Below are 178,861 nucleotides of genomic sequence, written 5' to 3'. Positions count from 1 at the left end.
GAAGACCTCTTAGATTCAGTTGGCAGTTGTGGTAAACCACCAACCTAAGAGGTCTTCACCCTTTCACCGTGTAACCAACGTCCTGTCGCAGTACAGCTAGCCAGTCAGCGGCCGGCGATGGCTAGCAGAAGCTGACGGAACGCTGTGAGGTTCCGGGACGCTGTTGCTGGTTCACGGGAAGCATCGATTCCGGCTTCACGGATGGCGCCGATGAGAAGTCCTGCAACCGCCTCAATATCGATGTCAGCACGCAGGTCCCCGCGCTCCTGGGCTTGCCGGAGCTCTCCGACGAACATGTCGAGGGTATGTTGCGAGGCGCTGCCTCTTCGCTTGCCGATCCCGAAGTGCTGGGGCCCCGAGACGTTGTAGAAGAAGCCCAGCTCGCGCCGAGCGGCAAGAGCGAGCATGGCACGCGGGTAGGCGCAGAGCTTTTCGATCCAATCGTCTTGCCCTGCAGCGTCCCGCTCGGCTGCGTCTATCAAATCTTGGCCAACGGTCTTATAGGCCTCGGCCAGCACGTCGGCACGGCCCCCCGGAAAATGTGCGTAGAGGGTTGCCCGTGACGTTCCAGCCCGTGCGGTAATCCGATCGATCGTGGCCGCCTTCTCTCCCAAGGCGTCGATGATGTCGATGGCTGAGCGCACCAAGTCGTGACGGGTTTGCAGCTGCTGCCGCTTGCGGAGCGGAACGGGCGGCTCAGCAAGCTGGGTCACCGGTTCTCCATCCCCTCCTGGTGCTGTGGACGGACGCGAACGGTCTTCGGCGTTCATGCGCGGATTGCTTCGGCACGGGTTTCCGCACCAAGGGCCACGTCGAGGGCGTCTATGACGCGTTCCAGTTCATCCCGGCCAATCACGAGTGGCGGCCGGATCTTGAGGATATTGTCGTTCGGGCCGATACGGCTGATCAGGATCTTTTCCTGCACAAGGGCTTCGACGATCCGTTTGGCCAAGCCGGAATCCGGGCGGCCGGCATCGTCAACAAGTTCCAAACCGAAAAACAGGCCTCGCCCCTTCGCGGAGGCTGCCCGGGGATGGCTGGCTACCAAGTCTTCGAGCCGGCGGGCGACGTGACGCCCCAGGTCGCCGCAGCGGGCAATCAGCCCGTGTCCGGTGATCTCGTTCAGCACGGCCTGGCCGGCGGCCGCCGCGGTGGCGGTGCCGGCAAAAGTATTGAAGTACATGTTGGCGCTGCTGAAGGACTCAAGAATTGCGGCGGTGGTGACGACGCCGCCGAGCGGGTAGCCATTTCCCAACGGTTTGCCGAGCGTGACCAGGTCCGGCTCGATGCCGGTCGCCTGGTGCCCCCACCAAACATCGCCCAAACGGCCCAGCCCGGTCTGGACCTCATCTGCAATCACCAGGCCGCCGGCCGCTTGAATCCGTTCGACGACCCCCTCGAGGTACCCCTCAGGCACACGGGGCAGACCCTCGGTGGAGAACGCCGGCTCGATGAGCAGCGCAGCCACACCGTGGCCGGATTCGACGAGGGACGCGATCGCCTCGTCGATCGCCGCCAAAGCGCGCTCCAGCATGGCTCCTGAATCCGCGTGCTCCCCCTCGCCATCAAGATCCGGTACGTGGATCGGCCGGACGTGGTCGCCAAATGGCTCCGAGACGGTTAATCCGGTCGTCAGCGCGGCGAGCGCAATCGTGTTGCCGTGGTAGCTGTGGTCGGTGACGATCACGCCGCTGCGGCCGGTCATATGCCTCGCAATCCGGATGGCTAGTTCGTTTGACTCGGATCCGCTGTTCGTGAAGTAGACCCGGTCAAGTGGTGCGTCGAAGGTGCCAAGGAGCTGCTCGGCGTAGGCCACGATCGGTTCACTGAGGTATCGCGTGTGCACATTGAGCGTATTGAGCTGCCGGCATACGGCATCTGCAACCCGTGGATTCGCATGGCCGACCTGCGGAACATTGTTGTACGCGTCGAGGTAGCGGTTTCCCTCCGAGTCGACCAACCACACGCCGTCACCGGACACGAAGTGGAGCGGTCGGTCGTAGAAAAGAGGCGAGTAGGATCCGATGGTCGCGGCCCGTCGGGCGAGCAGGCTGGCCTCCCCTGGGGTGTGCTGCCCTTCCGGCAACTGCCTTTCGGCACCGATGTACTCACGGCACAAATCCACGATGACGGGCAGAACCTCGGACTGTAGAAAGACGCTGGTCTCATCCCCCGGTCGGTCGGCCGCCCAGCCCAGGTAAGTGAGGCCGCGGGCGAGGATGAATGTGTCCAAGTCCTCGAGGGCACGCTCCGGGATATCCGCATGCTTCCGGTAGCCGGCCAGCAGCGCCTGGCGATACTCCACGGTTCGAGGGTGACGGTGGTACCAAAACAGAATCGTGGCCAGGTCGAACAGCCACCACCCTTCTCCAAAATCGTCGAAGTCAATGAGGACATGCTGGCGCCCCGCAGTCAGGACGTTCTCGGGCGTGAAGTCAGCATGGATGACGCCGTAAAATTCGGGCGCAGTTCCCAACTGATCCAGGCGTTGGCCGATGCGTCGCACGGCCGCGTCGATCACCCCGCGTTCGTCATCGGTCGTCGCGAGTCGCCGGGGATCACCCCAGAGGGCTGTGGCTCCGGCAAGCCCCTCGGCGTCCCAAGCCGGCCTTGAATAACCGGAAACCTTCCCAATTCGACGCGATGCCAGATGGAACGTGGCGCAGAGTTCGCCAAGTCGCGCGAAAACCTCTGCCTCCAGAGTGTCTTCGCCCAGCCATGCCGCACCGGCATCACCCAAGGGCTCGCCGCCGGCAACCCACCGCTGGACATCGACGTGGTGAGTCCGCCCTCTACTGTCTGGAACAGATGCGAACAGGGCTCCCGCAACGGTCCGGACTACTTCGGATACAGGAAAGCCTTCTGCGCCCAGGGCGGTCATGAAAGCGCCTTCGGTGGCTACTTCGTCGTCAGTCCGATGACCCAGCCGATGAATCCGGAGCGCGTAGTCGATTGGTCCTTCGGATACGCGGAAGACGACGTTTTCGCGATGCTTGACGAAGTCGATCACGGCGTCTCCCGCTATCCCGAACATGGGGAGAGCGTTGCGTGCAATGGTAAGGGCTTCCTCGCGGGACAGCTGTGACATGGGGCTCCTCGCTCCGGAGTCTTGGTGGCGTGTTAGCGAGACTATACCCATAGTCCAGTCAAAAGGAAAAGGGTCTGGTCAAGTCTAATATTCAGACTTTAGGTCTAGTGACTGCATTGCTATTCCGTTGCGTGCTGGCTGTGAGTAACTTGACTCACAGCCGGACCGCGAAAGCCGGCAGCAAGGCAATCGACCGGGCCTAGGGAGTTGGAGCACGCATGTCACTTTCACCCGCTGCAGGGAGCCACCTGCCGCAACGCATCGTCGTCACGGGCGGTTCGTCCGGCATCGGGCTTGCCGTGGCGCGGCTATTCGTACGGGAAGGTTCGCAGGTCGGCATCGTCGGCCGGAACCAGGACCGATTGGACGCGGCGATCGCTGAACTCGAACTCGTCGGGCGGTCGCGAGTCGTGGCAGCACGCGCAGATGTCGCCGAGGACTCTCAACTGGAAGACGCGGTGGGACGAATCGCCGGCAAGTTGGGCGGCATCGACGCACTCGTCTGCTGCGCCGGCATCGAAGGTGAAATGGGAGCGGCCTGCGAGGACGTTAGTGCGAAGAGTTTTCGAGAGGTCCTCGACGTCAACGTCGTCGGCACATTCCTTGCGATCAAGTTTGCGCTTCCCTTCCTCAGGCGCGCAGAGGGCGGCAGCGTGACCATCGTCGGCTCTGACTCCGGCTTCGTCGCGGTGCCGGGCATGCTCGCGTACAACGCGTCCAAGGGCGCACTCGTCCAAATGACACGGGCGCTGGCCGTAGAACTGTTTGACGAGTATGGGATCCGGGTCAACAGTGTTTGCCCGTCGATCGTTGATACACCGATGGCGCGCCGCGGGCTGGGCGACGCCTTGGACAACCCAGGGTTCCCAATGCAGTCTGCCGATGACATCGCGTGGAGCGTCGGCTACCTAGCATCCAGGCGATCCCGCGCCGTCAATGGAGTCAACCTACTGTCCGACTTTGGCTACACCGGCCGTTCCTCCTTTCCTGCATAACCGGCGCCAGCGCCCTGCAGCCGGGGAATCAGTGGCTTCCGGGCGCGCATTGTCTAGCTTCATGCACGGAATGACAAGCCAGAACCGCGGTGTCCGGCGCAAACTGGCTTTATTAGTCCGGGAGCTGGATGTGCTGCACGGTCAGCGGGTCGAGTAACAAGACCTCGACGCATAGATTCGCCGCTGGCCGTGCGATTCACTTCCGATATCCACCGCAACTCATTGATTGGAGTTCAGTTGTCTGAGAAACATACCGACGTGTTGGCACGCAACCAGCTTGGAGTAAGTGCGATTGTCTTTCTCGTTCTCGCTGCTGTGGCTCCAGTCACGGTTCTCATTGTCGTGCTCCCGCTCGCGATCGCGCATGGCAACGGCGGCGGTGTACCCGTCGCGATCCTTTTGGTGGCAGCGGCCCTGCTGCTCTTTGCGATCGGCTACGCGCAGATCACTAAGGAGCTGACCAACGCTGGCGGCTTCTACGCGATCGCGGTGAAAGGCCTGGGCAAGACTGCAGGCCTCATCACTGGAATCATTGCCACGATCGGTTACAACGCCTTCGTGGCCGGCGCCCTTGGAACCATCGGCTTCTTCGCCGGCATGGTCGTCATGCCCGAACTCTTCGGTGAGGCGTTCACGCTCGATTGGTTCTGGACCGGCTCGGTGCTCTTCATACTCGTTTACCTGCTCGCTATCTCGGGTATTCATGTCAGCGCCGTCGTTCTGGGTGTCGCGCTCGTGCTCGAAATCATCATGGTCTTCGTGTTCGGCTTCTCCGTGCTCTTCCAGCAGGGCTTTGATTTTTCGGTGTTCACGCCTGAAATCGTTATGGGCGGATCATTGTGGATTGGCCTGCTGCTCGCGGCCACCGCGTTTATCGGCTTCGAGGCAACGGCGCTCTTCGGTGAGGAAGCGAAAGATCCCCACCGGACCATTCCCAAAGCGACCTACGCGGCCATCATCATCATCGGTCTCATGCATGCGTTTGCCGCGTGGGCGATCGTCAGTTCGATCGGTCCCGACATCGCGCAGGCGACGGCAGTCGAGCATCTCGAGGCGGGCGACCTCACCTTGATGCTCATCGACAAGCATCTTGGGCCAGTTTTCGTCGTCATCTCCCTTGTGCTCGTGGTGGTCAGCCTCTTCGCCGCGCAGCTGGCATTCCACAACTCGGCCGGACGCTACCTCTACTCGCTCGGTCGCGCACGTGTGCTGCCGCAGTGGCTGGCTAAGACCAACTCGAAGGGAGCGCCTCAGCGCGCGCTGCTGACCAACCTGATTTTTGCCTTGGTCATCGCGGCGATCTTCCGTTTCGCTTTCCCGGAGCTGCCGTCGATCCTCACACTCGTTCCGGTGGGTCTCGGCTTCGCGACACTCTCGATCATCATCGTGCAGGCCATCGCCGCCCTTTCAGTCGTCGTCTACTTCCGCAAGAAGCGCGACCCGCGGCTTTGGACGACCCTGATCGCACCGGGCATCGGCTTTGTCGCGCTAGCTGTCTTCAGCATCATGGCAATTGTGCAGTTCCCGCTCGTCGCAGGTTCCGAGGAACCCTATGTGGTCGTGCTGCCATGGCTATTAGTGCTCGCTGTCGTCGGCGGCATCATCTACGGCGCTTACCTCAAGGCGAAGAAGCCTGAAGTGTACGCAGGTCTCAGCGACGATCTTGAGAAGTTCGACGAATTGCTCGTCGAAGATGCGGACACTCTCAAGAAATAGCGGCGCCGCTCGACGTTGAACGGGTGGGGGCCCCTGACGCCAGGTAATGCGCGTCAGGGGCACCCACCGGTTCAAGGAATGGTCTTCCTCGACGTCAGGTAACCGGCGGCTGGAGACAACCGACTGCGGGTCTTGGGGCACCGGTGTTTAAACGAAAGGGCCGGAGCAGCAGGCGTTGGGGGGAATCCTGCGGCTCCGGCTCTTCCACGCCCGGACCCAAGCCCGGCCGACGCGGTGCGGGCCCCCGTTCCGAGCCCGACCGTTGACACGAGCTTATCCGGGTACTGTCACGGCCGCGATGGGGAGAACTACCCATCGCGCCTAAAACGTTTCCCCTGGGGGAGCACTATGATGCAGCTAGCGCCGCCGGCCCCGCCCTGCGCCCCGGGGCCGCCCCGGCGTCCCGCGACCCGGCACAGCCGGGCCGTTCCGACGGTTCCCCACCCGGTCGGCGCAGTCCCTGACCCGGCTCGCCCTGCCCCTCGCTCGCCCGGTCCAGCCCCTTCGCGTCGAGCTTATTAGCCCTCCCTCGCCCGTTGGCGCGCGGGAGAGGATACTGGAGGCCGTGGGACTGTTGAGCGGGACGCCTTCCCCATTTGTCGATCGGTCCGATGCGGGGCATCAACTGGCGGCCGAATTGGCTGACTACCGCGGGCACGACGAGGTGACCGTGCTCGGACTGGCTCGTGGCGGCGTTCCGGTGGCTGCCGTCCTGGCGAAAGAACTCGACGTCGACCTTGATGCACTCATTGTCCGCAAGTTGGGGATTCCCGACCAGCCGGAGGTGGCCTTCGGTGCCTTGGCTGCCCACGGCGGGCACACCGCCGTCGTCATGGTGGACCATATTGTGGCCGAACTGCGCCGCCGCAACTACAGCGAGCAGCGACTCCAGTCCGTCCAAGCCGCCGAACGTGCCGAACTGCAGCGGCGCCAGGAGGCCTATCTCCACGGCAGGACAACAGAGCTCAGCGGCCGCACCGCCATTCTTTGCGACGACGGGCTGGCGACAGGCGCCACCATGAAGGCCGCGATCAAGGCTGTTCGGCAGAGCAAGCCGCGCGAGATCGTCGTGGCGGTCCCGGTGGGGCCTCCGCAGACCTGCGCTGAGCTGGAAAAGCTGGCCGATGCGGTCTTCTGCCTTCGCCAGCCGCGCGGATTTCGGGCTGTCGGCGAGGCCTATAGGCATTTCAACCAGGTCAGCGACGACGAGGTGCTGGCCTTGCTCCCCCGGTAACGGCTGGCTGCGGCCCTGACAGCAGCGGACCGCCGCCGGTAACTGTTACCGGCGGCGGTCCACATGAGCAGTCTGAGCAGTCCCTAGTGAGAGTCGCGTGCCTCAGGGTGTTGCTGCAGGTACTCCTGATGGGCTTCGTCGACCCGCAGGTTCTTGCCCTTGGTCTCCTTGACCATCGAGACGGTTACGAGCGAGATGACGCAGAGCACCATGATGTAGATGCCAATCGAGATGGTGGTACCGGTCGCGCCAAGCAGCACTTCGGCGATCAAGGGAGCGAATGCGCCGCCCAGAATCGCGCCGATGGCGTAGCCGATGGAGACGCCCGAGTAGCGGACATGGGCCGGGAACATCTCGGCGTAGAGAGCCGACTGCGGTCCATAGGACAGGCCCAGGCCGATGGTGAGGACGAACATCGCGATGCCCATCAGGACGATGCTCGCGGTGTCGATCAGCATGAACATCGGGATCTGCCACAGCAAGACCCAGACGTAACCAATCTGGAACGTCCGGATGCGGCCGATCTTGTCGGAGAGAATGCCTCCGTACATGGTGAAGATCAACCAGCCGAAGGCGGCCAGCGTGGTAGCCAGCAGCACGGACGGACGGTCCATGCCCAGGCCGCCGGCCTCCACCGGCTTGGTGGCGTAGGAAGCGAAGAACGCGATCAGCAGGTAACCGGCTGCGTTGTTGGCAATGAAGATGAGCGCGGTCTGGATGACTTCTTTCCAGTTGTGCTTGAACAGCTGGCCCAGCGGAGCGGCGGACTCCTTCTTGCGATCCTGCATCTCCTTGAACACCGGGGACTCATCCACCGAACGGCGGATGAAGAAGCCCACGACAATCAATACGATCGAGAACAGGAACGGTACACGCCAGCCCCAGCTCATAAAGTCTTCTTCTGACAGCAGGGTGCTGAGCAGCCACATCACGCCGGTGGCCAAGATCATGCCGCACGGAACACCGATCTGCGGGTATGCACCAAAGAAGCCGCGTTTATTCACCGGGGCATGCTCGACGGACATCAGGGCAGCGCCGCCCCATTCACCGCCGGCCGAGAAGCCCTGCAGGATGCGCAGGAACACCAGCAGGATGGGAGCCCAGATGCCGATTTGCGCGTAGGTCGGCAGCACACCGATCAGCGCGGTGGCGGCACCCATGAGCACCAGCGTGAAGACCAGCATCATCTTCCGGCCGAGACGGTCACCGAGGTGGCCGGCGACGATGGCGCCGAGGGGGCGGAACAGGAAGCTAATGCCCAGCGAGGCCCACGAGACGATCTGGGCCAGGCCGGAGCTCTCCTGCGACAACGGGGCAAAGTACAGGGAGGCCAGCACCAATCCGGCAGCCTGGGCGTAGATGAAGAAGTCGTACCACTCAATGGTGGTACCAACCAAGGTGCCGGCGAGCACCTTGCGCTCTTCGTGGCGGGTGGCTGGGCTGATGTTGCCTGCCAGCTCTTCTGACGTGGACATATTTTTCTCCGTTGTGTTCACAGAACGGTAATTACCGAACGGTCGGTAATGTGACTGGAGCCATACTACCGGAGAGTGATAGGGCACACATAGTGCCGCCATATCAATTGAGTAACAGCACCTTTCCCGTCACGCCATCCAGCTCGACCCGCTGCTTCCCTCCGGAGGGCCCTGCCGCCCACGCGGACGTTCTATAGTTGGACGCTTCGTCCTGATATAGAACAATGGGAGATGTGAGGCGTGGCACAGCCCTGTCGCCCAGTCTCCTACAAGACGTGCTCCCCCAGTTACTTTTCCTAGGATGGTCCGATGAGCCAGACTCCCACCAAGCCAGCCCCGGCGCACTCGCAGACTCTCTCGCGCGGCATCAGAGCGCTGGAAATCCTGGCCGAAGCCCAGTCGCCGATGACCATCGCCGAGCTGTCCGAAGCATTGGAAGTGCACCGCTCGATCGCCTACCGGATCCTGCGCACTCTTGAAGACCACTCACTGTTGATGCGCGATTCGGCCGGACGTGTGCAGGCGGGCCCGGGGTTGGCTGCGCTGGCGCGCGGTGTGTCCCGCGACCTGCAGTCTGCGGCTCTGCCCGAGCTGACCACGCTGGCGAACGACCTGATGATGACCGCTTTTATCGCAGTCTGGGATCAGCACGATTGCGTCACGTTGTTCACGGTGGAGCCGCGGCACACAACGGCGCTGGTCCAGCACCCCGGCACGCGTCATTCCTTCGCCGCCGGGGCACCGGGAATCGCCATCCAGTCTGCGCTGACCCGGGAACAGTGGGAGCAGCACGCTCCGGGACAACAGATCCGGCCGGAAGCCCAACTGGCCAAGGAAACCGGCTACGCCGTCAGCCATGACGAGGTCATCCCGGGTGTCTCCGCGGTCGCGGTGCCGGTCTCAGTTCCCGGCCAACTGCCGGCGGCTATCGCTGTGGTTTACATCCGCACCGATACTCCCGACCGGGAGATCGCGGTGGCCTTGAAGCGTTCTGCCGCCACCATCGAGGCAGAACTGCACTGAGCGGGCTCAGCGCCGCCGGCGCCTGACGACGGCGGCGGCAACCAGGCCGAGCACGAACAGCATGCCCGCGGCACCGATCGAGACCAGGAAGGCACCGGAGTGCCCCGAGGCCTCGGCCAGTGCACCGGCCAACGCCGAACCCAGCGCCGAGCCCAGGACAACCCCGCTGGCCAGCAGCGTCATGACCGTGCCCAGACGCTCGTCCGGAGCGACCACGCTGCCAATGCCGTAAATGGTGACCATGGTCGGCCCCACGGGCACGCCGACCAGCAGCAGCACGAAAATCATCGGCAGCACGTCGGTCGGCAGCAGCAAAAGCAAGCAGAATGCCGTCATCAAAGCAGCACAGACGACCCAGCGCCAGGCATGCGTCCACCGTGCCGGCCAATAGGCCACGGAGAGCGCCCCGAAGGCCGACGTCAGGCCCAGCAGCGCGTACAACAGGCCCGCCGCGTCGGCCGCTCCGAAGGTGCCCCCGAAGGCACTCAGTGCGTTCTGGGTCGCCCCGAAGAACGTCCCCATGGCCACCATGCCCAGCACCGGGATGGAAACCAACGGCCAGTTGATCCGCACCGGAGTGGCGGCCGCAGCCGCGCCCGGATCCGCCTTGACCAGTTCAGGGGTCAGCGGGACTACCGTGCGGTACGTGGGGTGGACGGCAAAAGCGGTGACCATGGTGACGGTCAGGGCGGCGGCCAGCACGAACGGCAGCCACGGCGCAATCAGCGCGGCCAACAGCCCGACCAGCGCCGGCCCCATCACGAACGTCAGTTCATCCGCCGTGCTTTCGTAGGACAGTGCGGTGTCCAGCGCAGGCTTGTCGCTGCGCGTCATCGCCATCCAACGCACCCTCGCCAGCGAGCCCACCTGCGGGCAAGTTGCCCCGACGAGGAACGACGCCGCCAGCACGGCTGCGGTTCCGGCCCCGCTGGTGCCGATGTAAACGCAGGTCAGCAGCAAGCCAATGGCGCAGGTGTGAGCCGCGGCGGCAATCAAGAGAACCGGCCGCTGGCCCGCTCGATCCGCCAAATAGCCAAACAGCGGCGCCCCCACCGCCGAACCGATGCCCACCGCACCGGCGGCGAAGCCACCCGAGGCATAGGAGCCGGTGGTCACGGTGATAAGGGTCAGGGCACCGACCGTCAGCATCGCCAGCGGCAGCCGGGCCAGGAATCCGATGGTCAGGAAGGACGTACCGGCCAGCCGGGCCAGCCGGGCGTAGCGGCCGAAAGGGTTGCGGCGCTTACGCCCGCCGGCAGGAGCGCCGGTCGCGGTGTGCTCCCGTGCGGGCGCGCCTGAATCAGGAGATCTCATCAGTTTTTCCGTTGGTTCGAACTGCGCATCGTCCCGCCTCCCGATGCGCACAACCCGGATAACGCAACTATCATACCGGTGTCACGCGACGCCGGTGAGAACCGTGCGGACCGATGAGCCGTGGCGTCCCTTCGTGACTTGTAGTTGGGCGCCGATCCGCTGCTTCATTTCTGCCACATGGCTGACGAGGCCAATCACCCGGCCGCCGTCGCGCAGTCCCTCCAAAGCATCCATGACCTGTTCGAGTGCCTGCTCATCCAGGCTGCCAAAGCCCTCGTCGACGAAGAGCGTTTCAATGTCCACGCCGCCGGCTTCGGCCTGAACGACGTCGGCCAGGCCCAGGGCCAGCGCGAGCGAGGCCATGAAGGACTCGCCGCCGGAAAGCGTCGCCGTGTCGCGCCGCTGCCCGGTCCATTCGTCACTGACGTGCAGGCCAAGTCCGGACTTCTTGTTGCCGGACTTTGAGTCGTCGTGGACCAGCGTGTACCGGCCGTCAGTCATCGTGATAAGGCGTTCGGACGCCGCGGCCGCGATCTGTTCCAGCCGGGCGGCGAGGACATAAGTGGTGAGCGTCATTTTTCGCTCGTTCTCGCCCAATCCCCGGACCGTGTCCGCCACCGACTGCAGCAGCTCGTGCCGTGCGGCGATCGGCGCCAGGCGGATTTGTTCCTCCTCGAAACGCCGGCGGTACGCCGCCAGTTGTTCCTGCGACGCCGCCAGCACGCCGTGCCGCACTTGGTGCTCTCGAACCCTGCGGTCCAGGACAGTGACCTGATCGCGTGCCTCGTCCATTTCCCCGATTCCCGGCAACGCTTCTCCGTTCTTGAGGGCGGTGCGGGCTCGGATCACTGGTTCGGAGGTCTCCAGCACCATCAGCCGCTGCCCGGCTTCGATGTGGGCGGTGTGGCGCCGCTCCAGTTCCTGCAGCTGTGCCGACGCCACCAAGGAGACGCGGGCTTCTTCTTCGGTGGCGAAGTTGGATTGCTCGATCGCCGAGGCGAGCTCGGCCTCCGCCTGGTCCAAAGCGTTGCCACAATGGCGGTGCTGCGCGAGGATCCTCATGGCATCGGCCAGCAGCTGGTCCAGCCGGGACAAGGACGCCGCATGATCGTGCAGGCTGCCCCCGTCAGGCAGCGCCTCGTGCAGCTTCCGTCCCAGTTCGTCCGTGCGTTCTCTGCCGGCTTTGAGTTCGGAATCCGCACTGGCCTTGGCCACAGCCAGCGCTGAGAGCCGCTGTCCGAGCTCTTCAAGCTGCTGCGTTGTGGCAGCCGATTGCTCCTGCAGCTCGCGGCGCCGGTCCCGCACAGCTACAGCGTGGTTCAGGCTGGCTTGGGCAGCGGCCACGGCCGCGGCGGCATCGGTGGCATCGGTCGCCCCGCCGCGGGATGCCAGGGCGGAAAGCTCCTGTTCCAGGTGGGCGCAGGCGCCGCGTGCCTCGGTGTACAGGGCCTCCGCGGCCGCGTGATCATCCCGGGCCGCGGCTTCCTGCTCGCGGGTGACCAGCCGGCCGGAGGCTGCCACCGCAGGTTGCGGGTGCTCGGTCCCGCCGCACACCGGGCAGGGTTCTCCCTCGGCAAGGGTGGCAGCGAGCTCGGCTGCGGCCTGGTCCAACCGCTGTTCAAGCAGGGACAACCAGGCTTCCTTGCGCTCGAGTTGCCGGGTGTGTGCTGTGTCGCGGCGGGCGCGCGCCGCTTCCGTCTTGGCTCGACAGGCCGCATGGTCGGCCACCGCTTCCCGGATGTACTGGGCTTGTTCGAGGCGCTCGGTGAGCAGGCCGACGTCCGGGGTCTCGGCCAGCGCGGCCAGTTGCTCCTGCAGGCTGCGGCCGGTTGCGGCGAGCTGTTCGCGCTCATCGGCGGCAGAAGCCAGGTGCTGCGCCAGTTGCTCCGCGCGTAGCTCGAACCCCTGCACTTCGGTACGGGCCGATTGCAACCGCTGTTCTTCGGGCAGCAGGGCCCGGATGCGCCCCAGCTCGGCGGCGAGCCGGCCCGCCGCTTCGTCCAGCAGCGCCTGTCCGGCGTGATCGGGTTCCGGACGGCTGGAAACGAACGCCGGATAGAGCGGATGCGTCTCCGCCGCGTCGATCCGGTCCAGAAACTCCTTGGCCGCGCGTTCCATGGCGAGCGCGGCCTGGTCGCGATGGCGGATTGGCGACGCCAACAGTTCCGCCGAGCGGTGCGCCGCCAGCGTTTCGGTCAAAGCGGCATGGCTGCCTGCGGCTTGGCGGTGCTCAGCGGAGATTTTCTCCAGTTCCGCCAGGGCCGCGTGGTCGGCCAGCGCCCGCTCGCGCCTGCCGAGGGTGTCCCGCAGCCGATCCAATTCTTCTTGGCCGCTGGCGGCCGCGTCCTGGACCGAGGCGGCAGCGGAGGCGACCGACGACTCGAAGACGGCAAACAGGTCCGCGGCAGCCAGCGGTTGGTCCGGCATGTCCCCGGCAGCCAGGTGTCGAGCGGCTTCTTCCGTTGCCCGTTCCATGAGTTGATCCGCTCCCGCGACGGCGGCCTGATAAGCCGAACGCGCCTTGGCTGCCTCGTCCGCGAGCGTTTGCTCCACAGCCTCGTAGCGGTCGGTTGCGAACAGCCGCTGCAGCAGCGGCCGGCGGTCTTTGGCGTCGGCCCGGAGGAACGCGGCAAAGTCGCCCTGCGGCAAGAGCACTACCTTGGTGAACTGTTCCAGGCTCATGCCCAGGACGGACAGCAGTTCGGCGGCGGCCTCGTCGTTTCGGGCGCTTTTCTGGACCCACGCACCGTTCACCTTTTCGCGCAGCAGAGTGTGCGCCTGTTCCGTCACCGAACCGGACCTGGCCCGGGACGACGGACGTTCCCACTGCGGGTTGCGGGTCACTTCGAAGCGTCGGCCGCGAGCCGAAAACTCGCAGACGACTTCGGGCTCCGTCTCCGGTTCCGCATGATCACTGCGCAGCCGCTTGCCCTGCTGGCGCGCGCCGGGAACGGATCCGTACAGCGCAAAGCAGATGGCGTCCAGGATGCTGGTCTTGCCGGCACCGGTCGGGCCGTTGAGCAGGAACAGTCCCTGCGAGCTGAGCTCATCAAAGTCGATGGTTTCCCGGGCCGCGAAAGGGCCAAAGGCTTGAATTTCCAGCCGGTGGATCCTCATGCCGATACCTCCGCCGCCTGCACTGCCTGCAGCGCGTCTGCCAGCAGGGCCCGTTCGGCCTCGTCGGCCGGCCGGGAGCGAACGTGGTCCAGGAATCCGCAGCAAACCTGCAGGTCGTCCTGGGCCTTGGCGATGCGCTGGCTGTAGCTCATGGTGTCCCGCCGCGGTCCGGAGGCTGGCTCAAAGCTCAACACCAACGTGTCAGGGAAACGTTCGCGCAGACGTTCCATGGCCTTCAGCGGCCGTTCGTCGTCCGTGATGGTGATCTGACAATAGGCCTCTTGTGCCCAAGCATGGTCCGCGGACTCCAGCAGGTCCTGCATGCTCCCCTTGAGCACGGCGAGCTTGCGTGGTGCTGGCCAGGAAACGTTTTCGACGGAGCTGAGCCCGTCCGCCGTGAACTCGAGAATGATGCCGCCCTTCTCGTGACCGGCCTCAGAGAAGGAATACGGCAGGGGCGAGCCCGAATAGCGCACGGTTTCGCTCAGCATCTGGCGTCCGTGCAAGTGACCCAGCGCCACATAGTCAAGACCGTCAAACAGGTCCAGCGGGACCGCTCCCACTCCCCCGATGCTCAAGTCCCGCTCGCTGTCCGAACTGATCCCGCCGCTGGCAAACGTGTGCGCCATGACTAGCGAATGGATGGGCCCGCCGGCCTTCCGCTCTGCCAGGTCGGCACGGATGCGGCCTAGAGCCGACCGCGTCACTGCGGTGTGGCTCGGAGCCGCGGCCCCAAGCTCCTCCGCGCACATCCGCGGTTCCAGATACGGAATTCCGTACACGGCCAAGGTGGCGCCGCCCAGGTCCAGTTCCACCGGATCTGCGAGTTGGTCCAGCCGGGTGCGGACATGGACGCCGCCGTGGGCCAGGATGCCGGATCCAAAACCCAACCGGGTGGCCGAATCGTGATTGCCGCTGGTCATGATGACGGTGGCTCCGGCGGCGCGGATGCGCGACAGAGCTTCGGAAAAGAGGTTGACAACATCCACGCCGGGCAGAGCGCGGTCGTACACATCGCCGGCGATCAGCACTACATCGATGAGCTCGTCCCGCACGGTTTCCAGAAGCTGGTCGACGAATGCCCGCTGCGCCTCCAGCATCCCGACGCCATGGAAGGAGCGTCCCAGATGCCAGTCCGACGTGTGCAATAACCTCATGCTTCAAAACTAACCGTCGGTCAGGACAGTTTCGGACAAGCGCAACGGCACGCCCCGGAATCGGGACGTGCCGTTGAACTTGCAGATTCCGGTTATTCGGTGTCCGGGCGGGGCCGGTTCGGCTTGCGGTCAAAGAAATCGCGGGCTTCGGCCGCACCCTGGTCGTCCGCGGGCGCCGGCCGGTCCGACTGGTCCTCCACAGCGACGTCGGGAACATCACCTTTACCGGCAGCCGTCCCGGCGGTCGCGCCCTCGACAGGTGCGGCGGCAGACTCAACCGGAGCAACGCCGTCGTCCGTTTTCCTCCGCGGCCCCGGTGCCGTCTCGGCGCTGCGGTACAGCAGCCCGGCGATCAGGGCACCGAGCAGCGGAGCCACCCAGAACAGCCATAGTTCGCTCACCGCGCTGGGACCGGCGAAGTACACCGCGGCGGTGGAACGGGCGGGGTTCATGCCGGCATTGGAGATGGGCAGCATTACCGCGGTGAGCACGGCGAAGGCCAGGCCAACGGCATAGGGGGCGCTGCGCAGCCGGTCGCGGGACGAGGTCGCACCCAAGTAGACGGCCACCAGCAGGCCGGTCGCGATGGTTTCGGCCAGGAACACGCCGGCCATCGAGAAGCCCAGCTCATCACCGCTGGCATAGCCGTTGGCGATGGAAGCGAAGACGCTTTCCGACTGCGCGCCGGCCGGGTGGCTGCCAATGATGACCCACAGCACGACGGCGGCCAAGGACGTACCAACCAGCTGCGCCAGGACATAGGGTAGAACCGACTTCCATGCGGTGCGGCCCGCTAGCGCGCTGCCGAGCGTGATCGCCGGGTTGAACTGGCCGCCGGAGATGTAGCCGAAGGCGAGCATGCCGGCAATGACGGCCAAGCCGAAACCGAAGGGAACGCCGAAAGAGCCCTGCGGATTGAACATGCCGATGCCGAGCGCACCGAAAAACAGCAAGAACGAACCTGCCACCTCGGCGCCGATGCGGGCCGAGTAGCTGCGTCCTTCGCCGAGCCGGGGTGGGACGGCGGGGACGGCTGGTGCCGATGCCGCCGGGTGGGCTGCTGCCATGGATACTGTCCTCCTACCGGGCCGACGGGACGCCGGCGATTGACTCAAAACTACTCCACTCTGTCACCGGGTTCTGGGAAAACCCTGAACGTTTCCGGGGAGGCTCAGTTGGGCGAAATATCCGCGCGCACGCCTAAGCTGGTAGTCGTGACTACCGACGCCCCGCTTCCCGCTTCCCGGTCCGATGCCGCTCCCACTGCCCACACTGTCCCGGACTACGCCTCGCGGGTGCGCGGCTGCCTGCTCGGCGGCGCGCTGGGAGACCAGTTGGGGGCGGCCGTCGAGTCCGACTCCTTCGACGTGATCGCCGGACGCTTCGGGGCCGACGGGCTGCACGACTTCTCGCAACTGCCGGAGCCCGGGCACTTTAGCGACGAGACCCAACTGACGCTGTATACCCTCGACGGATTGACCGAGGCCCTGGAGTGGGCGAACGCGGGCACCGCCGCGGACGAAGCCGCCTGCCTCTGGCTCGCCTACCTCCGCTGGTACGCCACACAGGAAGGCCGCTTTCCGGAGGGCGCGCCGGCGCCGCAGCCGCGCTGGATCGACGGCCAGCCCATACTGCATGCGCGGCGCGCTCCCGCCGAGGCCTGTCTGTCCGGACTGGCCACCGGCGAGATGGGAACCCGGGCCCGTCCGGTCAACGCGGACGCTGTGGACGGCAGCACGGTGACGCGTTCGGCCCCTTTCGGGCTGCTGCCGTTCGTCGACGACCAGACCGTCCAGCGGCTGGCCACCGACGGCTCCGCACTTACCCATGGCCATCCGGCGGCACACCGCAGCGCGGCCACCTTGGCCACGTTGATCCGGCTGCTGGTGCATGAACAAGCCACGTTGCCCGGTGCCGCCGTGGCCATGCTGGCGCGCACCGAGCAGGAAGCCGGAGCCGCCGAATTGGCCGGGCACCTGCGGACCGCCGTCGAGCTCTCCGCCCACGGTCCGGTGGCACCTGCCGACCTGACCGCGGCACTCGGCACTGGCCGGGCGGCCGAGGAAGCTCTATCCATCGCCCTGTACGCGGTGCTGGCTACCGCTGACAGCACGACGCCGGAACAACACTTCCGCAGGGGCGTCGCCGCTGCAACCAATCACGGCGGCGACAGCGACGCAGCCGGCAGTATCGCCGGCAACCTTTTAGGCGCCCATTACGGCGAAGCCGCGCTGCCCGCCGAATGGCTGGCCTCCCTCGAGGGGCCAGAAGTCATCCTCGGCATGGCCGACCGCTTCCTGGCCCAGACGCAGGGCTAAGGCATGCGCCACGACAGCCACCCGCCCGTCCTGCCTCGTCAGGACGGCAAGACCATCATCGTGACCGGCGCCAGTGCCGGACTTGGCTATTTCGCCAGCGAGCAGTTGGCCGCGGCCGGAGCCACGGTGGTGATGGCCGCACGCGACGAGGCCCGCGGCCACGCGGCCATGGAAGCCGTCCGGAGTACGGTGCCCGGAGCGGACGTGCGCTTCCAGCAACTCGACTTGGCAAGCCTTGACTCGGTCCGGCAAGCCGCGGAGGAACTGGCCGGCCTCGGCCGGATCGATGCCCTGCTGGCCAACGCCGGAGTCATCGGGTCCGAGGATCTGCAATTCACCGTGGACGGCTTCGAGCTGCAGTTCGGCATCAACCACCTGGGCCACTTTGCGCTGATCGCAAGGCTGATGCCTGCACTGACCCACAGCCGCAGCCGCGTGGTTCATGTGGGCAGCATCAGCCACCGCTGGGTGCGCCCGGACTTCCGCCGGGCAGCGCTGCCGGCGAAGTACTCCAGCTACCGGTCCTACGCCTTGTCCAAGCTTGCGGTGATGAGTTTCGGGTTTGAGTTGGCCCACCGGCTGGAAGCGGCTGGTTCGAAGGTTTCCTCCGTGGTGGCGCATCCGGGTTACGCGCGGAAGTACTTCACGCCTGACCGGCCCGGCCTGCAGCTCTCACAACCAGCCAGCCGTTGGCAGCGGCGTCTGTACGGTCTGATCGCGCAGGGCAAGGATGCTGGAGCGTGGCCGCTGGTACAGGCGACTGCTGGCGACGGCGTGCGTAACGGCGACTACTGGGGGCCGGATGGACGCTTCCAACTGACCGGGAGCCCCGCCGTCGTTGCGCCGAAGCGGAATGCCTACGAGCGCAACGCTGCCTCCCGGCTGATCGACCTGTCCGAAGAGCTCACCGGGGTTTGCCTGCGGCTCTGACGCCGAAACGCGGCCAGTCGGGAGCATTCGGTCAAGCGCTGTGCACTGGCCAGCGTCCGCCGATCATCTGCAGGAACTCGCCTTCGGACAGCACCTCGATCTGCTGGCCCTTGCCGTGCAGCTGCAGCACCTTGTGCGCCTTGGCTGTCACCCGGCCGCTCTTGAGGTCGGAGGCGACGAAACCGTCTCCCACCACCAGCACCGTGGTTTTGCGGGTCACGTTGCTGGCCGGTCGCGCCCCCAGTTCGGCCGCACGGTTCTTCGCCTCTTGCCGGGACAGGCCCAGATTACCAGTGAAGACCACTGTCTGGCCGTAGAGCGGGTGGGAGTCGTCGGCGTCATGGTTCGGCTCCGGATTGCTGCCCTCGTCCGGCCAGTACGTCCAAGCGGAAGACGGTGCCGCTCCCCCGGCAGCGCCAAGCTCCTGGCGTTCCAGCGCCGTCCGGGTGGGTTTCGAGATGGCTGCCGTTCCGTGGAGGTAGGCCTCGAGGCGGGTGGTGCGCATCTGCATGGCCGTCAGCAGGTCCGGAATGCTTCCGGCCGAGTTCCGGCCGGCAATGTCGATCATGATGCCGGCGCACGCCCGAGCGTCCGCCACGGCGTCGTGGTGGTTCAGCAACGGCACGCCGGCAGCTTCGGCCACGAACGGGAGCGAATAGGACACCAACGAATAGCTGCGCCGCGACAGGATGACCGTACAGGCGTAGTCGTAAGCCGGGCCGGAAAGTTCAGAGACTTCCAGTGCCGACCGGATGACGCCCATGTCGAAGGCGGCGTTGTGGGCGACCAGCACGTCGGTGCCGATGAAAGCTGCCATGTCGGCGAACAGTTCCCCGAAGCGGGGCTTTGCCGCAACCATGTCTGCGGTAATGCCGTGGATCTGGACGTTGCGCGGATCGAAATGATCGAAGCCTTCCGGCGGGCGCATGAGCCATGAGGCTTCCTCGACGATTCGGCCATCACGGACTTTGCTCAAGCCGACGGAGCATGGCGATCCCCTGAACCCGTTTGCCGTCTCGAAATCTATCGCCGTGAAGTCAATTGCCACGGGTCAACCCTAATTGATGAGCAGGACAGTCTTGGTCCGCCAACACACGGCACGGCGGCCCCCGCCTGGTGTGCGGGAGCCGCCGTGCTGTTGATGGTGTGAGCGCTGCTCGTTGGCTACATCATGGAGCGGCGCGGCGCAGAGTCAGGTAGGACCCGCCGGCAAGAACCGCGCAGAACAGCGCCGCCCAGCCGGAAACGCTCAGCGGTGTCTGGGCCACCAGCCACTGCCCCACCGTCGGCCACCAGCCCTGCCAGCTGGTCAGGCCCAGCAGCCCGATCAAGACCACGGCAATCGCGATCCATGTGATCAACATCCCGGTGGCCTGCCAGCGCTTGTAAATGGTGGCGAACCAGAAACCGATCATGAACAGCGCCACCATGGCGATGAAGTAGAACAGGATCTGCACCACCGCGTGCTCAGCGGCTACCCAGTCCAGGGCATACAACTGTCCGTTGAACCCCCAGCCGTTGGTGGCAACTTCCACCAGGCCCAGCAGGTAGTAAAGCACGCTGATGGCCAGCGCCACGGTGGCGAACAGTCCCACCGTGCCGATGTAGAAGGTCCTCCGGCTGACGCTCATCGCTTGTGAGAAAGGGAACGTAAGCGTCAGTGACTGGATGCCCAGCGCCAGGAAATACCACACCACTGCCTGCGAAGCGCCGGAGTAGAACGTCTCGCCGCTGGCCGGGATCATCGCCCAGATGGCGAGGGTTATCAGGAAGGCCGAAACCATGATGATGGCCGGGATCCCGAGGAAGGTCCACTTGTTGATCAGCTGCATGCGCGCAACGTTGACGACGCGGTTCATTTCAGGACCTCCAGCTCGGAGTCGGTATCGACGACAGCATCGGTCGCTGCCATGGTCTTGCGCACCACCAGCTGCTGGAGCGAAACCGGTGCCAGTTCCAGGCCAAGTTCGGCTGCCTCGGCACGCTCTGCGTTCGTCAGCCGGCCTTCGACGGTCCACGAAGCCAGCGAGCCCAACGACTCGCGATGCAGCACCTCGCGGCCGGCCGCGAACGACTGGACGGCGGAGGCGTTGCCTGCAACGGTGACCGCCGTGCCGCGGATGGCCTCGGCGTCGTCATCCATGATGATCCGGCCGCGGTCGATCAGGACCACATGCTCCAGCAGGTTCGCCACTTCATCGATCAAGTGCGAGGAGAGGATGATGGTCCGCGGGTGCGCGGCAAAGTCCTCCACCAGCCGGTCATAGAAGATCTGCCGGGCCACGGCGTCCAGCCCCAGATACGGTTCGTCAAAGAACGTGATTTCCGCGCGGGACGCCAGCCCAATGATCACCCCGACGGCGGAGAGCTGGCCGCGTGAGAGCTTCTTGATCCGCCGTTTGAGCGGCAGCTGGAATTCCTCGACCAGCTGGTCCGCGAACGCCTGGTCCCAGTGCCTGAAGAACAAGGAGGCGGACTTGAAGGCCTGCCGCGCGGTGAAGTCGTCCGGATACTTCTGCGATTCACGGATGAAGCAGATCCGCGACAGCACGCCGTCGTTCTCATAGGGGCGCTGGCCGAAGACCAGCGCTTCCCCGCTGCTCTGGAAGCCCTGGCCGGTGAGCACCGACATCAGGGTGGTCTTGCCGGCGCCGTTTCGGCCCAGCAGGCCGTAGATCCGGTTGCCCTCCAGGCGGAGGCTGACGTTGTCGAGCGCCTTGGCATCACGGTAGGTCTTGGTCACCTGCCGCAGTTCTATGGCGGCGGGTGTGGTCGGGTTGTTCATCGGGACACGCTTCCCTCTGTCATGTCGCTGGTGGACTCGGTGCGGTGGAGCATTTCGGTCAGCTGTTCGGTGCTGATGCCCAGCTTTCGTGCCTCCCGGGTCATCGGCTGGACGTACTCCCTGAAGAAGTCGTCCCGTCTTTGGGCTAACAACCGGGAACGGGCGCCGGTGGCCACAAACATGCCGATCCCCCTCTTCTTGTACAAAATCCCGTCGTCCACCAAGCGGTTCACGCCTTTCGCTGCGGTGGCGGGATTGATCCGGTAGAAAGCGGCGAACTCGTTCGTGGACGGCGCCTGGCTTTCCTCCGCCAGCGCCCCGTCCACGATGTCGTTCTCGATGAGCTCCGCAATCTGCAGAAAGATCGGCCTCGAATCGTCGATCACAGCCGCTCCTTCCATGGAACCCATCACCGGTTATTCGGTGAAGGGGTTAGTTACTGATGTACCTAACCATACAAGCTATGCGGCGCTTGTCAAGGAAAGTGGTCGTTACCAGAGGTGCCAGCTGCGGGCGCTGTCGCTTGCGCGCCTGCTTGGGAGCGGCAGCAATGGGAAGGCGCCCTGACCGGATGGACCGCGGCGAAGGTGCCTTGCCGGCCAACGGGAACGCCGGCGGCATCGAGCAAGAGCCCGGACTACAGCGGGCGGCAGCCGGCGGTCAGGCTGGAATGCGGCGTGCGGAGACTAGGCGTAGCAGCGACGCCCGGCGAAGGCCACTCAGTGCACCTCGGACAGAGCAGCGGGCTCGGCCGCTGCAGAACAACTCCGGTCCGAACGTGGAGCTCCAGCGGTGACCGGTTCAGCGGCCTGGAAACTAGCTCCGGCGGTTCCGAATCTTACGGATCCGGGTGGCAACCCAGTAGAGCACCGCAAGAACGACGACGACGATGACGATCTTTTGGAAGATGCCCGCGTACTGTTCCACGATGTGCCAGTTCTCCCCCAGGTAGAAGCCAGCAAAAACGAAGATGGAGTTCCAAATCAGGCTGCCCGCAGTGGTCAGCAGCAGGAATTTCGCCACCGGCATGCGTTCGATGCCCGCGGGGATGGAGATCAGGCTTCGGAAAATGGGGATCATCCGCCCGAAGAACACGGCCTTGTAGCCATGGCGGTTGAACCACGCCTCGACCTTGTCCACGTCCTCCAGATCGACCAGCGGAAGCTTTTCGGCGATGGCACGCATTCGCCTCCGGCCCAGCCAAGCACCCAGGCCGTACAGCGCCCAAGCGCCGAAGACGGAACCTAGCGTGGTCCAGATCAGTGCCTCGATGAGGCTGAAACTGCCGCGGCTCGCAGTGAAGCCGGCCAGCGGAAGCACCACTTCACTGGGCAGCGGCGGGAAAAGGTTTTCCAGCGCGATGGCCAGGCCCGCGCCCGGGGCACCAATGGTCTCCATCAGGCCGACAGCCCAGTCGGCTACACCGGTGAGTGCACTGGTATCGCCAGCGGTTTGTGCAGGGATGTTGGCTGACAGGGAGGAAAGGCTCATCATGGTCATCGCTTACAAGTTTGCCTTACTATCCCCCATAGACCGAACCGGACGCTGCTTCACCACTGAGGCAAAGGCGGTCGGGGGCCGGCCACTGGTGGCCTGGGAACCGGACGGGCCGATTGCCAGAAAACCGGCGTGGGATGCCTGGCTGGCCGGCTACTGCGCTTCCTCACTAAGCGCCGTTACCAGGTGCGGCAGCAGCGCCCGGAACGCCTGGCCGCGGTGGCTGATGGCGTTCTTCTCCTCCGGCAGCAGTTCCGCGCAGCTGCGGTCCATGCCGGCCGGCTGCAGGATCGGGTCGTAGCCGAATCCTCCGGAGCCGCGGGGTTCGGCCAGGAGGATGCCGGCCAGGCGGCCCTCCTCGACGGCTTCCAGCCGCGGCGACACCACACTGGCGGCGCAGACGAAGGCGGCACCGCGGTGCTCGGGAGCAATATCGGCCAGCTGGGCCAACAGGAGCCGGAGGTTGGCTTCATCGTCGCCGTGTTTACCGGCCCAGCGGGCTGAGAAGATCCCGGGCGCGCCGCCGAGCACATCCACGGCCAAGCCCGAGTCGTCCGCGACCGCCACAAGGCCGGTGGCTTCGGCCACCGCGCGGGCCTTCAACAGGGAATTATCCGCAAAGGTCAGGCCGGTTTCGGGGACGTCCGGCGCGCCGGCGGCAGCAGCGTCGATCACCTGGGTGTCCACGTCGAGTCCAGGGATCTGGCCCCGCAGCAGTTCTCGCAACTCGCGCAGCTTGCCCTGATTATGGGTGGCCAGGACCAGCCGCGGTTCGCCCTCAGCCACGGATGACTTCTCCCAGCGTCTCCAAAAGCGTGTCGCGCTGGATCTGGGAGAGCTGGGCGGTGCCGGCCAGTGCCAAGTCCAGTAGGGCGTCGAGCTCAGCGCGGTCGAACGGTGCACCCTCGGCGGTGCCCTGGACTTCCACGAACTGGCCGGACCCGGTCACCACCACGTTCATGTCGGTTTCCGCGCGCACGTCTTCGACATACGGCAGGTCCAGCATGGGCACGCCGTCGATAATTCCCACGCTCACGGCGGCCACAGTGTCGGTCAGGGGCCGGGCGGAGCGGGCGATCAGCTTCTGCTCTTTGGCCCAGTGCAGCGAGTCGGCGAGGGCCACAAAGGCGCCGGTGATGGCCGCGGTGCGGGTGCCGCCGTCGGCCTGCAGCACGTCGCAGTCCAGCACGATGGTGTTCTCCCCCAGTGCTTTGGTGTCGATCACCGAGCGAAGCGAGCGGCCGATCAGCCGGGAGATTTCATGTGTGCGGCCGCCGATCTTGCCCTTGACGGATTCGCGGTCGGAGCGGGTGTTGGTGGCTCGCGGCAGCATGGCGTATTCGGCGGTGACCCAACCGCGTCCCTCGCCCTTGAGCCAGCGCGGCACCCCCGCCGTCAGCGATGCGGTGCACAGCACGCGGGTATTGCCGAATTCAATCAGCGCGGAGCCTTCGGCCTGGTTGGACCAGCCGCGGGTGATGCTGATCGGCCGGAGCTGCTCCGGCGTCCGGCCGTCGGCTCGGGCGGTGACGGCGGGCAGGGCGGAGCTGGAATCAACATCAGTCATGCCACCAGCCTATCGGCTCGCGCCGGCCGCCGCGGTTCAGACTGTGAGGCGCAGGCAGTCCGGCTGACGCTGCGGACCTAATGCACGACGGCGCAGGCTTCCGCGCGCGGGCGGCGTTCACGAATGTGCCGCTGAGGCACGACGGCGCAGCCTGCTTCCGCACGCCGGCGAGGCACGAGCGCAGCGTCTCCGGCGGCGAGTCAGACGATGTAGCTGACGCCGGCCACCGCCACGGCCAAATCGCCCTGGTAGGTTTCGCGGGCCTCGTTGACGGTCCGCACGGAATCGTTCCAGACCGGCAGGTGGGTCAGCAGCAGCCGCCGGACGTGGGCTTCGGTGGCGGCCGCGCCGGCGCGCTTCCCGGTGAGATGCACGCCGTCGACCGCGTCGTCGCGCCCTTCATGGAAGGCGGCTTCGCACAGGAACATGTCCGCGCCGGTGGCTGCTTCAACCAGCTCGGGGCAGCTGTCGGTGTCACCGGAGTAGGTCAGCACGCGCGTCACCGGCCCGTTGGGGGTGGGTTCGGTCGCCTCGACGCGGATGGCGTAGGCCTCTTCCACGGGATGGCGTACCGGGTAGGGCGTGATGGTGAACGGGCCAAGCTTGACCGGCTCCCGTTCCGACCAGTGGTGGAAGTCGAACTCCTCGGTCATGCCGGGATCCAACTCGAGCCCGTAGGCCGTGGCCATCCGTTCCGCGGTGGCCGCCGGCCCCCACACGGGAATGCGGCCCTTGGCCCAGCCGCCGGGTTTCCAGCGCACGGCCACATGGAGTCCGCACAGGTCCATGCAGTGGTCTGGGTGCAGATGGCTCAAGAAGATCGCGTCGATGTCCTCCAGTTCCATGTAACGCTGTGCGGTCCCCAGGGCGCCGTTGCCCAGGTCCAGCAGGATCCGCCAGACGCGTTCGCCGTCGTCGGCAGTTACCAAATAGCACGACGCCGGCGACAGCGGCCCGGGAAACGAGCCGCTGCAGCCGATGATGGTCAGGTTCATGCCCGCTCCCCCTGGTTGGGCAGCCGAGCCGTGCCGGCAAACGGCGAGACCTTGGGTTCCGCTGCCGCGCCGGCGCGTGCGGCGGCGACCATTTCCGGGGTAATCCGGGCCATGCTGCCGGTGGGATAGTGGGCGGCCACGTGGTCCACATGCTCCACCGCAATCACCTCCGGTCCCAGGAACCGGCGAGCCAGCACTTCGAAGGACGCGGCGTCGCCGGTGGCGACGAAGTGGTGTTGGCCCGGTGTTCCCTCCGGCCGGAGCAGATCGTGCGAGACCAGTGAACGGTAGACGTCCTTGGCGGTCTCTTCCGCGCTGGACACCAGCGTGACGCCGTCGCCCATGACATAGGAGATGACGCCGGTTAGCAGCGGATAGTGGGTGCAGCCCAGCACCAAGGTGTCGACGTCCGCACGCTTGAGCGGCTCCAGGTACTCTTCGGCGGTGGACAGCAGATCCTGCCCGGCGGTGACGCCGGCTTCCACGTATTCCACGAAACGAGGACAGGCCACCGAGGTCACGTCCAGGTGGGGCGCGGCGGCGAAGGTGTCCTCGTAGGCACGGGAGCCGACGGTGGCCGAGGTTCCGATCACGCCGATCCGGCCGCTGCGGGTGGAGGCGACGGCGCGGCGGACCGCTGGCTGGATCACCTCGATCACCGGGATGCCGTAGCGGGCGGTGTAACGCTCCCGGGCGTCGCGCAGCACGGCAGCGGAGGCCGAGTTGCAGGCAATGACCAAGAGCTTGACGCCGGCGTCGACCAGTTCATCCATCACGCCCAGGGCGTTCGCGCGCACCTCGGCGATCGGCAGCGGGCCGTACGGGCCGTTAGCGGTGTCGCCCACGTACAGAATGGATTCGTTCGGCAGCTGGTCGATCACCGCGCGTGCAACAGTCAGCCCGCCCACCCCGGAATCAAAGATGCCGATCGGAGCTGCGGGTTGGATCAACATCTTCCGTGTCACTGCCTTTCCGGGCTCATATTCACTAGAGGATAAGACGTGCACGGCCGGTTGGGCGAACTTCTGCGCGGCTTCTGTAAGCCATCTCACACCCCTGACGACGGCGGAGGCTTCCCTCTGCGGCGCCGCGGAGCTTTAGCGCTCGTCGCCGCGGTGGCGTTCCAGCCCGTCCAGCAGCGCCTGCATCAGCGTTTCCTGAAGCCAGGTCATGAAGTTGTAGACCAGCGCCAGGTAGGTCTCCAGATCCTCGGCCTGGGACCAGTCGTCGATCTCATGCAGAGCCTGCGCGTCTTCATCCGTGTGGATGTCCAGCCGCTCGGCCAGCACCAGCCGGACGTCGTTGGTGGCACGCGCGAACAGCCGGGCCTGCTCGTCGGTCAGTTGCAGCGGTGTGTGTTCCAGCAGCAGCGCGCTGGCCCGCAGCGCACCGAGCTTGTCCTCGCGCAGGGAGCGCTCGGTGAGCCTGCGGAACTCCAGCGCCTCGCCGTCGTCGTGCTGTACCGCGTCGGGGAGCAGCCGCAGCAGGGCCGCGTCCTGGGGCTTGGCGGCGTCGAGGTCCAGGCCCACCATCGCCGCGAGCGGATCCTCGTCCTTCCGGTCGATCTCCAGCATGGAAATCACGTCCCCGAACAGCTTCCCGATCAGTTCCCGCTCGGCCGGCTCCAGAAACCCGGTAATCCCCTTGCGCGTGCGCTTGAATGCCTTGGCCATCTACGCCTGGTCCGCCTTCTGGTAGGTGGCCCACAGGCCGAACGAATGCATCGCCACGGTGTCCCGCTCGGCCTGCTCGCGGCTGCCGGTCGCCACCACGGATTTGCCCAGCTGGTGCACTTCAAGCATCAGCCTGTGCGCCTTGGCCTCCGAATAACCGAAGTAGCTTTGGAAGACGTAGCTGACGTAGCTCATCAGGTTGACCGGGTCGTTCCACACGATGACGACCCACGGGACGTCTTTGGCCGTAAGTTCAGACGATTCCGTGCGTCGGGATGTCTCGATATCCGCGTCCAGCACGGTTGTGCAGGAGGGAAGCATGCTCACGGTCATGACTTCCATTGTAGGCAGGCGCCGCTTCAGGGCTTGCCAGCGGCCCTGAAGTACTCAGACGGCGAACACAGGATTAGAGTCGAGGATGTGAACACTGCAGCCGGCTGGAGACACCCCAGCACCTCCCTGTACACCGACCACTATGAGCTGACCATGCTCCAGGCCGCCTTGCATTCCGGCGCGGCCCAACGACGCTCCGTCTTCGAGGCCTTCGCCCGGCGGCTGCCCGAGGGACGCCGGTACGGAGTGGTGGCCGGCACCGGCCGGATCCTGGAGGGCATCGAGCACTTCACCTTCTCGGAAGACCAGCTGGATTTCCTGGCCCGCACGGACGTGGTGGACGCGAAAACCATCGACTGGCTGGCCGATTTCCGTTTTTCCGGCGACATCTACGGCTATGCCGAGGGCGAGGCGTATTTCCCCTACTCGCCGATCATGATTGTGGAATCAAGCTTCGCCGAAGCGTGCGTGCTGGAGACGTTCATCCTGTCCGTGCTGAACCACGACAGCGCCATTGCTTCGGCAGCTTCCCGGATGACCGGCGCGGCCGGCGGCCGCCCCTGTATCGAGATGGGATCCCGGCGCACGCACGAGGAGTCGGCCGTTGCGGCGGCCCGCGCCGCGGTCATTGGTGGTTTCTCCAGCACCTCCAATCTGGAAGCCGGCTACCGCTACGGCGTCCGGACGGTGGGCACGGCCGCCCATTCCTTCACCTTGTTGCATGACAGCGAGCAGAAGGCGTTCGAAGCGCAGCTGGCTTCGCTGGGCGTGGGGACCACCCTGCTGGCAGACACGTACGACGTCGAGACCGCAGTCCGTACGGCCGTGGAGTTGGCAGGTCCCGAGTTGGGCGGGGTGCGGCTGGATTCCGGCGACCTGATTGCCCAGGCGCAATGGGTGCGCAAGTTGCTGGACGATCTGGGCAACCACCACACCCGCATCACCGTCACGTCCGATCTGGACGAATATGCCATCGCCTCGCTGGCCTCGGCTCCGGTGGATTCCTATGGCGTCGGCACCGCACTGGTCACCGGGTCGGGCGCCCCCACCGCCAGCATGGTCTACAAGCTGGTCAGCCGCGAGGGCCCCGACGGCGAGCAGGTCTCGGTGGCGAAGGCCTCGAAGAACAAGATTTCCATGGGCGGCCGCAAGTACGCGCTGCGCCGGCTCAACCAGCGGGGCGCCGCCACTGCCGAGGTGATCGGTATTGGCCATCGGCCGTTGGACGACGGCAATGACCGGCCGTTGTTGCAGCAATTTGTCACCAACGGCAAACTGGCGGATGGCTGGACCGGCGACGAAGGCGTTCGCCGCGCCGCTGAACGCCACGCCGCCTCCATGACCGAGCTGCCCGGCGCCGTACACCGGTTGCAGCGCGGCGAGGCCGCCATTCCCACCGAGTTCGAGGAGCAGCCATGACCCGAGCACTGATCATCGTCGACGTTCAGAATGACTTCTGCGAAGGAGGCACCTTGGCGGTCGACGGCGGCGCGAAAACTGCCGCCGAGATCAGCGAGCACCTGGACACCCGGCCGGACGACTACGACGTCGTGGTGGCGACGCAGGACTGGCACATAGAACCGGGCAGCCATTTCTCCGAGGAACCGGACTTCGTCGACAGCTGGCCGCGGCACTGTGTGGCAGGCACGCGCGGGGCCGACCTGCACCCCGATCTGGACACCGACCGGATTGACGCCTACTTCCGCAAGGGCCAGTTCGACGCCGGCTACTCCGGTTTCGACGGCCTGCTGGCACCGGCCGACGAAGTAGCCACCGGCGAGCGCGAGGGCAACGAGGAAGAAGAAGAGACGGAGATGCCCAGTCTGGACGACTGGCTGCAGGAACACGAGGTGGATGAAGTAGTGGTGGCCGGGCTGGCGACCGACTATTGCGTCCGGCAGACGGCCCTCGACGCCGTCCAGGCGGGCTACACCACATCAGTGAACCTGACGCTGTCGGCGGGAATCAACGCCGAGCGCGTGGAGAAGACACTGGCCGAATTCAGCGACAACGGCATCGACATCATCGAGTAGTTCTCCGGCCCCCGGTGATCGATCAAAGGCGCTGAGTGCCCCTCGGTGATCGACCAAAGGCGCTCGCGCCTGCGTGGAGATCCCGCCCCAGCCCCCTCGGTGATCGACCAAAGGCGCTTGCGCCTGCGTGGAGATCCCGCCCCAGCCCCCTCGGTGATCGACCAAAGGCGCCCGCGCCTGCGCGGAGATCCCGCTTGGGTGGGACATACGCCTAGTTCATATTGCTCTTGAGATCATCTAGGCGGCCCTCGATAAGTGCAATGCGTTTGGCACGGCCCCAGTTCTGAACCTGCTTCTCCCGTGCAAACGCGTCTTCTACGCGGTTGAATTCCTCGCAGTAGACAAGTCGAACCGGCCGGCGGCGCGCCGTGTAGGCAGCTCCTTCACCGGATCCGTGCTCACTAATCCGCCGTTCAAGGTCCCATGTACTCCCGACGTAAAAACTGTTGTCCGCGCACTGCAGGATGTACATGTATGGCATGCCGCCTCCTGTTTGGAGCACCAGTGTGCCAAAACTTGCGGGATCGGCAGGCGTTTTCCACAGGACGATGGCGAGCCCGATTTCCACGCCGACGGATCTCCACGCGGCCGCAAGCGGCCTTGGTCGATCACCGGGGGCGGATCTCCACGCAGGCGGATCTCCACGCAGGCGCAAGCGCCTTTGGTCGATCACCGGGGGTGGTTATTTGCGGCCGATGAACCAGTCCTGGAGCTTCTTCAGCCGCTTGTTAAGCTGCTCTTCGTTGGCCTGGGCCACGGCCGGACCGCCGCAGACCCGGCGCAACTCCGAATGGACGACGCCGTGCGGCATGCCCGAGCGGGCCGACCAGGCGGAGACGTTCTTGGCCAGTTGGTTGCGCAATTCGGTCAGCTGCCGGTGGTCCACCAAGACCGGCGCCGGCTCGGGTGCGGCAGCTCCGCCGGCCCGCTGGCGTTTGCGGGTCTGCTGCTCCTGCTGGCGCTGGCGCAGCAGCACGCCTACTTGCTCGGCGTCGAGCAGGCCGGGGATGCCCAGGAAGTCCAATTCGTCTTCGCTGCCGATCTCTCCGCCGGTGCCGAACTCGGCGCCGTCGAACAGTACCCGGTCGAAGGAGGCCTGGGAGTCAAGGGCTTCGAACTTCTGCTTGGTCAGCTCGTCGGAGGCCTTGTCTTCCCGGTTGGCCTGCTCCATCAGGGCCTCTTCGGGGATGAAGCCTTCGTCGTTGTCCTTGTCCGGCCGGTCCAGCGCGTGGTCGCGTTCCAGCTCCATCTGGTTGGCCAGTTCCATCAGGTTCGGCACCGACGGCAGGAAGACGGACGCGGTTTCGCCGCGCTTCCGGGCACGCACAAAGCGGCCCACGGCCTGGGCGAAGAACAGCGGCGTGGCGGTGGACGTGGCGTAGACGCCGACTGACAGCCGCGGGACGTCCACGCCTTCGGAGACCATGCGCACGGCAACCATCCAGCGGCTGTCGCCGGCGGAGAACGACTCGATCTTCTCCGAGGCTCCGGCGTCGTCGGAGAGGATTATCGTGGCGGATTCGCCGGTGATCTTCTTCAGCTGGCCGGCGTAGGCACGTGCGTCGTCGTGGTCGGTGGCAATCACCAGCCCGCCGGCGTCGGGCACGGCCCGGCGGACCTCGGTAAGCCGCTTGTCGGCGGCGGCCAGCACGGACGGAATCCACTGCCCCTGCGGATTCAACGCCGTCCGCCACGCCTGCGCGGTGATGTCCTTGGTCACCGCGGCTTCACCGAGCGAAGCCGCGTATTCCTCCCCCGAGCTGGTCCGCCAGCGCATTTCGCCGGAGTAGGCCATGAACATCACCGGGCGGACCACATGGTCGCGCAGCGCGCTGCCGTAGCCGTAGGTGTAGTCGGCCCGCGAGCGGCGAATCCCGTCCTTGTCTTCGGCGTACTCCACGAAGGGAATGGCCGCGGTATCGGAGCGGAACGGGGTACCGGTCAGCGCCAGCCGGCGGACGGCCGGTTCGAAGGCCTCGCGGATGCCGTCGCCCCAACTGAGCGCGTCGCCACCGTGGTGGATTTCGTCCAGGATCACCAGCGTCTTCGCCGCTTCGGTCTTGGCCCGGTGCAGCATCGGTTTCATCGCCACCTGCGCATAGGTGACGGCGACGCCGATGAAGTCGCGGCCGTGCGAACCGTCGGAGTTCTTGAAGTTCGGGTCAATGGCCAGGCCCACCCGCGCGGCGGCGTCCGCCCACTGGCGTTTGAGGTGGTCAGTCGGCGCCACAATGGTGATCCGGTTGATGAGCCCGCGGTCCACCAGCTCGGTGGCCGCGCGCAGCGCAAACGTCGTCTTGCCGGCGCCGGGCGTCGCCACGGCGAGGAAGTCCTGAGGTGCCATCTCGAAGTACTTCTGCAGGGCCTCGGCCTGCCATTGGCGCAGCTTGGGCGCCGTGCCCCACGCGGCCCGCTCCGGGTATGCCGGCGGCAGCACCGGTCCCGCGCCAAATAGTGTGTCGTTGTTCATTCGGTGGCCTCCTCCCGTTGTTCCTGTCTAACTTCCGTCCGTTCCGCGCTGCGCCACCCGGTGGCGATGCCGCCGGCGGCCACCACGGCCAGCACCAGCCAGATCACCACGTAGACGCCGATCGCGCCGGGGTTGTCCGGATCGCGCAGCAGCGAAAACAGTGCTCCCGCTCCCGCGGTGCCCACCACGCCGCCCAGCTGGTCGGCCAGCTGCAGTGACGCGGAGTTCCGTCCCCGCTCTTCCGGAGCGGACATCTGCAGCACCAGCACCGAGGTGGTGGACAACGCCACCCCCATGGAGAACCCGGCCAGTGCCCAGACCACAATAAGCGCCCAGAGCGGCACCGACGGCGCCGAGACCAGCGCCATCAGCCCCATGCAGGCGGTCAGGATGCCGGAGCCGACCACCAGCATCCGGTGCCGCGCGGTCTGCACGCGGGCCTGCACCCACGAGCCGATGCTCCAGCCGACCGCGCCGGCCGTCAGCGCCAGGCCTGCGGTGGCGGGTGAGATCCCGTGCGCGGCCACCAGCATCAGCGGGATGAATGCTTCGGCACCAAAAAACGCCAGGTTGATCAGTCCGCGGGTGGCAATCACACTGGGCAGCCCCCGGCGCAAGCGCATGGTGCCGGCCGGCATGAGCTTGGGCAGCGCCACCAGTGCCAGCACCACTCCCCCGGCCGCCAGCGCATACAACGGCACCAGCTGCCAGGCGGGCCCGCCGGCGACAGCTTCGAACAGCGCCCACTGGGCCAGGAACACGCCGCCGGCCAGCATCAGGCCGCGCACCGCCTGCAGTCGTCCGGCGCGCCGGTCCGTGGTCGGGTTCTCCGGTGCGCCCACGCTCCGGGTCCGCGGCCAGATCACCAGCACGGCCAGCAGGAAGATGGGCGCCACCCCGTAGAACACCAGGCGCCAGGAAATGTACTCCGCGACCACGCCGGCGGCCAGCGGCCCTACCAGCGAGGGCACCACCCAGGCCGCGGCCAGCCAGCCGAACACCACCGGCTGCATCCGCTGCGGATAGACCTGCCCGATGATCACATATACGGCGACAATGGCGAAGCCGCCGCCCAGCCCGGCCACGGCCCTTCCGGCGGTGAAAATCCAGAATTCTCCGGCCACTCCGGACAGCACCAGGCCGGCCACCATCAGCACCAGTCCCGCGCCAAGCGCCGGTCGCGGGCCCATGGCGTCGCACCAGACGCCGGCCACCACGCTGGCCAGCAGCGAGGCGGTCAGGAACATGGAGAAGGCCAGCCCGTAGGCCGACTTTCCCTCGAGATCCGCCGCCACCACCGGCATCGCCGTAGCCACCGCCACTGCCTCGAAGGCCGCCAGCGTGATCACTGCCAGCAAGCCCAGCGTCAGCGGCCGGTAGGCAGCCGACATAGCGCCGGGCGCGCGGACGGCAGTGGATTCGGTCATCAAGGAACCAGGGCTAACTTTCTTTGCAGGCAGGCGAAAGCGAAGCGGGCGCCGAATGGGCCCGCTTCGGTTAAGTGGGAGCGGCTACTTCTTCTTGCCGGAATCGTCGCCGCCGGGGCGCAGGCCTTCGTAAATGGCCTTGCAGTCGGGGCAGACGGGGAACTTGTTCGGGTCGCGGCCGGGCACCCAGACCTTACCGCACAGGGCGATCACCGGTTCGCCGGACAGCGCCGACTCCATGATCTTTTCCTTGCGGACATAATGCGCAAAGCGTTCGCGGTCGCCTGGCTCAAGCTCTTCGCGGAGTTCTTCACGCTCGATCGTCGCGGTGGACCCGCCCGGGGTCTGCGGTGCGCGGGGGTCGTTTTCGAAAGGATCCGGGGGAAGACTCATGCCAACCATCTTAACCCCTGGAAAAGGAAGGACGACGGCGGAGGCTGCCTCCGCCGTCGTCCTCGCCTGCCGTGGCAGGTGAGTTTGCCTGCTATTTGTTTTTCGCCACAGCTTGGAGGAGTTCCGGCGTGCGGCGGTCATACCAGCGGCCGCCCAGCACAATGCCAACCACCAGCAGCACGGCGCCCAGCAGGACGCCGACCAGCAGGGCCAGCCAGCCCCACAGCGGATCGCCGGTAAAGACGCCGATCAGCGCCAGCACCAGTTCCGGCAGCGAGAGCAGCACCAGCACGCCGAGGCCGCCAAGCTGGACCAGCATCATCCGGGCGGTCGAACCCGGAGGCGTCTTGAACGGGCTCTCCCCGGGCAGCGGCACATTGTAGGTGTACCGGGCCGAGACCACGCTGGACAGCCCCAGCCCGGTCAGCAGCACTCCGAGCGCCACCCCGGAAACGGGGGCCAGCAGGTGCCATTCGCCGATGAAGACGAATGGCAGCACGGTCAGCAGCACGGTGGCCGGCACGGCGATCACCGCGCAGGCAACGGCGCGCCCGATCCGGTCGTCCCGGCCGCTCACGCCGGTGCTGACATGCAGCGCAAACGCCGTGTTGTCGTAGGCGATGTCCGCGGAAATGCCGAAGGACAGCAGGAAGGCGAGCATCGGGCCGAGCCAGAGCATGAAGGTGAAGTCGCCGGTCTGCGAGAGGCCGAAGAAGACCGCCACCGGGATGAGCGGAATGGACACCAGCGACGCGCCATAGCGCGGATCCTTGAACCAGTAAATCAGCGCCCGCGCCGCCACCGCTCCGGCCGGAGTGGCGGGCATTCGGGAGAACCAGCCCAGCTTGCCGCCGGCTTTGCGCGACACCGCGTTGTACGGCGGGGTCACCAGCGCGCGGGCCAGGCTCAGCTTCCACAGCCAGGCCATCACGGCCAGGAAGGCCACCGCGATCAGCAGCCGGGCCGCCGCGGCGCCCCAGTTGCCCAGCGCCAGGTCACCCGGGACCGCCCAGACCGCGCCCAGCGGCGACCAGGCCAGGCCCTCGGCGAGCGACGGCAGAAAGTCCTGCGAGCTGCGGAAGCCCTCGGTGATGCCGAGCATGATGGGCCCCAGCAGCACCAGCGGGATGATGCCGATGACCCCGCTCATGTCCTTGAACCGGCGCGAGCTGGCCAGCGTGGTGGACGCCGACGTGGTCACGCGGGAGAGCACCACGCAGGTCAGCGTGGCGATCACCGCGCACAGCACGGCGGCCACGAGCGCAACCGGGTGCTGCCACCACGCGGCCGCATGCCCCAGCGCTGCCACCAGGGTCACCACGCCCGGGATGCCCACGAGGCCGCCGATGGCGAGCCCCAAAAGCAATTGCCGCATGGGTACGGCGTAGGTGACGAAGCGGGCAGGGTCCAGTGTCATGTCCACACCGGTGGCCATCATCGGGATCAGCGCCCAGCCCAGGAAGGCGGCGGATCCGCCCAGCACCACCACCATGCGCGCCATCTCCGGCTCGGTGTAGCTGAGGAAGAACAATCCGGAGATCAGCAGTGCCAGCACGCCGATGGCGTACAGCCCGCCCAGGATCACGCCGACCAGCTGCCATGGGCTGCGTTTAAAGCCGTTGCGCAGCAGCGTCAGCTTCAGCCTTACGAGGTGCGCAACCACTCGAGCCCCTCCGACTGGGTCCGGCCGCCGACCAGCTGGACAAACCGCTCTTCCAGGCTGGCACCGTCACGGACCTCGTCCACGGTGCCGGCGGCCAGCACGTTGCCGCCGGCGATCACCGCCACGTGGTCGCACATACGCTGGACCAGGTCCATCACGTGGCTGGAGACGATCACCGTTCCGCCGGAGGCCACGTAATCGTGGAGGATGTCGCGGATGTTCGCGGCGGAGACCGGATCCACGGCCTCAAACGGCTCGTCCAGCACCAGCAGCTTGGGCGCATGGATCAGCGCCGTGGCCAGCGCAATCTTCTTGGTCATACCGGCGGAATAGTCCACCACCAGGGTGCCTGCGTCGTTGGTCAGGTCCATCGCCCGGAGCAGGTCGGGCACGCGTGCGGCCACCGTCTCCCGGTCCATGCCGCGCAGCAAACCGGCGTAGGTGACCAGCTGCTCGCCGGTCAGCCGGTCGAACAGCCGCACGCCGTCGGGCAGCACGCCCATCAGTCGCTTGGCTTTCAGCGGCTCGGCCCAGACGTCCACGCCGTGCACCCAGACCTGACCATAGTCGGGGCGGAGCAGCCCGGTGGCCATGGAGAGCGAGGTGGTCTTGCCGGCGCCGTTGGGGCCGACCAGCCCGTAGAAGGACCCGGCCGGCACGTCCAGGTTGACGCCGTTGACGGCGATCTTCTCGCCGAACCGCTTGGCCAGACCGCGCACGGCCAGGGCGGGAACGGGTGCCTGGGCACCGTAGGCGGATGTGGGGGCCTCAGCCCCGTAGGCCGGAGCTGAAGCCTCGGCGCCGCCGGTCGGCGCCGGCGGCAGGCCGGGGTCCTGGTCGTCCGGCTGCTGGACCGGGGGCTGTGATGGATGCGAAGTCATACTGCCACGCTAACAACGCGGCGCCCACGCGGACATCATCCGCAAGGACTAATAATTCTCCGCCACGGCGGCACGTTCGTACTGAGGCGCCCACGCCAGGTCGTGGCCCAGTTCGACGGCGGCGCGCTGCCACCAGTGCGGATGGCGCAGCGCCGCCCGCGCCAGCAGCACGGCGTCGGCCGATCCCTCCCTGATAACCGAGTCGGCCTGCGCCGGCGTGGTGATGAGCCCGACGGCACCGGTCGGGACGCCGGTCCGGCGGCGGATGGCTGCGGCGAAAGGCACCTGGTAGCCGGGGCCCAGCGGAATGTTCACGCCGTGCACCGCGCCGCCGCTGGACACGTCCACCAGGTCCACGCCGCGGGCGGCCGCCTGGGATACGACGTCGGCCACCGCTTCCGGTTCCAGGCCTCCGTCCGACCAGTCGCTGGCGGAGACACGCAGCAGCAGCGGCATGGCATCCGGGATCACGCCGCGGACCGCGTCCACCACCGCCAGCAGCAGGCGCGCCCGGTTGGCCGCCGAACCGCCCCACTCATCGGTGCGGGTGTTGACCAGCGGGGACAGGAACTGGTGCAGCAGATAGCCGTGGGCGCCGTGGATCTCGACAGTGTCGAAACCCGCCCAGACCGCACGCACCGCTGCGTCGCGGAAGTCGGCCACAATCTGCAAGATGCCTGCTTCGTCCAGTGTCGCGGGCGCAGCGTAGCGGCCGAAAGGCCCGGTGGTCGGACCGACGGTCTGCCAACCGCCCTCGGCGTGCGGTACGGAACCGGATTCGCGGGCAAACGGCGCGTACGTCGACGCCTTGCGCCCGGCGTGGGCCAACTGGACGCCGATTTTGGTGTCCGCCGAACCGTAGCGGTGCACAAACTCGGTGATCCGGCTCCACTCCTGCGCCTGCGCGTCGGTCCAGATGCCGGTGTCCTGCGGGCTGATCCGGCCGGCGGCGTTCACCGCCGTCGCCTCGGTCAGAATCAGCGCCGCCCCGCCGGCGGCGAACTGGCCCAGATGCATCAGGTGCCAGTCGTTCGGCGTTCCGGGCGCATCGTCCCGGCGGACCGAGTACTGGCACATCGGGGCCACCCAGCCGCGGTGGGCCAACTGCAGTCCGCGCAGCCGCATCGGCTCGAACAGGCCGCCGGCTGAAGCCTGCACCATTTAGAAGAGCGCCCGCGCCAGGGCCTGGCGTGCCTTCGAGACCCGCGGGTCGGAGCTGCCCACCACATCGAACAGTTCCACCAGCCGCGCGCGGGCCGCTTCCCGTTCGTCTCCGCCATGCCGGCTGATGAAGCCGACCAGGCGCGCAAAGGCGTCCTCGACATGCCCGCCGGACACGTCCAGGTCGGCTACGGCCAGCTGGGCAGCCAAATCGTCGGTCTGGTCGGCGGCGGCGCGGCGCAGCTCGTTGGCATCGGCACCCTGCAGCCGCTCCAGCAACTGCACCTGGTACAGCCCCGTGCGGGCCTCGTTGTCGGCCGGCTGTTCGGCCAGCGCCTTCTGGTAGGCCGCCGCTGCCCGCGTGTAGTCGCCGGCCTCGATGGCATCGAAGGCTTCCTGATGCAGTGGCGGCAGCGGTTTCTCCTCCTCGGCGGGAGCGTCTGCCGTGCCCGGAGCGGTGCCGGTCACGCCGTTGGCTTGTGCCACCTTGAGCAGCTCGTTAACAAACTGGCGCAATTCGTCCGCGGACGCCGCACCTTGGAACAGCGGGATCGGCTGCCCCTTCAAGAGCGCGACGGCGGCGGGCACGCTCTGCAGCTGGAAGGCCTGGGCGATGCCGGGGCTGGCGTCGACGTCCACCCGGGCCAGGACAAACCGGCCGGCAAATTCGTTGGTCACCTCGGCCAAGGCGGAGGCCAGCTGCTGCGCCAGGTCGCTCCAGGCTGCGGTCAACTCCACGATCACGGGGACCTGGGCGGAGAGTTGGACGAGCGGCTGGAAGCTCTGCTCGTTGACCTCGACGATGAAGCTTGCGGTGTCGCCGTCGCCCGCTGCCGGCGCCCCGGCGGCCGGCGCAGCGCCAGAAGGCTGCTGCGGCCTTTTCAGCGCCGACAGGTCAACGGCGCCGCGCAGGCTGACGGAAGACGGCGCGGGGCCCTGCTCTGGAGTTGGAGTGGTCATAACATCACACTAATACGTCTCGGTGTGCGTCCGGAATTGCGGGGCGGAAAGCGACGCTGCCCGACCGGGTTGCCCCGGCCGGGCTTGGCCCTACTTCAGCTTCGCGTCCACCAGGCCCTGGGCCACGCCGACCACGGTGAGCTTTTCATCGGAGCCGGCGGGAGGCACGCGCAGGAAGACGGCTTCACTGTAGGTCACGTCCACGCCTTCGGTGGTGGAATCTTCCCCTGCCAGCGCCGCGAACTCGGGCGAGAGTTCCACGGTTGCGCCGGCTTCGGCCGGCACGCTCCTGGTCACCGACCTAATGTGGCCGAACACCACGGCACCGCCGTCGGCCGTGCGCAGCGCGCTCAGCGATTTATTGTCGACGCTGCGGCGGAACGAGATGTCCGCGCTCTTGTTGGATTTGACCTGGTCCTTTTGGATCTTCTGGATCTGGTCGGAGAAGGTGTTCTTGCCGATCTTGTTCTGGTGTTTGCCGCTGTCCAGATTCTCGGCGACCATCTTCACGGCCGCCTGCGGCGAATACAGCAGACCGTCCTCAGCATCCAGCGGCACGGCCGGCGTACCGCTGCTCTCGGTGGAAACCTGCGGGAAGGTGGTTCCCGGCAGCATCTGCATGGCACCCATCATCCGGTAGTTCGATCGCGGATCCTGCTGTGTCAGCACGATCACCTGCGGTACCGGATTGTCCTCGCCTTCGGTCACCGCGACCACGGTCCGCGGCCACTCGGCACTGGTGCTGACCATCGAGGCCAGAATCGGTCCGGCGGCCACCGGAACCGGAGCAGGCGCCTTGCCGTTTTCGGCCCGCACCGTGTAGTTGGCCTCGCGGACAGTCAGCGCCGCTCCGCCGACCCGCGGCTCCAGCTTGCCGGCGTCCCGCGCCTTGTCGGCATTCGAAACAGAAGCCGCCACCGAATCCATAATCCGAGTCAGCTGGCTCTCCATAACCACCGGGGAACCTGCTGCTTCCTCGGCCTCCGGGGAGGCAGCTGCCTGCGCCGGCAGCACTGTGCCGGCGGCAAGCACGACGGCGGTGCCCGCCGCCGCCGCGGCGCGCAGGCCAAGCGCGGGGCGCACCATCAGGGAACGGCGGCCGGAGGTACGGGAGCTCTCCTCCGGGCTCTCGGTTCCGGGCTTGGCCGGCGCCGCTTCATCAGCGCGGCCGGTCGGTACGTCGGCGTCCGTCTTGGCCAGCGTCGCGGTCGCCGGACCGGCGACGGCCCGCTTGCCGGTTCCGCCGCGGGGGCCCGAGTCGTTGCCCGGCGAGTCGTCGCCCGCGGACGGGCGGTTCGGCCGGCGGGACACCACGGCCATCGCCACGCCCAGCACCACCAGCAGGGCGCCCACGATGATCAGGGCAAGCGACCACGGAACGGACGTGTCGTTCGGCCAGGTCACGGTCACGTTGGTCGGAGCCGGCTCGCTGCCGTCGGCGGCCAGCAGGATGGACCACTCGCCGTCGCCCGGGGCCAGCCAACGGTGCTCGATGCTGCCCTCGGCCTGCTCCTCGCTCACCCAGAGGTCCGATCCGGCCGGGTTCGGCACTTTGGCGTCGCCCTCGGTCACGGTGCCCTGCAGCTGGCCGTCCTCGATCCCGGTCAGGGAGGTGTGCGCTGCCTCCCCCACCCAGGCGTCGACGTCGCCGGCGCGGCCGATGGCCATCAGGAAGTCGCCGTCGGCCTCCACAGAGACGTCCACTTCTTCCTCATGGACACCAAAGACTTCCGGGTCAATGACGGTCACCGGCGCGGTGGAGTCGGCCGTGTAGCTGGCGGATGCCCGCTCGGGCGGGGCCCACACTGTGCGCTGGGCGATGCCCAGCGCGATGGCCAACAACCCGATCACCATCAGGGCCACGGAAATCTTGAAACGCACAAAAATACCAATCGTCGATCGTGCAGGAAGGAAGGGCTGCAGGTCCGCCCAAGCCTCGAGGACCGGAGCGGTTGCCCGGCGTCGGTTAAACTTTATAACCCTATGGTAACGAACCGCCTCGCGGTCCACGCAAAGCCGGGTTCCCAGCGGTGCCGACGCAGCCCCCGCCCGCTGGCCACATCCGCTGCAGAGCACCGCCATGCTGGTAGTCTTTCGCTCAGAATTGACCGCATCCTGCGCCGTTGCTGCCTACCGCGTGACAAAGCGCCCGCCCGTAGCTTCAGCGGCTGCAGGCGGAAGTGAGGATGCTGCGTGAACGAACACCGGGACGGTCCGATGCCCGGCGCGGGCAACGAAGAGGACGCCGACGGCGCTCGAGCCGCGGCCACTTCATCGGGCGAACCAGCGGCCGGAACACCGGAATCCGCGCCGATCTCGGCGGCACGGCAGCGTGCGGTCCTGGGTGCTCTCGGGCGCATCGGGGCGTCCATGCCCCGCGCCAGGCCGCGCATCCGGTTCGAGATGCCGCCCGAGGGAGATGGCCCGTCGGCTGCACGCCCTGAACAGGCCAGCACAGACTTGTCCGCCGCGCGGCATCCGATCCATTTCGGTTTCATGGCTACGGTAGGCGTCGGTTTCGCCCTGCTGCTCTACTTTGTGCTCACCAACGTCGGTGGACTGCTGGCCTGGATTGCGGCGGCGCTGTTCATTGCCCTCGGGCTCGATCCGATCGTCCACTGGCTGGAACGCAAGGGGCTGCCGCGTCCGGCCGGCGTCATCATTGTGGTGCTGATCCTGGCCGGACTGGTCGCCGCCTTTATCTCAACGCTGATCCCGACCATCGTCAACCAGACCACCCAGATCGTGGCCAACGCCCCCCGCTATGTCGACAACTTCCTGAACTCGGCGTTCTTCCAGAGCATCGATGAACAGTTTCAGGTCCGTGAGCGCATAGATGTGGAACTGGCCAAGTTCTTTGCCAATTCCGAGAACGTCACCGGTATTTTCGGCGGTGTCCTGGGCGTCGGCAGCGCAGTCCTCCAAGGTGCCTTCGGCGCGCTGATCGTGCTGGTGCTGACGTTGTACTTTCTGGCGTCGCTTCCGGCCCTGAAGGTTTGGGCCTACCGGCTGGCACCGCGGTCCAAGCGCCAGCACGTTCAGCGCCTGTCCGAAGAGATCAGCAGCAGCGTGGGCAGCTACGTGATCGGCCAGGCCTGTGTGGCATTGATCAACGCCACGGTGGCCTTCATCGCCATGTCCATTGCCCAGGTGCCGTTCACCGCGTTGCTGACGTTCGTCGTCGCCTTGCTGGCCTTCATCCCGCTAATCGGTGCGGTGATTGCCGGTGCGCTCGTCTCGCTGGTGGCCCTGACCGTGAGCTGGCAGACGGCGGCGCTGTTCGCCGTGATTTATTTTGCCTACCTGCAGATCGAGGCCTATTTCGTGTCGCCGCGTGTGATGCAGCGGGCCGTTGCGGTTCCCGGGGCCGTGGCCGTGATCGCGGTGATTGCCGGCGGTTCGCTGCTCGGGGTCCTGGGCGCGCTGATGGCGATTCCGGTTGCAGCGTCGGTGATGTTACTGCTGAAGGACGTCTTTATTGTGCGGCAGGACCGCAACTGACTCACCGCTCAGCGGTAACGGAAGCTGCGGGTCTGCCAGCAGCGCGGATGCCAGTGCCGCCGCTCGGCCAGCGCCGTTTCGCCGCCGAACAAGGAATCGGCTCGCCAGGCCACCAGATGTTCGATTCCGGGACCGATCGTCCGGTGGCAGCCGGGGCAGGTGTAGTCCTTGGCGGCATTCGAGCCGGTGATCCGCCGGACGTTCCATTCGCCGTCGGGGGCGTTCTGGCGCTCGGGGATGCCGGCGCGGGCGCGGTCCAGATCGAGTTCGCTTTCCCGCGTCCACTTGCTGCTGCCCGTCCCCGAACGGCGGCGCGGACGGTTGGATCGGGGCATGCCATCCATTCTGCCCCACCGCCGCGGCCCGGGCCGAACCACCCACCGGGCAGAAGGTAAAGTGGCCTACTGTGCGTCTTGTCATTGCCCGTTGCTCCGTTGATTACATTGGCCGCCTCCGCGCCCACCTTCCGCTGGCCACCCGGCTGCTCATGGTGAAAGCGGACGGCTCCGTCCTGATCCATTCCGACGGCGGTTCCTATAAGCCGCTCAACTGGATGAGCCCGCCGGCCACGCTGCGGGTTGCCGAACCGGAGACCGACGATGCCGAGTCCGGGGTCCAGGAAGTCTGGCACGTCCAGCATGCCAAGAGCGATGACCGCCTGGTGATCAGCATCCACGAGCACCTGCACGAGTACAGCCACGACCTGGGCGTGGACCCGGGGCTGGTCAAGGACGGCGTGGAGGCCGACCTGCAGCGCCTGCTGGCCGAGCAGATCCACCGCCTGGGACCGGGCCACACGCTGGTGCGGCGCGAATACATGACGGCGATCGGCCCGGTGGACATCCTTGCCCGCAACGCCGACGGCGGCACCGTGGCCGTCGAGCTCAAGCGGCGCGGCGACATCGATGGGGTGGAACAACTGACCCGCTACCTGGAACTGCTCAACCGCGATCCGCTGCTGGCTCCGGTCAAGGGGATTTTCGCCGCGCAGCAGATCAAGCCGCAGGCACGGGTGCTCGCCACCGACCGCGGCATCGCCTGCCTGACCCTGGACTACGACGAAATGCGCGGCGTGGACGACGCCGAGTCCCGGCTGTTCTGAGCCGGCGGCCTCTCCTTCAGCTGCCGGGCCGGCGCCCGGCCTAGAATCGGACCATGAACTCCCCCGGGCAGGCCGGCCCGCAACAGCAGTACGTCCGGGGCCGGATCGTCTCGTCAGGAACCACGCTCGACGACGGTGTGGTCGCCTTTGCGGGCGACCTGATCCACTATGCCGGCCCCGCCTCCCGCTTCGATCCCGCGGGCTGGCACCAGGTGGAGCTCCCGGCGGAGAGCCTGTTGCTGCCCGGACTGGTCGACACCCACTGCCACGGAGCCTACGGCGGCGACTTCTCCTCCGCGGACGAGGCGGGCGCCCGGCGCGCGGCCGACTTCCTGCATCGCAGCGGCACCACCACCGTGGTGGCCAGCGCCATGGCCGGTTCCCCAGCCAACATGCTGGCGGCCGTGCGGCTGCTGGGGGAACTGTCCCGCGAGGGCGTGCTCGCCGGCGTCCACACGGAAGGCCCCTTTCTCTCCCCAGCCCGCTGCGGCGCGCAGAACGCCGACTATCTGCTCGCACCGGACACCGTATTCGCCGCCGGGCTGGTGCAGGCCGCCGGCGGGCAGCTGGTCTCGATGACCTATGCCCCGGAGCTGGACGGTGCCGACAAACTGGTTGATCTGCTCGCGGCGCTCGGCGTGACCCCGTCCCTCGGGCATACCGACGCCGATGCGGCGACGGCTGCCGGCTCGCTGGTGCGCGCGGCGGAGGGCATGGTGCAGGCCGGCTTGGAGGACCGGCGGCCGCTCGTCACGCACTTGTTCAACGCGATGCCGCCCCTGCACCACCGCTCCCCCGGCGCCGCGGCAGCCTGCTTGCGCGCAGCCTCGGCGGGGCGCGCCGCCGTCGAACTCATTGCGGACGGCATCCATCTGGATCCGGAGACCGTGCTGACCGTTTTCGATCTGGTGGGCGGCGCCAACGTCTTGCTCGTATCCGACGGGATGGCGGCGACCGGACTGGGCGACGGCGGGTACCTGCTGGGCGCCAATGATGTGAGCGTCAGCGGCGGCGTTGCCAGGGTGGCCGCCAGCGGCGCTTTGGCGGGCGGTACGGCCACTCTCCTGGACTGCGTGCGGGGTGCGGTCGCCGCAGGAGTCCCGCTGGAAACCGCCGTCTCCTCCGCCTCCGCCGTTCCGGCCGGGGTGCTGGGACTGGCGGAGGAGGCCGGTGCGCTGTCGCGCGGATTCAGGGCCGACCTGCTGGTGACCACCGCAGAGTTGGCCTTGACCGCGGTATTACGCGGGGGCCGCTGGCTGGATGCGCTGCCGGGCTAAACCCCCACGGTGGGATGTACCACGAATCGAACTCTTCCTTAATATTAGATTGAATCGCCCTTTGTACCGTTGACCGCCCATGTTGCTTATGTGATGCTTAACTCAGTCTTTGTGTAGGTGAGTTTTTCATGCTCGCAAGACATGTTGCGAGTGTGAAGCTCCTCAGCGTCCGGCCCGTTGGCCATGTTGTTTGGACCTTCCACGGAGTAACCGGGTTGGTACGAGGTGTACCGGCTTGATTCTGTTCCACGATGAGGAGATTTAAATGGCACAGGGGACCGTCAAGTGGTTTAACGCGGAAAAGGGCTTCGGCTTCATCACTCCGGATGAGGCAGATGGAGATGTCTTCGTTCACTACTCTGAGATCCAGTCGGGCGGCTTCAAGACGCTTGATGAAAACCAGCGTGTGAGCTTCGAGATCGGCCAGGGAGCCAAGGGCCCGCAGGCCACCGGCGTCACTGTCATCTAGTTTCGCTTCAGCACCGCGCAGCCCACGGCAGCGCAATGCCAGCAGAACCCCTCCGGAGGAATCCGGAGGGGTTCTGCTGTTTCCGGTGTCAGGCCGGCAACTTCGGCGGTCCCAGCCGAACCACGTCTCCGCCCAGGGCCCGCAGCCGCTCGTCGAACCGCTCGTAGCCGCGGTCGATGTGCTCCACGCCGTGGACCTCGGTGGTCCCTTCCGCCACCAGCCCCGCGATCACCAGTGCAGCCCCCGCTCGGATGTCGTTGGCCTCGACCGGCGCGCCGGAGAGCTGCGAGACGCCCTTAATCAGTGCATGGTGCCCGTCCAGCCTCACTACGGCGCCCAGCCGGGACAGTTCGGAGGTAAAGCCCCAGCGCGCTTCGAAGACGTTTTCCGTCACCATGCCGTGCCCATTGGCTACGGCGTTCAAGGCGACGACGAACGGTTGCAGGTCCGTGGGGAACCCGGGATACGGCAGCGTGGAAACGTTGATCGGGTCCGGACGCTCGGGTCCTTCCACCGTGAAGCCGTCATCCCGGCGGGTGATCCGGCAGCCGGCCTGCGCCAACTTGTCCAGCACCACCGCCAGATGGCCCGGATTGGACTCGGCCACGTCCACGGTTCCGCCCGTGATGGCAGCGGCAAAAGCCCAGGTGCCGGCAACGATGCGGTCCGGGACGGTGCTGTGGCGCACCGGGTGCAGGCTCTCGACGCCGGTGACCACCAGAGTCGGCGAACCGATCCCTTCGATCCGCGCGCCCATGGAAACCAGCAGGTCGGCTATGTCCGTAATCTCCGGTTCCCGGGCGGCATTGTCGATCACCGTCACTCCCCGGGCCAGCGTTGCCGCCATCATCAGGTTTTCGGTAGCCCCCACCGACGGATACGGCAGCCGGTGGTGAGCACCGTGCAGTCCGTCCGGCGCCCTGGCCACCAGATAACCGTGGTCGATGCTGATCCGCGCGCCCATTTGCTCCAGCCCCGCCCGGTGCATGTCCAGTCCGCGGCTGCCGATGGCGTCTCCCCCGGGCAGCGCCACCTCGGCCTGGCGGCAGCGGGCCACCAGCGGGCCCAGCACGGAAATGGACGCCCGCATGGCGCGGACCAGGTCGTAGTCGGCTTGGTGCGCCGGCGCGGCCGGCACGTCGATGTGGACGCTGGCGGCGTCGACGTCGTAGTCCACCGCGCAACCGAGCCGGCGGAGCAGTTCGGACATGATCCAGACGTCCTGGATATCGGGCACGTTGGTGATGGTGGAACGGCCCTCGGCCAGCAGCACCGCCGCCATCAGCTTCAAGACGCTGTTTTTCGCGCCCGAGACCTCCACCCGCCCATTGAGCGTGCTGGGCCCGCGCACCACTATCACCTCATCCATGCATTCCATCCTACGGTTGTGGCACGGCTGTGCTGGTTAAACGGCTGACGGCGCGGCTCCCTGGGGAACCGCGCCGCCACATCCAGGACTAGCGCCAGGTGCCGATGCCGATCACCGGCCCGGCTTCGAGCCAGGATGAGAGACCTGCGTAGACGTCGAACGTCATCGCCATCGACAGATCCTGTTTTTCATGAGTCAGCATCACGATGATCGCACCGGGCTGGATCTTTGCCCGTTCCGCTTCGGTCGGCTGCCGCCATCCCTGCAGTTCCAACGAGCTGCGCCGGAACCTGTAGCGCGGCTTGGGACTCAACGACAGCAGGCGCAACCATTCCAAATGGGTGTCCGTGTAACGACAAACCCCCATCTGCCAGCTGCCGGGCAGCATGGCGATGGAGGCGTCGAAGGTGCCCAGAGTGCGCCGCAGTTGATAGCGGCGCACTCCGAAGGCAATCAGTGCCAACACCAGCAGCAGGAAGACTGCGGCCAGAATGGCGAACGTGATGTCGAGACCGTTCACCGGCGGCTAGCGGGTCGCCGTGGCCTCGTCGCCAACCGTCGCATTGTCTGCGACGATGACAACCCGGTTGCTGTCCACGGAGAAGAACCCGCCGTCGACATTCACGGTGATGCGGTCACCAGAGACAGGCTCGATGGCCAGCTCGCCGGCGGCCAGGACTGCCAGCACCGGGGTGTGCCCGGGCAGGATCCCGATTTCGCCGTCGCTGGTCCGCGCCTTGACCATTGTTGCCTGGCCGGACCACACGAAGTGGTCCGCGGCGACAATCTCAACTTCCAGTTCAGCAGAAATATTAGCCACAGGCCTTACTTCCCGGTCTGTTCCTGGATCTTGGCCCACTGGCGCTCAACATCGTCCAGGCCGCCCACGTTGAAGAAGGCCTGCTCGGCAATGTGGTCGAGCTCGCCGTCGCAGATGGCCTTGAAGCCTTCCACGGTGTCCTTGATCGAAACCGTGGAACCCTCGACGCCGGTGAACTGCTTGGCGGTGTAGGTGTTCTGCGACAGGAACTGCTGGATGCGGCGGGCGCGGGCGACGACGATCTTGTCTTCTTCGCCCAGTTCATCGATGCCGAGGATGGCAATGATGTCCTGCAGTTCCTTGTTCTTCTGCAGGATCTGCTTCACGCGCACAGCAGTGTTGTAGTGATCCTGTCCGATGTACTGCGGATCCAGGATGCGCGACGTCGAGGTCAGCGGATCCACGGCCGGGTACAGGCCACGCGAAGCGATTTCACGGGAAAGTTCCGTGGTCGCATCCAGGTGGGCGAAGGTGGTCGCCGGAGCCGGGTCGGTGTAGTCATCCGCGGGAACGTAGATCGCCTGCATCGAGGTGATCGAGTGTCCCTTGGTGGAGGTGATGCGTTCCTGCAGCACGCCCATCTCGTCGGCCAGGTTCGGCTGGTAGCCCACGGCGGAGGGCATACGGCCCAGCAGCGTGGAAACCTCGGAACCGGCCTGGGTGAACCGGAAGATGTTGTCAATGAACAGCAGCACGTCCTGCTTCTGCACATCGCGGAAGTACTCCGCCATGGTCAGAGCAGACAGGGCCACGCGCAGTCGCGTTCCCGGCGGCTCATCCATCTGGCCGAACACCAAGGCGGTGTCCTTGAGCACGCCGGCTTCTTCCATTTCCACCCAGAGGTCGTTGCCCTCACGGGTACGCTCGCCAACACCGGCGAATACCGAAGTACCACCGAAGTTGCGGGCCACACGGGTGATCATTTCCTGGATCAGCACGGTCTTGCCCACGCCGGCGCCGCCGAACAGGCCGATCTTGCCGCCCTTGATGTACGGGGTCAGCAGGTCGATCACCTTGATGCCGGTCTCCAGCATCTCGGTGGAGCCTTCCAGCTCGGCGAAGTTCGGCGCCTTGCGGTGGATCGGCCAGCGCTCGGAGATCTCCAGCTGGGAGGCTTCGACGTCCAGCGGCTCGCCCAGGACGTTGAAGATGTGGCCCTTGACGCCGTCGCCCACGGGCACGGTGATCGGGGAGCCGAGGTCCTGCACCGTGGTGCCGCGGACCAGGCCGTCGGTGGCCTGCAACGAGATGGCGCGGACCAGGTTGTCGCCCAGGTGCTGCGAGGTCTCGAAGGTGATAGTGCGGGTCTCGCCGTTGAGGGTGACCTCAGCGGTGAGCGCGTTGTACATTGCGGGGATTGCGTCCGCCGGGAATTCGACGTCGACAACCGGGCCGATGACACGGGCGATACGACCGGTAGCGCCCGTAGCGACGGAACCGGTTCCGTGCTCGATGGTTTGGGCAGTCATCTTTCTCACTTCTCAGTTTCGATGGCGTGGTTTATGTGTGCTGTTGCTGCAGGGACTGATTAGGACGCTGCCAGGGCGTCCGCGCCACCGACAATCTCGGTGAGTTCCTGCGTAATCTCTGCCTGACGCGCGTTATTGCGCAGACGCGTGTACTTCTCGATCAGGTCCGTGGCGTTGTCGCTTGCGGACTTCATCGCTCGCTGGCGGGCGGCAAGCTCGCTGGCCGCAGCCTGCAGCAATGCCGCGAAGATACGCGATTCGATGTAGCGCGGCAGCAGTGCGTTCAGAACCTGTTCGGGCTCCGGCTCGTACTCGTACAGCGGCAGCAGGTCGGTCTCCTCGGTGGCCTCTTCTTCCACAACCTCCAGGGGCAGCAGTCGGATGACCGCGGGCTCCTGGACAACCATGGACTTGAAGCGGGTGTAGACGATGTGAATCTCGTCCACGCCACCGTCTTCGAACGGCGTGTTGAAGTCGGAGAGCAGTTCCTCGCCGATCTCGCGGGCGGTGCTGAACTCCGGAGAGTCGGTGCCGCCCGTCCAGACCTGCTGGTACTGGATGTTCCGGAAGTCGAAGTAGGCCTGCGCCTTGCGGCCGACCAGATAGTGGCGGACTTCCTTGCCTTCTCCGTGAAGCAGCTCGGTCAGGGACTGGGCCTGCTTCAGCACGGACGCGGAGTACGACCCCGCCAGACCGCGGTCGGAGGTCAGCACGAGCACGGCGGCCCGGCGGATCTGCTCCGGCTCGGTGGTCAGCGGATGGTCGATCTCGGACTGCGAAGCCACAGCAGAAACGGCACGGGTGATCGCATTGGCGTACGGCATCGAAGCCGCGACACGGCTGCGGGCCTTGCCAATGCGTGAGGCGGCGATCAGCTCCATCGCCTTGAAGATTTTCCGCAGCGACGAAGTCGATGCGATCTTCTGGCGGTAGACCCTAATCTGGGCTCCCATACTCTTCCTTTCCTCGTCCTCGGCGGCCGGGCGGGACCGCGGTGTGGCCCCGCCCGATCAACGAAGATGAATTAGCGCTTCTGCTTGACGATCTGTTCCTGGGCGACTTCGTCTTCGGCCAGGGCGTCGTACTCTTCGCGGCCGGCGCCAACCAGACGGCTGTCACCCTCCCCGAAGAAGCCCTGCTTGAAGTCGGCTATCTGCGACTTCAACTCGTCCACCGTGGAGTCCTCGAGCAGGTTCGTCTGCGCGATGGTCGTCAGCACCGAGCTGCGGTGCTTCAGGTGCGAGAGGAAGTCGGCCTCGAAGCGGGTGACGTCCTCGACCGGAACATCGTCCAGGTAGCCGTTGGTACCGGCCCAGATGGAGACAACCTGGTCTTCGACCGGGTACGGCGTGTACTGGCCCTGCTTGAGCAGTTCCATCAAACGCGCACCGCGGGTCAGCTGCTGGCGCGACGCCGCGTCGAGGTCCGAAGCGAACATGGCGAATGCCTGCATGTCGCGGTACTGGGCCAGGTCCAGCTTCAGGGTTCCGGAGACCTTCTTCATCGCCTTGACCTGTGCCGCACCACCCACGCGGGAGACGGACACGCCGACGTCCACGGCGGGACGCTGGTTGGCGTTGAACAGGTCGGACTGCAGGAAGATCTGACCGTCCGTGATCGAGATGACGTTGGTCGGAATGTAAGCCGAGACGTCGTTTGCCTTGGTCTCAATGATCGGCAGGCCGGTCATCGAGCCTGCGCCCAGCTCGTCGGAGAGCTTGGCGCAACGCTCCAGCAGGCGGGAGTGCAGGTAGAAGACGTCGCCCGGGTAGGCCTCGCGTCCCGGCGGGCGGCGCAGCAGCAGCGACACGGCGCGGTAGGCTTCGGCCTGCTTGGAGAGATCATCAAAGATGATCAGAACGTGCTTGCCGCCGTACATCCAGTGCTGGCCGATGGCCGAGCCGGCGTAAGGAGCCAAGTACTTGAAGCCGGCCGGGTCGGACGCGGGCGACGCCACGATGGTGGTGTACTCCAGCGCGCCCTTATCTTCCAGGGTCTGGCGGACCGCGGCGATGGTCGATGCCTTCTGGCCGATCGCCACGTAGATGCAGCGGACCTGCTTGCTGACGTCGCCGGATTCCCAGTTGGCCTTCTGGTTCAGGATGGCGTCGACTGCGATGGCGGTCTTGCCGGTCTGGCGGTCACCGATGATCAGCTGGCGCTGGCCGCGGCCGATCGGAATCATCGCGTCGATGGCCTTCATGCCGGTCTGCAGCGGCTCGTGCACGGACTTACGCTGGGTAACGCCCGGAGCCTGCAGCTCCAGTGCACGGCGCTCGGTCGACTCGATCGGGCCCTTGTCGTCGATCGGGTGGCCCAGCGGGTCCACGACACGGCCCAGGTAGGCGTCGCCAACCGGCACGGAAAGGATCTCACCGGTGCGGTGAACTTCCATGCCTTCTTCGATGCCGGTGAAATCGCCGAGGATCACGACGCCGATTTCGCGGGTGTCGAGGTTCTGGGCCAGGCCCAGGACGCCGTTCTCGAAACGCAGCAGTTCGTTCGCCATGACCGAGGGAAGACCCTCGACACGGGCGATGCCATCGCTGGCAGTGGTCACGTGGCCGACTTCGACCCGCTCGGCGCTTCCGGGTTCATAGGACGCCGCGAACTCGTTCAGCGCATTGCGGACGTCGTCGGCGTTGATGGTCAATTCGGCCATCTGCAGTCCCTGCTCTCCTGTGTTTGTGATCATCGCGTGGTGCGCGATGACCGGTGTGTAATTCAGTCTGTGTGAGGCTTCCGGTCCGTGTCTCCGTGCGGAAACTAAACCGAGAGATTCCTGCGGAGTTCAGCCAGGCGGGAGATCACGGACGCATCCACAACCTCATCCCCGACCATGACCCGCACGCCGCCAACCAGTCTCGGATCAACGTTGACGTTCATCTTCAGTCCGCGGCCGTACAACCGGTCAAGGCCGGCCTGCAGGCGGGCCGCCTGTTCGCTGGTCAGCGGACGGGTAACGCTGACCTCCGCGATCCAGCGCTGTTGGCGCTTGGCCACCAGCTGGACGAACCGTTCTACCAGGGCCGTGGGCTTGATGCCGCGCGGGGCGGACACCGCCTGCCGGATCAGCAGCTGGGCTGCGGGACCCGCGCCCGGCACCAGCTGCAATGCCAGCGCCGTCTTGGCGTTGTCCGATGCCTGGGGCTCAACCAAAGCACGCTGCAGGTCATGGTCCGACCCGACAATGCGGTTGAACGCGAACAGGTCGCGCTCCAGACCTTCGAGTCCGTCAACACCCTGGCCATTGTTCTCTGCAACGGCGACGGCAGTGGTGGCCGCCAGGGTCTCCAAGGCGTCCCCGATGTCGCGCGCAGAGGCCCAACGCGAGGCAGCCAGCGAGGTGACGATGTCCCGGGCTTCCGCCGAGACCTTCCCCTCCAGGAGACGGCCGAACATGCCGGCCTTCTCTTTGCTGTCCCGCGACGGATCGGTCAGGGCACGGCGCAGTCCGGCATTGCTGTCCAACAAGCCCAGGACCCCGAAGAGTTCCTCGGCCAGGGACAGCGAAGCGGTCGGAAGCTTAGCTTCCAGCTCCTGCAGTGCCGCTTTCAGCGACTCGCTCGATACACCGGCCATTATTTAGCAGCACCTGCACTCTGGGACTCAAGGTCGGCGAGGAAGCGGTCCACGACGCGCGCAGAACGCTCGTCATCGTTCAGCGCTTCGCCGACGATCTTGCCAGCCAGTTCGGTCGCCAAGGATCCGACCTCGCTGCGCAGCGATGTCACTGCAGCCTGACGCTCAGCGTCAATCTGCACCTGGGCCTGCTCGCTGATGCGTGCGGCTTCGGACTGAGCCTTTTCCTTCAGCTCCGCCAGGATCTGGGCGCCTTCGGCGCGTGCTTCCTCACGAATGCGGTTGGCTTCCGTACGGGCTTCAGTCAGCTGCTGCTTGTACTCGTCCAGAGCAGCACTGGCTTCAGCCTGGGCCGCCTCCGCCTTGGCGATCCCGCCCTCGATGGCCTCGGTCCGCTCTGCAAACGTCTTCTCAAACGCCGGAACGACGAACTTGGCGACGATGTACATGAGGATCGCGAAGCCGATCAGCGTGACGAGGATTTCCCAGACGTTAGGGATCAGAGGGTTAGCACCCTCCGCGGCGGCGAGGATCATTGCCTGATTCATATCTCACCCGTCCTATCTATTCGGTGTGGATGGTTCGCGTTGCCTGGATTAGAGGACGAACGCGAACACCAGACCGAGGATGGCCAAAGCTTCAGTCAGAGCCAGGCCCAGGAACGCGATCGGCTGCAGCACGCGCTGTGCCTCCGGCTGGCGGGCAACGCCGTTGATGTAAGCAGCGAACACGAGGCCCACGCCGATGGCACCGCCGATAGCGGAGAGACCGTAACCGACGAGGTTGATATTGCCTTCCATTTTTTTCCTTTCAAGATGCCCAGTGGGCAGGTTGTTGGTTCAGGTTCTTCCCCAGAGGGGAAATTTAGTGTTCCTCGGCCAGGGAGCCTTGGATGTAGATCGCGGTCAGCAGGACGAAGACGTAAGCCTGCAGAACCTGGATCAGGATTTCGAAGAAGTACATGCCGACGCCGCCGGCGAGGGTGAGGATGCCCAGCGGCTTCAGCCAAAAATCAGCATCCACCAGCAGGAACTGTGTGCCGGCAGCGGCCAGCATGATGATCAGGTGGCCGGCCAGCATGGTGGCGAAGAGACGCAGGCTGTGCGTGACCGGGCGGACCAGGAAGGTGGAGATGATCTCGATCAGGACGACCAGTGGCAGGATCGCCTTCGGTACACCGGAAGGCACCACGGCCAGCTTGAAGTAGCCGATGCCGTGCTTCTTGATGCCCAGCACAATCCACGTGACGTAAACGATGCCGGCCAGGGCGTAGGCCGTCCCAACATGGGACGTGGTCGGCATCTGGATCAGCGGAATGGAGCCGAAGAGGTTGTTCACCAGGATGAAGAAGAACAAGGAGAACAGGAGCGGCACGAACGGCTTGAAGTCGCGCTCACCGATGATGTCCTTACCCACCGAGTTGCGGACGAAGTTGTAGCTCATTTCGCCCAGGTACTGCAGCTTGCCGGGGACAAGCTGGCGGCGGCGGGCCGCGACGATAAAGAACCAAGAAATCAAAACGACGGACAGCAGGACCAGCAGCATCTGCTTGCCGAAGCCCTCGCCGTAGGGGGCCATCCACGGAAGAATCTCCGGTAGATGCATATCTTCGAGGCTCGGTGGGACGAAGCCACCTTCATTAGCGGCCGCCGGAAGCGCAAGCGCGATCAACGCGTTTCCTCTCTGCAGTGTCCATCTTTGGGCGTTTCAGGGTGGGTCGCCGTCAAGGCAGGCCACCATATGAAGTTTTCTGACATTTAGGTGTGGTCCCCCGGGCCGCCCTCATGGCGACGCCGAGCGCCGCGCGTGAGCTTGTGTTTGCGGGCCAAGTAATATCCGCCTCCAGCGCCTAGAACGGCGCCGACGAAAATCAGCCAGCGGGTATCCAGCAGATAGTCCAATCCCCAGCCTATCAAACCCCAGGCGATGATCCCGCCAACTATATAGGTCAGCAGGGTGTTGCCGCCCTGGTAGGTGGAGCCGTCGCCGGAACCTTTGTCGGTGGGGCCGGATGAGCCGTTAGCCGCCATGGGAGGACTCCCCCTTCGGCTGCTGCTGACGGTGTTCCGGTGCCGGCTCGGGATCGGCGTACAGCTGATGCCGGGTACGCGAGAAGGCGAACACTTCGGCCGCCTGCCACACGACGACGGCGGCAACCGCCGCGACGAAGAACCAGGTCCGCTCCAGCCAGTCCGGTGTTCCGATGAGGAACAGTGCGGCGCCGAATCCCACCACCTTGATGACGTAGGTGGCGATGAAGGCACCGATGGCACCGGATGGATTCGACCGTCCCACAAAATGACCCACCAGCAAACTGATGGCGAAGAACAGCATCACCAGCATGGCGCCGAGCAGGGCGCTCAACGCACCGGCCGCGCCGGCCACGATGGCCGACGTTGCGATGATCAGCACGGCTGCTGCGCCGCTTGCCATCAGGGAAGTGCGGAGGATCTTCAACCACGGCGACCGGGTGGGACCGGATGCGGCGATGGCTCCGCCGGCGGCAGCAGTGCCGTCGTGGCGGGATGCGCGCATGGAATCATCCGTTTCGGTCGCAGGCGAAGTGAACTGGCCGGAACCGGCCGGAATAATTCTACATGAGATAGAACTGGCCGACGATTCGGCGCCTGCTGTTACGCGGCGGGGCCGGCCGCGTTCGATGAACGTCGGCTGAAGATCACCGGCGACCGCAGGTAGAAAACGACCACGGCGACGCCTGCGACGATGGCGGCGGCCTTGCCCATCAGGTCCGATTCGGCTGCCAGGTAGCCGCAAAAACCGGTCAGCAGTGAACAGCCGGTGACCAGCAGCGCCGACTGCAGATGGCTGAAGCCCACGTCCGTCAACCGCTGGTAAGCGTGCGTGCGGTGCGGCGTGTACCACTGCTCCCCCGCACTGATCCGGCGCAGCAGTGTGGCGAGTGTGTCCGCCAGGTAGATGGCCACCGGCCCCAACAGATACTCGGCGGGTACACCGTCCAAAAAGGCCGTCAGGCCGAGCATGGCCAGCGAGGCTCCCAACAGGTAGCTGCCGACGTCACCAAGGAAGACGTTGCCCCGTCCAAGATTCCATGGCAGGAACGCCACGAACGCGGCAGCCACTACGGCACCGCCTACCACCAGCCAGCCGTGGCCGGTGACTGCCCCGGTTCCGGCGAACATGAGCCCTACTGCGGTGCCATGCAGCCCGGAGATCCCGTTGACGCCGTCCATGAAGTTGGCAATGTTGATGTAGGCGGCCAGGGCCAGGGCGCCCAGTGGCAGCCACCACCAGGTCTGGCCGGTCAGTTCGATGGCCAGCGCTGTTCCGCCGGCGCCGATGCCCAACTGTAGAGCGGCCCGGCCGCGGATGGACAGCCCGCGGAAGTCCTCGACCCAGCCCAGCAGTGCGGCCGCCGCCGCCACGACGGCAAGCGCGAGCAGCAACTGGGATGCTTCCGCAGCACCGCCGAAGCCGGCAATCAGGAGACCGGCCAGCAGCCCGACCGCCACGGTGATGCCGACGCCGCGCACCACCGGCCGCGTGTGCGAGGAACGTTCGTTGGGCACATCCAGCACCCCGTGCCGTTTGAGCAGCGGAATCAGCGCGAACGGCAGCAGCAGGCTGAGCACAAGGGCCGCGGCAACGGCCACCACGGCCGTGCTCACGAGGCCCGCTCCCGCCCGTCGGACTCAAGGTCGTCCTCGGGTGCCACCGCCAGCGGGACGGTGTCCAGCGCACCGGTCGAGGCGGAAACCAGATGCTGCCGGCTCTTCCAGTCGGTCAGGCTCATCCGGTCCGGGTCAAGTCCCTCGATGCTCGCGTGCGAGATCTTGGGGTGCAGCGGCCGCGAATCGCTTTCGCCCTCCCCGATCAGGTCCTCGTGCAGCTTCTCCCCCGGGCGCAGGCCGGTGAAGACGATTTCGACGTCCCGGCCCGACATGGCGATCATCCGCTCGGCTACGTCCAGGATCTTGACCGGTTCGCCCATGTCCAAAATCAACACTTCGCCGCCGGTGCCGATGGCGCCGGCCTGGATCACCAGCTGGCAAGCTTCCGGGATGGTCATGAAGAACCGGGTGGCCTCGGCGTCGGTGACGGTGACCGGTCCGCCCTTTCGGATTTGCTCGCTGAACAGCGGCAGGACCGATCCGCGGCTGCCCAGCACGTTGCCGAACCGGACGGAGACGTACTTCAGCCCGGTTTGCTGCGCGACCCAGGCGGTCAGCTTCTCAGCTACCCGCTTGGAGTGGCCCAGCACGGTGGTGGGGTTGGCGGCCTTATCGGTGGAAACGTTGACGAAGGTCTCGACTCTGGCAGCGCGTGCAGCTCGCAGCACATTCAGCGAGCCGAGCACATTGGTCTTCCAGGCTTCCTCCGGGTACTGCTCCAGCAGCGAGACGTGCTTTAGTGCCGCGGCGTGGAACACCACTTCCGGCTTGCGGTCCAGGAAGATCGCTTCGAGCGCACCGGCGTCGCGGATGTCGGCCAGCACGGTGTCCTTGCCCGTGAGCAGTCCTTGGCCGGTGATGGAAATCTGCGTGCCCTGCAAGCCGGTTTCGTCGCGGTCCAGCATGATCAGTTCGGCCGGCTGGAAGGCGTGGATCTGCCGGCAGAGCTCGGATCCAATGGACCCGCCGGCGCCGGTGACCAGCACCCGCCGGCCGGTCACGTAATGGGCGATTTCTTCCACGTGGATATCCACCGGCTGGCGCCCGATCAGATCTTCAATCGCGACTTCGCGGAAGGAAAAGTCCTGCCGGCCGGTCAGCATGTCCTTCAGCGGCGGCACCACCAGGACGCGCACGTTCAGGCCGGCGACGGTGTCGGAGATCTTGCGCATCCGCACGGCGTCGATGTCCGCGATCGCCACCAGCAGGACGGTTGCCTGGGTGCGCTGTACGATCTCCGGCAGGTCTTCCATCCTGCCCAGGACCGGAACGGAAGCGATCCGCAGGTGCTTCTTGGCCGGATCGTCGTCGATCAGTCCCACCGGCAGCCACGGCGAGGCTGGATCGTTGCTCATCCGGGTCACGATGTTGTTGCCCACAAAGCCGGCGCCGTAAATCAGGGTCCGTTCGGCCTGGTCGCCCGGTTTGGCTTTGCTTTCCACGTACATCCGCTTCAGGTAGCGAACCGCGGCCATGAAGAGGCAGGCGAAGGGGAACGCGATCAGGCCAGTGCCGCGCGCGATGCCGAGCGAGATGCCGAAGGTCAGCAATCCGAGGGTCAGGATCACGGACACCGAGATGGTCACCATGACCAGCAGCTTGGCCTCGTGAAAACTGCCGAAGCTGTAACGGCCCTTGTATAGGGCGAAGGCTGACCCGACCGCCACTTGGGCCGCTATGGCCAGCGCACACAGCAGGATGATGCCGGGGATCTTGGCCGGGCTGAGCGCCATTTCGTAGCGCAGGAAAACTGCCAGCATAATCGCCACGACCCAAGCCAGGGAGTCCAGCAGGATCTGCGACCACAGCCAGAGAGCGCGGTCGCTGCTGGCAGTTTTGCCGGCCGGAAGAGCGGAATCGCGGCTCATGCTTCTACCGTCTCCCCGAGGCCCAGGACATCCGGGACGACGGTGCGCAGAGTTTCCAGGCTGATGGTCCCTTCGCGCACCACCCGCAGCGGGCTGGAGGTGCAGTCCACGATGGTGGAGGGCACCGCCGTCGCACCTTCGGCGGGGCGAAAGCCGTCTTCCAAATAAACGTCCACCGATTCAGCCAACTGCTCCATGGCCTGCGCGGCCGTTTGCGCCGAGGGCTGGCCGGTGCGGTTCGCCGAGGACACGGCCAACGGTCCGGTGGCTGCCAGCAGTTCCAGGGCCAGCTCGTCGTCGGGCATTCGAAGGGCTACAGTGCCCTTTGTTTCGCCCAGGTCCCAGGTCAGCGACGGCTGGGCGTGGAAAATCAGCGTCAGGCCGCCCGGCCAGAAGGCGTCGGCGAGGGCGCGGGCTTCGTCGCTCACGTCGGTAGCGAGGCCGTCCATGGTCTGCGGCCGCGGCACCAGCACCGGCGGCGGCATTTTCCGTCCGCGGCCCTTGGCGGCCAGCAGGGTGGCCACCGCCTGGGGCGAGAACGCGTCGGCGGCGATCCCGTAGACAGTATCGGTGGGCATGACAACACACTGCCGGTCCGCGAGGGCGGCTTGTGCTGCCGCCAGGCCCTCGCTGCGGTCTGCGGCGTCGGTGCAGTTGAACGTGGTGCTCACAGTTTCATTGTTCCATTCTCATAACCGTCGAGCGGACGTGGCCCGCTCGCGCCCGGTTAGATCGTACTCGGTAGCCACCTGCTGCCAGCATCCGGCAGCCTGCAGGAGGGTCAGCACCGCTGCGGCTTGGACCTCGGCATGTTCCATAATGAAGTAGCCGCCGGGCTTCAACAGCCGTGCGGCGGTGGCCGCGGTGGCGGCCGGAAGCTCCATCCCGTCCGCTCCCCCGCCGTAGAGCGCCATCTGCGGATCGTGATCGGCGACCTCGGGCTCGCGCGGGACCGCTTCGGCAGGAATGTAGGGCGGATTGGACACGACGACGTCGAAGGTCCCGTCATGCGCGGACAGCGCCGTGCGCAGGTCCTCCCTGAGCAGAGTGACGCCAAGCGGCGCCAGATTCCGCTCGGCCCAGGCGTGCGCGAGGTCACTGAGTTCCACCGCGTATACGGTGGCGGACGGTACTTCGCTGGCGACGGCGGCGGCGATGGCTCCGGAGCCGGTGCCTAGATCCACCACCTTGGCCGCGGGCAGGGCGAGCGCCCGGTCGATGGCATGTTGGGCGACGGTTTCGGTCTCCGGCCGCGGCACGAACACCCCCGGCCCCACCTGCAGTTCGAGGTGCCGGAAGAAGGCCCGGCCGGTAATGTGCTGCAGCGGAACACGGGTGGCGCGTTCGGCCACCAGGTCCTCAAGGCCGTCCGGAGACTCGGCGTCCATCAGCGCCAGCGCACGCACGCGTCCCAGCGACACGCCCAGTAGGTGGGCGGCGAGCAACTCGGCGTCCACCCGCGGCGAAGGGACGCCGGCCTCTGCCAGCCGCGCGGTGGCGGCGGAGAGTGCTTCGGCAAGATTCGTGCCGGGCACCGCTGGCTAGTTTTCCTCGCCCAGTGCGGCCAGCCGGTGTTCTTCGTCCGCCTGGATGGCCGACTGGATCACGGGTTCCAGTTCGCCGTTCATCACCGCGTCCAGGTTGTAGGCCTTGTAGCCGGTGCGGTGGTCCGCGATCCGGTTTTCCGGGAAGTTGTAGGTTCGAATCCGCTCGGACCGGTCCATGGTGCGGATCTGCGACTTGCGGGTCTCGGAGTTCGCCGCGTCGATCTGCTCCTGCTGGTGGGCCAGCAGCCGCGCACGCAGCACCCGCATGCCGGCCTCTCGGTTCTGCAGCTGCGACTTCTCGTTCTGCATCGCCACCACAATGCCGGTGGGCAGGTGGGTGATGCGCACCGCCGAGTCGGTGGTGTTCACGGACTGGCCGCCGGGGCCGGAGGAACGGTAGACATCGATCTTCAGGTCGTTCTGGCTGACGTCGATTTCTTCCGGTTCGTCCACTTCGGGCAGCACCAGCACACCCGCGGCGGAGGTATGGATGCGGCCCTGCGATTCGGTCACCGGAACGCGCTGCACGCGGTGCACGCCGCCCTCGAACTTGAGCCGGGCCCACACGCCTTCGGCCGGGTCGTTGGAGTTGCCCTTGATGGCCATCTGGACGTCCTTGTAGCCGCCCAGATCGGACTCCGTCGCGGAGATAATTTCGGTCTTCCAGCCGCGCGATTCCGCGTAGCGCATGTACATCCGCAACAGGTCGCCGGCGAACAGCGCAGCCTCGTCGCCGCCTTCGCCGCCCTTGACCTCGATGATCACGTTGCGGGCGTCGTCCGGATCGCGCGGGATCAACAGCCGGCGGAGCCGCTCCTGGGCGGTCTCGAGTTCAGCCTCCAGCCCCGGGACCTCGGCCGCCAGTTCCGGATCCTCGTCGGCAAGCTCGCGGGCCGCCTCAAGGTCGTCCGAGAGGTGCGACCAGCGCTTGTGCGCCTCCACAATGCCGTTCAGCTCCGCCGAACGGCGGCCCAACTTCCGTGCCCGCGCCTGATCGGCGTAGACAGCAGGGTCGCTCAATTCCTTCTGCAGCTGGGCATGCTCATCCAGCAGCCCCTGAACGGACTCAAACATCTTCAAACCTCTTTCGACTCACAACAAGTCTAAATAGCAACGACAAGGACTGACACGCCAAGGCGACTTAACAGCAACAGCCGCTGATTTTTTTGCCGGCCCGGGAGTGCGGTCGAGGCCTTCCCAACCCTCGCAAGCTCGGGTCGGGTCCCTCGGCATCTCCCTTTCGGGCCTACCGGAGCCGGGCGGCTCAGGATCGCAGATCCTGGGCCGCCCGGCGTAGGGGCGGGGCCGGCAAAAAATCAGCGGCTATTAAGCAGCTACTTGTCGTTCTCGGCCTTCGAGCCGAGCGTCGTCTTCTGGACCTGCATCAGGAACTCCACGTTGGACTGCGTTTCCCGGATCTTGCCGGTGAGCAGTTCCAGCGCCTGCTGGGTGTCCAGTCCGGAGAGGACGCGGCGCAGGCGCCACATGATCTTGACCTCTTCGGGCGAGAGCAGGTTCTCCTCGCGGCGGGTGCCGGAGGCATTGACATCGACGGCCGGGAAGATGCGCTTGTCGGCCAGCGAGCGGGACAGGCGCAGTTCCATGTTGCCGGTGCCCTTGAATTCCTCGAAGATGACCTCGTCCATCTTGGATCCGGTCTCCACCAAGGCGGTGGCGAGGATGGTCAAGGAGCCGCCGTTTTCGATGTTGCGCGCGGCGCCGAAGAAGCGCTTCGGCGGGTACAGCGCGGACGAGTCCACACCGCCGGAGAGGATGCGGCCGGATGCCGGGGCGGCCAGGTTGTAGGCACGTCCCAGGCGGGTCATCGAGTCCAGCAGGACCACCACGTCCATGCCCATTTCCACCAGGCGCTTGGCGCGCTCGATGGCCAGTTCGGCCACCGTGGTGTGGTCATCGGCGGGACGGTCGAAGGTGGAGGCAATGACCTCGCCCTTGACCGTGCGCTGCATGTCGGTGACCTCTTCGGGCCGCTCGTCGACCAGCACCATCATGAGGTGGACCTCAGGGTTGTTGGTGGTGATCGCGTTCGCGATGGACTGCAGGATCAGGGTCTTGCCGGCCTTCGGCGGGGAGACGATCAGGCCGCGCTGGCCCTTGCCGATCGGGGCCACCAGGTCGATGACGCGGGGGCCGATCTTCTTCGGCTCGGTCTCCAGGCGCAGGCGCTCCGACGGGTAAAGCGGAACCAGCTTGGTGAAGTCCACGCGGTCCTTGTTGTCTTCCACCGGCTTGCCGTTGACGGAAGTAAGCTTGACCAGCGCGTTGAACTTCTGCCGGCTGCTCTGGCCGCCGGAATCGCCGTCGCGCGGGGCGCGGATGGCGCCGACGACGGCGTCGCCCTTGCGCAGGTTGTACTTCTTGACCTGGGCCAGCGAGACGTAGACGTCGTTCGGTCCGGGCAGGTAGCCGGAGGTACGCACGAAGGCGTAGTTCTCCAGCACATCCAGGATGCCGGCGACGGGCAGCAGCACATCGTCGTCCGAAACCTCGGTGTCGTCGACGTCCGGACCACGGTCGCGGCCGCGGCGGCGCTCGTTGCGGTCGCGGTACCGGGTGTTGCTGTCATTGTCGCGGCGGTTGCGGCGGTTGCGGTTGCGTCCGCGGCCGCCGTCCTCGCCGTCGTCCTGACGGTTGTCCCGGTTGTCCCGGTTATCGCGGTTGTCCCGGTTGTCGCGGTTGTCGCGGTCGGACTCGCTGCGGTTGCGGCTGCGGTCACGGTTGCGGCGGTCGGACTGGCCGTCGCCGCGGCCGGACTGCTGCTGGGCGGAACCGTCCTGGCCGTCCTTCTTCTCGTCCTGCTTGCCGGCCTCAGCGCTTTCCTGCTGGGCATCGGTCTTGGTCTCGGCTGCGTCCTGCTGACCGGACTCCGAACGCCGGTTGCGTCCGCGGCTGCGGCGCTCCTGGCGGACTTCGCCGTCGGCCTGGACAGTCTCCGCGGCGGGAGCCTGGGCAGGGGCTTCGGCCGGTGCCGCGGTGGCGGTTTTTGCGGCCGTGGCCTCGGCGTCGGCAGGTGCCACCGTGCCGTCGCTGCTGGCGCGGCGGTTGCGGTTGCGGGTACGGCTGACCCGCTCGGCGGCCTTAGTGAGGTCGCCGCCGGATGAGTTGCCGGCGCCCTCGCCTGCCGTGCCGGAGCTCTCTTCCTTGGCCGGAGCAGAAGCTTCGGTGCGCGCCGGCTGGTCCACCTTCTTGGCGGCCCGGTCTGCAACCGAGGAGCCGCGCTGGTGGTCGGAAATCGCAGTGACAAGGTCGCCCTTGCGCATCCGGGAGCCGCCGGTGATGCCGAGCTGTCCGGCCAGCACCTGCAGCTGGGCCAGCTTCAGGCCGGCAAGGCCCGCACTCTTCGGTGCAGGAGAGTCAATGGTTTCCACACCTGCAGTCAGGTCAGTGGTTTCGGTCACGAAGGATCCTTCCCCCTCGTCGGGCGGTGTGCATTTGAAGCGCACCGCGTTGTTTGCCACCCGACCGTGCATGAGAAGCCCGGCCGGGGTCCGTTATTGCCTCCGGCGTCATGCCGAGGAAAGTCCGGGTGAACAGATATGAAAGCCTTTGAAACAAGCCATCCGGCTGGAACGAGGGAGGTCCTGTCCGGCCGATGGCCGACAGCAACGCCGTTGAGTGCCGCGGAAGGCTCCTGAAAGGCTGCACCTGGAACGGGGATCCTGCCTCAACGGCTGCTCGGCTTGCGTGATCCGGAGCATCCGGGCAGGATTCCTCGCCGGTTAATCCCGGGGGTGCACTTCCACTTTAGCACCATCTGTCTCCACTGCCAGTTTCAGAACACGCCAGCTCCCCGGCATGTCGTGCTGCTCCAGATGGGTGGCGATGACCTTCTGAACCTGCACCGCTTCGGCCTCGTCCGCGGCGAGCGTCATGACAGTGGGCCCGGCGCCGGAGACGACGGCGGCGTGGCCGCGGCTGCGCAGCGCCTCGATGAGCGCGGCACTGGGTTTCATGGCCGGCGCCCGGTGCCGTTGATGCAGCCACTCTTCGGTTCCTGCCCGCAGCAGCGACGGGTCGCGGGTGAGTGCGTGGACCAACAGTGCGGCGCGGCCGGAGTTGGCGGCAGCAACGTGATGCGGCACCGAGGCGGGCAGCAGATTACGTGCCGTTTCGGTGGAAAGTTCATAGGAGGGTATAGCCACCACTGGCACAATGTCCGGGCAGATCGGCACTCGGGTGCTGTAGTAGACCCCGGCTTCCTCCCAGGAGATGGCCAACTGCCCGCTCAAAGCAGGTGCCACGTTGTCGGGGTGGCCTTCCAAGCCGGAACAGATCTGCAGGATTTTCCCGGCGCCAAGGCGGTCCTGCTCCGGAAGCAGGGCATCGGCCAACAGCACCGCGGATACCACTGCGGCGGCGGAAGACCCCATCCCCCGCCCATGCGGGATCAGGTTCTCGGCTTCCAGCCGCAACCCACCGGCGTCGTACCCTGCTTGGCGCAGCGTACTGCGCAAGGTCCGGATGATGAGGTGCGATTCGTCGGTCGGCAGGTTGGCCGCGCCTTCGCCCCTGACGGACGCCTGGAAGACGCCGTCGTCGGTCGACTCCACCGTGACCGTGTCGTAGAACGCCACGGCCAGGCCCAGGCTGTCGAAGCCCGGACCCAGGTTGGCGCTGGTGGCCGGCACCCGCACCGTGATGCGCTGGCCGGGCGCTATGCGGCCGGCCACCGCGGCGTCCTCCCCTGCCAAGGTGCTGCTACTCAAGACCCAGGGCGGAGGCCACGCTGACCACGTCGAAGTCCACCTTGATCGGCGACGCTTCACTGCCATCCTCGGTTCGCAGTGCCCACTGCGGGTCCTTCAGTCCGTGACCGGTGACCGTAATGACGATGGTCTTGCCCGAGGGCACCTCGCCGGCGGCGTGCTTCTTGATCACGCCGGCCACGCCCGCCGCGGAGCCCGGCTCCACGAAGACGCCCTCCTTCGAGGACAGCCAACGGTGCGCGGCCAGAATCTCGTCGTCGGTCACGGAATCGATCAGGCCGCCGGACTCGTCGCGGGCGGCGATGGCGGTGTCCCAGGAGGCCGGGTTGCCGATCCGGATCGCGGTGGCGATGGTCTCCGGTTCGGTCACCGGGTGTCCCAGCACCAGCGGGGCGGCACCGGCGGCCTGGAAGCCCCACAGCGTCGGAGTCTTGGTGGCAACCGGGCCCAGCATGCCGGCAGTGGCCGACTCGTACGGCGCAGCGTACTCCTGGTAGCCCTTCCAGTAGGCGGTGATGTTGCCCGCGTTGCCCACCGGCATCACGTGGATGTCCGGGGCGTCGCCCAGATAGTCAACCGTCTCGAAGGCCGCCGTCTTCTGGCCCTGGATGCGTGCCGGGTTCACCGAGTTCACCAGGAACACCGGGTAGGCCTCGGAGAGTTTGCGGGCCACTTCCAGGCAGTTGTCGAAGTTGCCGTTGATCTGGATGATTTCGGCGCCGTGCGCGATTGCCTGGCTCATCTTGCCCATGGCGATCTTGCCGGCGGGAACCAGCACCGCGCACTTCAGCCCGGCCTGGGTGGCGTAGGCGGCCGCCGAGGCGGACGTGTTGCCGGTGGACGCGCAGACTACCGCTTTGGCGCCGGCCTCCACCGCCGCCGTCATGGCCATGGTCATGCCGCGGTCCTTGAAGGAGCCGGTGGGGTTCATCCCCTCCACCTTCAGGTACACCTCGGAGCCGGTCAGCTCGGAGAGGGCCTTGGCCCGCACCAGCGGGGTGCCGCCTTCGCCGAGGGTGATGATCTCGGTCTGCTCCGTTACCGGCAGCCGGTCCGCGTATTCACGGATGACGCCGCGCCATTGGTGGGCCACTTAGATTCCTTCTACTCGCAGGACAGAGATAACAGCGTTGACAATGTCGAGTCCGCGCACGGCGTCGACCGTCGCGGCCAGCGAAGCCTCGGACGCCCGGTGCGTGACGAAGCGCAGCTCCGCGGTCACCTTGCCGCCGTCGCTGGCGGTGTCATGGGGGGCTTCGGCGTGGATGGTTTGGCGCATCGTCTCGATGGAGACGCCGTGCTCGGCGAAGACGCCGGCAATCTGCGACAGTACGCCCGGCTGGTCCGCCACGTCCAGGCCGATGTAGTAGCTGGTCTTGACCGAGTCAAGTCCGACGGCGGGCAACTGGACGGTGGGTGTTTCGGTCCGGCCCGGGCCGCCGCCAACCATGCGTCGGCCGGCGCTGACCACATCGCCCAGCACGGCGGAGGCGGTCGGCGCGCCGCCGGCGCCCTGGCCGTAGAACATCATCTCGCCGGCGTTTTCGGCCTCCACGAAAACCGCGTTGAAGGCTCCGTGCACGGCTGCCAGCGGGTGCTGGCGCGGCAGCAGGGTCGGGTGGACGCGCACGGCCACGCCCTCCTGGCCGTCGTTCCCGCGCAGCCGCTCGGCGATAGAGAGCAGCTTGATCACGTAGCCGGCGTCCTTGGCCGCGGCAATGTCGTCCGCCGTGATGGAGCTGATGCCCTGGCACTGGACGTTGGCCAGATCGAACGGGGTGTGGAAGGCCAGCTCGGCGAGGATGGCGCCCTTGGCCGCGGCGTCATGGCCTTCCACGTCGGCGGTGGGGTCTGCTTCGGCGTAGCCGAGTTCCTGCGCGGCGGCCAGCGCGTCGGCAAACTGGGCGCCGGTGGTGTCCATCTGGTCCAGGATGTAGTTGGTGGTGCCGTTGACGATGCCCATCACCTTGGTGATGCGGTCCCCCGCCAGCGACTCGCGGATGGGCCGCAGCAGCGGGATGGCGCCGGCAACCGCGGCTTCGAAGGACAGCTCGACGCCGGCCTCGTCGGCGCGGGCGTACAGGTCCTGCCCGTCGGCCGCCAGCAGGGCCTTGTTACCGGTGACGACGGCGGCGCCGTTGTCGATGGCACTGCGGATGAGCGTCCGCGCCGGTTCCAGCCCGCCGAGGAGCTCGATCACGATGTCGGCGTCCTTGATCAGCGGCTCGGCCTCGGTGGTGAACAGTTCGGCCGGCAGCTCCACCGTCCGCTTGGCGGCGACGTCGCGCACGGCGATCCCGGTCAGTTGCAGCCGTGCGCCGGTACGTGCGGCGAGCACTTCGTCGTCGTCAATCAGGATCCGGGCCACCTGGGCTCCGACGTTCCCGCATCCCAACAGTGCTACTTTCAGCGTTTTCATGCTGCCCAAACTCTCAGTCTTTTATCTCGCTCGCCACCCCTGCCGCCCGTCGGGGGTCAGCCCAGGTCGCGGGCCAGCAGGTCGTCTTCGGTTTCGCCGCGGATGATCAACCGCGCCTCGCCGCCGCGCACGGCAACCACAGGCGGCCGGGCCACATAGTTGTAGTTGCTGGAGAGCGCCCAACAATAGGCCCCGGTCGCCGGCACGGCCAGCAAGTCCCCCGCCTCGATGTCCTCGGGCAGGTAAACGTTCCTGACTACAATGTCACCGCTCTCGCAGTGTTTACCAACCACGCGGGAAATAATCGGCGCTGCTTCCGTCACACGGGAGGCCAAAACGGCCGAATAATCGGCGTCGTAGAGCACCGGGCGCGCGTTGTCGCTCATCCCGCCGTCCACGGACACGTAGCGCCGCGGACGGCTGCCGCCGCCGTCCACGTCAACCTGCACGGTCTTCCGGGTGCCGGCAGAGTAGAGGGTGAAGGTGCTCGGCCCGGCGATCGCACGGCCCGGCTCAATCGAGATCCGCGGCACCGGGATCCCCAGCCGCTCGGTGGCGGCGCGCACGACGGCGGCCATCGCCTGGGCGAGTTCGGCCGGCGGCCGAGGAGTGTCGGCTTCGGTGTAGGCGATGCCGTAGCCGCCGCCCAGATCGAGTTCATGCAGGTCAACGCCGTGCTCGTCGCGGACCTGCGCCACGAAGCTCAGCAGCCGCTCGGCCGCCAGCGCGAAACCTTCGGGCTCGAAGATCTGCGAGCCGATGTGGCAGTGCAGGCCCAGCAGGTTGATCGACTCGTGCGCCAGCGCCGCAGCGACGGCCTGTGCTGCGGGCGAGCCGTCGGACTGAGCCGGCGCACCGGCGTCGTGCTCCGTGCCATCCTGCTGCTGGTCGGCGCCGGCCATCGAGAGGCCGAACTTCTGGTCTTCATGCGCGGTGGCAATGAACTCGTGCGTGTGCGCGTGCACGCCGGGGGTCAGCCGCAGCATCACGTTGGCCATGTCGCCCCGGCCGGCGGCGATGGCGCCGACCCGTGCCAGTTCATCCAGGCTGTCCACCACGATGCGGCCCAGCCCCATGTCCAGGGCGCGGTGGATCTCGGCGTCCGACTTGTTGTTGCCGTGCAGGCCCAGGTTCTCCCCCGGGATGCCGGCGCGGGCAGCGACGGCAAGCTCCCCGCCGCTGCAGGTATCGAGCCGCAGCCCTTCCTGGGCGACCCAACGGGCGATTTCCACGCTCAGGAACGCCTTGCCGGCGTAGTAGACGTCCACGCCGCCGCAGAGCGAGCTGAAGGCGTCGTCGAAGGCCTGTTTGAAGGCACGGGCACGGGCGCGGAAATCGTCCTCGGACACCACGAACAGCGGCGTGCCGAACTGCTCCTTGAGCTCGCCGACGCCGATGCCGGAGACTTCCAGCTCACCGGCTGCACCGCGGGCCACATCCTGGGCCCACAGCTTGGTGTCCAGCGCATTGACATCCTGCGGGCAGGTCAGCCAGTCCGGGGCCAGCACTGACGCGGCGCCGGATACGTGTGCTGCGGGCATTACATCCTCTCCGGGGCGCTGACGCCCAGCAGGTCCAGGCCGTTGGCCAGCACCTGGGTCACGGCGGTGTTCAACCACAGCCGGGTTCGGTGCGTGTCGGTAACTTCGCCGTCGCCAATCGGGGTGACACGGCAGGCGTCGTACCAGCGGTGGTAGGCGCCGGCGATGACTTCCAGATGGCGGGCCACGCGGTGCGGTTCGCGGAACTTCGCGGCCATGGCCACCACCGACGGGTAGGCGCCCAGCACGGCCAGCAGTTCGTTCTCGGTGGCGTGGTCCAGCAGCGACGCGTCGAAGGCGCTGCGTTCCACCCCGGAGGCGGCAGCATTGCGGGCGACGGCGCAGGTGCGCGCGTGGGCGTACTGCACGTAGTAGACCGGGTTGTCGTTGCTGTGCTTGACCAGCAGGTCCAGGTCAATGTCGATGTTCGAATCGGCGTGCGAGCGGGTCAGCGCGTACCTGGCCGCATCCACGCCCACGGCGTCGACGAGGTCCTCCATGGTCACCACGGTGCCGGCGCGCTTGGACATCCGCATCGGTTTGCCGTCCTTGACCAGGTTGACCATCTGGCCGATCAGCACTTCCACCCGGTCGGCACTGTCGCCCATCGCGGCCGCGGCGGCCTTCAACCGGGCGACGTAGCCGTGGTGGTCGGCGCCGAGCATGTAGATGCACAGGTCGAACCCGCGGTCCCGCTTGTTCTTGAAGTAGGCGATGTCGCCGGCAATGTAGGCCGCGTTGCCGTCCGACTTGATGACCACGCGGTCTTTGTCATCGCCGAAGTCGGTGGACTTCAGCCACCACGCGCCGTCGTTGAAGTAGAGGCTGCCGGAGCCTTTCAGCTCTTCCAGCAACTTCTCCACGGCGCCGTCCTCAAACAGCGAATTCTCGTGGAAGTACACATCGAAATCCACGCCGAATTCATGCAGCGATTTCTTGATCGCCGTGAACATCAGCTCCACGCCGAGGCTGCGGAATTCTTCCTGCGGGTCAGCGGACGAGAGTGCGTCCGGGTTCTGCGCCAGCACCGCGTTGGCGATGTCGGCGATATAGTCTCCGCCGTAGCCGTCCTCCGGTGCCGGCTCGCCCTTCGCTTTCGCCAGCAGGGAGCGGGCAAAGCGGTCGATCTGCGAGCCATGGTCGTTGAAGTAGTATTCGCGGGCCACGTCCGCGCCCTGGGCCACGAGGATGCGCGCCAGCGAGTCGCCGAGCGCGGCCCAGCGGGTGCCGCCCAGGTGGATCGGCCCGGTGGGGTTTGCGGAGACGAACTCCAGGTTGATGCGCTGCCCGGACAGGTCATCGCTGGTGCCGTAGCCGGTTCCCGCTTCGACGATGCTCTTGGCAAGCACGCCGGCCGCGGCGGCGTCCACGGTGATGTTGACGAAGCCGGGGCCGGCAATCTCAACCCGGGCGACGCCGTCGATCTTCTCCAGCCGGGCGCTGAGAATCTCAGCAAACTGGCGTGGATTCATGCCGGCCTTCTTGCCCAGCTGCATGGCAATGTTGGTGGCCCAGTCCCCGTGCTCCCGGTTCTTCGGTCGCTCCACCCGGACCTCGTCCGGCATTTCGACGGCGAAATCGCCGGCGTCGACGGCGGCCTGCAGGCAGGCGGCAATGGCAGCGGAAAGTTCTTCAGGAGTCACCCCACAAGCATAGGGCAATCACTTCTGCCACCCGCCTTTCCACGGCCCGGCTGTGACCGGGCTCGCACCTGGCCGTCGGGGAGGGGCCGGCCGCGCCTCCACAACGGTTCCTGCAGGCGCGCGGCGTTGCGCATTTCTTCTGGCGGGCCGGATGCTGATAAGCTCAATAGGTCCCGCAGGGCATCGGGCGAACAGCCGGTGCCGCGCCCTCGTAGCTCAGGGGATAGAGCGTCTGCCTCCGGAGCAGAAGGCCGTAGGTTCGAATCCTATCGAGGGCACTGATGAAGCAGGACCGCAGGAATCCCCGGCCACACGGCCGGGGATTCCTGCGTTAAGCCCGACCTACCGGGCTGCGCTTGCTGCGGGCTGGCGGTCACGCGTTGCCGCAGTGCCGGCGGCGCCGCTGCCGCGGAAGGTTCGGCGGTAGGCCGCCGGGCTGACGCCGACGGACTTGGCGAAATGGTGGCGCAGCAGCACCGCTTGGCCGAATCCCGTGATCCGCGCAATTTCGTCGATGTTCAGGTCCGATTCCTCCAGCAGTTCCTGCGCACGGAGCACCCGCTGCGCGTTGATCCATGCGGCCGGGGTGGCACCGGTTTCGGCCCGGAACCGGCGGGCGAAGGTCCGCTCGGACATATGCACCCTGTCGGCCAATTGGGCGACCGTCACATCCTGGGCCAGGTTCTCATCCAGCCACACCAGCAGGTCTTTCAGGGTGTGGCAGCCGGCCAGCGACATTGGACGGTCAATATACTGCGCCTGCCCTCCGGCCCGGTGCGGCGGCACCACCATGTCCCGGGCGATGGCCGTGGCCACCGAGGCCCCGAGCTCGGTCCGGACCAAGTGCAGGCAGGCGTCGATCCCCGCCGCTGTCCCGGCACTGGTGATGATGCGGTCATCCTCGACGTACAGCACGTTTTCGTCCACGTCGATCTGCGGATAGTTGGCCGCCAGCTGATGGGAGTACTGCCAGTGCGTTGTGGCGCGGCGCCCGTCCAGCAGCCCCGCCTCGGCCAGCACAAAGGCCGCCGAGCATACGGACAGCACCCAGGCGCCGCGGGCATGCGCGGCGTGCAGGGCGTCCCGCAGTTCGTCCGGGACCTGGTCCATCTGCTGGTAGGGCGCTACCACCACCAGGTCCGCGTCGGCGGCAGCCTCCAGTCCAAGCGGGACGTTCAGGGAGAATCCCAGCTTGCTGCTGACCACGCCTGGCACGGTCGTGCAGATCCGGAAGTCGAACGCCGGAACGCCGGTGCCGCGGTCGGACCGGTCGATGCCGAAGACTTCGCAGACCACTCCAAACTCGAACGGTGCGGCCCCCGGAAGCACCACCACAGCCACTGTTTTCAACATGCAACTAGTATGGCAGTTTTTTGTGCTTTATGGTCGTTTCTGCCACTCTTTTTTCCGCTGCCGCGGGATCACCATAGAGGCATGGAACTACTTCTGATTACCGCACTGGCACTGTTCGTCATCGGCGCCACCATCCGATTGATCATCCGTGACGGCCGCGGCGCCACCCCGCCGGAACGTTCACACGCCGACTGGACCGCCGGCACCGTCCCGAGCCGCCCGTACGCCGACCTTCCCCGGTTGGTCTGAGCCGATCGTTGCCTGATCTGGATCCGCTCCAAGCCCGACCGCAACCCGGCCGGGCTTCCTCTTGCTACTGGCGGTGGGCGAACAAGTCCCGCAGGAGTGCAATCTCGGCCAGATGATGGATCATTTCCCGGTTGATGTGCAGCACCAGGGTTCCCAACGACCGGTCGGCAAAGGCGCCTTCCGCAGGACCGCACGGCCGGCCCAGCCCATCCTCGCCGAGCGCTCGGACACCGTCGAGCCACCGCGCGTAGTAGTCGTCGAGCAGGGCCAATGCCCCGGCCGCGGTCCCGGGATACTCGAAGGACCCGTAGCCCACCCGTGGGCCGCCGAAGTGCGAAGCGTTCCGGCTCCCCAGCACCCCCACCAGAATGTGGTTCAGTCGCCAGGCGACCGTGGTTACCGGCGGCGGTTTTGGCTCCGGGACCGCGAATTCGATGACAAAGTCCCCGGCCCCCACGGCCATCTGGGCGGTGCTGGTGCCACGGTGCCGGACATTCCAACAGCCCTCGGCTGGTTCCCAGAAATACTCCTCGTCGGTGAGCCCATGCAACCGGGGACGGGCCTGGGCGTCCCAGTGCCAGGTCAGCTGCTCCACCAATTCCACTGCCGCATTGAAAGTCATCGCCGCTCCCATCACCCCTGAGTCCCGCCACCACACGGGCTCTCGAGTCCATCTTGGAGCGGCCTGGCCGTCCTTGCCCAGTCTCTGCTGCTCCCCATCCGCCTGCAGGGCGGTCATCACGGACAGCTCCTGTCCGCATTCACGAGTAGATTGGCCTTGTCCCGGAAATTCCGGCTCCGGGCCGCGCGGAAAGCATCCGCCGGGCCGGCCGCTTCAGACAGGTGCCCATGCTCGAAACGTCAGCCCGGCTGCTGCAACTGCTTTCCCTGCTCCAGATGCGCCGGGAGTGGACCGGCTCCGCCTTGGCCGAGCGGATGAGCGTCACCGAACGCACGGTGCGCCGGGACATCGGCAAGCTGCGCAACCTGGGCTATCCCATCAACGCCTCCCCCGGTGTGGCCGGCGGCTACCAGCTGGGTGCGGGCGCCCAGCTTCCGCCGCTGCTGCTTGACGACGACGAGGCGCTGGCCGTGGCGCTGGGCCTCAGCGCGGTGACGGCCAGCCCGGTGGCAGGCGTCGGCGAAGCCTCGCTGCGGGCCCTGACCAAGCTGGAGCAGGTGCTGCCTTCGAGGCTGCGGCCCAAGTTCTCCACGCTGAAGAATGCCGTGGTCACCCTGGCCGGCCCCACCGCGGCGGTGGATCCCGAGGTGCTGACCGGAATTTCCAGCGCCATCGCCGAGCGGCGCGTGATCGGCTTCCGCTACGCCAAGGCGGACGGAGAATCCTCCCGCCGGCTGACCGAACCGTACCGGCTGGTGGACACGGGGCGCCGCTGGTACCTGGTGGCCTACGACACCGGCCGGCAGGACTGGCGCACCTACCGGGTGGACCGGTTCGAGTCGGTTCCGACGCCCAGGGAACGCTTCGCCCCGCGCCAGCTGCCGCAGCCGGACCTTGCCGCGTACGTCCAACAGTCAATCACGCGGTCTCCGTACCAGTTCGACGTCGTGGTGCGGATCCACGCTCCGCTGCAGGCGGTCGCCGAGCGGATCCCGCCGAACATCGCCACCCTGTCCGCCGACGGCGGTGCCACCGTGCTGCGCGCCGGTTACGACTCGCTCGACTATCCCCTGGTCCAGCTGGCCGCCGTCGGTTTCGCCTTCGAGATCCTGGAACCGGCGGAATTCCGGCAACGCGCCGCAGAGCTCGCCGGCCGCTTGTCCGCCGCCGCGGGCACGGAAACGGCGGCCGCCCCACCCGCATAGGTGGGACAGCCGCCGTCGTACGCTGCCGAGTGCTGTTGCGCCGGGAGCGCCGGTTGCTACTGGAGCATGGTGCGGTCGTCCACCACGCCCTTGATCTTTTCGAACTCGTGCAGCAGATCCGGCACGGTGGCCTTCAGCTTCTGCTCCTGATCCAGATCCAGGATGATCCGGCCGTCATGCATCATGATCAGCCGGGTGCCCAGCCGCAGTGCCTGCTCCATGTTGTGCGTGACCATCAGGGTGGTCAGCTGGTGGCGGTCCACCACCTCGGCCGTCAGCCGGCTGACCAGTTCCGCACGCTGCGGATCCAGTGCGGCGGTGTGCTCGTCCAGCAGCAGGATCTTGGGGCTGCTGAAGGTGGCCATCAACAGCGACAGGGCCTGCCGCTGGCCACCCGAGAGCAGTCCCACCTTGGCCTTGAGCCGGTTTTCCAGCCCCAGTTCCAGGGAGCGCAGTTCCTCTGTGAAGAACTCGCGCTTCTTCCGGGTCACGCCGGGACGCAAACCGCGCCGCTTGCCGCGCTCGAAGGCGATGGCCAGGTTCTCTTCGATGGTCATTTCCGGCGAGGTGCCGGCCATCGGATCCTGGAAGACGCGTCCGATGAAGCGTGCGCGCTGATGGTCTGCGAGCCGGGTGACGTCATTGCCGTCAATGCTCACCGTGCCGCTGTCCGGGCGCAGCTTGCCGGAGGTGATGTTCAGGATGGTCGATTTACCGGCGCCGTTGCTGCCGATGACCGTGACGAATTCGCCGGCAGCCAGCGTCAAATTGATGTCCTGCAGGGCAACGCGTTCGTTGACGGTGCCCGCGAAGAAGGTCTTGTGAACGTTCTTGATATCCAGCATGTCAGCCCTTCGCTCCCGTCAGGGATTTCTTCATCTTCCCCAGGCCACCGACCCGGGCGAAGACCTTCCATTGCGGAAGGAGCAGCGCCATGACCACGAGCACGGCGGAGACCAGCTTCATGTCGGTCTGTTTCAGTCCGGCTTCCAGCGCCAGCTGGATGACCACGCGGTACAGCACCGAGCCGAACACGACGGCCAGGGTGGCAATCCAGATCAAGCGGGTGCCGAAGATTGCCTGGCCGATGATCACGGAGGCCAGACCGGCCAGGATCAGGCCGATGCCCATGCCGATGTCGGCAAAACCTTGGTACTGGGCAATGAAGGCCCCGCAAAGGGCTACCAGTCCGTTGGACAGCGCCAGGCCGAGGATCTTTTGGTTGTCGGTGCTGACACCGAAGCTGCGGATCATCTGTTCGTTATCGCCGGTGGCCTGCATGGCCAGTCCGACGTCGGTGTGCAGGAACCAGTCCATGACCACCTTCACCGCCAGCGCGACCAGCAGGAAGATGGCGATGGCGCCGATGCCACCGAGCAGTCCTGCCTCGCGCAGCGGCGTGATCAAGGTTTCTTCACGCAATAGCGGCAGATTGGCCTTGCCCATGATGCGCAGGTTGATGGAGTAGAGGGCGATCATGGTGAGGATGCCTGCCAGCAGGCCGTTGATTTTGCCCTTGGTATGCAACAGGCCCGTGACGGCGCCGGCGGCCATGCCCGCGCCAAAGGCCAATACTGTCGCCAGGATGGGTGGCATGCCGTTGATGATGCTGATGGCGGCAACTCCGGCACCGGTGGTGAAGCTGCCGTCGACCGTCAAGTCGGGAAAATTGAGGATGCGGAAGGTCAGATAGACCCCCAGGGCCATGATCGCGTAGATCAGCCCAAGCTCAACCGCGGTAATCATAGGTAAAGGACCTTGGTTCTCTCGTGGGGTCCGCCCGGCGGCCGGGGTGGCCTGCCGCCGGGCGGACTGTGGACTTCGTCAGCTCGCGCTGGAAGTGCCTTCGGGTTTACTTGAAGACGTGCTCGGCCTTGGCCTTGTCGGTGAAGCCGTCGGGCAGCGTGACGCCGGTGCGCTTGGCAGCGGCCTCGTTGACGTAGAGTTCCAGCTCGGTCTGGGTCTCCACCGGCATGGATGCCGGCTCGGCCTCGCCCTTGAGGATCTTCACAGCCATCTCGCCGGTCTGGTAGCCCAGCTTTTCGTAGTTGATGCCGTAGGTGGCCACCGTGCCGCGCTTCACCGAGTCACCTTCGGCGGCGATGGTGAGGATCTTCTTGGACTCGGCCACCTGGATCAGCGACTCAAGGGCCGAAACGACGGCGTTATCGGTCGGGACATAGAACGCGTCGACGTCCAACGACTCCGCGGCCTGCTGGACTTCGGTCGAGTTGGAGATGGCCGCTTCCTTGATGTCCAGGCCCAGTTTCTTCCCGGCTTCCTTGGCCCATTCAACCTGGACGCCGGAGTTGACCTCGCCCGAGGAGTAGACGATGCCCACGGACTTCGCGTCCGGGTTCAGCTCCTTGACCAGGGCCAGCTGCTCTTCGACGGGGTTACGGTCGGACGTACCGGTGACGTTGGAACCCGGGGCGTCCGCGCTTTCCACCAGGTCGGCGGATACCGGATCGGTGACGGCGGTGAACAGGATCGGGGTGTCCATGATGGCCTGGACGGCTGCCTGCGCGGTCGGCGTGGCGATCGCCAGGATGAGGTCCTTCTTGTCGGTGGCGAACTTGCCGGCGATGGAGGTGGCCGTGGCCTGGTCGCCCTGCGCGTTCTGCTCGTCGTAGGTCACGGTCTCACCCTCGACATAGCCGTTGTCGGCCAACGCCTTCTTGAACCCTACGGCGGTCGCGTCCAGGGACGGATGCGAAACAATCTGGCTGATGCCGATTTCCACGGATTCGGTGGCGCCATCGGCCGCCTCGCCCTCGGACGATGCCGAGCTGCCGCACGCGGAAACCAGCAGGGTGGTGGCCAGCAGGCCTGCACCCAGGCCGAACATGGTCGAGCGTTTCTTCACGGTGTTCCTTTCGAATGTCCATCATGTGCCGGTAGTCCGGCACAGTTCCGCTTGCTGCCCCTCCCCGGCGCAGCTGTTGCGGTCCGCCACACGCGGCAGCGTCTTCGGCGCCGGAAGATGTGGCAGGCGATCCCTGCGGAAAGCGTCCTGAAGATCTTACCTGTGAACCGAGTCACATTGTCTAATCAGACCCGCGGGGTCAGGACAACCATATGAGATACGTCTCGCCTGCCGGACAAATTGCGTCCTTATGTCGCCGGATAGTTATTTTCGTCCACAAGCGGCTTGCAGCCGTGGCCGCCTGTCCGGACGGGCGGGGGCAACCGGCCCAACCGCTAGACTGTGATCAATCATGGCTGTGAATATCACGTATCCCTCGGCCCTGCCGGTTTCCGAGCGGCGCGAGGACATCATGGCGGCCATTGCCGCAAACCAAGTGACCGTCATCGCCGGCGAAACCGGTTCCGGCAAAACCACCCAGATCCCGAAAATGTGCCTGGAACTGGGCCTGGGCGAGAAGGGTCTGATCGGCCATACCCAGCCCAGGCGGCTGGCGGCCAGGACCGTGGCCGAGCGCATTGCCGAAGAGCTGGATGTGAGGATCGGCGAGGAAGTGGGCTTCCAGGTCCGTTTCACCGGCGAAGTCAGCCGCGATACCCGGATCAAGCTGATGACCGACGGCATCCTGCTCGCCGAGATCCAGCACGACAAGCTGCTGAAGAAGTACAGCACCATCATCATCGACGAGGCACACGAACGCAGCCTCAACATCGACTTCATCTTGGGCTACCTCAAGCGTGTCCTGCCGAAGCGGCCGGACCTGAAGGTGATCATCACCTCGGCCACCATCGATCCCGAGCGGTTCGCCCGTCACTTCGGCAGCGACGAAGACCCGGCGCCCGTCATCGAAGTCTCCGGCCGGACCTACCCGGTGGAAATCCGCTACCGCCCGCTGAACCAACCGGCGGGCACGGACGCCGACAACCCGGACGTGGACGAACTGGAAGAAGACCGGGACCCGCTCGACGCCGTCTGCGACGCGGTGGACGAACTGTCCCTGGAAACACCCGGCGACATCCTTGTCTTCTTCTCCGGCGAGCGCGAAATCCGCGATGCCGCCGATGCCCTCGCGGCCAGGATCAAGACCAACCGCCGGCTGGCGGGCACCCAGATCCTGCCCCTCTACGCCCGGCTCTCACTGGCGGAGCAGCACCGCGTCTTCTCCCCCGGCAGCCAGCGCCGGATTGTGCTGGCCACCAACGTGGCCGAGACTTCGCTGACCGTTCCGGGCATCAAGTACGTGATCGACACCGGAACGGCACGCATCTCCCGCTACTCGCACCGCACCAAGGTCCAGCGGCTGCCGATTGAACGGATCTCGCAGGCTTCGGCCAACCAGCGATCGGGCCGCTGCGGCCGCGTCAGCGACGGCATAGCCATCCGGCTCTACTCCGCAGAAGACTACGACTCCCGGCCGGAATTCACCGACCCGGAAATCCTGCGCACCAACCTGGCCGCCGTCATCCTGCAGATGACCGCCATGGGCGTGGCCCGGGACTCCAAGGACATTGAGGCGTTCCCGTTCGTGGAGCCTCCCGAGACCCGTGCCATCAACGACGGCGTCACCCTCCTGCGCGAACTCGGCGCCCTGCCCGAGCCCGGCACTTCGGTGGTCGGATCTCCACGCGCTGCGCTTAGTCGATCACCGGGCGCGTCAGCGCCGCGTGGAGACCGGGCGAAACCGGGGCTCACCGCCGTCGGGCGCAAGCTGGCGCTGCTTCCGGTGGACCCCCGGTTGGGCCGGATGATTGTGGAAGCCGGCCAGCGCGGATGCGTGCGCGAGGTGATGGTGCTGGCGGCGGCGCTGACCATCCAGGACCCGAGGGAACGCCCCACCGACCACCAGCAGCAGGCCACCGAGAAGCACAAGCGGTTTGTGGATGAGAAGTCCGACTTCACCGGGGTGCTGAACCTGTGGCGTTATCTGCAGGAGAAGCAGCAGGAGCTCTCCTCGACCCAGTTCCGCAAGCTGTGCCGCACCGAGTTCATCAACTACCTGCGGGTCCGCGAGTGGCAGGACCTGTTCGCGCAGCTGCGCCAGCTGGCCAAGCCGCTGGGCATCACGCTGGAGTCCGGGCGGGATGTGGACCCCGCGGGCAAGCACGATGACATCCACAAGTCGCTGCTGGCCGGCCTGCTCAGCCACATTGGCGCCTATGAGGAGCGCAAACGCGAATACGCCGGCGCCCGCGGCACCCGGTTCGCCATCTTCCCGGGCTCGGCGCTGTTCAAAAAGTCACCGGACTGGGTGATGGCGGCCGAGCTGGTGGAAACATCGCGGCTCTGGGCCCGGGTGGCGGCCACCTTCGACCCCGCGTGGGCCGAGGAGATTGCCCCGCAGCTGTGCAAGCGCACGTATTCGGAGCCGCACTGGTCCAAGAAGATGGGCTCGGTGATGGCCTATGAGAAGGTCACGCTCTACGGAGTGCCGATTGTCCCGCAGCGTCGGATCCAGTACGGCCGGATCGACCGGGAGCTCAGCCGCGAGCTGTTCATCCGCCACGCCCTGGTGGAAGGCGACTGGCGCACGCACCACAAGTTTTTCCACCGCAATCGCAGGCTGCTGGCCGAGGTGGAGGAATTGGAAACCCGGATGCGCCGCCGCGACCTGCGCGTCGACGACGAGACGCTGTTCGAGTTCTACGACGAGCGGATCGGGCCCGACGTGGTCTCCGAACGGCACTTCGACAAGTGGTGGAAGGACGCCCGCGCCGAGGATCCCACGCTGTTGGATTTCGATCCGGACGCCGTGCTGGCCGCCGACGCCGAGGAACTGGACGCGTCGGCGTTCCCGAAGACCTGGCTGCAGGGGTCGTTCGAGCTCCCGCTGAGTTATGAATTCTCGCCGGTGGCACCGGGCGCGACCCCGGATCCGTCCGACGGTGTGACCGTGCACGTGCCGGTCCTGTTCCTGAACCAGCTGGATGAGGCCCCCTTCCGCTGGCAGATCCCCGGACTTCGGGTGGAACTGGTGACGGCGCTGATCAAGTCGCTGCCCAAGCAGATCCGCAAGAACTTTGTCCCGGCGCCGGACGTGGCCCGGAGCGCGGCGGCGGCGCTGGCAGCGGACTTCAACCCGGCCGAGGATGCGCTGGAGCCTTCGCTGGAACTGGTGCTGCGCCGGTTGAAGGGGCACATCATCCCGCCCGGTTCCTGGAACTGGGACACCGTGCCGCCGCACCTGCGGATGACCTTCCAGGTGCTGGATGGCAAGGGCAAGGTGCTGGACGAGGCCAAGGACCTGGCGAAGCTGCAGCTGGAACTGGCGCCGGCCAACCGGCGGGCCATCGCCGAGTCGCTGGGCGCAACGCCGGGTCCCCAAGCGGCCGCGAGCGGCCTTGGTCGACCGCCGGGCCGGCCGTCGGCGGACACGGGCCGCGGCGCCCCCGGCAAGAAGCATGGCAAGCACGGCGGCCGGCAGGGCACCGTCCCCGCTGCCGACGCACCGTCGTCGACCTCCCCGGGGCTGACGCCCGGCGGCGTGCAGGAACGCAGCGGCCTGACGGCCTGGCCTGATGGTGACCTGCCCCGCGAGGTTAAGCGCGAGGTGGCAGGCCACACCGTGACCGGTTATCCGGCGCTGGTGGACGAGGGCACCACCGCGGGGGTGCGGGTCTTCCAGACCCCGGCGAGCCAGCAGTCGGCCATGCGCTCCGGCGTCATCCGGCTGCTGGTGCTGCGCGTTCCCTCGCCGCAGCGGTACGTGCTGGACCACCTGAACAACACGGAGAAGCTGACCTTCACGCAGAATCCGCACGGCTCAGTGGCCTCGCTGATCGATGACTGCACGCAGGCCGCGGTGGACAAGCTGGTCCCCGCCGAACTGCCGTTCACCAAGGCCGGCTTTGATGCCTTGTACGAACAGGTCCGCGCCGAGCTGATCGACACCGTCTTCACCGTGACCGCGATTGTGGAAAAAATCCTCTCCAGTGCCCGGCGGATCCAGAAGGAACTGAAGTCCAACGCCAGCCTGGCCCTGATCAGCCCGCTCTCCGACATCAAGAGCCAGCTGGAGCAGCTGGTCTACCCCGGATTCGTGGCCGCCACCGGCTACGCCCAGCTCAGCCAGTTGCCGCGCTACCTGGCGGGCATCGAGCGCAGGCTGCAGAAACTGCCCACCGCCGTGGGCCGGGACGCACAGCAGATGTCCGTGGTTCAGCGGCTCGAAGACGAGTACGACGACGCCCGGGCGGCCCTGAAACCGGGCAACCTGGACGGTTCCGGGCTGGACAAGGTGCGCTGGATGCTGGAGGAGCTGCGGATCAGCTTCTTCGCGCAGGAACTCGGCACCGCCTTCTCGGTCTCCGAGAAGCGCGTCCGGGCGGCCCTGCACGAGGCCCTCGCCGGCTGACACTGGCCGAAGGGTCTAGGGCTGGCGCGAGGTCAGGCGCTGGCGCTGGCCGCGGGGCCGCCCGCGAGGTCAGGGGCTGGCCGCGGTTAGGCCTTGAGGTCACGGGCTGGCCGAGGTTAGGGGTTACGGGCCCTGATCTCGCCGTGACCACAGGGTTTGGCGCCCCACATCAGGGGTTATTGCCCCGCATCTGGACGACGCCGGGTGAACTGGACGCCAAGCCCTAACCTCGGGCCCGTCGACCCACGGCCTGATCTCCCCGCCGCGCCGCCCGGAACGTCGTCCACCGCCGCCACCCTCCGGAAAGCTCCAGATCAGTCTTCGGGGACGTTATCCCCGTGGCCGGCGTCGCGCAGCGCCGCCCGCAGCTGCTTGGCTGACTCCTCCATCACGTCCGGATCGGGGTTCTGCTGGGCGCGCTTGAAGTCGAACTCGGCCTCCGAGTTCGACGGCCAGACATGCAGGTGCAGGTGGTCCACCTCGAAGCCGGCGATGATCAGGCCGGCACGGGCGGCGCCGAAGGCCTCCACCTGGGCCTTGCCGATGGTCTGCGCAACCGCTGTGAGCTTCTGCAGCAGGTCGGCCGGGGCATCGGTCCAGCGGTCCACTTCCTGGCGCGGCACCACCAGCGCATGCCCGTCCGCGAGCGGATTGATGCTCAGGAAAGCCACCACGTCATCGTCCTTCCAGACGAAGCGGCCGGGAATCTCGCCGTCGATGATTTTGGTGAACAGTGTGCTCATGGACACAATCCTTATCGTAGGTCAGTCAATCAGAAAGTCGGTTGGGCAGCGGTCAGCGGTCGGCGGATCGCTGGACCGGCGATGGTTCAGTCGTTGAGCGAGGCGATGTCCAGCACAAACCGGTAGGCAACGTCCCCGGCCACCATCCGGTCATAGGCCTGGTTCAGCTCCGGGGCACGCACCAGCTCCACGTCGGCGGTGATCCCGTGCTCGGCGCAAAAGTCGAGCATCTCCTGGGTTTCTGCGATGCCGCCGATGTTCGATGCGCCGTAGGCAATCCGGTGGCCCATCAGCAGGTTGACCGGCACCGGCGGCATCGGCTCCGGCGGGACACCCAGCTGGATCAGCGCGCCGTCGCGCCGGATCGTCCGCAAGTAGGGCGCCAGGTCGTGGGCCGCGGACACCGTATCGATCACCAGGTCCACGCTGCGCCGGGCGGCGGCGAGCGCCTCGTCATCGCCGGTCACCACCACGTGGTCGGCACCAAGCGCACGGGCGGAATCGGCCTTACCCGCCGAGCTGGTGAAGACCGTCACGGACGCGCCCATGGCCTTGGCCAGCTTGACGGCCATATGCCCCAGCCCGCCGAGACCCACCACGCCGACGGAATCGCCGGCTTCCACGCCGAAGTAACGCATCGGCGAGTACGTGGTGATGCCTGCGCACAGCAGCGGTGCCGCCGCGGCCGGATCCAGCTCCGGCGGCATCCGCAGCACAAAATTCTCATCGACGACGACGGAGCTTGCGTATCCGCCCTGCGTCACCTCACCGCCGTGGCGCCGGTCGCGGGCCCCGTAGGTGCCCACCGCGCCCTTGTCGCAGTACTGTTCCAGCCCCTCGTCGCAGGCGGCGCAGTCGCGGCACGAGTCCACCATGCAGCCCACGCCCACCAGATCGCCGATGGCGTGCAGGGTCACGTCCTGGCCGATGGCGGTGACCCGGCCGACGATCTCGTGGCCGGGCACCAGCGGGTAGTCGATCTCGCGCCACTCCCCGCGGACGGTATGCACGTCGGAATGGCAGAGGCCGCAGAACGCGATGGCGATCTCCACGTCGTGCGCCTCCGGGTCGCGGCGCTCCACCTGCAGCGGGACCAAACCGGAACCCGGGGCCTCCACGCCGTAGGCCAAGGCCGTGTTCATGCTGCTCCTCGATGTCTGCCGGTCCGCGGCCGCGTGGGCCACCTGTTCCTGCTTCGGTGAAAGGGGTTTCCCCAGTGGCGGGGGTGCCGGACGGCCAAGTGTCATGAGCTCGACGCTACCGTTTGCCGGACCGCCATGCCACCGGGACGCACCGTGTGTGACGCTCCGGGTTCCGGGTCTGCGAGGCCGGACGGCTGCCGTTCACGGCTCGGCCCCGGTGGCTATCGGCAGGTCCGGATGCCCGCACCACTGGGACCACGAACCAGGAAACAAGGCCGCATCGATGCCGGCCTCGGCCAAGGCCGCAATCTGGTGCGCGGCGTTGATACCCGAACCGCAATAGACCGCCACATCCCGACCGTCGGCGCCCAAATCCTTGAACCGCGCGGCCAGTTCCGCGGCGGGCAGGAACTGGCCGCCGCGGGCCAGATTCTTCGTGGTCGGTGCGCTTACCGCGCCCGGAATGTGGCCTGCACGCGGGTCCACCGGCTCCAACTCACCCCGGTAGCGCTCGGCGGCGCGGGCATCGAGCAACAGCGAGGTGCCGGCGAAGTCCAGCACCTCGTCCAGCTCCAGGCGCGGCATTCGCCCGCTGCCCAGTTCGACATTTCCCAGCGAGGCCAACTCGTCGCCGCTGTCTAGCTCGTACCCTTCGGCAAGCCACGCGGCCAGTCCGCCGTCGAGCAGGTACACGGAGTCGAAGCCGCCGTCGCGCAGCAGCCACCACACCCGGGCAGCGGAAAGGCCGCCGTTCTCGTCGTAGGCAACCACCACGTCGTCGTTGTTGATCCCCCAGTCCCGCGCGGCCTCGCGGAAGGCCTCCGGCTCCGGCAGCGGATGGCGTCCGCCGGCCGCGGACGGCGCGGACGCGAGTTCGGACGGCAGGTCAACGTAGACCGCACCGGGGATATGGGCCTGGCGGTAGCGGCGCTGGCCGTCTCCCTGGCCGTCGCCGAGTTTCCAGCGGACATCAAGCAGTACGGTGCGCCGTCCGGAGATCATCCGTTCCCGCAGCGTCTGCACGTCCATCAGAGTCCTCATGAGATCTCCTCCTGACTGCTGGCGGGCGTCGTTGCCCGCCGGTGTCCGGCCAGTCCATCACAGCAGCGGGTACCGGGCCAAGCATCCACGCCCGGACACCGCCTGCCCCGACGTTCAGGCCAGTTCTACGCTGTCCCCCGGCGACAGGTGCCGGTAGCTGGTGCCGTAGTGGCCGCCGAAAAGCGTCACGTGCTTTTCCACCAGCGGCAGGCCGCGGTCGCTGAGCCCGGCGTCGTGGATCGGGTAGGCATGCTCGGCGCGCATGGCGGTGACGAAGTCGATCACCTCGGCCGTCTTGGACCAGGGAGCGTGGATGGGTACCAGCACGTTCTTCACCATCAGCCCGTGCGGCACGATGAACGAATCCCCCGGGTGGTACAGGTTGTCGTTGATGACGTAGCCGATGTTGGCCACCACCGGGATGTGCGGATGGATCAACGCATGCTGGCCGCCGAAGGTGCGGATGCGGAATCCCGGCACCGCGAACTCCGTCTCCGGCTCGGCGGCGTGGATCCGTTCCGATGACGCCGGGGCGAGCGCCCGTAGCTCGGCCGCAACCGAGGCCGGAGCGTACAGTTCCATTCCGTCTGCCGCCGCGAGCAAGGCGAGCACCCGGTCACGGTCCAGATGGTCCGCGTGCTCGTGGGTCACCAGGACGGTGGAGGCCCCGTCGAGAGCCTGCTCCACCTCGGAAAAATTGCCCGGGTCGATCGCCAGGACGTGCCCGCTCTCTTCAAGCCGGACGCAGGAATGGGTGAATTTAGTCAGCTGCATGGCACCAACCCTAACCGCGCCGGGCGGAAGGCGGTATGGCGGCCCCGCAGGCCCGGCAAATCAGGCCGGCTGGTAGGCTGGAAGGAGCCCACGGGCGTCCAGAACCAGCAGCAAGGAGCCGAAGCGGACATGTCCGTCCCGTCAGCCAAACCGCAGGCGCAGCGCCGCGGTCCGGAGCAGCGAGTGACCCGCCAGCGGGTAGCGGTGGCCACCGCCTTGGACAGCCTGGAGGACTTCGTCAGCACGCAGGAACTGCACCGTTTATTGCAGGAACGCGGCGAGCCGGTTTCCCTGGCCACCACCTACCGGATCCTGCAGTCGATGGCCGACGACGGGCAACTGGACGTGATGCGCAACGGCGAGGGCGAAGCCGTCTACCGGCGCTGCGCCGTCGAACATCATCACCACCACCTGCTCTGCCGGACCTGCGGCAAGACCGTGGAGATCGAGGCTCCGGCGGTGGAACAGTGGGCGGCGCGGATGGCGAGGGAGCACGGCTTCACGCAGGTGGCGCACACCGTGGAAATGTACGGGCTGTGCCCGGAATGCAGCGCCGCCGAGTAGCCTCGGCCAGCAGCCCCGGACAGTAACTCCGCAGCGCGGTCCCCCGTTGCGCCGGTACCCGATTCCGCCGCAACCCGGTAGCGCCGGCACGCCGTCATGCCGGCGTTTATCCGGCGCTGACCTTCACCGCGGGCTCGGTGCGCCGCCCCACTCGGCCGCGGCGCTGCCGCCGGGCGCCGGCCAGCCGGCACACCACGTAGATCAGGAACGAAATCGTGGTCACGTACGGGCTGATCGGCAGGCTGCCGCCGAGGGCCAGCAGGATCCCGCCCAAGGTTGCGGTCACGGCGAACAGCACGCTCAGCAGCACCACGACCCGCGGCGAACTGCTCACCCGGAGCGCGGCGGCCGCCGGCGTGATCACCAGCGACAGCACCAACAGTGCGCCGACCACCTGGATGGACAGCGCCACGGCCAGTCCCAGCAGGAACATGAACACGATGGCCAGCGCGCCCACCGGCACCCCGCGGGCCTCGGCCAGGTCCGGGTCGGCGCTGGCAAAGGTCAACGGACGCCAGATGGCCAGCAGCCCCAGCACCACCACCGCCGATCCCGCGGCCAGCAGGTTCAGTTGCACGGTGTCCACGGACACGATCTGCCCGGTCAGCAGGCCGAATTTGTTCGCGGAGCGGCCCTCATAGAGCGACAGGAACAGGATGCCCAGGCCCAGCCCGAAAGACATGATCACACCGGTGATCGAATTCCGGTCCCGGGCGCGCATGCCCAGTATGCCCAGTACCACGGCCGCGATCACCGAGCCCACCAGCGACCCGAACACCACGTTGGCGCCGATCAGCAGGGCGAAGGCCGCCCCGGCGAAGGACAATTCGGCGATACCGTGCACGGCAAACGCCAGGTCCCGCATCATCACGAACACGCCGATCAGGCCGCCGACCAGGCCCAGGACGGCGCCGGCAATCAGCGAGTTGCGCACCAGCGGAAGCAACTCGCCGTAATCGCTGAAATTGAAGACCGCGTTCAGCAGTTCCGAGAGGTCCATGCCTATTCCCCCTCGCCATGCTGGTGCGTGGTGGCATCCGGCAGGCCAACCACCACGATGCGGCCCTGGTTGTGGATGACTTCCACGTGGCTGTTGTACATCCGCGACAGCACCTCGGTGGTCATCACTTCTTCCGGCGTGCCCACGCGGAACTGGCCGCCGGCCAGGTACAACACCCGGTCCACGTAGTCGATGATGGGATTGATTTCATGGGTCACGAAGACCACGGCGCTGTTCTTTTCATGGCATTGCCGGTTGATCATCGCACTGACCGCCTGCTGGTGGTGCAGGTCGAGCGAGAGCAGCGGCTCATCGCAGAGCAGCACTTGGGGGTCGGATGCCAGTGCCTGGGCCGCCCGAAGCCGCTGTTGCTCGCCGCCGGAAAGCTGCCCTACCGGGGCCTCCGCGTACCCCTCGGCGCCGACCATTTCCAGCAGTTCGTCCACCCGCCGGCGATGTTTGCGCGGGTTAAGCCGGATGCCCCACCGGTGGCCGTCCAGGCCCAGGCCCACCAGATCACGGGCGCGCAGTGGTGTCTCCGGCGCGAAGGTCTTCTGCTGCGGGATGTAGCCGATGTCCCGGCTGCCGCGTTCCAGCGGCCGCCCGTTGATCTCGGCCGTGCCGTGGCTCAGCGGCTGCAGGCCCAGCAACACGCGCAGGAAGCTGGTCTTCCCGGAACCGTTCGGACCCAGTACCGCGAAGAACTCCCCCGGCTTGATGGTCAAGTCCAGGTCATGCCACAGCACGCGCCGGCCAAAGGACAGCGAAGCACCTTGCAGGCGGACGGCGGCGGTCGGGGCCCCGCTCATCCGCGCAGCGCCTTCTCCACGGCCTGGAGGTTTGCCGTCATCCAGTCCAGGTAGTCCTGGCCTTCCGGCAATGTTTCAGTGAAATCGACGACGGCGATGTCCGCCTTCTCCGCCAACAGGCGGAGGCGCTGTGTCTGCGGTCCCTCGGTCTGTTCGTTGTAGGCGACGAACCGGACCGAGCCGCCAGTGACCAGGTCTTCGGCTGCTTTCAGGGCCTGCGGGGAGGCATCGCTGCCTTCCTCCGCGGCCTCCATGAAGTCGTCAGGGGTCTTGTTCTCCAGGCCCAGGGCATCGAACAGGTGCAGCGGCACCGGATCGGTTGCCGCTACGGCTTTCCCGTTGGCGGCAGCAGCCAGTCCGTCCACCTCGGCCTGCAGCTTGTCCAGTCCGGCCTGGAACTGCCCGGCGTTGGCCTTGAAGGCGTCGGCCTGCTCCGGATCCAGCGCGGACAGCTTCGCGGCAACGGCGTCGGCAACCTTCGCCATGGTGGGCAGGTCGTACCAGACGTGCTCGTTGAAGCCGCCGTGGCCGTGGTCCGTGTGGTCGTCGCCGGCGTCTGTCGCCGCCGGAGCGTGCGGCGCCTCGTCGTCGGCCCCGGGCAGCGGCGAGAGCTCAACCGCAGTGATGATGTTGTGGTGGTCCACACCGGTATCGTCGGCGAGGGTGTGCATGAACGTGTCGTAGCCGCCGCCGTTTTCCAGCACCAGGTCGGCCTTGGACACCGCCAGCTTGTCGCGGGCCGTTGCTTCGTAGGAGTGCGGGTCCTGGGCCATCCGGTCGATGATCGAGGTGACTTCCACCTGGTCGCCGCCGATGCTGCGGGCCAGGTCCCCGTAAACGTTCGTGGAGGCGACCACCTTCAACGTGCCGTCCGGTTCGTCCGCTCCCCCGGCGGCCGCGCAACCGGACAGCAACAGAGCCGTCGCGGCCAGGCCTGCCAACACAGGGGTGGTACGGGAGTGCCTCACGGGCGACCTCGGTTCTACTCACAGATGAGAATCAATAACAATAAGGATTCCCAGCTTAGCGCATTGCGAACCGTTCGCATTACCGTGCGCCGAGGGCGCGGAACCGCCGCAGCAGTCCCGCGCCCTCGGGTGGACTATTCGCCGGTCCGGCGCAGGCCCTGGGCCTGGGTCTCGTCGCGGATCTCGCCCACCAGCACTTCGATCACGTCCTCGAGGAACAGCACGCCGTGGGTGCTGCCGTCGGTGCCCAGTACGCGGGCCAGATGCGACCCGGTCCGCTGCATGACACCCAGCGCGTCCTCGATTTCCTCATCCAGCGCCAAGTTGGCCAGGGTGCGGACCTTCGTGAGCGGAATCGTCTTATTGAACCGGTCCTCCGGGATGGTCATGACGTCCTTCAGGTGCAGGTACCCGGTCAGGTTGTCGTCGGCGTCGGCCACCGCAAACCGGGAGAACCCGGTCCGGCCCACCACCCGCTCGAACTGCTCGGGAGTGGTGTCGACGCCGATGGTCACCAACTGGTCCAGGGGCACCATCACGGTGGCCGCCGTGACGGCCGAGAACTCCAGCGAACTGGAGATCAGTCCGGCGTCGTCGTCCACCAGTCCGTGCTTGGTGGACTCCTGCACGATCGACTGGACCTCCTCCAGCGTGAAGGTGGAGGTCACCTCGTCCTTCGGCTGAATCCGGACCGCCCGGAGGATGTGGTTGGCCGACCAGTTCAGCGTGGCGATCACCGGCCGCACCACCTTGGACACGGCCACCAACGGCGGAGCGAGCAGCAGCGCGGCCTTGTCCGCCACGGAAACGGAAATGTTCTTCGGCACCATTTCGCCAAAGGTCACGTGCAGGAAGGTCACCACCACCAGCGCCACGGCGAAGGAAATCCCATAGGAGACCTCATGCGGAACGCCCAGCCATCCTTCCAGCGGCAGTAGCAGCAATTCCTTGATCGCCGGTTCGGCCACGTTCAGAATCAGCAGCGAACACACCGTGATGCCCAGCTGGGCGCAGGCCAGCATCAGCGAAACATGCTCCATGGCCCACAGCGTGGTCTTGGCACGCTTGGAGCCGGCCTCCGCCAGGGGCTCGATCTGGCTGCGGCGCGCGGACATGACGGCGAACTCGGCGCCGACGAAGAAGGCGTTGCCAATCAGCAGCACGACCAACCAGAAAATACCCATCGCCGCCATCAGAGCTCACCCGCCTTGCCGGCATCGGGCTGTACCGCACCGGTTGCCGGATCGGGGATGAAGCGCACGCGGTCCACCCGCCGTCCGTCCAGCCGCTCGACCTCCAGGGTTCCGCCGTCCACCGGAACGGTATCGCCGACCACGGCAATCCGGCCCAGCTCGGCCATGATGAAGCCGCCCACCGTCTCGTAGCTGGCCTCGTCCGGCACGGACAGCTGCGGAATTTGGTCGGTGACCTCATCCGGGCGCATCAGGCCGGGGAAATACCAGTTGCCGGCCGCGCTCTGCAGCACTCCGGGCTTCACCCGGTCGTGTTCGTCGGCGACCTCGCCGACAATTTCCTCCACCAAGTCCTCCAGCGTGACCACTCCGGCGGTTCCGCCGTATTCGTCGAGCACGACGGCGAACTGCAGGTTCGCGGCCCGCAGTTCGGACAGCAGCGAATCCAGGTGCACCGTCTCCGGTACCCTCAGCACGTCGGTCATGATGGTGGCCGCGGGCAGTGACGCACGCTTCTTGCGCGGGACGCCGATGGCCTTCTTGATATGCGCGACGCCGCGGACGTCGTCCGGGGAATCGCCGAGCACCGGGAACCGGGAGTAGCCGGTGCGGCGGGCCGCGGCGATCAGGTCGGCCACGGTCTGGTCCGCATCGATGAACTCAACGCGGATCCGCGGCGTCATCACGTCGGCCGCGCTCCGGCCGGAGAAAGTCAGCGTCTTGGCCAGGAAGTTGGCGGTTCCGGCGTCCAACGTGCCCATCTCGGCGGAACGGCGCACCAGCGACGCCAGCTCGGAGGGGGTCCGGGCTCCGGAGAGCTCTTCCTTGGCCTCCAGCCCGAACAGGTGGAGCACCTTGTTGGCGAAGCCGTTGAGCATCAGCACGAACGGCTTGAAAACGGCGGTGAAGACCAGTTGGGGCCGTGCCACCAGCTTGCCGACTGCCATCGGCAGGGCAATGGAAGCGTTCTTCGGCACCAGTTCGCCCAGCAACATGGAGAGCAGGGTGGCGATCACCATGGCGATCACCGCGCCGATGGGCTGAATGACCGCCTCGGCCAGGCCCAGCGCCGCCAGCGGCGGGCGCAGCAGGCTGCTGATGGCCGGTTCCATCAAGAAACCGGTCAGCAGTGTGGTCAGGGTGATGCCGAGCTGGCAGCTGGAGAGCTGGGTGGAGAGGGACTTCAGGCACTTCATCAGCGGCACCGCGCCGCGGTCGCCCTTGTCGATGGCGCGCTGCACGGTGGGCTGGTCCAGGGCCACCAGGGCGAATTCAACGGCGACGAAGAACCCGGTGCCGAGGATCAGCAGCATGCCGGCGGCAATTTGGATCCATTCCATTTAGCGCGCCACCGTCCTGCGTCTCAGGCGGGCAGATGGAGGGTGGTCGTCCGAGCCCGGACTAGAAGGCTCCTGACCGGCCGCGTTGGCGGCCAGTGTGTGATGGGCACGTGCACGGGATTTGCCGGTGCTGGGTGACGCCTCGCACCGGGCGGCCGCTTGGGCTGCCTGTGCTCCCGCGGTGCGGCATGTTGCCTGCCCTGCGGGGCGCGTCACGGACCGGCTCCTAGAATAGCTGTCCATTATGCGCACTAGCCTAGCAGGCGGACCCCGCCGCCGGCTGCCGTACCGCTACCAGCTCTGCGGAACCGGGCGGCCCTCTTCGTAGCCGGCGGCCGACTGCACACCGACGATGGCCTGCTCGCGGAACTGCACCAAGTTCTGCGCCCCGGCGTAGGTCAGCGAGCTGCGAAGACCGGCGGTGATCTCGTCCAGCAGGTCCTCGACCCCCGGGCGCAGCGGGTCGAGGTACATCTTCGAGGACGAAATGCCCTCTTCGAAGAGGGCCTTGCGGGCCCGCTCGAACGCGTCCTCGCGCCGGGTGCGGTTCTGCACCGCACGGGCCGAGGCCATGCCGAAGCTTTCCTTGTATTTCCGGCCGCTGCTGTCCGTGAGCAAATCCCCCGGGCTTTCGTGCGTCCCGGCGAACCAGGAGCCGATCATCACCTGGCTGGCACCGGCCGCCAGCGCCAGGGCCACGTCCCGCGGATAGCGGACCCCGCCGTCGGCCCATACGTGCGCGCCAAGCTCCCGCGCGGCCTCCGAACATTCCTGCACGGCCGAGAACTGCGGACGGCCCACGGCGGTCATCATGCGGGTGGTGCACATGGCGCCCGGTCCCACACCGACCTTGACGATGTCCGCGCCGGCTTCCACCAAGTCGCGCACGCCTTCGGCACTGACCACGTTCCCGGCCACCACGGGAACCTGCGGATCCAGGCTGCGCACGGCGTCCAGCGCGTCGAACATCTTGCGCTGGTGCCCGTGCGCGGTATCCACCACCAGCACGTCCACGCCCGCCTCCAGCAGGGCCTCGGTCTTGCCCTTCACGTCGCCATTGATGCCGACGGCGGCCGCCACCCGCAGCCTGCCCTGCGGATCCAGCGTGGGCGTGTAGATGGTGGACCGGAGCGCGCCCGAACGGGTGAGCGCGCCCAGCAGCACGCCGTCGTCGTCCACCACCGGTGCGAAGTTCGCCGATGCCGAGTCGAACAAATCGAAGGCCTGGCGCAACGAGGTATCCGCCCCGGCGTCGAACATGGAAGCCTCCAGCAGCAGCGGGTGGGCCGCCATCACCGAGTCGAGCGAGGCGTAGCGGTCCACGCCTTCGCAGTCCTCGGCGCGCACCACGCCCACGCACTTGCCGGCGTCGTCCACCACAGCAACCGCTCCGTGCGACCGCTTGTCCATCAGGTGCAGGGCGTCGATGACGGTGCTGGCGGCGGTCAGCTTTAACGGTGTTTCGAAGATGGTGTGGCGGTCCTTGATCCAGCCGGTGACTTCCGCGAGCACCTCCAGCGGCACATCCTGCGGCAGCACGGCGAGCCCGCCCCGGCGGGCCATCGTCTCCGCCATGCGGCGTCCGCTCACGGCCGTCATGTTCGCCACCACCAGCGGAATGGTGCTGCCCGTACCGTCGCCGGCGGACAAGTCCACGTCCAGCCGGGAGGTGACGTCCGAGCGCGAAGGCACTAGGAAGACGTCCGAATACGTCAGGTCGGTCATCGGCTGGTTGATCAGGCGCATGGATGCTCACTTTCCTCGTCGCCGTGCGGGCCGGCGGGACGGCGGGGCCGGTGGGTGTGGGAACCGTATGGTGCCCGGGAACCTGCGGCAGCAGTCTGGCGGTTGACCGGCCAGACTCCCCCGCAAAGTCTAGAGGCACCGGCGCCGGGAACGAATCGGGGTGCCGTTCGGCGGCACGGGTGGTAAAGATTAGCCTGCGTTGCAAAAGTGTCATTAGACTGGCTACTGGTCCAGATCTAGTGCGCGCCAGACGCGCACTCGCAATTCCGCTGCTGACGGCAGGTCCGGAAGGCAGCCAGGGAAGCGTGTGATCTGCAAGGGCAAGCGGCAACTCACGGAAGAGGCGTATTACAAGTGCCAGAGCATCCCAACCTTCGTCTACCCGAGGAATTTGGCGGTAACGAATGGCTCGTTGACGAAATCTACGAGCAGTACCTCCAGGACAAGAATTCCGTGGACAAGAAATGGTGGAGCATCTTCGAGGCGGCCAATGGCGCCGGCAGCGTGAACGACAACACCGCCACTTCGTCCGCCCCCACCTCGGCTCAGTCTCCGTCCCGCCCCGCGCCGGTGAAGGACACGCCCAAGGCTTCGGGTGAGAGCACCGCCACCGATCGGGCAGGAACCAAGCCGATTCCCGCCGACAACGAGCCGGCACCGAATACCTCCACCGACACGGCCGCTGCCCCGGCCAAGCCCGCCGCGAAGGCGGAGCCGAAGCCGGCACCGATCCCGGCCCAGCTGCCCAAGTCCGCGCCCAGCGCAGTCGCCGAAGAAGACACCGTCTCCGTGCTCCGCGGCCCGGCCAAGGCCATCGCCACCAACATGGACGCCAGCCTCAGCGTGCCCACCGCGACCACGGTGCGCGCAGTTCCGGCCAAGCTGCTGATCGACAACCGCGTGGTGATCAACTCCAATCTGGCCCGCGCCCGTGGCGGCAAGGTCTCCTTCACCCACCTGATCGGCTACGCCGTGGTCAAGGCGCTGGGCCAGTTCCCCAGCCAGAACGTCCACTATGACGAGATCAACGGCAAGCCGGCGGCGGTCCAGCCGGCCCACGTGAACTTCGGCATCGCCATCGACATGCCCAAGCCTGACGGCAGCCGCCTGCTGGTGGTGCCGAACATCAAGCGCGCTGAGACCATGAACTTCTCCGAGTTCTGGCATACCTACGAGGACCTGATCAAACGGGCCCGCGCCGGCAAGCTGACCGCCGACGACTATGCCGGCACCACCGTCTCGCTGACCAACCCGGGCGGCATCGGAACCGTGCACTCCGTGCCCAGGCTGTCCAAGGGCCAGGCCACCATCGTTGGCGTCGGTGCCCTCGAGTACCCGGCCGAATTCCGCGGTGCCAGCGAAAAAACCATCGCCGCCCAGGGCGTCGGCAAAATCATTACGCTGACCTCCACCTACGACCACCGCGTCATCCAGGGCGCCGGGTCGGGCGAGTTCCTGCGCCTGATCGAATCGCTGCTACTGGGCGAGCAGGGCTTCTACGACGAGATCTTCGAAGCGCTGCGCATCCCCTACGAGCCGGTCCGCTGGCGCTCGGACAACCAGGTTGATGTGGAGCTGCAGGTCAACAAGATTGCCCGCATCCAGCAGCTGATCCATGCGTACCGCGTGCGCGGCCACCTGATGGCGGACACCAACCCGCTGGAATACGTCCAGCGCAAGCACCCGGACCTGGACATCAACACCTACGGCCTGACCCTGTGGGACCTGGACCGGGAATGGGTCACCGGCGGATTCGGCGGCGCCGACCGCCTGAAGCTGCGCGACATCCTCGGTGTGCTCCGCGATGCCTACTGCCGCACCACCGGCATCGAGTACATGCACATCCAGGATCCGGCCGAACGCGAGTGGTTCCAGAACGAGCTGGAGCGCCCCTACGCCAAGCCCAGCCGCGAAGAGCAGCTGCGCGTCCTGGGCAAGCTGAACGCCGCCGAAGCGTTCGAGACCTTCCTGCAGACCAAGTTCGTGGGCCAGAAGCGCTTCTCGCTGGAGGGCGGAGAATCCCTGATTCCGCTGCTGGATGCAGTGATTTCCGATGCCGCCGACGACGGCCTGGATGAAGTCGCCATCGGCATGGCCCACCGCGGCCGGCTGAACGTGCTGACCAACATTGCCGGCAAGACCTACGCACAGGTGTTCCGCGAGTTCGAGGGCACCCAGGACCCGCGCAGCGTCCAGGGCTCCGGCGACGTGAAGTACCACCTGGGCACCGAAGGGAAGTTCACCTCCGACAACGGCAACGAGACCAAGGTCTACCTTGCCGCCAACCCCTCCCATCTGGAGGCCGTTGACCCGGTGCTGGAAGGCATTGTCCGCGCCAAGCAGGACCGCCTGGACCGGGGCGACGAGTTCCCGGTGCTGCCGGTGATGATCCATGGCGACGCTGCCTTCGCCGGACAGGGCGTCGTTGCGGAAACCCTGAACCTCTCCCAGCTGCGCGGCTACCGTACCGGCGGCACCGTGCACATTGTGGTCAACAATCAGGTCGGTTTCACCACCTCGCCGCATTCCTCGCGGTCCTCGGTGTACTCCACCGACGTGGCCAAAATGATCCAGGCTCCCGTCTTCCACGTGAACGGCGATGACCCGGAGGCCGTGGTCCGTGTCGGCCAGATGGCCTACGAGTACCGCCAGCGCTTCCACAAGGACGTCGTCATCGACATGGTCTGCTACCGCCGGCGCGGACACAACGAGGGCGACGATCCCTCGATGACGCAGCCGATGATGTACAACCTGATCGAAGCCAAGCGTTCCACCCGCAAGCTGTACACCGAGGCGCTGGTAGGCCGCGGCGACATCACGCAGGACGAGGCGGACCAGGCGCTGCGCGACTACCAGGAACGGCTGGAGCGCGTCTTCGCCGAAACCCATGCCGCGCAGACCTCGCCGCTCCCGATCATCACCAAGGACTCCGCCGCAGTGTCCGATCTGGAGCGCCCGCTCTCGCAGCAGGCCGAGGACACGGACAACGTGCCGTCCGGCACCGCCATCTCCGCGGAGACGCTGGCGAAGATCGGCAAGGCCCATCTGGAAATTCCGGAAGACTTCACCGTCCACCCGAAGCTGAAGGCCCTGCTGGAGCGCCGCGAGCAGATGTCCCGCGAGGGCAACATCGACTGGGGATTCGGCGAACTGGCTGCGTTCGGCTCCTTGCTGATGGAAGGCGTCCCCGTCCGACTGGCCGGCCAGGACTCCCGCCGCGGTACCTTTGTGCAGCGCCACGCAGTCTTCCACGACCGCGTGAGCGGCGAAGAGTGGGCCCCGTTGAGCAACCTCTCGGACGATCAGGCCAAGCTGTGGATCTATGACTCGTTGCTGTCCGAATACGCGGCCATGGGCTTCGAATACGGCTACTCGGTGGAGCGCCCGGATGCGCTGGTGCTCTGGGAGGCGCAGTTCGGCGACTTCGTCAACGGAGCCCAGACCATCATCGACGAGTTCCTCTCCTCGGCCGAGCAGAAGTGGGGCCAGCGTTCCTCGCTGGTGCTGATGCTGCCGCACGGCTACGAGGGCCAGGGCCCCGACCACTCGTCGGCCCGGATCGAGCGCTTCCTGCAGATGTGCGCCGAGGACAACATGATCGTGGCCAACCCGACCACCCCGGCCTCGCACTTCCACCTGCTGCGCCGCCAGGCTTACAGCCGCCCGCGGAAGCCGCTGATTATCTTCACACCGAAGCAGTTGCTGCGGCTGAAGGCTGCTGCCGCCAAGGTCGAGGACTTCACCACCGGAACATTCCAGCCGGTCATCGGCGATGTCCAGGACCTCAACGGCAATGACGTGGACCGCGTGGTGCTGGTTTCCGGCCGGCTCTACTACGATCTGCTGGCCGCACGCCAGAAGAACTCGGACACCAAGACCGCGCTCATCCGGGTGGAGCAGCTGTACCCGCTGCCGGTCGAGGAGATCAAGGCCGAACTGGCGAAGTACCCGAACGCCGAGGTGGTCTGGGCCCAAGACGAGCCCGGCAACCAGGGTCCGTGGCCGTTCATGGGTCTGTACCTTCCGGAGGCTCTCGACATGCCGGTGCGCCTGGTTTCCCGCTCGGCCTCCGCTGCGACCTCCACCGGCTCGGCCAAGCGCCACGCTGTGGAACAGGACGTTCTGGTCAAGAAGGCCTTTGAACGCCGGTAAGTAGGATGTTGGGCGGGGGGCCGCAGGGCGCCCCGCCCACTTTCTTTTAAGCACCGTCTCCAGCCCGTCGAACCAGAAAGCTACTCGTGGAGCAACGCAGAATCAGGATCGCCGCAGTGGGTGAACAACTGCTGGCCGGCGTGGGAGACCCGCGCGCCCTCGGTTGGTTGGGCCGTACGCTGGCCCGCACCAACCCTGAACCAGCCACCTTGGAATCCTTCGTCCTCGCATCGCCGAACGAAGGAACGGAGGAGCTGGCCGGCCGATGGCTTCAAGAAGCCGGACGGCGTTTCGATGACGGCTTCGAAAACCGGCTGATCATCGGTCTGTCCGCCCGCGACCTCGACCTCGGCTTGTCCACGGCCCGCAGCCGCCTGAACCTGGCCAACATTCTCGACGGCGCGGCCCAGCTCAGCGTCAAGGTCTTCGTAGTGGGTCCGCCGCCCGGACTGGATGCCCAGCGCAATGCTCAACTTGCCGAGCTGTCGACGGCCTTCGGCGATGTCACCACGCGCCGTAAACACGTCTACGTCGACACCTTCACACCTTTGCTCAACCACGAGCAGTGGCGCACCGATCTGGCCAGCAACGGCGGGGCTCCGGGCCAGGCGGGCTACGGCCTGCTCGCCTGGTTGGTCCTGCATCGGGGCTGGTATCCGTGGTTGGATCTGCCCGAGCCCTTCTAACGACCCGCGCCCGCTGGAGAGCGGGTCAGCACCTGCACTGCCCAGGCGGCGGGACCGGCTATGCTCCGGTCCCGCCTTTCCTGTATTTCCGGGCGTACCCTTGTCAGCCTCTCTATCGCGATATATCGTGTCTTTCATTACGAGATATATCGCGTTGGGAGCGGTGTATCGCCATCAGTCAGGACAAGCCATGAACGATACGTGGAGCATCGACGGTCCACAAACCATCGACGTTGACGGAGTCCGCATGCTCAAGGCCTCCATCGTCAAAGGGCGGCTGGACATCATCGTGCACGACGAGCCGGCTGTCAGGGTGGAGGTCTCCGAAGTCACCGGCGCGCCGCTGGAGATGACCCTGCGAGGCGGCACGCTGGAGATCAGCCATAACAAGGGCGCCGAGGGCCCCTTGGGATTCTTGGCACGGCAGGTCAACCTGGCGGTCTCCGGCTACCGGGAGGAGGCCGTGATCAGCATCGCGCTGCCACGGAACGTTTCCGTGAAGGCCTCCACCGTCAGCGGCGACGGCCTCGTATCCGGCATTGCCGCCAGCACGGATTTGAACACCGTGTCAGGGTCCATGATGGCCGACGAAACTGCCGGCATGCTCACCGTCAATACTGTCAGCGGCGAGATCATCGTCCGCCGCCACCGGGGCACGCTGGCGGCCAAGAGCGTCTCCGGCGAGGTCACCGCCTCCGGCGACCTGGACCATGTCCGGGCCAGCACGGTCAGCGGCGACTTGAGCTTCGACCTGCAGGGCACACCTCAGGACCTGGCCGTCAACTCCGTGTCCGGCAACGTCACCGTACGGGTGCCCGAACAATACGGCGTGGATGTGGCCGCTTCGTCGGCGACCGGCAGCATCACCGTGAACGACCAAAAGTTCTTCGGCTTCTCGGAGAAAGTGAAGACCCGGATAGGTCCCGAAGGCCGCGGACTCACCGTCCGCTCCACGACAGTCTCGGGGACCTTGGCTGTTTTCCACCGGGACACTGCCGGAAGCCAGGTGAACTGATGGCTCCCGTATTCGCCCACGGCGCCTTGCGGCTCTATCTGCTCGCCTTGCTGGCAGACGGGGACAAGCACGGTTATGACATCATCCGCGCCCTCAGCGACCGGTTCGGCGGCACCTACTCCCCTAGCGCGGGCACCGTCTACCCCCGGCTGGCCAAACTGGAGGAGGAGGGACTGGTCGACACCACCTCGGACGGACGGCGCATGGTCTACAGCATCACCGCAGCCGGACGGCAGGAACTGGCCGCCCGCCAGGACGAGCTGGCCGACGTCGAAGCTGATATCTCCGAGTCCGTGCGGCGCCTCGCCGATGGATTGCGGGACGAGCTGCGCAGTTCCATGAAGGGGCTGCGGGCGGATCTTGCCGCCTCGGCCGAGGCCGCCCGCAGCAAAGCCAGGACCTCTCCGCGCGCGGCCGACGCCGCCGGGCTTCGGACGGTGAAGGAACTGGAGCACCTGCTCAACGACTTCCGCGACGACGTGCGGGTGCGCTTGCGCCGGCGCAGCGCCACCGGAACGGTAGACGAACTCGCCGTGCAGACCATCCGCACGGTGCTGGACCAGGCCAAGGCATCCATTGCCGCGGCCCTGCGCTGACTTCCGGCGTGCAGCTCCTTCAGTGACGTGCAGCTCCTTCAGTTAGGAGCAGGAGCGGGCGTATGAAAGACTGGTGCGCAGTTCTTTTTCAACCAGCAAAGGAGGCAGCCATGAGCAAGCGTGCACGCAAGCGTCGTGACCGTAAGCGCGGCGGCGCAAACCACAGCAAGCGCCCCAACACCTAAGCGGTTGGGCACCAGCCCGCGCGGCTGATGCTGCTGAGCGAAGAACCCCCGTGCCCGATTGGGCGGCGGGGGTTCTTCCGTCGTGTGTTGGACGGCGGCACTGCATCCGGAGAGCGGGCCCGCCGAAAAGACTAGACGGTGTCCGATTCCCTGATGTGGCCGATCCTGTCCAGGATGCGTTCCTTCAGGGTCTGCGGTGCCGCCTCCTGGCAAGAGCGCCTCACCACCGAGCGGATCAGGCATTCAAGATTATGTTCTTCGGCGCACTCTTGGCAGCTGTCCAGATGCGCCTTAATTTCCGCGAGGTCGTCGCGGGAGAGTGCGCCGTCAACGTACTCGTAAATCCGTTGCATCCGGTCGTCTTCGCAGTCGCCCAGTCCGTGGCAGTCGCTCATTTGACGTTCTCCTGTTGTGTCCCCACCGCCGCTGCGGCGCTTTTCCTGTCCTTGGTACCGCTCATGCCGCGTTCGTGCGCATAATCCGCAAGCAGTTCGCGCAACAGCTTGCGTCCCCGGTGCAGGCGGGACATCACGGTACCGATGGGGGTGTTCATAATTTCCGATATTTCCTTGTACGCGAAGCCCTCTACATCCGAGAAGTAAACGGCCAGCCGGAATTCCTCCGGGATGGCTTGGAGGGCGTCCTTCACATCAGAGTCCGGCAAATGGTCCAATGCCTCCGCTTCCGCGGACCGCAGTCCTGAGGAAGTGTGGGAGGCAGCCTGGAACATCTGCCAGTCTTCTACCTGGTCCGTGTTGGACTGTTGCGGTTCGCGCTGCCGCTTCCGGTAGAGGTTGATGTAAGTGTTCGTCAGGATCCGGTACAGCCAGGCCTTGAGGTTGGTCCCCGGCTTGTACTGATGAAACGCCGAAAACGCCTTGGTGTAGGCCTCCTGCACCAGGTCCTCGGCATCGCTGGGATTGCGTGCCATCCGCATCGCGGCCGAGTACAGCTGGTCCACATACTGCATCGCGTCGCGTTCAAAGCGGGCACGGCGCTGCTCGGCAGTTTCCGTCTGGACGTCAACCTCATCCGGCTGCCCCGTTGTTCCGGGGGTGCTGCGGTTCTTGGCGGCGTCCGAATTCTCAGTCGTCATTGGCTCCCAGTCTACGCTGAGCTTCACGAACCCCTGGGCCGATGCTGCGCCGTCTACCGGCCCGGCGTGGGCTGGTTCGGCAAGCGCTGTAGTCACAGGTTTTCCCTTCGTTCTGACACGTCCTAAAACGGAGACAATGCCCCGGCATTTCCTCTCAGGCGTAACGTCCGCTGCCGCCCGGCTATTCCCTGCGGATGATGCCAAACCTCTCCGTAAGGTGTGCGGTGCCAACAAAAGTGCCAGACTAGTGTCCAGTGCCGCCTTCCCGCGGTCCGGCCGAGGGGTAGGGCACAGATTCCTTCGACGCACGCCGACGCCCAGGAGGCTTCCATGTCAATCGTCCGCCTTGCCGCCCGTCCCCTGCTGGCCACCAGTTTTGTAGCCACCGGTCTTGACCGTTTGCGCCACGCTGACGAAACGGCTGCGTCACTGCGGCCGCTGGTGCAGCAGACAGAATCCGTCCTTCCCGCGGCAGGAGCGTTGGCAGGGCAAGAGAAGACCATTGCACGGGTCATTGGCGCCGTCCAGGTGGGTGCCGGCGTCCTGCTGGGCATGGGCAAGTTCTCCCGGCCTGCTGCGGCCCTGTTGGCCGGCACCACCGCCGTCAACACGCTGGTGGAATACCGGACTGCTGATTCCGCCACGCCGGAAGCCAGGCGAATGCGCCGCAACCGGCTGTTGAAGAATCTGTCACTGATCGGAGCCGTCATGCTGGCAGCCGTCGACACCGCCGGGCGGCCCGGGCTGGTCTGGCGGGCCGAGCACTTTGCGGCAGATGCCCGGCGCAACGTCCGTTCCATCAGCAAGGGCGCCCGGCGCAATGCGGAATCGATGGGCAAGGACGCCCGCAGACAGCTGAAAAAGGCGGAACGCGTAGTGCGCGAAGCCACCGCGGATGTGGTGGGATCCTGAACGAAATGCCCATGGTTGCCAACAGCTGGCCGGCTCCTTATGCCGAGAAGCCGATCGACGCAACGGTCCAGATCCCCGCTTCCAAGTCCCTGACCAACCGCTATTTGGTGCTCGCCGCGTTGGCCGACGGTCCGTCCCGGCTGCGCGCACCGCTGCACTCACGCGACACCGTGCTGATGGTGGAAGCGCTGCGGTCCCTGGGCGCCCGGATTACCGAAGCGGAGGGAGACGGCCGGTTCGGCCCCGACCTGCTGGTGGAACCGGTTGATCCGGCGCGTCCGCTGGGCCGCGCCGGTGTTGACTGCGGCCTCGCGGGCACTGTCATGCGGTTCGTGCCGCCGCTGGCGGCGCTGTGCACCGGTGACGTGGAGTTCGACGGCGACCCCGCGGCACGACGCCGGCCGATGTCCCCCACCATCCACGCGCTGCGCCAACTGGGCGTGGCAGTGGACGACGGCGGGCGCGGCAGCCTCCCGTTCCACATCACCGGGACCGGCAGCGTGGCAGGCGGGCATCTGGCGATCGATGCCAGTGCGTCCTCGCAGTTCGTCTCCGCCCTGCTGCTGGTGGGCCCGCGTTTCCGGGACGGCCTGCATCTGGAGCACGTCGGCGAGCGTGTGCCGAGCCTGGACCACGTCGCCATGACGGTGCGGTTGCTGCGCGACCTCGGCGTGAGCGTGGACGATTCCCGTCCGAACCACTGGGTGGTCTCCCCCGGCCCGATCCGCGCCTTCGACACCCGGATCGAGCAAGATCTCTCCAACGCCGGTCCGTTCCTGGCCGCCGCCTTGGCCACGCGCGGACGGATCAGGGTGCCGAACTGGCCGGCTTCCACCACCCAGGTGGGCGACGCCTGGCGGGACATCCTGCCGCGGCTCGGCGCCACGGTCACGCTGGAGGATGGGACGCTGACCGTGATCGGCGGCGAAAAGATCACCGGCGCAGACCTGGCCGATACCAGCGAACTGGCTCCCACCGCTGCCGCCCTGTGCGCGCTGGCCGACGGCGAGTCCCGCCTGAGCGGTATCGCCCACCTGCGCGGCCACGAAACCGACCGACTGGCTGCCCTGGTGACGGAGATCAACCGCCTGGGCGGCGACGCGGAGGAGACGGCCGACGGACTGCTGATCCGCCCCCGGCCGCTGCACGGCGGTTTGTTCCATTCCTACGAAGACCATCGGATGGCTACCGCAGGTGCCATCATCGGCCTGGCCGTGCCCGGCGTGGAGGTCGAGGACATCGGAACGACGGCCAAGACCATGCCCGAGTTCCCGCAGCTCTGGCAGGAAATGTACGCTGCCGCACCCGCGCCCTCGGCCACCGAGGGCTGACGGTGGGTCGCAGCACTGGAAGCTGGGATGAATCGGATGTGCGCATCCGTCCCAACAAGCGCGGAACGCGTCCGCGCACCAAGGACCGTCCCGCGCACGAGGATGCCGAGCTCGGCCGGATCGTAACGGTCGACCGTGGCCGCTACACCGCCGTCGTCGATGAAGACACCGACGGCGAGCGCGTCGTCGTGGCCGCCCGTGCCCGGGAACTGCGCCGCACCCCGGTGGTGGCGGGAGACTTCGTGGCACTGGTCGGCGATGTTTCCGGCGAACCGGACAGCCTCGCGCGTCTGGTCCGGGTGGAGGAACGCCGCACCCTGTTGCGCCGCAGCGCGGACGACACCGACCCGGTGGAACGCGTGGTGGTAGCGAATGCGGATCAGCTCGTCATTGTGGTGGCCGCAGCAAATCCCGAACCTCGAACAGGATTCATCGACCGCGCACTGGTGGCCGCGTACGACGCCGGGATCAGCCCGCTGCTGTGCGTCACCAAAGCGGACCTCAAGGACCCCGCCGAACTGCTCTCCAACTACGAGCATCTGGACCTGCCGGTGATCGTCAGCCGCACCGCGGCCGTGGACGCTTCCGGCGTGGATACGCTCTCCGACGAGGGCCTCTCCGCCCGGCTGGATACCGAGGCCGTGGCGGAACTGCGCGGTTACCTCGACGGCAAGGTCACCGTCACGCTGGGCCACTCGGGCGTGGGCAAGTCCACCATGGTCAACGCGCTGACCGGGGCGCAGCGGGCCACCGGTGGGGTCAACGCCGTCACCGGGCGCGGCCGGCACACCTCGTCGTCGGCCTTGGCCTTGAAAGTTCTGGACGCGCCGGCCGGCACCTGGATCATCGACACCCCGGGCATCCGGTCCTTCGGATTGGCCCACGTGGATCCGGACCGCATCCTGTCCGCCTTCCCGGATCTGGAGCCCGGCACGGCCGACTGCGCGCGCGGCTGCAAGCACGACGCGGCGGCCATCGACTGCGGCCTGGACGCCTACGTCGCGGACGGCGGGGCCGGAGATGCCGGGGTGGCCCGGCTGGCGTCGCTGCGCCGTTTGCTCGGCGCCGAGGAACGGCCGGAGGCCAAAGAGCTCGGCACGGTCTAGCTCCGGCACCCGGTTGCGGGCGCTGCCTCCCGCGTCCGCACCGCACTTACCGATAAGTTGAAACCTATGACCCACGCTCCGCAAACCTACAACGACGATCTGCGCCTGGCCCATGTGATGGCCGATTCCGTGGACTCGCAGACCATGGCCCGGTTCAAGGCCCTTGACCTGAAGGTGGAGACCAAGCCGGACCTGACGCCGGTTACCGACGCCGACCGCGCCGCCGAAGAGGCCATCCGCGGGCAGCTCTCCCGGTCCCGGCCGCGCGATGCGGTGCTGGGCGAGGAGTTCGGCAGCAGCGGCCACGGTGCCCGCCGCTGGATCATCGATCCGATTGACGGCACCAAGAACTTTGTCCGCGGCGTTCCGGTTTGGGCCACTCTGATCGCCCTGGTGGACGAGGGGCAGCCGGTCGTGGGCCTGGTCAGTGCTCCCGCGCTGGGCAAGCGGTGGTGGGCAGCCAAGGGAACCGGCGCCTACACCGGGCGTTCGCTGGCCGCAGCCACCCGGCTTCAAGTTTCCGCCGTGGACCGGCTGGAGGACGCGTCCATGTCCTACTCCAGCTTGGGCGGCTGGAAGGAGCGCGGCAACCTGGACGATTTCCTCGATCTGACTGAAACGGTCTGGCGCACCCGCGCGTTCGGCGACTTCTGGTCCTATTGCCTGGTTGCCGAAGGCGCCGTGGACATCGCCTGCGAACCGGAATTGAACCTCTACGACATGGCCGCCCTGGTCCCGATCGTGACCGAAGCCGGCGGCACGTTCAGCTCGTTGGAGGGCGAAGACGGCCCGTTCGGCGGCAACGCGCTGGCCACCAACGGCCTGCTGCACCAGGCGGCCCTGCACCGCTTGAACCCCGAACTGCGCGGACAGCGCCCGGCTGGTTCGGCCACGGCGGCGTACGACGACGCGGCAGCCGGCAGCATCGAAGCCGACGGCGAGAGCCGGTAGCCGGCCGCTGCACAAGGAGCACCACGTGGCACACGGCGGCCCCCGGATGGACGACGACCGGCGCCGGGCATACGGCGACACCTTCCAGCAGGGCGGCGAACACTACGACCGCATCCGCCCCGGCTACCCGGACGACGCGGTGGACTGGCTGCTGCCGGCCAACGCCCGCACCGCCGCGGATCTGGGTGCCGGTACCGGAAAATACACCGCCGCGTTGGCCGCGCGGGGGCTGCAGGTGGTGGCGGTCGACCCGTCCGCGGACATGCTCGCCCAGCTCAAGCGCAACCTGCCCGGCGTGACCACGGTGGTGGGCACCGCGGAGGACACCGGGCTTGCCGGCGCCAGCATGGATGTTGTCACCGTGGCCCAGGCCTGGCACTGGACAGACCCGCTCCGGGCCAGCACCGAGGCCGCCCGGATCCTGAAGCCCGGCGGCGTCCTGGGGCTGGTCTGGAATCAGTTGGATACCGGCGTGCCGTGGGTGCACCGGCTCACGCGCATCATGCATGCGGGCGACGTGCTCAAGCCGGATTTCCATCCCCGCATCGGTCCCGAGTTCAGCGGACTCGAAGGGCACGACACCCGGTGGCAGGATCCGCTCAGCACGCTCGACGTGATGGAACTGGCCAAGACCCGCAGCTATTACCTGCGCGCCAACGAGGCAACCCGGACGAAGGTGCTGGCCAACCTCGATTGGTACCTTCACGACCATCTGGGCCAGTCCCCCGGGGCGCCGATCGGCCTGCCGTACCTGACCCACAGTTGGCGGGCCCGGGCGGTCTGAGCGGCCGCGTGCGGTCACGGGTTCGCGCGGCTTGTGTTGAGGCCGCCCGTCCGGCAAAATTTAGGCATGCCGAAATATTGGGTGAAGGGGTGCCTGCTGGCCATGGCTGCCGTGCTGGCCCTGGCTGGCTGTGCCCGTCCGCCCGCTGCCGCCTCGGCGGGCGACCGGCCGCTGGTGCTGACCACTTTCACCGTCCTGGCCGACATGGCCAACAAGATCGGCGGCGGACATGTGGAGGTCATCTCCATCACCAAGATCGGCGCCGAAATCCACGGTTACCAGCCCACGCCGTCGGACTTGGTCAAAGCGCAGGATGCCGACCTCGTGCTGGACAACGGGCTGGGGCTCGAACGCTGGTTCGCGCGGTTCCTGAATGCGGTCCCGGCGCCGCATGTGGTACTCAGCGACGGAGTGGAGCCGGTGAACATCACAGCGGGCAACTATGAGGGCCGGCCGAATCCGCACGCCTGGATGTCGCCGGAAGCGGCCAAGATCTACGTGGACAACATCGTCCGCGCCTTCAGCGAGTTGGTGCCCGGACACGCCGAGGATTTCCAGCGCAACGGCGCGGCCTACCGTCATGAGTTGGACCTGGTGATGGAAGACCTGAAAGCAGCCTTCGCCGATCCGGCGGCCGTTCCTGCCCTGGTCAGCTGTGAGGGGGCCTTCTCCTACCTGGCCCGCGACGCCGGGCTGCACGAGGCGTATCTCTGGCCGGTGAACTCGGATGCAGAGGGTACGCCCCGGCAGATCAAAGAAGTCATTGGACAGGTCCGCCAGCACCGGATCCCCTCGGTGTTCTGCGAATCGACGGTCAACCCGGAATCGATGCGGCAGGTAGCAATGGCCACCGGCGCCAGGTTCATCACGCCGCTGTATGTGGATTCCCTCTCCGGACCGGACGGCCCGGTCCCCACTCATCTGGACCTGATCAGGCATGACATCTCCCTGATGAAGGAAGGACTGGCACCGTGAGCACACATGTCATCCCGGCCGAGGCTCCCGCCATCTCGGTGGCCGACCTGCGCGTGGCCTATAACGACGTCGTGGCCCTGGACGACGTCGGCGTCACGGTAGCGTTGGGGACCATCTGCGGGCTGATCGGGGTCAACGGCTCCGGCAAGTCCACGCTGTTCAAGTCGCTGATGGGGCTGGCGCATCCGACCTCCGGCACGGTGGAACTGTTCGGCCTCTCCCCCCGGCAAGCGCGGAAGTTGAACCTGGTCAGCTACGTCCCCCAGTCCGAAGACGTCGATTGGACCTTCCCGGTGTCCGTTCGGGATGTGGTGATGATGGGCCGCTACGGCCGGCTCGGCCCCATGCGCCGGCCGCACCGCGGGGACCGTGAAGCCGTGGAGGCGGCGCTGGAACGGACGGGCTTGAGCCACCTGCAGCACCGCCAGATCGGCGAGCTGTCAGGGGGCCAGCGGAAACGCGCGTTCGTGGCCCGCGGCATCGCCCAGGACGCCGGGCTGCTGTTGCTCGACGAGCCGTTCGCCGGCGTGGACAAGGCCTCGGAAGCGGGCCTGATCACCCTGCTGAAGGAGCTGCGCCACGAGGGCAAGACGATCCTGATCTCCACCCATGACCTGGCCGGCATCCCGCAGTTGTGCGACGAGGCGATCCTGCTGCACCAGAAAGTTTTGGCGCACGGATCGCCGGCGGAAGTGCTCACCAATGACAATCTGGCCCTGGCCTTCGGCTCCGCGCTGATCGGCCCCGCGGAAGGAGCCCGCCGTGGACTTAGCTAACTGGCTGCTGGAGCCGCTGCAGTACGGGTTCCTGACCCGCGCCCTGCTGGTCACGCTGGCGGCATCCATTGTGTCCGCGGTGCTCTCCTGCTGGCTGATCCTGATGGGCTGGTCGCTGATGGGAGATGCCGTCTCCCATGCCGTGCTGCCAGGCGTTGCATTGGCCTACATCATCGGCATTCCCTTCTCGCTCGGCGCCTTCGTCTTCGGCGCGGCCGCAGTGGCGCTGATCGGCGGCGTCCGCTCCTCCACCCGGTTGAAGGGCGACACCGTGATCGGTGTGGTGTTCACCGCGTTCTTCGCCGCCGGCCTGGCCATCATCTCCAAGACGCCCAGCCAGACCGATCTGCAGCACATCTTGTTCGGCAACGTTCTGGGCGTCAGCGACGGCGAACTGCTGCAGGTGCTTGGCCTGGGTGCGGTGACCCTGTGCGTGCTGCTGTTTAAGCGCCGCGATCTCACTCTGTTCGCCTTCGACCGCGTCCACGCGCACGCCATCGGCCTCAGCACCCGCTGGCTGTCGGTGCTCCTGCTGGGGTTGCTGGCGCTCACCGTCGTCGTCGGCCTGCAGGCAGTGGGCATCGTGCTGGTGGTGGCCATGCTGATTACGCCGGGCGCCACCGCGTTCCTGCTGACCCGCAGGTTTGACGCCATGCTGGTCATCGCCGCATCGGTCACGGCCGCGGCCTCGGTCGCCGGCATCTATGCCAGCTACTATCTGGACGTCGCTACCGGTGCGGCGGTGGTCCTGGCCCAGGCCCTGGTCTTCCTCGTGGTCTACCTGTCCGCGCCGCGAACCGGGGTAATCTGGCAGTTGGTACGCCGCCGGTCGGAGGGCCGGCGCACCGCCGTGCAGCCGGAAACCAGCAGCACCAGGCTGTAAGCCTGCAGTCCTTCACGGACGTACGACGAAAGGGTGAAACCGCATGCCACCGGCAAGGAAAACCGCGCTCAGCAGCGGCTCGTCCAGTGTGCAGGACTATGTCAAGGTCATCTACGCCTTCACCGAATGGCAGGACAAGCCCATCACGTCCTCCCAGCTGGCCGCGCGCCTGGGCGTGGCCAACTCGTCGGTCTCCGAGATGGTGCGCAAACTGGCGGAGCTGCAGCTGGTGGACCACAGGCCGTACAGCGCCATTGAACTGACCAGTGCCGGCCGCCGCCTGGCACTGACCATGGTCCGCCGGCACCGGGTGCTGGAGACCTTCCTGGTCCAGGAACTCGGCTACGCCTGGGACGAGGTCCACGACGAAGCCGAGCTGCTTGAACACACCGTCTCCGACACCTTCATCAACCGGATGGCAGCCAAGCTGGGCAATCCGCAGCGCGACCCGCACGGCGACCCCATCCCCTCCGCGGACGGTACGGTGCACGTGCCCAATGCCGTGCTGCTGGAGAAACTCGACGGCGGTCACACCGGCCGAATCACCCGGATCAGTGACGCCGACGCCGATCTGCTGCGCTTCTTCAGTTCCGAGCAGATCAGGCTCGACGACCGCGTGGAAGTTGTCGGCAGGCGCCCCTTCGGCGGTGCACTGGTGGTTCGTTTTGGCCCCACCGGATCCGCGCGGGAGCTGGATCTGGGTGACCAGGCGGCCGCCGCGCTATGGGTGCACAGTGATCCGCATCCGGGTTGTTTGCTCGCTTCCTGAGTACGACGCCGGCCGCGCGCCTGCGCGTCGGTACCGCGCCTTCCGTGCCGTCCGGCCGGGCACGACGGACCTGACCGCGCCCACAAGCGCGGGTTGATCGGTTAGGCTCGGCTTTGTCCGAGCTTCGGCAGATGGAAGCAGAAGAAAGGTGTCCCTTGGCGACTCTGGGAATTGAAGAAGAATACCTGCTGCTGGATCCGACCACCGGCCTGCCCGCCCCGATGGCGGACAAGGTCGCCGAAAACCTCGAAGGATCGTTGCATGTGGCCCGCGGGGAAATCCAACGCGAACTGCTCACCTGCCAGATCGAAACCGCCACCGCAGTCTGCTCCACGCTCACCGAAGCCGAGGAGTCACTGCTGAACTTCCGCCGGGAACTCGATGCAGCTGTCCGGAAAACCGGCATACGGGCCGCCGCCACGGGCACCGCACCGCGGATCCAAGACGACTACCCGGAGGTCACGGACAATCAGCGCTACCACCAGCTGAAGGCCAGCGCCAAGGGCATTGTGGCCGACCAGTTCGTCAACGGCCAGCACGTCCACGTCTCCGTCCCGGATAAGGAAGCCGGAGTGCAGGCACTGAACCGGATCAGGCCGTGGATGCCGGCGGTGGTGGCGCTCAGCGCCAACTCGCCGTACTGGCTGGACCGCGACAGCGGATTCGGCAGCTGGCGGATTGTGCACTACCGCCGCTGGCCGGTCCAGGGCTGCGCGCCGGTCTTCCGCGACGCCGCCGACTACGAACGCCGCATCCAACGTCTGGTGGACTCCGGCGTGATTATTGACCGGGGCGTCCTCACGTGGCTGGCACGGCTCTCCGACCGCTACCCCACCCTCGAAGTCCGTGCGGCAGATGTGCAGCTCGAGGCCCAGGACGCCGTATTGATCGCGGCAGTGATCCGGGGGCTGATCTCCACAGTGCTGGCCGACGAAGCTGCAGCACGTTCTTTCCTGCAGCCGGAGCCCGAACTGCTGGATGCCGCCGTTTGGCAGGCCGGGCGGCAGGGCCTGGCCGACCGACTGGTGGATCCGGAGTCCGGCTTGCTGCTGCCGGCACGGGACGTGGTGGGCATGCTGCTGCGCTACATCCGGCCAGCCCTGGAGGAGGAAGGCGATGCGGAGTGGGTGGATGCCAGCATTGAACGGCTTTTCGCCACGGGAACCGGCGCCGAACGGCAGCGTAGGGCAATGGAGTCCGGCGGGCTTCCGGCCCTGTTGGATCTCTATGCGACGTCGCTGACCGCCGAACCGTAAGTCGGTGCGGGCGGGAGGCTAACAGCCGTCCCGCCCGCGCCGCCCTGCCGCCCGCCGTAGCCGGCTAGGTGAGCAGTGGCGCCATGATCTTTGTAATCTTGGCCGAAGGTTCCACCCCGAACTCCCTCCAGAGCCGGGATTTGAAGACCTCGAACGCCCGCAATGCCTGGGCATAGTTGCCATCGGCAATGTGCGTCTCCAGCAAAAGCCGCTGGGCGCTTTCACGCAGCGGTTCAATGGCGATGGCAAATCCCGCCGCGTCTGTAGCCTGATCCGTCTCGCCGCGCTCCAGATATCGCGTGGCGAGACGTTCCAGCGCCGATATCCTCAATTGCTTCCACCGTTCCTGCTCTGCCATGACCCAGTCCTCGTACCATCCGGGCAGCAGTTCGGCGGTGCGCAGCCGATCGAGCATCTCCGGCCGCAGGCGGGCACCGGGATCCCCATCCAGGGCGGCTAGACTCCGGCCGATGTCATGGACATCCACTACCACGTCCGCAGCGAGGGCCAGCGGATCCCGGCTCTCCACCAGCAACCCAGGCAGCTGGTGGGAGATCATCCAGATAGTCTCCCGGAGGCTCCCCGTTGCCTGCTTGTCCGAGCTGTCGGGCCAGAGCAGTCCGGCCAGGAACGCGCGTGGCTGGCTGCCGTACAAGGCCAGAACGGCGATGAGGCGCTGCTGCCGGATGGTTACTTTGACGGGAAGTCCTCCACGGCGAATCTGCCAGCCCCCTAATAACTGGACTTCCCAGATGTGTTCTGCATTCATTTTCGTGCCCCCCAAGGCATTTATTAGGCACCCCTAGCCACTGCCGAAAACGTCTCCTCGATCAGCTTCCCATCCTGTCTGGCGTTGTCAACGGAGCTAAAGGATTCATCCTGAAAATAACCTGAGTATCGCGAGGCGGCCGACCGGTCAGGCCCCCGACCGCAAGGAAACCCCAAGTTGCGGCCGGTGGCGCCCCGGTCCATGGTGGTAGGTGATGATTACCAGACGCGAAGCAGCCCAGTTCCTCGATATCCCGCCGGAGATGGCCAAACGCCACGGCATCCCGTCCCGAATCTCACGGGAGGAACTCGCCGCGCTGGACACCAACCCGCCGGCTTGGCTGGCCCAGTCGCGCGCCAACCGCACGGGCAAGCGGCCGGTCTGGACCTCGCTGCGGTGCGTCGTGTGCGGCCACGAAGAGACGGCCCGGCCGAAGAAATGGTGGCCCGAATTCACTTACGTCTACTGCCAGCACCATGACCCCGGTGAGCTGCCCGAATTGCCCGCCGGCTGGGTCCGCAGCGAGTATGACGGCATCGGCACCAGGTTCGTCGGGATCGTCGACGTGGCGCTGCCCGGCTCCTGACCCGAGCGGCCAAGGCCTTCGGGGACCAGGGCCTTCGGCCGGGGGCAGGGCACGGCCTTCGGCCGGGGGGCAGGGCCCTCGGCCGGGGGGCAGGGCCCTCGAGCTGCCCCCGGCAGGAAAAGAAAAAGCCCCGGAAATCCGGGGCTAAATCAGTGGAGATGGGGGGAATTGAACCCCCGTCCGATGTTGTGTTGCCAGGACTTCTCCGGGCGCAGTTTGCGTCGGGTTTTCTTGGCCCCAACCATCCTGCAAACAGGTGGCTGACCCGGGCCCAGCCGTCTAAATGTCCCGGATACCCCAACGGCGAAGGCATCCAGCAGTGGCTCTCTTAATGACGCCAGCATCCGGGGCGAGAGCATCCCCGGGCTGACGGACTTGCACCGCTACTTAGGCAGCGAGTGCGAAGTCAGTGCGCTTAGATTCGGCACTTATTGGTTTGCAGAGAGCGTTTCCGAGATAACTCTGCATCCTCGGCCCGCTTCCCCTGGCGCGACTAACATCGTCGAAACCTGTCATCCCCGTATGTAGTTATCAAAATAACTATTGGTGCCGGTCAGTTACCTGCCCGGACCATCCAGTGTAACCCATCCCCACAGCTGTCTATTCCCTCATTATTCTAGCCAGCATGCCCGGGCGAGATTACGCTTCAACCATGGTCGTGCGTGCAACGGAGGGCACAGCGGCGGGACCGACTTCCACCTCGGCCACCTTCGGCATCGAGGAAGAATTCCTGCTGATGGATCCCCGGTCGGCACAGCCGGTGCCCACGGGGCCGGCCGTGCGGGCGGCCCTGCGGCTGGACACCAACCCTGACTGGGTCAGTACCGAGTTGCTGGACTGCCAGGTGGAGACCGCCACACCGGTATGCCGCACCCTGGCCGAAGCTGCCGAGGCCCTGCTGGACTTCCGCCGCGATCTAGCCCACAGTGCGGTCTTGACCGGTGCTGCAGCGGCCGGAATCGGCGTGATTTTCGACGCCGATCTGCGCCCGGCGTCGGTGACCGATTCTCCCCGCTACCGCGGCATAGCCGAACGTGCGCCGGCGCTGGTCGCCGACCAGTATGTCACCGGCATGCACATCCACGTTGAAGTGGCTGATCCGGAGGTGCGGGTGCAGGTGCTCAACCGCCTGCGGCCCTGGCTGCCCTTGCTGACCGCGGTCTCGGCCAACTCGCCGTTCTGGCGGCATGCGGACAGCGGCTTCGCCAGCTGGCGGACCATCCTGTACCGCCGGTGGCAGATCCAGGGGTGTCCGCCGTACTTTGCCGACTTGCACGATTACCGCGTCCGTGTGCGGCAGCTGTACGCCTCCGGGGTAGCACCGGACCCGGGCCACATTTCTTGGCTCGCGCGGCTGTCGGACCAGTTCCCCACCATCGAAATCCGTGCCTCCGACAGCCAGCTCACGGCGTCGGACAGCGTGCTGCTGGCGGGACTCGCGAGGGCGCTGGTAGCTACCGAACAGGCTGCCGCCGTCGCCGGCCGGCTGGCTGCCAACCACTTTCCGGAGCATCTGGATGTGGCGCTCTGGCAGGCTGCCCGGTTCGGGCTGTCCGACAAACTGGTGCACCTTGATTCGGCAACCCTCTGGCCCGCGTTCGACGTCCTTGAGCTGCTGCTCCGGCACATCGACGACGCCCTGGAACAACACGGGGACCGCGGCTGGGTGCATGAGCAGTGCGCCAGACTGCGGCTGGAGGGCAACGGCGCGCAGCGCCAGCGGGCGGCGCTGGCCGGCGGCGGACTGTCAGCGTGGCTCGATTTGGTGAGCCGGTCCATCACGGCCGGCTGACGTTGCCGGAGCAGCAAGGGTCCGCCTCCGCATGACCGCGGCTCCCGCGGGTCAGGCTCCGCGGTTCTTTTCCCGCATGGCGCGCAGGGCCTCGCGGTTGTCCTGCTTCTCGCGCAGCGTCTGCCGCTTGTCGTAATCTTTTTTGCCGCGGCCCACGCCGATCTCCACTTTGGCAAGGCCGTCATTGAAGTACAGCTGCAGCGGCACAATGGTGTAGCCGGACTCCCGGGTGGCGCGCGCAATCTTCTCCAGCTCGGCCCGGTGCAGCAGCAGTTTCCGCCGGCGGCGGGCGGCGTGGTTCGTCCAGCTCCCGTTGAGGTATTCCGGGATGTAGACGGACTCCAGATACAGCTCGTCGTTGTAGAAGATGGCGAAGCCGTCCACCAGCGAGGCGCGGCCCTCGCGCAGGGACTTCACCTCGGTTCCCATCAAGGCCATCCCGGCCTCGTAGGTATCCATGATGTGGTAGTCGTGCCGGGCCTTTCGATTGGTGGCCACTACCTTTCGGCCACTTTCTCTGGGCACGGGGTAACTCCTTCGTCGTCGGAACGTTCCATTATAGCGGCGCCGCGGGCTTTAGTCCCGCGGCGCCCGCTCCAGCCGGAGCGTTAGAGCAAGTTCAGCGGATTTACGAAATCGGCATTCAGGATGGTTTCGAAGTGAAGGTGGCACCCGGTGGAGTTACCGGTGCTGCCCACGTAGCCGATCAATTGTCCCTGCCCGACCTGCTGGCCGGCATACACCACGTACTTGTTCAGGTGGTAGTAGTTCGTGTCCAGCACGTTGCCGGCCACCCAGCCGTGGCTGATCGTCACGCTGTTGCCGCCGCCCCAGACCGAGCCGTCTGCGCGCTCCACCGTGCCGGCGGCGGGCGCATACACCGGGGCATTGCAGCCGGGTCCATAATCGATCCCGCTGTGCAGGTAGCCGCCGGTGCCGAAAAAGTCGATGGTGCCGGGCGGCGTGCTCCGCCAGCCGAACCCGGAGGTGATGGCACCGCTGGTTGGGCTGATCAATCCAAAGGACGACGGCGATGAGGTGGCCGGTTTCGGCGGCTTGACCTTGGGAATGATCTGCGGCACCGGCTGGCCGTTGTTCCGCGCCGCCTGCTGGGCCGCCTTGATCCGGGCCTGTTCGCGTTCCCACGCTTCCTGGGCCTTGCGCTGCTCTTCGGCTTCGCGCCGGGCCTTTTCCTCTGCCTCGCGGCGCAGCCGTTCCTGCCGCTCCTTGATCTGGGCGAGCACCTGCTGCTGGGCCTGCTCGGACTTGGCCAGCTCCTGCTCGATCTCCGGTTTCCGGGCCTGCAGGCTGTCCGACAGCGCCGAGGTCTCGGAAATCAGCTGGTCGACCTTCTGCTTCTCGGCCGCGGCCTCGTCACGGGCGGTCTGCTCCGCCGCCAACGCGTCCTCGGCTTGTGCCTTCAGGTCCCTGATTTCCTCTTCCACAGCCTCCAGCCGGGCCTGGGAGTTCACGTTGGTGGCGTTCTGCTGGGACAGCTTGTTCAGCGCCGCGTTCTGGCTGCGCAGCGCCTGGTCGGCCAGGTCGATGGTGCTGGCCAGGCTCGCGTCGCCGTCGGAGCCGAAGAACAGCGATAGATTGGACGGCACGCCGCCCTGCTTGTAGGCCTGGGTGGCAATCTGGCCGATGACCTTCTTGGTCTCCTTGAGCTCTTCGGCGTCGCTGGCCAGCTGCTGGTTGATCTTGTCCTTGGTCTGCAGGGCCAGATCCACGCGCTGCGCCAAGGCGGCCACCTTGTTGGCAGCCGCTTCCACCCGGCCCTCAGCCTCGGAGAGCTTCTGCTGGGCCCCGGGCAACCGGCTCTGGTACTCCTTGAGCTCCTTGACCGTCTCCACGATGTCCGCGTCAAGGAATTCCAGCGAGTGCTCGATCTCCTCGATTTCCTGTTCCAGCGCCGCCTTGCGGTCGTCGAGCTCGTCGGCCTGGGCCGGCCCGGCAGATCCCAGCGAGAACGCGAGCAGAGCCGCCATGGCTGCACTCAGAATCCCCTGCGGAAGGCATTTCTTCCGCGGCGTTGAACGGCTCACAGCCTGGCTCCCCAATGTCAAGTTCTGCTCACGTTTCATGATTCTAGACCTTCAAGTAGCGGCGCAGGGTCAGGAGGGACGATATTCCTGCGAGGACAGCCCCCAGCAGCACCAGCGCGGGGCCGATGACCAGCATGGTGTTGGAGGAAATGAATGCGGTATCCGGGTACTGGCTGGCCAGCCAGTCGCCGATGAAGAAGTGCGCCACGGCCCACAGGGTGACCGAGGCCAGCAAGGCCCCGACCACGGCCGCGATCACGCCTTCCAGCACAAACGGCAGCTGGATCACCGCCTTCGAGGCCCCGACCAGGCGCATAATGCCGGTTTCCCGGCGGCGGCTGAAGGCCGAGAGCCTGATGGTGGTGGCGATCAGCAGGATGGCGCAGACAATCATGATGACGGCGATGCCCACCGCCACCAGCGAGGCGATGTTCATGACGTTGAAGACCTTTTCCAGGATTTCGCGCTGGTCCACCACCACCTCCACGCCGGGCTGCGAGGAGAAGATTTCGTTGATGACCTCGTACTTCTGCGGATCCACCAGGGAGATGCGGAAGGACTCCGGCAACTGGTCGGCGGTCACCGAATCAACAATCGGCGAATTCGCGAACTGGTCGCGGAAGTGGCCCAGCGCGTCATCCTGCGATTCATACAGGTAGGTGTCCACGTACTGCTCCACCGCCGGGCTGGTCAGCGTGGCCTCGATCTCGGCGCGCTGTTCATCAGTCACCGGGCCGGACGCACAACTGGCCGCCGTCGAGGTGTCAACACACAGGAAGACGGCCACCTGGACCTTGTCGTACCAGTAGCCCTTCATCTGGTTGATCTGCATCTGCAGCATGCCGGCGGCGCCCACGAAGGTGAGCGAAATGAACGTCACCAGTACCACGGAGACCACCATGGACAGATTCCGGCGCAGGCCGGAACCGATTTCACCGAGGATAAAAGCCAGTCTCATTTGGCCTCCTCCGGCTCGCCCAGGTAGATGCCTTCGGCCTGGTCACGCACCAGCACGCCGTCGCGCAGTTCGATCACGCGCTTGCGCATCTCGTTCACGATCACGTCGTCATGCGTGGCCATCACCACGGTGGTGCCGTTCTGGTTAATCCGGTCCAGCACCTTCATGATGCCCATCGAGGTGGTCGGATCCAGGTTGCCCGTGGGCTCGTCGGCCAGCAGGATCCCGGGCTTATTCACCACGGCCCGGGCAATGGCAACGCGCTGCTGCTCGCCGCCGGAGAGTTCGTGCGGCATGCGGTGGTCTTTGCCCTCCAAGCCCACCGTCTTGAGTACTTCGGGCACCGTCTCGCGGATCACGGCACGGCTGCGTCCGATCACCTGCATGGCAAACGCCACGTTCGCGAACACCGTCTTGTTGGGCAACAGCCGGAAGTCCTGGAACACCACGCCGATGCCGCGGCGCAGTTTGGGCACGCGCCAGCTGGGAATGTTGGCCACATTCTGGCCGGCGACGTACACGGCGCCGCGGGTGGCACGGTCTTCTTTCAGAACCAGCCGGATGAACGTTGATTTTCCGGACCCGGAGGAGCCGACCAAGAACGCGAAGTCCCCGCGGTCAATCTCCAGGCTGATCTTGTCCAGGGCAGGACGCGAGTTCTGATCGTAGATCTTCGTGACGTTATCGAATCGAATCATGACTACTTTGTGCCTCAGTGCCGAGGACGAGGGCCTGTGCTTGGGGGAAGAAACCTCAGCCTCTCGACTATAAGCACGCAGTCTTGGGTTTAGCCTGCAGCAGTCCGGGTGTGTCGTTTCACCAGCGAACCCACGGCTTGGCGCACGGCTTCGGCCACCGCGGCGGCGCCCGGGCTGTCCATCACGATGGTGTAGTGGTTCGTCCCGGGCACGTCGCTGGCCTGCAGCGCGGGCAGCCGGCGGGCCCACTGGTCCACATAGCCGGGCGTGTACAGGCCCGCGTCTTCGTTCAGCAGGCCGCGCGGCGCGCGCAGCAGCACGGCCGGCACGGCCAGCGACTCCAGCGCGTCCATCAGGGACGCCCCGCCGTTCAGGTCCGCGGTGTCGCGGGCCATCGCCTGGTAGTTGGTCGACGGCCGCAGCAGCGGGGGTTCGCCGGAAAGGTCGTAGTCCACGTAGTCCTCCACCAGCGCGTTCCAGTGGTCGGCGAAGGCCGGGTGCGCGCGCCAGAAGTCCCGGTAGGCTTCCCGGCTGGGGAACGTTGCCGCCAGCCGTTCGGCCGCCGGCCCCAGCACGGACTGGATGACTTCCTCGTCGCTGAGACCGGCGGGCACCTGCAGCGGCAGCCCGCCGTCCACCAGCACCAGCGACCGCACCAGTTCCGGATGCCGCCGCGCCAGCACCACGGAGGCGAACGCCCCCATGGAATGACCGACGACGACGGCGCTGCCCACCCCGTGTGCCGCCATCACCGCGGCGAGGTCATCGGCGTGGGCCGCCATGCCGAACGGTCCGGGCAGCTGGTTGCTGCGGCCACGGCCGCGCAGGTCCGGGGCGATCAGCCGCACGCCGTCGAGCTCCTGCGCCAGCAGGCCCCAGGTCCGGTGTGACGCGGTCACCCCGTGCACGGCCAGCACGGCGGGCGCCGTCGGATCCTGTGGCCCCCACACGCCGGTGCGCAAGGTGCCGCCGCGGACCGGAACGTCCAGGGTTGAATAGGGCAGGGCTGTCGGTTCAGCGCTCATCGGCTGGACCATCCGCCATCCATCGTGTAGGACGCGCCGGTGACCATGCCGGCGTCGGCGCTGGCCAGCCAGCAGGCCAGCGAGGCCACCTCGTGCGGTTCGGTCAGGCGTTTGACGGCGCTTTCGGTGAGCATCACCTGGGCCACTACTTCCTCCTCCGGCAGTTGGTGCAGCCGGGCCTGGTCCGCAATCTGTTTCTCCACCAGCGGCGTCTTCACGTAGCCGGGATTGATGCAGTTGCTGGTCACGCCGTGCGCGCCGCCCTCCAGTGCCGTGACCTTGGAGAGACCTTCGAGGCCGTGCTTGGCCGAGACGTACGCGGATTTGTAGGCCGACGCCCGCAGCCCGTGCACCGAGGAGATGTTGATGATTCTGCCGAAGCCGCGCTGGTACATGCCCGGCAGCGCCGCGCGGATCAGCAGGAACGGGGACTCCAGCATCAGGCGCAGCATCAGCCTGAAGTCCTCCGGCGCGAATTCCTCGATCGGGTTGATCCGCTGGATGCCGGCGTTGTTGACCAGGATGTCAGTGTCCACCGTCGCCGTTTCCAGTGCCCGGGTGTCGCTGAGGTCCACTTGCCACGGGACGCCGCCGATCTCCTGCGCCACGCGTTCGGCGGCGGCACCGTCCAGGTCCGCCACGGTGACCTTGGCGCCGCGCTCGGCGAGGGCCCGGGCACAGGCTTCACCGATGCCGCTGGCCCCGCCTGTGACCACGGCGCTGCGGCCTGTCAGAGTCTGTTCAGCCATGGGGGTGTCCTTCCGTCCCGTGCGGTTGTCCGGGCGCCAGGGCCCGCTCGATAAACTGCATCATTTCTTCAAAAACATGATCGGGCACTTCCCGCGGAACGGGCTGCGCACCGGCGTCGTCCTCCCAGAGAACCCAGCGCATGCCGATCAGCTCGCCAATGCCCATCAGCGCCCAGGCCGCTACATCCGGATCCATCGGCCGGACCTCACCGGTGGCCTGCGCCGCCTTCAGCCCCTCGATGTAGCCGTTGACGATGCGCGTGTAGTGCATCCGCAGTGCGCCCGGCGAGACGAACTCGGCCTGCCGGACAATCCGGTAGAGCGCGGGGTGCTCCGCGGTGAAGCGGAAGAACGCCTTGAACCCGGCGCGCTCGGCTTCCAGCCGGTTGCCGGCCGACTTGGCCGCCTCGGTCATCGCTTGGCGCACCCGCCGGTTGAGGTCCTCGACCACTTCGTCGAAGATGGCCTGCTTGCCCTGGAAGTAGAGGTAGAACGTGCCCAGGCCGACGTCCGCCTGCTCGGTGATCTTCACGATCGAGGCGTCGTGATAGCCCACCGAAGCGAACACGGTTTCCGCCGCTGCCAGCAACTTGGCGCGGGTCCGGGTGCCCCGGGCGGTGCGTGGTGCGGCACTCATGATTCCTGCTCCGATCCCGCAACTGCTGCGGTCCACGCGGCATGCTCGGGCCGGACGGCGGCCTGCCGCAGCCGTCCCCGGGCCACCTTGTTCAAGGCCGTCCGCGGCAAGGTTGGCACAAAGTCGAAACGCCCGGGGACCTTGAAGGAGGCCAGCTGAGCCTTGCAGTGCTCGGCCAGCTCTTCGGCGTCGGTGATTTGGCCCGGCCGGACCACCACGTAGGCCAGCCCCGTCTCCCCCCATCGTGCGTCGGGGACCCCGACGACGGCGGCCTCCGCCACCGCGGGATGCGACAGCAGGGTCTGCTCCACCTGCGCCGGCGCCACGTTTTCGCCGCCGGAGATATACAGGTCCTTGATCCGGTCCACGATCCGGTAGAAGCCGTCAGCCGTGCGTTCCACCAGGTCCCCGGTGCGCAGCCAGCCGCCGGCGAGCGCTGCCGCCGTTGCCTCCGGATTACGGAAGTAGCCGGCGAAGACGCCCGGGCCCGCGACCAGCAGCTCGCCGGTGGCTTCGCCGGTGAGGATCTCGCCGGTGGCCGGGTCCGCTACCGCCACGCTGACGTGTGGGTAGGGCTTTCCTGCGTAGCCGATCATGGACGCGGCATCCTCATTGGGCAGGCAGAGCACATTCGGCGACGCTTCGGTCAGCCCGTAGCCCTGGCTCAGTGCCACGCCCCGCTTGTGCCAGATCCGCAGCAACGGTGCCGGCATGGATGCCCCGCCGACGATGGCGTGCTGCAGCCGGGACAGGTCTGCGGAGGCGAAGTCCGGGTGCTCGGCCAGCATGGCGTATTGGGCGGGAACACCCATCATGGTGGTGACCTTGCGTTCGGCGATCAGCTGTAGCACCCGCCCGGCATCAAACGTCCGTTCCAGCACCACCGTGGCACCGGTCCACCACGCCAGCAGCGGCTGGATGTTCCAGCCCCCCACGTGGAACTGCGGCAGGGCCGCCAGCACCACGTCGGCGCTGGACAGCTCCATGGTCCGCGAGAGCGAGAGGTTGGTCCAGAAACAGTTCGCATGCGTGAGGATGGCGGCCTTGCTCTGCCCCTCGGTGCCGGACGTGAAAATCATCAGGAGGGCATCGTCGTCGCGCACTTCCCGCTGCACTGCGGCGTCGAGGACGTTCCCTGCCGCCCGCCGGGTGGGGTGCGGCACCTGCCGCTCCACCCCCGAGGGCCCGAGCGTGGCGGTGCGGGGCGGCAGCGGCAGCATCGCGGCGGCAGCAGCGGCGAGCGCGTCGAATTCGTGCTCCACCAGCAGCAGCGCCGGGTCGGCCAGCTGCAGCTGCTCGGCGATCTCCCGCGGCGACAGGCGCCAGGACAGCGGCACCAGGACCAGTCCGGCCTTGGCGCAGGCGAAGAACAGCACCACGTGGTCGGCGGAGTTGCCGGTCAGGGTGGCGATCCGGTCCCCCACCCCGTAGCCGGCGGCGAGCAGCCGGCCGGCCAGGGCATCGGCCCGGGCGTCGAGCTCGCGGTAGCGCAGGACTACCCCGCGGTCATCGATCGCCACCCGGTCCGGTGTGGACACGGCGCGGTCCGCTGTCCAGCGGCCCAGGGTATGGAGCCCGTCCTGCTGGTTGTGCTGCTGGTTCACTCGGCATTCTCCAGTGCTTGGCGCTGCCGGGCGGCTGCCTGGCGGCGCTGGCCGCGGCTGAGGGTGGCCCTGTGCACCGCTCCGGTGATGCCGCCGGGCAGGAAGAGGACCACCAGAATGAACAGTGTACCGAGGATGAACAGCGGCTCGGAGAGCGGAATCCGCAGGATGTCCGGCAGCCCGGCAATGGCCTCCGACTGGGCCAGCGCGGTGAGCCGCTGGTCCAGCAGCGTGTAGAACACGCCGCCGATGATCGCGCCCCAGCGCGAGCCCACGCCGCCGAGCACCACCATGACCAGCAAGGTGATGGTGAAGTCGGCGGAGAGGCTGCGCGGGACGGCCCCGGACTGCAGCAGCAGGTACACCATGCCCACGGCCGAGGCCAGCACGCCGCCCACCACGAAGACCAGCAGCTTGATCAGGTACGGCTGCAGGCCGATCACCCGCACCCGCAGCTCGTTCTCCCGCACGGCCGCGGCCACATGGCCGGCCCGGCTGTACTGCACCCAGGTCACCACGGCGAAGACCACCAGCAGCACAATCAGCGCCAGCCAGTACAGGTTGCGGGTGTTGGCCACGCCCAGCAGGGCCTCGGGCAGGTTCTCGGTGGCCAGGGTCAGGCCCTCTTCGCCGCCGGTGGCCTGGCCGGGGTTGCGGCCCACCAGCACGTGGCCGGCCTCGGCGAAGGCCAAGGTCACCATGGCGAACGGGATGCCGGTCACGCGCAGCCCCACCGCACCGACCACGTGGGCCAGCACGATCACCAGCAGCAGCGTCAGGCCCATGGCCGGCAACAGCGGGATGTCGAAGGTATCCAGGATGACGCCGAGCCCGTACACGCCGGCGCCGAAGTAGAGCGCGTGGCCGAAGGACAGCAGCCCGGTCACGCCCAGCAGCAGGTGGTAGCTGAGCGCCGCCGCGGCCATCAGCATGCACATGGCGAGCAGCTGCAGCGAACCCGGCGTGTAGGTGGGCCCGGGCAGCACTCCGGGCAGGGACAGGTTCAGCAGCGGCAGCAGGGCCAGCAGCACCACGCCGGCTCCGCCGAGCCCCCAGGTGAGCAGGCTGCGGCCGCCGGCGGCAGCGGCGCCGTCGTGCTTGGCTTTCCGCCGCCCCGCGGCTGCGGCGTCCGTCTCGCCCTGGCCTGCGGAACTGCCGGCAACTGCCGGCTGCGCCTCGGACTGCGGGTCGGTCTTGCTGGTGGTCATGATTTCCTCCCGAGCAGGCCGGAGGGCCGGAAGAGCAGGACAAGGGCCAGGGCCACGACGACGACGAAATCCCCGGTGCCATTGAGGTAGAAGTTGGCGAACTGCTGTAGCAGCGCCACCACCACGGACGCGATGGCCGCGCCGGTGAGCGAACCCAGGCCGCCGATCACGGTGACGATGAAGGCGAAGATCAGCAGCGAACCGCCCAGCAGCGGCGAGACGTACTGGAAGTAGTGGCTGGCGAGCACGCCGCCCAGGCCGGCCGCGGCGCCGCCGATGGCGAAGACCAGCGTGAAGGCTTTGCGGACGTCGATGCCCAGCGCGGTCACCATGGAGCGGCTTTCCACGCCGGCGCGGATGATCATGCCGTAGCGGGTGCGCTTGAGGAAGAACACCAGGCCCAGCAGCACGAGCACCGCGGCGATGATGGCCACGAACCGGTCGTTCGAGATCTGCGCCCCGAGGATGCCGGTGGTCTCGCGGAACCAGTCCGGTCCGGAAATGTGGATCGTGTCGGTGCCCCAGATCCCGTCGAACAGCGCGACCGATGCCAGCGAGAGGCCGACGGTGACCAGCACCTGTTCGATATGCCGCTCGTAGAGCTTGCGGATCAGCACGAATTCGGTGAACGCCGCGAACAGCGCACCCACCACCGCGCCGACCAGGAGCGAGCCGAGGAAGGTCCACCAGTTGTCGGCCCCGGCGCGGCGGGCGAATTCCCAGCCGGCGAACGCGCCCAGGGTCAGGAAGGAGCCGTGCGCGAAGTTCAGCACGCCCATCAGGCCGTAGATCAGGCTCAGCCCGGAGGCCACCAGGAAGTAGAGCGCGCCCAGCCCCAGGCCGGTGACGGTCAGCAAGACGATGGTACTCACTTCTGTGCTCCGTTCCGGTCGGTCTGGGTGGTGGCGGCGTCTTCGCCGTGCCCCGCGTCGGTGTCTTCGCCGTGCCCCGCGTCGGCGTGGACGCCCAGCAGGCGCTGGGTCAGGTCTTCGTTGTCCAGGAAATCCAGCGCGCTGCTGGTGGTGTGGACCACCCTGCCGCCGGAGAGCACTACCGCTCCCCCGGCCAACTGGCGGACCACCTGCAGGTTCTGCTCCACCAGCAGGATCGGCACCGTTTCCGCGGCCCGCTCCAGCGTCTCGGCGACTTCCTGCACGATCTTGGGCGCCAGGCCCTTGGTGGGTTCGTCGATCAGCAGCAGCTTGTTCTCGTTCAGCAGCGCCCGCGCCAGCGAGACCATCTGCTGCTGCCCGCCGGAGAGCGTGCCGGCCATCTGCGAGGCGCGCTTGAGCAGATCGGGGAAGAGTTCCTCCACCAGCTGGCGGCGCGGGGAGGCGTCCCGTTCGGCCAGCCGCAGGTTCTCGGCCACGGTCAGCTTGGAGAAGACCTCCCGGTCCTCCGGCACGTAGCCGACGCCGCGGCGGATGATCTTGAAGGTGGGTTCCTTATCGATCCGCTCCCCGTCCAGCGTGACGCTGCCGGTCCGCGAGATCAGGCCGATGACGGCCTTGATGGTGCTGGTCTTGCCCACTCCGTTGCGTCCGAGCAGGGCGGTGATTCCGGTGGCCGGAACGGAGAAGCTGACGTCCTCCACCACCTGCTGGCCGGCTATGTGGGCGGTAAGGCCGGAAATTTCCAGCACCGGCCCGGCCGGGGTGCCGGCCTGCGCTGCCGCCGGTTGCACGGCGGTGGCCTGGGCCGGAAAACCGGTGGCCCCGGCGTGCGCTGCGTCCGCGCCGGGCTGAGGGTGCTGGCTCATACGGGTTCTCCCAAGTAGGCGCTCTGGACGGTGGGATTGGCCATCACCGCGTCCGGGGTGTCAATGGCCAGCAGCTTGCCGTGGTGCATGACCGCCACCCGGTCCACCAGCCCGAGGACCACATCCATGTGGTGCTCCACCATCATCACGGTGCAGCCGCGGTCGCGGTGCATCCGGCGGATGATCGCGCTCAGTCCCGGGACGTCGCCGGAGGCCACCCCGGCCATCGGTTCGTCCAGCAGGATGACGGCGGGATCGCCGGCCAGCAGCATGGCGATCTCCACCTTGCGCTTATCGCCGTGCGAGAGGTCTCCGGCCGCGGTGTGCAGCTTGTCCTCCAGCCCGACCTCCGCCACGTTCTGCTGCGCGACGGACGTTGCGGAATCCGTCCGCGAGGGGAACCGGAAAACCGAGAGGCTGCCGCCCAGGGCGGCCTGCGCTGCCAGCCGGACGTTTTCCAGCACGCTCAGCCGCGGAAACAGGCTTGAGGTCTGGAATGTCCTGCCCAGTCCGGCCCGTGCCCGGTGATGGATCGATGCCGAGGTGACGTCGGCGCCGTCGAGCTGGACGGACCCTTCGGTCGGTTTGAGCACGCCGGAGATGAGATTGAACAAGGTGGTCTTGCCGGCACCGTTGGGTCCGATCACGCCGACCATTTCGCCGGTGGCCACGGAGAATCCGACATCCTCGAGGATGCGGGCGCCGCCGATCTGCAGGCCGAGGCCCTGCACCAAGAGCGCGGGCTGATCTGGGGAGGTCATCATGTCACTTTCTGTGTGGTCACGGACCGTGGTGGTTGCCGGGACGGTCCGCGGCCAGGGCCGCCGCCCACCGAGTGGGTCGGGCGGCGCCCCTGGACCTGCGGTACCGGTAGCCGGAGCGGCGTGCGCGGCTCCGGATACTGGGTTTCGGTTACTTGGCTTCCGGCGGAGCTACTTCGTCGGCCGGGATCGCCTTGATCAGCTCGGGCGCCCAGTCGCTGCCCTGTTCCACGAGCTTGGCCTGGTACATGTCTTGCAGCAGCGCGTGGTCGGAGGCGCGGACGGTCGTCTCGCCCTTGGGGCCGTCGAAGGTGTAGCCCTCCAGCGCGGTCACCATGGCGTCGACGTCGGTGCCGCCTTCCTTGACGGCCTGGACGATCATCTGGCCGGCAACAAAGCCGTCCGGGGTGAACAGGTCCGCCTTCTTGCCCTCGGCCTCGACGCTTTCGATCATGGCCTTCTCCACGTCGTTGCCGGCAGCGCCGGGGAAGTAGTGGTTCAGGAAGCTGATCTTGTCCGAGGCGGGGCCGTAGGCACCGAAGGTGGCGGCATCGCCCAGACCGGTCACGATCGGAGCGGCGTCGAACGCGCCCTGCTGGCTCAGTGCCTGCCACATGGATCCCGACGTGGCGCCGGCCCAGGCAACGAAGACCAGATCCGGCTTCGCGTCGATCAGCTGGCGGGCGAACGGCGTGAACTCGGTGGCGTCTTCGGGCACCAGGACGTCATCGACCACGGCGCCCTGCTCGCCGAGCACGGCCTTGACGGCGGCGAGGTTGCCCTGGCCGAACGCGTTGTCCTGGCCGAACACCACGACCTTCTTGCCCTTGAGGTCATCGACGAAGGTTCCCGCGGTGGCCACGTCCTGCAGGCTCTGCCGGCCGGAACGGAAGGTGTAGTCGTTGATGCCCTGCAGCGCGTCGGTGGCGGCCGGGCCGGAAATGTAGAGCACCTTGTTCTGCTCGGCCTGCTCGGCCAGCTTGAGCGCGATGCCGGACACCACCGTGCCGGCCAGGATCTTGTAGTCCTTGCCAATCAGGTCCTTGGCGACGTTGACGGCCTTGTCGGGATCGCCGCCGTCGTCGTGGTAGGTCAGGTTCAGCTTGGTGCCGTTGACCTCGCCGGTCCCCTCGGTGGCGTAGTCAATGCCTGCCTGCAGGCCCTGGTAGTAGGCCGCGCCGTAAGCGGCGAGCGGACCGGATTCGGAATAGACGATGCCCACGTTGATGCTCTCGGGCGCACTGCTGGCCTCGCCGGCCGCACCGGCGGTCTCGCCGCCGGTGGTGGGAGCGCATGCGCTCACGGCAAGTCCGGTGGCCAATGCTGCGGCCATCAGGAACTTCTTTGTTGCCTTCACTCCGATGCCTTTCGTTGAAGAATCTGCTGAGGAGAAATCTGGAACTGTCTGAACCTGATGGTCGGGTCACCCAAACCTGAAAGGTGATTCAGATTACAGTAAATCTATGGTCCCGCTCACAGCAGTGTCAACATCAGCACCCCGGTGCCAGGTCACGATTCGGTTGCAGAGCTCCCCCGGACGGCGAAAGCCCGGCCGCTCCAGAGGGAGGGACCGGGCTTTCGTGCAGCCTGAAAGGTTAGTTTTCCGCGTTGCGGCTGTTGGCGCGCCACCGAATGCCGGCGTCGATGAAGTCGTCGATCTCGCCGTCCAGCACCGCACCGGTGTTCCCGACCTCGTGTTCGGTGCGCAGGTCCTTGACCATTTGGTAGGGGTTCAGCACGTAGGAGCGCATCTGGTCGCCCCAGGACGCCTTGACGTCCCCGGCAAGCGCCTTCTTCTCCGCGTCCTGCTGCTCCTTCTTCAAGAGCAGCAGCCGGGACTGCAGCACGCGCAACGCGGCGGCGCGGTTCTGGATCTGCGACTTCTCGTTCTGCATCGAGACCACAATCCCGGTGGGAATGTGGGTCAGCCGGACCGCAGAGTCGGTGGTGTTCACCGACTGACCGCCCGGGCCTGAGGAGCGGAACACGTCCACCTTGATCTCGTTGTCCGGAATGTCGATCGAATCGGTCTGTTCAATCAGCGGGATAACCTCGACGGCGGCGAACGAGGTCTGGCGGCGGCCCTGGTTGTCGAACGGGCTGATCCGCACCAGGCGGTGGGTGCCCGCCTCCACCGAGAGCGTGCCGAAGGCGAACGGCGCCTTGACCTCGAACGTCGCCGACTTCAAGCCGGCCTCTTCGGCGTAGGAGGTATCCAGCACCTGCGTGGCATAGCCATGACGCTCGGCCCAGCGCAGGTACATGCGCATCAGCATTTCGGCGAAGTCGGCAGCGTCCACGCCGCCCGCGCCGGAGCGGATGGTCACCACGGCCTCGCGCTCGTCGTACTCCCCCGACAGCAAGGTGACCACTTCGAGTTCAGACAGCGCCTTTTTGAGCGAGGTCAGTTCACTGGCGGCCTCGGTCATGGAGTCCTCGTCGCCGGCATCTTGGCCCAGCTCCACCAGGACCTCCAGATCGTCGATCCGTGCTGCGAGCTTCTCCAGCCGTTCCAGTTCGCTCTGGCGGTGCGACAGTTTGGAGGTGATCTTCTGCGCCGCGGCCGGGTCGTCCCACAGATCCGGCACGCCTGCCTGCTCGCTCAGCTCGGCGATATCCTTGCGGATCCTCTCCACATCGGAGACTGCTTCGATGGATTCGTACGTGGCGCGCAATGCGCGGATTTCAGCGGGAAAGTCGATCTCAGCCATGGTTCTCCAAGCGTACGCCATGGTGGGGAATCCTCTCCCCCGGCCGGTCAGGCCTACGCCCTTGCGGCTCCTGCGGCCTCGGTCGGCATGCCTTCCCGGCGTGCGTTGATGGTGGCTCTGGCAGGAAAACCTCCCGGTGCTTTTCGGCTGCCTCTAGCACCGGGGCGGTGCTTGCAATAACCTTTGGGAGTGCGGACGTGCAGGATGTTCACGCACTGCACACGGGGACGAGGGCATCCTGATTTACATTCCACCTTGTGGGGAGGCTGCAATGTCCAGTCAAAGTCACGGCCCGGGTTACGCCCGGCGACAGCGGCAAAAGTCCGAAAGCGGGCACGACGGCAACGCGCCACATCCGAAGAGTCCACGAAGAATTCTGGGGGCCTTCAGCGCGGTGATCCTGGCCGCCGCAACCATCGTTGCCGGATCCGGACCCGCAGCCGCCGCGGGCGAAAGCGATTACACAGTAGTTCTCAAGGACAGCGTCACCAACGTCGATTCCACCGCCACGGCGCAGGGGAAGGAATACGGGTTTACGCTCTCAAGCACCTACGAACACGCGCTCAAGGGCTATTCGGGGACCATGACGGACTCGGAGGCGGCCCAGCTCGGTGCCGATCCGGCCGTTGATTTCGTTGCGCCCGAGCGGGCCTTCACGTTGGCAGAAGACGCGGACGACGACGTTATCGACACCGCGAGCGCTGGATCTCTGCCTGCTTGGTGGCTGCGGGTCGGAGGCACCCTTGAAGAGGCAGCCGAGGACGGCCAGGAGATTGCGGTCAACACCGCCGTGATCGATACCGGAATCGACAGCAGCCATCCGGACCTGAACGTCCGCGGCGGCGTGGACTGCTCGGCAGGCACTCCGGTGGAGGTCATCCCGGTGGACCACTACGGCCACGGAACGATGGTTGCTGGAGTCCTTGCTGCGAGGAACAACACCTTTGGCGTCATCGGCACCGCGTACGGAGCCCCGCTCTGGTCCGTCCGGGTGATGACGGACGCCGGCACCATCTCAGAGGCTGCACTGCTCTGCGCCGCCGACTGGGTGGTCTCGACCCGCACGGATCAGGACGAACAGAATGACATCCAAGTTGCCAACATCAGCATCGGTGGCCCCGGTCAAGATCAGGGAAATTGCGGCAACGGGTCCGATCCCCTGCACAAGATGATTTGCCAGGGAGTCGCGGAGGGAGTCACTTGGACGGTGGCCGCTGGCAATGCGGCGACGGACTTCGCCACCACCATTCCGGCCACCTATGACGAGGTGCTCACCGCCACGGCCATGGCGGACTACGACGGCCGCCCCGGCGGCAAGGAAACGCCGCTCTGCAGCGGAGGGTCCGTGCCCAGCGCCGACGACGAGTTTGCCAACTTCTCCAACTTCGCGGTCCAAGCTGCGGACCAGCAGCACACCATTGCGGCCCCCGGAGTCTGCATCACCTCCACCTACCCGGGAGGCCTGTACAACACCGCCCACGGCACCAGCTTTGCCAGTCCGGTGGTCGCCGGCTCGGTGGTCCGCTGCATCTATAGCGGGATGTGCGGAGGCGATGGGTCGTCCGTGATGAAGCAATTCCTCGCGTCCGTCGAGGCCTTCAACAACGACAACACCAAATATGGGTTCAACGGTGACCCGCTCCGACCGGCTTCCGGCAAATACTACGGTTACCTCGCCACCACCGCGCTGTGCGATTAGGCGCCTAGACACGGTGCGATACCGCCTGGCCCTTCCGTTGACCCGAGTGGAGGTCAGCGCCTGAGTTCTGAGCGTGCGTCGCTGGAGACGGTCACCGGAATGCCTGCCGGGATCAGGAAATTGACCACCGGTGGCCGGACCACCGCGCTCAGTTCGACGTGCGCCGTGCGCCGCTCCGGGGAGCCGGTGCCGCCGCCAACCGTCAACTGGTCGAATCTCCCGTAGGCATCCGTCTCTGACAAGTAGCGCTGGACCGATCCCCGCACGGATCCGCCGTCCAATGACGGCACGGGAGCACCCGAGCCAGCCTCGACGTCGGCCAACGCAAACGTATCGGCGGCTGCCAACGCTGCCCCGTCTGCGACGGATAGCAGCTTTTTCCTTTCGACGTAGACGGTGGATGCACCCATCACCACCGTCAGGATCAGCAGGCTCAATAAGACGAAGCCGATGAGCAGAACCAGTACCTGGCCGCCTTCGTCGCTCCTCCCCTGCTGGTTGCTGGCCCGCACAAGGCCACGCGCGATTCTGGTGTTCGCGGGTCCCTCGACCATCATCCGAACCGTTCCACGATTTGCGTTGCCGAGGAGTTCACGCTCGCCATGCTCAGCCCAGTGCCACCGAGCAGCGGCAGTGGGACCGAAATCGATACTTCCGCCGTGACCGACGATCCGGCTTCCAAGCACGCACCGTTGCCGCAGCTGATCTTGACATCCAGTTGATCTGAGCCAATGCCGAAGTCTCCTGCGGCGAAGAGAGCCGCCTGATGCGCTGCCTGACTTCCCGCTGTGGCATCGTCGGACCCGGCATACACTTTCGCAGCTTGGTCGGCCGCATTCACCACAGCAAAGGAGGCGGCCTGGACCTGCGAAACGGAGATCACGAAATAAACCGTCGGCACCAAGAGCAACGTTCCGAGGAAGACGAACTCAACGACCGCACTCCCCGCTTCCCCTCCCCGGCCGTCGTCCAAGCATTCCCGCAGGCGCTGACGCAGGCGCATCATCGAGCGCTGTCGATCGGTCCGGGCTTCGGCACTCACTCGACGACTCCTTCCCACAACCGTCCACCCGCTATGCGGTCAGCGTGGAAACGCCGCATGTCCGTCAACTTCCAAGGTACCGTCCGGGCCGATCAGTCCAACCGCAGGCAGTGGGGCTCGGACCGTGACCCGCAACGTGCGTACGCCTGACCGGAGGACCTCCTCCACGTGCACGTCTTGCGCATATTCGCCGGTCAGCGCAGCCGAGATCAAGGCCTCTGTCCGCTCCTGCGCGTCGGCCGCACCACGATCGGCCAAGGTTCCGTACCGGGCACCGGACCCTGCGGCGTCAATTAGTGTGTTGCGGACATGCAGGATGAGGGTCAACTGCATGATCGACACAAAGATCAGGGTGAGGACTCCGCCGACCAACACGAAGTCCACGCTTGCCGAACCATGATCGGGTGAGTGGCCCCGGTCGTGACCGGGACCGGGGTCGGCGGCCAGTTCGGAAAACGGCCGCAACCGGCGAACCCACAGACACAGTCCCACGTCAGGGCTGCGTCACGCGACCAATTGCGTCATTGAACAGCCCTTCCAAAGCCGGTTTGGCTAGAGCCAAGATGCCTGCCACGAGGACTGCCGACATCAGCGTGATCATCACCCACCCCGGGACATCTCCGCGTTCTCCGTCCGCGGACCGAACTGACTTTCGGAAGCGATCCAGCCCTCCGCTCCACATCAGCGACATCGTGGCAACGACCCTGAGCGATAGTTCCGTCATGTCCTCGTTCCTTCCCGGTTTGCGACTTGGCTCATAAGGCTTCCTTCTGTGCTTCACCATCCGAGATTGATCAGCGCAATCCCTGGATACACAGCAAACAACACGGTCAGCGGTAAGACACCGAAAACCAGCGGCACCATCATGCCGATTTCCTTCTTTCCGGCCGACTCCATCAGGTTGCGTTTTGCCATATCGCGCACGTCCTGCGCTTGGGCCCGCAGAACATCCGCAAGCGGGGTCCCTCGTTCAACCGGACGCGTACCATGGTCACCATGAAAGCCGTCACCTACGCTCGACAGTCGAAACAACGCGAGGACGAGTCCCAGGGCTCGCCCGAGGCCCAGCGCCAGCAAGCCCGCGCGCTCATAGTCTCGCGCGGCTGGACCTTTGTCGAGCACTACGAGGACCTCGGCGCCTCCGGCTACGACCCGAACGCCCCCCGCCCCGGCCTGGACGCTGCGCTTGCCGCCGTCGCCCAGGGCCGCGCCGACGTGCTCGTCGTCTACCGCCTGGACCGCCTCACGCGGCGAGGAGTCGGCGAGGCTATCCGCATCGTCGACCACCTGCGCGACAACGGGGCCTCGCTCGTCTCGGTCCACGAGCCGTTTCTAGACACGACTTCTCCCATGGGCACCGGCATTTTCAGCCTGTTCGCGGCCATGGCCCAGCAGGAAAGCGAGAACATCTCCACCCGCAGCCGTGGCGCCAAGGCGGCGCTCCGCGAGGTCGGCTCCCACGCCGGAGGCCGCCCGCCGTTCGGTTTCACCGCCGTCCGCGAGGTGCAAGGGAAGTTCACTGTCCGCAACCTCGTCCCCGAGTCGCGCGAGGCCGACGTCGTCCGCGAGGCCGTCTCCCGCGTCCTGGACGGCTCCTCCGTCGCCTCCCTGGCCCGTGAGTTCAACGCCCGCAACCTCCGGCCCCGCTCCGGCTCCGACTGGACGACGTCCACACTTACCCGCGTCCTCCGTGCTCCCCAGCTGGCCGGATACATGCCCGCACACCGGCCCGGCCGCAACGCTGCCGCACCGACCGACTCACGCGGCCGCATCCTCATGCAAACCGACGCCGACGGCGTCCCGCTCCAGCCGTGGGAGCCCATCATCGAACCTGGCGAGTGGCACCGGCTCCAGGATGCACTAGAGGCCCGCCCCGTCATCCGAGGCAGTACCAAGCAACCCTCGCTCCTCGGCGGGACCACCTTGCTCGTCTGTTCTCTCTGCGGCGGTGGCATGGGCGCCGACCGCCGCAGCAGCACCACCACCGGAGGCAACTACCGCTGTATGAAGCACCGTCGGAGCGGCACCTGTACGGGTACAAGCGTTGCCATGGTCCACGCCGAGGAGCACGTCGCCCGCGCCGTGTTCTCCCGCCTGGCGGCCCTGGACCCGGCAGACGAGGCCGACGCCGACCTCCTCGTCACCGTCGCTGAACGGTTCAACGCGCGCAACGAGGACGGCGAGCACGCCGCCGAGCGCCGGGCGCTTGAGTCCTCGGTCGCCTCCGCCCGCTCCGCCCTGGAGCGGCTGGACGACGACCGCGCCGCTGGACTGTTCGACGGCGCGACCGGCACCGCCCGATACCGGCGCCAGGTCTCGGCGCTAACCTCGCGCCTGGAGGGAGCACAAAAGGCCCTCGACGCGCTCCCGGCACCAGGCACCGACATAACGCCGTGGCTCGACTCGTTGGCCGTCGGCGAGACTGGCCCGATCGGCCCCGGCTCGCCCTGGGAATCCTGGAGCGTCGCCGAGCGGCGCGAGTTCCTCACCCTCGCCCTCGACCGCGTCGAGGTCCTGCCTCCGGTCCGGCGTCACGCTGGCGGTAACGCCCCATTCCGAGGCACCGAGCGCCTGCGGCTCGTCTGGGCCTCCTGACCGCCGCACTCCCCACGAGGAGCCCTAGCCACGCGCTGGGGCTCCTCTGCCGTCTCCGGCCACTTGGGCCAGCCCCGTTCTGGACTGGCGGGCGCCGCCCCGCCGAGTGGCGAAGTGGCGGAAGTGACGTCACCTCTATATCTATTTTCGAGAGAGAGCGCGCTCGAATACAGATAGGGAAGTGACGAAAGAACCACCACTTTCGCCACCGCTCCGGCATCCGGCCCCGTTTACACGCCGCCGAGTGGGCCGTTTTCGCCATCTGGCGCTCTCCTAACTCACAGGCCCTCACTGGCCGCCCTCTCGGCGTCCCGGCGCCGCAAGTTTGTACCACGTAAGGCCACCGGCCCCGCCCCCTGAAACCGCCTCTGACTAGGCGTTTCATTCGTTACCAAGTCGTTACATATGTTTGTACCACGGCACCCGCTAGAACTCGTGAACATTCCCGTACCCCTGGCGCTCTCCTCCCTCGGGAGCAAAAGAACAACCGCCGCCGATTAGGCGCCGCCTGGCGCTCTACTCCTACGGGAGCCCCTGGAGGTTTCCCCTCAAGATTTGCCCCGCCCCTGATTCGCACGCGCGCTACGGCCATCCGGCGAATGGGCGGGGCGCTCAACGTCCGAACGGTTGGCGCCGTTCGGTCGCACGGTCTCGCAACCGTGGCCGTTCGGTTGGCACCGCTGGACCCCTCGCCGTCTCCAATCCCGGCGAGGGGCTCCACGCCCCGACCGAGCACTCACCCGCCGCCGTCCTGGCGGTCCTTTTTTAGCCCATCACCCGTAACCACACGCCTTAGAAAGGAGGCCCGGCATGTACCGCTTCAAGTGCGACCACTGCGGCCGAGAGTTCGACGCCGCCCGACCCGACGCCGAAGTGTGCGGCGCCACCTGCCGCCAGCTACGCCACCGCCAGCGACGCGAGGCCCAACGCCGCGAGGCGCTAGACCTCCTCGCCCGCATGGCCAGCACTACCGACGAGGTCGCCCTGGCCTCGCTCCGGCGCCAAGCCGAGCGCCTCACCCGCGAGTGACGAAGTGACGTAAGTGATCTTTACCTAGATCGGTTCTCTAGGTTCCTCTCACTCAAGATGCCCCTCTTGCCACTCCTGCCCCTCCCTATTTACAACGCGCTCGCAATCCACGCGGGAGGAGCTCCGCTCCGTACGGCCGAAGGCCGATCTAAGCCCTCTAGCTCCGCCCGCATGACCTCGCAATCGCGGGCCTCCGCCCGCTCCCCAACCGAAAGGCCAACCGATGCCCCGCACATTGAATGACTGGACCCGCCAGCCAGTCGAAGCTACAAACCCGCTCCCCAGCCTCTCCGCCAAGCGACGCTCCGGCGCCTGGCCCATCGGCCTCCTGTCCGAGGTCCTCGCTCCTGAGATCGCCCTCCGAGGCGTCCGCTACAAACGCGGCCAGGGATTCACCCAGGACGGCGAGCCCCTGGGCGAGTACGGCGTCGCCCAGATCGCGCGCACGGTCCTAACGATCGCCAGCGAGCAACTCGACTCCCGCGAGTCCCGCAGCGACTCTCTCCTCCGCGCCCAGGCCATCGCCGCCGAATGGATGGACGACGCCCAGGCTTTCGCCCATAACAACATCGACGACTACGAGGCCGCCGAGAACCTGGCCGACGTCACGACGTTCACGCCGACCATGATTTACAAGCGCCTCACCGAGCAACTCCAGGCACCCGATGCCCTCGCCCAGGACGCCGAGACCGCCGCCATGCTGGCGCCCTGGCAAGAACATAGCGACGCCCTGGCCCTCACCGCCCGCGACCTCGCGCAATCCGGCAAGACACGCGCCGCCCTGGCCAAGGACCTCCGCTCTCTCCTCCCCGCGCCGTCGGCGGCCGTCTCCGGCGAGGCCCGCGTCGTCTCCTGGCTCTCCCAGTTCGACGACGTCGACCTCCTCCTCCGCTCCGACGTCGGCCGCTACTACGTCGAGGACGGCGAGCCCGGCAAGCTGCCCTCCGGCGAGGTCCGCGCCCTGGCCGCTGCCCGCTGGGGAGAGCCTCGCAAGTTCCAAGGCCAATTCGTCTACCGACCGGCCCGCGCCAACGTCCGCCCGGCCAGCCTGGAGGTAGTCAAGTGACGAGCGGCGAGCGCGCACAAGCCATGGGCCTATCGGGCGACGCCCTCCTCATCTACCTCGCGACCTCCCTTGAGGCAAAAGTCGACCGAATCCTCGCCAACACGGCGAACTCAAACTAACCCCACTCTCTCCCGCCAGGGCGCCATCCGGCGTCCTGGCAACCCTCACAGTAAGGACCCAACCGAATGACCACGATTATCCGCACCGCCAAGCTCGACGCCTCCGGCCGCCCCATCTACTCCGAGTGGCTCATCCGCATCACGCCCGGCGCCGCTGAGGCCCGCGCCGAATGGGAGGCCCTGGCCGCCGAGGCCCGCCCGTACGCCGACGCCGTCGGCGCCGCCATCAAGGCCAAGAACGCTCTCGGTCGCGTCGCAAACGGCGTATTCGTCCCGAACCCCGGCGTAACGACCGCCGACTATGAGGCCGCCCTGGCCAACCTCCACGAGGCCGAGCAGGCCCAAAAGGCCCACGGCCGCAAGATGGCCGCCGCCCGCAAGCGCTACGACGACCTCATCAAGTACGCCCCGGCCGACCCCGAGACCCGCAAGAAAGCCGCCGCCGAATACGCCGTCGAGCAACACGACGAGGTCGCCCGGCTCTGGCCTCTCCTCCGCGCCGCCCTGGCCGACCGCGACGACGCCCGCGACGTCGCCGGAAACCCTGGCCGCGACTGGGACACCTCCAACAGCCTCCCCGACGGCGGCCGCGTCAACCTCGTCGGCCAGGTCGACCGCATCCTCTCAGCCGCTATCCAAGGATTCGACGTCGACAGCCTGGAGCGCGTCGCCGCTGGCGAGGACGTAGCCAGCGAGCCCGCCCTGCACTCCATGGCAACGGCCGACACGTACCGCGCCGCCAAGGAAGCCGCCGAGCGTAAGGCCGCTGGCTTCTAAACCCCACCGCTACACTCCCCGCGCCGAGGCTGGCTCACCCGCTGGCCTCGGCGCTCCCTCCCTTGCCTGAAAGGCTCCCCATGTTCTCCAGTTCCCCTACTCCGGCGCTCCGCACGGTCTCCAGCATCGTCGACGAGGTCCTCGCCGACACGCGCAAGGACTACCCCGACAACTACCGCGACCTCGACGAGCGCACTAAGCGCATTGTCGACGACAAGGCCCGCCGCGAAAACGTCACGCCAGAAAGCTACTGGGAGACCGTCCTGGCCCAACTCGCCGAAGATCGCGCCAAGCGTGCCGAGGACGACAAGGCCGCCGAGATCGCCGCCGCCGCTCGCCAGTCCTACTAGCCCCACCGTTTACACGCCCAACCGAGGAGACCACCATGGCCACCCCCAAGCACCGTAATCACGACGTCGCACTCCCGTACGCTATCTTCCTCACCGCCGAGCCCGGCGAGTCCAAGGACGGCCAAGCCTGGCGCCGTCGCGTCAACCGGCGCAACGTCCGCCGCCTGCCTGCCCTTGTCGACTACGCCACCGGCGCCAAGCCCGAGACGCCGAGCGCCCTACGCCACCCGTTCTCCGCGTCCGCCTGGGCCTCGCTCACGTTCGGCGAGCGCATGACCCACCTATCCCAGCGAGTCCACGCCGACGCCGTAGCCGAGTTCGGCCCGTACCCCGACGGCGAGGCCAGGCTCCTCGTGGCGTCCGACGTCAAGCCCGACCCCAGGCGCCGCGCCAAGACCAAGGCCCAGGCCCAGGCCCAGGCCCAGCCCGCCAACGTCAAGGCCGCACCGGCCAAGCCCGAGCCCGAGCCCCACGCCCACCCCGCCCAGGACTCCTACGCCCCAGGTACTCTCCTCGTGCAATGTGCCGGTAACTGTGGCGCGTGGCTCCCCGCCCGCTCGCCTCGGCCGGTCCTCCTCGTGTGCAAGTCCAAGCACCCGGCCAAGCCCAAGGCCAGCGACGGCCAGGCCCAGGGCGAGGCCAGCGCCCGAGTGATCGGCGCGACGATCGCGGCCGCGCTCGGCGCCGCTCGCCAGCCACGCAAGGCGCCAGCCAACGGCCACAAGGGCAAGCGCTCACGAGTCCGCGCCGTTTGTGTGAACTCCGCGAGCAAGTAAGACAACGAGCACATGAGCAAGGCCGAAGCGAAACACGAGCGCGTCGGCCTTGCTCGGCGCCGTCGAGACCCTGGGGGTCCGCTCCCCGGTGGCCCCTCCTCCCCGCTCGAACTGGCACAGCGCCTCCCTGTGCTTACTGGCATCGCCCTAGATTTTCGCCGCGCCCCTTATGCCCCACAAACCCCGTTTACACCTCCTGAGAGGAGCCCAAATTGCCCACCGATAACACGCCACTGGACGCGCCCGACGCCGACGCCTGGGACCTGCCCCAGCACTGGACCAACGCCGCCCGCGACACCTGGGACAACGTCCTCGACGAGCGCCCCGACCTCGCTGGCGCCGAACTTTCCGCCCTGGAGCAAGCCTGTAATTTGATCGCCGCCGCCGACAACCTGGACGGCGTCGCCCGCGAGGCCAGCTACGTCGCCCAGGGCTCGCAAGGGCAAACCATCGTCCACCCGGCCACCGTCGAGGCCCGCCTGGCTAGAACGGCCGCCGCTCAAATCCTGGCCCGCCTCGTCGCCGCTACCTCCGGCGCCAAGACGCCGAGCCAGCGAGGCCGCGACGCCGCCCGCGCAAGGTGGAGCAAGTGAGGCGCCCCGAGGCCAGCGGCCAGCGCCGCCCTGGCGCCGTCGGCCTCATGGAACTAGAGCCCATCCTCGTTACCCAGGAGCACGCCGACCGCGTCGGTATCCTCACGGCCGTTTTCGACGTCGCCAGGGCTCACCCCGCCATCGTGGCCGCCCGCGCGACCGCGACCACCCGCGAGGAGCGCGAGTTGCTCAACCGCGCCGAGGCACGCCTCGCCCGGCTGGCGTTTGAGCGCTCCGGCATCCCCGACTCACACAAACTCTAGGAGCCCTGCCCCATGGCCCAGCCAACCCCAGCCCTCCGCCGTCCCGAGCCCGCTGACATTACCGTCGACGTCGACGTCCTGGACCTCCCCGACCTGGACGCCGCGGAGGTCGCCATCTACGGCCTCGACCGTACGGCCCTCAAGGCCGCCCGGTCTCATCCCGCCATCCGTGAGGCCCTCATGGCCGGGCCAAGTACCGAGGGCCGCCAGCGCATCAGATTCGGCATTTTCCGCCTCGGCCGACGCATCGCCGCCACTCACGCCGCCAAGTAATCCCGAGACGCCAGGATGGGCCGCCCGCCCGTCCTGGCGCTCTCCACTCGCGTATCACTCCGCGCCCTCGTCGGCGCCATCACGGAAAGGCCCGCTGGCAATGACCACAAAGAAAATGCAGATGTGCCGCCGTTGCCTCCGCGTCCTGGATTCCTAGTTCATCGAACCGCCACCGCAGCCGAAGCAGCGGATTCACAGTCTGGATAGTCCGCTTTTTTCGAAAGTGAAAAGATTAGCGGGTCCGCCATGAAGGAGAATCCTCTGCTGCAGTAGTTAAGGCTCTCTATTGAAGCGTTTGAAACGCGATGAAGCAGATTGTCATCCCGCGAAATGTAGAAGGTCTCCGTGTCGGTTGTCGAGACGACGAATACGGTTGCAGTTCTGCCCTCGTGGGTTAACGCCTGTGGTGTCAGCCAGATCTGACCAGAAATCAGTGCAGGCATTAAGATGCCGATGAGTATCGGTTGTGCCAACTCGAAACGGAAGCGCATCCAGGTGACGTCGCGCCGCCACTTGCGCTTAGTTCCTCTCTTGTAAATCATGTGAAGGCCTAAATACGCCAAGGCTGCAAGTAGCACCCAGCCCGATGAGTACATCACCGTAGCGCACAAGAAAAGCGTTGTGGCGATATGGATTGGACGTGGGTCTAAATCACTTTGGGCTCTAACAGAGTAGGCAAACCAAACGGCGAGAGGCAGCGCTAGCGTCGGTGTCACGCTGAGCGCAATCTGCGTCACCGTCGGGATGAAGTCAACCATTCCCGCGATTTCGACAGCCGTCGCAACATCGCCACTGGCCAGTAACAGTATCTTCAAGCCGTAGATGACAGCGGCAACGGTTCCCACGGTCAAAGGAACGCCAAGGGGCGATTTAGATTCGGGCACCATGACATTCTGCCCTAGAGCTCGCAAGCATCCTCCTTCCTCTCCATTGGAGTGACAAGGCTGCGCGATAGTGGTCACCGCCGCCCGCCCGTTGGCACCCAGCAGTAACCCCCCGAAAGCCCCGCCCTGGCATCACGCCGGAGCGGGGCGTTTTGTAGTTTAGGCGCCTACTTTTTTCCGTCGACTACTTGCTTGACGAAGTCGACGCGGGCCTGGATAAGCCCCGCCAAAGTGCCAGCCGTAGCCGTCGCCAGGGGCTCCCGGTAGGAGAATTGGCCGTCTCCCTCGCGCTTAGTTGTCAAGAACCACCCGGCGTCATAGAGCTTTTCCCCGACGAAGCGCGATAGCGCAAGCTGGTACTGCCCCGAATACGAGACGCCGGAAAACGCCGGGTCCTGCGGGAAGACAGTAGACCTCGGGGGAAGCGAACGCTCCGTGGTCGGGGTCTCCTCCAGAACCATGATGAACGCCAGCCAGGGCGGGACCTCGCCGAAAGTGCCGTTGTTTTTCTGCACCGCGCCGACGTCGACGGCGTTGCCGAGCGCCTCCTCGATGCGGTTGTTTGCGTTGTTGCCGACGCTCCCGACCTGAGATTTCAACTCAATGGCGGCTACGAGTGCGCCCTTATAGGACACAACAACGTCCCAAGACTTCGACCGGCGGAAGTAGCCAGGCAGGCTCGGACTTCCGGCGTGGACGCTTTCCTCCGGTAGCCCTGCCTGCACAAACATCATGCGGACGTAATTTTGAATCGCTTTCATGTGGCTACCGGAACGCGCGGCGCCGCCTTGGACGCCGCTCTCCAGGTGCTTTTTTACGAGTTCGTCCCGCTTGCCCCAGAACGCATTTACGACCGCTTGGACTTCCTCGTTACTACCCTGCACAGAGCATCTCCTTGTTAGCCATTCCGTATGTGTTTAGGTCAATCCCGTATGCCTCCGCCGCCGCGTCGGTCGCCGCGTCCGTGTCTCGATTGCGGAACGCGAGGCGGAGCCTCTCGGCGACGCCGGCCTCGATGCTCTCCGGCCTCGGAACACGAATCTTTTTGAGGTACTGCGCCTGAAAGCGCAACGTTCCGCCGCGCATCCTGACCGCGTAAGCCTCGATGAACGCCTGGCCGATTCGGCTAAGCAGAATCCCGCCGAGGACCTCCATATCCCACGCCTCAGACGTCACGTAGTAAACGTTATGGTGCGGATAATGTCCGCCCGGCTCTAAGACCGGGTTGATACTTGCCCTCATGTCCTGAATGAGGAGCTTTGGCTTAGCCGTCAGCGAGTGAGTAACTTTATCAATTGTGCGAAACCAGTTTGCGCGGTTCTTCTTGGCAATGTGACGCTCTAGTAGTTTCGGCGCTCCCGCGTAATACGCGCGGAGACGCGGATACTCGTCGAGGTTTACAAGCGTTCCGTCCTCTGTCCATGGATTCACTAAGTAATTTCCGCCCCACTCAAACGCGCCGTCCTGCCGAAGATCGCCCACCATGGCCAGCGGGAGGAGCCGGTCCTCCTCCACGTCGGCGGACTTCACGACGTAAGTCTTATCCGCGCCGGTCGCTACGCCGATTGAGACCTTAGTCCCCGTCTCGGCGTCGTGGAGTGGGTGGAAATGCTCGTTGAGGTGCTCCATGAGCGCTATAAGCGATGGACTGCCAGCGGCCCACATTTCGTCACCGGGAAACCAGCCCTCAAGCCGGTAAGCCTCGTAGCCCCTGCCAGAGTCTGCTATGCCTGCTCCACTCAGCGTCCACCTGGCGAGCGCCGCCGCTGACTCGGCGCCGAAAGCTGAATTCGTCTCGGCGACTACGGCCTCGCCCTGGCTCCCGCGCTGGAGGACCGTAATAGCCGGATAGGCGCTGACTTGCGACTCGAAAGCGTCGACGTCGTGCATGATGTAAACAGCCTCGACAGCGAAGTCGCGGGCGACCAACTGGCGAAGCGGCGCGCCATATTGGTTCCGCATCCAGCGGTCTGCACAGATGAAGCCCAGGCGCCCCTCGGCCCTCAGCAGGCCGAGCGCGCGCTCGTAGAAACCAACGTAAATATCCGCACGGCCGCGCATCGTCGGCCAGCGACGCCGGTACTCGTCGCTGACCTCATCGGGTACGTCCTCAAGCCGAATGTACGGCGGATTACCGACTACGAAATCCGCCGCCGGTATGTCCTCCGAGAGCAGGAAGTCGGCCACCGAGACCCACTCCTCAAGGAGCGCATCAGCCTCGGCGTCGCCGAGCCCGGCAGCAACCAACATCGGCCGGAGGGATGCACGTGAGCGAGCGACGCTCTCCGCTTGGAGGTCGTAGCCTCGGAGCGCGGCGCCGAGCGAACCGACCGGGCGGCCGTGCTTGGCGGCGCTGGCGAGGAGCCGCTCGACGACCGGCACCAGGAACGCGCCGGAGCCCACCGACGGCTCGACAATTACGCTGCCACCTAGGTCACCCTCGGCGTCGTAACCAATAAGGTCGAGGATTGTTTCTGTTACCCATCGGCGGGTAAACACTTCGGCGTATGTGGTCCAGTCGTCTAGCACCGTCCTAGCTTATGCTTCGCCCGGCGGCCAACCAGGGACGGCGCTCTTGCGCGCGTTATGAGAGTAGCCACCAAGAGGCAGGCGTTACCTGACCCGCCCTAACTTGAGCCGGGGCACAGCTGCCACTCGCCATAGGCCGTTTCTCGATCATTCACGTACTTGGCCCCTAGGTTCTTCGTACGTGTCACGTAAACGACCGCAGGGCGCCCGCGCACAGCGCCCTTGATCAACGGGTTGTCCTGGGGGTGACTGAAAACCCACGCCAACGAATCATTCTCAGCAAGCTGTGCCGGTATCGGCGGAACGTAGACGCCATGGATGACCCTTAGCTCGCCTATCACTTCTACAGAAATTTCGCCGCTAGGGTCCGCGGACCCGCGAACCTTCAAAGGTTTCTTCCCAGGGACCTCGATCTCCCAATAGACATCCACAAGGGTCGTGCTTGCCTGGCCAACGTTTGAGACGTCCACTTCAAGGCCCCAGGTCAACTCCTTAGTGCTGCCATCGCGATTCAGTGAGTGGCTCTTCATCCATCTGCCATCCACAGTAATACTGGGTTTGTACCAGGAGACTGACTTTTTGTACTGCCAAACGAGGGAGAATCCGGCAATGACGAGGGCGAAGGTTGCAACAATGTCGGCATACACGAATGGAACACTAACAGGGAAAGCCAGGGTGACTATCGCACCCGCTCCACGGCAACCGTGATCCCATCGACGAAGCGCACCAGCGCCGGCAAACGCGTCCGGTGTGAAAACTCCTGTAACGCCGTCAACACCGGTGTACCCGAGCGGGTCTGTGCAAGAACCACAGCAAATTCCTGAGCCAGTTCGCCGTGAGCGCTGCGACAGATTCTCTCCAGTGCACCGGTCGCGCTTTCCCCAGCACTGACTGCCAGTGCCATCAACTCCGCCAAGCTCGGGAATTCCGCCAGCATCTTTGCCTCGCGGCGCTGTATCTGGGCTGTCAAGAGGTAGTCCCGGAGCATGAACCCGCCAGTGGCCAGTCCAATGGTCAGGATCACTGCAAGGACCGGATCCAGCGAGCCACCTGCCGCCGTCGCAATCATCCACGCGATGCCGATGAGGAACCCTGCCACTGCCCACAGCAATTGCTCGGCGCGAAAATCGACCGTGCTTTGCTTGCGTCCGGCCTGCAGCAAACGCTTCGACAACAAAGTCGAACCGAAGTTGAATGTTCCCAGCCACGCGACCGAATCACGGAGCACCGGCCGGAAAATCCGTTCCAAGGGACCGAACGGCGTGAGATTCCCCGGGCCGCTGTCCAGCAACCGCGATTTCATCTCGATCGCCTTCAGCTGCGGCGCGATCCGATCGGAAAATCTCGTTGGCCGGAAGAACGGCAACCGCGTGGCCGTTAGCCACAGACCCATTCCCAGGGCAATGCCGATCAGCACAGTCACTGCCCCGAGGTGGTTCATCGGAGTACCCGCTCCTCTTCGGGGAGCGATCCGATGCGCAGCATGAGGCGATAGCACACCAGCGACACGACTAGTCCGCCCAGCAGGACGGCGGCCCCGGGTGCGGTGTTGTAGGCCGCTACCGCTTCGGGCCTCGTGGCCAGCAGCATCAAGATGATCCAGGGAGCAGCGACGGCCAGCCGGGCGGCATTGACCGTCCAGGACTGGCGTGCCTCGAGTTCGCTGCGGGTCCGTGCGCTGTCGCGGAGAAAGTCCGCCAAGGTCCCGAGCAACCTGCCCAAGTCGGTGCCGCCAACCTCACGCGTCATGCGTAGCGCTTCAACGATCCGATCAGCCACGGGGTCCGAAAGCCGGGCTTTGAGCCGTTCCAACGCGTCGTCGAAATGGCCGCCTGCCCGATAGTCGGTGGCGAACGCGCTGAAGGCCGGCCGCAACTCCACCGGTCCACGCGTTCCCAGCTGAACCAGTGCCTCGGGCAGGGACAGCCCGGCCCGGATCGCCGACCGAAGATGGTCGACGACGTCCGGCCAGATTTCGCGTAGGGCGGCAGTACGGCGGCGCGCCCTCCAGCGAACGAGAACGAGCGGGAGCCAGCCTCCGAACAAACCGAAACACGCGGCGATCGGGCCCGACCCGGTCAGGGCAAGAACGATGAGGAAAGTAGCCGCTGCCATGCCCACGCAGCTGGCCAGGAGCGCCTTCGACGAGACCTTTTCAATACCGGCCTGATTGATCACGAGCTGGAGCCGGCTATGCCGCTTCTGCCGGGAGGGGCTGACCGGCGGTTTTTCCCAGCATGACCACCAGATCATGAACAAGCCGACGCCGCCAACGAGTCCCGCCGCCGCCGTCATGACACGGGCTCCAGAAGTTGCATCACTTCGTACCCAGCGCGCACAAATTTTTCTTCCGCCGGGCTCGCGGAGGGACTGACCTCCAGCTGGCCATCCTGCCGGTTGAAAACGGTGGACGTCTCGATAATGCCGTTTTCCACTCGGCGGCCCAGCGAGACAATCTCCACCACCTGTCTCCTGCCGTCAGGCCTGCGGGCACAATGGACCACGAGGTCGATGCACGAGGCCACCGTTGGAACCACGAAGGCTGACGAGATGTTCTGGCCCGCCAGCAGTGGCAGCGTACAAATCTTGGTAATTGCGTCGTGAGCGCTATTTGCATGGACGGTGCACATGCCAGGAAGCCCGCTGTTAAGTGCCACGAGCATGTCCAGGCTTTCTGCTTCCCTGACCTCTCCCACTATCAACCGGTCGGGCCTCATCCGCAGGGCCTCTTTGACCAAGCGCCGCAGCGGTATGGCTCCTTCGCCTTCGAGATTGGGCTGCCGGCATTGGAGTCCTACAACGTCGCGGAGAGGCAGTTGTAGTTCGAATATTTCCTCGACCGTGACCACGCGCTCCCGGCTGCCAATCGCGGCCGCCAAGCAATTGAGCAACGTTGTCTTCCCGGCCTGGGTAGCTCCAGAGACAAGAATGTTCAGTCCGCTGCTGACTGCCGCCCCGAGGAACCGGGATGCCTCAGGCGTCAGCGATCCCAGTTCGACCAAGTGCTCCAACCGGGAAGCGCGGGCGATGAACTTCCTGATGTTGACGGACCAGTGCTGCCGGGTGATGTCCGGAATGACCACATGCAGGCGCGACCCATCGGGCAAGGCAGCATCGACAAAGGGCGAGGACAAGTCCAAACGGCGGCCGGAGGACTTGAGCATCCGCTCGACGAGGTCGCGCACCTGTTGTTGCGTGAGTGTCACCGATGTCAGCTCAGACTCTCCGCTTCTGGCTACGTATACCTCCGACGGCGAGTTGATCCAGATTTCTTCAATCGAGGGATCGTCCAGCAGCGGCTGCAATGGCCCGAATCCGGCCACGGCATCAAAAATGTATTTGCGGGCTTGGTCCAGTTGCCCCAGGGGCGGCAGGGATCCCAGCAAAGACCGCTCGTCATAGTCGGTCACTGCTGCCTCAACTAGGCGTCGGACTTCCGGGCCTTGGCGGGCAGGGTCCAATCCGCGTTGGCGGATCAGCTCGCGGACCTCACCCTCGACGATCCGGACGGCATCCATCCTTCCCCCCTTTTCAACCCCCAAGCGCAACCGTCCCGCGAAGTTTGAGACCGGCGGGCAGCTGCTTGCACTGAACCCTAGGCGACCATTCTTCTGGCGGGCTAGCCCCAACTGGCGGATTGTGGAAAACCGGTGCCAACTTTCAACGGCCACTGGTCAGAAGCTGTCGCGGGTGATAAAGGCGCGATGCAATAGGCTGAGGGGCAGTATGAAAAGCATCTTCGACGTCCTCGTGCCGCTGTTGCGTACCTTGCCGGCCGGCAGCCGGCGTTTCCTCACCGGCTACGGCGCGGCCTCGGCGGCGTTGGCCCTGCTCGACGTCGTCGCGCTGGGTTTGATCGCCGCGCTGCTGCCGGCCCTGGTGGGGAGCTCCGACGCCGAGCTGCCGCTGCTGGGCAACGTCGCCGAGAACGGGATGGCGCTGCCGATCCTGACCTTCATCTGCCTGCTGATTGTGCTCAAGGGGATCTTGGCGGTGCTGCTGCTGCGCTTCGCCACCAAGCGCTTCGCCCGGCACGAGGTGGCCATCGGCGACCGCTTGTTTGCCGCCTACCTGGCCTCGCCGTGGGAGAAGCGGCTGGGCCGTAATTCCGCCGAAATCGTCCGGTCCGTGGATGTGGGCGTCGGCATCACCGTCTCCGGCGTGCTGATGCCGGCGATGAGCCTGTTCGGTGAGCTCGGCACGTTGGCAGCGGTCGTCGTCGTGCTTTTTGTGGCGCAGCCGCTGATTGCGGTGGTGACCATGGTTTATCTGGGCCTGGTGGCGCTGCTGCTGGCCAAGGTGATTTCGCCCCGCGCCGTCGCCATTGGCCGGGAAAACCGCGAATGGTCCAACCGGACGGCCAAGACCCTGTACGAGGCACTGGGCGCGCTCAAGGAAATCACGCTGGCCGGCCGCGGACCCGAAGTGCAGGAACAGGTGCACGGCACCCGCACCAAGTCCTCGATTGCCCGCGCGGGCGCCATCCAGATCTCGCAGATCCCGCGCTACGTGCTGGAGACCGCACTGGTCCTCGGTTTCGCACTGCTGGGCGGCGTGGGCTACCTGACCGGCGGACCGGCCGGAGCGGTCAGCGCCGTCGGCCTGTTCGCCGTCGCGGGTTTCCGCTTGATCCCGTCGCTGACGCGCATGCAGGCGGTGCAGTCCTCGGTGAACACCAGCGCGTCCTTTGCCCGGCAGATCGTCGACGACATCCACGAGGGTGAAGTCGAAATGAACCGGCAGCGGGATGAGCGTCCGCAGCACGACCTGCCGGACAACGCCGCGGACATTGAGCTCCAGGACGTCGCCTTCAGCTATCCGGCTGCGGCCGCGCCGGCCCTCCACAACGTGAACATCAGGATTCCGGCCGGCAGCCACGTGGCCTTCGTCGGTGCGTCCGGCGCGGGCAAATCAACCATGGTGGACCTGCTGCTGGGGCTGCTCGAGCCAAGCCACGGACACGTCATGGTCGGCGGCGAACCAATGGAGTTCGTGCTGGACTCCTGGCGTCGGCGCATCGGCTACGTGCCGCAGGAAGTCTCGCTCTTCGACGCGTCGATCGCGCAAAACGTCGCCCTGGCCTGGGACACGGCCCAGGTGGACCCGGAACGCGTGACCATTGCACTGCGCCGTGCACAACTGCTGGACACCGTGATGCAGCGCGACGGCGGCCTGGATGCCTTGGTGGGTGAGCGCGGCATGGCCCTCTCCGGCGGACAGCGCCAGCGCCTCGGAATTGCCCGCGCGCTCTACGACAACCCCCGGGTGCTGGTCATGGACGAGGCCACCTCCGCCCTGGACACCGCCACGGAGGCCGCGGTGACGACCGCGATCCGGCAGTTGCACGGCGACGTCACCGTCATCACCGTGGCGCACCGCCTGGCCACCATCCGGGACGCGGACATTGTGTTCTTTATGCGCGGAGGGACGGTGGCGGCGGCCGGCACCTTTGACGAGGTGGTGGCCAGCGTCCCCGACTTCGCCGAACAAGCCGCCTTGGCGGGCCTCGGAAAGACCGAGAAGCCGGTAGACGAACGCCGGTAAGGTGGCGGTCGACGAACGCCGGTAAGGACGGTGGCGGCTGCGTCGGTCCCAAGACCGGGGCGCAGCCGCCGTCGACTGTCGGTACGTGCGTCCCTACGCGGGGACCATCCCATGCGGATCGATGACGTACTTCTTGGCCGCTCCCTTGTCGAACGCCTGGTAACTCTCAGGCGCCTCGTCCAGGCTGATCGTGGTGGCGTTCACCGCCTTGGAAATGTCGGCCTTACCGGCCAGGATCAGGTCCATCAGCCTACGGTTGTACCGCTTCACCGGGCACTGTCCGGTGGTGAACGAGAGCGACTTCGCCCAGCCGGTGCCCAGTTGCACTCCGATTTGGCCTACCTTGGCGTTCTCGTCGACGGCGCCCGGGTCGCCGGTGACGTAGAGGCCCGGGATGCCGAGGGCACCGCCAACCTGGGTCACCGACATGATGTCGTTCAGCACCGTGGCAGGTGCCTCTGCCGCATTGGCACCGTGCCCGCGGGCCTCGAACCCGACCGCGTCCACTGCGGCATCGACCAGCGGGACGCCGAGGATTTGCTCGAGCTTGTCCGGCAGCGAGCCTTCCTTGCTCAGGTCGATGGTTTCGCAGCCGAAGCTTGCCGCCTGCTTCAGCCGGTCGGCGTTCATGTCGCCAACGACGACCGCCGAGGCGCCCAGCACGTGCGCGGAGAACGCCGCGGCCAGTCCCACCGGGCCTGCTCCGGCGACGTAGACCGTGGAACCTGTGGTGACACCGGCGGTAAAGGCGCCGTGGTAGCCGGTGGGGAAGATGTCGGAGAGCATGGTCAGGTCCAGGATCTTCTCCAGCGCCTGGTCCCGGTCCGGGAACTTGAGCAGGTTGAAGTCCGCATACGGCACCATCACGTACTCGGCCTGTCCGCCGATCCAGCCGCCCATGTCCACATAGCCGTAGGCAGCGCCGGGCCGGGCCGGGTTCACGTTGAGGCAGACGCCGGTTTTGCCTTCGTTGCACATCCGGCAGCGGCCGCAGGCGATGTTGAAGGGAACCGAGCAAATATCGCCTTCCTTCACAAAGAGCACGTCGTCACCGGTCTCGACCACTTCCCCGGTGATCTCGTGGCCAAGCGACTGGCCGACCGGTGCGGTGGTGCGTCCGCGGACCATGTGCTGGTCGCTGCCGCAGATGTTGGTGGTGACCAGCTTGAGGATCGCGGCGTGCGGTGCCTTCTGCTGGATTCCCATTTTGCTGGCGACTTCGGACGGCAGTTCCAGCTTGGGGTAGTCGATCGTTTCAACCGCAACTTCCCCTGGGCCCTTGTAGACAACTACACGATTTCCCGTCATGGTTTTTCCCTTTCGTATTTATCCCTCAACCGCGCTCAAGCCGACGGGGCCGCGCGGCCGCGTTATTTTTCCCAGCGTGTTTTCTATCCTTTGTCGGAATGCGGTTTCTTGTCCTTCTCCGCCGAGACTGACCGATCGTCGGCGCGGGGTTCGCCTTCAGGGACCTCGCGCGGGCGGGCCACCAGATCGTAGGCAACGGCGGCGGCAACCGCGCCGATGAAGGGACCGAGGATGTACAGCGGGTACTGGTACCACTCGACCGCGCCGCCGAAGATGGACTGCACCATGTTGGGGCCGAAGGTCCGGGCCGGGTTGAGCGACCCGCCGGTCAGCGGAGCCATCACAAAAATGGCGGCGGCGACAGCGAGCCCGATGATCAGGCCCGCCCAGCCCTTCGGTGCCCGTTTGTCCACCGCTACGGCCATGATCGAGAGCATGAGCAGGAAGGTTCCCACCGCTTCCGCCACGATGCCTTGGCCGTAAGAGACGTCTGGCCCCAGCGCGGTCGCGCCTCCGCCAAAATCCACCGCCCGGGTTCCGAACGACGCGACCAGCAGCAAGCTCCCGATAGTGGCTCCGACCAGTTGGGCAACGATGTAGGGAACCACTTCTACCCAGGAAAAGCGCCTGGTCACCGCCAGTGCGAAGGTCACAGCCGGGTTGATGTGGGCGCCGGAAACCGCGAGGAATGCATAGATGGCCACGGCAATGGCAATCGCGAATGCCAGGGAGATAAACCCGATGCCCGGATAGGTAATTTCCCCGGCGCCGACCGTGAACGCCGCGATCACCGACCCGACTCCGAAAGTCACCAGTATTGCCGTGCCGATCACTTCGGCTGCAAGCCGCCGCATTAAGCTGGGGGTCATTTTGCACCATTTCATGTAGATACGAGGAAATGTCACGAAAATGGAACGAGCTAGGAGTTCAGCGAGTCTAGGCGGGACCGCGGAAGGGCGTCAATAGGGCAGGTGGTTGGCATCCTTTAACCAGAGCCATCACGATTGCGGCTGTTTCAGCCCAGCTGCAGCGGCCCGGCGGACTATCGCTAAGCGGCCTGCGAAGCGGCCGGTGCAGCGCCCCATCAAGCGGCACTGCTCCCGCGGCGGAGCGGCGGCGCGGCGGAGCGGCGGAGCGGCCCGGCGGACTATCCCGCGCCGGCGTAGATTCCGGCCAGCCGGCCCACCAAGCGGACCGGGTTGTGGTGTTCCTGCAACCACCTTCGGGCGCCCAGGGCGGCGGAGGTGCCGGACGGGTCGGCCAAGGCGGCGGCGGCCGCAGCGGCCAGCGCCTCGGCAGAGTCCCCCTGCAGCACCGGGGGCGACTGGTAGTACCCCTCCCCCAACGGCATGACGACGGGAACGCCGATGCCGATGGCCTGCAGTTCGCTCATGGCCAGGATGCCGGCGCTCTGGCCGATCACCAGGTGCGCCGACGCCAGCCAGCGCAGGTATTCCGGCTTGGCCATCTTCGGCACCAGGACGACCCCGAGCTCCGCCGCCTGCGGTGCCCCGTCGCCCCAGTCCAGCCCCTGCAGTTCCACGCCCGGCCCGACGGCGGCCCGCAGCGCCCGTACCAACTCCAACTGCTGCCGGCCGCCCTTGGAGGAATGCCAGCGGGAGGCGAAAACAAGGCGCGGGCGGGCGGCGGGACGCCACTCGGGCAGTTCCTCCAGGTCCACCGGGTTCGGCAGGTAGGCCGCGTCCGCCCGGGCGGCTTCGGCGTGTTCGCGCAGGTCCGGAGTGGAGTACAGGACCTTCACCGCGTGGTCGGCGCCCCACTGCAGCGCGGGCCGGCGGGCGGGTTCGTAGTACTGGCTGCGGATATCCGTGCCGTGGAAATGCAGCAGGAACGGCTTGACCGGGCGGGACCGCACCACGCCGATCCGCGAGCCGGAATGCACGTGCAGCAGGTCCGAGCGCAGGATGGCGGCGGCCCGCCGGGCCTGCCAGAGCGAACCGGCGGCGAGTTTCCTGGCGCGTGCAGCCGCTGACAGTGCCGTGCCCTCGGGCGGCAGCACGTTGAAGTGCCGCCACGGCTTCCCCTCGCGCCGGCCGTACTTGACCAAGGTGGCACCGACATCGGCCGCGTCATAGATGTGCAGGACGCGCGGTTCGGCGGTCACCGCTCAGGCCTCCTGCCGGGCGAACAGGCCGTCCACCGCGTGCTCCCAGCCCTTGATCTGGTGCTCGGAGGACAGCTCACGGGCGGCGGCGTGCGCGTTGGCCTTCCACTCATCCACCAGCTCGGGCGTTAGCGTCTTGAGCACCTCCACCAGCGCCGCCGGGCTGAAATCGGCGGTCACTGCACCCAGTCCGTGCCTGCGCAGCAGGGTCTCCATAGCCGGCGAGGGACCGATGATCAGCCCGGTCCGGGCCTGGACCGCCTCGAAGAACTTGTTCGGCAGGGCGTGCGCCAGGTTGAAGTTGGTGGGCGGGATGATCGAGATGGCGACGTCGTATTCGGCCACGGTGTCCACCAACTGGTCATACGGGACCGGCTCGCGGAAGCGTACCCGCGGCAGCTCCTCGCCGAGCGCCTTGAGCTCGGCGACGTAGGCCGGCTCGTTCGGCATCACGATCAGGTCCAGCTCCAGATGTTCCGGGGCACCGCGCATGGCTTCCATGATGTCTTCGATCTTGCGGTAGCGCTGCCCGGCGGAGCTGTAGATCATCCGGATCTTTTCGCCGGTGGGCCGCGGCTGCTTGTCCGCGTACGGTGCGGCGTTGGTGACCACCGCGGCCGCGACGCCGAAGTCCTTGGTGTACTGCTCGGCGATGCCCTCGGCCACCGTGGTGACCGAGCGCGCGGCGGGCAGGTAGGTGCGGCAGAGCCAGCGCACGTAGGGGGCCACCAGCGCCCGCCAGGCCGGCTTGTTGAAGTGCTCCTTGGGCGCGAACTCGTGCAGGTCTGCGTGCACGCCATGCTTCGGCCCAAGGCTCAGCCCCAGCGGCACGGTGTTGGTGTCGTTGGCCAGCACGGCATCAAATCGCTGGCCGCGCAGCAGCTTGCGCGCCTGCGCCACCGCGGCGATGTTCCAGTACACGTCCACGTAGCGGCGCAGGGCCAGCCGCTGCGGATCTCGGGGCCAGCTGGCCAGCGCGTTGTCCAGCTGGAAGTGTCCGGCGACGCCGTCCGGTGCCGGGCCGTACCCGCAGGTGAACAGCCGGTACTTGTCGCGGAACAGCGTGATTTGCTTGAGCACCCGCGGGTCGCTGCGCAGCGGCGAGAGCGAGAGGATCAGCAGGGAGCGGGGTCCAGTCAACGGGGCTGCCTTCCATCGGTTCTGTCGGATGCCGGAGCGGCCGGTGAACCCGCGGCCGCCGCGGAGCCAGCCGCGGGCACTGCCGCAGGCACTGCCGCAGGCACTGCCGCGGGCACTGCCGCGGGCACTGCCGCGGGCCGGGAGCGGTGCAGCCGGGAAGCCGCGGTAAAAACGAGCGAGTTCAGGTTGGTCCGCAGCGGCGCTTCGCGCCGGAGGTTCGTGAGCCAGCGCCGGGTGAAGGTCCGCTGCAGCGCTCCGGCGTCCGCCCGCCGTCGTAATTCGGCTGAAATTTCCTCACCGGAGACCGCGTCACGCAGCACCAGCAGCAGGCGTTCATCCGGCGCGCTGAGCAGGCGCGGCGCTCCCGGTGCGGCGGCGGTCAGGGAACGCACGACGGCGGAGATCGCCTGCCGGTCCTCGGCGCCCCATCCGAACTGCGCACCTCGGCGGATGGCGGCGCTGATCACGTGGCCGCGCAGCAATTTCACCGCGATGGCTTCCCGCTGGGCCGCGGGCAGCGCCGGAAACCACGCCCCGGAAACCAACGAGGTGACGTCCTGGAACTGGCTGCCCAGCGGCAGCACGGCCGACGTCACCCGTTCGTCCGCGTCCTGCCCCACCAGATACGCCGGGGCGTGGGCCGGATAGGCAATTTTCTCACCGGAGAACCACAGCCGCAGGCCGAATTCCAGGTCCTCGCCGGTGCGCAGCCCCCGGCTCAGCCGCAGCCCCAGCCGGCTGAGCGCATCGCGCCGGATCAGCCCCAGCGGTGCAGTCCGGTAGGCCAGCCGGTCACGCAGCGGATCCACCAGCGGGCCACGGAACACTCTGGCGCGCGGGGTCAGGATCCGCTGGCCGCCGCGGTAGCGGACCGGTGCGATCACCGCGGTGGAGCCGGTGGCCTGGGCCGTATCCAGCCAGGCGGAGACGGCCCCCGGCTCCAGCGTGTCGTCCGAGCCCATGATGCCGACGAACCCGGCACGCGCCTGGTCCAGGCCATAGTTGAACGGGCCGGCCGGGGACGGAATGGCATCGGCTAGTTCGAGCAGCCGCACGGTCTCCGGGAGGCCGGCCAGCTTCTCGCGCACCGGCCCGGGATCCATGTTGTGGCATACCACCACGGCGCCGACGCGTCCCGGCGCGGCGGCCAGCACGGACTCCACCGCGCGCCTGACCGGCCGGTCCGCGGTGTGGACCGCAATCACGATCTCCGCTTCCGGGACCGTCATCGGCCGGTCTCCGGCCGTGCGGGGTCGTCGGGTCCGGCCGCATCCTCGGGGCGCGGCGCTTCGTCCAGCGCAATCCGGCGCGCCAGCTTGGTAATCCGCGCCTCCAGTTGGCGGGTGCGCTGGAATGAACTGGCCATGAAGATCAGGAAACACACGATCAGTCCGTACAGCACCAGATCGGTGCCGCGGCCAATGCCCAGCGCATTCGCCGCAGCGGTCAGCATGCCGGGGAAGAACACAGACAGCGCCGCCAGCACGGCGAACAACAACAGCAGGATCCGGCGCACCGCCTGGTGCCGGGCATTCTGGCCCCCGCGCATCAGCGCCAGCGCGCCGAGCGCGACGGCCAGGACCAGGACAATTTGAACGACTATGAGCATGGGATCACCGGAAGAAGAGGTCTGCGAGGATGTTGACGCCGTTGAGCAGGGACTGCCCCTTGGACTTGGAATATTCCGTATAGACAATGTGTACCGGCTGCTCCACCACCCGCGCCTCGAGCGCTGACAACTGGTGGATCAGCTCCGAGGCGTGCGCCATCCGGTTCTGTGTCAGGTGGATTTTGCGCGCCGTCTCCGCGGACATCGCGCGCAGTCCGTTGTGGGCATCGGTGAGGCGGTAGCCGGTGGACAGTCTGGACTGGACGGCGGCCGTGCGCAATACCAGGCGCTTGAGCGCGGACACGTCTCCCCGGCCGTCGAGGAACCGGGAGCCCAGCACCACGTCCGCCTCGCCGTCCCGGACCCGGTTCAGCATGGCAACGGCATCCTGGACCCGGTGCTGGCCATCGGCGTCGAACGTGATGATTGCGTCCGCCGCCGGATCCTGCACGGCATATTCGAATCCGGTCTGCAGCGCTGCACCCTGGCCAAGATTCACCGGATGGACCACGACGACGGCGCCCGCCTTGCGTGCCATGGCGGCGGAATCGTCGCTGCTGCCGTCATCAACACAGACCACGTTCGGAAAGGTCTGCAGCAGCTCCTGAATGACCGAGCCGACGACGGTGGCCTCGTTATACATCGGCACGACGACCCAGCAGCGACTCACCCGCCTAGTATTCCACAACGGGAATGGTCCCGGCGGCCGCTGCGCCCTGCGCTCATCGCCGCCGCGGGGCCGGCGCCTGGGCCGCCAAGTCCTGGTAGTGGCCGTCCAGCTCCTTGACGCTGCCCGCCAGGCTCCGCCGGTCAACCACGAACTTGCGGGCGTCCCGGCGCATGGCAAGATAATCTGCACTACCCAGCTGGAGCAATTGCTGCAGCCCGTCCTGCAACTGGCGGAAGTCCGCTTCCGGTGCCAGCAGGCCGGTGACGCCGTCCTCCATCATTTCGGGAATCCCGCCGCTGCGGTACGCCAGCACCGGCGTCCCGCAGGCCTGGGCTTCCAGCAGCACCAGGCCGGCCGCTTCCCGGGCGCCGCCGGCTTCCTGGCTGGGTGCCACCAGGATCTGCGCCTGCTGCATCCAGGAGCGGACACCGGCCCGGTCCTGACGGCCCACGAAATCGATGTGCGGATGGCTGGCCGCGTGCTCTGCCACGGCGTCGCGCAGCGGTCCGTCGCCGATCACCACCAGCCGGTGCCTAGCCTTGCGCCAGACAGCCAGCGAGGCGTCCAGCAGATCCCGGATGCCCTTCTGCATGTTCAGCGTGCCGACGAACAGCACCACGGGCATTTCATCGGAGTGATGCCGGGTGGGCACAAAGTAATCGGTGTCCACGCCCTGATAGTGCACATGGATTTTTCCGGTATCGAGTTCCAGATCGGCAGCCCGCCCGGCCATGTAATTGCTGACCACCAGGAGCCGGGAGCTGTGTGCCGCGGCTGACAGGACGTTGCGGTGGTGCCACCGGGCCATCATCGTGTCCGCCGGATTGGCCAAGGACACCAGATCGGAACCGTGCATGGTGGTAATCAGCGGGGCTCCGGAGACGCTGGATGCCTTGACCGCCGGCTCCGACCACGTGGCGAAATGCTGGTGGATGATGTCCGGCCCAAAGCGGTTCACGGCCAGGGCCATCGGCCGCATGAACGCGGGCATCACCAGCTCGCGGCGGCGGAAGCCCAGCCCGGGAGCCGGGACGAAGTCGGTGATGGGCACTGTGACCGAGGGGTCCTCGATCTGGGCCACCAAGGTGAAAACGTGGAAGTCGTGCCGATCCTTCAGCCGTTCGGCGTGCGCCGTGGCGAAGTACGTTGGCGGAATCCGCAACGTGCTCTTGGTGATGGCAATCTTCACGAGGCTCCTGGACCTTTTTCGGCTGCAGCCGGCTGGGTCCGGCTTCCTTCGCCATCCTAGCCCGGCGTCCTGCACGCCAGCTTGGATCTTCCGCACCGCGGCAGGGTCCGGCAGCGGCGTGCGGCAGCCGCGTGCGGTAGCAGCGTGCAGCGGTCCGGCGCGCCGGGTGCAGCGGTCCGGCGCGCCGGGTGCCCCGCCGCACGGCCGGGCGATCGCCGGAAGGTAATCTTTCAATGTCCGGCATCCGCCCGGCATCGGTGACAAGGAGCAGTGGTGGCCCAGCAGATCCTGTGTATCTCTTTCTCGGATATCCAGGCCGACTCCCGCGTGCTGCGGCAGCTGAAACTGCTGGCCGAAGCCGGTGAAGTCACCACGCTCAGCTACGGCGAACGTCCGCCCGGAGCGGCCCACCATCTGGAAATCGACGAGTCGCTGCCCTCGCTGCCGCAGACACCGCTGGGCGTGCTGCTGCTGGCGCTGCGCCAGCATTCCGCGGTGGAGCTCAGTGCTCCCGCGGTCAAGCAGGCCCGCGCGCTTGTTGCGGGCCGCCGCTTTGACCTGGTGGTGGCGAACGAGGCACGGGCCCTGCCGCTGGCCCATGCAGTGGCCCAGGGCGCACCGGTCTGGGGCGATATGCACGAGTGGGCTCCGGAGGAACGCTCCCATGTGCTGCCCTGGAAGCTGCTGGTCGCTCCGTATATGCGCAGCATCTGCGCCAAGTACCTGCCGCGTACCACCGCGATCACGGCCGTGAACGGTTCCATCGCCCGGATGTATGCCGAGCAGTTCGGCTGCACCGTGGAGGTGGTCCGCAACGCCGGACCCTTCCGGCATTTGGAACCGTCCCCGCCACTGCCCGGGAAGATCCGGCTGGTGCACAGCGGCGCTGCGGTGCCCGGCCGCAATCTGGAAGGCACCATCGAGGCGGTCAAGATGCTCGACGACCGCTTCACGCTGGATCTGTACCTGGTCAAGGCGCGCGACGGCGGACGCTATTGGCAGCAGCTCAAGGACCTGGCCTCCGGCGACCCGCGCATCACCTTCCACGACGCGGTCCCGCCGGAAGAGCTGCCCGCGACCCTCAACGCCTATGACGTGGGGGTATTCTCGCTGCCGCCGCAGACCATGAACCACCAGTTTATGTTGCCGAACAAGTTTTTCGACTTCGTCCAGGCCCGGCTGGCCCTGGTGTTCAGCCCGTCCCCGGAGACCGCTGCGTTGATGAGGGCCTACGATCTGGGCGTGGTGACCGAGGACTTCAGCACCGAGTCGTTGGCCCGAGCCCTGGCCTCGCTCACCACCGAACAGGTGGACAAGTACAAGGCCAACGCGCACGGCGCCGCCGCCGCGCTGAGCTCCGCCGAGGACGAAGCGGTCTCCCGCGGCATCCTCGCCGCCGTGCTCACGCCCTGACCGACACGGTCCAGGGCGGTCAGGCAACCGCGTCCTCAACCCGCCAACCCGGAACGACTACTGCTCTGGCCCCTATCTCACGCCCTGAATAGGGCCATATCGGTACAGTCGTCGGGTGCGTCGAACGGGGGCCCGGGCGGCCGATGGGTGCGGGGGCGCGGGGGCCGGCAGCGGGAGCCGCCGGCTAGCGCCGGCGGAAGGCTTCGGCGGCCTCGGCGATGGCTGCGGCCGCCCGGTTCCCCACGCTGCGCAGCGAGTAGTTACGCTCCACCCAGTCGGACAGCCTGCGGCGTTCGGCGTCGTCCACCGGATGTTCCAGCGCTTGGGCCATGGCCTCGGCGGTCTGGCCGGCGTCCCAGTCCACGCTCTGCCCCAGCCTGTGCTCGGCGACCAGCTGCCGCAGCGGCCCGACGCCGGCGTAGACCACCGGGGCTCCGCAGCTGAGCGAGACGAAGGCCTTGGTGGCGAAGGCGAAGTCATAGCCGCGGGCCGGCCGCACCGAGGCGAGTCCCGCGGTGGCAGTGCGCAGCGCACGGGCGATGGTGCCGCCGTCGGCCGTTCCCATGAAGCGGATGCGCTCCCCCGCCGGGGCCGCACGCCGGCGCAGCTCTTCCAGCTCCACGCCGCCGCCGTACATCAGCAGCCGGGCATCGGGGTAGCGGTCCAGGATCTTCAGGAAGCCGTCCACAAACACGCCGGCGCCCTGGATCTCGGACATGGTCCCCGCATAGACGAAGGTGGGGCCGGGATGTGGATCCCCGGGCCCGGCCCGGCTGAATGTGTCCGTGTCGATCCCGGTGCCGACTTCCGCCACCCTGGCCCGTCCCGCGGTCAGCCGTGCCAGCGCCAGCGTCACGCCGGTGGAAATGCTCAGCACGCCGGACGCACCGCTGACCACCCAACGCTCCATTGCCCGCAGCACCGCGACCACCCGCGGATCCACGCCGATCCCGGCCGCGGCATCGGAGCTGACGTCCGCGGAGAAGTAGACGTACGGGCGGCGGCGCAGCGCGGCAGCCAGCCGGACCACCACGCCGGTGGTCGGCGGTGGTTCCACCAGCAGCAGATCGAACGGTTTTTGCGCCAGAAGGCGGAAGAACAGCGGAATGTCGAAGCTGGCGTACTGGAGATAGCCCCGCACGGCACCGCTGGCATCGCGCAGCACCGGCCAGCGCCGGATCCGGGCACCGCCGGCGGCGGCCGCACCACCTTCCGCGGCGCGAAGTGCCCGCGGCGGCCGGGTGGTCAGCACGGTCACCTCGTGGCCGGCCTCGGTCAGCGCCCGTGCTGTGGCGGCCAGCCGGTAGGCGGCTGCGCCGGCTTCCGGGAGATAGATCCGGGTGGCCAGCAGGATCCGCAGGCCCATCAGGCGTGCAGCCCGACGGTGCGGGATTCCTTTGCGCTGGCGATCATGGCTTCGGCCACGCGCAAGGTGTTCAGCCCTTCCCGCATGGTCACGATGGTCGCCGCGGGACGCTCGGTGCCGGCACCGCCGTCGTGCTCCGCGGCCGCGGCCGGGGCAGGCCGCAGCAGCCCCCGGTTGGCCAGCACGGCGTCGCGGAAGGCTTCGTGTTCCACCTTCAGCGGTTCGCGCTTGGGGATGGCCAGCCGGGTGATGTTGCCTTCGGAGACGCCGCGGAAGTTTGCAACGGACTCCCACTCGGTGTTGATGATGCCGTTTTCGTGGAAGGTCAGGTCTGCGGTCAGCGTGTCCGCCACGAAGGCGCCGCGTTCGCCGGTGACCACGGTGACGCGTTCCTTCGTCGGCGACAGCCAGTTCACCAGATGGCTGGTGATCACTCCGTTGTCCAGCAGCCCGGTGGCCGCCACCATGTCCTCATGCTCGCGGCCGGAACGGATGGTGGTGTTGGCGCTGACGGAAGCGTACGCGGCCTGTGCCAGCCAGGCGGTGAGGTCGATGTCGTGCGTGCCCAGGTCCTTGATCACGCCGACGTCGGCGATCCGCGCCGGGAAGGGGCCCTGCCGGCGGGTGGCGATCTGGAAGATCCGGCCGAGTTCGCCCGATTCCAGCCGTGCCCGCAGCGACTGCAGCGCAGGGTTGTAGCGCTCGATGTGGCCGACGGCGCCGACCAGCCCGCGGGCTTCGAACGCAGCGGCCAGCTTCTCGCCGCCGGCTACCGTGTCCGCGATCGGCTTTTCCACCATCGTGTGGATGCCGGCTTCGGCCAGGGCCAGGCCGACCTCCACGTGCAGGCCGGTGGGCACCGCGCACATGGCGATGTCGATCCCGGCATTGATCAGGTCCTCGACCCCGGAGTAGACCGGCAGCCCCGGGGCGGCGCGGTGCGGGTCACCGTAGGCGTCGGCGACGGCCACCAGTTCCACGCCCTCGGTCTCGCGGAGCACGCGGGCGTGGTGCCGGCCCATCATGCCCAGCCCGATCAGTCCGGCGCGGAGCACTGTTTTATCGGTCCCGGCCATGGTCAGGCTCCCGCCTTGGCGAGGGCGTTGACCGCGGTGGCGATCCGGTCCAGATCCTCGGCGTCCAGCGAGGGGTGCACCGGCAGCGAGAGCACCTCGGCCGCCGCTGCCTCGGTCACCGGCAGGTCCGCGGTGATGTTGAAGGAGGGCAGCCGGTGGTTCGGGATCGGATAGTAGACCCCGGAGCCGATGTTGTATTCATCCTTCAGCGCCGCGGCGAAGCGGTCCCGCTCCCCCGCGCCGATCCGCACGGTGTACTGGTGGTAGACGTGCACGGCGCCGTCGGCGACCCGGGGCGTGCCGACGCCGGCCAGGTTCGCATCCAGGAACGCGGCGTTCCCCTGGCGTTGTCCGGTCCAGCCGCCGACCTTGCCGAGCTGCACCCGGCCGATCGCGGCGTGCAGGTTGGTCATCCGGGCGTTGAAGCCCACCAGTTCGTTTTCGTACTGGCGTTCCATCCCCTGGTTGCGCAGCAGCTTCAGGCGCCGCGCCACCTCGTCGTTGCCGGTGGAGACCATGCCGCCTTCGCCCGAGGTCATGTTTTTCGTCGGGTACAGGCTGAACATGGCGAACTCGCCGAACGTGCCCACCGGACGGCCGCCCAGCGACGCGCCGTGTGCCTGCGCGGCGTCCTCGAACAGCAGCAGCGACTTCTCCGCGGCCAGCGCGCCCAGTGCGTCCATGTTGGCCGGGTGCCCGTACAGGTGTACCGGCATGATGGCCTTGGTCCGCGGCGTCACGGCGGCGGCGACCGCCTCGGGGTCCAGGCAGTAGTGGTCCGGCTCGATGTCCGCGAACACGGGCGTGGCCCCGGTCAGGGCCACCGAGTTGGCGGTGGCGGCGAAGGTGAAGGACGGCACGATCACTTCATCCCCGGGCCCGATGCCGGCGGCGAGCAGGCCCAGATGCAGGCCGGAGGTGCCGGAGTTGACCGCCACCGTGTGCCGGCCGTCCAGCAGCACCTGCGAGAACTCCTGCTCGAAGGCGGCCACCTCCGATCCCTGGGCCAGCATGCCGGAGACCAGCACCGCGTCCACCGCGGCCCGCTCCTCGTCGCCGATGATCGGCCTGGCCGCCGGTATGAAGTCCTTGCTCACTGCTGTTCTCCTCGCGTTTCGTCCGCAACGTCGTTCGTGGCTTCCTGCAGGACGCCGTCTTCTTCCCGGTACCGCGCATCGGTGGCCGGACACAGCCAGACGTAAGGGTCCGCCGGGTCCTGGACCAGGCGCTGCCCGGCGCGGCCCACCCAGCCGATCCGCTTGGCCGGCACCCCGGCGACCAGCGCGAAATCGGGCACGTCGCGGGTGACCACGGAGCCGGCGGCCACGGTGGCCCAGGCACCGATGGTCACCGGCGCCACGCAGACCGCCCGGGCCCCGATCGACGCGCCGTCGCGGATGTCCACGCCCACCGGCGTCCAGTCGTCGGCGCTCTTCAGCGACCCGTCGGGCGCGACGGCGCGCGGGTAGGTGTCGTTGGTCAGCACCACCGCGGGGCCGATGAACACGCCGTGGCCCAGCCGCGCCGGTTCGTACACCAGCGCGTAGTTCTGGACCTTGCAGTTGTCCCCGGCCTGCACCCCGGTGCCGATGTAGGCGCCGCGGCCCACAATGCAGTTCGCGCCCAGCACCGCGTCCTCGCGGACCTGGGCCAGATGCCAGATCTTCGTTCCCTCGCCCAGCCGGGCGGCGTCGGCTACATCGGCCGAATCGGCGATGAACACCATAGGTTCCCTCTTTCCGCTAGCGGCGAGCGCCGCCGTCGTCCTCAATGTGGTGGTGCGGCCGGTGGCCCTAGGCTTTGCCGATCACCCGGTAGGCCACGCCCGGCCAGCGCTCGGCGGAGCTGACCCGCCGGCCGTCGATGAACACCTTCACGCCGGGTAGGTCGTCCGGCCCCAGCTGCGCGTAGCCGGCGTGGTTGGCCTGCACCACCGCGGCGTCGGCCGGCTCGCCCAGGTGGTACGGCGTGAAACCCAGCGCGGCGAGTTCCGCATCGCTGAACAGCGGATCATGCACGACGGCGGCGCCTCCCCGCGCGGTGATCGCCTCCACCGCGCCGAACACGCCGGAGAACGCCGTTTCCTTCACACCGCCCCGGTAGGCCGCGCCGAGGACCACCACGCGGGCGCCGGCCAGGTCACCGTAGGCGCCCTCCAGCAGGCCGATGGTGTAGTCCGGCATCCCGGCATTCGCAGCGCGGGCCGCGGCCACGACGGTGGCCGACGGGTCGTTCCACAGGTATAGCCGCGGATACACGGGGATGCAGTGCCCGCCGACGGCGATGCCGGGCTGGTGGATATGGCTGTACGGCTGGGAGTTGGAGGCTTCGATCACCTGGTAGATGTCGATCCCCGCGGTGGCGGCGTAGCGGGCGAACTGGTTGGCCAGCCCGATGTTCACGTCACGATAGGTGGTCTCGGCCAGCTTGGCCAGCTCGGAGGCCTCGGCCGAACCCAGGTCCCAGACGCCGTTGCCGCGCGGAAGGTCCGGGCGGTCGTCGAAGTCCAGCACCGCCTCGTAGAACTTCTGTGCCGCGGCGGTCCCGGCCTCGGACAGCCCGCCGATCAGCTTGGGGTACTTGCGCAAGTCCTCGAACACCCGCCCGGTCAGCACCCGCTCCGGGGAAAAGACCACGTGGAAGTCCTGCCCCTCGACCAGCCCTGAGCCTTCCTCCAGCATCGGCTTCCAGCGGGTCCGGGTGGTGCCCACCGGCAGCGTGGTCTCGTAGGACACCAGCGTGCCCGGGGTCAGATGCCGGGCCAGTTCCTGGGTGGCGGCGTCCATCCAGCCGAAGTCCGGTTTGGCCTCCGCGTCCACGAACAGCGGCACCACCAGCACCACGGCGTCTGCGCCGGGCACCGCCTCCGCATAGTCGGTGGTGGCGCGCAGCCGGCCTGCGGGCACCAGCTCGGTCAGCTTTTCTTGGAGTCCGGCCTCGCCGGGGAACGGCTCGGTGCCGGCGTTGACCAGGTCCACCACGGCGGCGTTCACGTCCACGCCGATGACCTCGTGCCCCTTCGAAGCAAACTGGACGGCCAACGGCAGCCCGATCTTTCCCAGAGCAATGACAGCGATCTTCAAGAGCTAAGGCCTTTTCTCGTTCGGTCAACGTGGCGGCCGCTTCCGGCCCAGAGTCAAGCGTATCGCTTGAACCGGCGGGCTCGAGGTCCACCGGTTATCCACAGGTTGGCCTGCCGCACAGGAAAGGACCCGGAGATTCTGCCTAGGTTCGTCTCATGGCCCTTCATCTGACGCTGGTGGCCGCGCCCGGAATCCCGGCCCCGGCAGCCGCCTGGATCGCCGACCATTCCCATGCCGTCTGCGGGCTGGAGGCCGGAAGCAGTGCTGCGCCGTTGGCCGAGTGGCTGCGCGGACGCTTGGCCGGCGTGGCCTTCACTGTTGCCGGCCGCAGCTTGGCTTCGCTGACCGCCGGGGCACACCCGCTGGTCGACGGCGCCGTGGTGGTCTGCGGCCCGGAGGACGCCGTCTTCCCGTTGCGGGATGCCTTCCCGCTGCCGCCGCTGGGGCTGGCCGTGACGGCGGGGCCGGACGCCGGCCGGCTGTTCGGCCTGCGACGCGGCAGCTTTACCGTGGGCCGGCATGCGTGCGCACTGACGATCGGGGATCCGTCCTTGTCCCGGCTGCACGCCACGCTGGAGGTAACCGACCGCTGCGTGCTGCTCCGCGATGCCGGATCGGCCAACGGCATCGTCTGCGCCGGCAAACGTGCCGGGCAGGTGGTGCTCACGGCGGGGCGCCCCGTGTGGATCGGCAACAGCCAGCTGCGGCTGATCGTGGGCAGCGAACCCGGCGAAACGTTCCTGCCGGACGCCGATCTGGCCGTGCCGGTCCCGGTGGCGGAGAAACGCCCGGAACCGCGGACCACTATGGCCCTGTTGTTGGCCGGGCTCCCGCTCATCGCGGGCCTGGTCCTGGCGCTGCTGACGGGCCTGTGGTTCTTCCTGGTCTTCAGCGCCATGTCCCTTCTGGCCGCGGCCGTTCCGTACGCAGCCGGCCGCCGGCAGCGCAGCCGCTACCGGGCGGCAGTGGCCGCGGCGGCGGAGTCCGATGCCCGCCGCCGCCAGTTGGCGGCCCCGGACGCTGCCGCGCTGATGGTGTCCCTGCTGCGCCGCGGAGACCCGGCCCGGAGTCCAAACGTGCACCGGCCGGTGGGCGGACCGGGTCCGGAACATGCCTGGCTGCGTCTGGGCAGCGCCCGCCTGCCGGCGCACATCGGCTCGGCGGAGGCGCCCGTGGCGGATCCTCCGCTGCTGGAGAACCTTCCGCTCTGCGTGGATCTGCTGGTCGAGCACCGGCTGCGGTTCTCCGGACCAGCGTCGGGGCTCGATGGCATGCTGAGGTCGGTGCTGTTGCAGGCAGCCGCCCGGGCCGGCGGAAGCGTCCTGCAGGTGGTCTGCTACGCGCTGCCTGAACCGGCCCGGTCGTCGGCGCGGTTCCTCCCGGGAGTCGCGCTGGCGGAGCGGCCCCGGCAACTGGCGCAGCTGCTGTCCGCCGAAGGCAGCACCGTGCTGCTGGTGGCCGGACGCCATGCCGAGGCCGCCCGGGTGCTGGCGGACTGCGCTGCCCCGGCGGCCGAGCTGTGGTTCGGCGGTCCCGCCGGACCGGGGACGCGGATCGAAGTGTCGGGGGCGGACAGCCGCCTGATCCGTGATGGCGCAACCGTCCGGTTTTCGGCGGACCTTGCGACCGCTTTGGTGCTGGATCGATTCGCCCGGTTGGCGGCGGCGGCGGGACAGGGCGCGGAGTCCGTCGGCTCCGTGCCCGCCAGCTGTCGGCTGCAGGCATTGCTCCGGCCGCAACCACTTGCCAGGCGCTGGTCCGACGGCGACCGCGCTCCCGGCCTGACCGCCGTCCTCGGTGCGTGCGCAGCAGGTCCGCTGGCCCTCGACCTTGCCGTGCACGGGCCGCATCTGTTGGTCGCCGGGACCACCGGGGCCGGCAAGTCCGAGCTGTTGCGCAGCCTGGTCCTCTCGCTGGCCCTGACCAGATCGCCGGCTACCGTCAATTTCCTGCTGGTCGACTTCAAGGGCGGTTCCGGGCTCGGCCCGCTCGCCCGGCTGCCGCACTGCGCGGGCCTGCTGACGGATCTGACGCTCGAAGCGGTGAACCGGGCGCTGGCCTGGCTGCAGGCGGAAGTGCGCCGCCGCGAAACGCTGCTGGCCGGCCTCGGCCTCAGCGACATCGCAGCCTGCCGGCCGGGGACATTGCCGCGTCTCGTCGTCGTGGTGGATGAATTCCGGATGCTCGGCGAGGACGCTCCGCAGGCCCTTCCGGAACTGATGCGCGTGGCCACTGTCGGCCGCGCGCTCGGCATCCATCTGGTGCTGGCAACACAGCGGCCGCAGGGTGCCGTGTCCTCCGATATCCGCGCCAACGTCACCGCCATGGTTGCGCTCCGGACGCAGAACCCGGCCGAGTCGCGGGATCTGCTCGACTCCCCCGTGGCGGCGGACATCCCGGTCATCGCACGGGGCAGGGCCTATCTGCGCATCGGCACCGGGGATGCCGTGCTGTTCCAGTCGGCCTCCAGCACCCGGCCGGACGCAGACCCGGCTAGCATCTTGCGGACCGTGGACGACTGGCTGCGGGAGGAAGGGGTGCCGCCAACGGACCGTGTGGAAGGCGCCGAACAGCTTGAGCAACTGGTGACGGAGGCCGCCGGCGTCGCCGGTGGGCTGGGCGTGGCGGGAGCCAGAGCGCTGCCGCCTGCCCTGCCGGCCGATCTGGCCGTCGCAGATCTGGCCGGCGCAGATTTGGCCGTCGCAGATTTGGCCGTCGCACCGGCTTCGCTGCACGACGGCGAGGACATCGCGATCGGGCTGTTGGATTTGCCCTCCCGGCAGCGGCAGGAGCCCCTGCGCTGGCGGCCGGAGCGCGACGGGCACCTGGCTGTTCTCGGCGTCGAGGGCGGCGGACACCGGGAGTTCCTCCGGACGCTGGCGGCACAGGTCCTGGGTAGCCCGCCGGAGCGTCATTGCTATGTCCTGGACGGTGATGGATCGCTCGGCCCGGTGTCGCGCGCGGAGCGCACGGGAGCCTACGTCGGGCCGCAGGACGTCGAGCGCGCGGCGAGGGTCCTCTGCCGTCTGGCCAACGAGGTCGCCTCCCGGCTGGGCCGCCTGGCAGCGGCGACGGATCCGCCCGCACCGGCCGCGGACGTTCCGTTGGTGCTGCTGGTGAGCGGATGGGGCCGCTGGCTCAGTGGCTTCCGGTCCGGCAGGCTCGGCTGGGCCGAGGATTGTGTTCAGGACATCGCCCGCGATGGCCAGACGACGGGAGTCGTCCTGGCCGTGACCGGCGAGCGGGAGCTGGCCAGCAGCCGGTTCCTGCCGCTGGTGGCCAACAGGCTCCACCTTCCGACCGGTGCCGGACCCGAAACATTGATGGGCTGGCCGCGGCTTCCGCCGATGGAACCGGTGCCGGGCCGGGCGCTTGTGCTGGGGCGAATCGGCGGCGAGGGCGGTGTCTGCCAGTTGGCCACCAACGCGGAGGGCACTCCCCCGCCCGCCGGGGCCAGGATCCGCCCGTTCCGCGTCGAAGCGCTGCCGCGTTCCGTTCCGGCGGGTGCGCTGCCGCGCGTCCGGCATGGGAACCCGGTGATCGGTGTGGAAGGCGACGAACTGGAGCCTTCGACGCTGACCTTGCCGGCCGGCCAGTCGTACCTGGTGCTCGGCCCGGAGGGCAGCGGGAAAACCAATCTCCTGGCCGTCCTGCAGCAGGCGCTCGACGGGCTGCGGCCCTGTTCAACCCCGCCCGACGGCGCGAACGCTGACGGTTTCTGGGCCGGCCACGGGCCAGTCGCCCGGGGCACGGTGCTGCTGGTCGACGACGCCGCGAACCTCAGCACCCGGGCACACGAGGCGGTTGCCGCCCTGGTTGCTGCCGGCGCGTCGGCCGTCGTAGCGGCCTGCCCCGGGCCGCTGCTGCTGCAGCAGGTCCCGCTGGCTTTGCAGGCCCGCGCCGGTGGGCGCGGCATGGTCTTGTCCCCGCGGACCGGGGCGGATGCGGACTTCTTCGGTGTCAGGCTCGACGACAGGTGGAGACCGCCGGGACGGGCCTACCGGATCGGTTCCGGAAAAGCCGTGCCGCTGCAGGTCGCCGTGGCTACAGAGCGCGCGGTGCGGCACCCTTGACCAGGAACGCCGTCACGGGCTTGGTCAGCAGCAGGACAAAGGCGGCTCCCGCCGCCACCAGCAGGACCGGGCCGAGCGCCAACTGGCCGCCCTGGATCATCGAGATGGCCACCACCACGACGAACACCTGCCACACCAAGGCCGCGGCCCTGGTCCAGCGGTAGCCGCGGAACAGAAAATGCCCCACCACCAGCAGCCAGATGCCGAAGACCAGCATCAGGACCAGCAGGAAGAGGCTGCCGGCCAACGAGATCGGGGTCTGCGTGGCCAGTCCGTAGCCATACAGTGCGGCTCCGGCCAGCAAAGCAAGCGCCTCCAGAGCGACGGCGGCGGCGATGATCTTAATGGCAATGGGGCGGGAGGCAGGGCTGGACGAAGGGGCAGGCATTGACACATTCGCACCCTACCTTAGATAGTCAGGTATCGGCTTCCGAACCGGGAGCCCCACCAGACCACCCTGTGATGAATGACTCATGAATTACGGCCGGCTAAGTCGGCATGACCCCTTGTTTACATGGATTTAACATGAAACGCTGGATGGCGAAGCAAAGGGGGCCTGTCTGGCTCCCTTTTCTATGACTCTGTTCGTGAATGTTTTCACGAATTCCCCCAGCCGGATGCTAAGCCGGACACCATTTAGAGGAGTATGTGATCAGCATGGATTGGCGTAGCCGCGCGGCATGCCTGGATAAGGACCCCGAACTGTTCTTCCCCGTGGGGAACACCGGGCCGGCACTCCTGCAGATCGAAGAGGCCAAGAGCGTCTGCCGACGCTGCCCGGTAATCGATACCTGCTTGCAGTGGGCCATCGAGTCCGGCCAGGACGCCGGTGTATGGGGCGGCATGAGCGAGGACGAGCGCCGTGCACTCAAGCGCCGCGCCGCCCGGGCCCGCCGGGCGTCCTGAACCCGAAGCCAGGTTTAAACAGAGGCCGCTGCCGGTTCCGGCAGCGGCCTCTCGCATTCCACCTGCACAGCGGGCTTCGGCTCAGCGGGCCGTGTGGTTGTTGAGCACCAGATCGATCCGCACGCAGGTTCCGCCACCATCGCGGGGCGCCCACTCGATCCGGCCGCCGAGTTCGCTGGTGACCAAGGTCCGCACAATCTGCAGCCCCAGGCCCTCCCGCCGAGGTTCCTCGGGCAACCCCACACCATCGTCTTCCACCGAGACGGTCAGCAGTTCCTCCTCGCCGCGCCGGGACCGCTTGGCTGTCAACAGGACCGTGCCGTGCCGCCCGGCCAATCCATGTTCGACGGCGTTGGTCACCAATTCGTTGATGACCAGCGCCAACGGGGTGGCGAATTCGCTGGGCAGCTCGCCAAACTCGCCGCTGCGCTCGGTGCGGACGGCCTGGGTGGGTGAGGCGACCTCGGCCGAGAGCCGGAACTGGCGCCCGATCAGTTCATCGAAGTCGACGTTCTGCGCCAGGCCTTGGGAGAGCGTCTCATGGACCAGCGCGATCGTTGCCACCCGCCGCATTGCTTGTTCCAGCCCCTGCTTGGCTTCGTCGCTGACCATCCGCCGCGATTGCATGCGCAGCAGCGCTGCCACCGTCTGCAGGTTGTTCTTGACCCGGTGATGGATCTCCCGGATGGTGGCGTCCTTCGACACCAACTCCATCTCCCGCCGGCGCAGCTCCGAGACATCCCGGCACAGCACCAGGGCACCGAACCGCTCCCGCTCATTCCGCAGCGGGATCGCCCGGAGCGAGAGCGAGACGCCGCGGGATTCGATCTCCGTGCGCCACGGCATCCGTCCGGTCACCACCAACGGCAGGGTCTCATCGACCATCCGCCGGTCCTTGAGCAAAGCAGTGGTCACCTCGGCCAGCGAGCGGCCTTCCAATGACTCGATGTCGCCGAGCCGACGGAAAGCGGAGACGCCGTTCGGGCTGGCGTACTCCACCACCCCGTCGGCATCCAGCCGGATCAGTCCGTCTCCGACCCGGGGCGCGCCGCGGCGCGACCCGGTCGGAGACGCGAAGTCCGGCCACAGCCCCAGTGTTCCCATCTTCAGCAGATCGTAGGCGCACTGCCGGTAGGTCAGCTCCAGCCGTGACGGCATCCGGGAACTGGACAGGTCCATGTGCGAGGTCACGATGGCCAAGGTCCGGCCGTTGCGGACCATGGGAACCGCTTCGACTCGCATGGCCATCTCGGTGGTCCAGTCCGCTTCCGACGATCGTTCAATCGTCTGGGACTGCCGCGCCGCGTCCACCAGCGGCTTCAGGTCGGCGCGGATGCGCTCGCCCACGAAGTCGCGGTGGAACACGGTGTGCGTGGTCGAGGGGCGCACGTGCGCCAGGGCGACATAGCTGCCGTCCGGCGTCGGGAACCACAGGGCCAGGTCGGCGAAGGCCAGGTCCGCGATGAGTTGCCAGTCGCCGACCAGCAGATGAAGCCATTCTGCATCGCCCGGTCTGAAGTCGGCGTAGTCGCGGATGGGGTCGGTGAAGATGGCCAAGCTACCGCCGCACTGTCGAGCGCATCAGGCGCAGGGCTACGGACAAGGAGGCCATGTCGTCCTTTTCGAGCTGGTTCACTTCTTCGAACATGTCCCTGGCACGCTTGATGTTCTCGGCGTTGGCCTGCTCCCATTCGTCGATTCTGGCTTCCGCCGGCTCCCCCGGCTGGGTGCTTTGCATCACCGCAACGGTGATGTCGGTGACCGTGGTGTACAGGTCGTCGCGCATCGCGGCCCGGGCCAGTGACTGCCAGCGGTCCTCGCGCGGGAGTGCAGTGATGCGCTCGAGCAGGTCATCGATGTCGAACCGGTCGTAGACCGTGTAGTAGACGTGTGCGACCGATGCGACCGGCTCGTCCACCTGTCCGGCGATCCGGGCGACGTCGAGCAAGCCGAAGCTCTCGAACTGCTCGGCCCACTGCCGGGCGATCTCCTCGGGCAGCCCGCGTTCTTCCGCGCTGGAAAGCCATCCGCGCACTCGAGCCAGGTCGTCACCGCGCAGGTACTTGACCAGCTGGCTGCGCAGCGGGTCCATCTGCGGTTTGAACGCCGCGATGCCGTCAGCGACCGGTGTGCCGCTGTCAACATGGTTGATGTACCAACGCACCGACCGGTCCAGCAAACGGCGCATGTCCAGGTGCACCGTGCACCACAGATCCGTCGGGAAGCTGGCCGGCAGCTCGTTCAGCTCCTCCACCAGCTTGTCGAATTCAAAGATCTCGCGCAGCGCCACGAAGGCCCGGGCCACGTCGGCCTCCGAGACCGCGGTCTCCTCCAGCACGCGGAAGGCGAAGGTAATGCCACCCATGTTGATCATGTCGTTGGCCACCACGGTGGCGATGATTTCCCGTCGCAGCGGGTGGCCCGCCAGATCGTCGCCGAACCGCCCGGCCAGTTCCTGCGGGAAGTAGCCGCGCAGTACCCGATCGAAATAGGGGTCGTCGGCCAAATTGCTGACGGTCAGGGCGTGCGTCAATTCGATCTTGGCGTAGGCAGCCAGGACGGACAGCTCCGGCGAGGTGAGGCCCAGGCCGGCGTCGATCCGTTCATGCAGTTCCTCGGTGGTCGGCAGCGCTTCGAGCTCCCGGTCCAGTTCCGCATGGTTCTCCAGCCAATCCATCAGGCGTTCGAAGCTGGGGCTCGCCTTGATAATCTGCTGGCGGTCGTTGAGCAGCAGGACGTTCTGGTCGATGTTGTCCTGGATCACCAGCCGGCCGACTTCCTCGGTCATCGAGTGCAGCAGGTCGGCCCGCTCCGCCACCGGCAGTTTGCCGGCGGCGACCATCTGGTCCACCAGAATCTTGATGTTGACCTCGTGGTCGGAACAGTCCACACCGGCCGAGTTGTCGATGGCATCGGTGTTGAGGATGATCCCCTGGCTGGCGGCTTCGATCCGCCCGCGCTGGGTCATGCCCAGGTTGCCGCCCTCACCGATCACCTTGACCCTCAACTCGTCGCCGTTGACCCGGATGGGGTCGTTGGCCTTGTCCCCCACCTCGGCATTCGACTCGGTCGACGCCTTCACATATGTGCCGATGCCGCCGTTGTACAGCAGATCCACCGGTGCGCGCAGGATGGCCTGCAGCAGTTCGGGCGGGCTCATGCTCGTGACTTGCGGATCCAAACCGAGGATGCCCCGGACCTGCTCGGAGACCGGAACCGACTTCACCGACCGCGGGTAGACCCCGCCACCGGCGCTGATCAGCTGGTCGTCGTAGTCGGCCCAGGACGACCGGGGAAGCTCGAACAGGCGGCGGCGCTCCTGGAAGGAGGCAGCGGCGTCGGGATCCGGATCCAGGAAGATATGCCGGTGGTCGAAGGCAGCGACCAGCTTGATGTGCTCAGAGAGCAACATCCCGTTGCCGAACACGTCGCCGCTCATGTCTCCCACCCCGACGACGGTGAAGTCCTCGGCCTGGGTGTCGACGCCGAGTTCACTGAAGTGCCGCTTGACCGATTCCCACGCCCCACGGGCAGTGATGCCCATTTCCTTGTGGTCGTAGCCAACCGAGCCGCCGGAAGCGAACGCGTCGCCCAACCAGTGGCCGTACTCCAGCGAGATGTCGTTGGCGATGTCGGAGAAGCTCGCGGTTCCCTTATCGGCTGCCACCACCAGGTAGGTATCGTCGCCGTCCAGCCGGACCACCTGCTCGGGCGGCACGACTTCCTGGCCGGACTCGGTCCGGACCAAGTTGTCCGTGATGTCCAGCAAGCCGCGGATGAAGGTGCGGTAGCTGTCCTGTCCTTCCGCCATCCAGGCGGCGCGGTCCACCCCGGGGTCCGGGAGCCGCTTGGCGTAGAATCCGCCCTTGGCGCCGGTCGGTACGATGACCGCGTTCTTGACCGTCTGTGCCTTGACCAGGCCCAGGATTTCGGTGCGGAAGTCCTCCCGCCGGTCCGACCAACGCAGGCCGCCGCGGGCCACGTCGCCGAACCGGAGGTGGACGCCTTCGACGCGCGGCGAATAGACCCAGATTTCGTACTTCGGCCGCGGGAACGGTGCGCCTTCGATCCGCGCGGGACTGAGTTTGAAACTGAAGTACGTCTTGTCCTGGAAGTAGTTGGTGCGCAGCGTTGCCCCGATCAGGTTGGACAGCGAGCGCAGCACCCGATCGGCGTCCAGCGTCGGGACGGCGTCCAGCCCGGCGGCCAGGTCGGAACGGGCTGCCTCGACCGCCGCTTCGCGGTCGCCGTCGAGATCCGGATCAAAGCTGGCGTTGAACACGGCCAGCAGCGCCCGGGCCACATCCGGGTTAGCCAACAACGTGTCCGAGACGAACGCGTAGGACACCAGGTTGCCCAGCTGCCGCAGGTAGCGCGTGTAGGCCCGCAGCACTGCCACCTGGCGCCAGCCGATTCCCTCGGCCAGCACCAGCCGGTCGAAGCCATCCGATTCGCTGCGGCCGGTGACGGCGGCGCCGAAGGCTTCCTCGAGCAGGCCGCCGGTGGCAATCGGATCAACGCCGGCAGGGTACCGGAGGCCGAAGTCGTAGAGGAAGTAGTCTTCCCCGTCGGCCGTCATGATCTCGAAAGGCCGCTCGTCCAGCACTTCCAGCCCGGTGTTCTGCAGGATCGGCATGATGTTGCTCAGCGACCGCGCCTCGGGCAGATACAGCTTCAGCCGGGCGTCGGCGGCAAGGACATCGGTCCTCTGCTCGGGAACATAGACATGCAGGACCGGCGCAGCCCCGGCTTCGCCACCTTCGTAGCTGCGGAAGCGGCTGATGTCCTCGAGCGCGTCTTCCACTTCATAGTCCACCCGGTAGCTGGGCGGGAACGCGTCCTTCCAGTTCGCCGAGAGCCGGGCGGCCGCCTCGCCGTCGAAGTTGGCGCGCAGCACCTCGTCGATGCCCTCCGACCAGGACCGGGAGGCCTGGGCCAGCCGGCGCTCCAGCTCGGCGGTATCGACCTTCGGCACGCCGGAATCCCGCTTGAGCCGGATGCGGAAGAACAACCGGGCCAGCGCAGACTCGGACATCCGCGCCTCGTAGTCAATGCTCTGCGGGTCGAAGGTGCGGCGCAGCTCTTGCTCGATGCGCAGGCGGACGGCCGTGGTGTAGCGGTCGCGCGGCAGGAACACCAGCGCGGAGACGAACCGGCCGTAGACATCCGCGCGCAGGAACAGCCGGGTCCGGCGCCGCTCCTGCAGCCGCAGGATGCCCATTGCCGTTGTTGCCAGCTCCTCGGTGTCCATCTGGAACAACTCGTCGCGCGGGTAGGTCTCGAGGATCGAGAGCAGATCCTTCCCGGAGTGCGAGTCGGCCGGGAATCCGCTGTGCCGCAGCACTGCCGCGACCTTCTGCCGGACGATCGGGACGTTCTTTACCGACCGGTTGTACGCGCTGGTGGCGAAGAGACCGATGAAGCGGCGTTCGCCGTCGACGTTGCCTTGGGCATCGAAGCTCTTCACCCCGATGTAGTCCAGGTACGCGGCGCGATGCACGGTGGAGCGCGAATTCGCTTTGGTGATCACCAGGGCGCGTTTCTCCCGGGCGCGGGCGCGGCCTTCCTCGGTCAGGTGCTGGACGCGCCGTGCGTCGGCGATCCGGCGCATCATACCCAGCCCGCTGTCCTGACGGACCATCAGGACGTCTTCCCCGTTCTGGGTGACCAGGTCGTACTCGCGGTAGCCCAGGAAGGTGAAATTGCCGTCGTCGAGCCATTCAAGCAGCGCCTTGGCCTCGGCCAGATCGGGAATCTCCTTGGCCCCCACCACCGAATCCAGCGAGGCGGCAACCTGCCGCACCTGCCGGCGCATGGCCGGCCAGTCCTCGACCGAGGCGCGGACGTCCGCCAGGACACGCTTGAGCCCGGCTTCCAGCTCGGCGGCCTTCTCCGGGTCGATGCGGGCGGTCTCCACCGCCATCCAGGATTCGATCCGCAGCACCTTGTCGCCGCCGGCCTCGAACGCGGCCAGGTTCGGCAGCGCTGCCGTGTCGCCGCTGGAAACTCCGGCGCTGGTCGGGACCCGCTCCACGCCGGTCAGGTCGTGGCTGTCCCGGTCGCGGGTTGCCACAAAAGTAGGGTGCATGATCATCCGGATGGCAATGCCGTGCCGCACCACCTCGGCAGTGACCGAGTCCACCAGGAACGGCATGTCATCGGTGACAATCATGACGACGCTGGCGTCGGGTTCGTCATGGATCCCGATCACGGGTTCAGCCGGGGGCCGGTGGGCGGCCAGTTCCCGGTGCGCCAGCGCCCGGGAACTGAGCACATCGGGACTGTAGCTGGCCGCGTCGTCCGCTGCCAGGTGCTCGTAGTATTTGGCGATGAATTCCTCATCGTTCGTTGCTGAGCTGGACAGATCCGCCATGCTGGATCCAGTCGACATGTAAAACGCCTCCGATAGGTGTGTCCGAACCGCGCCTTTGCGGTCCTTGCGCAAGCCTAACGCGGCGCGTTCAAAACTTCACTTTGACCAGGGTCCGACGGCGCAGTCCCCGCCTGGGTGCCGCCAGCCGGCTTCCTGCCAACCCGGCAATGGCGTGGCGCAGCGCGGAGTCCGGCGCGGATTCCAACAGGACCGACCCGCCCAGGAGCGCGGCATCGGCTGCCGCCGGATCGGCCGGCAGCAGGGCGCGGATTTCGCGCACCGGCCCGAAGCGCTCCCACGCCTCCCGCAACTGCGCCTCCGGCCGCGCCCCGACCGCCGCCGCCCGGACCTTGTTCAGCACGACCTCCGCCGACGCCGACGGGACCGCGTGCGCCAGCTCGTCCAGGGCCCGGACCAGCCGCGGCAACCCGACGGAATCGGCGCTGCCCACCGCCAGCACCCGGTCCGCCAGCTCCAGCACCCGCAGGGTGGCCCCGTTGCGCCGCGGAGCCATCGAGTCGAAGCTCAGCTCTTCTTCATGCTCCAGCGAAAACCCGCAATCCACCACGACGACGTCCGCGAGCGCGCGCGCCAGCTCCAGGACGGTTCCCAGCGCGGACGGCCTGAGCTCGGTCCAGCGGTCCACCCGGGTGATCCCGGTCAGCACCCGCAGCGAGGTGCCCGTCACCGCCACCTTCAGGCAGACCCGCTCGAATGCCTCCCTGTCCAGCATGCCCTGGTCCGCCATCCGACAGGCATGGGCCAGGGCCGCAGATTCGTCCAGCAGGCCAAGGAACGCCGCCACGCTGGCCCCGTAGGTATCCGCGTCGACCAGCAGGGTCCGTTGCCCGCCGGCTGCGCATTCTGCGGCGAGGTTGACCGCCACGGTGGTGCGGCCCGGCGCCCCGGCAGGACCCCATACCGCCACCAGCTCGCCCTTCGCGGCCGGCAGTCCAGGTTGCACCGGGTCGGCTGCGCGTGGCCGCAGTGCCCCGGCGGGGTCCGCCAATCCGGCCAGCCGCGGACCGGCGGCTCCGGCTGCAGCTCGGGCCGGGGGCCAGGCGCTCTGCAGTTGTGCCGCCGACTCGGCCACGAGGGCCGCCAGGGCCTCAGGCTCGACCGTTTCCGCACCGGTGCGGATGCCGAGCGCCTCGAGCCGGAGCCGTTCGCCGCCGTCGTCGGTGAGCGCCACCACGGAGACCTCGGCGCTGTGCAGCCGCTCCAGCACGCCGCCGTCAAGGTCTTGGGTTTGACCGGCGACGATGGCGGCCCGGGCCAGTCCGGACTGCGCCGCCGCCAGCAAGTCCGCCAGCTCGGTGCAGCGCCGGACCACCGTCACCGGCCCGTGCAGCCGCTCCAGGCCGGAGACGAAGTCCACGGCCGCCGTGCCCAAAGTGAGGACCGGCAGGCTCACGAAGTGCCGCCCGGATTGAGCACCACGTTGATGCGGGCGCCGTTGGCGAGCGCGTGCAGCAGCGCCGGCAGGGTGTCGTCCCCGACCAGCACATGCAACCGTTCCGCACCGGACGAGCCGAACGCCGTGGTGGCGTCCGCCAACTGCGACACCTCGGCCGCGGCAAGCAGCAGTTCAGGCTGGTCGAAGCCGTTCCGGCCATCGGGCAGGGACACCCAGACGTCCACCCTGGAGCCGGGGCCGGCGCCTTCCGGCAGCGGGCTCTCAATGTTCAATCCGATCGGTTTCCGGTCCAGGTCATCGGCCGTGCCCAGCACCGAGGCCGGAAGCAATTCGCCGCCCCGGATCAGCGCGGTGGCGACCGCGCCGGGCGGCAGCCCGGCATCCGCCGGTAGATAGCGGGCCGAGGCGTCGCCCAGCCTCACGTCGACCACGACCAGGTCATCGGCGGAAACCGGCTGCCCTACCGCGATGTCCGATTTGGCCGCCAGCACCCCCTCTGTCTGGTCCGCGGTGGCCACCAGCGCGGAGACCCCTGCCACTGAGGCCAACACCAGCAGCAACCCCACCAGCAGGCGTGGATCTTTCCAGGACGGGCGCTTCAATCGTGGTGCTGCGGCTTTTTCCGCGATGGCAGCGCTCAAGGATCTCCCCCTCAATCCCCGCGCCGGGCGGACAGCGATGCTGCGGTCCGAACCTGTACTCCGGGACGCGGGTGGCACCATTCTGGTCGAGCCGCTGCTGCTTGGGAACTGCAGCGGCCTGTTCCGGGCGCAATCTGTGGAAAACTACTCGCCTCAACAGCAACGCCCCAGCGCCGTCAAACGGCATCAAACGGTGCCATAATGGGGAAACCATTCCCGTTCCGAAGGATCTGTCCATGCCACGGTTCCTCACTCTGGCCGATGTGGCCGAAGAGCTGCAGATTTCCTCGTCGCAGACCTACGCACTGGTTCGCAGCGGCGAGCTGCCCGCCATCCAGATTGGCGGCCGGGGCCAGTGGCGGGTGGAGCAGGTTGTGCTGGACCAGTACATCCAGGACAAGTACGCCCAGACGCGTCGGCTGATCGAAGAAGCCAAGTCGAACGCGGAGTGAGCGCTCAGTCCAGGCGCCGCGAAACGAGTGCCGCGATGGCAGTGAACGGCACGGTGTAGACCGAACGGACATTGGCCGCGCGCCGGTCGTCTCCGGACGGTACCGCAGCGATGTCGAAGGAATCAGCCCCCACCCTGTCGATCACTCCCTCAGCCGCCGCGGTGCCGGAGTTGCCTGCCAGATAGACGCCTACCGGGGCCCGGTTCCGGCCGAGCCCCCGCAGCGCCGACCCGAGACCCAGCCGGCGCGCTGCGGACTTATCCGCCGCCGCATGCCGGCCCATGCCTTCGATCAACTGCACGGCAGCCAGGGGCACGAGCACGTTCCGTACGCCCTCGTTAAGCACCAGCCAGGTAGATCCCACGTGGGCGAGCGATCCGTCAAACCTGAGCTGTGCACCGGCGCTCACGCGCAGCTGCGTGCCCAGTTGTCCGCGCAGCCTGTTGGCTAGATCCACAGCGGCCAGCTCGATCCGCGCTCGCTCGTTGACCTCGGCCTCCAGCTCCAGCCGGTCCGCGGCGTGCAACTGTGCCTCCAGATCCTCGAACAGGGCGTCCCATCGCATGGCGCAAGCCTAGGAAGCACGGGCAAACAACGTCAATCGGTCAAGACCCTTTACATCTCCGTCAACTAAGTGCCACTATATGAAACCCCACGCATTCAAATGACACCAATCAGCAACAAATGACGTCAAAACTGTCCAACCGCGGCACGACCTAAGGGGCATCCGATGCGCCGAATCATCTCCGATCTCGTCACCGCAGGGCTGATACTCGGCAGCGGGACCGTGCTGATTCTTGCCGGCACGGGGATAGGCTCCGGGGCGCTGTGGCCGTCACACAGCTATCAGGACGCACTGGCGGTCCTTTCCGTCGGCGCCGGCGTCGCCGTGCTGTGCTGGCTACTTCTCGGTCTGGCTGCAGCTGCCGCCGGCGCCATGCTGGCGAAAACCGGACACCTGAAGCTGGCTGCACTGTCAGCCGCCGCTAGTCCGGCCTTCCTGCTGCGGCTGGCGGGCGCCGTCGTCGGGCTGAACCTGTTGGTCATCCCCGTCGCCCATGGTTCCCCCGCGGCAGGCACCGCCGGACCGCCGTTGCCCACCGCGCCTACACACACCGCCGGAATCGATCCGCTGTGGCAACCGGCCGGTGAGGCGGTGGACCCCTCGTGGCAACCGAGGCCTCCTGCAGCGGCACCCGGAATCGTCGCCAAGCCTCTGACCCGGGATGATCTCGGAAGCCGGCGGTCGGTGACCGTCACCGCCGGAGACTCTCTCTGGCATCTGGCGGCTGCCGAGCTCGGCCCGCTGGCGACGGACGCCGAAATTGCCGAACGGTGGCCGGACTGGCATGCCGCCAACACCAAAACAATCGGCCACGACCCCTCGCTGATCCGACCGGGGCAAACCCTCATCGTTCCGCCGCCGCGTTAAGGACCCCACGGGCTGCCCCGGAGCCGCGGAACTTCGAGGTGGCAGAGAAACGCCAGCGCACTACCGATGGAATGAAAGGGCAGGACATGGACAACGTTCGACGACTCCCGGACGCACGGACACTGGCGGAAGACGCGGAGGCTGCCGAGCAGGCGCACTCCCTCGCCCCCGCCAGCGGCGCGCCGCGGCCGCTGACGGTGCGGCGGGTCAACCCCGCCGGGCCCGACAGCTACTTCGCACCGGTCATCCGACTGCAGCCCAGGAAACCTGACCCGGCTGTGGCGGACCGGGCGTCCGGGCCCGGTGCGGTGTCTCCGCCGGTTCGGCTGCGAACAACAGCGGATCCGAAAGCGGCGGCCGAACTGCGCCAGGTGACGGCGACGGCCCGATCCGTGGCGCAGGCCTGTCTGGAAGCGGTCGCCGGCACGCGGCCGGTCCAGCAGTTGGCCCGATGGCTCGATCCCGCCAGCTACGAAAAGCTGGTGCACCGCGCAGACATTGTCAAGGCCCACCAAGCCAAACTGCGGGCCGGCGGCGCACCGCTGCGGCTGCACCGCAGCGCGGTGGTGCGGTCCTCCCGGGTGTGCCGGGCCGCCGAAGGCGCCTACGAAGCGTCGCTCGTGGTTGCCGACAGCCGGCGCGTGCGGGCCATCGCGTTGCGGCTGGAACTGGTCCGTGGGCTGTGGAAGGTCACGGCCCTGGAGATCGGCTGACGGCAGCCCCAGGCTACTTCCGGCGCTTGCCGCTCTTCGCGGGCCGCTTGTCCTTGGCAGTCTCGGCCTTGGCTGCGCTTTGGCGCTCCACCCGGGTCTCTGCCTCTCCGGTCGCTGTCGGTGCGGTGAACTGGAGCGAGGCAGGGCGCTGCGGAGCTTCCAATCCAGCCGCCACGATCTGCGGTCCCGCTGCCGTCCGGGCGTCCGCAATACCCGGCGCGGTCACCTCGACAGGCTGCTGGACCTGGACCTCGAGGTTGAAGAGGTAGCCGATGCTCTCTTCACGGATGGACTCCATCATCGCCTGGAACATGACGAATCCCTCGCGCTGGTATTCGACCAGCGGATCGCGCTGTGCCATGGCGCGCAGGCCGATGCCTTCCTTGAGGTAGTCCATCTCGTAGAGATGTTCCTGCCACTTCCGGCCGATCACCGAGAGCACCACGCGCCGCTCCAATTCGCGCATGGTCTCCGACCCGAGGGTCTGCTCGCGCTGCGCGTAGGAGACCTTGGCGTCGGAGACAATTTCGGCGCGGAGGAAATCGGCTGTGACCTTTGACCGGCCGCCGGCTTCCTCCAGCACTTCGTCGATCGTCAGTTCTATCGGGTAGAGCTGCTTGAGGTTGGTCCACAGCTGCTCATAGTCCCAGTCGTCGCCGTGGCCTTCCTCGGTGGCTTCGTTGACCATCGCGGTCACCACGTCCTCCAGGAAGAACGAGACCTTCTCGTGCAGGTCATCACCCTCCAGGATCCGACGCCGGTCGTTGTAGATGGCTTCGCGCTGCCGGTTGAGCACGTCGTCGTACTTCAGCACGTTCTTGCGCTGCTCGGCGTTGCGGCCCTCGACCTGGGCCTGGGCGTTCTGGATGGCCTTGGACACCATCTTGGACTCCAGCGCCACGTCGTCGGGCATCCGCGAGGAGTTCATGATCCGCTCGGCGGCGCCGGCATTGAACAGCCGCATCAGGTCATCGGTCAGGGACAGGTAGAAGCGCGATTCGCCCGGGTCGCCCTGTCGGCCCGAACGGCCGCGGAGCTGGTTGTCGATGCGGCGCGATTCATGCCGTTCCGTGCCCAGCACGTAGAGCCCGCCCAGCGCCCTGACTTCGTCGTGTTCGGCCTGCACAGCCTTCTGCGTCGATTCCAGGACCGCGGGCCAGGCGGCCTCGTACTCCTCGGCGTTTTCGGCCGGGTCCAGGCCGCGGCGTTCCAGCTCGGACACGGCGTTGAACTCGGCGTTGCCGCCGAGCATAATGTCGGTGCCGCGGCCGGCCATGTTGGTTGCGACGGTGACCGAACCCTTGCGGCCGGCCTGGGCGACGATCGCCGCTTCACGGGCGTGGTTCTTTGCGTTGAGTACTTCGTGCCGGATGCCCTGCTTGGCGAGCTGCTTGGACAGGTACTCGCTCTTCTCCACGCTGGTGGTGCCGACCAGGACCGGCTGGCCCTTCTCGTGGCGGGCGGCAATGTCCTTCACCACGGCGTCGAACTTGGCGATCTCGTTCTTGTAGATCAGATCCGACTGGTCGATGCGGGCCATCGGCTTGTTCGTCGGGATCGGCACCACACCGAGCTTGTAGGTGCTCATGAACTCGGCGGCTTCGGTTTCGGCCGTTCCGGTCATGCCGGAGAGCTTGCCGTAGAGCCGGAAGTAGTTCTGCAGCGTCACGGTCGCCAGCGTCTGGTTCTCGGCCTTGATCTCGACGCCTTCTTTGGCCTCGATCGCCTGGTGCATGCCTTCGTTGTAGCGGCGGCCGGCCAGAATGCGCCCGGTGTGCTCGTCGACGATGAGCACCTCGCCCTTGAGCACCACGTAGTCCTTGTCCCGCTTGAACAGTTCCTTGGCCTTGATGGCGTTGTTGAGGAACCCGATCAGCGGCGTGTTCGCCGACTCGTACAGGTTGTCGATGCCGAGGTAGTCCTCGACTTTTTCGATGCCGGACTCGAGCACGCCGACGGTGCGCTTCTTCTCGTCGACCTCGTAGTCCTCGGAATCCTTCAGCCGCATCACCACGCGGGCGAATTCCGTGTACCAGCGGTTGACGTCGCCGGAGGCCTGTCCGGAAATGATCAACGGGGTACGGGCCTCGTCAATGAGGATCGAGTCGACCTCGTCCACGATCGCGAAGTGGTGTCCGCGCTGCACCAACTCGTCGCGGCTCCAGGCCATGTTGTCGCGCAGGTAGTCGAAGCCGAACTCGTTGTTCGTTCCGTAGGTGATGTCCGCGGCGTACTGTTCGCGGCGGCTGGCCGGGTTCTGGTTCGCCAGGATGCAGCCGCTGGTCAGGCCGAGGAAGCGGTAGACACGGCCCATCAGATCGGACTGGTACTCGGCCAGATAGTCGT

General features: G+C 66.8%; 162 protein-coding genes, 1 tRNA gene, 1 other RNA gene and 2 pseudogenes (1 of these 166 only partly in view). 50 read left to right on the top strand and 116 right to left on the bottom strand.

Features of this window, described 5'->3' with window-relative positions:
- Nucleotides 1–104: 104 nt before the first annotated feature.
- Together AB0N75_RS10070 and AB0N75_RS10065 are read right to left on the bottom strand one after the other, a co-directional pair.
- Nucleotides 105–770: a TetR/AcrR family transcriptional regulator gene (locus tag AB0N75_RS10070; protein WP_364648756.1), complete on the bottom strand. Its 666-nt coding sequence runs from the start codon at nt 768–770 to the stop codon at nt 105–107.
- Nucleotides 767–3,088 (bottom strand): aminotransferase class III-fold pyridoxal phosphate-dependent enzyme, encoded by a 2,322-nt coding sequence (locus AB0N75_RS10065; protein WP_364648752.1) that lies wholly within the window; start codon nt 3,086–3,088, stop codon nt 767–769. The genes AB0N75_RS10070 and AB0N75_RS10065 overlap by 4 nt, the downstream gene beginning before the upstream one ends.
- A gap of 218 nt (nt 3,089–3,306) precedes the next feature.
- Between AB0N75_RS10065 and AB0N75_RS10060 the strand changes: the two genes are divergently transcribed.
- The 3 genes from AB0N75_RS10060 (at nt 3,307) to AB0N75_RS10050 (ending at nt 7,033) form a co-directional block, all read left to right on the top strand.
- On the top strand, nt 3,307–4,083 hold the full coding sequence (locus AB0N75_RS10060) for an SDR family oxidoreductase (protein ID WP_364648749.1): 777 nt from the start codon (nt 3,307–3,309) through the stop codon (nt 4,081–4,083).
- 258 nt (nt 4,084–4,341) lie between these two features.
- Nucleotides 4,342–5,799, top strand: coding sequence for an APC family permease (locus tag AB0N75_RS10055; RefSeq protein WP_364648746.1), 1,458 nt, complete (start codon nt 4,342–4,344; stop codon nt 5,797–5,799).
- A gap of 565 nt (nt 5,800–6,364) precedes the next feature.
- Nucleotides 6,365–7,033 (top strand): phosphoribosyltransferase family protein, encoded by a 669-nt coding sequence (locus tag AB0N75_RS10050; protein ID WP_364648743.1) that lies wholly within the window; start codon nt 6,365–6,367, stop codon nt 7,031–7,033.
- 83 nt (nt 7,034–7,116) lie between these two features.
- Here the strand turns inward: AB0N75_RS10050 and AB0N75_RS10045 are convergent, their stop codons facing one another.
- A complete protein-coding gene (locus AB0N75_RS10045) occupies nt 7,117–8,508 on the bottom strand; it encodes an MFS transporter (protein ID WP_364648740.1) in 1,392 nt (463 codons plus the stop codon).
- A 309-nt stretch (nt 8,509–8,817) separates the two neighbouring features.
- Between AB0N75_RS10045 and AB0N75_RS10040 the strand changes: the two genes are divergently transcribed.
- Nucleotides 8,818–9,531, top strand: a complete 714-nt coding sequence (locus AB0N75_RS10040; protein ID WP_364648737.1) for a helix-turn-helix domain-containing protein — start codon at nt 8,818–8,820, stop codon at nt 9,529–9,531.
- A gap of 6 nt (nt 9,532–9,537) precedes the next feature.
- Here the strand turns inward: AB0N75_RS10040 and AB0N75_RS10035 are convergent, their stop codons facing one another.
- The 4 genes from AB0N75_RS10035 to AB0N75_RS10020 all read right to left on the bottom strand — a co-directional run bounded on the left by AB0N75_RS10035 (nt 9,538) and on the right by AB0N75_RS10020 (nt 16,186).
- On the bottom strand, nt 9,538–10,845 hold the full coding sequence (locus tag AB0N75_RS10035) for an MFS transporter (RefSeq protein ID WP_364648734.1): 1,308 nt from the start codon (nt 10,843–10,845) through the stop codon (nt 9,538–9,540).
- Nucleotides 10,846–10,926: 81 nt separating this feature from the next.
- A complete protein-coding gene (locus AB0N75_RS10030; RefSeq protein WP_364648731.1) occupies nt 10,927–13,962 on the bottom strand; it encodes an SMC family ATPase in 3,036 nt (1,011 codons plus the stop codon).
- Nucleotides 13,959–15,119: an exonuclease SbcCD subunit D gene (locus AB0N75_RS10025; protein ID WP_364648728.1), complete on the bottom strand. Its 1,161-nt coding sequence runs from the start codon at nt 15,117–15,119 to the stop codon at nt 13,959–13,961. The genes AB0N75_RS10030 and AB0N75_RS10025 overlap by 4 nt, the downstream gene beginning before the upstream one ends.
- Nucleotides 15,120–15,211: 92 nt before the next feature.
- Nucleotides 15,212–16,186: an aquaporin gene (locus tag AB0N75_RS10020; RefSeq protein WP_364648725.1), complete on the bottom strand. Its 975-nt coding sequence runs from the start codon at nt 16,184–16,186 to the stop codon at nt 15,212–15,214.
- Nucleotides 16,187–16,333: 147 nt separating this feature from the next.
- On the opposite strand from AB0N75_RS10020, the gene AB0N75_RS10015 reads away from it, so the two are divergent.
- Both AB0N75_RS10015 and AB0N75_RS10010 read left to right on the top strand, forming a co-directional pair.
- On the top strand, nt 16,334–17,437 hold the full coding sequence (locus AB0N75_RS10015; RefSeq protein ID WP_364648722.1) for an ADP-ribosylglycohydrolase family protein: 1,104 nt from the start codon (nt 16,334–16,336) through the stop codon (nt 17,435–17,437).
- Nucleotides 17,438–17,440: 3 nt separating this feature from the next.
- A complete protein-coding gene (locus AB0N75_RS10010) occupies nt 17,441–18,367 on the top strand; it encodes an SDR family NAD(P)-dependent oxidoreductase (protein WP_364648719.1) in 927 nt (308 codons plus the stop codon).
- 31 nt (nt 18,368–18,398) lie between these two features.
- Here AB0N75_RS10010 and AB0N75_RS10005 read toward each other — a convergent pair whose 3' ends face one another.
- The 11 genes from AB0N75_RS10005 to clpS all read right to left on the bottom strand — a co-directional run bounded on the left by AB0N75_RS10005 (nt 18,399) and on the right by clpS (nt 27,205).
- Nucleotides 18,399–19,415, bottom strand: a complete 1,017-nt coding sequence (locus AB0N75_RS10005) for an exonuclease domain-containing protein (RefSeq protein ID WP_364648716.1) — start codon at nt 19,413–19,415, stop codon at nt 18,399–18,401.
- Between the two features lie 121 nt (nt 19,416–19,536).
- Nucleotides 19,537–20,226 (bottom strand): hypothetical protein, encoded by a 690-nt coding sequence (locus AB0N75_RS10000; protein WP_364648713.1) that lies wholly within the window; start codon nt 20,224–20,226, stop codon nt 19,537–19,539.
- Nucleotides 20,223–21,152, bottom strand: coding sequence for an ABC transporter ATP-binding protein (locus tag AB0N75_RS09995; RefSeq protein ID WP_364648710.1), 930 nt, complete (start codon nt 21,150–21,152; stop codon nt 20,223–20,225). Before AB0N75_RS09995 ends, AB0N75_RS10000 begins: the two co-directional genes overlap by 4 nt.
- Entirely contained in the window at nt 21,149–21,538 is a 390-nt protein-coding gene (locus tag AB0N75_RS09990) for a GntR family transcriptional regulator (RefSeq protein WP_364648707.1), read from the bottom strand. The genes AB0N75_RS09995 and AB0N75_RS09990 overlap by 4 nt, the downstream gene beginning before the upstream one ends.
- Before the next feature lie 430 nt (nt 21,539–21,968).
- Nucleotides 21,969–22,652 (bottom strand): DedA family protein, encoded by a 684-nt coding sequence (locus AB0N75_RS09985; RefSeq protein ID WP_364648704.1) that lies wholly within the window; start codon nt 22,650–22,652, stop codon nt 21,969–21,971.
- A gap of 150 nt (nt 22,653–22,802) precedes the next feature.
- The gene (gene rdgB, locus AB0N75_RS09980) at nt 22,803–23,435 is read right to left on the bottom strand and encodes an RdgB/HAM1 family non-canonical purine NTP pyrophosphatase (protein WP_364648701.1); all 633 of its coding nucleotides are present in this window, start codon (nt 23,433–23,435) and stop codon (nt 22,803–22,805) included.
- On the bottom strand, nt 23,428–24,216 hold the full coding sequence (gene rph, locus AB0N75_RS09975) for a ribonuclease PH (protein WP_364648698.1): 789 nt from the start codon (nt 24,214–24,216) through the stop codon (nt 23,428–23,430). The genes rdgB and rph overlap by 8 nt, the downstream gene beginning before the upstream one ends.
- A 200-nt stretch (nt 24,217–24,416) precedes the next feature.
- The gene (locus AB0N75_RS09970; RefSeq protein ID WP_364648695.1) at nt 24,417–25,211 is read right to left on the bottom strand and encodes an MBL fold metallo-hydrolase; all 795 of its coding nucleotides are present in this window, start codon (nt 25,209–25,211) and stop codon (nt 24,417–24,419) included.
- Nucleotides 25,208–26,164: a glutamate racemase gene (gene murI / locus AB0N75_RS09965; RefSeq protein WP_364648692.1), complete on the bottom strand. Its 957-nt coding sequence runs from the start codon at nt 26,162–26,164 to the stop codon at nt 25,208–25,210. Before murI ends, AB0N75_RS09970 begins: the two co-directional genes overlap by 4 nt.
- A 144-nt stretch (nt 26,165–26,308) precedes the next feature.
- Nucleotides 26,309–26,884, bottom strand: a complete 576-nt coding sequence (locus AB0N75_RS09960) for a DUF2017 domain-containing protein (RefSeq protein ID WP_364648689.1) — start codon at nt 26,882–26,884, stop codon at nt 26,309–26,311.
- Nucleotides 26,885–27,205, bottom strand: coding sequence for an ATP-dependent Clp protease adapter ClpS (gene clpS / locus AB0N75_RS09955; protein WP_364648801.1), 321 nt, complete (start codon nt 27,203–27,205; stop codon nt 26,885–26,887).
- Between the two features lie 99 nt (nt 27,206–27,304).
- Here clpS and AB0N75_RS09950 point away from each other — a divergent pair, with 99 nt between their 5' ends.
- Nucleotides 27,305–28,636 carry a nicotinate phosphoribosyltransferase gene (locus AB0N75_RS09950; RefSeq protein ID WP_364648686.1) on the top strand — a complete coding sequence of 444 codons (1,332 nt, stop codon included), beginning with the start codon at nt 27,305–27,307 and terminating at the stop codon, nt 28,634–28,636.
- Nucleotides 28,633–29,250, top strand: a complete 618-nt coding sequence (locus tag AB0N75_RS09945; RefSeq protein ID WP_364648683.1) for an isochorismatase family protein — start codon at nt 28,633–28,635, stop codon at nt 29,248–29,250. The genes AB0N75_RS09950 and AB0N75_RS09945 overlap by 4 nt, the downstream gene beginning before the upstream one ends.
- A gap of 211 nt (nt 29,251–29,461) precedes the next feature.
- Here the strand turns inward: AB0N75_RS09945 and AB0N75_RS09940 are convergent, their stop codons facing one another.
- The 9 genes from AB0N75_RS09940 to AB0N75_RS09900 form a co-directional block, all read right to left on the bottom strand.
- A complete protein-coding gene (locus AB0N75_RS09940) occupies nt 29,462–29,818 on the bottom strand; it encodes a GIY-YIG nuclease family protein (RefSeq protein WP_364648680.1) in 357 nt (118 codons plus the stop codon).
- 114 nt (nt 29,819–29,932) lie between these two features.
- Nucleotides 29,933–31,720, bottom strand: a complete 1,788-nt coding sequence (locus tag AB0N75_RS09935) for a DEAD/DEAH box helicase (RefSeq protein WP_364648677.1) — start codon at nt 31,718–31,720, stop codon at nt 29,933–29,935.
- A complete protein-coding gene (locus AB0N75_RS09930) occupies nt 31,717–33,147 on the bottom strand; it encodes an MFS transporter (RefSeq protein WP_364648675.1) in 1,431 nt (476 codons plus the stop codon). The genes AB0N75_RS09935 and AB0N75_RS09930 overlap by 4 nt, the downstream gene beginning before the upstream one ends.
- An 84-nt stretch (nt 33,148–33,231) precedes the next feature.
- Complete coding sequence (locus AB0N75_RS09925) at nt 33,232–33,549, bottom strand: DUF3039 domain-containing protein (RefSeq protein ID WP_364648672.1); 318 nt, start codon at nt 33,547–33,549, stop codon at nt 33,232–33,234.
- An 82-nt stretch (nt 33,550–33,631) separates the two neighbouring features.
- Nucleotides 33,632–35,203: a transporter gene (locus AB0N75_RS09920; RefSeq protein WP_364648669.1), complete on the bottom strand. Its 1,572-nt coding sequence runs from the start codon at nt 35,201–35,203 to the stop codon at nt 33,632–33,634.
- Nucleotides 35,185–36,084 carry an ABC transporter ATP-binding protein gene (locus AB0N75_RS09915; RefSeq protein WP_364648667.1) on the bottom strand — a complete coding sequence of 300 codons (900 nt, stop codon included), beginning with the start codon at nt 36,082–36,084 and terminating at the stop codon, nt 35,185–35,187. Before AB0N75_RS09915 ends, AB0N75_RS09920 begins: the two co-directional genes overlap by 19 nt.
- A gap of 48 nt (nt 36,085–36,132) precedes the next feature.
- Complete coding sequence (locus tag AB0N75_RS09910) at nt 36,133–37,245, bottom strand: NADH:flavin oxidoreductase/NADH oxidase (protein ID WP_364648665.1); 1,113 nt, start codon at nt 37,243–37,245, stop codon at nt 36,133–36,135.
- Nucleotides 37,246–38,205 carry a tetratricopeptide repeat protein gene (locus AB0N75_RS09905; RefSeq protein WP_364648663.1) on the bottom strand — a complete coding sequence of 320 codons (960 nt, stop codon included), beginning with the start codon at nt 38,203–38,205 and terminating at the stop codon, nt 37,246–37,248.
- Between the two features lie 90 nt (nt 38,206–38,295).
- Nucleotides 38,296–40,086 carry a hypothetical protein gene (locus AB0N75_RS09900; RefSeq protein ID WP_364648660.1) on the bottom strand — a complete coding sequence of 597 codons (1,791 nt, stop codon included), beginning with the start codon at nt 40,084–40,086 and terminating at the stop codon, nt 38,296–38,298.
- Between the two features lie 489 nt (nt 40,087–40,575).
- On the opposite strand from AB0N75_RS09900, the gene AB0N75_RS09895 reads away from it, so the two are divergent.
- Entirely contained in the window at nt 40,576–41,706 is a 1,131-nt protein-coding gene (locus tag AB0N75_RS09895) for an AI-2E family transporter (RefSeq protein ID WP_364648798.1), read from the top strand.
- Nucleotides 41,707–41,714: 8 nt separating this feature from the next.
- Here AB0N75_RS09895 and AB0N75_RS09890 read toward each other — a convergent pair whose 3' ends face one another.
- Nucleotides 41,715–42,041: a hypothetical protein gene (locus AB0N75_RS09890; protein ID WP_127511466.1), complete on the bottom strand. Its 327-nt coding sequence runs from the start codon at nt 42,039–42,041 to the stop codon at nt 41,715–41,717.
- 71 nt (nt 42,042–42,112) lie between these two features.
- Between AB0N75_RS09890 and nucS the strand changes: the two genes are divergently transcribed.
- The 3 genes from nucS (at nt 42,113) to AB0N75_RS09875 (ending at nt 44,554) form a co-directional block, all read left to right on the top strand.
- Nucleotides 42,113–42,808: an endonuclease NucS gene (nucS, locus tag AB0N75_RS09885; protein WP_364648657.1), complete on the top strand. Its 696-nt coding sequence runs from the start codon at nt 42,113–42,115 to the stop codon at nt 42,806–42,808.
- Nucleotides 42,809–42,861: 53 nt separating this feature from the next.
- Entirely contained in the window at nt 42,862–44,085 is a 1,224-nt protein-coding gene (locus tag AB0N75_RS09880) for an amidohydrolase family protein (RefSeq protein ID WP_364648654.1), read from the top strand.
- A 265-nt stretch (nt 44,086–44,350) separates the two neighbouring features.
- Nucleotides 44,351–44,554 (top strand): cold-shock protein, encoded by a 204-nt coding sequence (locus tag AB0N75_RS09875; protein WP_136787594.1) that lies wholly within the window; start codon nt 44,351–44,353, stop codon nt 44,552–44,554.
- 88 nt (nt 44,555–44,642) lie between these two features.
- Here AB0N75_RS09875 and murA read toward each other — a convergent pair whose 3' ends face one another.
- The 23 genes and pseudogenes from murA to argS form a co-directional block, all read right to left on the bottom strand.
- Entirely contained in the window at nt 44,643–45,923 is a 1,281-nt protein-coding gene (gene murA, locus AB0N75_RS09870; protein WP_364648650.1) for a UDP-N-acetylglucosamine 1-carboxyvinyltransferase, read from the bottom strand.
- 88 nt (nt 45,924–46,011) lie between these two features.
- Entirely contained in the window at nt 46,012–46,443 is a 432-nt protein-coding gene (locus AB0N75_RS09865; RefSeq protein WP_364648647.1) for a DUF2550 domain-containing protein, read from the bottom strand.
- 6 nt (nt 46,444–46,449) lie between these two features.
- Entirely contained in the window at nt 46,450–46,743 is a 294-nt protein-coding gene (locus tag AB0N75_RS09860; protein WP_241915008.1) for a F0F1 ATP synthase subunit epsilon, read from the bottom strand.
- 5 nt (nt 46,744–46,748) lie between these two features.
- Nucleotides 46,749–48,212, bottom strand: a complete 1,464-nt coding sequence (gene atpD / locus AB0N75_RS09855; protein WP_353917296.1) for a F0F1 ATP synthase subunit beta — start codon at nt 48,210–48,212, stop codon at nt 46,749–46,751.
- A 59-nt stretch (nt 48,213–48,271) separates the two neighbouring features.
- Nucleotides 48,272–49,165, bottom strand: a complete 894-nt coding sequence (locus AB0N75_RS09850; RefSeq protein ID WP_364648643.1) for a F0F1 ATP synthase subunit gamma — start codon at nt 49,163–49,165, stop codon at nt 48,272–48,274.
- 71 nt (nt 49,166–49,236) lie between these two features.
- Nucleotides 49,237–50,874 carry a F0F1 ATP synthase subunit alpha gene (gene atpA / locus AB0N75_RS09845; protein ID WP_364648640.1) on the bottom strand — a complete coding sequence of 546 codons (1,638 nt, stop codon included), beginning with the start codon at nt 50,872–50,874 and terminating at the stop codon, nt 49,237–49,239.
- Nucleotides 50,875–50,978: 104 nt separating this feature from the next.
- Complete coding sequence (locus tag AB0N75_RS09840) at nt 50,979–51,794, bottom strand: F0F1 ATP synthase subunit delta (RefSeq protein ID WP_364648637.1); 816 nt, start codon at nt 51,792–51,794, stop codon at nt 50,979–50,981.
- Nucleotides 51,794–52,342 (bottom strand): F0F1 ATP synthase subunit B, encoded by a 549-nt coding sequence (locus AB0N75_RS09835; protein ID WP_364648633.1) that lies wholly within the window; start codon nt 52,340–52,342, stop codon nt 51,794–51,796. The genes AB0N75_RS09840 and AB0N75_RS09835 overlap by 1 nt, the downstream gene beginning before the upstream one ends.
- A gap of 48 nt (nt 52,343–52,390) precedes the next feature.
- Nucleotides 52,391–52,594: an ATP synthase F0 subunit C gene (gene atpE / locus AB0N75_RS09830; protein ID WP_074701684.1), complete on the bottom strand. Its 204-nt coding sequence runs from the start codon at nt 52,592–52,594 to the stop codon at nt 52,391–52,393.
- 64 nt (nt 52,595–52,658) lie between these two features.
- Entirely contained in the window at nt 52,659–53,465 is an 807-nt protein-coding gene (atpB, locus tag AB0N75_RS09825; protein WP_364648629.1) for a F0F1 ATP synthase subunit A, read from the bottom strand.
- An 86-nt stretch (nt 53,466–53,551) separates the two neighbouring features.
- Complete coding sequence (locus AB0N75_RS09820; RefSeq protein ID WP_364648626.1) at nt 53,552–53,824, bottom strand: hypothetical protein; 273 nt, start codon at nt 53,822–53,824, stop codon at nt 53,552–53,554.
- Nucleotides 53,814–54,329, bottom strand: coding sequence for a hypothetical protein (locus tag AB0N75_RS09815; protein WP_364648623.1), 516 nt, complete (start codon nt 54,327–54,329; stop codon nt 53,814–53,816). Before AB0N75_RS09815 ends, AB0N75_RS09820 begins: the two co-directional genes overlap by 11 nt.
- Nucleotides 54,330–54,427: 98 nt before the next feature.
- The gene (locus tag AB0N75_RS09810; protein ID WP_364648620.1) at nt 54,428–55,441 is read right to left on the bottom strand and encodes a UDP-phosphate glycosyltransferase; all 1,014 of its coding nucleotides are present in this window, start codon (nt 55,439–55,441) and stop codon (nt 54,428–54,430) included.
- The gene (locus tag AB0N75_RS09805; protein ID WP_364648617.1) at nt 55,438–57,312 is read right to left on the bottom strand and encodes a nucleoside-diphosphate sugar epimerase/dehydratase; all 1,875 of its coding nucleotides are present in this window, start codon (nt 57,310–57,312) and stop codon (nt 55,438–55,440) included. Before AB0N75_RS09805 ends, AB0N75_RS09810 begins: the two co-directional genes overlap by 4 nt.
- Before the next feature lie 11 nt (nt 57,313–57,323).
- Nucleotides 57,324–57,983, bottom strand: a pseudogene (locus AB0N75_RS09800) (L-threonylcarbamoyladenylate synthase); the annotation flags it as partial.
- A gap of 18 nt (nt 57,984–58,001) precedes the next feature.
- Nucleotides 58,002–58,847 carry a peptide chain release factor N(5)-glutamine methyltransferase gene (gene prmC / locus AB0N75_RS09795; RefSeq protein WP_364648614.1) on the bottom strand — a complete coding sequence of 282 codons (846 nt, stop codon included), beginning with the start codon at nt 58,845–58,847 and terminating at the stop codon, nt 58,002–58,004.
- Between the two features lie 6 nt (nt 58,848–58,853).
- Complete coding sequence (gene prfA / locus AB0N75_RS09790) at nt 58,854–59,933, bottom strand: peptide chain release factor 1 (protein WP_364648611.1); 1,080 nt, start codon at nt 59,931–59,933, stop codon at nt 58,854–58,856.
- A gap of 260 nt (nt 59,934–60,193) precedes the next feature.
- On the bottom strand, nt 60,194–62,278 hold the full coding sequence (gene rho, locus AB0N75_RS09785; protein ID WP_364648608.1) for a transcription termination factor Rho: 2,085 nt from the start codon (nt 62,276–62,278) through the stop codon (nt 60,194–60,196).
- Between the two features lie 321 nt (nt 62,279–62,599).
- On the bottom strand, nt 62,600–63,586 hold the full coding sequence (gene thrB / locus AB0N75_RS09780) for a homoserine kinase (RefSeq protein ID WP_364648605.1): 987 nt from the start codon (nt 63,584–63,586) through the stop codon (nt 62,600–62,602).
- On the bottom strand, nt 63,579–64,679 hold the full coding sequence (gene thrC / locus AB0N75_RS09775; protein ID WP_364648602.1) for a threonine synthase: 1,101 nt from the start codon (nt 64,677–64,679) through the stop codon (nt 63,579–63,581). The genes thrB and thrC overlap by 8 nt, the downstream gene beginning before the upstream one ends.
- Complete coding sequence (locus tag AB0N75_RS09770; protein WP_364648599.1) at nt 64,680–66,014, bottom strand: homoserine dehydrogenase; 1,335 nt, start codon at nt 66,012–66,014, stop codon at nt 64,680–64,682.
- Nucleotides 66,015–66,061: 47 nt separating this feature from the next.
- Complete coding sequence (locus AB0N75_RS09765) at nt 66,062–67,546, bottom strand: diaminopimelate decarboxylase (protein WP_364648596.1); 1,485 nt, start codon at nt 67,544–67,546, stop codon at nt 66,062–66,064.
- Nucleotides 67,546–69,189, bottom strand: coding sequence for an arginine--tRNA ligase (argS, locus tag AB0N75_RS09760; protein WP_364648593.1), 1,644 nt, complete (start codon nt 69,187–69,189; stop codon nt 67,546–67,548). Before argS ends, AB0N75_RS09765 begins: the two co-directional genes overlap by 1 nt.
- A gap of 205 nt (nt 69,190–69,394) precedes the next feature.
- Here argS and AB0N75_RS09755 point away from each other — a divergent pair.
- Nucleotides 69,395–69,467: transfer RNA gene (locus AB0N75_RS09755), tRNA-Arg, on the top strand.
- A 64-nt stretch (nt 69,468–69,531) separates the two neighbouring features.
- On the opposite strand, the gene AB0N75_RS09750 is transcribed toward AB0N75_RS09755, so the two are convergent.
- Complete coding sequence (locus AB0N75_RS09750) at nt 69,532–70,542, bottom strand: helix-turn-helix domain-containing protein (RefSeq protein WP_364648590.1); 1,011 nt, start codon at nt 70,540–70,542, stop codon at nt 69,532–69,534.
- Nucleotides 70,543–70,623: 81 nt separating this feature from the next.
- Between AB0N75_RS09750 and AB0N75_RS09745 the strand changes: the two genes are divergently transcribed.
- Nucleotides 70,624–70,791: a hypothetical protein gene (locus AB0N75_RS09745; protein ID WP_364648587.1), complete on the top strand. Its 168-nt coding sequence runs from the start codon at nt 70,624–70,626 to the stop codon at nt 70,789–70,791.
- Between the two features lie 64 nt (nt 70,792–70,855).
- Here the strand turns inward: AB0N75_RS09745 and AB0N75_RS09740 are convergent, their stop codons facing one another.
- On the bottom strand, nt 70,856–71,413 hold the full coding sequence (locus tag AB0N75_RS09740; RefSeq protein WP_364648584.1) for a DinB family protein: 558 nt from the start codon (nt 71,411–71,413) through the stop codon (nt 70,856–70,858).
- Nucleotides 71,414–71,640: 227 nt separating this feature from the next.
- On the opposite strand from AB0N75_RS09740, the gene AB0N75_RS09735 reads away from it, so the two are divergent.
- Complete coding sequence (locus AB0N75_RS09735; protein WP_364648581.1) at nt 71,641–72,618, top strand: YafY family protein; 978 nt, start codon at nt 71,641–71,643, stop codon at nt 72,616–72,618.
- A gap of 56 nt (nt 72,619–72,674) precedes the next feature.
- Here the strand turns inward: AB0N75_RS09735 and AB0N75_RS09730 are convergent, their stop codons facing one another.
- The 3 genes from AB0N75_RS09730 to AB0N75_RS09720 all read right to left on the bottom strand — a co-directional run bounded on the left by AB0N75_RS09730 (nt 72,675) and on the right by AB0N75_RS09720 (nt 75,484).
- Nucleotides 72,675–73,463, bottom strand: coding sequence for an ABC transporter ATP-binding protein (locus AB0N75_RS09730; RefSeq protein WP_364648578.1), 789 nt, complete (start codon nt 73,461–73,463; stop codon nt 72,675–72,677).
- A gap of 1 nt (nt 73,464) precedes the next feature.
- Nucleotides 73,465–74,364: an ABC transporter permease gene (locus AB0N75_RS09725; protein ID WP_364648575.1), complete on the bottom strand. Its 900-nt coding sequence runs from the start codon at nt 74,362–74,364 to the stop codon at nt 73,465–73,467.
- A gap of 106 nt (nt 74,365–74,470) precedes the next feature.
- Nucleotides 74,471–75,484 (bottom strand): ABC transporter substrate-binding protein, encoded by a 1,014-nt coding sequence (locus tag AB0N75_RS09720; protein ID WP_364648572.1) that lies wholly within the window; start codon nt 75,482–75,484, stop codon nt 74,471–74,473.
- A 352-nt stretch (nt 75,485–75,836) separates the two neighbouring features.
- Between AB0N75_RS09720 and hrpA the strand changes: the two genes are divergently transcribed.
- A complete protein-coding gene (hrpA, locus tag AB0N75_RS09715) occupies nt 75,837–79,895 on the top strand; it encodes an ATP-dependent RNA helicase HrpA (protein WP_364648569.1) in 4,059 nt (1,352 codons plus the stop codon).
- A gap of 314 nt (nt 79,896–80,209) precedes the next feature.
- Here hrpA and AB0N75_RS09710 read toward each other — a convergent pair whose 3' ends face one another.
- The 4 genes from AB0N75_RS09710 to AB0N75_RS09695 all read right to left on the bottom strand — a co-directional run bounded on the left by AB0N75_RS09710 (nt 80,210) and on the right by AB0N75_RS09695 (nt 83,595).
- Nucleotides 80,210–80,638, bottom strand: a complete 429-nt coding sequence (locus AB0N75_RS09710; RefSeq protein WP_364648566.1) for an HIT family protein — start codon at nt 80,636–80,638, stop codon at nt 80,210–80,212.
- Nucleotides 80,639–80,724: 86 nt separating this feature from the next.
- Nucleotides 80,725–81,885, bottom strand: a complete 1,161-nt coding sequence (locus AB0N75_RS09705) for an NAD(P)-dependent alcohol dehydrogenase (RefSeq protein ID WP_364648563.1) — start codon at nt 81,883–81,885, stop codon at nt 80,725–80,727.
- 96 nt (nt 81,886–81,981) lie between these two features.
- Complete coding sequence (locus AB0N75_RS09700; protein ID WP_364648560.1) at nt 81,982–82,821, bottom strand: sulfurtransferase; 840 nt, start codon at nt 82,819–82,821, stop codon at nt 81,982–81,984.
- 114 nt (nt 82,822–82,935) lie between these two features.
- The gene (locus AB0N75_RS09695) at nt 82,936–83,595 is read right to left on the bottom strand and encodes an MBL fold metallo-hydrolase (protein ID WP_364648557.1); all 660 of its coding nucleotides are present in this window, start codon (nt 83,593–83,595) and stop codon (nt 82,936–82,938) included.
- Between the two features lie 129 nt (nt 83,596–83,724).
- Between AB0N75_RS09695 and AB0N75_RS09690 the strand changes: the two genes are divergently transcribed.
- Nucleotides 83,725–84,159, top strand: coding sequence for a Fur family transcriptional regulator (locus AB0N75_RS09690; protein ID WP_364648554.1), 435 nt, complete (start codon nt 83,725–83,727; stop codon nt 84,157–84,159).
- Nucleotides 84,160–84,265: 106 nt separating this feature from the next.
- Here AB0N75_RS09690 and AB0N75_RS09685 read toward each other — a convergent pair whose 3' ends face one another.
- The 6 genes from AB0N75_RS09685 to AB0N75_RS09660 all read right to left on the bottom strand — a co-directional run bounded on the left by AB0N75_RS09685 (nt 84,266) and on the right by AB0N75_RS09660 (nt 91,215).
- Nucleotides 84,266–85,159, bottom strand: coding sequence for a metal ABC transporter permease (locus AB0N75_RS09685; RefSeq protein ID WP_364648552.1), 894 nt, complete (start codon nt 85,157–85,159; stop codon nt 84,266–84,268).
- A gap of 2 nt (nt 85,160–85,161) precedes the next feature.
- Nucleotides 85,162–85,968 (bottom strand): ABC transporter ATP-binding protein, encoded by an 807-nt coding sequence (locus AB0N75_RS09680; RefSeq protein ID WP_364648549.1) that lies wholly within the window; start codon nt 85,966–85,968, stop codon nt 85,162–85,164.
- Nucleotides 85,965–86,936, bottom strand: a complete 972-nt coding sequence (locus AB0N75_RS09675; protein ID WP_364648546.1) for a zinc ABC transporter substrate-binding protein — start codon at nt 86,934–86,936, stop codon at nt 85,965–85,967. Before AB0N75_RS09675 ends, AB0N75_RS09680 begins: the two co-directional genes overlap by 4 nt.
- 134 nt (nt 86,937–87,070) lie before the next feature.
- Nucleotides 87,071–88,129: a hemolysin family protein gene (locus tag AB0N75_RS09670; RefSeq protein ID WP_364648544.1), complete on the bottom strand. Its 1,059-nt coding sequence runs from the start codon at nt 88,127–88,129 to the stop codon at nt 87,071–87,073.
- The gene (locus AB0N75_RS09665; protein ID WP_364648541.1) at nt 88,129–89,469 is read right to left on the bottom strand and encodes a hemolysin family protein; all 1,341 of its coding nucleotides are present in this window, start codon (nt 89,467–89,469) and stop codon (nt 88,129–88,131) included. The genes AB0N75_RS09670 and AB0N75_RS09665 overlap by 1 nt, the downstream gene beginning before the upstream one ends.
- A gap of 291 nt (nt 89,470–89,760) precedes the next feature.
- Nucleotides 89,761–91,215 (bottom strand): GuaB1 family IMP dehydrogenase-related protein, encoded by a 1,455-nt coding sequence (locus tag AB0N75_RS09660; protein ID WP_364648538.1) that lies wholly within the window; start codon nt 91,213–91,215, stop codon nt 89,761–89,763.
- Between the two features lie 354 nt (nt 91,216–91,569).
- On the opposite strand from AB0N75_RS09660, the gene AB0N75_RS09655 reads away from it, so the two are divergent.
- The 4 genes from AB0N75_RS09655 (at nt 91,570) to AB0N75_RS09640 (ending at nt 97,664) form a co-directional block, all read left to right on the top strand.
- Complete coding sequence (locus AB0N75_RS09655; RefSeq protein WP_364648535.1) at nt 91,570–95,367, top strand: multifunctional oxoglutarate decarboxylase/oxoglutarate dehydrogenase thiamine pyrophosphate-binding subunit/dihydrolipoyllysine-residue succinyltransferase subunit; 3,798 nt, start codon at nt 91,570–91,572, stop codon at nt 95,365–95,367.
- A gap of 86 nt (nt 95,368–95,453) precedes the next feature.
- Entirely contained in the window at nt 95,454–96,053 is a 600-nt protein-coding gene (locus tag AB0N75_RS09650) for a GDSL-type esterase/lipase family protein (RefSeq protein WP_364648532.1), read from the top strand.
- 190 nt (nt 96,054–96,243) lie between these two features.
- Entirely contained in the window at nt 96,244–97,068 is an 825-nt protein-coding gene (locus tag AB0N75_RS09645) for a DUF4097 family beta strand repeat-containing protein (protein ID WP_364648529.1), read from the top strand.
- Nucleotides 97,068–97,664, top strand: a complete 597-nt coding sequence (locus tag AB0N75_RS09640) for a PadR family transcriptional regulator (protein WP_364648526.1) — start codon at nt 97,068–97,070, stop codon at nt 97,662–97,664. The genes AB0N75_RS09645 and AB0N75_RS09640 overlap by 1 nt, the downstream gene beginning before the upstream one ends.
- Nucleotides 97,665–97,980: 316 nt before the next feature.
- Here AB0N75_RS09640 and rsrA read toward each other — a convergent pair whose 3' ends face one another.
- Nucleotides 97,981–98,244, bottom strand: a complete 264-nt coding sequence (rsrA, locus tag AB0N75_RS09635) for a mycothiol system anti-sigma-R factor (protein ID WP_364648523.1) — start codon at nt 98,242–98,244, stop codon at nt 97,981–97,983.
- A complete protein-coding gene (locus tag AB0N75_RS09630; RefSeq protein ID WP_364648520.1) occupies nt 98,241–98,945 on the bottom strand; it encodes a sigma-70 family RNA polymerase sigma factor in 705 nt (234 codons plus the stop codon). Before AB0N75_RS09630 ends, rsrA begins: the two co-directional genes overlap by 4 nt.
- 330 nt (nt 98,946–99,275) lie before the next feature.
- Here AB0N75_RS09630 and AB0N75_RS09625 point away from each other — a divergent pair, with 330 nt between their 5' ends.
- The 10 genes from AB0N75_RS09625 to AB0N75_RS09580 all read left to right on the top strand — a co-directional run bounded on the left by AB0N75_RS09625 (nt 99,276) and on the right by AB0N75_RS09580 (nt 108,688).
- Nucleotides 99,276–99,857 carry a DoxX family membrane protein gene (locus tag AB0N75_RS09625; RefSeq protein ID WP_364648517.1) on the top strand — a complete coding sequence of 194 codons (582 nt, stop codon included), beginning with the start codon at nt 99,276–99,278 and terminating at the stop codon, nt 99,855–99,857.
- Between the two features lie 5 nt (nt 99,858–99,862).
- Complete coding sequence (gene aroA / locus AB0N75_RS09620; protein WP_364648514.1) at nt 99,863–101,188, top strand: 3-phosphoshikimate 1-carboxyvinyltransferase; 1,326 nt, start codon at nt 99,863–99,865, stop codon at nt 101,186–101,188.
- 2 nt (nt 101,189–101,190) lie between these two features.
- The gene (rsgA, locus tag AB0N75_RS09615) at nt 101,191–102,294 is read left to right on the top strand and encodes a ribosome small subunit-dependent GTPase A (RefSeq protein ID WP_364648511.1); all 1,104 of its coding nucleotides are present in this window, start codon (nt 101,191–101,193) and stop codon (nt 102,292–102,294) included.
- A 66-nt stretch (nt 102,295–102,360) separates the two neighbouring features.
- The gene (gene hisN, locus AB0N75_RS09610; protein WP_364648508.1) at nt 102,361–103,245 is read left to right on the top strand and encodes a histidinol-phosphatase; all 885 of its coding nucleotides are present in this window, start codon (nt 102,361–102,363) and stop codon (nt 103,243–103,245) included.
- A 25-nt stretch (nt 103,246–103,270) separates the two neighbouring features.
- Nucleotides 103,271–104,029, top strand: a complete 759-nt coding sequence (locus AB0N75_RS09605) for a class I SAM-dependent methyltransferase (protein WP_364648505.1) — start codon at nt 103,271–103,273, stop codon at nt 104,027–104,029.
- A gap of 66 nt (nt 104,030–104,095) precedes the next feature.
- Nucleotides 104,096–105,004: a metal ABC transporter substrate-binding protein gene (locus AB0N75_RS09600; RefSeq protein ID WP_364648502.1), complete on the top strand. Its 909-nt coding sequence runs from the start codon at nt 104,096–104,098 to the stop codon at nt 105,002–105,004.
- Nucleotides 105,001–105,780 (top strand): metal ABC transporter ATP-binding protein, encoded by a 780-nt coding sequence (locus tag AB0N75_RS09595; RefSeq protein WP_364648499.1) that lies wholly within the window; start codon nt 105,001–105,003, stop codon nt 105,778–105,780. Before AB0N75_RS09600 ends, AB0N75_RS09595 begins: the two co-directional genes overlap by 4 nt.
- Nucleotides 105,767–106,663 carry a metal ABC transporter permease gene (locus AB0N75_RS09590; RefSeq protein ID WP_364648496.1) on the top strand — a complete coding sequence of 299 codons (897 nt, stop codon included), beginning with the start codon at nt 105,767–105,769 and terminating at the stop codon, nt 106,661–106,663. The genes AB0N75_RS09595 and AB0N75_RS09590 overlap by 14 nt, the downstream gene beginning before the upstream one ends.
- 43 nt (nt 106,664–106,706) lie before the next feature.
- A complete protein-coding gene (locus AB0N75_RS09585) occupies nt 106,707–107,432 on the top strand; it encodes a metal-dependent transcriptional regulator (RefSeq protein ID WP_364648493.1) in 726 nt (241 codons plus the stop codon).
- Nucleotides 107,433–107,587: 155 nt separating this feature from the next.
- Nucleotides 107,588–108,688 carry a glutamate--cysteine ligase gene (locus tag AB0N75_RS09580; RefSeq protein WP_364648491.1) on the top strand — a complete coding sequence of 367 codons (1,101 nt, stop codon included), beginning with the start codon at nt 107,588–107,590 and terminating at the stop codon, nt 108,686–108,688.
- Nucleotides 108,689–108,752: 64 nt separating this feature from the next.
- Here AB0N75_RS09580 and AB0N75_RS09575 read toward each other — a convergent pair whose 3' ends face one another.
- On the bottom strand, nt 108,753–109,457 hold the full coding sequence (locus AB0N75_RS09575) for a BTAD domain-containing putative transcriptional regulator (protein WP_364648488.1): 705 nt from the start codon (nt 109,455–109,457) through the stop codon (nt 108,753–108,755).
- 214 nt (nt 109,458–109,671) lie between these two features.
- Between AB0N75_RS09575 and AB0N75_RS09570 the strand changes: the two genes are divergently transcribed.
- Nucleotides 109,672–110,043 (top strand): hypothetical protein, encoded by a 372-nt coding sequence (locus tag AB0N75_RS09570; RefSeq protein WP_364648485.1) that lies wholly within the window; start codon nt 109,672–109,674, stop codon nt 110,041–110,043.
- Nucleotides 110,044–110,193: 150 nt separating this feature from the next.
- On the opposite strand, the gene ssrA is transcribed toward AB0N75_RS09570, so the two are convergent.
- Nucleotides 110,194–110,563: a transfer-messenger RNA gene (gene ssrA, locus AB0N75_RS09565) on the bottom strand.
- Nucleotides 110,564–110,695: 132 nt separating this feature from the next.
- Between ssrA and AB0N75_RS09560 the strand changes: the two genes are divergently transcribed.
- Nucleotides 110,696–111,835 (top strand): glutamate--cysteine ligase, encoded by a 1,140-nt coding sequence (locus AB0N75_RS09560; protein WP_364648482.1) that lies wholly within the window; start codon nt 110,696–110,698, stop codon nt 111,833–111,835.
- A gap of 51 nt (nt 111,836–111,886) precedes the next feature.
- On the opposite strand, the gene smpB is transcribed toward AB0N75_RS09560, so the two are convergent.
- The 14 genes from smpB to prfB form a co-directional block, all read right to left on the bottom strand.
- Nucleotides 111,887–112,360, bottom strand: coding sequence for an SsrA-binding protein SmpB (gene smpB / locus AB0N75_RS09555; protein WP_364648479.1), 474 nt, complete (start codon nt 112,358–112,360; stop codon nt 111,887–111,889).
- Between the two features lie 83 nt (nt 112,361–112,443).
- The gene (locus AB0N75_RS09550; protein ID WP_364648476.1) at nt 112,444–113,823 is read right to left on the bottom strand and encodes a peptidoglycan DD-metalloendopeptidase family protein; all 1,380 of its coding nucleotides are present in this window, start codon (nt 113,821–113,823) and stop codon (nt 112,444–112,446) included.
- Between the two features lie 100 nt (nt 113,824–113,923).
- Complete coding sequence (ftsX, locus tag AB0N75_RS09545; protein ID WP_364648473.1) at nt 113,924–114,838, bottom strand: permease-like cell division protein FtsX; 915 nt, start codon at nt 114,836–114,838, stop codon at nt 113,924–113,926.
- The gene (gene ftsE, locus AB0N75_RS09540) at nt 114,835–115,536 is read right to left on the bottom strand and encodes a cell division ATP-binding protein FtsE (RefSeq protein WP_364648470.1); all 702 of its coding nucleotides are present in this window, start codon (nt 115,534–115,536) and stop codon (nt 114,835–114,837) included. The genes ftsX and ftsE overlap by 4 nt, the downstream gene beginning before the upstream one ends.
- An 89-nt stretch (nt 115,537–115,625) precedes the next feature.
- Nucleotides 115,626–116,561, bottom strand: a complete 936-nt coding sequence (locus AB0N75_RS09535) for an alpha/beta hydrolase (protein WP_364648467.1) — start codon at nt 116,559–116,561, stop codon at nt 115,626–115,628.
- Nucleotides 116,558–117,310, bottom strand: a complete 753-nt coding sequence (locus tag AB0N75_RS09530; protein WP_136784621.1) for a 3-hydroxybutyrate dehydrogenase — start codon at nt 117,308–117,310, stop codon at nt 116,558–116,560. The genes AB0N75_RS09535 and AB0N75_RS09530 overlap by 4 nt, the downstream gene beginning before the upstream one ends.
- On the bottom strand, nt 117,303–117,947 hold the full coding sequence (locus AB0N75_RS09525) for a TetR/AcrR family transcriptional regulator (RefSeq protein ID WP_364648464.1): 645 nt from the start codon (nt 117,945–117,947) through the stop codon (nt 117,303–117,305). The genes AB0N75_RS09530 and AB0N75_RS09525 overlap by 8 nt, the downstream gene beginning before the upstream one ends.
- Nucleotides 117,944–119,551, bottom strand: coding sequence for an AMP-binding protein (locus AB0N75_RS09520; protein ID WP_364648461.1), 1,608 nt, complete (start codon nt 119,549–119,551; stop codon nt 117,944–117,946). Before AB0N75_RS09520 ends, AB0N75_RS09525 begins: the two co-directional genes overlap by 4 nt.
- The gene (locus AB0N75_RS09515; protein WP_364648458.1) at nt 119,548–120,759 is read right to left on the bottom strand and encodes a branched-chain amino acid ABC transporter permease; all 1,212 of its coding nucleotides are present in this window, start codon (nt 120,757–120,759) and stop codon (nt 119,548–119,550) included. The genes AB0N75_RS09520 and AB0N75_RS09515 overlap by 4 nt, the downstream gene beginning before the upstream one ends.
- Nucleotides 120,756–121,631 carry a branched-chain amino acid ABC transporter permease gene (locus tag AB0N75_RS09510; protein ID WP_364648455.1) on the bottom strand — a complete coding sequence of 292 codons (876 nt, stop codon included), beginning with the start codon at nt 121,629–121,631 and terminating at the stop codon, nt 120,756–120,758. Before AB0N75_RS09510 ends, AB0N75_RS09515 begins: the two co-directional genes overlap by 4 nt.
- Entirely contained in the window at nt 121,628–122,518 is an 891-nt protein-coding gene (locus AB0N75_RS09505) for an ABC transporter ATP-binding protein (protein ID WP_364648453.1), read from the bottom strand. The genes AB0N75_RS09510 and AB0N75_RS09505 overlap by 4 nt, the downstream gene beginning before the upstream one ends.
- On the bottom strand, nt 122,515–123,279 hold the full coding sequence (locus AB0N75_RS09500) for an ABC transporter ATP-binding protein (protein ID WP_241914959.1): 765 nt from the start codon (nt 123,277–123,279) through the stop codon (nt 122,515–122,517). The genes AB0N75_RS09505 and AB0N75_RS09500 overlap by 4 nt, the downstream gene beginning before the upstream one ends.
- Nucleotides 123,280–123,430: 151 nt before the next feature.
- Nucleotides 123,431–124,636, bottom strand: coding sequence for a substrate-binding domain-containing protein (locus AB0N75_RS09495; RefSeq protein WP_364648449.1), 1,206 nt, complete (start codon nt 124,634–124,636; stop codon nt 123,431–123,433).
- A 238-nt stretch (nt 124,637–124,874) separates the two neighbouring features.
- A complete protein-coding gene (gene prfB / locus AB0N75_RS09490; protein WP_364648446.1) occupies nt 124,875–125,990 on the bottom strand; it encodes a peptide chain release factor 2 in 1,116 nt (371 codons plus the stop codon).
- 271 nt (nt 125,991–126,261) lie between these two features.
- Here prfB and AB0N75_RS09485 point away from each other — a divergent pair, with 271 nt between their 5' ends.
- Nucleotides 126,262–127,689 carry a S8 family serine peptidase gene (locus AB0N75_RS09485; RefSeq protein WP_364648444.1) on the top strand — a complete coding sequence of 476 codons (1,428 nt, stop codon included), beginning with the start codon at nt 126,262–126,264 and terminating at the stop codon, nt 127,687–127,689.
- A gap of 53 nt (nt 127,690–127,742) precedes the next feature.
- Here the strand turns inward: AB0N75_RS09485 and AB0N75_RS09480 are convergent, their stop codons facing one another.
- The 5 genes and pseudogenes from AB0N75_RS09480 to AB0N75_RS09460 form a co-directional block, all read right to left on the bottom strand.
- Nucleotides 127,743–128,243 carry a pilus assembly protein TadG-related protein gene (locus tag AB0N75_RS09480; protein ID WP_364648441.1) on the bottom strand — a complete coding sequence of 167 codons (501 nt, stop codon included), beginning with the start codon at nt 128,241–128,243 and terminating at the stop codon, nt 127,743–127,745.
- Nucleotides 128,243–128,731 (bottom strand): hypothetical protein, encoded by a 489-nt coding sequence (locus AB0N75_RS09475; RefSeq protein ID WP_364648438.1) that lies wholly within the window; start codon nt 128,729–128,731, stop codon nt 128,243–128,245. The genes AB0N75_RS09480 and AB0N75_RS09475 overlap by 1 nt, the downstream gene beginning before the upstream one ends.
- Before the next feature lie 39 nt (nt 128,732–128,770).
- Complete coding sequence (locus tag AB0N75_RS09470) at nt 128,771–129,178, bottom strand: TadE family protein (protein WP_364648795.1); 408 nt, start codon at nt 129,176–129,178, stop codon at nt 128,771–128,773.
- A gap of 46 nt (nt 129,179–129,224) precedes the next feature.
- On the bottom strand, nt 129,225–129,413 hold the full coding sequence (locus AB0N75_RS09465; RefSeq protein ID WP_364648792.1) for a hypothetical protein: 189 nt from the start codon (nt 129,411–129,413) through the stop codon (nt 129,225–129,227).
- A 95-nt stretch (nt 129,414–129,508) separates the two neighbouring features.
- Nucleotides 129,509–129,706 (bottom strand): annotated as a pseudogene (locus AB0N75_RS09460) (type II secretion system protein F); the annotation flags it as partial.
- A 21-nt stretch (nt 129,707–129,727) separates the two neighbouring features.
- Here AB0N75_RS09460 and AB0N75_RS09455 point away from each other — a divergent pair.
- The 9 genes from AB0N75_RS09455 to AB0N75_RS09415 all read left to right on the top strand — a co-directional run bounded on the left by AB0N75_RS09455 (nt 129,728) and on the right by AB0N75_RS09415 (nt 136,572).
- Complete coding sequence (locus AB0N75_RS09455; protein WP_364648435.1) at nt 129,728–131,326, top strand: recombinase family protein; 1,599 nt, start codon at nt 129,728–129,730, stop codon at nt 131,324–131,326.
- A gap of 810 nt (nt 131,327–132,136) precedes the next feature.
- A complete protein-coding gene (locus AB0N75_RS09450) occupies nt 132,137–132,355 on the top strand; it encodes a hypothetical protein (protein ID WP_364648432.1) in 219 nt (72 codons plus the stop codon).
- A 223-nt stretch (nt 132,356–132,578) separates the two neighbouring features.
- The gene (locus AB0N75_RS09445) at nt 132,579–133,421 is read left to right on the top strand and encodes a hypothetical protein (protein ID WP_364648429.1); all 843 of its coding nucleotides are present in this window, start codon (nt 132,579–132,581) and stop codon (nt 133,419–133,421) included.
- Nucleotides 133,422–133,606: 185 nt separating this feature from the next.
- Nucleotides 133,607–134,317, top strand: a complete 711-nt coding sequence (locus tag AB0N75_RS09440; protein ID WP_364648426.1) for a hypothetical protein — start codon at nt 133,607–133,609, stop codon at nt 134,315–134,317.
- An 80-nt stretch (nt 134,318–134,397) separates the two neighbouring features.
- Nucleotides 134,398–134,667 (top strand): hypothetical protein, encoded by a 270-nt coding sequence (locus AB0N75_RS09435; RefSeq protein ID WP_364648423.1) that lies wholly within the window; start codon nt 134,398–134,400, stop codon nt 134,665–134,667.
- 35 nt (nt 134,668–134,702) lie between these two features.
- Nucleotides 134,703–135,443 (top strand): hypothetical protein, encoded by a 741-nt coding sequence (locus AB0N75_RS09430; RefSeq protein ID WP_364648420.1) that lies wholly within the window; start codon nt 134,703–134,705, stop codon nt 135,441–135,443.
- A 212-nt stretch (nt 135,444–135,655) separates the two neighbouring features.
- Nucleotides 135,656–136,036 (top strand): hypothetical protein, encoded by a 381-nt coding sequence (locus AB0N75_RS09425; protein WP_364648417.1) that lies wholly within the window; start codon nt 135,656–135,658, stop codon nt 136,034–136,036.
- A complete protein-coding gene (locus AB0N75_RS09420) occupies nt 136,033–136,299 on the top strand; it encodes a hypothetical protein (protein ID WP_364648414.1) in 267 nt (88 codons plus the stop codon). Before AB0N75_RS09425 ends, AB0N75_RS09420 begins: the two co-directional genes overlap by 4 nt.
- Nucleotides 136,300–136,311: 12 nt before the next feature.
- Complete coding sequence (locus tag AB0N75_RS09415) at nt 136,312–136,572, top strand: hypothetical protein (RefSeq protein WP_364648411.1); 261 nt, start codon at nt 136,312–136,314, stop codon at nt 136,570–136,572.
- A gap of 158 nt (nt 136,573–136,730) precedes the next feature.
- On the opposite strand, the gene AB0N75_RS09410 is transcribed toward AB0N75_RS09415, so the two are convergent.
- The 7 genes from AB0N75_RS09410 to AB0N75_RS09380 all read right to left on the bottom strand — a co-directional run bounded on the left by AB0N75_RS09410 (nt 136,731) and on the right by AB0N75_RS09380 (nt 143,503).
- The gene (locus AB0N75_RS09410) at nt 136,731–137,456 is read right to left on the bottom strand and encodes a hypothetical protein (RefSeq protein WP_364648408.1); all 726 of its coding nucleotides are present in this window, start codon (nt 137,454–137,456) and stop codon (nt 136,731–136,733) included.
- Nucleotides 137,457–137,623: 167 nt separating this feature from the next.
- Complete coding sequence (locus AB0N75_RS09405; RefSeq protein ID WP_364648405.1) at nt 137,624–138,340, bottom strand: PaeR7I family type II restriction endonuclease; 717 nt, start codon at nt 138,338–138,340, stop codon at nt 137,624–137,626.
- The gene (locus AB0N75_RS09400) at nt 138,330–139,985 is read right to left on the bottom strand and encodes an Eco57I restriction-modification methylase domain-containing protein (protein ID WP_364648402.1); all 1,656 of its coding nucleotides are present in this window, start codon (nt 139,983–139,985) and stop codon (nt 138,330–138,332) included. Before AB0N75_RS09400 ends, AB0N75_RS09405 begins: the two co-directional genes overlap by 11 nt.
- A 98-nt stretch (nt 139,986–140,083) precedes the next feature.
- Nucleotides 140,084–140,632 carry a hypothetical protein gene (locus AB0N75_RS09395; RefSeq protein ID WP_364648399.1) on the bottom strand — a complete coding sequence of 183 codons (549 nt, stop codon included), beginning with the start codon at nt 140,630–140,632 and terminating at the stop codon, nt 140,084–140,086.
- A gap of 32 nt (nt 140,633–140,664) precedes the next feature.
- A complete protein-coding gene (locus AB0N75_RS09390; RefSeq protein WP_364648396.1) occupies nt 140,665–141,426 on the bottom strand; it encodes a type II secretion system F family protein in 762 nt (253 codons plus the stop codon).
- Nucleotides 141,423–142,280, bottom strand: a complete 858-nt coding sequence (locus AB0N75_RS09385) for a type II secretion system F family protein (RefSeq protein WP_364648393.1) — start codon at nt 142,278–142,280, stop codon at nt 141,423–141,425. The genes AB0N75_RS09390 and AB0N75_RS09385 overlap by 4 nt, the downstream gene beginning before the upstream one ends.
- Complete coding sequence (locus AB0N75_RS09380; RefSeq protein WP_364648789.1) at nt 142,277–143,503, bottom strand: ATPase, T2SS/T4P/T4SS family; 1,227 nt, start codon at nt 143,501–143,503, stop codon at nt 142,277–142,279. Before AB0N75_RS09380 ends, AB0N75_RS09385 begins: the two co-directional genes overlap by 4 nt.
- Nucleotides 143,504–143,711: 208 nt before the next feature.
- Between AB0N75_RS09380 and AB0N75_RS09375 the strand changes: the two genes are divergently transcribed.
- On the top strand, nt 143,712–145,529 hold the full coding sequence (locus AB0N75_RS09375) for an ABC transporter ATP-binding protein (RefSeq protein WP_364648390.1): 1,818 nt from the start codon (nt 143,712–143,714) through the stop codon (nt 145,527–145,529).
- 93 nt (nt 145,530–145,622) lie between these two features.
- On the opposite strand, the gene fdhA is transcribed toward AB0N75_RS09375, so the two are convergent.
- From fdhA to AB0N75_RS09335, 8 genes are all read right to left on the bottom strand, one after another.
- Nucleotides 145,623–146,837, bottom strand: coding sequence for a formaldehyde dehydrogenase, glutathione-independent (gene fdhA, locus AB0N75_RS09370; protein WP_364648387.1), 1,215 nt, complete (start codon nt 146,835–146,837; stop codon nt 145,623–145,625).
- 83 nt (nt 146,838–146,920) lie between these two features.
- The gene (locus AB0N75_RS09365; protein ID WP_364648384.1) at nt 146,921–147,706 is read right to left on the bottom strand and encodes an MIP/aquaporin family protein; all 786 of its coding nucleotides are present in this window, start codon (nt 147,704–147,706) and stop codon (nt 146,921–146,923) included.
- Between the two features lie 278 nt (nt 147,707–147,984).
- Nucleotides 147,985–148,962 carry a glycosyltransferase gene (locus AB0N75_RS09360; protein ID WP_364648381.1) on the bottom strand — a complete coding sequence of 326 codons (978 nt, stop codon included), beginning with the start codon at nt 148,960–148,962 and terminating at the stop codon, nt 147,985–147,987.
- A gap of 3 nt (nt 148,963–148,965) precedes the next feature.
- Nucleotides 148,966–150,102 carry a glycosyltransferase gene (locus AB0N75_RS09355; protein ID WP_364648378.1) on the bottom strand — a complete coding sequence of 379 codons (1,137 nt, stop codon included), beginning with the start codon at nt 150,100–150,102 and terminating at the stop codon, nt 148,966–148,968.
- On the bottom strand, nt 150,099–151,331 hold the full coding sequence (locus AB0N75_RS09350; RefSeq protein ID WP_364648375.1) for a glycosyltransferase: 1,233 nt from the start codon (nt 151,329–151,331) through the stop codon (nt 150,099–150,101). Before AB0N75_RS09350 ends, AB0N75_RS09355 begins: the two co-directional genes overlap by 4 nt.
- The gene (locus AB0N75_RS09345; RefSeq protein WP_364648372.1) at nt 151,328–151,711 is read right to left on the bottom strand and encodes a DUF2304 domain-containing protein; all 384 of its coding nucleotides are present in this window, start codon (nt 151,709–151,711) and stop codon (nt 151,328–151,330) included. The genes AB0N75_RS09350 and AB0N75_RS09345 overlap by 4 nt, the downstream gene beginning before the upstream one ends.
- Before the next feature lie 4 nt (nt 151,712–151,715).
- A complete protein-coding gene (locus AB0N75_RS09340; protein WP_364648369.1) occupies nt 151,716–152,381 on the bottom strand; it encodes a glycosyltransferase family 2 protein in 666 nt (221 codons plus the stop codon).
- Between the two features lie 52 nt (nt 152,382–152,433).
- Nucleotides 152,434–153,570, bottom strand: a complete 1,137-nt coding sequence (locus AB0N75_RS09335) for a glycosyltransferase (RefSeq protein WP_364648367.1) — start codon at nt 153,568–153,570, stop codon at nt 152,434–152,436.
- A 273-nt stretch (nt 153,571–153,843) separates the two neighbouring features.
- Here AB0N75_RS09335 and AB0N75_RS09330 point away from each other — a divergent pair, with 273 nt between their 5' ends.
- Nucleotides 153,844–154,983 (top strand): glycosyltransferase, encoded by a 1,140-nt coding sequence (locus AB0N75_RS09330; protein WP_364648364.1) that lies wholly within the window; start codon nt 153,844–153,846, stop codon nt 154,981–154,983.
- A gap of 184 nt (nt 154,984–155,167) precedes the next feature.
- Here AB0N75_RS09330 and AB0N75_RS09325 read toward each other — a convergent pair whose 3' ends face one another.
- From AB0N75_RS09325 to AB0N75_RS09305, 5 genes are all read right to left on the bottom strand, one after another.
- Nucleotides 155,168–156,349 carry a glycosyltransferase gene (locus AB0N75_RS09325; RefSeq protein ID WP_364648363.1) on the bottom strand — a complete coding sequence of 394 codons (1,182 nt, stop codon included), beginning with the start codon at nt 156,347–156,349 and terminating at the stop codon, nt 155,168–155,170.
- Nucleotides 156,349–157,425, bottom strand: coding sequence for a Gfo/Idh/MocA family oxidoreductase (locus tag AB0N75_RS09320; RefSeq protein WP_364648360.1), 1,077 nt, complete (start codon nt 157,423–157,425; stop codon nt 156,349–156,351). Before AB0N75_RS09320 ends, AB0N75_RS09325 begins: the two co-directional genes overlap by 1 nt.
- 2 nt (nt 157,426–157,427) lie before the next feature.
- Nucleotides 157,428–158,522: a DegT/DnrJ/EryC1/StrS family aminotransferase gene (locus tag AB0N75_RS09315; RefSeq protein WP_364648357.1), complete on the bottom strand. Its 1,095-nt coding sequence runs from the start codon at nt 158,520–158,522 to the stop codon at nt 157,428–157,430.
- Nucleotides 158,519–159,151 (bottom strand): acyltransferase, encoded by a 633-nt coding sequence (locus tag AB0N75_RS09310; protein WP_364648354.1) that lies wholly within the window; start codon nt 159,149–159,151, stop codon nt 158,519–158,521. The genes AB0N75_RS09315 and AB0N75_RS09310 overlap by 4 nt, the downstream gene beginning before the upstream one ends.
- Before the next feature lie 67 nt (nt 159,152–159,218).
- Entirely contained in the window at nt 159,219–160,508 is a 1,290-nt protein-coding gene (locus AB0N75_RS09305) for a nucleotide sugar dehydrogenase (RefSeq protein WP_364648351.1), read from the bottom strand.
- 155 nt (nt 160,509–160,663) lie between these two features.
- On the opposite strand from AB0N75_RS09305, the gene AB0N75_RS09300 reads away from it, so the two are divergent.
- Entirely contained in the window at nt 160,664–164,581 is a 3,918-nt protein-coding gene (locus tag AB0N75_RS09300; protein ID WP_364648348.1) for an FtsK/SpoIIIE domain-containing protein, read from the top strand.
- Here AB0N75_RS09300 and AB0N75_RS09295 read toward each other — a convergent pair.
- Nucleotides 164,553–164,969, bottom strand: coding sequence for a hypothetical protein (locus AB0N75_RS09295; RefSeq protein ID WP_364648345.1), 417 nt, complete (start codon nt 164,967–164,969; stop codon nt 164,553–164,555). The two genes, AB0N75_RS09300 and AB0N75_RS09295, sit on opposite strands and share 29 nt — an antisense overlap.
- Before the next feature lie 269 nt (nt 164,970–165,238).
- On the opposite strand from AB0N75_RS09295, the gene AB0N75_RS09290 reads away from it, so the two are divergent.
- On the top strand, nt 165,239–165,487 hold the full coding sequence (locus AB0N75_RS09290; protein WP_086994524.1) for a WhiB family transcriptional regulator: 249 nt from the start codon (nt 165,239–165,241) through the stop codon (nt 165,485–165,487).
- 81 nt (nt 165,488–165,568) lie between these two features.
- Here AB0N75_RS09290 and AB0N75_RS09285 read toward each other — a convergent pair whose 3' ends face one another.
- The 4 genes from AB0N75_RS09285 to AB0N75_RS09270 form a co-directional block, all read right to left on the bottom strand.
- On the bottom strand, nt 165,569–167,044 hold the full coding sequence (locus tag AB0N75_RS09285; RefSeq protein WP_364648342.1) for a PAS domain-containing sensor histidine kinase: 1,476 nt from the start codon (nt 167,042–167,044) through the stop codon (nt 165,569–165,571).
- Between the two features lies 1 nt (nt 167,045).
- Nucleotides 167,046–171,878, bottom strand: coding sequence for an NAD-glutamate dehydrogenase (locus AB0N75_RS09280; RefSeq protein ID WP_364648339.1), 4,833 nt, complete (start codon nt 171,876–171,878; stop codon nt 167,046–167,048).
- Nucleotides 171,879–171,948: 70 nt separating this feature from the next.
- A complete protein-coding gene (locus tag AB0N75_RS09275; protein ID WP_364648336.1) occupies nt 171,949–173,274 on the bottom strand; it encodes a chromosome partitioning protein in 1,326 nt (441 codons plus the stop codon).
- Nucleotides 173,271–173,918 carry an SAF domain-containing protein gene (locus tag AB0N75_RS09270; protein ID WP_364648333.1) on the bottom strand — a complete coding sequence of 216 codons (648 nt, stop codon included), beginning with the start codon at nt 173,916–173,918 and terminating at the stop codon, nt 173,271–173,273. Before AB0N75_RS09270 ends, AB0N75_RS09275 begins: the two co-directional genes overlap by 4 nt.
- A 236-nt stretch (nt 173,919–174,154) precedes the next feature.
- On the opposite strand from AB0N75_RS09270, the gene AB0N75_RS09265 reads away from it, so the two are divergent.
- Nucleotides 174,155–174,370: a helix-turn-helix domain-containing protein gene (locus AB0N75_RS09265; RefSeq protein WP_136784652.1), complete on the top strand. Its 216-nt coding sequence runs from the start codon at nt 174,155–174,157 to the stop codon at nt 174,368–174,370.
- Nucleotides 174,371–174,374: 4 nt separating this feature from the next.
- On the opposite strand, the gene AB0N75_RS09260 is transcribed toward AB0N75_RS09265, so the two are convergent.
- A complete protein-coding gene (locus AB0N75_RS09260; RefSeq protein WP_364648330.1) occupies nt 174,375–174,935 on the bottom strand; it encodes a hypothetical protein in 561 nt (186 codons plus the stop codon).
- A 165-nt stretch (nt 174,936–175,100) separates the two neighbouring features.
- On the opposite strand from AB0N75_RS09260, the gene AB0N75_RS09255 reads away from it, so the two are divergent.
- Nucleotides 175,101–175,802: a LysM domain-containing protein gene (locus tag AB0N75_RS09255; RefSeq protein ID WP_364648327.1), complete on the top strand. Its 702-nt coding sequence runs from the start codon at nt 175,101–175,103 to the stop codon at nt 175,800–175,802.
- A gap of 38 nt (nt 175,803–175,840) precedes the next feature.
- Nucleotides 175,841–176,515, top strand: coding sequence for an Rv3235 family protein (locus tag AB0N75_RS09250; protein WP_364648324.1), 675 nt, complete (start codon nt 175,841–175,843; stop codon nt 176,513–176,515).
- Between the two features lie 13 nt (nt 176,516–176,528).
- Here the strand turns inward: AB0N75_RS09250 and secA are convergent, their stop codons facing one another.
- On the bottom strand, nt 176,529–178,861 hold the 3' portion of the coding sequence (secA, locus tag AB0N75_RS09245; protein WP_364648321.1) for a preprotein translocase subunit SecA. Its footprint extends 391 nt past the window's final position; only the last 2,333 of its 2,724 coding nucleotides appear in the window; its start codon lies off the right edge, out of view; the stop codon is at nt 176,529–176,531.

The sequence above is a fragment of the Arthrobacter sp. NPDC089319 genome (assembly GCF_040684925.1).
Taxonomy (GTDB): Bacteria; Actinomycetota; Actinomycetes; order Actinomycetales; family Micrococcaceae; genus Crystallibacter.
This window is presented reverse-complemented; position numbering and strand designations above follow the sequence as displayed.

Excerpts from the sequence above, each read along its gene's own strand:
- AB0N75_RS09500 (WP_241914959.1), bottom strand. The coding sequence starts at position 123,279 with ATGACCTCCCCAGATCAGCCCGCGCTCTTGGTGCAGGGCCTCGGCCTG.
- atpA (WP_364648640.1), bottom strand. The coding sequence starts at position 50,874 with ATGGCCGAATTGACCATCAACGCCGACGACGTCCGCAATGCGCTGAAC.
- AB0N75_RS09570 (WP_364648485.1), top strand. The coding sequence starts at position 109,672 with ATGATTACCAGACGCGAAGCAGCCCAGTTCCTCGATATCCCGCCGGAG.
- murA (WP_364648650.1), bottom strand. The coding sequence starts at position 45,923 with ATGGATGAGGTGATAGTGGTGCGCGGGCCCAGCACGCTCAATGGGCGG.
- AB0N75_RS10030 (WP_364648731.1), bottom strand. The coding sequence starts at position 13,962 with ATGAGGATCCACCGGCTGGAAATTCAAGCCTTTGGCCCTTTCGCGGCC.
- AB0N75_RS10035 (WP_364648734.1), bottom strand. The coding sequence starts at position 10,845 with ATGAGATCTCCTGATTCAGGCGCGCCCGCACGGGAGCACACCGCGACC.
- AB0N75_RS09915 (WP_364648667.1), bottom strand. The coding sequence starts at position 36,084 with ATGACTTCGCATCCATCACAGCCCCCGGTCCAGCAGCCGGACGACCAG.
- AB0N75_RS09840 (WP_364648637.1), bottom strand. The coding sequence starts at position 51,794 with ATGGCCGGTGTATCGAGCGAGTCGCTGAAAGCGGCACTGCAGGAGCTG.
- AB0N75_RS09895 (WP_364648798.1), top strand. The coding sequence starts at position 40,576 with ATGCCCCGCGCCAGGCCGCGCATCCGGTTCGAGATGCCGCCCGAGGGA.
- prfA (WP_364648611.1), bottom strand. The coding sequence starts at position 59,933 with ATGTTTGAGTCCGTTCAGGGGCTGCTGGATGAGCATGCCCAGCTGCAG.
- AB0N75_RS09320 (WP_364648360.1), bottom strand. The coding sequence starts at position 157,425 with ATGGCCGGGACCGATAAAACAGTGCTCCGCGCCGGACTGATCGGGCTG.
- AB0N75_RS09890 (WP_127511466.1), bottom strand. The coding sequence starts at position 42,041 with ATGCCCCGATCCAACCGTCCGCGCCGCCGTTCGGGGACGGGCAGCAGC.
- AB0N75_RS10020 (WP_364648725.1), bottom strand. The coding sequence starts at position 16,186 with ATGGCAGCAGCCCACCCGGCGGCATCGGCACCAGCCGTCCCCGCCGTC.
- AB0N75_RS09905 (WP_364648663.1), bottom strand. The coding sequence starts at position 38,205 with ATGACCACTCCAACTCCAGAGCAGGGCCCCGCGCCGTCTTCCGTCAGC.
- AB0N75_RS09680 (WP_364648549.1), bottom strand. The coding sequence starts at position 85,968 with ATGAGCGGGGCCCCGACCGCCGCCGTCCGCCTGCAAGGTGCTTCGCTG.
- AB0N75_RS09690 (WP_364648554.1), top strand. The coding sequence starts at position 83,725 with ATGTCCGTCCCGTCAGCCAAACCGCAGGCGCAGCGCCGCGGTCCGGAG.
- AB0N75_RS09530 (WP_136784621.1), bottom strand. The coding sequence starts at position 117,310 with ATGGCTGAACAGACTCTGACAGGCCGCAGCGCCGTGGTCACAGGCGGG.
- clpS (WP_364648801.1), bottom strand. The coding sequence starts at position 27,205 with ATGCTTCCCTCCTGCACAACCGTGCTGGACGCGGATATCGAGACATCC.
- AB0N75_RS09585 (WP_364648493.1), top strand. The coding sequence starts at position 106,707 with ATGCCACCGGCAAGGAAAACCGCGCTCAGCAGCGGCTCGTCCAGTGTG.
- AB0N75_RS10010 (WP_364648719.1), top strand. The coding sequence starts at position 17,441 with ATGCGCCACGACAGCCACCCGCCCGTCCTGCCTCGTCAGGACGGCAAG.
- atpD (WP_353917296.1), bottom strand. The coding sequence starts at position 48,212 with ATGACTGCCCAAACCATCGAGCACGGAACCGGTTCCGTCGCTACGGGC.
- AB0N75_RS09660 (WP_364648538.1), bottom strand. The coding sequence starts at position 91,215 with ATGCGCCTGATCAACCAGCCGATGACCGACCTGACGTATTCGGACGTC.
- AB0N75_RS09935 (WP_364648677.1), bottom strand. The coding sequence starts at position 31,720 with ATGAACAACGACACACTATTTGGCGCGGGACCGGTGCTGCCGCCGGCA.
- AB0N75_RS09985 (WP_364648704.1), bottom strand. The coding sequence starts at position 22,652 with ATGACCATGATGAGCCTTTCCTCCCTGTCAGCCAACATCCCTGCACAA.
- AB0N75_RS09875 (WP_136787594.1), top strand. The coding sequence starts at position 44,351 with ATGGCACAGGGGACCGTCAAGTGGTTTAACGCGGAAAAGGGCTTCGGC.
- AB0N75_RS09745 (WP_364648587.1), top strand. The coding sequence starts at position 70,624 with ATGGAACTACTTCTGATTACCGCACTGGCACTGTTCGTCATCGGCGCC.
- AB0N75_RS09255 (WP_364648327.1), top strand. The coding sequence starts at position 175,101 with ATGCGCCGAATCATCTCCGATCTCGTCACCGCAGGGCTGATACTCGGC.
- AB0N75_RS09880 (WP_364648654.1), top strand. The coding sequence starts at position 42,862 with ATGAACTCCCCCGGGCAGGCCGGCCCGCAACAGCAGTACGTCCGGGGC.
- AB0N75_RS09735 (WP_364648581.1), top strand. The coding sequence starts at position 71,641 with ATGCTCGAAACGTCAGCCCGGCTGCTGCAACTGCTTTCCCTGCTCCAG.
- AB0N75_RS09550 (WP_364648476.1), bottom strand. The coding sequence starts at position 113,823 with ATGGCGGCTCTGCTCGCGTTCTCGCTGGGATCTGCCGGGCCGGCCCAG.
- murI (WP_364648692.1), bottom strand. The coding sequence starts at position 26,164 with ATGTTGATCCAACCCGCAGCTCCGATCGGCATCTTTGATTCCGGGGTG.
- AB0N75_RS09630 (WP_364648520.1), bottom strand. The coding sequence starts at position 98,945 with ATGACGACTGAGAATTCGGACGCCGCCAAGAACCGCAGCACCCCCGGA.
- AB0N75_RS09705 (WP_364648563.1), bottom strand. The coding sequence starts at position 81,885 with ATGACACTTGGCCGTCCGGCACCCCCGCCACTGGGGAAACCCCTTTCA.
- AB0N75_RS09805 (WP_364648617.1), bottom strand. The coding sequence starts at position 57,312 with ATGAGCCGCGATTCCGCTCTTCCGGCCGGCAAAACTGCCAGCAGCGAC.
- AB0N75_RS09445 (WP_364648429.1), top strand. The coding sequence starts at position 132,579 with ATGCCCCGCACATTGAATGACTGGACCCGCCAGCCAGTCGAAGCTACA.
- AB0N75_RS09465 (WP_364648792.1), bottom strand. The coding sequence starts at position 129,413 with ATGTGGAGCGGAGGGCTGGATCGCTTCCGAAAGTCAGTTCGGTCCGCG.
- AB0N75_RS09300 (WP_364648348.1), top strand. The coding sequence starts at position 160,664 with ATGGCCCTTCATCTGACGCTGGTGGCCGCGCCCGGAATCCCGGCCCCG.
- AB0N75_RS09730 (WP_364648578.1), bottom strand. The coding sequence starts at position 73,463 with ATGCTGGATATCAAGAACGTTCACAAGACCTTCTTCGCGGGCACCGTC.
- hisN (WP_364648508.1), top strand. The coding sequence starts at position 102,361 with ATGACCCACGCTCCGCAAACCTACAACGACGATCTGCGCCTGGCCCAT.
- AB0N75_RS09415 (WP_364648411.1), top strand. The coding sequence starts at position 136,312 with ATGGCCCAGCCAACCCCAGCCCTCCGCCGTCCCGAGCCCGCTGACATT.
- AB0N75_RS09685 (WP_364648552.1), bottom strand. The coding sequence starts at position 85,159 with ATGGACCTCTCGGAACTGCTGAACGCGGTCTTCAATTTCAGCGATTAC.
- AB0N75_RS09850 (WP_364648643.1), bottom strand. The coding sequence starts at position 49,165 with ATGGGAGCCCAGATTAGGGTCTACCGCCAGAAGATCGCATCGACTTCG.
- AB0N75_RS09350 (WP_364648375.1), bottom strand. The coding sequence starts at position 151,331 with ATGACGGTCCCGGAAGCGGAGATCGTGATTGCGGTCCACACCGCGGAC.
- ftsX (WP_364648473.1), bottom strand. The coding sequence starts at position 114,838 with ATGAGACTGGCTTTTATCCTCGGTGAAATCGGTTCCGGCCTGCGCCGG.
- AB0N75_RS09345 (WP_364648372.1), bottom strand. The coding sequence starts at position 151,711 with ATGCTCATAGTCGTTCAAATTGTCCTGGTCCTGGCCGTCGCGCTCGGC.
- AB0N75_RS09295 (WP_364648345.1), bottom strand. The coding sequence starts at position 164,969 with ATGCCTGCCCCTTCGTCCAGCCCTGCCTCCCGCCCCATTGCCATTAAG.
- AB0N75_RS09925 (WP_364648672.1), bottom strand. The coding sequence starts at position 33,549 with ATGGTTGGCATGAGTCTTCCCCCGGATCCTTTCGAAAACGACCCCCGC.
- atpE (WP_074701684.1), bottom strand. The coding sequence starts at position 52,594 with ATGGAAGGCAATATCAACCTCGTCGGTTACGGTCTCTCCGCTATCGGC.
- AB0N75_RS09325 (WP_364648363.1), bottom strand. The coding sequence starts at position 156,349 with ATGGGCCTGCGGATCCTGCTGGCCACCCGGATCTATCTCCCGGAAGCC.
- AB0N75_RS09995 (WP_364648710.1), bottom strand. The coding sequence starts at position 21,152 with ATGAACAACCCGACCACACCCGCCGCCATAGAACTGCGGCAGGTGACC.
- AB0N75_RS09515 (WP_364648458.1), bottom strand. The coding sequence starts at position 120,759 with ATGACCACCAGCAAGACCGACCCGCAGTCCGAGGCGCAGCCGGCAGTT.
- AB0N75_RS09750 (WP_364648590.1), bottom strand. The coding sequence starts at position 70,542 with ATGTTGAAAACAGTGGCTGTGGTGGTGCTTCCGGGGGCCGCACCGTTC.
- prfB (WP_364648446.1), bottom strand. The coding sequence starts at position 125,990 with ATGGCTGAGATCGACTTTCCCGCTGAAATCCGCGCATTGCGCGCCACG.
- AB0N75_RS09910 (WP_364648665.1), bottom strand. The coding sequence starts at position 37,245 with ATGGTGCAGGCTTCAGCCGGCGGCCTGTTCGAGCCGATGCGGCTGCGC.
- AB0N75_RS09820 (WP_364648626.1), bottom strand. The coding sequence starts at position 53,824 with ATGGCGGCTAACGGCTCATCCGGCCCCACCGACAAAGGTTCCGGCGAC.
- AB0N75_RS09525 (WP_364648464.1), bottom strand. The coding sequence starts at position 117,947 with ATGAGTGCCGCACCACGCACCGCCCGGGGCACCCGGACCCGCGCCAAG.
- AB0N75_RS09640 (WP_364648526.1), top strand. The coding sequence starts at position 97,068 with ATGGCTCCCGTATTCGCCCACGGCGCCTTGCGGCTCTATCTGCTCGCC.
- fdhA (WP_364648387.1), bottom strand. The coding sequence starts at position 146,837 with ATGACGGGAAATCGTGTAGTTGTCTACAAGGGCCCAGGGGAAGTTGCG.
- ftsE (WP_364648470.1), bottom strand. The coding sequence starts at position 115,536 with ATGATTCGATTCGATAACGTCACGAAGATCTACGATCAGAACTCGCGT.
- AB0N75_RS09310 (WP_364648354.1), bottom strand. The coding sequence starts at position 159,151 with ATGGTGTTCATCGCCGATTCGGCCGATGTAGCCGACGCCGCCCGGCTG.
- AB0N75_RS09480 (WP_364648441.1), bottom strand. The coding sequence starts at position 128,243 with ATGGTCGAGGGACCCGCGAACACCAGAATCGCGCGTGGCCTTGTGCGG.
- AB0N75_RS09835 (WP_364648633.1), bottom strand. The coding sequence starts at position 52,342 with ATGAATCAGGCAATGATCCTCGCCGCCGCGGAGGGTGCTAACCCTCTG.
- AB0N75_RS09260 (WP_364648330.1), bottom strand. The coding sequence starts at position 174,935 with ATGCGATGGGACGCCCTGTTCGAGGATCTGGAGGCACAGTTGCACGCC.
- AB0N75_RS09670 (WP_364648544.1), bottom strand. The coding sequence starts at position 88,129 with ATGGCGGCGATGGGTATTTTCTGGTTGGTCGTGCTGCTGATTGGCAAC.
- AB0N75_RS09700 (WP_364648560.1), bottom strand. The coding sequence starts at position 82,821 with ATGAGGACTCTGATGGACGTGCAGACGCTGCGGGAACGGATGATCTCC.
- AB0N75_RS09665 (WP_364648541.1), bottom strand. The coding sequence starts at position 89,469 with ATGGAATGGATCCAAATTGCCGCCGGCATGCTGCTGATCCTCGGCACC.
- AB0N75_RS09385 (WP_364648393.1), bottom strand. The coding sequence starts at position 142,280 with ATGACGGCGGCGGCGGGACTCGTTGGCGGCGTCGGCTTGTTCATGATC.
- AB0N75_RS09535 (WP_364648467.1), bottom strand. The coding sequence starts at position 116,561 with ATGAGCGCTGAACCGACAGCCCTGCCCTATTCAACCCTGGACGTTCCG.
- AB0N75_RS10060 (WP_364648749.1), top strand. The coding sequence starts at position 3,307 with ATGTCACTTTCACCCGCTGCAGGGAGCCACCTGCCGCAACGCATCGTC.
- AB0N75_RS09575 (WP_364648488.1), bottom strand. The coding sequence starts at position 109,457 with ATGAATGCAGAACACATCTGGGAAGTCCAGTTATTAGGGGGCTGGCAG.
- AB0N75_RS09265 (WP_136784652.1), top strand. The coding sequence starts at position 174,155 with ATGCCACGGTTCCTCACTCTGGCCGATGTGGCCGAAGAGCTGCAGATT.
- AB0N75_RS10040 (WP_364648737.1), top strand. The coding sequence starts at position 8,818 with ATGAGCCAGACTCCCACCAAGCCAGCCCCGGCGCACTCGCAGACTCTC.
- AB0N75_RS09970 (WP_364648695.1), bottom strand. The coding sequence starts at position 25,211 with ATGAACCTGACCATCATCGGCTGCAGCGGCTCGTTTCCCGGGCCGCTG.
- AB0N75_RS09560 (WP_364648482.1), top strand. The coding sequence starts at position 110,696 with ATGGTCGTGCGTGCAACGGAGGGCACAGCGGCGGGACCGACTTCCACC.
- AB0N75_RS09930 (WP_364648675.1), bottom strand. The coding sequence starts at position 33,147 with ATGACCGAATCCACTGCCGTCCGCGCGCCCGGCGCTATGTCGGCTGCC.
- AB0N75_RS09375 (WP_364648390.1), top strand. The coding sequence starts at position 143,712 with ATGAAAAGCATCTTCGACGTCCTCGTGCCGCTGTTGCGTACCTTGCCG.
- AB0N75_RS09390 (WP_364648396.1), bottom strand. The coding sequence starts at position 141,426 with ATGAACCACCTCGGGGCAGTGACTGTGCTGATCGGCATTGCCCTGGGA.
- AB0N75_RS09600 (WP_364648502.1), top strand. The coding sequence starts at position 104,096 with ATGCCGAAATATTGGGTGAAGGGGTGCCTGCTGGCCATGGCTGCCGTG.
- AB0N75_RS09455 (WP_364648435.1), top strand. The coding sequence starts at position 129,728 with ATGAAAGCCGTCACCTACGCTCGACAGTCGAAACAACGCGAGGACGAG.
- AB0N75_RS09960 (WP_364648689.1), bottom strand. The coding sequence starts at position 26,884 with ATGGCCAAGGCATTCAAGCGCACGCGCAAGGGGATTACCGGGTTTCTG.
- AB0N75_RS09945 (WP_364648683.1), top strand. The coding sequence starts at position 28,633 with ATGACCCGAGCACTGATCATCGTCGACGTTCAGAATGACTTCTGCGAA.
- AB0N75_RS09765 (WP_364648596.1), bottom strand. The coding sequence starts at position 67,546 with ATGCCCGCAGCACACGTATCCGGCGCCGCGTCAGTGCTGGCCCCGGAC.
- AB0N75_RS10065 (WP_364648752.1), bottom strand. The coding sequence starts at position 3,088 with ATGTCACAGCTGTCCCGCGAGGAAGCCCTTACCATTGCACGCAACGCT.
- AB0N75_RS09645 (WP_364648529.1), top strand. The coding sequence starts at position 96,244 with ATGAACGATACGTGGAGCATCGACGGTCCACAAACCATCGACGTTGAC.
- AB0N75_RS09815 (WP_364648623.1), bottom strand. The coding sequence starts at position 54,329 with ATGCGCGCATCCCGCCACGACGGCACTGCTGCCGCCGGCGGAGCCATC.
- AB0N75_RS10045 (WP_364648740.1), bottom strand. The coding sequence starts at position 8,508 with ATGTCCACGTCAGAAGAGCTGGCAGGCAACATCAGCCCAGCCACCCGC.
- AB0N75_RS09505 (WP_364648453.1), bottom strand. The coding sequence starts at position 122,518 with ATGAGCCAGCACCCTCAGCCCGGCGCGGACGCAGCGCACGCCGGGGCC.
- AB0N75_RS10025 (WP_364648728.1), bottom strand. The coding sequence starts at position 15,119 with ATGAGGTTATTGCACACGTCGGACTGGCATCTGGGACGCTCCTTCCAT.
- rsrA (WP_364648523.1), bottom strand. The coding sequence starts at position 98,244 with ATGAGCGACTGCCACGGACTGGGCGACTGCGAAGACGACCGGATGCAA.
- AB0N75_RS09740 (WP_364648584.1), bottom strand. The coding sequence starts at position 71,413 with ATGACTTTCAATGCGGCAGTGGAATTGGTGGAGCAGCTGACCTGGCAC.
- AB0N75_RS09710 (WP_364648566.1), bottom strand. The coding sequence starts at position 80,638 with ATGAGCACACTGTTCACCAAAATCATCGACGGCGAGATTCCCGGCCGC.
- AB0N75_RS09280 (WP_364648339.1), bottom strand. The coding sequence starts at position 171,878 with ATGTCGACTGGATCCAGCATGGCGGATCTGTCCAGCTCAGCAACGAAC.
- aroA (WP_364648514.1), top strand. The coding sequence starts at position 99,863 with ATGCCCATGGTTGCCAACAGCTGGCCGGCTCCTTATGCCGAGAAGCCG.
- AB0N75_RS09435 (WP_364648423.1), top strand. The coding sequence starts at position 134,398 with ATGTTCTCCAGTTCCCCTACTCCGGCGCTCCGCACGGTCTCCAGCATC.
- AB0N75_RS09430 (WP_364648420.1), top strand. The coding sequence starts at position 134,703 with ATGGCCACCCCCAAGCACCGTAATCACGACGTCGCACTCCCGTACGCT.
- AB0N75_RS09380 (WP_364648789.1), bottom strand. The coding sequence starts at position 143,503 with ATGGATGCCGTCCGGATCGTCGAGGGTGAGGTCCGCGAGCTGATCCGC.
- AB0N75_RS09695 (WP_364648557.1), bottom strand. The coding sequence starts at position 83,595 with ATGCAGCTGACTAAATTCACCCATTCCTGCGTCCGGCTTGAAGAGAGC.
- AB0N75_RS09725 (WP_364648575.1), bottom strand. The coding sequence starts at position 74,364 with ATGATTACCGCGGTTGAGCTTGGGCTGATCTACGCGATCATGGCCCTG.
- AB0N75_RS09440 (WP_364648426.1), top strand. The coding sequence starts at position 133,607 with ATGACCACGATTATCCGCACCGCCAAGCTCGACGCCTCCGGCCGCCCC.
- AB0N75_RS09290 (WP_086994524.1), top strand. The coding sequence starts at position 165,239 with ATGGATTGGCGTAGCCGCGCGGCATGCCTGGATAAGGACCCCGAACTG.
- rph (WP_364648698.1), bottom strand. The coding sequence starts at position 24,216 with ATGACTGATGTTGATTCCAGCTCCGCCCTGCCCGCCGTCACCGCCCGA.
- AB0N75_RS09450 (WP_364648432.1), top strand. The coding sequence starts at position 132,137 with ATGTACCGCTTCAAGTGCGACCACTGCGGCCGAGAGTTCGACGCCGCC.
- AB0N75_RS10070 (WP_364648756.1), bottom strand. The coding sequence starts at position 770 with ATGAACGCCGAAGACCGTTCGCGTCCGTCCACAGCACCAGGAGGGGAT.
- hrpA (WP_364648569.1), top strand. The coding sequence starts at position 75,837 with ATGGCTGTGAATATCACGTATCCCTCGGCCCTGCCGGTTTCCGAGCGG.
- AB0N75_RS09485 (WP_364648444.1), top strand. The coding sequence starts at position 126,262 with ATGTCCAGTCAAAGTCACGGCCCGGGTTACGCCCGGCGACAGCGGCAA.
- AB0N75_RS10000 (WP_364648713.1), bottom strand. The coding sequence starts at position 20,226 with ATGAACCGCGTCGTCAACGTTGCGCGCATGCAGCTGATCAACAAGTGG.
- AB0N75_RS09365 (WP_364648384.1), bottom strand. The coding sequence starts at position 147,706 with ATGACCCCCAGCTTAATGCGGCGGCTTGCAGCCGAAGTGATCGGCACG.
- AB0N75_RS09625 (WP_364648517.1), top strand. The coding sequence starts at position 99,276 with ATGTCAATCGTCCGCCTTGCCGCCCGTCCCCTGCTGGCCACCAGTTTT.